General features: G+C 67.5%; 215 protein-coding genes, 1 other RNA gene and 2 pseudogenes (2 of these 218 running past the window's edge). 93 read left to right on the top strand and 125 right to left on the bottom strand.

Going from position 1 to position 229378, the window contains the following annotated elements; translation table 11 throughout:
• On the bottom strand, positions 1–31 hold the 5' end (the start) of the coding sequence (locus tag ACQPYS_RS07430) for a low molecular weight protein-tyrosine-phosphatase (protein WP_433492093.1). The gene continues 476 nt to the left of window position 1, outside the view; the window shows 31 of its 507 coding nt (coding positions 1–31); the start codon lies at positions 29–31; its stop codon lies off the left edge, out of view.
• 43 nt (positions 32–74) lie between these two features.
• Here ACQPYS_RS07430 and cobC point away from each other — a divergent pair, with 43 nt between their 5' ends.
• From cobC to ACQPYS_RS07450, 4 genes are all read left to right on the top strand, one after another.
• A complete protein-coding gene (gene cobC, locus ACQPYS_RS07435; RefSeq protein ID WP_433492094.1) occupies positions 75–1118 on the top strand; it encodes an Rv2231c family pyridoxal phosphate-dependent protein CobC in 1044 nt (347 codons plus the stop codon).
• Between the two features lie 88 nt (positions 1119–1206).
• Complete coding sequence (locus ACQPYS_RS07440; protein ID WP_433492095.1) at positions 1207–2328, top strand: Nif3-like dinuclear metal center hexameric protein; 1122 nt, start codon at positions 1207–1209, stop codon at positions 2326–2328.
• 115 nt (positions 2329–2443) lie between these two features.
• Positions 2444–3181, top strand: a complete 738-nt coding sequence (locus tag ACQPYS_RS07445; protein ID WP_063036940.1) for a zinc ribbon domain-containing protein — start codon at positions 2444–2446, stop codon at positions 3179–3181.
• 47 nt (positions 3182–3228) lie between these two features.
• Complete coding sequence (locus ACQPYS_RS07450; RefSeq protein ID WP_433492096.1) at positions 3229–4392, top strand: bifunctional RNase H/acid phosphatase; 1164 nt, start codon at positions 3229–3231, stop codon at positions 4390–4392.
• A gap of 137 nt (positions 4393–4529) precedes the next feature.
• Here the strand turns inward: ACQPYS_RS07450 and ACQPYS_RS07455 are convergent, their stop codons facing one another.
• The 3 genes from ACQPYS_RS07455 to ACQPYS_RS07465 form a co-directional block, all read right to left on the bottom strand.
• Positions 4530–4805, bottom strand: a complete 276-nt coding sequence (locus tag ACQPYS_RS07455; protein ID WP_431938582.1) for a Txe/YoeB family addiction module toxin — start codon at positions 4803–4805, stop codon at positions 4530–4532.
• A 14-nt stretch (positions 4806–4819) separates the two neighbouring features.
• On the bottom strand, positions 4820–5083 hold the full coding sequence (locus ACQPYS_RS07460; RefSeq protein WP_433492097.1) for a type II toxin-antitoxin system Phd/YefM family antitoxin: 264 nt from the start codon (positions 5081–5083) through the stop codon (positions 4820–4822).
• 191 nt (positions 5084–5274) lie between these two features.
• Positions 5275–6105 (bottom strand): helix-turn-helix domain-containing protein, encoded by an 831-nt coding sequence (locus tag ACQPYS_RS07465; RefSeq protein WP_433492098.1) that lies wholly within the window; start codon positions 6103–6105, stop codon positions 5275–5277.
• A gap of 122 nt (positions 6106–6227) precedes the next feature.
• Here ACQPYS_RS07465 and ACQPYS_RS07470 point away from each other — a divergent pair, with 122 nt between their 5' ends.
• Positions 6228–6638, top strand: coding sequence for a hypothetical protein (locus tag ACQPYS_RS07470; RefSeq protein WP_433492099.1), 411 nt, complete (start codon positions 6228–6230; stop codon positions 6636–6638).
• A gap of 7 nt (positions 6639–6645) precedes the next feature.
• Here the strand turns inward: ACQPYS_RS07470 and ACQPYS_RS07475 are convergent, their stop codons facing one another.
• The 5 genes from ACQPYS_RS07475 to ACQPYS_RS07495 are packed head-to-tail and all read right to left on the bottom strand — an operon-like array spanning position 6646 to position 10265.
• Complete coding sequence (locus tag ACQPYS_RS07475; RefSeq protein WP_433492100.1) at positions 6646–7695, bottom strand: ABC transporter ATP-binding protein; 1050 nt, start codon at positions 7693–7695, stop codon at positions 6646–6648.
• Entirely contained in the window at positions 7692–8516 is an 825-nt protein-coding gene (gene modB, locus ACQPYS_RS07480) for a molybdate ABC transporter permease subunit (protein ID WP_433492990.1), read from the bottom strand. Before modB ends, ACQPYS_RS07475 begins: the two co-directional genes overlap by 4 nt.
• Before the next feature lie 11 nt (positions 8517–8527).
• Positions 8528–9325 carry a molybdate ABC transporter substrate-binding protein gene (modA, locus tag ACQPYS_RS07485; protein WP_431938578.1) on the bottom strand — a complete coding sequence of 266 codons (798 nt, stop codon included), beginning with the start codon at positions 9323–9325 and terminating at the stop codon, positions 8528–8530.
• A 2-nt stretch (positions 9326–9327) separates the two neighbouring features.
• Positions 9328–9726, bottom strand: coding sequence for a TOBE domain-containing protein (locus tag ACQPYS_RS07490; protein WP_063036934.1), 399 nt, complete (start codon positions 9724–9726; stop codon positions 9328–9330).
• Between the two features lie 56 nt (positions 9727–9782).
• Positions 9783–10265, bottom strand: a complete 483-nt coding sequence (locus tag ACQPYS_RS07495) for an N-acetyltransferase family protein (RefSeq protein ID WP_433492101.1) — start codon at positions 10263–10265, stop codon at positions 9783–9785.
• Between the two features lie 159 nt (positions 10266–10424).
• On the opposite strand from ACQPYS_RS07495, the gene ACQPYS_RS07500 reads away from it, so the two are divergent.
• The 3 genes from ACQPYS_RS07500 to ACQPYS_RS07510 all read left to right on the top strand — a co-directional run bounded on the left by ACQPYS_RS07500 (position 10425) and on the right by ACQPYS_RS07510 (position 11529).
• A complete protein-coding gene (locus ACQPYS_RS07500; RefSeq protein ID WP_433492102.1) occupies positions 10425–10901 on the top strand; it encodes a hypothetical protein in 477 nt (158 codons plus the stop codon).
• Positions 10898–11179, top strand: a complete 282-nt coding sequence (locus ACQPYS_RS07505) for a hypothetical protein (protein ID WP_431938574.1) — start codon at positions 10898–10900, stop codon at positions 11177–11179. Before ACQPYS_RS07500 ends, ACQPYS_RS07505 begins: the two co-directional genes overlap by 4 nt.
• Positions 11180–11265: 86 nt before the next feature.
• Positions 11266–11529, top strand: coding sequence for a hypothetical protein (locus ACQPYS_RS07510; protein WP_433492103.1), 264 nt, complete (start codon positions 11266–11268; stop codon positions 11527–11529).
• Between the two features lie 231 nt (positions 11530–11760).
• Here ACQPYS_RS07510 and fabG read toward each other — a convergent pair whose 3' ends face one another.
• The gene (fabG, locus tag ACQPYS_RS07515; RefSeq protein WP_433492104.1) at positions 11761–12513 is read right to left on the bottom strand and encodes a 3-oxoacyl-ACP reductase FabG; all 753 of its coding nucleotides are present in this window, start codon (positions 12511–12513) and stop codon (positions 11761–11763) included.
• A gap of 398 nt (positions 12514–12911) precedes the next feature.
• On the opposite strand from fabG, the gene ACQPYS_RS07520 reads away from it, so the two are divergent.
• A complete protein-coding gene (locus ACQPYS_RS07520; RefSeq protein WP_433492105.1) occupies positions 12912–13355 on the top strand; it encodes a DUF4870 domain-containing protein in 444 nt (147 codons plus the stop codon).
• Between the two features lie 87 nt (positions 13356–13442).
• Here ACQPYS_RS07520 and ACQPYS_RS07525 read toward each other — a convergent pair whose 3' ends face one another.
• Positions 13443–14330 (bottom strand): alpha/beta hydrolase, encoded by an 888-nt coding sequence (locus ACQPYS_RS07525; RefSeq protein ID WP_433492106.1) that lies wholly within the window; start codon positions 14328–14330, stop codon positions 13443–13445.
• Between the two features lie 110 nt (positions 14331–14440).
• Here ACQPYS_RS07525 and rnpB point away from each other — a divergent pair.
• The 3 genes from rnpB to ACQPYS_RS07540 all read left to right on the top strand — a co-directional run bounded on the left by rnpB (position 14441) and on the right by ACQPYS_RS07540 (position 16441).
• Positions 14441–14856: RNase P RNA component class A (gene rnpB, locus ACQPYS_RS07530), an RNA gene on the top strand.
• A gap of 259 nt (positions 14857–15115) precedes the next feature.
• Entirely contained in the window at positions 15116–15553 is a 438-nt protein-coding gene (locus tag ACQPYS_RS07535; protein ID WP_431938570.1) for a hypothetical protein, read from the top strand.
• 57 nt (positions 15554–15610) lie between these two features.
• Positions 15611–16441, top strand: coding sequence for an SDR family oxidoreductase (locus ACQPYS_RS07540; protein ID WP_433492107.1), 831 nt, complete (start codon positions 15611–15613; stop codon positions 16439–16441).
• 115 nt (positions 16442–16556) lie between these two features.
• On the opposite strand, the gene ACQPYS_RS07545 is transcribed toward ACQPYS_RS07540, so the two are convergent.
• Complete coding sequence (locus ACQPYS_RS07545) at positions 16557–16946, bottom strand: hypothetical protein (protein WP_433492108.1); 390 nt, start codon at positions 16944–16946, stop codon at positions 16557–16559.
• A 421-nt stretch (positions 16947–17367) separates the two neighbouring features.
• On the opposite strand from ACQPYS_RS07545, the gene ACQPYS_RS07550 reads away from it, so the two are divergent.
• Positions 17368–17664: a hypothetical protein gene (locus tag ACQPYS_RS07550; RefSeq protein ID WP_245664590.1), complete on the top strand. Its 297-nt coding sequence runs from the start codon at positions 17368–17370 to the stop codon at positions 17662–17664.
• 164 nt (positions 17665–17828) lie between these two features.
• Here ACQPYS_RS07550 and ACQPYS_RS07555 read toward each other — a convergent pair whose 3' ends face one another.
• The 4 genes from ACQPYS_RS07555 to panB all read right to left on the bottom strand — a co-directional run bounded on the left by ACQPYS_RS07555 (position 17829) and on the right by panB (position 21084).
• Positions 17829–18710 (bottom strand): CHAD domain-containing protein, encoded by an 882-nt coding sequence (locus ACQPYS_RS07555; RefSeq protein ID WP_433492109.1) that lies wholly within the window; start codon positions 18708–18710, stop codon positions 17829–17831.
• Positions 18703–19674, bottom strand: a complete 972-nt coding sequence (gene pip / locus ACQPYS_RS07560) for a prolyl aminopeptidase (protein ID WP_433492110.1) — start codon at positions 19672–19674, stop codon at positions 18703–18705. Before pip ends, ACQPYS_RS07555 begins: the two co-directional genes overlap by 8 nt.
• The gene (locus ACQPYS_RS07565; protein ID WP_265806733.1) at positions 19674–20072 is read right to left on the bottom strand and encodes a hypothetical protein; all 399 of its coding nucleotides are present in this window, start codon (positions 20070–20072) and stop codon (positions 19674–19676) included. The genes pip and ACQPYS_RS07565 overlap by 1 nt, the downstream gene beginning before the upstream one ends.
• A 139-nt stretch (positions 20073–20211) precedes the next feature.
• Positions 20212–21084 (bottom strand): 3-methyl-2-oxobutanoate hydroxymethyltransferase, encoded by an 873-nt coding sequence (panB, locus tag ACQPYS_RS07570; RefSeq protein ID WP_063036929.1) that lies wholly within the window; start codon positions 21082–21084, stop codon positions 20212–20214.
• A 147-nt stretch (positions 21085–21231) separates the two neighbouring features.
• Here panB and ACQPYS_RS07575 point away from each other — a divergent pair, with 147 nt between their 5' ends.
• The 3 genes from ACQPYS_RS07575 (at position 21232) to ACQPYS_RS07585 (ending at position 27439) form a co-directional block, all read left to right on the top strand.
• Positions 21232–22785 (top strand): alpha/beta hydrolase, encoded by a 1554-nt coding sequence (locus tag ACQPYS_RS07575; RefSeq protein WP_433492111.1) that lies wholly within the window; start codon positions 21232–21234, stop codon positions 22783–22785.
• 64 nt (positions 22786–22849) lie between these two features.
• Positions 22850–24187 (top strand): type I glutamate--ammonia ligase, encoded by a 1338-nt coding sequence (gene glnA, locus ACQPYS_RS07580; RefSeq protein WP_063036833.1) that lies wholly within the window; start codon positions 22850–22852, stop codon positions 24185–24187.
• Positions 24188–24427: 240 nt separating this feature from the next.
• Positions 24428–27439 carry a bifunctional [glutamine synthetase] adenylyltransferase/[glutamine synthetase]-adenylyl-L-tyrosine phosphorylase gene (locus tag ACQPYS_RS07585; protein WP_433492112.1) on the top strand — a complete coding sequence of 1004 codons (3012 nt, stop codon included), beginning with the start codon at positions 24428–24430 and terminating at the stop codon, positions 27437–27439.
• Here the strand turns inward: ACQPYS_RS07585 and ACQPYS_RS07590 are convergent.
• The 3 genes from ACQPYS_RS07590 to ACQPYS_RS07600 all read right to left on the bottom strand — a co-directional run bounded on the left by ACQPYS_RS07590 (position 27382) and on the right by ACQPYS_RS07600 (position 30072).
• Entirely contained in the window at positions 27382–27588 is a 207-nt protein-coding gene (locus tag ACQPYS_RS07590) for a hypothetical protein (protein WP_157107261.1), read from the bottom strand. The genes ACQPYS_RS07585 and ACQPYS_RS07590 overlap by 58 nt on opposite strands.
• 34 nt (positions 27589–27622) lie before the next feature.
• On the bottom strand, positions 27623–28483 hold the full coding sequence (locus ACQPYS_RS07595) for a lysophospholipase (RefSeq protein WP_431938564.1): 861 nt from the start codon (positions 28481–28483) through the stop codon (positions 27623–27625).
• A gap of 185 nt (positions 28484–28668) precedes the next feature.
• On the bottom strand, positions 28669–30072 hold the full coding sequence (locus tag ACQPYS_RS07600; protein WP_433492113.1) for a M20/M25/M40 family metallo-hydrolase: 1404 nt from the start codon (positions 30070–30072) through the stop codon (positions 28669–28671).
• 137 nt (positions 30073–30209) lie between these two features.
• Here ACQPYS_RS07600 and ACQPYS_RS07605 point away from each other — a divergent pair, with 137 nt between their 5' ends.
• A complete protein-coding gene (locus ACQPYS_RS07605; protein ID WP_063036825.1) occupies positions 30210–30947 on the top strand; it encodes a DUF4191 domain-containing protein in 738 nt (245 codons plus the stop codon).
• A 53-nt stretch (positions 30948–31000) separates the two neighbouring features.
• Here ACQPYS_RS07605 and ACQPYS_RS07610 read toward each other — a convergent pair whose 3' ends face one another.
• Entirely contained in the window at positions 31001–31453 is a 453-nt protein-coding gene (locus ACQPYS_RS07610; RefSeq protein WP_433492114.1) for an RDD family protein, read from the bottom strand.
• Between the two features lie 456 nt (positions 31454–31909).
• Here ACQPYS_RS07610 and glnA (ACQPYS_RS07615) point away from each other — a divergent pair, with 456 nt between their 5' ends.
• On the top strand, positions 31910–33346 hold the full coding sequence (gene glnA / locus ACQPYS_RS07615) for a type I glutamate--ammonia ligase (RefSeq protein ID WP_063036821.1): 1437 nt from the start codon (positions 31910–31912) through the stop codon (positions 33344–33346).
• Between the two features lie 687 nt (positions 33347–34033).
• A complete protein-coding gene (locus ACQPYS_RS07620; RefSeq protein WP_431938561.1) occupies positions 34034–34252 on the top strand; it encodes a DUF4287 domain-containing protein in 219 nt (72 codons plus the stop codon).
• 168 nt (positions 34253–34420) lie between these two features.
• On the opposite strand, the gene ACQPYS_RS07625 is transcribed toward ACQPYS_RS07620, so the two are convergent.
• Both ACQPYS_RS07625 and ACQPYS_RS07630 read right to left on the bottom strand, forming a co-directional pair.
• Positions 34421–34711, bottom strand: coding sequence for a hypothetical protein (locus ACQPYS_RS07625; RefSeq protein WP_433492115.1), 291 nt, complete (start codon positions 34709–34711; stop codon positions 34421–34423).
• 87 nt (positions 34712–34798) lie between these two features.
• Positions 34799–35899, bottom strand: a complete 1101-nt coding sequence (locus ACQPYS_RS07630; RefSeq protein ID WP_433492116.1) for a CHAP domain-containing protein — start codon at positions 35897–35899, stop codon at positions 34799–34801.
• 265 nt (positions 35900–36164) lie between these two features.
• Here ACQPYS_RS07630 and ACQPYS_RS07635 point away from each other — a divergent pair, with 265 nt between their 5' ends.
• The 3 genes from ACQPYS_RS07635 (at position 36165) to ACQPYS_RS07645 (ending at position 37935) form a co-directional block, all read left to right on the top strand.
• Positions 36165–36596 (top strand): VOC family protein, encoded by a 432-nt coding sequence (locus tag ACQPYS_RS07635; RefSeq protein WP_063036812.1) that lies wholly within the window; start codon positions 36165–36167, stop codon positions 36594–36596.
• 146 nt (positions 36597–36742) lie between these two features.
• A complete protein-coding gene (locus ACQPYS_RS07640; protein ID WP_433492117.1) occupies positions 36743–37057 on the top strand; it encodes a hypothetical protein in 315 nt (104 codons plus the stop codon).
• A gap of 53 nt (positions 37058–37110) precedes the next feature.
• Positions 37111–37935 carry a cyclase family protein gene (locus ACQPYS_RS07645; RefSeq protein WP_433492118.1) on the top strand — a complete coding sequence of 275 codons (825 nt, stop codon included), beginning with the start codon at positions 37111–37113 and terminating at the stop codon, positions 37933–37935.
• Positions 37936–37941: 6 nt separating this feature from the next.
• Here ACQPYS_RS07645 and ACQPYS_RS07650 read toward each other — a convergent pair whose 3' ends face one another.
• The gene (locus tag ACQPYS_RS07650; protein WP_433492119.1) at positions 37942–39492 is read right to left on the bottom strand and encodes an FAD-binding oxidoreductase; all 1551 of its coding nucleotides are present in this window, start codon (positions 39490–39492) and stop codon (positions 37942–37944) included.
• Positions 39493–39739: 247 nt separating this feature from the next.
• Here ACQPYS_RS07650 and ACQPYS_RS07655 point away from each other — a divergent pair, with 247 nt between their 5' ends.
• From ACQPYS_RS07655 to ACQPYS_RS07665, 3 genes are read left to right on the top strand one after another with little or no spacing between them, the layout of a single operon-like run.
• Entirely contained in the window at positions 39740–40060 is a 321-nt protein-coding gene (locus ACQPYS_RS07655) for a GntR family transcriptional regulator (protein WP_431938806.1), read from the top strand.
• Positions 40057–40974 (top strand): ABC transporter ATP-binding protein, encoded by a 918-nt coding sequence (locus ACQPYS_RS07660; RefSeq protein ID WP_433492120.1) that lies wholly within the window; start codon positions 40057–40059, stop codon positions 40972–40974. The genes ACQPYS_RS07655 and ACQPYS_RS07660 overlap by 4 nt, the downstream gene beginning before the upstream one ends.
• Positions 40971–41663 carry an ABC transporter permease gene (locus ACQPYS_RS07665; RefSeq protein ID WP_431938555.1) on the top strand — a complete coding sequence of 231 codons (693 nt, stop codon included), beginning with the start codon at positions 40971–40973 and terminating at the stop codon, positions 41661–41663. The genes ACQPYS_RS07660 and ACQPYS_RS07665 overlap by 4 nt, the downstream gene beginning before the upstream one ends.
• A gap of 61 nt (positions 41664–41724) precedes the next feature.
• Here ACQPYS_RS07665 and ACQPYS_RS07670 read toward each other — a convergent pair whose 3' ends face one another.
• Positions 41725–42270: a TetR/AcrR family transcriptional regulator gene (locus tag ACQPYS_RS07670; RefSeq protein ID WP_433492991.1), complete on the bottom strand. Its 546-nt coding sequence runs from the start codon at positions 42268–42270 to the stop codon at positions 41725–41727.
• A 118-nt stretch (positions 42271–42388) separates the two neighbouring features.
• Between ACQPYS_RS07670 and ACQPYS_RS07675 the strand changes: the two genes are divergently transcribed.
• Positions 42389–43063: a class I SAM-dependent methyltransferase gene (locus ACQPYS_RS07675; RefSeq protein ID WP_433492121.1), complete on the top strand. Its 675-nt coding sequence runs from the start codon at positions 42389–42391 to the stop codon at positions 43061–43063.
• 89 nt (positions 43064–43152) lie between these two features.
• Here the strand turns inward: ACQPYS_RS07675 and ACQPYS_RS07680 are convergent, their stop codons facing one another.
• Together ACQPYS_RS07680 and ACQPYS_RS07685 are read right to left on the bottom strand one after the other, a co-directional pair.
• Positions 43153–44193, bottom strand: a complete 1041-nt coding sequence (locus ACQPYS_RS07680) for a hypothetical protein (protein ID WP_433492122.1) — start codon at positions 44191–44193, stop codon at positions 43153–43155.
• Between the two features lie 51 nt (positions 44194–44244).
• Positions 44245–45516 (bottom strand): FAD-binding protein, encoded by a 1272-nt coding sequence (locus ACQPYS_RS07685; protein WP_433492123.1) that lies wholly within the window; start codon positions 45514–45516, stop codon positions 44245–44247.
• 232 nt (positions 45517–45748) lie between these two features.
• Here ACQPYS_RS07685 and ACQPYS_RS07690 point away from each other — a divergent pair, with 232 nt between their 5' ends.
• From ACQPYS_RS07690 to ACQPYS_RS07720, 7 genes are all read left to right on the top strand, one after another.
• A complete protein-coding gene (locus tag ACQPYS_RS07690) occupies positions 45749–46138 on the top strand; it encodes a hypothetical protein (RefSeq protein ID WP_433492124.1) in 390 nt (129 codons plus the stop codon).
• 34 nt (positions 46139–46172) lie between these two features.
• The gene (locus ACQPYS_RS07695) at positions 46173–48161 is read left to right on the top strand and encodes a type VII secretion target (RefSeq protein ID WP_433492125.1); all 1989 of its coding nucleotides are present in this window, start codon (positions 46173–46175) and stop codon (positions 48159–48161) included.
• A complete protein-coding gene (locus tag ACQPYS_RS07700) occupies positions 48158–50299 on the top strand; it encodes a hypothetical protein (RefSeq protein ID WP_433492126.1) in 2142 nt (713 codons plus the stop codon). The genes ACQPYS_RS07695 and ACQPYS_RS07700 overlap by 4 nt, the downstream gene beginning before the upstream one ends.
• Positions 50300–50423: 124 nt before the next feature.
• On the top strand, positions 50424–51008 hold the full coding sequence (locus ACQPYS_RS07705; RefSeq protein WP_431938803.1) for a DUF4178 domain-containing protein: 585 nt from the start codon (positions 50424–50426) through the stop codon (positions 51006–51008).
• Between the two features lie 52 nt (positions 51009–51060).
• A complete protein-coding gene (locus ACQPYS_RS07710) occupies positions 51061–51483 on the top strand; it encodes a DUF4247 domain-containing protein (RefSeq protein ID WP_433492127.1) in 423 nt (140 codons plus the stop codon).
• A 40-nt stretch (positions 51484–51523) separates the two neighbouring features.
• Positions 51524–51949 (top strand): DUF350 domain-containing protein, encoded by a 426-nt coding sequence (locus tag ACQPYS_RS07715; RefSeq protein ID WP_433492128.1) that lies wholly within the window; start codon positions 51524–51526, stop codon positions 51947–51949.
• A 109-nt stretch (positions 51950–52058) separates the two neighbouring features.
• On the top strand, positions 52059–53585 hold the full coding sequence (locus ACQPYS_RS07720) for a polyamine aminopropyltransferase (RefSeq protein ID WP_433492992.1): 1527 nt from the start codon (positions 52059–52061) through the stop codon (positions 53583–53585).
• A gap of 52 nt (positions 53586–53637) precedes the next feature.
• Here ACQPYS_RS07720 and ACQPYS_RS07725 read toward each other — a convergent pair whose 3' ends face one another.
• From ACQPYS_RS07725 to ACQPYS_RS07795, 15 genes are all read right to left on the bottom strand, one after another.
• Positions 53638–54798, bottom strand: coding sequence for an FAD-dependent monooxygenase (locus tag ACQPYS_RS07725; RefSeq protein ID WP_433492129.1), 1161 nt, complete (start codon positions 54796–54798; stop codon positions 53638–53640).
• Positions 54799–55067: 269 nt separating this feature from the next.
• Positions 55068–57179, bottom strand: a complete 2112-nt coding sequence (locus ACQPYS_RS07730) for a protein kinase domain-containing protein (protein ID WP_433492130.1) — start codon at positions 57177–57179, stop codon at positions 55068–55070.
• Between the two features lie 97 nt (positions 57180–57276).
• A complete protein-coding gene (locus ACQPYS_RS07735) occupies positions 57277–57537 on the bottom strand; it encodes a hypothetical protein (protein ID WP_433492131.1) in 261 nt (86 codons plus the stop codon).
• 9 nt (positions 57538–57546) lie between these two features.
• Positions 57547–58857 (bottom strand): S8 family peptidase, encoded by a 1311-nt coding sequence (locus ACQPYS_RS07740; protein ID WP_433492132.1) that lies wholly within the window; start codon positions 58855–58857, stop codon positions 57547–57549.
• Between the two features lie 235 nt (positions 58858–59092).
• On the bottom strand, positions 59093–60403 hold the full coding sequence (locus ACQPYS_RS07745) for an AAA domain-containing protein (RefSeq protein ID WP_433492133.1): 1311 nt from the start codon (positions 60401–60403) through the stop codon (positions 59093–59095).
• Positions 60400–61878, bottom strand: a complete 1479-nt coding sequence (locus ACQPYS_RS07750; RefSeq protein WP_431938544.1) for a hypothetical protein — start codon at positions 61876–61878, stop codon at positions 60400–60402. Before ACQPYS_RS07750 ends, ACQPYS_RS07745 begins: the two co-directional genes overlap by 4 nt.
• The gene (locus ACQPYS_RS07755) at positions 61875–62972 is read right to left on the bottom strand and encodes a hypothetical protein (protein WP_433492134.1); all 1098 of its coding nucleotides are present in this window, start codon (positions 62970–62972) and stop codon (positions 61875–61877) included. The genes ACQPYS_RS07750 and ACQPYS_RS07755 overlap by 4 nt, the downstream gene beginning before the upstream one ends.
• A 1-nt stretch (position 62973) precedes the next feature.
• On the bottom strand, positions 62974–63756 hold the full coding sequence (locus ACQPYS_RS07760; RefSeq protein WP_433492135.1) for a hypothetical protein: 783 nt from the start codon (positions 63754–63756) through the stop codon (positions 62974–62976).
• A 247-nt stretch (positions 63757–64003) separates the two neighbouring features.
• On the bottom strand, positions 64004–65191 hold the full coding sequence (locus tag ACQPYS_RS07765) for a cytochrome P450 (protein WP_431938541.1): 1188 nt from the start codon (positions 65189–65191) through the stop codon (positions 64004–64006).
• 693 nt (positions 65192–65884) lie between these two features.
• Positions 65885–66976 carry a hypothetical protein gene (locus tag ACQPYS_RS07770; protein ID WP_433492136.1) on the bottom strand — a complete coding sequence of 364 codons (1092 nt, stop codon included), beginning with the start codon at positions 66974–66976 and terminating at the stop codon, positions 65885–65887.
• 332 nt (positions 66977–67308) lie between these two features.
• The gene (locus tag ACQPYS_RS07775) at positions 67309–68520 is read right to left on the bottom strand and encodes a CaiB/BaiF CoA transferase family protein (RefSeq protein ID WP_433492137.1); all 1212 of its coding nucleotides are present in this window, start codon (positions 68518–68520) and stop codon (positions 67309–67311) included.
• Positions 68521–68817: 297 nt separating this feature from the next.
• A complete protein-coding gene (locus ACQPYS_RS07780; RefSeq protein ID WP_431938537.1) occupies positions 68818–70311 on the bottom strand; it encodes a SulP family inorganic anion transporter in 1494 nt (497 codons plus the stop codon).
• 382 nt (positions 70312–70693) lie between these two features.
• Positions 70694–71542: an LLM class flavin-dependent oxidoreductase gene (locus ACQPYS_RS07785; RefSeq protein WP_433492138.1), complete on the bottom strand. Its 849-nt coding sequence runs from the start codon at positions 71540–71542 to the stop codon at positions 70694–70696.
• Between the two features lie 221 nt (positions 71543–71763).
• Positions 71764–72294 carry a zinc-binding dehydrogenase gene (locus ACQPYS_RS07790; protein WP_433492139.1) on the bottom strand — a complete coding sequence of 177 codons (531 nt, stop codon included), beginning with the start codon at positions 72292–72294 and terminating at the stop codon, positions 71764–71766.
• Positions 72291–72704: an alcohol dehydrogenase catalytic domain-containing protein gene (locus tag ACQPYS_RS07795; protein WP_433492140.1), complete on the bottom strand. Its 414-nt coding sequence runs from the start codon at positions 72702–72704 to the stop codon at positions 72291–72293. The genes ACQPYS_RS07790 and ACQPYS_RS07795 overlap by 4 nt, the downstream gene beginning before the upstream one ends.
• Positions 72705–72839: 135 nt before the next feature.
• Here ACQPYS_RS07795 and ACQPYS_RS07800 point away from each other — a divergent pair, with 135 nt between their 5' ends.
• Positions 72840–73532, top strand: a complete 693-nt coding sequence (locus ACQPYS_RS07800; protein ID WP_433492141.1) for a TetR/AcrR family transcriptional regulator — start codon at positions 72840–72842, stop codon at positions 73530–73532.
• A 533-nt stretch (positions 73533–74065) separates the two neighbouring features.
• On the opposite strand, the gene ACQPYS_RS07805 is transcribed toward ACQPYS_RS07800, so the two are convergent.
• Complete coding sequence (locus tag ACQPYS_RS07805; protein ID WP_433492142.1) at positions 74066–74287, bottom strand: hypothetical protein; 222 nt, start codon at positions 74285–74287, stop codon at positions 74066–74068.
• Positions 74288–74892: 605 nt separating this feature from the next.
• On the opposite strand from ACQPYS_RS07805, the gene ACQPYS_RS07810 reads away from it, so the two are divergent.
• Complete coding sequence (locus ACQPYS_RS07810; RefSeq protein ID WP_431938532.1) at positions 74893–75753, top strand: methyltransferase domain-containing protein; 861 nt, start codon at positions 74893–74895, stop codon at positions 75751–75753.
• Between the two features lie 54 nt (positions 75754–75807).
• Here ACQPYS_RS07810 and ACQPYS_RS07815 read toward each other — a convergent pair whose 3' ends face one another.
• Together ACQPYS_RS07815 and ACQPYS_RS07820 are read right to left on the bottom strand one after the other, a co-directional pair.
• The gene (locus tag ACQPYS_RS07815; protein ID WP_433492143.1) at positions 75808–76746 is read right to left on the bottom strand and encodes a hypothetical protein; all 939 of its coding nucleotides are present in this window, start codon (positions 76744–76746) and stop codon (positions 75808–75810) included.
• A gap of 310 nt (positions 76747–77056) precedes the next feature.
• Positions 77057–77938, bottom strand: coding sequence for a ketopantoate reductase family protein (locus ACQPYS_RS07820; protein ID WP_433492144.1), 882 nt, complete (start codon positions 77936–77938; stop codon positions 77057–77059).
• Positions 77939–78009: 71 nt separating this feature from the next.
• Here ACQPYS_RS07820 and ACQPYS_RS07825 point away from each other — a divergent pair, with 71 nt between their 5' ends.
• The 5 genes from ACQPYS_RS07825 (at position 78010) to ACQPYS_RS07845 (ending at position 87177) form a co-directional block, all read left to right on the top strand.
• Positions 78010–78639: a TetR/AcrR family transcriptional regulator gene (locus ACQPYS_RS07825; protein ID WP_433492145.1), complete on the top strand. Its 630-nt coding sequence runs from the start codon at positions 78010–78012 to the stop codon at positions 78637–78639.
• 359 nt (positions 78640–78998) lie between these two features.
• The gene (locus ACQPYS_RS07830; RefSeq protein WP_433492146.1) at positions 78999–80258 is read left to right on the top strand and encodes a TIGR02679 family protein; all 1260 of its coding nucleotides are present in this window, start codon (positions 78999–79001) and stop codon (positions 80256–80258) included.
• 46 nt (positions 80259–80304) lie between these two features.
• A complete protein-coding gene (locus ACQPYS_RS07835; protein WP_433492147.1) occupies positions 80305–81837 on the top strand; it encodes a TIGR02677 family protein in 1533 nt (510 codons plus the stop codon).
• A 34-nt stretch (positions 81838–81871) separates the two neighbouring features.
• A complete protein-coding gene (locus ACQPYS_RS07840) occupies positions 81872–83128 on the top strand; it encodes a TIGR02678 family protein (protein WP_433492148.1) in 1257 nt (418 codons plus the stop codon).
• Complete coding sequence (locus tag ACQPYS_RS07845; protein WP_433492149.1) at positions 83125–87177, top strand: TIGR02680 family protein; 4053 nt, start codon at positions 83125–83127, stop codon at positions 87175–87177. Before ACQPYS_RS07840 ends, ACQPYS_RS07845 begins: the two co-directional genes overlap by 4 nt.
• 169 nt (positions 87178–87346) lie before the next feature.
• Here the strand turns inward: ACQPYS_RS07845 and ACQPYS_RS07850 are convergent, their stop codons facing one another.
• The gene (locus ACQPYS_RS07850; RefSeq protein ID WP_433492150.1) at positions 87347–87787 is read right to left on the bottom strand and encodes a PIN domain-containing protein; all 441 of its coding nucleotides are present in this window, start codon (positions 87785–87787) and stop codon (positions 87347–87349) included.
• Positions 87784–87999, bottom strand: coding sequence for a type II toxin-antitoxin system VapB family antitoxin (locus tag ACQPYS_RS07855; RefSeq protein WP_431938526.1), 216 nt, complete (start codon positions 87997–87999; stop codon positions 87784–87786). Before ACQPYS_RS07855 ends, ACQPYS_RS07850 begins: the two co-directional genes overlap by 4 nt.
• A 558-nt stretch (positions 88000–88557) precedes the next feature.
• On the opposite strand from ACQPYS_RS07855, the gene ACQPYS_RS07860 reads away from it, so the two are divergent.
• The 6 genes from ACQPYS_RS07860 (at position 88558) to ACQPYS_RS07885 (ending at position 97278) form a co-directional block, all read left to right on the top strand.
• Entirely contained in the window at positions 88558–89892 is a 1335-nt protein-coding gene (locus tag ACQPYS_RS07860) for an MFS transporter (protein WP_433492151.1), read from the top strand.
• Between the two features lie 17 nt (positions 89893–89909).
• Positions 89910–92000 (top strand): hydantoinase/oxoprolinase family protein, encoded by a 2091-nt coding sequence (locus ACQPYS_RS07865; RefSeq protein WP_433492152.1) that lies wholly within the window; start codon positions 89910–89912, stop codon positions 91998–92000.
• Positions 91997–93673: a hydantoinase B/oxoprolinase family protein gene (locus ACQPYS_RS07870; protein ID WP_433492153.1), complete on the top strand. Its 1677-nt coding sequence runs from the start codon at positions 91997–91999 to the stop codon at positions 93671–93673. The genes ACQPYS_RS07865 and ACQPYS_RS07870 overlap by 4 nt, the downstream gene beginning before the upstream one ends.
• Positions 93670–94509 (top strand): VOC family protein, encoded by an 840-nt coding sequence (locus ACQPYS_RS07875; RefSeq protein ID WP_433492154.1) that lies wholly within the window; start codon positions 93670–93672, stop codon positions 94507–94509. The genes ACQPYS_RS07870 and ACQPYS_RS07875 overlap by 4 nt, the downstream gene beginning before the upstream one ends.
• Positions 94506–96017 carry an aldehyde dehydrogenase family protein gene (locus ACQPYS_RS07880; protein ID WP_433492155.1) on the top strand — a complete coding sequence of 504 codons (1512 nt, stop codon included), beginning with the start codon at positions 94506–94508 and terminating at the stop codon, positions 96015–96017. The genes ACQPYS_RS07875 and ACQPYS_RS07880 overlap by 4 nt, the downstream gene beginning before the upstream one ends.
• A gap of 82 nt (positions 96018–96099) precedes the next feature.
• Positions 96100–97278, top strand: coding sequence for an amidase (locus tag ACQPYS_RS07885; RefSeq protein WP_433492156.1), 1179 nt, complete (start codon positions 96100–96102; stop codon positions 97276–97278).
• Here ACQPYS_RS07885 and ACQPYS_RS07890 read toward each other — a convergent pair.
• Positions 97181–98104, bottom strand: coding sequence for a MurR/RpiR family transcriptional regulator (locus tag ACQPYS_RS07890; protein ID WP_433492157.1), 924 nt, complete (start codon positions 98102–98104; stop codon positions 97181–97183). The two genes, ACQPYS_RS07885 and ACQPYS_RS07890, sit on opposite strands and share 98 nt — an antisense overlap.
• Before the next feature lie 138 nt (positions 98105–98242).
• On the opposite strand from ACQPYS_RS07890, the gene ACQPYS_RS07895 reads away from it, so the two are divergent.
• Positions 98243–98485, top strand: coding sequence for a ribbon-helix-helix protein, CopG family (locus tag ACQPYS_RS07895; RefSeq protein ID WP_431938525.1), 243 nt, complete (start codon positions 98243–98245; stop codon positions 98483–98485).
• On the top strand, positions 98482–98910 hold the full coding sequence (locus ACQPYS_RS07900) for a type II toxin-antitoxin system VapC family toxin (RefSeq protein WP_063036725.1): 429 nt from the start codon (positions 98482–98484) through the stop codon (positions 98908–98910). The genes ACQPYS_RS07895 and ACQPYS_RS07900 overlap by 4 nt, the downstream gene beginning before the upstream one ends.
• Positions 98911–99420: 510 nt before the next feature.
• Here ACQPYS_RS07900 and ACQPYS_RS07905 read toward each other — a convergent pair.
• Positions 99421–99924, bottom strand: coding sequence for a DNA-directed RNA polymerase subunit beta (locus ACQPYS_RS07905; RefSeq protein ID WP_433492158.1), 504 nt, complete (start codon positions 99922–99924; stop codon positions 99421–99423).
• Positions 99925–100109: 185 nt separating this feature from the next.
• Between ACQPYS_RS07905 and ACQPYS_RS07910 the strand changes: the two genes are divergently transcribed.
• The gene (locus ACQPYS_RS07910) at positions 100110–101222 is read left to right on the top strand and encodes an IS630 family transposase (protein WP_433492984.1); all 1113 of its coding nucleotides are present in this window, start codon (positions 100110–100112) and stop codon (positions 101220–101222) included.
• Positions 101223–101312: 90 nt separating this feature from the next.
• Here the strand turns inward: ACQPYS_RS07910 and ACQPYS_RS07915 are convergent, their stop codons facing one another.
• Entirely contained in the window at positions 101313–101636 is a 324-nt protein-coding gene (locus tag ACQPYS_RS07915) for a hypothetical protein (protein ID WP_433492159.1), read from the bottom strand.
• A 273-nt stretch (positions 101637–101909) separates the two neighbouring features.
• Between ACQPYS_RS07915 and ACQPYS_RS07920 the strand changes: the two genes are divergently transcribed.
• Together ACQPYS_RS07920 and ACQPYS_RS07925 are read left to right on the top strand one after the other, a co-directional pair.
• On the top strand, positions 101910–102806 hold the full coding sequence (locus tag ACQPYS_RS07920; RefSeq protein ID WP_433492160.1) for a helix-turn-helix domain-containing protein: 897 nt from the start codon (positions 101910–101912) through the stop codon (positions 102804–102806).
• Between the two features lie 12 nt (positions 102807–102818).
• Entirely contained in the window at positions 102819–103025 is a 207-nt protein-coding gene (locus tag ACQPYS_RS07925) for a DUF397 domain-containing protein (RefSeq protein ID WP_084487797.1), read from the top strand.
• Positions 103026–103204: 179 nt separating this feature from the next.
• On the opposite strand, the gene ACQPYS_RS07930 is transcribed toward ACQPYS_RS07925, so the two are convergent.
• From ACQPYS_RS07930 to ACQPYS_RS07945, 4 genes are all read right to left on the bottom strand, one after another.
• On the bottom strand, positions 103205–103954 hold the full coding sequence (locus tag ACQPYS_RS07930) for an amino acid ABC transporter ATP-binding protein (protein WP_063036918.1): 750 nt from the start codon (positions 103952–103954) through the stop codon (positions 103205–103207).
• Positions 103955–103980: 26 nt separating this feature from the next.
• Complete coding sequence (locus tag ACQPYS_RS07935; protein ID WP_433492161.1) at positions 103981–104721, bottom strand: amino acid ABC transporter permease; 741 nt, start codon at positions 104719–104721, stop codon at positions 103981–103983.
• A 28-nt stretch (positions 104722–104749) separates the two neighbouring features.
• Entirely contained in the window at positions 104750–105607 is an 858-nt protein-coding gene (locus ACQPYS_RS07940) for an ABC transporter substrate-binding protein (protein ID WP_433492162.1), read from the bottom strand.
• A 154-nt stretch (positions 105608–105761) separates the two neighbouring features.
• On the bottom strand, positions 105762–106808 hold the full coding sequence (locus tag ACQPYS_RS07945) for a LacI family DNA-binding transcriptional regulator (RefSeq protein ID WP_063036720.1): 1047 nt from the start codon (positions 106806–106808) through the stop codon (positions 105762–105764).
• Between the two features lie 177 nt (positions 106809–106985).
• On the opposite strand from ACQPYS_RS07945, the gene ACQPYS_RS07950 reads away from it, so the two are divergent.
• From ACQPYS_RS07950 to hydA, 4 genes are read left to right on the top strand one after another with little or no spacing between them, the layout of a single operon-like run.
• Positions 106986–107951: a dihydrodipicolinate synthase family protein gene (locus ACQPYS_RS07950; protein ID WP_433492163.1), complete on the top strand. Its 966-nt coding sequence runs from the start codon at positions 106986–106988 to the stop codon at positions 107949–107951.
• Complete coding sequence (locus tag ACQPYS_RS07955) at positions 107941–109089, top strand: NAD(P)/FAD-dependent oxidoreductase (RefSeq protein ID WP_433492164.1); 1149 nt, start codon at positions 107941–107943, stop codon at positions 109087–109089. Before ACQPYS_RS07950 ends, ACQPYS_RS07955 begins: the two co-directional genes overlap by 11 nt.
• A 10-nt stretch (positions 109090–109099) precedes the next feature.
• On the top strand, positions 109100–109483 hold the full coding sequence (locus tag ACQPYS_RS07960) for an allophanate hydrolase-related protein (protein ID WP_433492165.1): 384 nt from the start codon (positions 109100–109102) through the stop codon (positions 109481–109483).
• Positions 109480–110871: a dihydropyrimidinase gene (gene hydA / locus ACQPYS_RS07965; RefSeq protein ID WP_433492166.1), complete on the top strand. Its 1392-nt coding sequence runs from the start codon at positions 109480–109482 to the stop codon at positions 110869–110871. Before ACQPYS_RS07960 ends, hydA begins: the two co-directional genes overlap by 4 nt.
• Positions 110872–110928: 57 nt before the next feature.
• On the opposite strand, the gene ACQPYS_RS07970 is transcribed toward hydA, so the two are convergent.
• From ACQPYS_RS07970 to ACQPYS_RS07990, 5 genes are all read right to left on the bottom strand, one after another.
• On the bottom strand, positions 110929–113181 hold the full coding sequence (locus ACQPYS_RS07970) for a 3'-5' exonuclease (RefSeq protein ID WP_433492167.1): 2253 nt from the start codon (positions 113179–113181) through the stop codon (positions 110929–110931).
• Positions 113181–114206, bottom strand: coding sequence for a hypothetical protein (locus tag ACQPYS_RS07975; RefSeq protein WP_433492168.1), 1026 nt, complete (start codon positions 114204–114206; stop codon positions 113181–113183). The genes ACQPYS_RS07970 and ACQPYS_RS07975 overlap by 1 nt, the downstream gene beginning before the upstream one ends.
• A complete protein-coding gene (locus ACQPYS_RS07980; RefSeq protein WP_433492169.1) occupies positions 114196–119529 on the bottom strand; it encodes a DEAD/DEAH box helicase in 5334 nt (1777 codons plus the stop codon). The genes ACQPYS_RS07975 and ACQPYS_RS07980 overlap by 11 nt, the downstream gene beginning before the upstream one ends.
• A 345-nt stretch (positions 119530–119874) precedes the next feature.
• Entirely contained in the window at positions 119875–123567 is a 3693-nt protein-coding gene (locus tag ACQPYS_RS07985) for a caspase, EACC1-associated type (protein ID WP_433492170.1), read from the bottom strand.
• Positions 123564–123980 (bottom strand): effector-associated constant component EACC1, encoded by a 417-nt coding sequence (locus tag ACQPYS_RS07990; RefSeq protein WP_433492171.1) that lies wholly within the window; start codon positions 123978–123980, stop codon positions 123564–123566. Before ACQPYS_RS07990 ends, ACQPYS_RS07985 begins: the two co-directional genes overlap by 4 nt.
• A 272-nt stretch (positions 123981–124252) precedes the next feature.
• Between ACQPYS_RS07990 and ACQPYS_RS07995 the strand changes: the two genes are divergently transcribed.
• On the top strand, positions 124253–127756 hold the full coding sequence (locus ACQPYS_RS07995; RefSeq protein WP_433492172.1) for an AAA domain-containing protein: 3504 nt from the start codon (positions 124253–124255) through the stop codon (positions 127754–127756).
• Positions 127757–127806: 50 nt separating this feature from the next.
• Here ACQPYS_RS07995 and ACQPYS_RS08000 read toward each other — a convergent pair whose 3' ends face one another.
• From ACQPYS_RS08000 to ACQPYS_RS08020, 5 genes are all read right to left on the bottom strand, one after another.
• A complete protein-coding gene (locus ACQPYS_RS08000; protein WP_433492173.1) occupies positions 127807–128220 on the bottom strand; it encodes a contact-dependent growth inhibition system immunity protein in 414 nt (137 codons plus the stop codon).
• 36 nt (positions 128221–128256) lie between these two features.
• Positions 128257–129597: a polymorphic toxin type 28 domain-containing protein gene (locus tag ACQPYS_RS08005; RefSeq protein ID WP_433492174.1), complete on the bottom strand. Its 1341-nt coding sequence runs from the start codon at positions 129595–129597 to the stop codon at positions 128257–128259.
• Positions 129594–129893 carry a WXG100 family type VII secretion target gene (locus ACQPYS_RS08010; protein WP_433492175.1) on the bottom strand — a complete coding sequence of 100 codons (300 nt, stop codon included), beginning with the start codon at positions 129891–129893 and terminating at the stop codon, positions 129594–129596. The genes ACQPYS_RS08005 and ACQPYS_RS08010 overlap by 4 nt, the downstream gene beginning before the upstream one ends.
• On the bottom strand, positions 129890–130222 hold the full coding sequence (locus ACQPYS_RS08015; protein WP_433492176.1) for a WXG100 family type VII secretion target: 333 nt from the start codon (positions 130220–130222) through the stop codon (positions 129890–129892). Before ACQPYS_RS08015 ends, ACQPYS_RS08010 begins: the two co-directional genes overlap by 4 nt.
• A 90-nt stretch (positions 130223–130312) precedes the next feature.
• A complete protein-coding gene (locus tag ACQPYS_RS08020; RefSeq protein ID WP_433492177.1) occupies positions 130313–130630 on the bottom strand; it encodes a hypothetical protein in 318 nt (105 codons plus the stop codon).
• A 172-nt stretch (positions 130631–130802) separates the two neighbouring features.
• Here ACQPYS_RS08020 and ACQPYS_RS08025 point away from each other — a divergent pair.
• The 3 genes and pseudogenes from ACQPYS_RS08025 to ACQPYS_RS08035 form a co-directional block, all read left to right on the top strand.
• Positions 130803–130889, top strand: a pseudogene (locus ACQPYS_RS08025) (short-chain dehydrogenase); the annotation flags it as partial.
• 138 nt (positions 130890–131027) lie between these two features.
• On the top strand, positions 131028–131432 hold the full coding sequence (locus tag ACQPYS_RS08030) for a hypothetical protein (RefSeq protein ID WP_433492178.1): 405 nt from the start codon (positions 131028–131030) through the stop codon (positions 131430–131432).
• A 24-nt stretch (positions 131433–131456) separates the two neighbouring features.
• Complete coding sequence (locus ACQPYS_RS08035) at positions 131457–131915, top strand: hypothetical protein (RefSeq protein ID WP_433492179.1); 459 nt, start codon at positions 131457–131459, stop codon at positions 131913–131915.
• Between the two features lie 131 nt (positions 131916–132046).
• Here the strand turns inward: ACQPYS_RS08035 and ACQPYS_RS08040 are convergent, their stop codons facing one another.
• Genes ACQPYS_RS08040 through ACQPYS_RS08050 form a run of 3 tightly spaced genes read right to left on the bottom strand, consistent with a single transcriptional unit; the run spans position 132047 to position 135266 of the window.
• A complete protein-coding gene (locus ACQPYS_RS08040; protein WP_433492180.1) occupies positions 132047–133342 on the bottom strand; it encodes a caspase, EACC1-associated type in 1296 nt (431 codons plus the stop codon).
• A complete protein-coding gene (locus ACQPYS_RS08045) occupies positions 133342–133710 on the bottom strand; it encodes an effector-associated constant component EACC1 (RefSeq protein ID WP_433492181.1) in 369 nt (122 codons plus the stop codon). The genes ACQPYS_RS08040 and ACQPYS_RS08045 overlap by 1 nt, the downstream gene beginning before the upstream one ends.
• A 53-nt stretch (positions 133711–133763) precedes the next feature.
• Positions 133764–135266, bottom strand: a complete 1503-nt coding sequence (locus tag ACQPYS_RS08050) for a DUF4041 domain-containing protein (RefSeq protein ID WP_433492182.1) — start codon at positions 135264–135266, stop codon at positions 133764–133766.
• 4 nt (positions 135267–135270) lie between these two features.
• On the opposite strand from ACQPYS_RS08050, the gene ACQPYS_RS08055 reads away from it, so the two are divergent.
• Positions 135271–135435 (top strand): hypothetical protein, encoded by a 165-nt coding sequence (locus ACQPYS_RS08055; protein ID WP_423697403.1) that lies wholly within the window; start codon positions 135271–135273, stop codon positions 135433–135435.
• A gap of 233 nt (positions 135436–135668) precedes the next feature.
• On the opposite strand, the gene ACQPYS_RS08060 is transcribed toward ACQPYS_RS08055, so the two are convergent.
• The 8 genes from ACQPYS_RS08060 to ACQPYS_RS08095 form a co-directional block, all read right to left on the bottom strand.
• Positions 135669–136334 (bottom strand): pentapeptide repeat-containing protein, encoded by a 666-nt coding sequence (locus ACQPYS_RS08060; protein WP_433492183.1) that lies wholly within the window; start codon positions 136332–136334, stop codon positions 135669–135671.
• A gap of 2 nt (positions 136335–136336) precedes the next feature.
• The gene (locus tag ACQPYS_RS08065; protein ID WP_433492184.1) at positions 136337–137839 is read right to left on the bottom strand and encodes a hypothetical protein; all 1503 of its coding nucleotides are present in this window, start codon (positions 137837–137839) and stop codon (positions 136337–136339) included.
• Between the two features lie 3 nt (positions 137840–137842).
• Positions 137843–138139 carry a WXG100 family type VII secretion target gene (locus ACQPYS_RS08070; protein ID WP_433492185.1) on the bottom strand — a complete coding sequence of 99 codons (297 nt, stop codon included), beginning with the start codon at positions 138137–138139 and terminating at the stop codon, positions 137843–137845.
• Entirely contained in the window at positions 138136–138468 is a 333-nt protein-coding gene (locus tag ACQPYS_RS08075) for a WXG100 family type VII secretion target (protein ID WP_433492186.1), read from the bottom strand. Before ACQPYS_RS08075 ends, ACQPYS_RS08070 begins: the two co-directional genes overlap by 4 nt.
• A 301-nt stretch (positions 138469–138769) precedes the next feature.
• Positions 138770–138991 (bottom strand): hypothetical protein, encoded by a 222-nt coding sequence (locus ACQPYS_RS08080; protein WP_433492187.1) that lies wholly within the window; start codon positions 138989–138991, stop codon positions 138770–138772.
• A gap of 133 nt (positions 138992–139124) precedes the next feature.
• A complete protein-coding gene (locus ACQPYS_RS08085) occupies positions 139125–140051 on the bottom strand; it encodes a hypothetical protein (protein ID WP_433492188.1) in 927 nt (308 codons plus the stop codon).
• Between the two features lie 156 nt (positions 140052–140207).
• Positions 140208–140531, bottom strand: coding sequence for a hypothetical protein (locus ACQPYS_RS08090; RefSeq protein WP_433492189.1), 324 nt, complete (start codon positions 140529–140531; stop codon positions 140208–140210).
• Positions 140532–140598: 67 nt separating this feature from the next.
• On the bottom strand, positions 140599–140949 hold the full coding sequence (locus ACQPYS_RS08095) for a hypothetical protein (RefSeq protein WP_433492190.1): 351 nt from the start codon (positions 140947–140949) through the stop codon (positions 140599–140601).
• Between the two features lie 167 nt (positions 140950–141116).
• On the opposite strand from ACQPYS_RS08095, the gene ACQPYS_RS08100 reads away from it, so the two are divergent.
• Positions 141117–142436, top strand: a complete 1320-nt coding sequence (locus ACQPYS_RS08100) for a helix-turn-helix domain-containing protein (protein ID WP_433492191.1) — start codon at positions 141117–141119, stop codon at positions 142434–142436.
• On the opposite strand, the gene ACQPYS_RS08105 is transcribed toward ACQPYS_RS08100, so the two are convergent.
• The 5 genes from ACQPYS_RS08105 to ACQPYS_RS08125 all read right to left on the bottom strand — a co-directional run bounded on the left by ACQPYS_RS08105 (position 142403) and on the right by ACQPYS_RS08125 (position 152812).
• Positions 142403–142951, bottom strand: a complete 549-nt coding sequence (locus ACQPYS_RS08105) for a GNAT family N-acetyltransferase (protein ID WP_433492192.1) — start codon at positions 142949–142951, stop codon at positions 142403–142405. The two genes, ACQPYS_RS08100 and ACQPYS_RS08105, sit on opposite strands and share 34 nt — an antisense overlap.
• Positions 142952–143124: 173 nt before the next feature.
• Positions 143125–143625, bottom strand: coding sequence for a hypothetical protein (locus ACQPYS_RS08110; protein ID WP_433492193.1), 501 nt, complete (start codon positions 143623–143625; stop codon positions 143125–143127).
• A gap of 22 nt (positions 143626–143647) precedes the next feature.
• Complete coding sequence (locus ACQPYS_RS08115; RefSeq protein ID WP_433492194.1) at positions 143648–145255, bottom strand: P-loop ATPase, Sll1717 family; 1608 nt, start codon at positions 145253–145255, stop codon at positions 143648–143650.
• Between the two features lie 70 nt (positions 145256–145325).
• On the bottom strand, positions 145326–149924 hold the full coding sequence (locus ACQPYS_RS08120; RefSeq protein WP_433492195.1) for an Eco57I restriction-modification methylase domain-containing protein: 4599 nt from the start codon (positions 149922–149924) through the stop codon (positions 145326–145328).
• A gap of 2 nt (positions 149925–149926) precedes the next feature.
• A complete protein-coding gene (locus ACQPYS_RS08125) occupies positions 149927–152812 on the bottom strand; it encodes a helicase-related protein (protein WP_433492196.1) in 2886 nt (961 codons plus the stop codon).
• Between the two features lie 598 nt (positions 152813–153410).
• Here ACQPYS_RS08125 and ACQPYS_RS08130 point away from each other — a divergent pair.
• Together ACQPYS_RS08130 and bla are read left to right on the top strand one after the other, a co-directional pair.
• The gene (locus tag ACQPYS_RS08130; protein WP_063036697.1) at positions 153411–153875 is read left to right on the top strand and encodes an NUDIX domain-containing protein; all 465 of its coding nucleotides are present in this window, start codon (positions 153411–153413) and stop codon (positions 153873–153875) included.
• 165 nt (positions 153876–154040) lie between these two features.
• Positions 154041–154997 (top strand): class A beta-lactamase, encoded by a 957-nt coding sequence (gene bla, locus ACQPYS_RS08135; RefSeq protein WP_433492197.1) that lies wholly within the window; start codon positions 154041–154043, stop codon positions 154995–154997.
• A 319-nt stretch (positions 154998–155316) separates the two neighbouring features.
• On the opposite strand, the gene ACQPYS_RS08140 is transcribed toward bla, so the two are convergent.
• The gene (locus ACQPYS_RS08140; RefSeq protein WP_433492198.1) at positions 155317–155526 is read right to left on the bottom strand and encodes a hypothetical protein; all 210 of its coding nucleotides are present in this window, start codon (positions 155524–155526) and stop codon (positions 155317–155319) included.
• A 111-nt stretch (positions 155527–155637) separates the two neighbouring features.
• Here ACQPYS_RS08140 and ACQPYS_RS08145 point away from each other — a divergent pair, with 111 nt between their 5' ends.
• From ACQPYS_RS08145 to ACQPYS_RS08155, 3 genes are all read left to right on the top strand, one after another.
• The gene (locus ACQPYS_RS08145) at positions 155638–156591 is read left to right on the top strand and encodes a DUF3048 domain-containing protein (RefSeq protein WP_433492199.1); all 954 of its coding nucleotides are present in this window, start codon (positions 155638–155640) and stop codon (positions 156589–156591) included.
• Positions 156592–156666: 75 nt separating this feature from the next.
• Positions 156667–156978: a hypothetical protein gene (locus ACQPYS_RS08150; protein ID WP_433492200.1), complete on the top strand. Its 312-nt coding sequence runs from the start codon at positions 156667–156669 to the stop codon at positions 156976–156978.
• Positions 156979–157226: 248 nt separating this feature from the next.
• On the top strand, positions 157227–157610 hold the full coding sequence (locus tag ACQPYS_RS08155; RefSeq protein WP_433492201.1) for a VOC family protein: 384 nt from the start codon (positions 157227–157229) through the stop codon (positions 157608–157610).
• 184 nt (positions 157611–157794) lie between these two features.
• Here the strand turns inward: ACQPYS_RS08155 and ACQPYS_RS08160 are convergent, their stop codons facing one another.
• Complete coding sequence (locus tag ACQPYS_RS08160) at positions 157795–158487, bottom strand: NAD(P)H oxidoreductase (protein WP_433492202.1); 693 nt, start codon at positions 158485–158487, stop codon at positions 157795–157797.
• Between the two features lie 130 nt (positions 158488–158617).
• Here ACQPYS_RS08160 and ACQPYS_RS08165 point away from each other — a divergent pair, with 130 nt between their 5' ends.
• Positions 158618–159553 (top strand): AraC family transcriptional regulator, encoded by a 936-nt coding sequence (locus ACQPYS_RS08165; RefSeq protein WP_431941851.1) that lies wholly within the window; start codon positions 158618–158620, stop codon positions 159551–159553.
• Positions 159554–159639: 86 nt separating this feature from the next.
• Positions 159640–160071 carry a hypothetical protein gene (locus ACQPYS_RS08170; RefSeq protein ID WP_433492203.1) on the top strand — a complete coding sequence of 144 codons (432 nt, stop codon included), beginning with the start codon at positions 159640–159642 and terminating at the stop codon, positions 160069–160071.
• A gap of 164 nt (positions 160072–160235) precedes the next feature.
• On the opposite strand, the gene ACQPYS_RS08175 is transcribed toward ACQPYS_RS08170, so the two are convergent.
• From ACQPYS_RS08175 to ACQPYS_RS08185, 3 genes are all read right to left on the bottom strand, one after another.
• Positions 160236–161261 carry an alpha/beta hydrolase gene (locus tag ACQPYS_RS08175; protein ID WP_433492204.1) on the bottom strand — a complete coding sequence of 342 codons (1026 nt, stop codon included), beginning with the start codon at positions 161259–161261 and terminating at the stop codon, positions 160236–160238.
• 252 nt (positions 161262–161513) lie between these two features.
• Positions 161514–162053, bottom strand: a complete 540-nt coding sequence (locus ACQPYS_RS08180; protein WP_063036680.1) for a carboxymuconolactone decarboxylase family protein — start codon at positions 162051–162053, stop codon at positions 161514–161516.
• 15 nt (positions 162054–162068) lie between these two features.
• On the bottom strand, positions 162069–162656 hold the full coding sequence (locus ACQPYS_RS08185) for a peroxiredoxin (RefSeq protein WP_063036678.1): 588 nt from the start codon (positions 162654–162656) through the stop codon (positions 162069–162071).
• 131 nt (positions 162657–162787) lie between these two features.
• Between ACQPYS_RS08185 and ACQPYS_RS08190 the strand changes: the two genes are divergently transcribed.
• Positions 162788–163696, top strand: a complete 909-nt coding sequence (locus tag ACQPYS_RS08190) for a hydrogen peroxide-inducible genes activator (RefSeq protein ID WP_063036676.1) — start codon at positions 162788–162790, stop codon at positions 163694–163696.
• A gap of 573 nt (positions 163697–164269) precedes the next feature.
• Here the strand turns inward: ACQPYS_RS08190 and ACQPYS_RS08195 are convergent.
• Positions 164270–165166: a LysR family transcriptional regulator gene (locus tag ACQPYS_RS08195; RefSeq protein ID WP_063036672.1), complete on the bottom strand. Its 897-nt coding sequence runs from the start codon at positions 165164–165166 to the stop codon at positions 164270–164272.
• A 79-nt stretch (positions 165167–165245) separates the two neighbouring features.
• On the opposite strand from ACQPYS_RS08195, the gene ACQPYS_RS08200 reads away from it, so the two are divergent.
• Genes ACQPYS_RS08200 through ACQPYS_RS08210 form a run of 3 tightly spaced genes read left to right on the top strand, consistent with a single transcriptional unit; the run spans position 165246 to position 167180 of the window.
• Complete coding sequence (locus ACQPYS_RS08200; protein WP_433492205.1) at positions 165246–166199, top strand: EamA family transporter; 954 nt, start codon at positions 165246–165248, stop codon at positions 166197–166199.
• Entirely contained in the window at positions 166196–166828 is a 633-nt protein-coding gene (locus tag ACQPYS_RS08205) for an NAD(P)-dependent oxidoreductase (RefSeq protein ID WP_433492206.1), read from the top strand. The genes ACQPYS_RS08200 and ACQPYS_RS08205 overlap by 4 nt, the downstream gene beginning before the upstream one ends.
• 13 nt (positions 166829–166841) lie before the next feature.
• A complete protein-coding gene (locus ACQPYS_RS08210; RefSeq protein ID WP_433492207.1) occupies positions 166842–167180 on the top strand; it encodes a hypothetical protein in 339 nt (112 codons plus the stop codon).
• Here the strand turns inward: ACQPYS_RS08210 and ACQPYS_RS08215 are convergent.
• From ACQPYS_RS08215 to sucB, 9 genes and pseudogenes are all read right to left on the bottom strand, one after another.
• Positions 167126–167413, bottom strand: a complete 288-nt coding sequence (locus ACQPYS_RS08215) for a putative quinol monooxygenase (RefSeq protein ID WP_433492208.1) — start codon at positions 167411–167413, stop codon at positions 167126–167128. The genes ACQPYS_RS08210 and ACQPYS_RS08215 overlap by 55 nt on opposite strands.
• Positions 167414–167554: 141 nt before the next feature.
• A pseudogene (locus tag ACQPYS_RS08220) lies at positions 167555–167760 on the bottom strand (lipoyl synthase); the annotation flags it as partial.
• Between the two features lie 33 nt (positions 167761–167793).
• Positions 167794–168210 carry a type II toxin-antitoxin system VapC family toxin gene (locus ACQPYS_RS08225; RefSeq protein ID WP_431941858.1) on the bottom strand — a complete coding sequence of 139 codons (417 nt, stop codon included), beginning with the start codon at positions 168208–168210 and terminating at the stop codon, positions 167794–167796.
• The gene (locus ACQPYS_RS08230) at positions 168207–168458 is read right to left on the bottom strand and encodes a FitA-like ribbon-helix-helix domain-containing protein (RefSeq protein WP_431941859.1); all 252 of its coding nucleotides are present in this window, start codon (positions 168456–168458) and stop codon (positions 168207–168209) included. Before ACQPYS_RS08230 ends, ACQPYS_RS08225 begins: the two co-directional genes overlap by 4 nt.
• A gap of 164 nt (positions 168459–168622) precedes the next feature.
• Positions 168623–169645: a lipoyl synthase gene (lipA, locus tag ACQPYS_RS08235; RefSeq protein WP_431941877.1), complete on the bottom strand. Its 1023-nt coding sequence runs from the start codon at positions 169643–169645 to the stop codon at positions 168623–168625.
• Positions 169646–169716: 71 nt separating this feature from the next.
• Positions 169717–170496, bottom strand: coding sequence for a lipoyl(octanoyl) transferase LipB (lipB, locus tag ACQPYS_RS08240; RefSeq protein ID WP_063036664.1), 780 nt, complete (start codon positions 170494–170496; stop codon positions 169717–169719).
• The gene (locus ACQPYS_RS08245) at positions 170493–171017 is read right to left on the bottom strand and encodes an N-acetyltransferase family protein (protein WP_431941860.1); all 525 of its coding nucleotides are present in this window, start codon (positions 171015–171017) and stop codon (positions 170493–170495) included. The genes lipB and ACQPYS_RS08245 overlap by 4 nt, the downstream gene beginning before the upstream one ends.
• Positions 171014–171904 carry a TIGR01777 family oxidoreductase gene (locus ACQPYS_RS08250; protein ID WP_431941861.1) on the bottom strand — a complete coding sequence of 297 codons (891 nt, stop codon included), beginning with the start codon at positions 171902–171904 and terminating at the stop codon, positions 171014–171016. The genes ACQPYS_RS08245 and ACQPYS_RS08250 overlap by 4 nt, the downstream gene beginning before the upstream one ends.
• Before the next feature lie 12 nt (positions 171905–171916).
• Complete coding sequence (gene sucB / locus ACQPYS_RS08255) at positions 171917–173710, bottom strand: 2-oxoglutarate dehydrogenase, E2 component, dihydrolipoamide succinyltransferase (protein ID WP_433492209.1); 1794 nt, start codon at positions 173708–173710, stop codon at positions 171917–171919.
• A 255-nt stretch (positions 173711–173965) separates the two neighbouring features.
• On the opposite strand from sucB, the gene ACQPYS_RS08260 reads away from it, so the two are divergent.
• The gene (locus ACQPYS_RS08260) at positions 173966–174319 is read left to right on the top strand and encodes an oxidoreductase (protein ID WP_433492210.1); all 354 of its coding nucleotides are present in this window, start codon (positions 173966–173968) and stop codon (positions 174317–174319) included.
• Positions 174320–174618: 299 nt separating this feature from the next.
• Here the strand turns inward: ACQPYS_RS08260 and ACQPYS_RS08265 are convergent, their stop codons facing one another.
• Both ACQPYS_RS08265 and ACQPYS_RS08270 read right to left on the bottom strand, forming a co-directional pair.
• Positions 174619–176130: a leucyl aminopeptidase gene (locus tag ACQPYS_RS08265; protein ID WP_063036656.1), complete on the bottom strand. Its 1512-nt coding sequence runs from the start codon at positions 176128–176130 to the stop codon at positions 174619–174621.
• Between the two features lie 10 nt (positions 176131–176140).
• Complete coding sequence (locus tag ACQPYS_RS08270) at positions 176141–176941, bottom strand: TetR/AcrR family transcriptional regulator (RefSeq protein WP_433492211.1); 801 nt, start codon at positions 176939–176941, stop codon at positions 176141–176143.
• 99 nt (positions 176942–177040) lie between these two features.
• On the opposite strand from ACQPYS_RS08270, the gene ACQPYS_RS08275 reads away from it, so the two are divergent.
• From ACQPYS_RS08275 to ACQPYS_RS08285, 3 genes are all read left to right on the top strand, one after another.
• Positions 177041–177652: a GNAT family N-acetyltransferase gene (locus ACQPYS_RS08275; RefSeq protein WP_433492212.1), complete on the top strand. Its 612-nt coding sequence runs from the start codon at positions 177041–177043 to the stop codon at positions 177650–177652.
• Positions 177653–177723: 71 nt separating this feature from the next.
• A complete protein-coding gene (gene gcvT, locus ACQPYS_RS08280; RefSeq protein WP_431941866.1) occupies positions 177724–178818 on the top strand; it encodes a glycine cleavage system aminomethyltransferase GcvT in 1095 nt (364 codons plus the stop codon).
• Between the two features lie 114 nt (positions 178819–178932).
• On the top strand, positions 178933–180033 hold the full coding sequence (locus ACQPYS_RS08285) for a branched-chain amino acid aminotransferase (protein WP_433492213.1): 1101 nt from the start codon (positions 178933–178935) through the stop codon (positions 180031–180033).
• A 60-nt stretch (positions 180034–180093) separates the two neighbouring features.
• Here the strand turns inward: ACQPYS_RS08285 and ACQPYS_RS08290 are convergent, their stop codons facing one another.
• The gene (locus ACQPYS_RS08290) at positions 180094–180807 is read right to left on the bottom strand and encodes an MBL fold metallo-hydrolase (RefSeq protein ID WP_433492214.1); all 714 of its coding nucleotides are present in this window, start codon (positions 180805–180807) and stop codon (positions 180094–180096) included.
• A 302-nt stretch (positions 180808–181109) separates the two neighbouring features.
• Between ACQPYS_RS08290 and ACQPYS_RS08295 the strand changes: the two genes are divergently transcribed.
• Complete coding sequence (locus tag ACQPYS_RS08295; RefSeq protein WP_433492215.1) at positions 181110–182546, top strand: RNA-guided endonuclease TnpB family protein; 1437 nt, start codon at positions 181110–181112, stop codon at positions 182544–182546.
• A gap of 58 nt (positions 182547–182604) precedes the next feature.
• Here ACQPYS_RS08295 and ACQPYS_RS08300 read toward each other — a convergent pair whose 3' ends face one another.
• The 5 genes from ACQPYS_RS08300 to ACQPYS_RS08320 form a co-directional block, all read right to left on the bottom strand.
• The gene (locus tag ACQPYS_RS08300; RefSeq protein ID WP_433492216.1) at positions 182605–183357 is read right to left on the bottom strand and encodes an adenosylcobinamide-GDP ribazoletransferase; all 753 of its coding nucleotides are present in this window, start codon (positions 183355–183357) and stop codon (positions 182605–182607) included.
• Positions 183358–183379: 22 nt separating this feature from the next.
• Positions 183380–184453, bottom strand: coding sequence for a nicotinate-nucleotide--dimethylbenzimidazole phosphoribosyltransferase (gene cobT, locus ACQPYS_RS08305; protein ID WP_433492217.1), 1074 nt, complete (start codon positions 184451–184453; stop codon positions 183380–183382).
• A gap of 162 nt (positions 184454–184615) precedes the next feature.
• Complete coding sequence (locus tag ACQPYS_RS08310) at positions 184616–185248, bottom strand: maleylpyruvate isomerase family mycothiol-dependent enzyme (protein WP_433492993.1); 633 nt, start codon at positions 185246–185248, stop codon at positions 184616–184618.
• 96 nt (positions 185249–185344) lie between these two features.
• On the bottom strand, positions 185345–185887 hold the full coding sequence (locus tag ACQPYS_RS08315) for a bifunctional adenosylcobinamide kinase/adenosylcobinamide-phosphate guanylyltransferase (RefSeq protein ID WP_433492218.1): 543 nt from the start codon (positions 185885–185887) through the stop codon (positions 185345–185347).
• Between the two features lie 7 nt (positions 185888–185894).
• Positions 185895–186575 carry a DUF3043 domain-containing protein gene (locus ACQPYS_RS08320; RefSeq protein ID WP_063036638.1) on the bottom strand — a complete coding sequence of 227 codons (681 nt, stop codon included), beginning with the start codon at positions 186573–186575 and terminating at the stop codon, positions 185895–185897.
• Between the two features lie 244 nt (positions 186576–186819).
• On the opposite strand from ACQPYS_RS08320, the gene ACQPYS_RS08325 reads away from it, so the two are divergent.
• Together ACQPYS_RS08325 and ACQPYS_RS08330 are read left to right on the top strand one after the other, a co-directional pair.
• Positions 186820–187176, top strand: coding sequence for a HesB/IscA family protein (locus ACQPYS_RS08325; RefSeq protein ID WP_030523898.1), 357 nt, complete (start codon positions 186820–186822; stop codon positions 187174–187176).
• Between the two features lie 185 nt (positions 187177–187361).
• Positions 187362–188333, top strand: coding sequence for a carbohydrate kinase family protein (locus ACQPYS_RS08330; RefSeq protein ID WP_433492219.1), 972 nt, complete (start codon positions 187362–187364; stop codon positions 188331–188333).
• 65 nt (positions 188334–188398) lie between these two features.
• Here ACQPYS_RS08330 and asnB read toward each other — a convergent pair whose 3' ends face one another.
• Positions 188399–190342, bottom strand: a complete 1944-nt coding sequence (gene asnB / locus ACQPYS_RS08335) for an asparagine synthase (glutamine-hydrolyzing) (RefSeq protein WP_433492220.1) — start codon at positions 190340–190342, stop codon at positions 188399–188401.
• A gap of 444 nt (positions 190343–190786) precedes the next feature.
• Between asnB and ctaC the strand changes: the two genes are divergently transcribed.
• Both ctaC and ACQPYS_RS08345 read left to right on the top strand, forming a co-directional pair.
• A complete protein-coding gene (ctaC, locus tag ACQPYS_RS08340) occupies positions 190787–191773 on the top strand; it encodes an aa3-type cytochrome oxidase subunit II (RefSeq protein WP_084480976.1) in 987 nt (328 codons plus the stop codon).
• 13 nt (positions 191774–191786) lie between these two features.
• Positions 191787–192203 (top strand): cytochrome c oxidase subunit 4, encoded by a 417-nt coding sequence (locus ACQPYS_RS08345; protein WP_063036634.1) that lies wholly within the window; start codon positions 191787–191789, stop codon positions 192201–192203.
• Positions 192204–192797: 594 nt separating this feature from the next.
• Here ACQPYS_RS08345 and ACQPYS_RS08350 read toward each other — a convergent pair.
• Together ACQPYS_RS08350 and ACQPYS_RS08355 are read right to left on the bottom strand one after the other, a co-directional pair.
• Complete coding sequence (locus ACQPYS_RS08350) at positions 192798–194075, bottom strand: FAD-binding oxidoreductase (protein ID WP_431941876.1); 1278 nt, start codon at positions 194073–194075, stop codon at positions 192798–192800.
• A gap of 252 nt (positions 194076–194327) precedes the next feature.
• Positions 194328–195089, bottom strand: coding sequence for a sporulation protein (locus tag ACQPYS_RS08355; protein WP_433492221.1), 762 nt, complete (start codon positions 195087–195089; stop codon positions 194328–194330).
• A gap of 314 nt (positions 195090–195403) precedes the next feature.
• Here ACQPYS_RS08355 and ACQPYS_RS08360 point away from each other — a divergent pair, with 314 nt between their 5' ends.
• Both ACQPYS_RS08360 and ACQPYS_RS08365 read left to right on the top strand, forming a co-directional pair.
• Positions 195404–195961 carry a hypothetical protein gene (locus ACQPYS_RS08360; protein WP_433492222.1) on the top strand — a complete coding sequence of 186 codons (558 nt, stop codon included), beginning with the start codon at positions 195404–195406 and terminating at the stop codon, positions 195959–195961.
• Between the two features lie 148 nt (positions 195962–196109).
• A complete protein-coding gene (locus ACQPYS_RS08365) occupies positions 196110–196367 on the top strand; it encodes a hypothetical protein (RefSeq protein WP_433492223.1) in 258 nt (85 codons plus the stop codon).
• A gap of 303 nt (positions 196368–196670) precedes the next feature.
• Here the strand turns inward: ACQPYS_RS08365 and ACQPYS_RS08370 are convergent, their stop codons facing one another.
• The 3 genes from ACQPYS_RS08370 to ACQPYS_RS08380 all read right to left on the bottom strand — a co-directional run bounded on the left by ACQPYS_RS08370 (position 196671) and on the right by ACQPYS_RS08380 (position 199327).
• Positions 196671–197396 (bottom strand): phosphoribosylanthranilate isomerase, encoded by a 726-nt coding sequence (locus tag ACQPYS_RS08370; RefSeq protein WP_084480860.1) that lies wholly within the window; start codon positions 197394–197396, stop codon positions 196671–196673.
• A gap of 23 nt (positions 197397–197419) precedes the next feature.
• Positions 197420–198145 carry a lysophospholipid acyltransferase family protein gene (locus ACQPYS_RS08375; protein ID WP_063036626.1) on the bottom strand — a complete coding sequence of 242 codons (726 nt, stop codon included), beginning with the start codon at positions 198143–198145 and terminating at the stop codon, positions 197420–197422.
• A gap of 207 nt (positions 198146–198352) precedes the next feature.
• Entirely contained in the window at positions 198353–199327 is a 975-nt protein-coding gene (locus tag ACQPYS_RS08380) for an ROK family protein (protein ID WP_433492224.1), read from the bottom strand.
• Positions 199328–199419: 92 nt separating this feature from the next.
• On the opposite strand from ACQPYS_RS08380, the gene ACQPYS_RS08385 reads away from it, so the two are divergent.
• Positions 199420–200526 (top strand): RNA-guided endonuclease InsQ/TnpB family protein, encoded by a 1107-nt coding sequence (locus ACQPYS_RS08385; protein ID WP_433492225.1) that lies wholly within the window; start codon positions 199420–199422, stop codon positions 200524–200526.
• 116 nt (positions 200527–200642) lie between these two features.
• Here the strand turns inward: ACQPYS_RS08385 and ACQPYS_RS08390 are convergent, their stop codons facing one another.
• The 7 genes from ACQPYS_RS08390 to ACQPYS_RS08420 all read right to left on the bottom strand — a co-directional run bounded on the left by ACQPYS_RS08390 (position 200643) and on the right by ACQPYS_RS08420 (position 206877).
• A complete protein-coding gene (locus tag ACQPYS_RS08390) occupies positions 200643–201140 on the bottom strand; it encodes a hypothetical protein (protein WP_431941978.1) in 498 nt (165 codons plus the stop codon).
• Positions 201137–202429, bottom strand: a complete 1293-nt coding sequence (locus ACQPYS_RS08395; RefSeq protein ID WP_431941977.1) for an ArsA family ATPase — start codon at positions 202427–202429, stop codon at positions 201137–201139. The genes ACQPYS_RS08390 and ACQPYS_RS08395 overlap by 4 nt, the downstream gene beginning before the upstream one ends.
• An 80-nt stretch (positions 202430–202509) precedes the next feature.
• Complete coding sequence (locus ACQPYS_RS08400; RefSeq protein WP_063036622.1) at positions 202510–202947, bottom strand: SRPBCC family protein; 438 nt, start codon at positions 202945–202947, stop codon at positions 202510–202512.
• A 42-nt stretch (positions 202948–202989) separates the two neighbouring features.
• Complete coding sequence (locus ACQPYS_RS08405) at positions 202990–203370, bottom strand: polyketide cyclase / dehydrase and lipid transport (protein ID WP_433492226.1); 381 nt, start codon at positions 203368–203370, stop codon at positions 202990–202992.
• Positions 203371–203862: 492 nt separating this feature from the next.
• Entirely contained in the window at positions 203863–204987 is a 1125-nt protein-coding gene (locus ACQPYS_RS08410; protein WP_433492227.1) for a glycosyltransferase family 4 protein, read from the bottom strand.
• Positions 204988–205032: 45 nt separating this feature from the next.
• A complete protein-coding gene (locus tag ACQPYS_RS08415) occupies positions 205033–205947 on the bottom strand; it encodes an NlpC/P60 family protein (protein WP_433492228.1) in 915 nt (304 codons plus the stop codon).
• A gap of 354 nt (positions 205948–206301) precedes the next feature.
• Positions 206302–206877 carry a C40 family peptidase gene (locus ACQPYS_RS08420; protein ID WP_063036617.1) on the bottom strand — a complete coding sequence of 192 codons (576 nt, stop codon included), beginning with the start codon at positions 206875–206877 and terminating at the stop codon, positions 206302–206304.
• 546 nt (positions 206878–207423) lie between these two features.
• Between ACQPYS_RS08420 and ACQPYS_RS08425 the strand changes: the two genes are divergently transcribed.
• Together ACQPYS_RS08425 and ACQPYS_RS08430 are read left to right on the top strand one after the other, a co-directional pair.
• Positions 207424–209220 (top strand): DEDD exonuclease domain-containing protein, encoded by a 1797-nt coding sequence (locus ACQPYS_RS08425; RefSeq protein WP_433492229.1) that lies wholly within the window; start codon positions 207424–207426, stop codon positions 209218–209220.
• 113 nt (positions 209221–209333) lie between these two features.
• Positions 209334–209609: an Lrp/AsnC family transcriptional regulator gene (locus ACQPYS_RS08430; protein WP_030523878.1), complete on the top strand. Its 276-nt coding sequence runs from the start codon at positions 209334–209336 to the stop codon at positions 209607–209609.
• A gap of 11 nt (positions 209610–209620) precedes the next feature.
• Here the strand turns inward: ACQPYS_RS08430 and trpD are convergent, their stop codons facing one another.
• On the bottom strand, positions 209621–210679 hold the full coding sequence (trpD, locus tag ACQPYS_RS08435; RefSeq protein WP_431941560.1) for an anthranilate phosphoribosyltransferase: 1059 nt from the start codon (positions 210677–210679) through the stop codon (positions 209621–209623).
• A 239-nt stretch (positions 210680–210918) separates the two neighbouring features.
• Here trpD and ctaE point away from each other — a divergent pair, with 239 nt between their 5' ends.
• The 4 genes from ctaE (at position 210919) to qcrB (ending at position 215412) form a co-directional block, all read left to right on the top strand.
• Positions 210919–211527 carry an aa3-type cytochrome oxidase subunit III gene (ctaE, locus tag ACQPYS_RS08440; protein WP_063036538.1) on the top strand — a complete coding sequence of 203 codons (609 nt, stop codon included), beginning with the start codon at positions 210919–210921 and terminating at the stop codon, positions 211525–211527.
• A 121-nt stretch (positions 211528–211648) separates the two neighbouring features.
• Positions 211649–212512, top strand: a complete 864-nt coding sequence (qcrC, locus tag ACQPYS_RS08445) for a cytochrome bc1 complex diheme cytochrome c subunit (protein ID WP_431941559.1) — start codon at positions 211649–211651, stop codon at positions 212510–212512.
• Between the two features lie 105 nt (positions 212513–212617).
• Positions 212618–213766, top strand: coding sequence for a cytochrome bc1 complex Rieske iron-sulfur subunit (qcrA, locus tag ACQPYS_RS08450; protein WP_433492994.1), 1149 nt, complete (start codon positions 212618–212620; stop codon positions 213764–213766).
• Positions 213763–215412, top strand: a complete 1650-nt coding sequence (qcrB, locus tag ACQPYS_RS08455; protein WP_431941558.1) for a cytochrome bc1 complex cytochrome b subunit — start codon at positions 213763–213765, stop codon at positions 215410–215412. The genes qcrA and qcrB overlap by 4 nt, the downstream gene beginning before the upstream one ends.
• Before the next feature lie 81 nt (positions 215413–215493).
• Here the strand turns inward: qcrB and ACQPYS_RS08460 are convergent, their stop codons facing one another.
• On the bottom strand, positions 215494–215988 hold the full coding sequence (locus ACQPYS_RS08460) for a polyadenylate-specific 3'-exoribonuclease AS (protein ID WP_063036613.1): 495 nt from the start codon (positions 215986–215988) through the stop codon (positions 215494–215496).
• 157 nt (positions 215989–216145) lie between these two features.
• Here ACQPYS_RS08460 and ACQPYS_RS08465 point away from each other — a divergent pair, with 157 nt between their 5' ends.
• Positions 216146–217531 (top strand): class II 3-deoxy-7-phosphoheptulonate synthase, encoded by a 1386-nt coding sequence (locus ACQPYS_RS08465; protein WP_433492230.1) that lies wholly within the window; start codon positions 216146–216148, stop codon positions 217529–217531.
• 259 nt (positions 217532–217790) lie between these two features.
• Here ACQPYS_RS08465 and pknB read toward each other — a convergent pair whose 3' ends face one another.
• Positions 217791–219704 (bottom strand): Stk1 family PASTA domain-containing Ser/Thr kinase, encoded by a 1914-nt coding sequence (gene pknB / locus ACQPYS_RS08470; protein WP_433492995.1) that lies wholly within the window; start codon positions 219702–219704, stop codon positions 217791–217793.
• Positions 219705–219849: 145 nt separating this feature from the next.
• Here pknB and ACQPYS_RS08475 point away from each other — a divergent pair, with 145 nt between their 5' ends.
• A complete protein-coding gene (locus tag ACQPYS_RS08475; RefSeq protein ID WP_063036530.1) occupies positions 219850–220218 on the top strand; it encodes an Rv2175c family DNA-binding protein in 369 nt (122 codons plus the stop codon).
• Between the two features lie 26 nt (positions 220219–220244).
• Here ACQPYS_RS08475 and ACQPYS_RS08480 read toward each other — a convergent pair whose 3' ends face one another.
• The 4 genes from ACQPYS_RS08480 to ACQPYS_RS08495 all read right to left on the bottom strand — a co-directional run bounded on the left by ACQPYS_RS08480 (position 220245) and on the right by ACQPYS_RS08495 (position 225726).
• On the bottom strand, positions 220245–221237 hold the full coding sequence (locus tag ACQPYS_RS08480) for a phytoene/squalene synthase family protein (RefSeq protein WP_433492231.1): 993 nt from the start codon (positions 221235–221237) through the stop codon (positions 220245–220247).
• Entirely contained in the window at positions 221234–222910 is a 1677-nt protein-coding gene (locus ACQPYS_RS08485; RefSeq protein ID WP_431941555.1) for an alpha-(1->6)-mannopyranosyltransferase A, read from the bottom strand. Before ACQPYS_RS08485 ends, ACQPYS_RS08480 begins: the two co-directional genes overlap by 4 nt.
• 76 nt (positions 222911–222986) lie before the next feature.
• Positions 222987–224567, bottom strand: coding sequence for a phytoene desaturase family protein (gene crtI, locus ACQPYS_RS08490; protein WP_433492232.1), 1581 nt, complete (start codon positions 224565–224567; stop codon positions 222987–222989).
• Between the two features lie 58 nt (positions 224568–224625).
• A complete protein-coding gene (locus ACQPYS_RS08495) occupies positions 224626–225726 on the bottom strand; it encodes a polyprenyl synthetase family protein (RefSeq protein ID WP_433492233.1) in 1101 nt (366 codons plus the stop codon).
• Between the two features lie 222 nt (positions 225727–225948).
• On the opposite strand from ACQPYS_RS08495, the gene ACQPYS_RS08500 reads away from it, so the two are divergent.
• Positions 225949–226950, top strand: coding sequence for a methylenetetrahydrofolate reductase (locus tag ACQPYS_RS08500; RefSeq protein WP_433492234.1), 1002 nt, complete (start codon positions 225949–225951; stop codon positions 226948–226950).
• 25 nt (positions 226951–226975) lie between these two features.
• On the opposite strand, the gene ACQPYS_RS08505 is transcribed toward ACQPYS_RS08500, so the two are convergent.
• The 3 genes from ACQPYS_RS08505 to ACQPYS_RS08515 all read right to left on the bottom strand — a co-directional run.
• Positions 226976–227335, bottom strand: a complete 360-nt coding sequence (locus ACQPYS_RS08505; RefSeq protein WP_433492235.1) for a hypothetical protein — start codon at positions 227333–227335, stop codon at positions 226976–226978.
• A gap of 101 nt (positions 227336–227436) precedes the next feature.
• Positions 227437–228591 carry a glycosyltransferase gene (locus ACQPYS_RS08510; protein WP_433492236.1) on the bottom strand — a complete coding sequence of 385 codons (1155 nt, stop codon included), beginning with the start codon at positions 228589–228591 and terminating at the stop codon, positions 227437–227439.
• Between the two features lie 32 nt (positions 228592–228623).
• Positions 228624–229378, bottom strand: partial view of an LppM family (lipo)protein gene (locus tag ACQPYS_RS08515; protein ID WP_433492237.1) — the 3' portion only. 16 nt of this gene lie beyond the right edge of the window; 755 of the gene's 771 nt are visible here — the last part of the coding sequence; the start codon falls outside the window, past its right edge — the gene reads right to left on this strand; its stop codon occupies positions 228624–228626.

A 229378-nucleotide genomic window follows, 5' to 3' on the forward strand; every position in this document is an offset into this window, starting at 1 on the left:
ACGATATGTGCAGCTCACCCACGACAGCCATTGTGGCGGGTCGATACGCCCGCGCGCCACGTAGGGTGCGTCTCATGCTCACCGAACATGTCGATTTCGCCGGGCTGCGTCATCACGGTGATGTGGAAGCCCAGCCGGGTCTGCTCGATTTCGCGGTGAACGTGCAGGGCACCGCGCCCCCACGCTGGCTACGTGACCGGCTGGTCGCCGCCCTGGACTCCGTGGGCCGGTACCCCGCCGCCGCCGACGAGCGGCATGCCCGGGAGGTGGTGGCGACCCGGCACGGGCTGGCGGCCGATCAGGTGCTGCCCCTGGCGGGCGGTGCCGAGGGGTTCGCGCTGCTGCCGCGGCTGGCGCCCCGGCTGGCGGCGGTGATACACCCGTCGTTCACCGAGCCCGAACTCGCCCTGCGCGAGGCCGGTGTCCCGGTGCACCGGGTGCTACTGGAACCGCCCTATGCCTTGGACCCCGCCCTGATCCCGGAAGAGGCAGACCTGGTGGTGCTCGGCAACCCCACCAACCCGACCTCCGTGCTGCACCCGGCCGACGTCGTGCGCGCCCTGCTGCGCCCGGGGCGGGTCGTCGTGGTGGACGAGGCATTCATGGACGCGGTGCCCGGGGAAACGGAGTCGCTGGCGGGCGAGGCAGGGGAGGGGCTGCTGGTATTGCGCAGTCTCACCAAGACCTGGGCACTGGCCGGGTTGCGCTGCGGATATCTGCTCGGGGCACCCGAGGTGCTGCGGCAGCTGGTCCGGGGCCGGGCGCACTGGCCGGTGGGCACGCTGCAGCTCGCCGCGATCGCCGCCACCGCCTCACCGCGTGCCCTCGCGGAGAGTGCGGCGCGGGCGCTGGAGATCAGCGGTGACCGCGCGGCGATGATCGAGCGCCTGGTCGGCGCCGGGGTCGCGGTGCAGACCCCGGCGGCCGCACCGTTCCTGCTGCTCGAGGTGGAACACGGGGAGATCTTGCGTGAATACCTGCGCCGGCACGGGATCGCGGTGCGGCGCGGCGATACCTTCCCCGGCCTGGGGCCGGAGCATGTACGGGTGGCCGTCCGGCCGTCGGCCGAGGTCGACCGCCTGGTGGCGGCGCTGGGCAATGCCGGCCGCTTGGTCTGACGTCCGGTGCCGGTGGCGGGCCCACCGCGCCGGATCCGTGTACGCGCGACATGATTGTCGCGGAGAAACCCCGAGAGAAAGGTGTGCCGTGGCCACCCTTGCCGAACTCGTCGCGACGCTGGAGACGGCCTATCCGCCGGGGCTGGCCGAACCGTGGGATTCGGTGGGTCTGGTCTGCGGAGATCCCGCGGAGGTCGTGCGCCGGGTGCTGTTCACCGTCGATGTCACCGCCGCCGTGGTGGACGAGGCGGTGCAGTGGGGCGCCCAGGCGGTGGTGGCCCACCATCCGCTGCTGCTGCGCGGTGTCGACAGTGTCTCGGCCGACCGGCCCAAGGGCGCGCTGGTGCATCGGCTGATCCGCGCGGGCTGCGCCCTGTTCACCGCGCATACGAACGCCGATTCCGCCGACCCCGGCGTCTCCGACGCCTTGGCCGCGGCCCTCGGGCTGACCGTGACGGGCCCACTGGATCCGAAACCCGTGACGGCGGTGGACAAGTGGACCGTCCAGGTGCCGCCGGAGCAGGCCGACGCGGTGCTGGCGGCGCTGTTCGCCGCGGGCGCGGGCGGCACCGGCGACTATCGGGAGGCGGCCTGGCGGGTCACCGGGACCGGTCAGTTCCGGCCGCTGGAGGGTGCGAACCCGGCGGTCGGCACGGTCGGCGAACTGGCCCGGGTGAGCGAGGACCGGCTCGAGGTCGTCGCTCCCGCCGGTGCGCGGGCCGGGGTGCTCGCGGCGCTGCGGTCGGCGCATCCCTACGAGGAGCCCGCCTTCCACGTGACCGAACGGGCCGCGCTCACCGGAAAGCAGGGCCTGGGCCGCATCGGCACACTCACCGAACCGCTGACGCTGCGCGAGTTCACCGCCCGCGCCACCGCGGCTCTCCCGGCGACGACCTGGGGCGTGCGGGCGGCCGGCGATCCCGACCGGATACTGCGCACCGTGGCCGTCTGCGGTGGAGCGGGCGACTCCCTGCTCGATACCGCCACCCGCCGCGGCGTCGACGCCTATCTCACCGCCGACCTGCGTCATCACCCCGCCGACGAGCATCTGCGCCGCTCGGGTCCGGCGCTGATCGATGCGGCCCACTGGGCGACCGAGTTCCCGTGGTGTGCGCAGGCCGCCGCGGTGGTCCGGGACGGCCTGCCGGATCTGGAGACGCGAGTGTCCACCGTGCGCACCGATCCGTGGACGGTCGCTTGCGGCGGCTGACCGCGGCGGCCGGGTACGCGGCAGGGGGTTGGGACCGGTCGGCGACACCGCCGCCGCCGCGCGGAGTACGGTGGACGTTCTTATCCGTCCACAGCGTGCAGGGAGTTCGTTCGCGTTGAATGTCGAACCATCGATTCAGGCCCAACTGCTGCGTCTCGCCGAGGTCGACACCGAACTGACCCGGATCGCGCACCGGCGCAGCGTCCTTCCCGAACAACAGGAGGTCGACCGGTTCGAGGCCGAACGCAACACGCACAAGGACGCGGCCGTGGCCGTCGAGATCGTGCTGGACGATCTCGACCGCGATATCCGCAAACTCGAGGGTGAGATCGAGGCGGTCCGTAAACGCGAGGACCGCGACCGCGGCGTCCTGGAAGCGGGTTCGGTCGGGGCGAAACAGCTGTCCGAACTACAGCATGAGCTGGCGAGCCTGGAACGGCGCCGCTCGGTGCTCGAGGACGATCTGCTCGAGGTGATGGAACGTCGCGAAGCCTCCGCCGCCGATCACGAACACGCCGGTGCCCGGCTGGACCGCACCGAGACCGAACTCGCCGCCGCCCGTAGTCGCCGCGACGAGGCAGTCGCCGATCTCGACGTCGCCCAGCAGCGCTGCGAAACAGATCGCGCGAAACTGGTCGGCGTGTTCCCGGAGGATCTGCTGGCCGTCTACGACCGGCAGCGCGCCGCGCACGGAATCGGCGCGGCGCTGCTGCAGGCCCGGCGCTGCGGAGCCTGCCGGATCGAACTGGACCGCGGCGAGATCGCCCGGATCACGAAAACCGCGCCCGATCAGGTGGTGCGCTGTCCGGAATGCGGTGCGGTGCTGGTGCGGACCAAAGAATCCGGATTGTGAGACCGCGCCGGACAGCGGGGTCCGAGTAGCGGGAGCGGGAGGCCGAAATGAGCGTGCGCGAGGTCATCGTCGAAGCCGACGGGGGATCCCGGGGTAACCCGGGCCCGGCCGGTTACGGGGCGGTGGTGTTCGACGCCGACCGGGTGCGCGTGCTCGCCGAGCGCCGGGAGGCCCTGGGCGTCACGACCAACAATGTCGCGGAATACCGCGGGCTGATCGCCGGACTGGAAGCGGCCGCCGAACTCGGGGCCCGGGTGGTCGCGGTACGGATGGACTCCAAACTCGTGGTCGAGCAGATGTCGGGCCGCTGGAAGATCAAACACGCGGCGCTGATTCCGCTCGCCGATCGCGCGCGCCGGCTGGCGGCGGACTTCGATCAGGTGAGTTACCGCTGGATCCCGCGTGCGGAGAACTCCCATGCCGACCGGCTGGCCAACGAGGCCATGGACGACGGCAAGCTGGTCGAGGAGGTGCACGCCGCCGACCCGGCCGCTATCGCGCGGCCCGCGCCACCCGCCGAGGTCGCCGATCCGGCCGTGGACTCGCAGAGCGCGTCGGCCCGCCTGGCCGGCTCCGGCCCGGGCTGGACCGGTGCGGCTGGTCGCCCGACCCGGCTGCTGCTCCTGCGGCACGGCCAGACCGAATTGTCGGTGCAGCGGCGCTATTCCGGGCGCGGCAACCCGCCGCTCACCGCCGTGGGCCGGGAACAGGCGGCCCGGGCGGCGAAAATGCTGGCCGCCAAGGGCGATATCGCCGCGATCGTGACCTCACCGCTGGGCCGGGCCCGGGAAACCGCCGAGGCGGCCGGCGCCACGCTCGGTATCGAGGTGCGGGTCGTCGAGGGTCTCACCGAAACCGATTTCGGCGACTGGGAGGGCCTGACCTTCCGGGAGGCCGCCGAACGCGATCCGGAACTGCACGCCCGCTGGCTGGGCGATCCGTCGCTGCCGGCCCCCGGCGGCGAGAGCTTCGACGCGGTCCGGGAACGGGTGGAGGCGGTGCGCCGCGACCTCGTCGCGCGGTATCCCGGGGCGAATGTCGTCGTGATCAGCCATGTGACACCCATCAAAACGCTGCTACAGCTGGCGTTGGGTGTCGGCCCGTCGCTGCTCTACCGCCTGCACCTGGACCTGGCATCGCTGTCGCTCGCGGAGTTCTATCCCGATGGTGGTTCGTCGGTGCGGCTGGTCAACGATACGAGCTATCTCTGACGTCGGTCGGCGGACCGCCCTGGTGTCGCCGTTGATGTAGCGGCTCGTGCGTGCTTCGGTGCGTGGTATCGATCGGCCGGAGGGGCACATGTCGGACCGGCCCGCGACGTTCGGCGGGCCGGTCTCCTTTCCCGCTTTTATTTGTTGCCGTAGTGGTAGCGCGCTTGCATTACGACCACCGTCGTCTCGTCATCGTCGGTGACGATGGCATAGACAAGCCGATGTTCCGCGTCGATGCGGCGGGACCAGACATTGGCGGCGAAGTACTTCAACCGTTCGGGTTTGCCGATTCCCCCATAAGGATCGCGCTTGATGTCGGCAATCAGATTGCCGATGCGTTTGAGCTGCTTGCGTTCTTTGAGCGCCCAATACATGAAGTCTTCCCAGCCTTCATCGGTAAAGGCGATCCTCATCTCGGAATTGCTCCTTACAGATTCAAGTCGAACTCGCTCAGATCCCGTTCGGAGTACTCGCCACGCTGCACGGCCTCGAGACTGCGCAAGAGGCGAATAGCGTTGGCGGGAGAAGCCATGAGGTACTGGGTTTCGACCATAGCGTCGTAGTCGTCTTTCGACAGAATGACGACATTCCCGCCCTTGCTCACCACCTCGACGGCATCGTGATCGGCAGCGACTCGGCCGACGATATTGAACAGGTTCTTTCGCGCTTCCGTAGTAGTTATTGCTTCCATGACATAACTCCGTGGTAGGGGGTACTGGATAGCGTACCACTTATGTACCGTTTCCTGTCGGGAAGCTGGTGGAATGGCGCGTAGAGCGAGGTTGGATGCTTCAGCCTGGTGCCCGCACTCGGTTCTCGTGGTCTTGTCGGCGAGAGACTCCGGCGGATTGGGGTAGCGCCGCCCGCATTGTGGCCGCAGCCTCAGCCGAGGGCGCCCGCTGTGAGCGCGCCGGCCCGGTCCCGGAGGAACCGCGCCGTGAACTCGTCCAGCGGATAGAAGAATTCGACCGCCAGCTCCGAGAGCGTCACGTCCGCGGGGGCGCCGAAGGTGGCCATGGTGCCGAACAGGGAGAGCTCACCGTGCGGGGTGCGCACCCGGATCGGGACCTGGAACGGACCGGGATCGGTGCCATCGGTGTCCTCGTGGCCGGAATCGATCGCGGGATAGCCGCTGACCTCGTCGTAGAGGTCACGCAACCGAGGGTCACCGGTGGTGCCGGCCTGCCGGGCCAGCCGTTCCAGCAGTTGTCCACGCACCTGGCGGGGGTTGGCGAGCCGGGCGGCGAGGCCCTCGGGATGCAGGACCAACCGGTAGACATTCGGCCGGTCGGCGAGCAGACGCGGCGGCACGCCGTCGGTAAGCACCGTCAACGCCGAATTGGCGGTGACCACATCCCACCAGCGGTCGACCGCTACCGCCGGAAAGGGCTCGTGGGCGGCGAGCGTATGCTCCAGGGCGGCCCGGGCCGAGGCGAGGTGGGCGTCGTCGAGACTGCTCTCCTGGTAGGCAGGCGCGTATCCGGCGGCGACCAGCAGCGTATTGCGTTCCCGCAGCGGCACCTCCAGCGTCTGCGAGAGCCGCAGCACCATCTCCCGGCTCGGCGCCGCGCGTCCGGTCTCCACACATGACAGATGCCGGGCCGAGGTACCCGCCGCCAATGCCAGATCCAGCTGGCTCAGCCGCCGCCGTTGCCGCCATTCCCGCACCAGGGCACCGACCCGCGACGGGCTCCCGTTCGCACGCACCTCCATATCGGGAGCGTATCGGGAGCCGGGGCACAGTGACCATGACCTCGGAGGTCATTGAACCGCTGACCATCCGGCGGCACAGTCGGGGACGCAACCCCAGTAGCTGATCCGAGAGGCAGACGATCATGACCACCGCGACCCGGTCCGCATCCACGACGTCCGACGACCTGATGCGCCGCACCCTGCGCCTGGACGGCTGGGGCACCGGTGTCTTCGGTGTCCTGATGCTCGCCGGCGCCGTACCGCTGCGAGATCTTCTGGGTTTCCCGACCTCATGGTCGGTCCCCTTCGGTGTCGCCATGCTCGGTGGCGGGCTGGCGCTGTTGCTCATCGCCGGTTACCCGGTCATTTCGCCGCGGCATGCGACGGGGGTGGTCGTGTTCAACTCGGTCTGTGTGCTGGGGTTGCTCGCTCTGCCGTTCTCCGGTCTGCTCGACCTCACCGGTGCCGGCGTGGCGTTCGTCCTGTTCGGCGCGCTGGTCGTCGCGGCGTTCGCGGCGCTGGAGTACGCCGGTCTGCGGCGGATCATCGGGTGACCGCGGATCAGGCCGGATAGCAGTGGATCTCGGTGGCCTTCAGCGCCGCCCACAGTTCCGATCCCGGCCGGATACGCAGATCCGCCACGGTGGCGGGAGTGATATCGGCCAGCGCCGCAATCTCTCCGTCGAGCCGGACCCGCACCGTGTGGGCGTGCTGTTCGAGATCGGCCACCGTCACCGGCCAGGTGTTGCGCGGACTGCCGTCGGGGCGCCGCGGGTGCAGGCCGACCGCGGATGGCGCGAAGGTGAGGTGTACCGAGCCGGTGGCCGGTTCGGCAACGGTGAGCTCACCGCCACCGTCGAGCCGGACCAGCGTCCCCGCCGCGGTCCCGCGGAACAGGTTGAGCCCTACCAGGTCCGCGACATAGTCGGAGCGGGGCCGACGGGCCACCTCGCCGGGCGGCCCCTGCTGGACCACCACGCCGCCCTCCACGATGACGAGCCGGTCCGCGAGCACCATGGCGTCGAGCGGATCGTGGGTGACCAGCAGGGTATGGCCGGGGTAGTCGCCGAGATGATGGGCCAGCTCGGAACGCACCCGCACCCGGGTCGCCGCGTCCAGCGCCGCCAGCGGTTCGTCCAGCAGCAGCAGATCCGGTTCGACCGCCAGCGCCCGGGCCAGTGCGACCCGCTGGGCCTGACCACCGGACAGGGCCCGCGGCCGGGTGCGTGTGTGCTCGGCCAGCCCCACCCGGTCCAGCCAGTGCGCGGCCCGTTCGCGGGCGGCGGCCCGCCGCACGCCGCGTGCCCGCAGGCCGAAGGCCACGTTCTCCAGCGCGTCGAGGTGGGCGAAGAGCAGATAGTCCTGGAACACCACCCCCACCGAACGGCGTTCGGGTGGCACGAAGGCTCCCGGCGGCGCATCCCATATCCGGTCGTCGAGCCGGACGGATCCCGCCGTGAGCGGGGTGAGTCCGGCCAGGGCGCGCAGGGCGGTGGTCTTCCCGGCGCCGTTGGGGCCGAGCAGGGCGACGACCTCGCCCGGGGCGAGCCGCAGCCCCAGGTCGAGGGAGAAATCACCGCGGGTCACCCGCAGTTCGGCCGTCAGCGTCACAGCACGCCTCGCAGCCAGCGTTCCCGGAGCGCGGCCAGCACCACCACCGAGACCAGCAGCAGCACCAGACTGAGCACGATCGCCGCGGCCGGATCGGTTTCCAGCGCCAGGTACACCGCCAGCGGCATGGTGGTGGTCTTGCCCGGGAAGTTACCGGCGAAGGTGATGGTGGCGCCGAATTCGCCCAGCGCCCGAGCCCAGCAGAGCACCGTCCCGGCCACCACACCGGGTAGGATCGAGGGCAGCGTCACGCGGCGGAAGGTCAGCCGGCGGGAGGCGCCGAGCGTGGCGGCGGCCTCCTCGTAGCGGGGATCGGCCCCGCGCAGCGCACCCTCCACGGAGATCACCAGGAACGGCATCGCCACGAACGCCTCCGCCACCACCACCGCCGCGGTGGTGAAGGGCAGCGCCACGCCGAACCAGTCGTAGAGGTAGCGGCCGACCAGCCCGCGGCGGCCGAGTACCAGCAGCAGCGCCACCCCGCCGACCACCGGCGGCAGGACCAGCGGCACGGTGACCAGCGCCCGCACCAGGCCGCGGCCGGGCAGATCGCCGCGGGCCAGCAGCCAGGCCAGTGGAATACCCAGCACCAGGCACAGCACGGTGGCCAGGCTCGCGCACACCAGCGAGAGACGCAGCGCCTGTCCCACTTCCGCGGAGACCAACCGCTCCGGCAGATCCCGCCACGGTGCCCGGACCAGCAGCCCGGCCAGCGGCACGATCAGGAACACCAGTGCCAGCAGTGCGGGCGCGACCAGGACGATCGGCCGCCGTCCCCGGACCGCCCGGCGCCGGCGTAGTGCCGTCGCCCGGCGCCGCACCGGGCCGGCGTTCACGGGGTATCGAAACCGGCCGTGGTGAAGACCGTGCGTGCCTGCGGTGACAGGACGAAATCGACGAACGCTGCGGCAGCCGCCGGGTTGGGTGCATGCGCCACCGGCGCGATCGGATAGTCGTTGACCGCCTTCTCCGATTCCGGGAACTCGATCCCGGTGACCTCGTCGCCGGCGGCCCGGATATCGGTGCGGTACACCAGCGCGGCATCGACCTCACCGAGTGTCACTTTGGTCAGGACGGCTTTCACATCGGGTTCGCGGGTATCGGGCCGCGGGGTGACACCGGCCGCGGCGAACACCTTGTCGGCGGCCGCACCGCAGGGCACTTGTTCGGCGCACAGCGCGATCCGCGGTTCGGGCCGGCCGAAATCGGCGAGGCCGCTGATACTGCCCGGATTACCGACGGGCACCGCGATCTCGAGCCGATTACCGACGAAGGTGACCGGTCCGGCGGTGATATCGCCCGACTCGATCACCTGCTCCATATTGCGCGGTGCGGCGGAGGCGAACACATCGGCCGGTGCGCCCTGCCCGATCTGTTCGGCCAGTGCCGAACTGCCGCCGAAGCTGAACACCACATCGACCCCGGGGTGGATCTGTTCGAACTGGTCACCGAGGGTGGTGAAGGTCTCGGTGAGCGAAGCCGCGGCGAAAACGGTGACGGTCCCGTTGATCCCGTCACCCGAACCGCCGGAGCCGTCCCCGGAGTCCTGGCCGGCGCAGCCCGCCAGCACGGTAATCAGTACGGCTATCGGGGCCATCCGGCGCACCACGCGCCCTACTGTCGTCGTCATCGTCAACTCTCCGGTATCTCGACCACCACATGCGTCGACTTGACCGACGCGACCGTCACACTGCCCACCTCGATACCGAGTTCGTCCACCGACTCCCGGCTCAACAGGGAGACCAGCCGGAACGGCCCGGCCTGCATCTCCACCTGCGCCATCACGGTGTCGGTGACCACCCGGGTCACGATGCCGCGCATCCGATTGCGGGCCGAGGCCGCCACGGTCACCCCGGGGTCGGGCGCTTCGGCGTGCTGCCGTGCGAATTCGGCCAGATCCCGCCCCCGCACACCTTTGCGCCCGTTCTCCAGCCGGACCGCGGGAAGCCGCCCCTGATCGATCCAGCGCCGCACGGTGTCATCGCTGACCCCGAGCAGCCCGGCGGCTTCCTTGATCCGCAGATACGTCACGATCTGGAGTATATAGCCGGATATGCGGAACAAAGGTAGGGAAAGCGGTATACCTCTCAACCCGGGGGCAGCGGCAGGATCATCTCGTTCTCCGGGCGGGGATCGTCCGCGGCACACGGTTTGCGCGCCCCGGTGGGGAGGAACCCGTTGCGCAGATAGAGCTGTTCGGCCGGCCGGTTCCCGTCCAGCACCCACAACCGCAGGCTCCGGTGACCGGCCTGGGTGGCCCACTCGATCACGGCGTGGACCAGTCCGTCCGACACCCCGGTCCGGCGTGCCCGCGGCGTCGTCCACATCGATACCAGTTCGGGACCGGCCGGGGTGACGATCACACCTGCCGAACCCGTCGGTCGCGCATCGGGTCCGGCCACGAAGAACGGGTCGCGCCGGGCGGTCCACTCACGCCACCGCGGTTCGTCCCAGGTGAGTGCGTCCGCATGGCCCGTGGAGAAGGTCCCGGGTGCCGATCCGGCCAGTGCGTCCAATCGGACCGAGCGAGCGATGTGCCAGTCCTCGGGGCCGATCCGTCGTATCCGCATCCTCCGATGGTGCGGGTAATTCCGTTGTGCGGCAAGGGATGCCCACGCGTGTGTAGGGTGCGTCCCAACGTGGAATATCGGCTCTTCGGGCCGCCCGCCCGGGTATTGGGGTCTAGAATGATCGCAATCGCGGGGGCGGGTCTCGAGGTGGCGTAGCCGGTGCAATCCAAAAAGGTGGTGGTCCTGACCCGAGACCGCCTCGAGGCCGCGCTCGGGTCGGTCGGCTTGTTCGGCTTCAAGCTGACACGCGGCGCCGGGCGTAGGGCGTACAACGCGGCCGACGCACTCGACAAGGTCGACCGCCCGTTCACGATACAGGTCAACGGCCGGACCCGGCTTGTGGTCCCCCGGCCGATCGGGCATCGGCAACTCGATCCGGTGGAGTCCACCGGGCGGACCCGCCCCGGCAGCCGGGAAGAGGCCGCCTTCATGAGCATGGCCCGGGAGAATGCGGCATACGGAACCGAATTGACCCGTGTCACCCTCCGGGATCCGCGCTGGCCGTCTACCGAGGGATGGGTGAAGATGAGCATGGAAGACACCGAGCGGGGCATCGAGATCCACTACGTCTACAACCCCACCACCTTCGAGGCCGCAGATTTCAAGTTCAAGGATCGAACGGAGCCGAACACATGAGCAAGGGAGACGACCGGCCCGGTCCCGCTCTCGCGGCGGGCACCCGCGTCAAGGTGATCAAGGATCCCGGATGGGACGGCCCCTGGCGGGAGGAATTCTTCGGAACCGTCGACTACGATCCCGCGCCCCCGGAACCGGTGACACTGTCCAGTGCCCGGCCCGGCGAACTGGTCTACTGGGTGACCTTCGACGAAACCCAGTACGACGCCGACGATGCCGGCCCCTATCGGAAAGCGCAGGTCTGGGACCGCTATCTCGTGGTGGCGGACCAGCCGTAGCCGGCTGACGTGTTGCCCTGCTCGCTGCCCTCTCGGAGCGGCTGCGCCACCACCACCGGCGTCATGACCGGCCCATTACTGCCACTGTGGAGTTCAGTCTTTCGCCCGCCCGCGACGTACATGACCTGCCGCCAGACGAAACCGGCCAATTCCGGGCCTACCCGCTACCCAGACGCCGCTGTCTGCTCGGCCCGGTCGGCCAGCGCGGTCGTGCGGATGTTTTCGACCACTGCGACGATCCGGTCCACATCTTCCTCAGGAAAAAAATCCTCGGGCTCATCGGTGCGACCGTTTTGAACGGCGGCTCGTACAGCGCCCGCCGGGTAGCACCGCCAGCTCGATATCGCTGATCTCGCCGAGTTCGTCCCGAAAATCGGTGTACAGGGGATTCTGTGTCGCGGCAGGTGCCGGTTGCCTTACACGCAGGGGGACCGACGGGTGCGCCGCCGCTCACCGACGCCGTCAGGGCGATCTGGGCTGCTTCCCGACGACCGACCGAGTCACCGGCCCGTCGACTGCGGACGCACTACCCCGCGACCGTGCCGAAGCGGCGGGACGGCTCGGCCATCCCGCCACCGCGGTCAGTCCTTCGGCCCGCCCGCCACATAGATGACCTGCCCCGAAACGAAACCCGCGCCCTCGCTCACCAGGAATGACGCCGTATGGGCGATATCCTCCGGATAGCCGACCCGGTTCACCGGGATCTGCGCGGCGGCGCCCTTCTGGAAGTCCTCGAAATCAACCCCGACCCGCGCGGCGGTGGCGGCGGTCATATCGGTGACGATGAAACCCGGGGCGATCGCATTGGCGGTGACCCCGTACTTACCCAGTTCGAAGGCGAGGGTTTTGGTGAACCCCTGCATACCGGCCTTCGCGGCCGAGTAGTTCACCTGGCCCCGATTGCCCAGCGCCGAGGTGCTGGACATATTGACGATACGGCCCCACTTCTGTTCGACCATGTACTTCTGGGCGGCCCGGGTCAGCAGGAAGGCCCCGCGCAGATGCACCCCCAGCACGGTGTCCCAGTCGTCGACGCTCATCTTGAACAGCAGGTTGTCGCGCAGCACGCCGGCATTGTTGACCACGACGGTGGGCGCGCCGAGTTCTCCGGTTAGCCGCTCCACCGCGGCGTTCACCGAATCCTCCTTGCTGACATCGGCGCCGAGCGCGATCGCCTTGCCGCCGGCGTTCTCGATCGCCGATACGGTCTCGGCGCAGGCGGCTTCATCGAGGTCCAGGACCCCGACCTGCAGTCCGTCGGACGCCAGCCGTTTGGCGATGGCCGCCCCGATTCCGCGGGCGGCGCCGGATACTATTGCGATCCTCTCGGCCATCAGTTCGAAGTCCTCTCGTGTGGGCGATAGTTCTTACGCCATCTAACAACGTGTGGGGCCGCGGATCGAGGGGATGGCGGGACAAGATCTTCGCGAGGGCGCTGTGCGTATCGGACAGTGCAGGTCGGCGCGATGCCCGGTGTTCGGCGGACCGTACTGCGCCGCGCTGCGGGCCGGACCGGACGTATCGCCGGGCGCCGGGGTCGGTGATCCGCGGGGTAGCCGCAGCGGGCGTGTCCGATGACAGCCGTACGACCCACCGGGTGAGGTCCGGCGCCGGGCCGCAGGTCGCCGCTCTGTCCGTTTATTCACCTAGGTGTGGGTTTTCTGCACTCCCCAAATGGGTAGTAGGCCATCTATTCTCGAAACACCCCACTCACCAGGCAGTTTGGAATGTGATGACCACTCCTCAGTCCCCGTACGATCCGACGACGGGTAAACCCTATCCCGCCCAGCCCCCGACCGGCGCCCAGCAGCCCTACGGCCGGCAGCCCTATGGGGCACCGAATCAGGCGCCGGTCTCGCCGGCCGATGCCAAGCTCTGGGCCGCGCTGGCCCACTTCGGCGGTATCGTGCTCGGGTTCGTCGCCCCGCTTATCGTCTGGGCGATGTACAAGGACCGCGACGAGTTCGTGCGCCGGCACGCGGTGGACGCGTTGAACTTCCAGATCGTGCTGGCGATCGCGTATGTGGTGTCCGCGGTGCTGATGATTCTGCTGATCGGGTTGCTGTTGTTCCCGATCGTGTGGATCGCGGGCATCGTATTCTCGGTGCTGGCCGGGATCGCGGCCAACAACGGCCGGGAGTACAAGTACCCGTTCGATCTCTCGCTGGTGAAGTAGCAGATGTGCCCGGGCCGGCGGTCGTGGCGCCGGCCCGGGCACATGCACGCGGTACCGAAGGGGCGCAGTTCACCCCGGTACCGGCGATCAGGGACGCAGCACCGAGGTCAGGAACTCGGTCTGGTCGTAGACGGTCTGTTCGAAGAGTTCGTCGAAGTACAGATCGAAATGACCTGCGGGATACCGTTCTATTACGGCGTGCTTGGTCTTCTCGGCAGCCCGCAGCGCGGGTCTCACCGGGGTGATCGAATCTTTGTCGCACAGGGCGTACAGCACCGGCATCTTCAATTCCTTCACATGCCGGGCGGGACGGGCGAACAGGATCGAGAAGGCCGCGCGGGCGGCGATCTTGGGCCGGTAGTTCGCGCTCTCCTCGGCCAACCGGCCGAATCCGGCCGGTACATCCGGACCCGTCAACATCGCCGCGGCGCGTTTCCGCCCGGCCAGCCGGATCTGCACCGGTTTACGCAAGATCGTGCCGAACACCAGGTCCGACGCCGCCAGGAAGCCCACCTTCACGAAACCGATCAGTCCCTTCGCCAGTGCGGAGGAGAATCCGCTGACGAACGGGACCTGGGCCACCACCGCAGCGATATAGGTGTCGTCCGGGGCGACCGCCAGGGCGTGCCCGCCGCCCAGTGAGGTGCCCCACAGGGCGATACGGGTGGCATCGAAACCGCGCAGCGTCCGGGCATAGGCCACCGCGGCGATCCAATCCTCCCGCTGGCGGGCGAGATTCACCACTTGGCGCGGGTCGCCGTCGCTGTCCCCGAAATGCCGGTAGTCGAAGGCCAGCACCCCCATTCCCGCCGCGGCGAACCGCCGTGCGAACCGATCCAGTCCCATTTCCCGGTTGGCCCCCAACCCGTGCCCCATCACGACGATGGGGCGTGGCTTGGGTGGGCCGGCCGGTAGGTACAACCAGCCGGCACATTTCTGACCTCCCGACGGGAAGCCGACCTCGACACGCTCCATGATCACCGACCGTACCGAGTCATCGGCCCGGACGAGTCATCCAGCCTTGGCAGGAGTGCGGCGACTGAGGGTAGGCGGCCGAATGCCACCGAGTATCCTGAGGCGGCGGATGAGTCGGCCGGGCGGTCGCGGCGCCGGGAACGGACACCCCAGTGGTGTCACGCTCGGTGCCGAGGAAAGTCCGGACTCCACAGAGCAGGGCGGTTGCTAACGGCAACCCGGGGTGACCCGCGGGACAGTGCCACAGAAAACAGACCGCCCACGGCCCGCGAGGGCCGTGCGGTAAGGGTGAAACGGTGCGGTAAGAGCGCACCAGCGCCCCGGGTGACCGGGGCGGCTCGGTAAACCCCGCCCGGAGCAAGGTCGAAGATCGCACCTCGCGGTGCGGTTGCGCAGGTGTCCGAGGGCTGCTCGCCCGAGCCTGCGGGTGGACCGCTCGAGGTACCCGGCGACGGTGTGCCCAGATGGATGGCCGCCCCCCGGTGCGAACCGGGGACAGGATCCGGCTTACTGGCCGGCTCGTCCGCACCACGTCTGTCCTCCCCCCGGTAGCCCGTGCCCAGCCGGTCCTCGCAGACGTTCTCGATGGTGGAGGCGGGGAACTGGACGGAATGGGAACCGGGCGTACGATCTGAGTTTCACAGTGGGGGCCGCCGAGTGCCCCGTGCCGTCACCCGGGGAACACGATGAGAGCCAGACAATTCGCCGCCGTTGCAGCCGGGGCCGCCGTGTGCGCACTGTCGGCCTGCGCCGCCGATGACGCACCGACCGGTCAGGGCCCGCCCATGACCGTTGTCGCCGGCGAGCAGACCTCGGCTGCGAGCGTGCCTCCCGCGACGAAAACGCGCGGGCTGTACGACCCGGCCGAGACCGCGGTCGGTCAGTCCGGGTTGGCGGCGTTCATCGTATCGGTGGCGGAAGTGAACTCGCACGTGGGTTCGGTGACTGTGATAACCCTGCAGATCGAGAACCGCACCGGGCAGGCGTGGAGCGGCCGGAACTGGACGACGCCCACCGTGGTGTACGGCGACGACGGCACACCGGCCCAGCACGTCAGGTCGCCGTCGGAGGGGTTCGGGGACGGTGTGCAGGGAACGATCCCGCCCGGCAGCCGCCAGACGGTGAAACATGCGTACAAGGTGAGCAAGGCTCAGCTGAATCCGGCGGTGGTGACCGCGGGCAGTGTGCTGTGGCAGGGCGATTTCTCGAAGTTCCACCGATGAACCCGTCCGGGCGGATGCCGGGCCGATGATCCGCGCAGGTTCAGGACGGAGATGAGTATGGCGATTCTGATCACCGGTGCCACCGGCAATATCGGCCGTAAGGTCGTCGATCAACTACTGCTGCGCGGCGCGACCGATATCCGCGCGCTCACCATCGATCCGGCGAGGGCGGCGCTGCCGGCCGGCGTCGAAGCGGTTCGCGGATACCTGCGCAGACCCGAGACGCTGCCCGCCGCGCTCGACGGGGTGGACCGGATGTACCTGGCATCGATCCAGGACGGGGCGGGCGAAGTGGTCGAAGCGGCCCGTATCGCGGGGGTGCGCCATATCGTCGATCTATCCGGTGAACCGGACAGCTGGTGGGGTGCGATCGCGAGGGCGGTCGAGGCGAGCGGGGTCGGCTGGACCCATTTGTGGCCCGGGGACTTCATGGAGAACACGGGTATGTGGGCGCAACAGATCCGGGAGACCGGTGTGGTGCGCGAACCCGATCCCGCGGCCGGTAGTACGCCGATCGCGATGGACGATATCGCGGCGGTCGCCGCGGTCGCGCTGACCGAGGACGGTCATCGGGGCCGGGCGTACGCGCTGACCGGTCCGGAGAAACTGAGCCGGGCCGAACTGGTACGGGAGATCGCCGCCGCGCTGGGCCGCACGATCGATTTCCTCCGCGTCACCCCCGCGGAGGCCGTACGGGCGCTGCGCCCGGCGATGGGCGACAACGCGCAATGGTATGTCGAAAATGTCCTCATCGGGCTGGAGAACAACACCTTGCCGCCGAACCGGGTCGTCGAAGAAATAGTCGGTCGCCCCGCGACGACCTTCGCGCAATGGGCCGCGCGATATGCGATCGAATTGTTCGGCGAGGACGACGTCCGCGGGCGATGATCGGAAAAACCACCGTTTCGCCCGGGCCGCTCGATTCGTGCCACTCGTCCTTTTCCGGTGAATTCGACGACGTGGCACGACTACGAAATTCACCGGGGCGCGGAGCGGCGCTCGGCTACTCGCTCGGGCACATGACGGCGACCATCTGATACACGGCCCGGGTTTCGGCGTTCGTCGCCTCGGTGGCGCCCGCCGCGAGCCGGTCGGATACCGCGGCGACCACCTCCTCCTCCGGTTCGCCGGCCCGGATCTCGGCGCAGGTCTCGGTGAAGATCCCGGTGATCGCCGCATCGTCGCGGCCCTCGGCCAGGCCGGGGAAGGCACCGCGGAAGCCGATAACGAAGGAACCGGCCTTGACCCGGTCTATCTGCGCGGATTCGGGAGTCGCGGCGGCCGTCGTCGCGGCTGCCGCCGGGGCCGGATCGGCGCCGGTGCTCTCACAGGCGGCGACGGCGGGCAGGACCGCGACGAGGAGGGCGGTGAACAAGGGCAGAGGTCTGTACACGGCCGGATGGTAACTCCGCGAGATGGACACCGTCCCCCGCCGGGCGGGGGACGACGTTCATCCAGCGGCCACTCAGGCCGAGGGACCGATCACGAACATCTGCGCGAGGGACGCAGCCTGCTGCGGACCGACGAGGGGGAGCAGATAGTCATAGATGAGAGTGGACATACGTGAGAAAACTCCAGCTCGGATGTAGTCGGACGCTTACGGTTCGCCACAGTATCAGTTGCCCGGCGCGCACGAACTTTTCCGGCGGGATTCGTGCACAACTGGCATAAATGGTGATTGCCGTCATAAAGTATGCGGGGTCGGCAGGCTCGCCCGGTGCCCTGGAGTTCGCGGAACGAGCCGATTCATACCTATCGGAAGACAGGTCACAACACATATGCGGGTAGCACGTACCTTGGCAACCGGAGCTTTGATGGCCGGGGCCGCATCTGTTCTCGCTACCGTGGGCGCCGGCTCGGCCGGTGCCGTCGCGGTGACACCGCTGCCCGGTGGAGTGCGGGTGGATCTCAGCCCGGCGGATACCCGCTGGGTGGATCAGAACAATGTCGGGCAGATGGTGGCGGGTATTCCGCATCCGTCGGCTCCGTCGTTCGGTCAGGCGCTGGACGCGGCCGCGGCCGTTTCCTCGACCTACCCGAACGGCCGGGTGACTTTCACGGTGTTCGGACCGCTGCACGAACTGAGCGGCTCGATGCTGGCATTGCAGTAGTCGGTACGGATTTCCGTACCGCCGGGCCGGTACCGGGGCGACCCGGTACCGGCCCGGCTGGTTTCCGGCCGGGGCCGCGACGATGGCCCGCTGCGCGGGAGCGGGGAATCTTCGCTGCCGCTTCGCTGCCGCTTCGCTGCCGCTTCGCTTTCGGTGTCCGCGGCTCAGGCCGTGTCGATGGCGGCGGCCGCCACCGGATACTTCGCCAGGTGGCGGCCGGCCGCGGTGTCCTCGGCATCGGCGAGTGTCTCGAACAGGGCGGTATCCTCGCCCACCGCACGGGCTTCGGCGGCGCGAGCGCGCAGCGCGTCGTACGATTCGACCGCGTCCCGGTGATCGCCCAGCACGGTCTGCAGGTGTTTGGCGCGTTTGCCCAGATCCGCGGCGGTATCACCGAGCACCGCGGTGGCGGCCTCGCAGGAATACCGTAAACGTTTGGCGCTCTTGCGGATATCGTGCAGTAGCTCGACCCGGTCGGCGGGCGCCACGGTCGGCTCGGACCGCACCAGGCCCCGCACTCGTTTCCGGTCCTTGCGCAGTACCTTCTCGAACATCTCGGCGGCCGGTATCTCGTCCACCGATGCACGCAGTGGCGGCGCTTCGCGCCATTCCTCCAGTTCCCGCCGCATATCGCGGTACCGGTGGCTGTCCAGTGCCGTCAAAACCTCGCCGTGCGCGGCGGCGTACCGGTCGCGTTCGGCGCGGACCAGACGGTCGCGGGTGGGGGCGAGCGCGGCCGACGCGGGATCGGCGTAGCGGTCGAGCAGCGCGGCGAAACGTTCGGCGCGGACCTCCGCGTCACGCGCCACTCCCAGCAATCCGGCCAGCCACGCGAGTTCGGTGCGCATCCGGTTGTCGGCGTCCGGGTCGAGCAGTTTCTTGTAGGAGCGCAGCACACTGCGCAGCCGGCGGGTCGCGACCCGCATCTGATGGACCGAATCGTCGGCGTCGGTCCGCACTTCCGGTTCGGCGGTGCGCAGGCGTTCGATATCGGCACGCAGGGCATCGGTGAGGGCGTCGGCCGCCGTGCTCGGTTCCTCAGCCATGGTGTACCACCGCCGCGAACGTATCGGTCGCCTCGATCAGATGGTGGGTGATACCCGGTTCGGTGGCGGAATGCGCGGCGTCGTCGACGATGTGCAGGCGCGATCCGGGCCAGGCACGGTGCAGATCCCACGCGCTGACCGCCGGGCAGACGATATCGTGGCGGCCCTGCACGAGGACGGCGGGAATATGGGTGATCGCGCCGATATCGCGCAGCAGTTGAGCCTCGTCGAGGAAGCCGCCGTGCCGGAAATAGTGGTTCTCGATCCGGGCGAAGGCGAGGGCGAACCGGGTATCGGAGGTTTCGGCCATCCGCTCGGGGTCGGGGCGCAGCGTACTGGTGGCGCTCTCCCAGGCGGTCCACGCGAGGGCCGCCGTGGTGACGACCTCTGGATCCGCGGAATCGAACAACCGGTGGTAGGCCTCCACCAGATCGCCGCCGCGTTCGGCCGCCGGAACCGGGGCCAGGAATTTCGCCCACTCGTCGGGGTAGACGTGGCCGGCGCTGCCGTTGTAATACCAGTCGATTTCCTTGCGGCGCAACAGGAAGATCCCCCGGAGAACCAGTTCGGTGACCCGCTGCGGATACCGCTGCGCGTAGGCGAGCGCGAGGGTCGAACCCCACGAACCACCGAAGACCATCCACCGCTCGATACCGAGTGCGGTGCGCAGTGCTTCGATATCGGCGATCAGATGCGCGGTGGTGTTGACCGAGAGGTCGGCGCCGTCGGCGATATGTGGGGTCGAGTGGCCGCAGCCGCGCTGATCCAGCAGCACGATCCGGTAGCGGTCCGGGGCGAAGAACCGGCGGTTGTCCGGAGTGGTGCCGCCGCCCGGACCGCCGTGCAGGAACACCGCCGGTTTGCCGTCCGGGTTACCGCTGGTCTCCCAGTACACCGCCTGGCCGTCACCGACCTCGAGCATGCCTCGCTCGTAGGGTTCGATCGGCGGGTACAGCGGGCGCATCAGAACGCCAGGCCGGAGGCCAGATCGGGGAGTTCGAGCGCCTGGACGGCCTCGTCGTGCACATCGGGGCAGGCCTTGACGGTCACCCGGTCCACCACGGCCTTGTCGGCCAGGACCTGGGCATTGATCCCACCGTTGGTGAGCGCCCATTCGTGGACCATGGCGTTGAGCCCGATCCGGCCGAGCGTCGGGCCCTGGACCCGCCAGTTGGACAGCTCGGGACGCATCATGTCGCACAGGTTCTGGGCCGCCTTGTCGGAGACCTCGAGCGGGGTGGCGGGTGCGGCGCTACTCGTGGTCGCCGAGGTGGTGGCGGAAGCGGACGAGGCGGCCGGAGAGGTGTCCTCCGAACCCGTCTGCACACCGCCGCACGCGGTGAGCAGTATCGCCCCGCACACTCCCGCCACCGTGAGGGAACCCCGTGTTGTCCAAGCGCGTCGCCGCATCAGTACCTCAGAACTCGAGAGTCGAAACCGTCGACACCGAGTTTGCCATCCCGCGCCGGAGAGGGGGACCCGTCACGAGCCCGGACCGGAGTCAGAAACTGTGTTCCGGACCCGGGAACGTGCCGCGGCGCACCTCCTCGGCGTAGGCGGCGGCCGCCCCGCGCAGTTCGTCGCCGACCGCGGCGAACCGCTTGACGAACTTGGCGGTCTTCCCGCTGGTGAATCCGGCCATGTCCTGCCAGACGAGCACCTGGGCGTCGCAGTCGGCACCGGCGCCGATACCGACGGTGGGGATGGTGAGCTTGCGGGTGACCTGACCCGCCACCTCGGCCGGAACCATTTCCATCACCACCGAGAACGCCCCCGCGGCCTGGACCGCGATCGCGTCGGCGAGCAATCCCTCGGCGCCCTCGCCGCGGCCCTGGACACGGTAGCCACCCAGGGTATTGACGCTCTGCGGGGTGAAACCGATATGCGCCATCACCGGGATCCCGGCGGCGGCGAGCTTCCTGATCTGGTCGGCGACACGTTCCCCGCCCTCCAGTTTCACCGCGTGCGCGCCGCCCTCCTTCATGAACCGGGTGGCGGTGGCGAGGGCCTGCTCGGGGGAGCCCTCGTAGGTACCGAACGGCAGGTCGGCCACCACCAGGGCGTGCGGGGCGCCGCGCACCACACCGCGGACCAGCGGGATCAGCTCGTCGGTGGTGATCGGTACGGTGGTCTCGTACCCGTACACCACATTGGCGGCCGAATCGCCGACCAGTAGTACGGGAATGCCGGCCTCGTCGAAGAGGCGGGCGCTGGAGTAGTCGTAGGCGGTGAGCATCGCCCAGCGTTCACCGGTCGCCTTCATCTGTTGCAGATGTTGGACGCGGGTGGGTCGCCGGGCCGGTTTCGCCGCCGCGGCGGCACCGTAGGCGGGTGTTTCCGATGTGGAATCGGGCGTGCCTGATGAATCGGACATCATCGTCCCTTTCGTCTCCTCGAGGCCCTGATCGGGTCCCCGGGTCTGGTTGACGTCCTCCAGTGTGCACCCCCGGCCGAGCCCGGATTAAGCCCGCGACCAGGTGCGGTTGGTCACATCCCCGGGTCCGGGCCGGATCCGGCTAGCATGGCGGCAGTGCGGAGCGGGTGTGGAGTGCCGGCGGGTGTGCTGGCGGTGCTGGCGGTAGCGACGGTGCTCGTCGCGGGATGCGCGGACGAGGCCCCGGAACAACAACCGGACCCGCCCGCGCCGGTCCCCGCCGAGCTGAGTCGTTTCTACAGTCAGACTCCGGCCTGGGAGCCGTGCGCCGGTTACACCGACCCGGGGGAAGCGCTGCCGCCGGCGGCGCAGTGCGCCCGCGTCGAGGTCCCCGTCGACTACGGCGACCCGGACGGCCCTACCGCGCAGCTGGCGGTGTCCCGGATGCGCGCGACCGGAGACAGGATCGGTTCGCTGCTGATCAACCCCGGCGGGCCGGGTATGTCCGGGTTGTCGACGGTGATGCTCGCCGGCGGGACCGAGCTGGCCGATCGGTTCGACCGGGTGGGGTTCGATCCGCGCGGGGTCGGCGCCTCCACACCCGCGGTCGACTGCCTGACCCCGCGGGAAGCCGATGCCGAGCGCGCCGAACTCCCGGAGCCCAATACGCCGGAGGGGATCGCCGAGGCCGAGACCGAGAACCGGGAATACGCCGACCGCTGCGTGGCGCGCACCGGTACGGAATTCCTCGCCCATGTCGGCACCCGCGAGGTGGTCCAGGATATGGATGTCCTGCGGGCGGTATTGGGCGATCGGAAACTGACCTATCTCGGCTACTCCTACGGCACCCGGCTGGGCAGCGCGTACGCCGAGAAGTTCCCGGGCAATATCCGTGCCATGGTCCTCGACGGCGCCATCGATCCCTCGCAGGACCCGGTCGCCGAATCGCTGCGCCAGGCGGCGGGTTTCCAGAAAGCCTTCGACGCGTATGTCGCGGACTGCGTCGGGTCACCGGACTGCCCGCTCGGTACCGATCCGGCGCAGGCCGTGCCGCGGTTCCGGGCGCTGGTGGATCCGCTGTGGAACGCGCCCGCGGCCACCACCGACCCCCGCGGCCTCAGCTACGACGATGCGGTAACCGGCGTGCAGCAGACCCTGTACGGTGCCGACTTCTGGCCGGTGCTCACCATCGGGCTCACCGAGTTGGCCCAGGGCCGCGGCGATACGCTGCTACAGCTCGCCGATATGTACAACGGCCGCCGCGACGACGGCACCTACAGCAATCTCACCGACGCCTTCGACGCGATCCGCTGTGTGGACGACCCGCGGGTCACCGATCGCGCGGTCGCCGGCCGGCAGGACACCGAATACCGCCGGGCCGCCCCGTTCCTGGACGACGGCCGCGGCACCGGAGCGGCGCCGCTGGAACTGTGCGCCCAGTGGCCGGTGCCCAACACCAGCCGGCCGCACGACATCTCCGTCGAGGGACTGCCTCCGCTGGTGGTGGTGTCCACCACCGGCGATCCGGCCACGCCGTACCAGGCGGGCGTCGACCTCGCCCACCAGCTCGGTGCGGCACTGATCACCCACGAGGGCGACAGCCACACGGTGGTCTTCAACGGCGGCGCCACCTGCGTCGACGATGCGGTCGTGAGCTACCTGGTGGACCTCGAGACCCCTGCAGAGGGCCTACGCTGTTGATCCGACACACAGCGCAGCGCGTCATGTAACACGGATTTAACGCCGGGTGCCTACTCTCGCGGTCATGGATCGCCAGAAGGAATTCGTGCTGCGGACGCTCGAAGAGCGGGATATCCGCTTCGTACGTCTCTGGTTCACCGACGTACTGGGCTACCTCAAGTCCGTCGCCATCGCGCCCGCCGAGCTCGAGGGAGCTTTCGAGGAGGGCATCGGCTTCGACGGCTCGGCGATCGAAGGGTTCGCCCGGATCTCCGAGGCCGATATGGTGGCCCGGCCCGATCCGTCGACCTTCCAGGTGCTGCCGTGGTCCTCCAGCAAGGGACACCAGCATTCCGCCCGGATGTTCTGCGATATCACCATGCCCGACGGGTCGCCGTCGTGGGCCGATCCGCGTCATGTGCTGCGGCGTCAGCTCAACAAGGCCGGTGATGTCGGATTCAGCTGCTATGTGCATCCGGAGATCGAGTTCTTCCTGCTGAAGAACCAGCCCGACGGGGTGGACCCGGTCCCCGCCGACAACGGCGGCTTCTTCGACCAGGCGGTCCACGATTCCGCGCCGAACTTCCGGCGCCACGCCATCGACGCGCTCGAATCCATGGGTATCTCGGTGGAGTTCAGCCATCACGAGGGCGCGCCCGGCCAGCAGGAGATCGACCTGCGCTACGCCGACGCCCTGTCGATGGCCGACAATGTGATGACCTTCCGCTATCTGATCAAGGAAGTGGCCATCGACGAGGGCGTGCGCGCCACGTTCATGCCCAAGCCGTTCGCCCAGTACCCGGGCTCGGCCATGCATACGCATATGAGCCTGTTCGAGGGTGAGGCGAACGCCTTCTCCGATCCGGACGACCCGGACAACCTGTCCGCGACGGCTCGCGCCTTCATCGCGGGCATCCTCGAACACGCGCACGAGATCAGCGCCATCACCAACCAGTGGGTGAACTCCTACAAGCGGCTCATCCACGGCGGCGAGGCGCCGACCGCGGCCTCGTGGGGCCGGTCCAACCGTTCGGCGCTGGTCCGCGTGCCCATGTACACCCCGAACAAATCGTCGTCGCGGCGCGTCGAGATCCGCAGCCCCGATTCCGCCTGCAACCCGTACCTGAGCTTCGCGGTCCTGCTCGCGGCGGGCCTGCGCGGTGTGGAGAAGGGGTACACGCTGCCGCCGGAGGCCGAGGACGACGTCTGGTCGCTCACCGCTGCCGAACGGCGTGCCATGGGGTTCAAGGAACTGCCCGGCACCCTGGACGAGGCACTACATGCGATGGAGCGTTCGGAGCTGGTCGCCGAAACGCTCGGTGAGCACGTGTTCGACTTCTTCCTGCGCAACAAGCGCCGGGAGTGGTCGGATTACCGCGCCCAGGTGACGCCGTTCGAGCTGCGCGAATACCTCGGGCTCTGATCCCTTCCCGTCTCCGCCCGGCGCCCTCGCGGTCGCCCGGCGGGCGGGAGACCCGGGTCGCGGGCGGCGAACATGCCGCCGACACCGCTGCCGGTCACGGCCTCGTTTCTCGGTCCGGTGGCCGGTCGCTCCGGCACCCGGACCGGCCGGCCCCGTGACTCCGCGCCGGTGCGTGCCGGCGACCGTAGGCGACCGAGGGGTCCGGCACATTCCGGGCTCTGTTGTCGGTACCTTGAGCTCATGGTCCGTCCACCGTCCGCCCGGTCCGCCGTCCCCGGTGTCGGCCGCCTCGGATTGCTCGAACCGTCGGCTGCCGACTCGCTGAAAACCCTCGGCTGGGACAATATCGAGAGTATTCCGGTGTTGTGGTCGCTGTCGCGGTCACCGGACGCCGACCTCACGCTGAACACGCTGATCAGATTGTCCGAGGCGCTCGGGAACGACTGGGCCGAACTGGATTCGGCGATCCGGGCCGAGACGATGCTGCGCGGCCGGCTGTTCGCGATGCTGGGTTCCTCCACCGCGCTGGCCGATCATCTGGTGGCCGATCCCGGGGCCTGGGTGCTGCTGCGCCGAGAGGAGCTCCCCGGCCGCGATGAGCTGATCGCCGATCTGCTCGCGGTCGTCGGCGGCGAACCGGAGTCCGGGCCCAATGCCGCGCCGATGCTGTACCGGGCCACCGAATCCGGACCGGAAGTGGTCGCGGCACTGCGCAAACGGTACCGCGATCAGCTCATGCTGCTGGCCGCTGTGGATCTGGCCGCCACCGTCGAGGACGAGCCGGTGATCCCGTACGAGCTGGTGGGGCGCCAGCTCACCGCGCTCGCCGATGCCGCGCTCACCGCCGCGCTGGCGGTCGCGGTGGCCCGGGTGTGCCGCGATGGTCCGTGCCCGGTGCGGCTGGCCGTGATCGCCATGGGCAAGAGCGGCGCGTGCGAACTCAACTACGTCAGCGATGTCGATATCGTCTTCGTCGCCGAACCCGCCGACCCCGTCGCCACCCGGCTGGCCGCCGAACTGATGACCGTGGGTTCCTCGGCCTTCTTCGAGGTCGACGCCGCGCTGCGGCCCGAGGGCAAGGCCGGCGCCCTGGTGCGCACCCTCGATTCCCATCTGGCCTACTACCAGCGCTGGGCGCGGACCTGGGAGTTCCAGGCGCTGCTCAAGGCCCGGCCGATGACCGGCGATCTGGAACTCGGCGAGCAGTACCGCTCCGCCACCGACGCACTGGTGTGGACGGCCTCCGAACGGCCGGATTTCGTCCCGGATGTGCAGGCGATGCGCCGCCGGGTGGAGGATCTGGTGCCCGCCGAGCTGCGCGAGCGCGAACTCAAACTCGGCAGCGGCAGCCTGCGTGATGTGGAGTTCGCGGTGCAGCTGCTGCAACTGGTGCACGGCCGGGTCGATCCGAAACTGCACGTCCAGGGCACCGTGGAAGCCCTCGCGGCGCTCGCCGCGCGCGGATACGTGGGCCGCGAGGACGCCGCGAACCTCACGGCCTCCTACGAATTCCTGCGGCTGCTCGAGCACCGGCTGCAGTTGCAGCGGCTCAAACGCACCCATACGTTGCCCGCCGACGACGACGAGGAAGGTATGCGCTGGCTGGCCCGTGCCGCGCATATCCGCCCCGACGGCAGACACGATGCCGCGGGCGTGTTGCGGGCCGAGCTGCGCCGGCAGACGGGCCGGATCCGCCGGCTGCACACCAAACTCTTCTACCGGCCGCTGCTGGAATCGGTGGCCCGGCTGGATTCCGACGCGCTGCGCCTGAGCCCGGACGCCGCCGTCCGGCAGCTCGCCGCGCTCGGATACGGTTCGCCCGAGCACGCGCTCAGCCATTTGCGTGCACTGACCAGCGGTGTCTCGCGCAAGGGCCGGATCCAGGCGGTGCTGCTGCCGACCCTGCTCGAGTGGCTCGGCGAGACCCCCGACCCCGACGCCGGGCTGCTCGCCTACCGGCGCGTGTCGGAAGGGCTGGTGGATCAGGACTGGTATCTGCGGGTCCTACGCGACGAGGGGGCGGTCGGGCAGCGGCTGATGATGGTGCTGGGCTCCTCGGCGTATCTTCCGGATCTGCTGATCAATGCCCCCGAAACCATCCGCATGTACGCCGACGGCCCGCACGGACCGCTACTGCTGCGCACCCAGCCGGTCGAGGTGGCAGGCGGCATCCTCACCGCCGCCGACCGCTACACCGACCCCAAACGGGCCGTGGCCACCGCCCGCTCCCTGCGCCGGCACGAACTCGCCCGGGTGGCGTCCGCGGATCTGCTGGGCCTACTGGACGTGCCGCAGGTCTGTGCCGCGCTGTCCGCGGTGTGGGTCGCGGTGCTCGAGGCGTCGTTGCGCGCGGTGATCCGGGCCAGCGTCGCCGACCGTGGCGCGCCCGCACCCGCCGATTTCGCGGTGATCGGCATGGGCCGGCTGGGCGGCCGGGAACTCGGTTACGGCTCCGACGCCGATGTGCTGTTCGTCTGCGATCCGCGGCCCGGCGAGGACGAGCATGTCGCCGTGAAATGGGCCAACGGTATCGCCGAGCAGGTGCAGAAACTGCTCGGCGCCCCCAGCACCGACCCGCCGCTGCAGGTCGACGCGGGCCTGCGGCCGGAGGGCCGCAGCGGCGCCCTCGTGCGCACCCTGGCCGCCTACGACGCCTACTACCGCCAGTGGGCGCAGCCGTGGGAGGTGCAGGCGCTGCTGCGCGCCCACCAGGTGGCCGGTGATCAGCAGCTGGGTCTGCGCTTCCTGCACACGATCGACGCGGTGCGCTATCCGGCGGGCGGCGTCTCCGCCGACGCGGTCCGCGAGATCCGCCGTATCAAGGCCCGGGTCGATTCCGAACGGCTGCCCCGCGGCGCCGACCCCGCCACCCACACCAAACTGGGTCGCGGTGGTCTCGCCGATATCGAATGGACGGTGCAACTGCTGCAATTGCGGCACGCGCACGAGATCCCGGCCCTGCACAACACATCGACGCTGGAATCGCTCGATGTGATCGAACAGGAGGAACTGCTGAGCCCGGTGGACACCGACCTGCTGCGTCAGTCCTGGCTCACCGCGACTGCGGCCCGCAACGCGCTGGTCCTGGTACGCGGTAAACCCTCCGACCAGTTGCCCGGCCCGGGCACCACGCTGTCGGCGGTGGCCCGGGTGGCGGGCTGGCCCACCGACGACGGTGGCGAGTTCCTCGACAACTATCTGCGGATCACCCGCCGGGCCAGGGCTGTGGTGGAACGGGTCTTCGGTGTCTGACCGGAGGTCAGTGCCCGGAACCGGGTGACCAGATCCTCCAGCGCTCGGCGGTCCTCCAGATCGGCCGGGCGATAGCCGCCCGCCGCGGTGACCGTCACCGGGGTGTCCCGTTCGATGCCGAGCGCCGACCAGCACCAGGAACGCGGCAATGAACAGGTTCCACTTCGCGCCTGACCGCAGGCACTACTCTGCGGTGACCCGCGCATCGAGCCACGCCACCACATCGGCGAGTACCTGATCGCGCTCGGGTTCGTTGAAGATCTCGTGGTAGAGCCCGTCGTAGCGGCGGACGGTGAGATCGGTGGTGCCCGCGCGCTGTTCGATCCGGTCCGTACTCGCCGGGGCGGCGATGGCGTCGCGGGTGCCGTGCAGCGCGAGCGTCGGAACCCGTAACTCCGGTAGCCGGTCGAGCACGGCGCCGGCCGCCGTGAGGATCTCGGTCGCCGTGCGGGCGGGCAGCTTCCCGCGGAACACCAGCGCGTCGTTGTCGTAGGCCGCGACGACCGTCGGGTCCCGGCTGATCTGCGACGAATCGAGTTTCAGCACACCCAGGTTCGGTGCCAGCCGGGTGAGCACCGGGGCGAGCAGCCGCTGCACCGGATTTCCGGCGTCGATGATCAAAGGCGGTGCCGAGACCACCACCCCGGCCGCGTCCAGCGGCGCCCTGGTCGCCAGGTACAGGGTGATCAGGGCACCCATGGAATGGCCGATCACGAATGCCGGCACGCCGGGGTGTTGCGCGCGCGCCAGCTCGAGCAGAGCCGCCACATTATCGGCGGCATTGCCGACCGACCCGATATTGGCCCGCGTGCCCGCGGCGGCGGATTCCCCGTGTCCCACATGGTCGAACGCGTACACCGCGAAACCGGCGGTCGCCAGGGTCCGCGCGACGTACTCGTAGCGACCAGAATGCTCGGCCACTCCGTGGACGAGGACGATCACCCCGCGCGCCGGCGTCGCGGGTGCCCAGGAACGCCGGCTCAGCCGGTGCCCGGCGTGCTCGAACTCCCCGCGCGTCATTCGTATGTCCTGGTCGCTGGTCACCGGATCCTCCCTCGACGCTGTACATGTGGTGCGCGGCGGCCACGGTGAAGGCGCAGGCACCACCTCATCGGAACTCCTTCACGGCCGGCGCCCCCCGGTCGGCGGAAGCCGTGGTGAGGGCACAACTTCATCGCATCTCCTTCGGAGCTGGTCCGTATGGTCGCGGCAGCTGTGGAGGTATCTCCTCAGCCGGCCTGTTCCGGCTCGGCGAGTGCGGTGAGCAGCCGCCGGTTGAAGTCGATGAGCCGAGCGTAGTTCACCCGCGACAGCCGCTCGTCGTTTCCGTGGATCCGTTCCAGATCCGCGGCCGTCAGCCGGATCGGGGCGAAATTGCAGCGCGTGGCGGCGAGATCGTCGTAGTGGCGGGAGTCGGTGGCGCCGGGAACCAGACCGGTGGTCACCGCGGCGCCGGGCACCACCTGTTCGGTGAGGCGCGCGATCAGGTCGAACCGCGGGCCGGGGCCGGTCGCGGGGGAGGGCTCGGACGCCATCCCCACCAATTCGATCCGCACCTGCGGGTCGCGGACCGTCCGGCGGCAGTGCGCGAGTACCGAAGCGACGGTGTCGCCGGGCAGGATCCGGAAGTTGATCAGTGCCTCGGCCTGCTGCGGCAGCACATTCGCCTGCACGCCGCCGCGGATCACCGTCGGCGCCGTGGTCGTCCGCACCAGCGCCTCGGTCTGCGGGGTCCCGGCCATGATCCGGGTGATCACCGGCGCCGCCAGCGCCGCGAACCCGAGCAGCCGGCGTTTGGTCGTGGGCAGATGTGGGCGCAGGCGGGCGAGCATATCGGTGACCACGGGCGTCACCCGGAGCGGCATCGGATCGTCCTGGATCCGGCTCACGGCGCGGGCCAGCCGTCCGACCGCGGTCCGCCGGCCGGGCATGGACGAATGCCCGCCCTTCTCCGATACCGACAACCGGACGGTGGCGTAGCCCTTCTCCCCGACCATGATCGTGGCCACCGGACCGGTCACGTCGTTCACGATGCCCTCGGTGACCACCCCGCCCTCATCGAGCAGCAGGTCGGCGTGGACGCCCAGCTCCCGCAGCCGGGCGGCCATCCGGACGGCGCCGCGGTCGCCGAAGACCTCTTCGTCGTGGCCGAACGCCAGGTGAACGGTGTGCCGGGGTCGCACCCCGGCGGCGAGGGCGGATTCGGCCGCCTCCAGGATGGCCAGCACCCGGCTCTTGTCGTCGATCGCGCCGCGACCCCAGATGAACTCCTCGTCCACCACGCCCGCGAACGGGGGATGGGTCCATGGGGCCGGATCGTCCGCGGGCACCACGTCCTGGTGCGCGAGCAGGATGGCGGACGTCCGGGAGGGATCCACACCCCGCCAGGTGTAGAGCCGGCTGTGCCCGAAGCGCTTGAGTTCCAGTTCGGCATGCACCCGGGGGAACGACTGCTCCAGGTGCTCGGCGAGGCGCCGGAACTCCGCATCGGCCGCCGTACCGGACCCGTCGCCGCCCGGCTCGGGCTCTTCCCGGGACACCGTGACGCACCGCAGCGCCACGGCCAGCCGCTCCGCCGTCGCGTCGTCGACCGGGGTGCCGGCCGCCGGATCGGCCTCCAGTTCGGTGGACATCCCTGCATTCTCCTCGCCCACACAACCCCCTGCCCGGGCTGTCCGCCGGGGCGGTGCCGGTCCGCGGGCACCGCCGCCCGTGGTCGGAGCCCGTCCCGTGGCCGGAGCGTCGCGGGCCGGGCATTATTCTGGGAGCCATGGCAGCAGGCAAGCCCGACAAAGAGGCGAAGGCCGCGGCGAAAGCGGCGCGCAAAGCACAGTCGAAGGAACGTCGTCAGCAGATCTGGCAGGCGTTCCAGATGCAGCGCAAAGAGGACAAGCTGCTGCTGCCGCTGATGATCGGTGCGGTGGTCGTCACCGCACTGGTGCTGTTCGGTATCGGCTTCCTCTTCGGTGCGCAGTGGTTCCTGCTGCCCTTGGGCCTGCTGCTCGGTCTGTTGTTCGCCTTCATCATCTTCGGTCGCCGTGTGCAGAAATCCGTCTACGGGAAAGCGGAGGGCCAAGCCGGTGCCGCCGCGTGGGTGCTGGACAACCTGCAGGGCAAATGGCGGGTCAGCAACGGTATCGCCGCCACCACCCAGCTCGACGCCGTGCACCGGGTGATCGGCCTGCCCGGGGTGATCTTCGTGGCCGAAGGGTCGCCGCAACGGCTGCGGTCACTGCTGGCCCAGGAGAAGAAGCGCACCGCCCGGCTCATCGGCGACACCCCGATCTACGACGTGGTGGTCGGCAACGAGGAGGGGCAGGTCCCGCTGAAGGAACTCCAGCGTTACCTGACCAAACTCCCGCGCAATATCGACACCAAGCGGATGGACCAGATCGAGGGCCGGCTCAGTGCGCTGAGCTCGCGCAGCGGGGGGCCGGCCATGCCCAAGGGGCCGATGCCGACCAACGCCAAGATGCGGGGTATGCAGCGCACCATCCGCCGCCGCTGACCCGGTGGCTCGGCGCCGCGCGAGCGCGACCTGCCGCCGCCTGTGGTGATCGGTCAGCGAGAACGCACCACCGCGGTGCCGGTCGCCCGGTCGTGCATGCCACGTCCGTCCGCGTCGGTGAACAGCGCGGGGATCACGAACACCAGCAACACTTGGCGGCCGAGCGCCCGCAGGAACCCGACCGGCGCCTCGGCATCGACGCGGGCCACCCGGATGCGCAGGAAATATTGCCCGGGCGTGAACCCGAACAGCGTCACCGCCGCCACCCCGATCACGAACCAGAGCCCCAGGTTCACCGACGAGGCCGGCATGCCCTGCGCGATCAGCGCCGAGATACCGACCGCGATGAGCCAGTCCACCAGCATCGCGACCACACGGCGGAACATCCCCGGCAGCGACCCGGCGCCCTCCCTGGGCAGGCCCAGACCGGCCCCGGCGAAATCGTCGCTGCCGGTACCGGGGGCGACGGGGGGTCCGGAGAGCCAGGAACCGGTGATACGTGCCATGCACCCCAGAATAGGCGTAACCTCCACCTGCGCTCCGGCCTGCGCTCCCGCGTACCCCGGCCCGCGCATCCGGCCGTGCGCTGTCGGACCCCTCCGCGTTCGCTCCGGTCGTGCGCTGTTCGTATACCCGTGCATCCATTCGCCGGGCGCGGATTGTGGACAGGCTGCGCCTCGACCGCGCATTCGGCGGTATGTCCGGCGCCCGACCGACGGGCGGCCTCCGTAACGTGGGATTCCCGCTGGATTCCGGGCATAAAAGGCAGCCCCGAACCGGTCCGGACCGAGGTCCCCGAACCGAACCCGCAGTTCGTGGCGTGGCCGAGGACACGCCGTCGACCCGACGTGTAACACTGGCGAAACACACTCTTGACTGGCGGGAAACACCCTGTCCATAGCGTCGGGTCGCGACGCCCCGCACTCGATACTGGCTGGGAATCTATCCGTAAGGAGAACCAAGTGACGTTCAGCACGGCCGACGAGGTCATCAAGTACATCGCGGACTCGGAGGTCGAATATGTCGATATCCGCTTCAGCGATCTGCCCGGTGTGCAGCAGCACTTCTCCATCCCGGCGAAGGCCTTCACCGCCGACCTCGCCGAGGAAGGCCTCGCCTTCGACGGTTCTTCGGTACGCGGTTTCCAGTCCATCGACGAGTCCGACATGCTGCTGCTGCCCGACTTCAGCACCGCGCAGCTCGACCCGTTCCGTGCGGCGAAGACGCTCAATATGAACTTCTTCGTACACGACCCCTTCACCCGTGAGGCGTACTCGCGCGACCCGCGCAATATCGCCCGCAAGGCGGAGGAGTACCTGCGCTCGACCGGTATCGCCGATACCGCCTTCTTCGGCGCCGAGGCCGAGTTCTACATCTTCGACTCGGTGCGCTACGACTCGCAGATGAACGGTGCCTTCTACCAGGTCGAGTCCATCTCCGGCTCGTGGAACACCGGTGCGGCCACCAACCCCGACGGCAGCCCCAACCGCGGCTACAAGGTCCGTAACAAGGGCGGGTACTTCCCGGTCGCCCCCTACGACCACTACGTCGACCTGCGCGACAAGATCTCCACCAACCTGCAGAACGCCGGTTTCGAGCTGGAGCGCGGCCACCATGAGGTCGGCACCGCCGGCCAGGCCGAGATCAACTACAAGTTCAACACCCTGCTGGCCGCGGCCGACGATCTGCAGCTGTTCAAGTACATTGTCAAGAACACCGCCTGGGCCGAGGGCAAGACCGTCACTTTCATGCCCAAGCCGCTCTTCGGTGACAACGGTTCGGGCATGCATGCCCACCAGTCGCTGTGGAAGGACGGCAAGCCGCTGTTCCACGACGAGGCCGGCTACGGTGGCCTGTCCGACCTGGCCCGCCACTACATCGGCGGCATCCTGCACCACGCCCCGTCGCTGCTGGCGTTCACCAACCCCACCGTGAACTCCTACCACCGCCTGGTCCCCGGCTACGAGGCCCCGATCAACCTGGTGTACTCGCAGCGCAACCGTTCCGCCGCGGTCCGCATCCCGGTCACCGGGAACAACCCGAAGGCCAAGCGCATCGAGTTCCGCGCGCCGGACTCCTCGGGCAACCCGTACCTGGCCTTCGCCGCCATGCTGATGGCCGGCCTGGACGGCATCAAGAAGAAGATCGAGCCGCTGGCCCCCGTCGACAAGGACCTCTACGAGCTCCCTCCGGAGGAGGCCAAGAACATCCCGCAGGCCCCCACCAGCCTCGCCTCGGTCGTCGATCGCCTCGAGGCCGATCACGAGTACCTCACCGAAGGCAATGTCTTCACCGAGGACCTGATCGAGACCTGGATCAGCATCAAGCGTGAGCAGGAAATCGCCCCGGTGAACCTGCGGCCGCACCCGTACGAGTTCGAGCTCTACTTCGACGTGTAAGCCTGACCTGCGGTTTTACCCCTGATTCCGGCCTGCGGTACGCAGTGGGTACGCAGTAGAAGGTTTCGAGTCCACCCGCTCAGTGATCCCAGACGCGATCACTCGGCGGGTGGACTCGTCTGTGTCGGGCCAGAGATGGCCGTAGGTATCGACCTTCTGCTTGCCCATCGGAGGAGTGGTCCGCTTTGAGCACGGATTGCGGCCGAGAATGCCGTCGAGCACTGCGTCGCCGAGGATCTGCGAGAGGCGCCCGTGCAGCGCGTAGCTCACGGCCACTTACCGGGGAACTATCTGGCCGCCGGGGCTGGCACGTAGCAAACGATCGGGCGACGGAACCCGGCGAAAATGCAGCAATGAGCGCGCGTTCGGTGCGCCCGCGTGGCGTGCGGCGACGTCGACGACCAGATTCGTGGAGTCCGGGCGGTCAGACCGGCCCGTGGGGATAAGCGAGATCGTAAGTGTGGGATAGTTTCTTGGGGACGAGCATCCGCCACGCATCGACGACGAGTTCACGAGCCTCGGTCGGGTCCAGGGCCGCTCACGTGACCGCGAGATACCGCTCCGGGCGAGGAACTCCATCGGTAACGAACTTCGAGTGGCCTGCGACACATAGTCGGCGTGGGCGATGAGATCTCGACGAGCCTCCCGTCTCACCTATCGAGTTCGTAACCAGCGAGGAGATCGAGAATGGCCACCACCCCGAAGGGACCTGCGTCCTACTTCCCGTCCATCGAGGCCAAGTACGGCCGCAGCATCGAGGAGTGGAAGGAGGTTCTCCGTGCCGCCGGGTCGACCTCGCACAAGGAACTCGTCGAATTGCTGAAGTCCGAGCACGGGTTCGGGCACGGGCACGCGAACGCACTCGTCCAGCATCATCTTCATCCCGAGAAATGGGCCGCGGCCTGACCTGATCCGTTCGGGTCCCGGTAGGAGCACCGGTACGTACGAGGGGTGCTGCGGATGTTCCGCATCGTCATCGAATGCTCCTGCCGGAACGCCCTGTCCGTCGAGCCGTGGGTCGAGGGTCGCTTTCCGGGTGGGGCGGCATGGGCACCGCACCCGGCTACGGTCGTGTCAGGATTCCGGCGGGACGATCGGCGGGCTGAATACCTCTTCCAGCGGCTTGGGTCCGGTGTAGCGGCGGCAGTTGCAGCCGACCCATACGCGCAGTTCGTGAATGTCCTTGCGACGGAGTTGCGCGTGACATTTACCGGTCTCGCGGTCGTGCATCGCCAGGTCGTGGCCGTGGCCGCAGCGGGCGGTGACTGCGTTCTTCGATCCGGTCCGTCGCCGCGAGCCGAACCGGCCGCCAATCCAGCCGATTGCGATCAGGCCGGCGCCGACCGCGAAGCTCAGTGGATCCATGGAAAGTGGACGTATACGCATAGATCGGGGCCGATGGTCGCCATGCTCGGGCAGCGCTCGTCGCTGCCGAACGGGGATCGGCCGCGGCTACCTGCTCACCGAGCCCGTGGGCGGTTGCTTGACGAAGCCGACGATATTGCCCGAGCCCGCTTCGTATTCCCTGCGCGCGACCCTATCGCTGGAGTTGCCTTCGATTGTGTAAATGGTTTCGCCGTCTTTTCTCTCCACGATGCCGATATGGTCGGGAGTGCCGTCGCCTTCCCAATCGAAAACGATCAGATCACCGGGTTCGGCCTCAGCGGCGGTCGCCTGTAGTTTCATCGCGTGGGCGTCGTTCCAGATGGCCGGTACATAGTTGGGGTTGGTCCAGTCGACGTCGTAGCCGGCCTCCTTCCACAACCAGCTGGTGAAGGCCGCGCACCAGGGCCCGTTGATGTTGTAGGGCTTGCCAGCCACATAGTTCGTGCCCGACTCGGCGACACCGAGTTCGCCTCTGGCCGCTGACAGGATGGTGCCGGTGGGGTCGTTCGGATCGGTGATCCGGTAGCTGGCGGTACTGGGGGTCGGCCGGTAGACGGGACTCAGCGGCACCCCGCCGCCGGTGCGATAGCGCTCCGGGACCTGCGGGACCGCTCTGTCGACATCGCGGGCACGGTTCTCGATTTCGATCGCCGCTTTCTCGACTTCGTCGTAGACCCGGCCGACGGCAATGAGTAGCGAACGGAGCAAACCGGCTTCGGTGGCGGCGGACAACCGGTACACCCCGTCCTCGCCCTTTGTCGTCGGGTGCGCGCCGTTCAGGGCGTCCTGCAAATCCTCCACGATCGCCACGATGTTCTGGTAGGTCTGGTTCGAGGTGTGGAAGGCCGAGACCTGGGAGTCGTCGACATCCCGGTTCTGTCGTTCGAGTTCGGCCGTCCGGTCCTTCACCTCCTGGCGCCGGTCGGAATAGTCGTCGACCAGCACCGACTCACCATCGGGCTCGTCGAGTCCCTTTTCGCTGAGCAATCCCTTGCCGTCCAGCCAGGCAACGAAATCCAACTGGTCGCCCGGAGTGCCGGAGGCCAGCAGCAGGATCGACCGCTGGATGTATTCCTCGACGGCATCGATGATCGCGTTGAGGCCCGGACTGGCGCCCTCGGGGTGTGGCAGCCTGACCTCGAGCTTTTCCACGGTGGTCGGGCTCATCCGGATCCTTTCTCTGCGCGGCCGGCGAGGCCACGGCAACGAATCGGGGACATACCGCTATCGGGCCTGCGGCCCACTCCGGTGGACACTCGAGCGCGACATACTGCGGTTAACGGACATTCTCGGCGCCGAGAATTGTTCTCGCCAGTCGGCGGATTCCCGGTAGCGGGTTTATTTCCCGCGGCTACAGGGAGCCGTGGCCCGTGGGCAGGGTCCGCTCGCGCCCCGCCCGCGGCTACGATCGGGCATTCGAACAGGAGGTTTCGTGGAACAGCAGGCGCATTTCCTGACGCTCGCGACGGCCGATCTCGACGCGGCCCGCCGCTTCTATGTCGACGGTCTCGGCTGGGAACCGCTGCTCGACGTCCCCGACGAGATCATCTTCTTCCAGATCGCGCCCGGTCTGGTCCTGGGCTTCTTCGAGGCGGCGAAGTTCGCTGCCGATATCTCCGACGGTTCGGACCGCGCCGCGGTCTCGGGCCTGACCCTCTCGCACAATGTCGGCAGCCGCGATGAGGTGCGCGATACCGTGGACGCCGTGGTCGCCGCCGGTGGCACCGTGCTCAAACAGCCGCGGGACAGCGAATTCGGGGGAATATTCAACGGTCATGTCGCCGACCCCAACGGCGTGGTCTGGGAAATCGCGTACAACCCCGCGTGGCGGATCGACCCGGACGGCTCTGTCGTATTGAGTTGACGCGTGGCAGCAAATCGCCCGGGACGGCATCGGATTCCGGGAGGGGTGACCGGATCGGCTCCGGTGCCGCGCCCCGAAACGTAGTCTTCCGGGTACCGCCGCACCGGCCACGGTGCGCACCGGCACGAAGAATCGGAGTTGGACACATGGTGATTCGGGAACGACTGGCACCGGCCTCGGTCGATTCCGTGCCCACCACGGTCTACGGGGAACCGTTCGAGACAGCGGACGGTGCCATCGTCATCACTGTCTCCCGCCGCGGCTGGCTTCCCGGTTCGGCGATGCGGCCCGCGGGGATCTTCGTGGTACGCGACAGCGCGGCCACCTGGGTTCCGGCGGTGGACGTCAACCGGATAGCGCAGCTTGGTGAATGGATCGGGTTGCTGGCCGCCGTGATCGCCGCGCTGGCGGTGCTGCGGCGTCCGCCGTGGCCGGACCTCTCCTACCACCACGGCTCCTGAATCGGCGCGGCATACTCGAGTTCCGGCGCGGGTTCACTTAGGCTGCCCGCCTGATGTGCACACCACAGATCATTCGAGACCTCCGCGCGACCGCCGACGACGCGCCGGGCTCGGGTCGGCGGGCCTTTCTCCGTGCCGCCGGTGCCGCGGCCGCGCTGGGCGTCGCCGCTCCCGCGGTCCCCGCGCGTGCCGCCAACGGCGGAGTGGTGGATCTGACGCATGCGCTCAGCGCCCGGACTCCTACATGGCCCGGCGTACCACCGTTTTCGATGGTTCCGGTCGCCTGGGAGGCGGCGGGCGGATTCGACCAGAATCTGCTGGCCTACTGGGAGCACACCGGAACACATCTGGACGCGCCGACACACCGTCGCGGCGCGCAGTCCACCGATATGCTCGCGGCGCGTGATCTGGTTGCGCCGCTGGTGGTGATCGATATCAGTGCCCGGGCCGGTTCCGATGCCGATGCGGCGGTGACGCCGGACGATATCGCCGCCTGGGAGACCCGGCACGGCCGGATCCCGGAGCGGGCGTTCGTGGCCATGTACTCCGGCTGGGAACGCCGGCTGGAGGTGCCCGGCGCCTTCCTGAATCTCGATGACCAGGGTGTTCCGCACGCGCCGGGATTCGCCGCCGAGACCGCGGAGTTCCTGGTGCGCGAACGCGCGATCGTGGGTGCGGGCGTGGACACCCTGAGCCTCGACCGGGCGTCCGACCCGGATTTCGGAGCCCATACCGAGATCCTCGACTCCGGCCGCTACGGTGTCGAACTTCTGGTCAACCTGGCCGCGGTCCCACCGGCGGGAGGAACCGTGGTGGTGGGTGCGCCCAAACACGTGGGCGGCACCGGCGGCCCGTGCCGCGTGCTCGCCCTGACCTGAGCCGATTCAGGGCAGGGCGATGGAGAGCCGGTGCCGGAAGACATTGTTCGGGTCCCATTCCGCTTTGACCCGTTGCAGCCGTGGGTAGTTGGCGCCGTAATACAGTGCGTGCCAGGGAGTGCTGGACCGGTTGAATTCCGGGTCGGCCAGATCGGGGTCGGGGTAGTTGATGTAGCTGCCGCCGTTGCGATCGTCGGGGACCGGCACACCACCGGTCGCGGAATACAGCTCGCGGTACAACTGCCGGGCGACCCCGATATGGCGTTCGTCGTCGGCGGGTAGCCGCCAGGCGGCGTGGATGAGCATTTTCATGAACGAGTCGCGTGCCGGTATGGCGGTGGCGTCGGGTGTGACCGCGTTGATCGCACCGCCGAAGGGTAGGAACTCCAGGGCCGATTCGCCGACGAAGGCCGGCGAGACGATATGGCGGTAACAGCTGCGCAGTTGGTCGGTGGTGTATGGCCGGCGCAGGTAGGCCGCCTTGGTCTTGACCCGGGGCGGGTCGTCGGTGCCCGCGTAGTAGACATGCGCGACCGTATCGGCGTAGGTCTTCTCGACGGCCGGCGGGACCGTCGCTCCCGGGACCACCCCGGCACAGACCGTCGCCACGAACTCGTCCACCAGCGCCCGGGCGTCCGGCCCGTCGTCGGCCTGGATGATCAGCATCTCGCCGAATCCGGTCAGGGTGGGCCGGAAGCTGATCGGCGCGTACAGGCCCGCGAACCGGTTCCCGGGCTCGCGGTGGCGCGCGTAGAAATCGAGATAGTTGCCCATGAAGCGGACGAACGACTCCTCGGTGGTGACCGGCAGGGTCAGCTCGGTGCTGAGCATCGAACGCGGCGGCCGGGGGAGCGCGGTCGCCGGATCGGCGCCGTCGGATCCGGGGGATCGCAGCAGGTAACGGGTGACGATCCCGAAATTGCCGCCGCCTCCGCCGGTATGGGCCCACCAGAGGTCTTCGTGCGGCCCGTTCCTGGTCGCCGTCGTCAGTGCGACGCTGCCGTCGCGTGCCACGGTGGCCACCTCCACCCCGTACAGGTGGTCGGCCACCAGACCGTGCCGCCGCGACAGCGGGCCGTACCCGCCGCCGCTGATATGCCCGCCGACCCCGACGGCCCGGCAGATACCGCCCGGTACGGTCACGTTCCAGCGCGCCAGCTCCGTGTACAACTGCTCCAGGGTGAGGCCGGGACCCACCGAGAACGCGCGATGTTCGGCGTCCCAGTCGACGCGGTTCAACCCGCGCAGATCGATCAGTGACCGGGTATCCGCGCTGTCCACGAAATCCTCGAAGCAGTGGCCCCCGGAACGGGCGGCCGGACGCAGGCCGTCCCGTACCGAGTTCGCGAGCGCCGCGCGCACTTCCTCCGCGGTCGCCGGGAGATGGATCCGCTGTGGACGAGCGACGAATCGCCGGTTGTACCCGCGCAGGGTCAGGGCACGGTAGGCGCTCTGACCGGGGAGTACGGCGGGGGCGGCCCGGGCCGGTGTGCGCGGCACGCTCACCGCGGCGGCGCCGAGAGCGGTCGCGGCGAAGAGCTTACGGCGTGACAGCATGCGGACCCCCTGCGTTCGATCCGGCGAATCTGCGTGACCACCCTAGTGCCACCAGCGCTTTCTCGGTCGCATTCCGTACCCGGCGTCGTCGGTCCGGGACAGCCGGGCGGGTAGACAGTGCGCCGCGGCTTGCGCGGGGACACCTCTAGGCTCTATGGTTCATTACATGAGTAATGAACCACTCAACCAGGTAAGGTGAGGGCCCGTGCTCGCGGACGGTAAGCCGCTCTTCCTCCAGATCGCGGAGATGGTCGAGAACTCGATCATCGACGGATCGCTGCCCGAGGAGAGTCAGGCGCCGTCGTCGAACGAGCTCGCGGCCTTCCACCGGATCAACCCGGCGACCGCGGCCAAGGGCCTGAACCAGCTGGTGTCGGACGGGATTCTGTACAAGAAACGAGGGATCGGCATGTTCGTCACCGCCGGTGCGCGCGGTGCGCTGCGGCTGCGGCGCAGAGAACGCTTCGCGCAGCAATACATCGACCCGCTCATTGCCGAGGCGGACAAACTCGGCCTGGGTATCGACGAACTCAAGACCCTGCTCGACCAGCGGGAGGGGACCCAATGAACACCACTTTCATCGACCCGGCGCTCGACAACGAGGTGCTGGCCCGCGCCCGCGGGGTCACCATGCGGTTCGGCTCGGTCACCGCGCTCGACGATGTGACCTTCGATCTGCGCGAGAACACCATCTACGGGCTGCTCGGCCGTAACGGCGCCGGGAAGACCACCCTCATGCAGGTGCTCACCGGACAGCTGTTCCAGACTTCCGGCGAAGTCCGCATCAACGGGGCGGCCCCGCACGAGAACGCCGAAGTACTGCGCTCGGTGTCCTTCATCAAGGAGAGTCAGGCCTACCCGGCCGACTACAAGGTCCGGCATGTGCTCGGCGCGGCACGGCATCTGCTGCCCAACTGGGACGAGGACTTCGCGCGCGAATTGATGCGCGATTTCGATCTGCCCGCCGACCGGAAGGTGAAGAAGCTCTCCCGCGGAATGACCTCCGCGCTCGGGGTCATCGTCGGTCTGGCGTCCCGCGCTCCGCTCACCTTCTTCGACGAACCATATCTCGGCTTGGACGCCGTGGCCCGGCAGCTCTTCTACGACCGCCTACTCGCCGACTACGCCGAGCATCCGCGCACCGTGGTGCTGTCCACCCATCTGATCGACGAGGTCGCCGACCTCCTCGAACACGTCCTGCTCATCGACCGCGGCCGGCTCGTCACCGACGCCTCCGCCGACGAGCTGCGCGATTCGGCCCTCAGCGTCGCCGGACCGACCCCCGATATCGACCGTTTCGTCGCCGGCCGGCCGGAGCTGCGCCGGGAATCGCTGGGCACACAGAGCCGGGTCCGGCTGCGCACTGCCGACCACGCCGAGGACACCCGGCACGCGAAAGCGCTGGGCCTGCTGGTGGAACCGGTCTCACTGCAGCAGCTCATCGTCGAAACCACCCCCGTGCACGGCAAGGAACAGTCATGATCGCCCGCGCCCTCAACGTCTCCCGGATCCACACGGTGGCCTGGCCGCTGCTCCTGGCCTGGCCGCTGGGAATCCTCCTCGCGGCCTTCGCGATCCCGTGGGTGATCTTCGCCCTCGTCGACGCCACCGAAGCGAACACCACCGGCAGCATCTACTCCATCCTCGGCGTGACCATGGCGTTCTATATGGGCGCGATGACCCAGACCTTCCCGTTCGCCCTCGGTCTCGGGGTCACCCGCCGCGACTTCTTCAATGCCACCGCCCTGGTCGGCGCGGTGCAGGTGATCGGAACGGCCCTGCTGCTGTGGGTGCTGGCCATTGTCGAGGACCACACCGACGGGTGGGGTGTGCGGATGAAGATGTTCGGGCTGCCGGGCAGTTTCACCGACAACCGGCTGATCCAGTTGGGCACCTACGCGGCGTTCCTGAGCCTGGTCGCCTGCGTGAGCCTGTTGCTCGGCGCGATCTACCAGCGCTGGCGGGTCACCGGGCTGTTCACCACCGGCGCCGCCTTTCTGCTCGTCGGCGGCCTCGCCGCCATCCTGGTGACCTGGCAGCGCTGGTGGCCCGCGGTGGGTTCCTGGTTCGCCGATACACCCCGGGTGGTGCCGATGGTGGTGCTGCCTGCGGTGGTCGCGCTGGCCGCGCTGATCGGGGCGTGGGCGGCGATCCGCCGGGCCACCGCCTGACCGCACCCGTCCCAGGCCCTGTCCGCGACCGGCGGACAGGGCTCTGTCGTTTCCGGATCGGTCAGTCCGCGCCCGGCCGGTCCACCCGCCGGGTGAACGTGGTTTCGAAATGCCGCCAGGCGGTCTGGGGTGGTACCGGCGCCGACGGATCGGCGACCGCGGTGAGCAGGCCCACCAGTGCCCACGACACCGTGGTGACCATGAGGTCATCGGCGGGGAGGCCCGGCTGCTCGGCGATATGCTCCCGCAGGATCGTCGCCATACTCTGCCGGTAGCCGCGTAACGCGGTCGCCGACGCCTTCGGGCCCACCAGCGGTCGGTACACCTCGGGATAACCGGCGGCCAGGTCGAGCATCACCCGCACCGGAGCCCACGGTCCCCGATCCGCGGAGCGGGCGATCTCCTTGCGTAGGTGCTCGGCGCAACTCACCACGAGCAGCTCGTCCTTGTCACGGTAGTGGGCGTAGAAGGTCGAGCGGCCCACATCGGCCCGGGCGATCACGTCGCTCACGGTGATGCGGTCGTAGGGGCGCTGCATCATCAACTCGATGAGCGCCCGGTGCAGGGCGTCCCGGGTACGGCGGACCCGACGGTCCGGTGTTTGCATAGCCACGCCTCCCATACTCGATGCTCGCCGGGACGGTTCCGCCGAATCTGTGCGGAAACGGACGGATCCGGCGGAACTGATTCTGGTCGAGAGCCGGCGAGGTCGCGACGATCAATCCATGACATCGGAACAGCAAGTACGCACCCCTATGTTCGTCGACGAACCGGAAACCGGCCTCATTCTTTCGGGGCTGCGACGATACAACCTCTTCACCACGGTCTTCTTCCTCGGGCGACAGAGCCGACTACTGGATGGAATCGTCTCCCACAGTGGTCTGCGAGAAGGTGAAGACGCACTGGATATCGGCTGCGGACCGGGCACGCTGGTTCGCGTCCTGGGCCGGCGAGTAGGGCCGCGTGGCAGCGCCACCGGTGTCGATCCTTCCGCGGTGGCGATCGCCCACAACCGGCGGCGCGACCCGCACAATCGCTACCTCCGCTCCACCGCCCAGGAACTCGCGCTGCCGGACGCGGCATTCGACGTGGTCACCTGTACTTTCGTGATGCACCATATTCCTGAACGGTATCGGCGGGCGGCGCTGGCGGAGATGTGGAGAGTGTTGCGGCCGGGTGGAAGGCTGGTGCTCGCGGACGCATATCCGTCCGGGCTGCTGCGGGCGGTTTTCACCCGAAGTAATCGAATCCGGCGGAAGGGATCGGCCGACCCGTTCGCGGCCGTGGATATCCACCGGTACTCGCCGGTTCTGCGTGAACTCGGCTTTACGGAGCCGGAATTCATCGCGGACCTACCCAATACCGGCCTCCTGATATCGGTCAGGCGCGAGGAACCGTAGCGGAATCCGATATCTTCGCCGACCCCGGGATATCGGGCAGCACTCTCGCCATACTTTCTTCGTCGTGGGCCGCAACGCAGTGCTGACATCTACCCGTCCGATCGGTGGTCCCGGTCATCGACGGGTTGCTCCCATGAGGGCGTGCCGTAGACATTCAATTTATCCACCCCGAGCCCTGCGGAGTAGCCCAAACCGACCCCGGAGTATCGAAAGGTGGCACCGCTCGACTCCGCGGCTCGGACGAGAGCGTCGACGGCATCTGTGGTGCCGTGATGACGGGAAGCAAGCATACGTACGAGACTCGACAGGTCCTGGTCCCGCCGCGCGATCGTATAGAGGGTGAAGGTGCGGGGTGTGCAGCACACGAAGTAGTCGTGCTCGTGGAACCTCGCCGCATCCACCCCGCAGGAAACGAGTTCGGAGAGCAGCTCCCATGCCGGTTCCCCGAAGTACCGGACCAATTTCATCGGAAAGGCGACATCGTTGTACCGGGCCCGCAGGTAGATCTTGGGGGTCACCTTCCCCTGTGCATCGACTTCGATCGCGGCACCGACGGGCCGGATGACCTTCTCCTGCTGAGGTATCGGCACCAAACCCTCGAACCCCGTGCGCGCACTGGCCCATCGGTGAAGCCCTCCCGCTACGCCTGCCGGGTTTCCGTACACCTTCAGGCCCGCCGCGCGCCGTGGTAGTGAGGCATGGTGGACGATTCCCAGCCACGTCACCAGCCGATGCCGTGCAGAAACGTGCTCCGGCGCGGGATACATCGAGATGACGAAGTCACACAGCTGATCTGCCAGCGTCTCGGTTCCACCCGGCAAGTAGGCGACAAGGTCTTGTATCGTCGCGAGCTGACCGGTGACTCGTGCGCTGAAATCCTGTGTATTCGTTGCGGTTTCGGTGACGTAGCGAATTGCGGGGTGGAAACCCCCCAGTCCGCCCGTAACGCTGGCCTCGAATGGAAGACCGGAGATGGTGAGTGTGCTGGCCCGCTGGCCGTCGGCTCTCCGCTCGTTCAATTCTCCTCCCGAGGCGCGTTCGATGATCTCCCGGATCAGCGTCGGGTCGTAGTCCCGCACCACTCGGCCGGCCAGATCCACCAAAAACTTCGCGGCAGCGGTGGTGCTCACCGTGGTCGGTCCGCTCGGGCGGGCTGCCCCCCGGGCTCTCGGGCGCACGTGTCAACGATTGCGGTGGAGATAAGCGGCGGCTTGTGCGAGTGGTAGGTGCGCATTCACATGTTCCAATCGATGTATTGACCGAAGTTGTGCGAGCCGATTCAGGTCCGGCCCGTAGAACTGCTCGCCCAGTGAGGCGTCGAGGTAGTGGGTGCCGTAGAGGTAGGGCCGTCCCCCTAGATCGCGACACTGCTGGGAGAGCTCATGGAATACGAGTCGGGTTTCGGTAATGGTGTGCGGATCGCGGTCGACCGAGGTATAGAGTCCCAGCCCGATCGAGACAGGAGCATCACCCGCCGGGGCGAAGGCGAATGGGACAGCATTCAGCGGACGGCGAATGATCAGGACGTACAACATTGTGAGGACACGATCGAGAGGAGGGCGGTGTCGGAGGGTTTCGACCGCTGCTACCAGCTGAGTGAACCGTCCCGCCGGTACGGTGAAATCGGTCCAGAGGTGAACTCGGTCCTTGGTGGCGGCGACCGGCCGGTTGTGGGATCGGCCGCTGTGTGGCCGAGTGCGCACTATGTCGCAGTTCTCCGCCCGGCATAGCGGACGTTCGTGAGTGCGCCGACCCACGACCGACGAGAGGACGCCCGCACGCAGGGAGGCGCAGTAGATATCGATGTCATCGCGTAGTGCGATGTCCTCGGCCTCCTCGGCGAGGTCGGTGGTCGTGCGGTGAAAGGTCCGGTGGACGTGCGTGTAGGGGAGAAGCGGTACGGTGCGCAGCACCACCTGTTCGATCAGCCCGACGGTACCGAACCCGCCGAGGGCGAAACGAAACAGCTCCGGACATTCGGTACGTGAGCACCAGCGGCTGACTCCCGTGCCGTCGATCAGCTGGATCCGCTCCACCTGATCGACCTGCATACCATATTTCACCGAACCGACGCCGACACCACCGGCCGACAGGGTACCGCCGACAGAAACCGACAGATGGTCGGTCAGGACCGGGGCCGACCTGCCCCGGTCGTTGAGGTACCGCTCGAGGCCGGACCAACTCGCCCAGGCGGGTGCTTCCGTCAGCGTCTCGCTGTGATCGCGTACCTGCCGGGCCGCGCTCTCGGGTGAATAGACGACGAGTAGTTCACCGTTGGTGACGGTCTGCCCATCGCAGGAATGCCCGGCGCCGCGCAACGTCAATGGTCGACCGGATCCGAGTAACGGTGCGGAGAACGCGGTGGGCATGCGGTGTACGGCTGCGGGAACCGCACGCCGAAGTCCACCGAAGTCGGTGGTGAGATCGTCGATCGCTACCTGCTGTGAACTCATTGCGTCACCTCAACCAAATCACTACCCGAGCATTACTTCTTCCCATCGCTGGGGGTTGTGGTCGGTCGGGGCGGCTCCGCCGGTTAATCTCTGAAGGAGTTCGTGGTGTGCCGGTATCCGGATGTGAGCCCACCCACGCACTTCTGGTCGTGGTCATTGCTGGTCGGCTTGCCGCTGGTGGAGCCACTGGAACCGGTGCGTTGCGGCTCGGGCGGCGAGTGAGTGAGGGTCAATGAGAGATGTCCACCCCAACGTACGTGTCGCGCTGGACATGTCGCGTGAGCTGCGGCACCGGATCGCCGCAGTCCGTGAGCGAGTCGACGAGATCGTTGCCCGCCGTCCATCCCCGAGTGGCCTTGTCATTCCGGAGGTCGATGCGTTCGGACGGTTGATGGACCTGTATCTGGCGCCCGGGACCTGTGCCCGATTCGACAACCGGGAACTGGCCGCCGAAATCATTGCCGCGATCTCCGAGAGTCTGCAGGATGCGCGCCGCCAGTACGAGTTCGCTATGAACGACGTCGCCAGCTTGCCGCGTCCGCTCGCGGAGATGACCCGGGAATGGCAGGCGAAAACCGATCTGGATCGGCCGTTCCCCAACTTTGGGAAGCCGGAACAATGAGTCTCGGATAGTCGGCGGGAGGAACTAGTGGAGTATGCCGTATCTGGACATCGAGCCGGAGGAACTGCGCAGGAAGGCTGAGCAGCACGCCCGGGTTGCCGCGAACATTCGCAAGTGGGGTGAAATCCCGCATGACTGGCTCGCTACGTTCGCGGACGCATACGGTACTATCGCCGATCCGGTGCGTGCCGCCCTCGTGGACTACTACAACAGGAGGCACGAGAGGGCGGAACGCCGTGCCGCCAAACATGACCGGGCCCGTGAAGAATTGCTCGCGGGGGCAATCGCACTCGAGCAAGCAGACCAGAGTAGTGGGCGTCGGGTCGATCGAGCAGGCGCAGGCATCGAGGCACCTCCCGTCCACGCTGCGCCGAACACCCCCGTTGTTCCCGTTCCTCCCCTGGGCGCCGGTCCGGTTGCGGCGCCGGCACACACGACGACAACAGGGTCTCCGTCCACCGCCGCACGGCACAGCCCGGGGCCGCCCGGCGGGGTCGAACACGGACCCGGTCCGATCGGACCCCGCCCTCAACAGCCTGTCGCGGGCGTACCGGGCGACTTCGCGCCGCCGCCGCGAGTTGCCGTGCCCTTCGTCGCAGATGCCCCGCGCGATGCCGGGCCGTTCACCGCTTCCGAGCAACTCTCCGCCGCAACAGCTCCGGGTGCGCCCCGGGTGGTCTACGCATCCGAGGCGGGTCCCGTGGAAGCGGCGGGAGCAGGGAACGCGGTTGGCGCAGTGCCTGTGCAGTCGGCCCTGGCGCCGCTTCCGGAGGTCGTGGCCGGCAGCGGGGCGGACTCCTCGTCCACGATGCCTCAACCTCTCGCGACCGGCCCGCTCGCCGCGGCTGTCCACCCGGAAAGCGCGAGGAAGGCATTACCGTCGCTGGTGGTAGGCGAGCGGGACGATGAGGATCTGGAACTGGCCCGCACCCTGCTGGCCGCTACTCTTGCAGCAGTCGCTGATACCACCCACGGCCTGGACTGGGCCGTCGCGGTGTTACGCACGCCCGGTGGACCGGTGATTCTGCTGACCTCCAACGAGGGCCGCGGTTGGCTTCCGCCCGGTTTGTTCCTACCGTCGGAGGTTGCCCTGCCCTGGAGATGGGCACCGGCTTTCGGTCGACTGGCGCGCAGAGCGACTGCCGGCATGGAAGGAACCGCCGACCCGGCCCGGATGCTCGCCGAGTTCGGTCGGTTCGTCAGCCGTCCCGGGGCGATTCGTATCAGTGCCTTGGCCTCTTCCGGGGAGCTCGCCGACGACCTGCGTGCCGACCTCGTCAGGGAGGGCGCGGAGATGGCGGACCTGGTTTCCGCTGCCGAGTCGGCGGTAGATCTCACGTCGCCCGGTGACGGACTGGTCGATCGGCTCGCGTTGGCGGGATCCGACGAGTCGCAGCGATTGGCCGCGGCGGTACCCGCGGCACATATGAGAGCGAAATGCCTCGAGCTGGCACGCGCTGCGGAAAACAGGCTCAGGGCCGTTGTTCCCGGCGGCCACGGAGAGACGGCGACGTCCCGTGTGCGGCGGCAGCGCATCCTCGATGAGCTGCACGCCGGTCGGCCGGTTCCTGTCGAATGGTGGGATCGGCTCCGCGTGGAGAACTCCACCATGGCGGTCGCCGCGGCGGCGCGGAGGGTCGACGTGTCCCATATCCCCGTCGGTGGTGTTCCCCAGGACCTGCCCGGCGCGGCAGCCGTGCGAAGTTCGGCTCTCGAGCGTCGTGCCAACGAATTGTTGCTGCTACTGGTCCGGGGCGAGCCCGATAGGCAGATGCTCCGTGACGTGATCTACACCTACGATCAGATCGTTGAGCACCCTTTGTCGCAGGAACCGCGGGTGGCCGTGCCGGAGGTATTCGGCGCTGTTCCGGCGGTAGTGGATGCGGGGTCGACGCGTGGTTTCGGTGCCGCCGCCGGCGATACCGGCCTCTCCGTCCCGCATGAGTCGCTCTCGTCCCGTGTCGAACCGGGGTCTGGCGCGCCCGTTCCTTATAGCCCTGCCGAACAGAGGAGGTCCCGATGACCAAGGTGGACGACGCTGTCGGCCTGATCGAGCGACACTACAATGTCGGCACCTGGGATTCTGTCGGTTTCCAGGACAACCAGGCGAAAGAAGCGTTGGACGCGCTCGCCGGCCTGAGTGCGGATGAGTTCGAGGAAGCCTTCGGGCAGTTGGATTTCAGGCACTCGGATAGCTATAAATGGGATGTAAGAGAACAGCTCGTTCACGATGCCGGTGATCTGAAGGACGACCCGAAGTATAGGGATATCATTACGGCACTCGAAACCGACAACCCGAAACCGGTAATCGATGCCAAGCGTGAAGAAGAAACACCCAAGTTCGGCGATTACGGGTACGAAAGGCGTGACGAGAAAGAACACCTGCACTGGGTCGATCTCTATCAGCCGAAAGGTGCCAGTCCGACACTGATAGAAATGATCGAGGACACCGAGTTCACTATGCAGTGGGGCTTCGATACTCTCGGCGCCCGAAATCCCAAGGCTGCTCCGGACTTCACCAATTTGCTCGATAGCGACCAGGTTACGACTCCGGAGGGGTGGGCGCGGCTCCTCAAAGAGCATGACGAGGTGAAGCAGCAGCTCGAGGATCGGCAGGAGGAAGCGACGGCGGGCCTCAAGGGGGTGAAGGTGAACACCGAAGACTCGGCAGTACTCAAGTCGGACACGTTCAAGAAACTCAAGGCGATCAAGGACGAACTCAACGAGCACCTACGGTTCGAACCGGACGACCTCACGCGAGACGGTGACACTCTGACGGAGAGTTCCGGTGGTCCCCCCACGTCCGAAATGCAGGTACCCGTCTATGTCAAGAACACCGACGAAGACAGTCCGCTGCACGGCAAGTTCGTTCTAACTCCCGAGGCCGAACGGCGATATTACGTAAGACCTCTCGAAGAGGCCGCCGAGAAGTGGGAGGAAGAATACGCCAAAGCGACCAAGGAGTTCCAGAAAAAGGCCGAAGATATCGATCATGGAGACGATGACCGCGGAGGCGATGGCGGCCGAGATACCGGAGACGAAGATACCGGAGACGGAGATACCGGAAACAGGCGTAACGGCGGTGACGGGGGCGGTGATCCCGACCTCGGCGGTTCCAACGATACAAGCAACGACCAGGATGCCGGCCAGGCTACGAATGCGAACGCCGCACTCGAGGATCTCGACAAGCAGTTTTCAACCATCTTGGGAGATTCCACGCAGGATGTCGGCGCCACCGGAACCGATAGCGACAGTACCGGTCTGACCGCGGCGTCCGGCGAGGATGAGAAAAGCGACCTGAAGAGCATGGTCGAGAAGTACCTCAACGAGGGCACCGGTTCCGAAGGCGGTTCCGGTGTGGCCCAGGCGCAGCAACCCGCGGCGCAAACGGCCGGCGGTGGCGGCGGTATGGATATGTCGTCGATGATTATGCCGGCAATGCTGGCGAGCGCGCTGCCCAACATGCTCAACCGAGGTAACAACAACAATAACAACGACAGGGACGCCGACAAGCGGGACGAGGACCGCCGGGACCGGGATCAGCCGGCTCCGGGCCCCGGCCAGCAATCCCCGGGTGTGGCAGCCACGCCGGGACAACCCACGAACGCGCAACCCGCCGTCGCACCCCCTACCGACACCGGTACGCCTCCCGTGATGGGCGCCCCGGGCGCGGGGGTGGATCCCAAACTCACCGGCCCGGACGGCAAACCGCTGACCGGAGCGGACGGCAAACCGCTGAAGGTGCCCCAGCCCGTGGCGGAGGCGTTGACGCACCAGAATGGGAATCCGGCGATCAATGCGAGTACGGCCTACGAGGGGACGGTGGCGGCGCAGACCCCGGAAAGGCCATGGGCGATCGTGGACGGCACGCCGAACACCGGCGATGTGATCGCCTGGGAGAGGCACAGCGCGGTCCTGATCAACAATGGGGCCGGGCTGTTCTACATCGAGAACGGGCAGGTGGTCGCGCTGGACCAGACCAACCTGGACAACGCCCAGTACGGCAAATTCCAGAACTTCCTGCACCCGAGTGGGCTGGACGCCGCCAGTGCGACCCCGGCGGCCCCGGAGTCACCGGGACTGCCGGAACCGAAGGTCACCCAGTCACAGCCGCCGGCGCCTCCCGCGGTGCAGGCGCCCAAGGAACCCCAGGCGACCTGAGTCTGTGCCGAACCGCCCGGAGGTTTCCGGTCCCGCTCCCAGGGGCCGGAAACCTCCGGCGGTGAATGCTAGTCTCCGCTGAGTTCGCCGGAGGGAGACTGTCATCAACGCGCTGTTGCTCGTCGTGCTGATCATCGTGCTCGTCGGTGCGGGTGTCGCGCTGTATCTGCTCGTCCGGAAGAAGGACGAGCCGGCCGCGCCGACCGGTCCGGTCGACCCGTTCGCCGATAAGGACTCCGATGCGCTGCGCGGTGATCCGCGGGCGCTGAAGGCCGGGGATATCGTCGATATCTTCGGCGAAACCTATACCGTCCGTGGTTCGCTGCGCCTGAAAGAAGGCGGATACCAGTGGAGTGAACATCTGCTGGATACCGCCGGGGGCACACGCAGATGGCTGTCGGTGGAGGAGGATCCGGATCTGGAGCTGGTGCTCTGGACGGAGACACCGGGGGTTCCGACGGCCGGGGGCAACGAGCTCGAGTACGACGGGAAAACCTTCCGGCTCGACGAGTCGGGAAGCGCCCGATACATCAGCGAGGCGACCACCGGTCTCACGCCCTCGGGCACCGTCGCCTATCACGACTACGCCGCCGCGGACGGTACCCGGCTCTCGTTCGAGGATTTCGGTGAATCGGGCAAAAAGGAAGCGGCGATCGGGCAGGTGCTGTACCGGAGTGCGATTATGATCTACCCGCAGTCGTCGAACTGAGCGATAGCTGCGGCACCGGAGGGACTGTGCGCCGGACGGGGGAAGGTTTGCTGTGAGTCGTAGGTCCTGGCTGTTCGCTGTGTGTGTCGTGATTCTCACGGTGGTGCTGTCCGGATGCGGGTCCGATGACGACGACGCCGGTGTCCGGTCCTATATCGGGTCGCACTACACGCGCGCGCCGCAGCTCGACGAAGCGAACAACGGGGTGGCGTATACGTCCGACAGGTCACCGACGGCGACGGCCGACGACATCACCGAGGGGGTACGCCAGCTGGACCGGCGCACCGCCGGCGCCACCACCTACCTGCAGTACCGGGACGACATCATCGCGATCTCCCCGAACGGTACCGGGGCCAAGGTCCTGCTGGACGACTACCGGACGGGGCACCGGCGGCATCACAGTGCGGTCGGTGTCTTCGGCTGGCCCAGCGACAACACCGGCTTCCGTGGCGGCGGTCCCGGCGACGGAAAGTAGCCGCCGTCCGCGCGTCCGGATCCATTCCCAGGAGGAAACAATGCTCGAAGACCTGCCCGCGAACGCCGGTGCGGCGGCCGCCTATTCCGGCCTCGGGATCGTGCTGATGGTGCTGGGGTTCGTCCTGGTGGATGTGCTCACTCCCGGCGACCTGCGTCATCAGATCTGGGTGGAGCGTAACCGCAACGCCGCCCTGCTGGTCGCCGCGAACATGCTGGGTGTGGGCATTATCGTCGCCACCGCCATCTGGACCTCCGACGGTGCGGTCGGGCAGGCGCTGGTCACCAGCGCGGTGTACGGGGTCATCGGGCTGGTGGCGATGGCGCTGGCGTTCCTGGTGTTGGAGTTCGCCACTCCCGGCGAGTTCCGGGGTGTGGTGAACGAGCCCGACCTGCACCCGGGGGTGTGGGTGAGTGCGGCGGTGCATATCGCGGTGGCCGCGGTGGTCGCATCCGCGCTGACCTGAGTTGGCACCGAACGATTCCCGGGCCGGCGCCGTCGCGCCGGAACTCCCGCCGGCCGCGGACGCACACGCGTCCGGCGCCGGATCGGTCGAACCAGCGGAGGCGCCGCCCATCTCCGGACGGTTCGCGCGACTGGCCCTGCTCACCACGGTGTTCGTCTGCGCCGCGTGCGGACTGGTGTACGAACTGTCCCTGGTGACGCTGGGCAGCTATCTGATCGGCGATACCGCCACCCAGGCATCGATCACGCTCAGCGTGATGGTCTGCGCGATGGGGGTCGGCGCCCTGGCCGCGAAACCGTTGCGGCACCGGGCCGCCACTGCCTTCGTGGTGGTGGAGTTGGCGCTCGCACTGGTGGGCGGCCTCTCGGTGCTGGGCCTATACGCCGCCTACGCCTGGCTCGACCTGTACACGGCGGCACTGGTGGCGGCGTCCTGTGTGATCGGGGCCCTGGTGGGCGCCGAGATCCCGCTGCTGATGGAGATGCTGCAGCGGATCCGGAAACAGGAGGCGGGTAGCGCAGTCGCCGATCTGTTCGCCGCCGACTATGTGGGTGCGCTGCTCGGCGGTCTGGCGTTCCCGTTCCTGCTGCTGCCGGTGTTCGGGCAGATCCGCGGCAGTCTGATCGTCGGAGTGGTGAACGCGGTGGCCGGGCTGGTCCTGGTGCTCATCTGGTTCCGCGCCGATCTGTCCCGGCTGGTGCGGGTGGTTCTCGGTGCGGTGACCCTGCTGGTGGCGGCGGTCCTGGTCGGCAGTTATGTCTACGCCGACCGGTTCGAGGCCACCGCCCAACAGGCCCTGTTCGCGTATCCGATCGTCTGGCAGCGGCAGACCGAATACCAGAAGATCGTGCTCACCGAATCGGTCTCGCCGTTCGGAACCCGGGACACCCGGTTGTTCCTCAACGGTGATCTGCAGTTCTCGTCGGTGGACGAGTACCGGTACCACGAGGCGATGGTGCATCCGACGCTGGCCGGGCAGCGCCGCGAAGTACTGGTCATCGGAGGCGGTGACGGGCTGGCCCTGCGTGAGATCCTGGCGTATCCCGATGTGGAGTCGGTGACGCTGGTCGAACTGGATCCGGCTGTGATCGAGCTCGCCCGCACCGACCCCCGCCTCACCGAACTCAACCGGAACTCCTTCGCCGATCCGCGGGTGCGGGTGGTCACGGCGGACGCCTTCTCCTGGTTGCGGACCGCCGGTGCCGACTACGACGCGGTGATCGTCGATCTGCCCGACCCCGACCAGACCTCCATCGCCAAGCTCTATTCCACCGAGTTCTACGCGATGACGGCCCGGGTGCTGGCCCCCGGCGGCACCATGGTGGTGCAGGCGGGTTCGCCGTTCTTCGCTCCGCACTCGTACTGGTGTATCGCGGCCACCGTCCGTACCTCTGGTTTGAACATCGTGCCGTACCACGTGGACGTCCCCAGTTTCGGTGACTGGGGTTTCATCCAGGCCACCCGGGCCCGCGAGCCGCGGCTCGCGCTGGACCCGCCGGCCCCGCTGCGGTCGATGGACGAGGAGAGCCTGCGGGCCGCGACGATCTTCGCGCCGGATCGCCGGGACACCGGCGAACAGCCGTCGACGCTCATGCATCCGACAATTCTCGAGCTGGCCCGCAAGGAGTGGGTTTAGCCGCCGGCCGGACCTCCGCTATCCCGATCCGCCGCAGCGTGGCCAGGGCGGATCAGGCGGGCGGTGTCCAGGACAGCACCGGACCCAACGCACGCAGGGCCGCGGCGTCCGGGGCCAGGCGCAGCACGGTGTTGCGCAGCGGAGTCGCCGCCGGCAGCGCGAGTTGCAGTGCGGCGCCCATCCGGTGCGACAGCCGGGCCAGCGGCTGTACCCGGGCACGGCGGATTCGGTCGTATTCGGTGAGAGCGCCGGGGATATCGGGTGCTCGGTCGAGTAGGGCCGCCAGGGTGACGGCATCCTCGACGGCGAGGTTCGCGCCCTGGCCCAGATTCGGGGTCATGGCGTGGGCCGCGTCGCCCAGTAATGCCACCCGTCCCCGCACGTAAGTGTCCAGCGGGGGCAGTTCGTAGATATCGTGCCGCAATATCGCGGCCGGGTCGGCCGCCGCCAGCAGCGCCGGAATCGGGTCGTGCCAGCTGCCGAACCGGCGGCGCAGTGCGTCCAGTTCCCGGCCGGGATCACGCTGCCCGGCCGGCAGATTCGCGGTGCCGAACAGGTAGACGCGTCCGTCGCGCAGCGGCGCGATACCGAAACGCTGCCCGCGGCCCAGGGTCTCGCCGCCGGCGAATACCGGTTCGGCCGGGGTGACGATGGTCCGCCAGGCGGTGTACCCGGCGTACACCGGGCGCCGGGCGCGCGGCCACAGGGTGGCGCGGAGCGTGCTGTTGATCCCGTCGGCGCCGACCACCAGGTCGGCCTCGGCAGTCCCGGCGCTGTGCCGCAACCTCACCCCACGCCCGCTGAACTCGACTGCCTCCACCGCGCACCCGAACCGCAGCGAGCCGGTGCCCAGTACGGTGCGCAGAATGTCCGACAGCTGGTTGCGGTGGATCACCACCAGGTCCCCGTAACGGTCGCGGAGGGTGGCGATATCGGTACGGGACAGCCAGCGGCCGGCGGTATCGCGCATCCCGCCCTCGGTCGCCGCCAGCGACTGTGCGCGGATCGCGGCACCGACACCGATCACATCGAGACCGCGCAGACCGTTGGGCCACAGGCTCAGTCCCGAACCGGCCGGTTCCGCTCCGGCGGCCCGTTCCAGGACCTCGACCCGCCAGCCGCGCTGTCGCAACGCGATCGCGGCCGTGAGCCCCGCGACCCCGGCGCCCACGACCACTGCCCGGCGTTCGGCACCCACCGGTTCCGCGCTCATCGCCACCTCCGCTTTCGAACTTCGCTGCTCGACACGATTATTGTCGCGGGCCGGTACGTATCAGCGATCGGCCGATGACCAGCGGTATCCCCCTGGAATCGGCGACTGCGTGGCGGCCCGGCATGGTTCGTGGTGGCGGCGGTGTCATCTCGACGGCTGCCGCGTTGCCGTTCCGTCGGTCGCCGCGCGTTCGCCGTTGCGGGGCGGTCGCCTGCCACGGGCGTCGCTGCCGGTCGTGGCAGGCGACTGCAGCGCGGGCCCGTACCGGATCAGGCGGTGTCGGGCGCGGGAGTGGGTCCGGAGGAGGGAGCCGGAGCCGGCGGCGGGGCCGGAAGGCGGGTGGAAGCCGGGATGGTGGAGGTCGGGACCGGGGCGGACGAAGAGACCGGGGCCTCGGTGGAATCCGGGGACGGGGAAACGCGCGTGGCGGTGGCGGCCGGGCCGGAGGCCGCCGTGGGCGGCAGGGCGGCGTGCGACGAGGCCGGAACGGTGGCGGGAACGTGGCCGGAAGAGGAGATCGCGCTGCCCCGGGTCCGTGGCTGTTCGGTGGTCGCGCTGTTCGCGGCGGAGCTCGTCTCCTCGCCGGTACCGGTGGTTTCCGGTGGGGTCGTCGTGGTCTCGCCGGGGGAGGGGGTGGTGGTACTCGTCCCGGGATCGGTGGTCGTGGTGGGAGAGGTCGGCGAGGCGGTCGGTTCGACAGTGGTGGTGGTCGGGGGTGCGGCGACACTGGTGGTCGGTAGTGGCGGCTTCGGCGGCGTGGTCGGTTGCTCGTCCACCGAATCACCCTGAGGCGTGGTGGGTACGTGTTCCACGATGGTGGTTTCCGGTACGGCCGGGGGGGCGGACGGAACCACCGGCATCGACCGGGTTTCCGAAAGGGTCGGCTCCTGTCCGGAGAGCGCCGGTGCGGGGGCGGGCGCGACCTCGGCTGCCCGATCGCCCGGTACCGCGGTGGCCGACACCTTCGACGGTGCCGTGGGTACCGGTGCGTCGGTGACCGTGGTGGTGTCCTCTCGGGTCAAGGCGAGGGCGGACACGCTCACCACCGCGGTCACGAGCGCGGCGGCCGCGGCCGCGGTCTTGACCCGGGTACGGGACCGTGTGCCGGGCGGTATGTCATCCGGCGTACCGAGGGTGGTCGGACGGTCGGCGGGCGGGGCGGCCGGGTATGTGGCCGGTGAGAAGCCGGGGGCGCGTGGGTGTTCGCCCGGCAAGAAGCCGGCGGGTCGGTTGTTGTCGGGCGAGAAACCGGTGCCGGGTGCGTTGTTGTCCGGCCAGAGGCCGCCGGCTGGTCGGTGGTCCTTCGGCGATGGACCCGCGAGTGGATCGTTGCTCGGTGCGAGGCCGGCGGGCGGGGTGGTGGCCGAGGGGAAGAGGGCGAGTGGCGTGGCGGCCGGTGCGGTGACATCGGGACCGCTGTCCGGCGGTCCGAAGGGCGTCGGTGGGGTGCCGACCGGCGAGTTGTCCACTCGCCAATCGGTGCCCGGTGCCGCGCCGGCCTCCGGATAGTCGTCCGACGGGTCGTCCACCGGCGCGGTGACGGCCGCCGATGTACCCGTTCCAGGGGAGCCTGCCGGGTCCAGCGCCTGGCGCGCCGCCGACGCCAATTCCCCGGCCGACCCATAGCGTTGGTCCGGGTCCTTCGCCAGCCCACGCGCGACGACCGCGTCGAAAGCGGGTGGCAGACCGGCGGCCGAGGGTAGCGGCGGCCGGTCGGTGAGGTGGGCGGCGATCTGCCGTTCCACGCTCTCGCCGGTATACGGCTTCGTACCGGCCAGGCATTCGTAGAGGACGCAGGCCAGGGAGTACACATCCGAACGCGAGTCGACCTGGTCCAGGGTGAGCCGTTCCGGTGCCATATAGGCGAGCGTGCCGATCATCGTGCCGGCGCGGGTGAGCGTGGTGTCCTGACTGCTGCGGGCAATCCCGAAATCGATGAGGTAGGCGAAACCCGACGCGGTGATCAGGATGTTCGATGGTTTCACGTCCCGATGCACCACCCCGCTCGCGTGCGCGGCATCGAGGGCCGCGGCGATCTGGGTGACCACGGCGACGGCTTCGGCGGCGGGCAGCGCTCCCCGGTCCGCGAGCAGCGAGGCCAGGTTGGGGGCCTCCACCAGGCGCATCTCCAGGAACAGGCGGCCGTCGATCTCGCCGAAATCGTGGATGGGCACGATATGCGGTTCGTCCAGCCGGGCCACCAGCTGGGCTTCACGCTGGAACCGCCGGCGATAGACGGTGTCCTGCGCGAATTCCCGAGACAGCACCTTCACCGCCACCATGCGCTCGGTCCCGGTGTCGTAGGCGCGGTGCACTTCCCCCATGGCGCCCGCCCCCAGTGGATCGAGCAGTCGGTAACGACCGAACTCTGTACCTTCCACACCTTCCACGAGCTACGGATACCACATCCGGTGACCGATCACAGCACCCCGGCACCGGGGATGAGGCTGGAATCACCCGAGGACCAGCGGGTTTCGGTCAAGGGCCGGGTTCGTCGCGTCCCATGGACCCGGCGTCGCCCAGCGGTTCGACGGGGGGGTCCGCGAAAACCGTGGCCGCGCTACCGGTGGCCAGCCGGGCGGCGGCATTCGCGGCCACCCGGAGCGCGAACCGGCCGGAATCCGGGTCGACCGCGATCAAACCGTATTCGCGGTCGACCTCGTCCTCGGCCAGTCCCAGTTCCCGCAGGGCGTCGGCCAGCACCGAGCCAGGGGGCAGCGAGACGGTCAGCAGCGGCATTTCCCCAGGCTACGCGCGGGCCGCGGCTTTTTGCAGCTCCGCGAGCAGGGCCCGGGGCTCGACGATGCCGTACCCGTAGTCGTAGTCGAATCCGGCGCCCGCCCGATCGCCCGCGGTGTTGCGCAACAGTTCCCGCAGGCGGGCGGGCGATACCTCGGCCGTGGTCCACCGAGTACGGAAGGCGGCGACGACTCCGGCCAGCACCGGGCAGGCGGTGGAGGTGCCGGTATCGGGTGCGTCGGCGCCGAAGGCGGTGGAACCCAGGAAATGGGAGTAGGCGCAGAGGTCGGGTTTGCGATCGGCGAGCCGGCCGGGACCCTGCGACGAGTATCCGACCCGCTCACCACCGGTGTCGACGGCACCGACCGACAGCACGTCCGGATGCGAATTCGCTCCGGTGATGGGTCGCTCGGGGTAGGTGCAGCGTCCGTCGGGGCAGTCGCGGCCGCAGTTCCCGGCGGCGAAGAGGATATCGGCTCCCGCCGCGTCCAGCGAGGCCACGATGACGTTGAACGGGTGGTCGGGATTGTCGGAGTAGTTGCCCGGATCACCGACCGGGAAATCCCACTGCGGTGCGAACGAACCCCAGCTGTTGCTGACCACCAGGGCCCGGCGGTCCGCCGGCTGCGCGGTCAGAACCGTACGTAGATGGGCGAATGCGGCGAGTGCGTCGGAGAGCAGTCCGTCCATCCGGCTACCGCCGGAACGCGTGCTCTGTAGTAGCGGGATATCGAGGAAGGTGGCCTGCGGTGCGGCGATGAGCGCGTCGAAGGCGCACATGGTGCCGTGGTCGACCGGGAACTCGCCGGCGATGCCGCGGACCCCGGCCGGGTTCCAACTCCGGGCGGCGTCGATCGCGATCGGGGCACCGGCGGCCCGCCGCACCGCCGCCGCGTTGATCCCGGTGTCCAGCACGGCCACGGCCACACCCGCACCCGTCAGTCCGGCGGCGGTGAGCTCGGCGCGGCCGAGCCGCTCGGCGACGTCCGTCCAGGTGCCGACCGGGCCGGTGTCGCCGCAGGTGAGCACCGGTTCGATCACCGGATCGGCGAAGATCCCGGTCACCCCCGGAGCGCCCGCCACCGCGGCCCGGGCGGCCGGGTCGTCGTCGGGTATCTCCCCGCGCACCACATACGAGTCGCCGTCCCCGCGGGTATCGCTGGCCGCCGTGGCAGCGGGGACGGACACGGCACCGTAGCCGGAGTCGACGGTGAAACCGGGTACCTCACCGGTGAGCGCGGTGGCGGCAACTCCGGCCGCGGAATCCATTGCGGCGGAGATGAGTTCAGGGGAGGGGCGGAGCTCGATGAGGACTCGCATCCCGCCATAGTGCCCCGGGAACCGGCGGACGGCAATCGCTGCGCAATTGGTTGCCCGGCCACGCGGCGTGCCGGAACCGGCGCGTCCCGCGGGGCGGACGCATTGTGTCACCTTCCCACCGGCGCGAGCCGCATCGGACGAGGCGGTCCCTTCCGGGGCGACCGACGGCCGGAGGGTTGTCAGCGGGTCGGCGCGGGCCCGCCCGTTCCACCGGTGTCGCGAGTCGCGGCCTCGCTCACCGGGCCTGGACCGGCGCGGCGATGCGATGCTCGGCCAGCCTGCTCAGCACCGCCTGATTGGCCTCCCAGCCGTCGGGAAACTTCACCGGCACCCCGAGATAGACCGGTTCCGCGGAGGGGTGCGCGTCCAGGAGTTCCCCGATCCCGGCGCGGCCCACGACGATACAGGCGTGCCGGTGCCGGGACGCCAGCACGCACAACCGCCCGGCCTCCAGATGGAACGCGCCCGCGTCGCGGCGGCCGGAGAGCGGATGCAGGATGACGGTGACATCGTATTCGCGGCCCTGCAGCCGGTTGGCGGTATCGACGGTGACCGTTTCCGCCACCGTTCCCGCCAGCGCGTCGCGTACCGCCTGGGCCTGGTCGCGGTGCGCGGTACCGACCGCGATACGGGTCGCGTCGATCTCGCGGTTGCCGTGTTCGGAATGCGCGATACCGCCGCGTTCCAGCAACCGGCAGGCGAGGTCGGCGATGGCGGCCACCGCTTCGCCGTCGGTACGCAGCGTATGCCGGGCGGGCAGTTCGTAGTACGCCCAGCCGTGTGCGGCGGCCTCGTCGAGTACGTCGTCCACCGGCCCGCGCAGACCGCGGGTGGTGAATTCGAGCCGGCGCTGTTCGGGGCGGGTTCCGGCGGCGAACGGCGCGAACGGATAGAACGCCGAGGACACCACCGAGGCCGCCGAGGGTGGCAGCCGCCACGACACCGGCAGGGTGTGCACCGGGATACCGGCATTGTGGTTGAGCATCACCGCCACCGCGCTCATGGTCGGATCCCACGACAGTCCCGCCCAGCGGTCACCGTCGACGGTGGCGAATGGGTCCAGCTGGCCGGGGTCGCCGACGAAGAGGCCGCGTTCGAACCGGTTGGCGATCCGCAGCAACATATCCGAGCGCATCTGGTAGGCCTCGTCGACGATCGCATACGACCAGCGGCCCTCGTCCAGCGTCGCCCATTTCGCGGCCGTGCCGATCACGATCGCGCATTTCTCCAGATCGGCGGGCCGGTTGGCCACCTCGACATTGTCGCGGTCGATCCGCGCGCTGCGACGGTAGTCGCCGGCGGACAACCGCCCGATCAGCAGGCCGGAGTCGGCGGTGGCGAGCCGATCGATGAGGTCGTCGACCTGTTCGTTGGTCTGCGCCACGATCATCCGCTGTTCGTCGTCGGCCGCGGCCAGCTGCCGGGCCGCGCGTACCACCAGGGTGGACTTACCGGCGCCCGGCGGGGAATCCACCACCAAGGCGCGGTGGGCGGCGTTGTCGAGGTCGGCGAGGATCCGGCCGACCACCTCGTCCGCAGTACTCACGACCACTCCTCCGCGAGTTCGAGGGTCGGGTCGGGCGGCGGGCCGCCGTGGGTCCACGGCGTCTCCTCCCGAGGCGGGAGTTTGGCGGGCGGACCGCCGAAACCGCTGGGGGAGAAGCGGGCGAAGCCGATCGCGTCGCCCTCCTCGGGGACACTGCCCGCGGCGGGGTTCTTGCCCTGTCCCATCCCGCTGACCAGTTCCAGCTGGATCACATCTTCCTCCACCGCGACGACCTCGGCCTTCTGCGCGGGCCGGTCGATCCGGATCAAGGTCTCGCCGGGGCGGGCCCGGAAGGGGTCGGCGGTATGCACCCACAGATACGGGCGCGGTACCTCGCGGGATTTCGGTTTCGCCCGCCGCTCGGGTTCGCAGGCGCTGACCGTGCCCTGGAACGCCTCGCCGACGAGCCGGTATTCGATCAGGACCCGGGGATCGTCGAAGGCGCGCTGTGCCTGGAAGGTGTCCAACGCCTGTTCCTGTTTGAGCAGGCGCCGGGTCGCCGAGACCGCCGAATCGCGGCGGGCCTGTGGATACCCTTCCGGGATATCGGCCACGAACCAGGAGAACGCCGCGCGGTCGTCGGTCCAGCGTTTGGCCACGCTCGCGCCCTCCGGCAGGGCGCGCAGCAGTTCCACAGCCCGCCACATCAGCTGCCAGGTCGGTTCCAATTGTCCGCGCAAAGCCTGTTCGAGCCGTTCGGTGGCTACGACCTTGGCCCATTCGTGCTCGGCGCTGTCGTAGGCGGCGATCAGGGGCGCCAGCTCCTCGTTGTCGAAACCGGGGTCGGTGGCCGGGCCGGCGGGTGGATAGGCCAGCGGATCCTCGGCCAGGGCGGCGGCCTCCGGCCCCGTCATGCCGGCGGGCGGGTCTATCCAGCCGAGCAGGGCGGCGAGGTTACCGTCCTCGAGCGCGGACTGCCCGGAGGCCCAATGGGTGGTGAGGACGGAGGTCATCGCCAGGCACACACTGGATCCCGGGAAATCGGAGCGGTCACCGAACCAGGTGAGCCAGCGGCCCAGCAGCGGAAGGGATTCCGGGACCGCGTTGTCGCCCTCGGTGCGATGGAACCGCACCGACCGGCCCAGCAGGCGCAGGAACTCGGCGCCGCCGGGATTGGGCACCAGCAGCTGCGGAGCGTCCAGGTACCGCAGGTAGGCCTCGCCGGTCGATTTCACCGTCAGCTCCTCGGCGTCCTCGCAGAACGACGAGATATAGGGCAGCACCCGGTCCGCGAAGTGTTCGATGAACCGCAGGCGCAGCACCCGGTCGCGGGGCTGGGCCACGATCAGCACCGTCGCGTCGTGCGGGGACGACCCGAGCGCGACCGCCAGCGGTGCCGCGGACTCACCGGCCAGCCGCAGCGGCACGAGTACGAGGGGGCGGTCCGAGAGGTGGTAGTGCCGCCGGTCGGCGATGGGTTCGGCGCGACCGCTGCGTACCGCGGTCACTTTCGCCAGCGCGCTGAGCACGCTCATCGGGCGACCTCCAGGCGCAGTGCCCGCGCCCGGCGGAGCATCTCCGCGATATCGGCGTGTTCGGGACCCGGGTCCAGGGTGCCGTCGGCCAGGGCGAGCACCGTGTCGAGGTTGTCGATACCGCCCAGGTCGTCGCATACGCCGCGGCCGAGGGTGTCCACCGAGCCCTGGGTGCGGGCCTCGGAGCGGCAGGCGAAGGCCAGTTCACAGCTGGACATGCATTCCGGGGCGTAGCGCGACGGTATCGCCGCGACGGTGCCGGCCAGCCCGCCGCCCGGGGTGAACGAGGCGCCGTACGGGACCAGATCGAGAAGGGTGTCGATCGAAGTGAGCCGGGACAGCTGGCGTCCGATCACCGCGAGCTGTTTACGCAGATCCACCAGAGCGGCGGTCGGGCGGTTGGTGAAATCCCGGGCGCACACCAGGATCGAATTGTGCGCGACCAGCTCCGGGGACTGCCCGAGTTCGCGCAGCAGCTCCCGCATGGCCAGCACGTAGACCGCCGACTGCCGGGCCGCCGAGGCCACCTGCGCGGGATCGGCCTGCCCGTCGACGACGGCGAACGATTTGATCTCCACCACGTGGAACAGGCCACCGATCTGCAGGGCCACCACATCCGGTTCCAGGTAGGCGGTGGCGCCGGCGATCTCCAAGCGCAACATCGGATGATCGAACAGAGTGCCCTGGCCCGAGGTCAACGCCTGGCCCAGCAACTGTTTGGTGCGCTGGTAGCGCACCGAATTGCTCGCGTTGTCGCCGACGGTCTCCAGATCGTGGTAGCCGACCTCCGGAATGGTCAGCCCGAGTTCTTCGCGCAGCAGCCGCAGCAGTTCGGCGCAGCCGTGCGCCTTCACCATGGCCTCGAAGCTGTTGCCGCGGGTGATCGCGAACGGCGACTGACCGAATTTCGGCGGGAAACCCAGTTCCCGGGCGATCACGGTCTTGTCCACCGCCGCGGCATCCAGCAGCGCCCGGCGCGCGCAGCCCGGATTGGCGGTGAGCGCGGCGATGGTCCGGGCATTGTGTCGGGTGGCCGGAGCGTCGCCGCGCAAGTCGTCGAGCCGTTTGGTCAGTGTCTTTTCCGCAAGCGTCATGTCAGGCCTCGTTCCGTCGCCGGTCGGCTACCGCGAGCCGAACGCCGAACAATTGCGCCGCGGGATCCGCCAGTTGCCGCACCGCCCGCTCCGCGGCGTCGGCCCGCTGCTGTGTGTCGTCGTCTCTGTGCACCTCTAGTTCCCGTTCCGCGGCCGCCCGCACGAGCTCCGGGTCGATCCCCTTCCGGTCGGTCGCGCCGGGGATGGACACCGCCAGCTGCCACAGCACGCGTTGGCCGGCGGGTGTACATCCGTGGTCGATCATGTGCCGGGCCAGGCGGACGGCGCCCGTGAGCAGGTCCACCCGCGGACTCAACGGCCCGACCATACGCTGCGCCGACGACCAGGTGCTCACTGCCAGCAGGCCGCGGGCCGGGGCCAGCAGATCGGTGGTCATGGCGGCGCAGATGTAGTACGGGCGAGCGTACGGCGCGGCCCGGAAGGACCGCTCCTCGTCGCGGCGCAGGCTGGTGAGCCGCGCCGGGACCAGTTCTCCGGAGAAGAACGCGTCGTGTACGGCGAGTACCAGTTTCGGGGCCGCGGGCACCGACAGCAGGGTGAGCGCGCGATGTACGTGCTCCCGGACCGGGACCGCCGCCGTGGACTGCCGGGGCGGCGCGGGTTCTTCCGGTACCCCGAGAACCGCGGCATCCCATTCCGTTTCGGCGACCCGGAGTTGGGCGCGCAACCTCCGGGCCGCGGTCCGATCTCCGGATCCGGCGGCCCGGCGCACCTGCGCGCGTAACTCGGCTATGCGCGCTTCGAGCGCCTCGGCGGTGGGCATGGGGTGAAATGTAGGGGGCGATTCCAGGGAAGTCCAGTGAATGCCAGTATTCGCCGGTAAATGTTGCCGCGCGGACCAGTTCCCGGGATCGCTACTTCAGCGACCATCCGATGCAGCGGTTGAAGCGCGATGTCGACGTAGTGAGCGGGCATGTGGTCTTCGACTACGACACCGCCCGCGAACTCGCCGGGGCGACCGCGATCGGTCGGCAGGTGGACACCCGGCGGCTCGGAGATTCCGGCGGGGGCTACAGCACGGGCAGCGGGGGAGCGGGCTCGAAGACGACGGGCAACCCGGCCAGTGCCCGGTGGAACGGGCCCGGCCGCCAGACCAGTTCCTGCCGGGTATCCAGGCATAGATCGGGAATGGCGTTGAGCACCACATCGATCGCGCTGCGTACGGCGGTGCGGGCCAGCGATTGCGCGGGGCAGGCGTGCGGCCCGACACTCCAGGCGAGGTGGGAGCGGTTCCCGACGAAACTGCCACCGGGGGTGTCGAAGTCGTTGCGGATCTCGGGGTCGTTGTTGCAGGCCGAGAGGCTGATGACCACCGGTTGGTGGGCGGGCAACCAGGTATCGGCGACCGGTATGGGCTGGCGCGGATAGGTCGTGCAGAAATTGGCCATCGGCGGGTCGTTGAAGAGGACGTTGTCGATGGCGTCGTCGGTCGACAGGTTCCCCCCGAAGGTATCCCCGGGCCCGTACTGGGGCTCGGTGATCATCAGCAGCAGGGCGTTGGTGATGAGGTTGCGCTGAGCCTCGAAACCGGCCCCGTAGAAGCTCATCAACTGCGCGAAGACCTCGACATCGTCGAGGCCGGTGCTGTGTTCGGCGAGCCGTGAGGTGGCATCGTCGCCCGGCCGGTCACGTTTGAGATGGATCAGTTCCATCAGCGCGGATCTGAGGATGCCCATACCCTCCTCGGCCCGTACGGTGTCGAACCGCGCGGCCATACCGGCCGCGATCCGCTTGCCGATATCATCGGGGCAGCCGCAGATGTGATTGATGATCTCCAGCGCCAACGGGAAGGCGTACTGATTCATCAGATCGGCGGCGCCGTTCGCACAGAAGTCGTTGATCAACGGAGTCGCGATGCGCTCGACCGTCGCCGGCAAGGCGTTGAGGTCCACGCCGTCGATACTGTCGGCGGATGCCTGTCGATAGCGGGCGTGGACGTCACCGACGTTGTACCGGGCGGCCGGAAGCCATTTCATCATCGGCAGCACCGGAGAGTCCTGCGGCACGGTCTCCTGCCAGTACCGGGGGTCGGCCGGGAAGTGGTCGGGATCGTTGAGGATACGCACGGCGATCTTGTGGCTGATCACCAGGGTGGCCGGCACTCCGGGGGCCAGGTCCACCGGAACCAGCGGCCCGAACTGCTCTCGTATCTCGCGGTACGCGCGGTGCGGGTCCGTGGCGAACTCCTGCGTGTACATCGGGTACCGCGGGCTCGGGGGTTCGGCGACGGGGCCGGCAGGAGCGGGAAACGCCCCCGTGATCATCGATGACTGCGACAGCGGGGCACGGCGTGGTGTGGACAAGAATACAACTCCGGTTACGAGGCTCGAACGAGATGGGATTCGGAGCGAACTCGTCGTGCCGACTCGTGCGCCCTGGCTGTCTCCCCCATGAATTTCACTGACTACAGCACGGTCGAACGTGTCGTGCGGCCACGATGAATTTCGGTGCGGTCGAGTGGGTCGCCATCCCGTTCATGCACCGGTCGATCGGCGGGCGGATATCGCTGTTCGGGGCAATTCGGCATGGGTGTCGACCGTCGGACACGACCGGGCCCATGGAATTGTCACAGCGACAGCCTGTTTCATGCGTGCCTCTCGTCAGTTCGGGCAGAACTATAGTCCGCGCGGGCGATATCGCAATCGCTGGGTGGATGCCGGGGCGGGGTCGCATCGATCCGCGCCGAGGCGAGCGGAAGCGGCTCGTCTTTCCGGTCCGGATCTTCGCCGAGGTCGCAGCGATGGCGGTACCGGACGGCGACGGCCTTCTCGCCACGGCGAAGACCGGTATCGGTACATACGTCGGCGAAGGCGGCGGAGCCGCCCCACCCGGCGGCAGGGAGCAACCGCCGGGTCGGGCGCATCGAGAACGGGCGCCGTTCGTCCGGCGGATCAGCCCCGGCTGCCCTCCGGCGCCCGGACGAGCGACGCGATGGTCGCGGCACCCTGTTCGGCCTCCTCGGCCGTGTTACGGCCGAAACCGCACGCGGCGGCCACCCCGTAGGCGGTGGTACCGCGGGCCTGCTCGAAAAGGGCCAGGGCCTGCGCGCTCCGGTCGGGATCGTCGGTGGAGACCACCCCCGCGATCACTCGCCATTCGGGACCGAGTTCGCCCAACGGCGCGTAGAACTCGGGATCGGTCGGGGCCGGATGCGCGCCGTACGCGCACGGGATGTGTACCCGGGGGACGGGCACGCCGCGTTCGGCGAGGCGGCGGCCGGTACGGCTCAGCAGCGCGACGGCAGGCGCCAGATTCTTCGGACCGAGCAGGCTCTCGTGCTGATAATCGCCGTAACACAGGTGCACGATGGTCTCGGTCTCGATACCGTGCTCGCGATCGACCTCGTGCACCTTCTCCAGGAACCCGGCGAGTTGTCCCGCGACCGTCGGCGCCAGCGCCCACAGCGCCTTCAACTGCTGCGCCTTGACCATACCGAGCAGCGAGATGGGGGTTTCCACCTGCCAGACGATCAGATCGCCGTGTCGTCGCCGGACCTCGCGCATCTCCTGTAGCACCGCCTCGGTGAACACCGGGAGGTTCCGTAATGCGGTGAGTGCCAGATTCGACCGCCGCAACGCGAGTCCGATCGGCAGGCCGGTGGCCACGGCGCCACCGGCGTGCACGAACATGGCGAGATCCAGCGGATGGGGCTGGCTGAGCTGAAGTTTGGTGCCGGCCAGTTCGGGCCGGTCGCGCAGGAACGACTCGAAGGCCGTCACCACTTCACCGATCCGCTCGACCCGGTTCATCGACACATCTCGCGGTCCGAGCGTCCGGCCGGCCCGGACGCCGTAGGTGGGGAAATCAGAGTATCCGTCGAACCCGCCCGGGCGCAACACCTCCAGGGTGTCGGTGCGGTTCCCCAGATCCTTCAGGTAGACCAGGATCCAGTCGGGATCCAGATCGCAGGGGATCGCGGTGACCGGACGGCCGTCGGTGCGCGCGGCGAACCAGTCCAGGACGCCGCGATCACCTCCGGTCATCAGTTCGTGGGGGAGGCTACCTACAAAATGCGCGTACCTGGTCATGCGTCACTCTTCTGTCGCCCGGCAGGATGGCGACCGGTTCGGCGCACCGATCACCCGAGGCGGCCGACACCCATCCGGCCGATCGTCGCGGACGAAAGTGTGCCGCACGGTGTCTCACGCCACCGTCCGATAATAGCCGCTACACATTGTGGAGCGGGCCGCTCTCGGGGGATCCGGGCCGGCGGATCCCGCTCAGCGGGCCGGACAGCCGCCGGGGTGCGCTACTTCCGCAGTGCGGCCTCCGAGTGGCGCATCACCCCGGCACCGCGGCGCCGGAATCCGACACGCTAGACGATTCCCCGGGACCGCAGCGCCGCCACCTCGGCCGCGGATTTCCCGAGCAGACCGGAGTACACCTCGTCGTTGTGCTGACCCGGCCGCGCCGACCCGGCATTGCGGATGGTCCCCGGGGTAGCCGAGAGGACGGGTACGACCCCCGGACCTTTCACATTCCGTTCGATGCGCTGGTCGTAGTGGTCGGCGATCATGCCGCGGGCGTTCAGCTGCGGATCGGTGACCACCTCGGCGACGGTATTGATGGGCCCGCTGATCACCCCGGCTTCACCGAGCGTCGCGATGATCTCCCGGGGCCGACGCCGCGCCGCCCATTCGCCGATGATCGCATCGAGTTCGTCCTGGTTGCGACCGCGGGCGGTGTGGTTCGCGAACCGTTCGTCGGTGGCCAGCTCCGGTCGGTCCATCGCCGCGCACAGCCGGCGGAACACCGTGTCCTGGTTGGCCGCGATCACCACCCAGCTCCCGTCGGCGGTGCGATAGATATTGGACGGCGCGATACCCTCCAGCCGGGTACCCGACGGGCCGCGGACCACCCCGCCGATGTCGTAGTCGGGGATGGTGGATTCCTGCACCGCCAGACAGGCCTCGGTGAGCGCGGCGTCGACAATCTGCCCCTCCCCGGTGACGGTGCGCCGGTACAGCGCCGCCAGTGCTCCCTGGGCGGCGAACATCCCGGCCAGACTGTCACCGAGGGAGAGCGCGAGCCGCGGCGGCGGGCCGCCGGGGAAACCGTTCATATGGCGCAGGCCGCTGGCCGCTTCGGCGACCGAGGCGTATCCGGCCTTGTGGGCTTCCGGGCCGGTCTGCCCGTACCCGGACACCCGGACCAGGATGATGCCTCGATTGCGTTCCCGCAGTGTGTCGTAACCGAGACCCCATCGTTCCAGCGTGCCGGGCCGCAGATTCTCCACGATGATGTCGGATTTCGCGGCGAGTTCCAGGAACAGGTCCCGTCCCGCGTCCTCCCGCAGGTTCAGCGTGACGGCCTTCTTGTTGCGCGCGTGCACGGTCCAGAAGAAATGATGTCCGTCGAGTTCGGCCTGACCCCAGGTGCGCAGCGGGTCCGGAGCGTCCGGCGGCTCGAGTTTGATCACCTCGGCGCCCATATCACCCAGTAGGCGGCCGGCGAACGGGCCGGAGATCAGCGTCCCGATCTCGAGTACCCGGATACCGTCGAGAGCACCGGTTGTCGCGGAGTCCATCGCGGCATTATCTCCGGTGGCCGCGCGGGCGGGACCGAGGGGTGCCGCGCTCCGGCCGGGCCGACGGTCGCGGCGGGGTCATGCGGCGGGACCCAGGTCGCGGGCGCGCAGCCCGCCGTCCACGAGCGCGATCGCCTTCGCCGGCGGTTCACGCTGGTCGGGGCACGCCACGACCACTCCGGTCCGGGCCGTCCCGACCTGTCGGATCCGGCTGTGCGAGCGGCCGATCCCCATGGTGCCGCGGCACCGCCGCCGTAATCCGGTCCGATCGGGTGAGCCCCGGCGCGACGACCCGGTTCAGTGCCCGCCGGTCAGATACCCCGACAACCGCCGGTGCCGTGCTACGGACGCCGGATTCAGGCCCAGGATCTCCACGCGTTTGCCCTTCGCGGCGTACTTCGTGGTGATGGCGTCGAGCGCGGCCACGGTGGAGGCGTCCCAGATATGCGCTTCGGACAGGTCGAGCACGATATCGGCCGGATCGCCGCTGTAGTCGAATCGGTGGACGAGATCGTTGCTGGAGGCGAAGAACAGTTCGCCGCGCACCTTGTAGACGCGGGTGGTGTCCTCCGGGTCCGCGGTCGCGACGGGTATGACCTCGGTGAAATGCGCGACGCGGTGCGCGAAGGCGACCATCGCGGTGACGACACCGGTGACCACGCCGTAGGCCAGGTTGTGGGTGACGACGGTGACGGCGACCGTCAGCAGCATGACCGTGGTCTCGGCGACCGGCATCCGCCGCAGCGTCGCGGGGGCCAGCGAATGCCAGTCCATCGCGGTGACCGACACCATGATCATGACCGCCACCAGGGCCGCCATCGGGATCCGCGCGACCAGCCCGCCGAGCCCGACCACCAGGATCAGCAGGAATACTCCCGCCAAGAAGGTCGAGATCCGGGTGCGGGCCCCGGCGATCCTCACATTCATCACGGTCTGGCCGATCACCGCGCAGCCGCCCAGGCCGCCGAAGAACCCGGTGACGATATTGGCGACACCCTGTCCCCAGCTCTCACGCGTTTTATTCGACGGGGTATCGGTGATGTCGTCGACGAGTTTGGCGGTCATCAGTGATTCCAGCAGTCCGACCACCGCCATCGCGAAGGCGTAGGGGGCGATGATCCGCAGCGTCTCGAGGTTCCACGGCATCTCGGGGAGCAGTGGGAGCGGCAGAGCCGACGGCAGATCACCTTGGCCACCGACATCCGGCACGTGCAGCCCGAACGTCACGGTGACAGCGGTGAGCGCGACCACCGCCACCAGGGGCGCGGGCACCGCGGTGGTGACTCTGGGGAGCACCGCGATGATCACGATCCCCGCCAGCACCAGCGGATACACCAGCCACGGCACTCCGATCAACTGGGGGAGCTGGGCGAGGAAGACCAGCATCGCCAGCGAGTTGACCACGCCGACCATCACGCTACGCGGGATGAACCGCATCAGTTTCGCGATGCCCACCACACCCAGCGCGATCTGCAGCACACCGGCCAGGATCACCGTGGCCAGGAGATAGTCCACCCCGTGCTCGCGCACGACCGGCGCGACCACGAATGCCACAGCGCCGGTCGCCGCCGAGATCATGGCGCGTCGACCACCGGTGAATGCGATGGTGACCGCCATGGTGAACGACGCGAACAACCCCACCCGCGGGTCCACGCCCGCGATAACGGAGAAGGCGATCGCCTCCGGGATCAAGGCCAATGCCACGACCAGCCCGGCCAGCACCTCGGTACGCAGCAGTTTCGGGTTGCGCAGCGCCGCCACCACCGAGGTAGCGGACCGGTCGGTGCGCATTGCCGTCACCACGGTGGCTGCCTCCGTTCGCTGAGCGCGGCCGCGGCCGCACGGCCGGGTCGGGCCGGCACGGGATGGGGGAGCCGAGCGGGATCGGAGAAGCCGTTGGCGGGACGAAGTCCGGTACCGGCCGTGCCGCCGGACAGCTGTGGTCGGCGAACACTCGGCCAGGCAACTGTACTCTTCCGTCAAAGTAGGATTCCGACCAGCGGCGGGTGACCATCTGTCGATGGGTGGGCCGGCCGCCCCGGCGTGACCGCAGGCCCGGCTTTCCGGCGAGCCCGCCCACAGCGCGGGCCGGCTGCCGCGACCGGACCGCGCCGATACGGAGCGGTCGGGCTGCTGCTCGGCCGGCGGCCCCTTGCGGCCTCGGCTCAACTGCTCAGCCGATCAGGTCCGCCAGGCGATCGACCTGGTCCGGGTCGGTGCCGTAGCAGTACAGCATGACCTCGTCGGCGCCGAGGTCGGCGAATTGCCGAATCGCCGCGCGGATCTCGTCCGGCGTCGTACGCATCCCCGACACCATGTATTCGGCCCGGTCGGTGAACGCGTAGTAGGCGCCGGTGGCCGCCCGGGCCTCGTCGACGACCGATTGTGGTCCGAGCGCGGCATTGACCTGGGCGACGATCCGCGGTTCCCCCGGCCGGCCGTGCTCGTGCCAGCACCGGCGGACGGAATCGAACAGCCCTGCACACCATTGCGCCGGTGCCGCCGACAAGAATCCGTCACCCCAGCGAGCCACGCGTTCCAGCGCGACCGGCCGGAACCCGCCGATGAGAATCGGCGGTCCGCCGCGGCGAACCGGTGCCGGCCCGATCGGGCCGCAGTCGCCGCCGAACGGTTCGCCGGACCACAAATCGCGCAGTCGCGCGAGTTGCTCGTCCATCCGGCGGCCGCGGGTGCGCAGGTCCACGCCTGCCGCGAGATGGTCGTCGGCGCGACCGCCGACACCGAGCCCGAGCACCAGCCTGCCGCCGGACATACGGTCCAGCGTGGCGACCTGTTTCGCCAGCAGGGCGGTATCGCGCAGCGGAGCGAGCAGGACCTCGGTCTGCACATCGATCCGGCTGGTGGCGCCGGCGAGCACCGACAGCGCCACCAGCGGTTCGGGGTTGTCGTAGACGAGGCGGTCGAGCAGGCCGAGGGTCGAGAACGGTCCCGCGTCGGCCCGGCGCGCCCAGTCGAGCAGGACGGCGGGGTCGGCGATGGGGAGTCCGAGTCCGATGTGCATGGAATTCCTCCGGAAAAATGGGTGGGCTGACTACACCGCCCACTCCATCGCCCGGTGCGTTCGGGCGCGGGCTCCCACTCTGCGGCTGTATTTCCGGGGAGCTCCGATCGGATCACGCCGACTATAAGCGTGAATACGACCGTCCACAAACGGATATCCGCCCGCGGTTCTCCTCGGCCTACCGGCTCCGGTCCGGAGATCCCGGAGGAACGATATGTCCGCTACGACGGCGACCGGCTCACTTCCAGCACCGCTTTCCCGTGCAGGCGGCGCGACAGCAGCGCCTCGGCCGCCTCGCCGACCCGGGTCCAATCTCCCTGCCAGGCGATACTCGGCCGCAGGGTCCCGATCGCGACCTGCCCGGCCAGCCAGCTCAGATCGGGGCCCAGGTCGCGGCACCCGAGGAGGAAGAAGGAAGTGACCGATCGGTCGTGCCGACCTTGATCGCCGAAGAACGCCCCATAGGGGAATGTCTCGTCCGCGCCGGCCGAATGCCCGACCGCGACCACCGTTCCGCCCTCGGCGAGACGCTGGTAGGCGTCGACCAGCTGGCTGCCGCCGACCAGATCGATGGCACCGTGGACCGGAGTGTCCAGGTCACGGGCGCCGGTGACGATCTCGTCCGCACCGAGTTCGCGTAGGCCCGCACCGTGCGCGGCGGGGTCGCCGGTCGCCGCGACGACATGCGCGCCACCGAGCCGGGCGAGCTGGACCGCGTACCGGCCGGTGCCGCCGGTCGCCCCGGTGATCAATATCCGCCGCCCCAGCAGCGGTCCGAGCCGGTGCAGGGCGCGCAGCGCGGTGGTCGCGGCGACGGGAACGGTGCTGAGAGCCGCCGGTTCCGCGCCGGCCGGGGCCGTCCGATGAGGTCGGTGTCCACGGCGCGGAACTCCGCCCAGGCGCCGGACCAGCCGAGGGTGACCACCGGTGTCCCGGCCGGTGGGCCCGAGCCGTCCACGGCAGCCTGCTCCACGATCCCGGCCGCGTCCCAGCCCAATACCGCGTCCTGGGTCGCGTCACCACGCGCGAACTGGACCTCGCCGTAATTGAGTGATGTCGCGGTCACCCGTATCACCGCCTGGTGCGGCGCCGGGACCGGATCGGCTACCTCGTCGATACGTAATCCGGCCGCCACGGAGCGGTCGACGATCAATGCGCGCATGAGACAGCGCCTTTCGAGTGCAGAGGATTGCGGGGTGGCACCGGGTTCGATACCGCCCTCAAAAATGCCACTCAGAGGCAAATGGCGTCAAGGGGCGATAGTAATCGAGGGGCGGCCGGACGCTATCCTGTCCACATGGCCGACGCTGCGCTGGACCGGCCGCCGCTGCGCGAGCGCAAGAAACTACGCACCCGCCGGGCACTGGTCGATACCGCTCTGGAACTGTTCACGAAGAACGGGTTCGACAACACCACGCTCGACGAACTCTGCGACGCGGTCGATGTCTCCAAACGCACCTTCTTCCGCACCTTCACCAGCAAAGAAGACGTCGCCATGGCGCCGCTGCGGGATATGTGGGCCGCTTTTCTCCACGAACTGGAAACCCGCGAACCCCGCACCGGATCGCTCTACGAGATCCTGCAGGACAGCGTGCTGGCGGCACTGGAACGTATGCCCGCGCCGGACTGGGCCGATCGCGCCGCCCGCAGCCACCGACTCGCCCAGTCCACGCCCTCCATGGGCGCGAACAACCTCCAATTCTGTGACCGCACGGTCCGTGAGGCGCTGGAGATCCTGCACCGCCGTTTCGGCGCCGGACTTCCCGCCGACCAACGTCCCCGACTGGCCCTGGACATCGTGGTCGCGGCATTCCACTGCGGCATGGAAGCGTGGAGTGACAGCTCGAGCGAGGGAGATACGGTCGGCCTCGCGGACCATCTGCGGGAGGCCTTCACCGCCGCACCCGGAGCGCTCGTTCTGGTGCCGGACCCGCGAGCCGCCGGCCGAGTCGGATATCCGGCTCCCGGACGGTCGAGGTCGAATAGGTAGGCCGCAACCCTGGGTCTTGGAGGGCATCGGCTGTGCCCGCACCGGACCGCTCCGGCTCGGTGGCGGAGGCCGGCCCAGGCCTCGCGGTCGGCGTCGCGGAATTCACCGGTCACGTGCTGGCAAACGGGGACGGAACGAGTTCTCGACGAGCCGCGCACATGAACTCGGGCAGTGCATTCGCGCGCGCGGGATGCGACCCGGTGACCGGTACCGGTGGCCCTGAACGTCGGCCTGGGCATTCGACCGGGGTCAGCGCTGGAAGCGGGACTCCTGCACTCCCGAGCGGCACCGTCGCGGACGATGGGTGGGATGGTGCGGGACAACGCCTTACCCGTCCAGGACCTCGCTCGGGTCCTTCCGGCCGGGGAAAAGAACGGCCCCGGAAAGCTTCGACAGCTCTCCGGGGCCGCCGGTCAGGAATGAATCATCCGAGACCTACGCAGATTTTGGGGTGGTGCTGTACGTCTCTCATCGGAGCGGCCACGCCCGGCGAACAGGGGCCGCATACGTCGAGAGAGACGCACGGGTGCCGATTACTCGGCGGGGGTTTCTCCGGCGGAGCCGGTGAGCAACGGCAGCAGCGCGGGAAGCAGCTCCGCAGACCCGGTGCCCGCCCCGGGAGTGGGGTTGGTGTCGTCCACCGGTGCCACATTGGTCAGCGGGAGCGGTTGCGCGGACGCGGCACCGGCCGCGACGCCGACGCCGGCCGCGGCGATGGAAACAGCAGCGGCGAACGTGCTGAATCTTGATCTCACAGTGTTCCTTTCGTTGGTGTCCCGAGTATCGGGACCGAGAATGGTTACGCTGTCATATGTCCCGCCGCCCCGAGAGTGTTACAGCGAGATATGTTTTCTCTCACCCGTTGAGAAGCGTCGACGCCTCACTTGCCCGCTGATGCCCTTCGCCTCGGTGCCCGCCACCCCCGCGACCTCGGTTTCCATCTGAACAACTGAAGCCGCGCCCGCTGTGCGGCCACCGATCCAGATGTATGACTCGTCCCGGCCGCCTCGCGGTGGGCAGCCGCTCGAGACGGGGCGAGAAGAATCCGAGCGGGTGCGCGAATCGGCCGGGTCGGTCGGTTCGCCGTGCGGGGCGGTGCCGACGGCGAGGCGGAAGCCAACGCCGACCATTGTCCGGGCCGCTTGCCCGGATGCTCATGGATACCACGGAACGCGAGGACAACGGTTTCCTCGTTTCGGTCGGCGGCGGCGCGCTTCCGGCTCGACGGCATAGAAGGCCGAGCGCTTTGCCGGCCGTGGCGGTACCGACGCAAACGACGTCTCATTCGCACCCGAACCGCCACCGAATCGATGCCCGGCGTGTGCCGGGACCCGCCCCGACCTCGCTAATGTCGGAATCCGTGCCGAGCGAACCCGAGCAGCCCGCACGGGCGCCGTCGTTCCACCTGGATGCCATCGCGGCCGCGCGCGCCGCGGGCGCCACGTCCGGCGCCGATCCCATGGCCCTGCTCGTCGCTGCCCTCGATATGCAGGCCGCCCTCCCCGGAATCCGGCGTATGCGCCACTGGGCCCATGACGCGCTGGCCGTCGGCGTCGGGGAGCGGGCTCTCGATATCGGCTCGGGAACCGGGTCGGAAGTGCTGGAGTTCGCCCGCCGGGTCGGACCCGAGGGTGAAGCGGTCGGTGTCGAACCGAATCCGGTAATGCTCAGCGTGGCGCGGGAACGGGCCGCGCCGGCGGGAGCGCGATGCCGGTTCGTCGAAGCCGACGCCTACCGGCTGCCGTTCGACGACGACTATTTCGACGCGGTGCGCTGCGAGCGTGTCTACCAGCACCTCGACGACCCGGCCGCGGTCACCGCGGAGATCGCCCGGGTCCTGCGGCCGGGTGGCCGGGTGGTGCTGGTGGACAGCGACTGGCAGACCGCCATCCTGCACCCCGGCGACCCCGCGGTGGTCGCGCGGTTGACCACCGCGATGCTCGAGGCCACCCCCAACGCCAGATCCGGCCGGACCCTGCGCGGCCGGTTGGTGGCGGCCGGATTCGAGATCGACGATATGGGTTCGGAAGCGGTGATCTGGGACCCGGCCACCGCGCGCCCGATGTTCGACGAGGTGGGCGGTGCCGCGCTGGCCCGAGAGGCGATCACAGCACAAGAACGTGACGATCTCGTGGCCGCCATCGACGCGGGCGTAGCGGTCGGTGACTATCACCTGTCGGTCACCATGTTCGCGGTCCTCGGCCACCTCCCGCTCCGCTGATCCGGGTTCCCGGCCCTACCCATCGCACCGCGGGTAGGGCGCACCGGACCCCGGTTACCGGCTCCGCGCCCAGCCGAGGAACTGCTGGGCAGTGAAGATCGGTTTCGCGAACTCGATCGCCTGTTTGGCCTTCCCCGACAGAGTGCCGGCTTCGGCAGCGATCAGTGCCTCGCATTTCGTCTTGGTGACGGTGGCGACGGGCACGAGTCCGCACTTCTCGGACAGACGCTCCAGCTCGATGCGGTCCCAGGGTTTTCCGGTGTCGTCGGTGAAGCTACCGGTGAAGCGGACACGCGCGCCCGTTATCAGAATCGCGGCTAGATCGGTCGTGGCTCGGTCGGAATCGGGAGCGAGCAGCGGATATCCGAGCTTGCGTTCGAGGTCGTTGAGCAGAGTACGGGTGTCGTCGTCGGGCCTGATCCTCGCGGCCGTGGCGTGCAGATGTTCGGCGAGGACTTGTTCGCGGGTCTTGTCGGCGGGCAGTACGCCGTCGGCCCGGAAACAGTCCGCTCCACCGCCCCGGCACAGCAGATATCCGGTGGCGGGAGCGGCGGGCAGGAAAACACCGGCACTCGGCCGCGGTACGGGTCGGCGCGCGACACTATCGCGGACGGCGCGGGCCCGGTCGATCGCACGCGGTGCCGCGAGGCGGTTCCGGTCCGCCGGCGTCGGTTCGAATGCGGTCAGGTCGGTGCCTATGGGCATGGCTACGGCGGAACCGTTGCGTTTGAGTTCGGTGTCGATACAGCGGAGGTGACGGTCGATATCGGCGCCGACCGGGGTTCGCCCTACCAGATATGGTGCGAGTGCGGCCCAGGCCAGAGGCAGGGTCGGTGGGAGGAGTACGTCGGCGGCGGCGATCCCGTAGTCCGCGCGGGCGGCTCCGAGATCGCGTTCCGGGTTGATCAGGGTGCTGATCTCGGTACCGTCGTCGGTGATCAGGGCGATTTCCACCGGGCGCGGTTGATCGTAGCGGCGAAGAGATCCTGCCACAGGGTCGGGAGCAGGAGACAGTACGCGGTCGACGGCCCTATTCGACGTGATCGCGCTGTCGCACTACCCGGTCATCGAGGTCTGTGGCGCAGTGCTTCGATTCGGGCCGTTCGGCCACATGATGGTTTCAGCGGGTTCGGGCCTGGCATCGAACAATCGGCGAGTAGGGCGAAGCGCTTCGCGGGACGGGCCATTCGGCCAGGCCAGCCTCCCACTGCTGCGCAACCGCGTGCTTCTCACCGCCGCACAACAATGACGCTGCCGTCGCCTGGCGCGGTCATCATCACGGAATTGGTCCAGATCCCATGGTTCACCGAGTCTGTCGGCCCCTTTCATAGACGCGCATCTGTTCGGCCATCCGTTCGAGCTCGGCCGTAGATGCGGCAGAGGCGCTGTTGAGCCCGCTGTACGCGGCGGTCGAACTCCGCAAGAAGCGCCGCAGTACGACGGCGAGCAGCCCTTCCGGCAGGATCGTCAACGCGACGAACCCGCGGGGGACCGGCGGTGTCGGCATAGCGGCCAGGTGCCGCCTCATGAGGCGGATCATGCCGCGGACCGCGTCCGGATCATCGGCGAGTGCTATCGGGCCGCCCGCCGCGTGCACCGCTTGCTCGAGTGGCACCGCGAAAGCGGCGTGGGTCTTGAGCCAGGCATCCATCCGCGGCTCGGCCTCGGCATTGATCCCGGCGGTACCGAGCGCCCGCAGGATCCGTTCCAGTCGCGGCGTGGTCCGGCCGTCGGGTTCGCCGATCGGCATGGGGACCAGGCGGGTCATAAGGTTGGTCGCGCGATAGCGGACCACGTCGTGGTCCATCGTGCCGGCGGCGGGGAAGCCTCCGAGCAGCACCCGCTCGTACCCGATCACCGCGCCCAGTGGCTCCGCTCCGGCCGCCCAGTTGAGCAGGAACAGCACGTCGCCCTCGACACCGGCGAGTGACTCCAGCACCGTGTCCACCTGATGGGTGCGGACGGTGACGGCGATCAGGTCGTACTTGTCGGCCGGGTGCTCGACCACCGGAACCGGTACTCGCCTGACGTGGGGGCTGTTTCCCTCCGCGAGCTGCATGCCGTGCCGACGTAACGCGGCAAGGCGCTCACCCCGGGCCAGGAGCGAAACGTCATGTCCGGCTTCGTACATCCGGGCGGCGAGCAGACTGCCGAGAACCCCGGCACCGTACACGAGCAGCTTCATGGCAACCCTCTCTCATACGTTCGTTTTATTCATACGTTCGTTTTATTCGAACATATGTATAGTACGCACATATGGCGTCACCGGACACCCGCACCCAGATCCTCGACGCGGCCGAACGAATCTTCGCCGAGCGCGGTTTCCACGGCACCTCGATCCGCGCGATCACCGACCTCGCCGGCGCGAACTTGGCTGCCGTCGGGTACCACTTCGGGTCGAAGGCCGACCTCCTGGCCCAGGTCGTTCGCCGCGTGATCGAGCCCATCAACGCCGCGCAGTGCGCCGAGCTCGACCGACTGCTAGCCCGGTCCCCGGACCCGACGGTCACCGAACTGGTGGAGGCATTTGTGGGGCCGCTGTTCGACGAGAGACCGGTCGGCGACGAGGGCGGCGCCCGCACCTCCCGGCTGATCGTGATGATCTTCGGCGACCCGGCCGAGGAAATGCGCACCTGGACCGGCCCCTTCCAGGAGACGGTCGGTAATCGCTACCTGGCGGCCTTCGGCCGCGCACTGCCCGGCCTTTCCTCCGAGGAGCTGTGGTTCCGGATGCGGGGCATCCTCGCTGTGACGGCCGTGGACCGCGTCGAGCTCTACAACCGGCGCCCCCCGGTCTGCCAGTCCCCAGCGGGCGGCGAGGCGACCCGGCGCTGGGCGATCACGTTCCTGGCGGCAGCGATGAGTGCGCCACCCACCGGGACCTGACGACTCGGCAAGGCCGTCACGAAGTGCCTCTCGGCCGACACTCGCGGGTTCTACGATCCGCGCGGCGCAGTGCGCATACCGCTCTCCGATGCACATCGAATTTGGGCCGGGCATCTCAACTCGAATCGCCTCGGAAGTAGGTCCACGTCGCCGGGTAGGAGTCGAACCAGCCGAGATCGCCCATCTGGGTAGTCGTCGAAGTCGTCGGGTCGATCAGCGGGGCCCACAGCTCGAAGCGTGGACGATCAGGATCAGTACGCACGGTACGCGACGGGGCTGCTCGGCCCAGGCGCCGCCCGATAGCAGATGCCGGTTGCCCAGAACTGAACGAGAACAAGGTCGTTCGGGAAAATGGGCTGATGGATCGCCGATGTGATATCGAGGACGCGGCTGATGGGAAGTGCGCGGCCGGCTCGGTTCACCGCTTATCATCCGATCTCGGGCCGGTGTGGGAGGTGTTGCACCGGCGTCTGTCCGAGGGGCGCCCGGTGCAGCGGATCAAGGTGGGCCCGTTGACCGATACGCAGCGCAGCGCGGTCGCCGATCTGCTCGGAGACGCTCGGTTGCCCGGCGAGTACTGGTCGATCGGTCTTTCGCGCCTGGACGAGGTGTTGTTCGACAGGGTCGGATGCGATGGGCGGGCCGTCGTCGAACAGTTGCTCGGCCCGCTCGCCGACCGTTCGGCCGAGCGGAGGACGGCGGCCGCGGAGCGCGCGGCGCTGTGGGAGTGGCTTGCCCGGCACGAGGTGATCCGCGCCCAGCCGGCGCTGGCAACATGGGTTACGGCCATGCGAGGGGCCGGCCTGGTAGGCGGATCGGTCGAGCGGACCAGGCGGGAATTCGAACGTGCGCTGCTCGTCTTGCGCGCGGTGCCCGCCGCCGGATTGCCGCTGCCGGTTTTCGCCGAATCGACGGTGCGTGATCCGCACGCGCTCGACGAAGGCAACCGGCTGCATACGATGGTTGTCCGCGCGCTGACGATTCTGTACGACCGGGAGCGCCCCGCCGGCGCCGCCGCGCTTCGTGACCTGTGGGCATGTGCAGGTGTCACCGACGACGAATTGTCCTCCACGGTGCTACTGGCCGGTGTCCCACTGCGCGGGATATCCGGGCCTGTTCCCGATATCCTGCGTACCTGTGCCGATGCCGGTGTAGCGGCCGTCCTGACGCTGCAGCAGTTGCGGCTCACCCGGCGGTGGCCGGCGGCGGCCGAGCGGGTGTTCGTGGTGGAGAACCCGAGCATTCTGGCAATGGCGTTGCACCGTTTCCGGGACCGTTGCCCGCCGATGATCTGTACCTCCGGGTGGCCGAGCAGCGCCGCGGTGGAGTTGCTGCGTCAGGTGGCAGGCGCCGGCGCCGGCGCCGAACTGTGGTATCACGGTGACTTCGACGGCGACGGTCTGCGGATCGCCGCGAATCTGGTAGCCCGTTTCGGTGCGACGCCCTGGCGTATGTCGAGCACCGATTACCTCGCGGCGCTGGTTCCGGACGGTCCCCCGGTCGGACGGGTCGAGGCCGTCCCGTGGGATCCGGACTTGGCCGGCCATATGATCCGGCTGGGGCATGCGGTGCCGGAGGAACGAGTCGCGGAGACGTTGTTCTCCGATATGGCCGGATAGGTCGCATTACGCTGGACGGCGTTCGAGCGCCGGGGAGGGAGAATGTGTGGAACCGATTCGTATCCCGCCGGAGATGTTCCGATTCACCAGCGGTGATCGAGCAGGACTGTATGTGTCGGTGCTGCAAACCTTCGCCGAGGCGAACGACCGGCTGGAAACAGCGCTCGGGATCGATGAGATACGCGCTCGCCTCGGTTCGGTGGGCTGGATCGAACCGACCGACGACGAGACATTGACTGCGGCTCTCGACCAACTGCGGGAGTGGAAACTGCTGGATGTCATCCAGAATCACACGGAGAATTACCGGACAGCGGTCGAATACGAGCGACGTAATCTGCTGTACTCGCTGACCCGCCACGGTGAGGCCGCGTTCGCCGGTGTAGTGCACGCGATGACAGTGCTCGCCTCGACCGGCGCTCTGCAGACGGCTGTCCTCGACGCGATAGCCGACCGCCTCGCCGACCTGTCGCGGGAACTCGACTCGGGCCCGGATCGCCGCGTCTACACCGCGTTGGTCGAGCTGGAGGCGCATCTGGAGGCATTGCGTGGCAATACCAAGCAGTTCAACGGTGAACTGCAGCGGCTGTTGCGCGCCGAAGGAGTGGACTTGACCGTATTCCATGAGGTCAAGGGCGCCACCGTAGCGTATCTCGAGGAATTCCTCACCAATCTCGAATTCCGGGCACGCACCATCGCGTCTCGTGTCCGGATGATCGAGGACTACGGGGTGACGCGGATGCACCAGCGTGCCCTGCGCGGTGCCGAACTACCGCAGCTGGGCGGTGCGGATCCCCATGCGGCCTGGCTGGCGCAGCGCCGGGCTCGCTGGGACGGTATCCGCGCGTGGTTCCTGCCGGGAGACGGCACCGAGCCGCGGATCGAGCAATTGCGTGATGTCGGCCGGAAGGCCATCGTCAGTCTGCTGCAGGTCCTCGACCGCATCACCGAATCCAGGCGCCGCTCGAGTAATGCCATAGCCGATTTCCGCGAGCTGGCGCGCTGGTTCACGGTCCTGCCGGATCAGGACGATCTGAACAGGTTGTGGTCCACCGCATTCGGGTTGTCGTCGGCTCGGCACGCCCATCTCGCGCATCCGGACCCCGAGTTGGTGGGTTCGAGCGAGTCGTGGGAGTCAGCGGCGGCCGTCGAGGTCTCGCCGCTCTTGCGGTCCGCCGGACGTACCGAACGTATCGGCCGGACCGCGGCACTGCGCGATGTCGCCGCTGTCCGAGCGGCCCGCGCCGCCCGCGCCACCGCGGAACGCGCGCAGCTCGAGGCAGCCTGGGACCTGCTGGATACCGGTGGCGTGGTCCGGCTGTCCGCCTTCGGCGCACTGGACCACGAGGTGTTCGAGCGGCTACTGGACCTCCTCGGCCGGGCGCTGGGCACTTCCCCCGACTCCGACGGTGCCCGGCGCGGGCGGACCGGCGACGGCCGGGTCGAGATCGTGTTATGCGCGCCGCCCGATACGGCCACCGCCACATTCACCACCCCCCGCGGAGTTTTTCGTGGTCCCGACTATCTGGTGGAGGTCTCGGCGCCCGGGACCTCCGCCGCACGAAGCGAAGCAACCGGATGACCGTGGTAACCGATCCTTGTGGGGAGAGTCCCGGATGAGCCGACTCGCCAACCAGTTGGTGATTGCGGAGCGCGAGGAGATCGCGCGTGGTATCCGCCGGCTCCTCGCCGAACCCTTGATCACCGAGCGTGCTGCCCCGCAGGAGTTCGACGTGATCCGGCGGCGGCGGGATCCGATCGCGAAGTGGTTCGACTACTACACCGGATGGGCGCTCGTGGTCGAGCCCCGCCTGGGTTATGCCCGGTTGATCAAGGTGCGGTGTGCCACCGACGCGACCCGTCCGGCGCGCCGGCTTCGTTCGGGCCGGGCGGAGTTCGATCGCCGCCGCTACGTTCTGCTGTGTGTGGTGGCCGCCGAGTTGTTCGCCGCGCCGGTGACCACGATCGGGCTGCTCGCCGGGCGAGTCCGTGCGGCCACCGCGGAGGATCCGGTGCTGGTGAGATTCGACAGCAGCAGCCGGGCGGAGCGGATGGCGTTCGTGGATGTCGTGCGTTTTCTCGAATCGTTCGGTGTGCTGGAGACGATCGACGGCGCGGCCGACGCCTTCCTCGATTCCGAGCAGGCGAAGGTCCTGTTCCGGGTCGACACCACGCTGCTGCTGCGGCTGCAGGCCACGCCGGTAGGACCGTCCCGGCTCGCTGTGCCCGTGGACGAGGTGCCCTTCCATTTCTCGGATATCCTCGCCGAGCTCACCAGGGAGCGGCGGTACGGCCTCGCGGGCGAGCGGTCCGGCCGGCACACCGATTCGGCCGGATACTCGGAGGCGCAACGCAACCTGTGGTTGCGGCACCGAGTATTTCGCCGGTTGGTGGACGATCCGGTCGTCTACTTCGCCGACCTCACCGCCGAGGAACGCGCCTATCTTGCTTCGCTCACCGGTCGGCAGCTGCTCCGCCGAGCCGCCGAACAGGGCGGTTTCGTCCTGGAGGAACGCGCTGAGGGGATCCTGCTGGTGGACCCGGATGCGATCGCCACCGACAGCAGATTCCCCGACGACTCCGGCACCGCCAAGGTCGCCGCCCTGCTCTTGCTCGACGAAATGTCCGGTCCGGAGACCGAGGAGCAGTTGCAGCGCCGGACGGCAGAGTTGCTGACCCGCTTCCCCCGCTGGGCGAAGACCTATCGAGGGGAGGACGGTGCCCGGCAATTGGCCGGTGACGCGGTCTCGGTGCTGAGCTCGTTCGGGCTCGTCCGCCGTTCCACCGCGGGCCTGGTGACACCGCTGCCGGCCGCCGCGAGGTACCGGGTCGAGCGAATCCGGTCGACCGAGAGCAGTGAGGACACGTTGTGACAATAACCGTGTACCCCGGACCGTCCGCGGATTCGGGGCATGCACCGCGCTGGGTGCCCACCCGCGCGGGCATCCTGAACATCTGGCGTTACTACGACGAAGTGTTCGAGTTCCACGAGGGTCGGCTGCTGTTGCGCGGCCCGAACGGCAGCGGGAAATCGAAGGCGCTCGAACTGTTGCTGCCTTTCCTGTTCGACGCGAGCCTGCGCCCCAATCGTTTGTCCACCTTCGGAACCAGTGAACGGACCATGCATTGGAACCTGATGGGGGAGGGCGCGCCGGGCGCCACCCGGGTCGGCTATGTATGGCTGGAGTTCCACTGCCCGGGCGCGGCGGAGGAATGGTTCACCTGCGGCGCTCGTCTACAGGCGACCAGCCGCACCACCTCGGTGCACCCGGACTATTTCACAACCCGGCAGCGGGTCGACGCCGACGGCCCAGGCGGCTCGTTGCGCTTGGTGCAGGACAACCGCCCACTGACCCGGGCCGCGCTGGTCGAACGACTCGACGGCGCGGGCCGGGTACACGACGATGCCACCGACTATCGGGCGACCCTGCGCTCGACTCTGTTTTCCCCACTGAACGAGCAGCGTTACGACGCGATGATCACCGCCCTGCTGCAGTTGCGCACCCCGAAACTGTCCCAGCGGCTCGATCCGTCCCTGCTATCGACATTGCTGTCCCGGGCGTTGCCGCCGCTGAGCCACGACGATATCGCCGATCTCGCCGAGGGTTTCGAGCGGCTCGATGCCCAGCGGGAACGCCTGGTGCGGCTGGACGAGGAGGTCGCGGCCGCCCGGATCCTGGCCCGGCATCAACAGACCTACGCCAGGCGGGTCCTGCGTGCGCACGCGGCCCGGCTGATCTCGGCGATCAGCGAGATGGACAAACACTCGGCGGCCGCCAAACAATCCGCCGAAGACTACGAACGCGCCGAGCGGCAACGCCGTGACACCGAGCGGAGCGAAGCGGCCGACACCGCGGCGCTGGCGCAGGCACGGGGCCGGCTCGAGGGCCACCGGAAATCGAAAGCCTACGAGGAGGGCTCGCGACTGGAGGAGCTGCGGGCTCAGGTGGAGCGAGATCGGCGTCGTGCCGAGGATGCCCAGGACAGGGCGCGAAGCACGCAGTCGCTCGCGGAGTCCGACGCGAGCACACACCAGCAGGCTCGCGATGACCAGGAAACCCTGGAAAGTCTGGCGGCGCAGGCCGCCGCGGAAGCCCGCAACGCCGCACATCGGGCCGGAATGATCAGCGTGTACGGGGAGTTGACGCAGCGAGCAGATGCCAAAGGCGCGCGACCGTTCCTGCGCGGGGCGGTGCGCGGCCGGACCGAAGCGCTCGACAAGGTCGCGAGCATGCTGCGGGCGCGCGAGTCGGCGGTGCGGGAGCGAGATGCCGCCGAATCGGCTCTGGAAGCAGGCCGCGCCCGGTCCGCTGCCGCTGCCGAGCACGTGGCCACGGCGGTCCAGGAGCGCGAACGCGAACTCGCGGTATTGCGCGACCGCATCAGGGAATGGGCGCAAACCTGCCGGGCGCTGGTGATCGAGGACACCGAAACCCTGGTCGCGCGGGCCGACCACGAATCGGCGCTGGTCGAGGTGGTGAACCGGGCGGCGAGGTCGCGACTGCGGGAGCTGACCAGGGAATCGTCGACGTGCGAGCAGCGAATCGCGGCGGTGGGTGCCGAGCGCGCCGCGGCCGTCACCGAACGCGAGCGTCTGGCCGGGGAACACGATATCGAACCGGTCGCACCCGACTGGCGGACCACCGACCGGAACCGGATGCACGGCGCTCCACTGTGGCGATTGGTCGACTTCCGCCCGGAGATCGCCGTGGCGACCGGCGCTCGGATCGAGGCGGCACTGGAAGCCGCCGGCCTCCTGGATGCCTGGGTGAGTACGGGCGGCGCGGTGGACGGACACGATATCTTCGCCGACCCCACCGCGCTTGCGCCGGTGGCCGATGCGAACCTGGCCGATGCGCTGGTCGCGGTGCCCGACGCCGGGGTGCGGCCGGAAACCGTGCACCGGCTGCTGGCAGCCATTGCCTACGGCGAACAGGTACCCGCCGACGCGGTGGCCGGTGTGGGCGCGGACGGGAGCTGGCGGTTGGGGAACCTGACCGGCACCGCCGGCAAGGAACATCCCACCTATATCGGCGCCGCCACCCGGCAGCGATTCCGGCAACGCCGGATCGGGGAGCTCACCGGCGAGATCGCCGAATACGATGCGGTGATCGAGACCGCGCGTGAGCGGCTGCGCCAGTTGTCCGCGCAGCAGGAGCTGCTCGAATCCGAGGTCGGTAATCGTCCCGGCTACGACCGGCTCACCGGGGCCGAGGAGCGGCTGATCCGTGCCGAATCGGATCTGCGGGCGGCCGAAGGCCAGGTACGGGAACGCGTCGAGATCCTGTCCGCCACAGAGGCCGCGGTCAAACAGGTCCTGCACTCACTGGCGGTCCTGGCCTCGGAGACCGGCTTACCGACCGAAACCACCGCCCTCGCGACACTGCGGGACGCGCTGGAGGATTTCGCCGGACAGGCCGGGGCCTGGCTCGACGCCGGGCGGCAGGCCGATTCCGCGCGGAAGCTGACCGCCGCGCGAGCCGAACAGGCGCAACGTTCGGCCGCGCAGGCCGCCCGGGACGCGGAGACCGCGGCACGAGCCGAGGCCGAATATCGCGCCTCGGCCGCGGAATGCGAGGGCGTCGAGCAGTCGGTGGGTCGCGAATACCGCGAGGTACTGGCCGAGATCAGCAGGTTGGGCACGCAGATCGGCCAGTACAGCGACAGTATCGAGCGTCATCGGCTGCGGCTCGTCGAGCTCGCCGGTGAACTCGGCGGTCTCGCCGAGCAGCGCCAGAGCACGGCCGCCGCGGTCGAGGCCGCGACCGGGCTCCGTGATCAGCACGCCCGGCGCTTCCGCCACCTCGCCGGTGGTGGTTTGCCCGCGGACAGCGACTTGCCCGACCCGGCCGCGTTCCGGGAAACGCTCGCCGCCTCCGACGGCGTCCGTGCCGCCCTCGACGCCGCCCGGTCGGTCGCGGCGGCCTGGCCCACGACCCCCTACGCACCCGCCAATCTGAGCGAGGCCGCCCGCCGCCTCAATGATTCGGTACACGAATGCCGCACCGCGCTCGGCGGCCGCGCCGACCTCGACCTGGAGACCGGCGAGGACGTCCAAGTATTCGCCGCTGTCGTCGACGGGGTCCGCGTGGGCAGTAGTGAACTGCTGCGCATCCTCACCGCCGAGGCGGCGGAGAGCAAGAAGGAGATCACCGACCAAGAGCGTCTGCTGTTCGACCGGACATTGACCGGCGACACCCGCCGGCACCTCGCCGCACGGATCCGCCAGGCCAACGAACTCGTCGACGCGATGAACACCCGTCTCCGGCAGGTCCGCACCTCGTCGAATATCGCCGTGCAGCTGGTGTGGCAGGTTGGTAAAGACCTCCCACCCGGGACCAAGGCCGCCCGCGACCTCCTGCTGAAGGACCCGGCCGGCCTCGGCGACGCCGACCGCGAATCGCTGCACCGTTTCCTGCGCGAGCGCATCGAGGAAGCCAAAGCCGACGGTACGGCGACCACCTGGGAACAGCAGCTCGGCCAGGTCTTCGACTACACCGCCTGGCATCGCTTCGTGGTGAAGATCGACCGTGGCAAAGGCGACGGCTTCCAGGAACTGACCAAGAAACTGCATGGTGCGCTCTCGGGTGGCGAGAAAGCGATCGCTCTGCACCTTCCGCTGTTCGCGGCCGTGGCCGCGCACTACCAGGCCGCAGCGCGCGCTCCTCGGGTGATCCTGCTGGACGAGGTGTTCGTCGGTGTCGACACGGCCAACCGCGGCCAGATCTTCGCCCTGCTGTCGGCACTGGACCTGGATCTGGTCCTCACCTCCGACCACGAATGGTGCATATACGAGGAGTTGAGCGGTATCGCGATCCACCAGATCGTCGGTGGGGACGACGACGATGCGGTGACCACGGCGCGGTTCACCTGGAACGGCCGGGAACTGACCCCCGATCTGCCGCCCGGTGCACCAGAATAGTGACCGGTAATAGGTGATCGGCCACGGCACAAACCGACACGACGACTACGGCGCTAGGTCGCACTGCTCGTATCCTCAGGCAAATCAATGAGCGCGTTGTTTCTGCTTGCAGCAGATTCTGACAGCGAAGTCGGCAGAGATCGTACGGCCGGTCCCGCCGGTGCGAAGCTCAGCGGATCGAGCCGCGGGGCACGATCCAGTGCTGACGCAGGCCGGGGTATGCGGCGGAGATCAGTTCGAAGTGCTTGTCGTAGTGCAGGACCGTGGCTCCGTAGTGCACCGCGGTTGCCGCGATGAGGATATCGGTGGCCTGTGCGGAGCGCCCCTGGCCCGCGGCCCACAGCCGCTGCCGGATGGAGCGGACTATCGGGTCGACGGCCGGATCCATCGGCAGGTAGCGGAACACCTCGGTGTAGATGTGCAGGACCTGCTGGAGTTCGTCGGGGTTGCGGGCGCTGAATGCCGCTTCATCGGTGGTGACGGCGCAGGAGCAGATCACCGCCGCGGAGTCGTTGAGCCGGTCGAACGCCTCGCGGACCGATACGTGACGCTGGATGCGGGAGACAGCGCTGTGGTCGGCCAGATACAAGGCACGAACTGCGGGGGTCACCGTGGTGGCTGCTGATTGCTTTCCTGGGCGATCTCGTGCTCGGATAAGAACGGTTCATTATCGGCGAACCACGCGATGGCGTCATGCTGCTGTTGCTGGCGGACGAGCAGTCGCAGGGCGGTGCGTACGGTCTCTGTCTTCGTCGCTCCGCCGGTGATCTTCCGGGCTTGCTCCATCAGTTCGTCCGGAATGTCGATCAGTGTTTTGGTCATAGCTCTCCAATCGGATATATAAATTGCTTCTCCAGGATATCCAACCGGGTCCGGTAGGTCCAGGCGCGCTGGACCGGGGTGCCACGTCGCCGCCATCGGACTGGTCGTGCCCGACGAAAATCTCCCATGATGACCCTCTGTTCTGTCGGGACCGTCCGGCACACAGATGGTAGTGGTCGCTCGGGGGGCCTTTTGCTGTCACAGGGACTCCTCGCCAGCCTCATCGGACCATGCTCAGAGTCCTCCGGGGAAGCGGGGAAACCTCGAACTGCGGAGCGGGTGGCGGGATCGGCGCCGGCTGTCCGAAGGTGGGGTCCAGTTGTGGCCGGAAGTAGTAGAGGCGCGCGTGGGTGATGTTTCACGGGCTTGGGCTGGCTGGTCCCGGCGGTCTCCTACGAAGGCTATCCCTTGCTGAGAGCGCTCGTAACCAGCGTAATGTCGATTTTACTTGCTTTTGAGCTGACGTTGCGCAATATTTCTTGCAGTATCTGGTCCCGCTGATGAGGGCGGGACCGGATATGTGATTTCAGTGCGACCCAGTGCCCAGAAAGGGCTGACATGACCGCAACCTCAACCTCGGGTGAGCCGGTGACTCCCGGCGCCGGGAGCGACCCGCGCCGGCACGGCGCGAAACGCGTGATCACCGCATCGATGGCCGGGACGTTCGTCGAGTGGTACGACTACGCCGTCTACGGGTACTTCGCCACCTACATAGCTCTCGCTTTCTTCTCCGCCGACGATTCCTCTGCCGCGCTGCTGGAAACCTTCGCCGTTTTCGGTATCGCGTTCGCTGCGCGTCCGGTCGGTGGCGCATTCGCGGGACATTTCGGCGATCGTGTCGGCCGCAAACGCACCCTGACGATTCTGGTGCTCACCACGTCGGTCGCCACGGCCGCGATCGGCTTGATCCCCAGCTACGACAGCATCGGTGTCTGGGCGCCGGTGGTCCTGGTGCTGGCGCGTCTGGCTCAGGGGTTGGCAGCCAGCGGCGAATACGCCGGAGCAGGGGCGATGGTGACCGAGTACGCGCCGGCCAAGTGGCGGGGTGCACTCGGTGCCACGATCGAACTCGCGACGCTGGTCGGCTTTCTCGCGGGATCGCTGACCGCGACGGTCCTCGAATTCACTATCGGTTCCGAGGCGATCGCCAGCGGCGCGTGGCGTGTTCCGTTCCTGGCGGCGTTGCCGCTGGGCATCGTCGGCCTGTACATCCGGATGAAGCTCGACGACAGCCCCGCGTTCCGTGCGCTCCAGGACTCGGGTGAGGTCGCGAAGGCGCCGGTTGCCGAGTTGTTCCGGGACCGGCGGTATTCGCGCCAAGTGCTGCGGATCATGGGAATCGGAGCCAGTGGATTCGTGGCGTACTACACGATCTTGACCTTCTATCCCGCCTATGTCGGGAGTGCGGGCCTGCTGCCGAAATCCGAGGCATCGCTGTGCACCACCATCACCCTTGCCTGGATGATTCTCATTCAGGTACCGGCAGGTGCATTGTCGGATGTGGTGGGGCGCCGGCGCGTGATGATGGCGGCCCAGGCGCTGTTCATCGTGACCGCGGTGCCGCTCTTCCTGCTCATGATGCAGGGCGGTCTGGCGGCTGTTCTCACCGCGCAGCTGGCGCTGGGCACTGTCCTCGCTCTCGTTCTCGGCGCGCAGACGGCTGCCTACCAGGAACTCTTCCCCACCCGCGTGCGGGTCTCCGGGGTATCGGTCGGGCAGGGCATCACCGCGGCGATCTTCGGCGGAACCGCCAGCTATCTGGGGCTATGGCTCACGAGCCGGTTCGGCACCCCGATCGCCGCGGTGATCTACATGTGCGCGATAGCGGGGATCTCGCTGCTCACATGGGCGGTCAGCGGCGAAACCGCCCGGAAATCATTGGAAAGCAAGTAGGAAGCGAGGGAACACCCGTGTCTACAGAGACCGGATCTGTCACTACCCATCCGTTGCGCGTCGGCGTCGATGCCGGTGGCACATTCACCGATATCTGCGCCATCGACGCGGTGACCGGCGAACTGTTCACCCATAAACTCTCCAGCACCCCCGCTGATCCATCGCAGGCGGTCGTCGACGGCGTCGCCGAACTCCTCGAGTCCCTGGCCGGTTCGTCCTGGGCCGATCAAGTGGAGTTCTTCGCCCACGGAAGTACGGTCGCCACCAATGCCCTGCTCGAGAGGAAGGGTGCGCGCACGGCGCTCGTCACGACCGAGGGCTTCCGGGATCTGCTCGAGATCGCACGGCAGCGCCGGCCGAGCCTCTATGACAACAGAGCGGCCAAACCCGAGCCGCTCGTGCAGCGTCGCCATCGCTTCGAAGTCGCCGAGCGGCTCGACTACCACGGCAACGCCCTCCGAGAGCTGGACGAGTCGGAAGTCCGCGCCGTGGTGCGCGAGCTCGCCGGCCGGGATCTCGAAGCCGTCGCCGTCTGTTTCCTCTACAGCTACGTCAACCCGAAGAACGAGAAGGTGGTGACCGATGCCCTGGCGGAGTTGGCGCCGCACCTGTTCGTGAGCGCCTCACACGAGGTCGTCCCGGAGTTCCGTGAGTACGAGCGAATGTCGACAACGGTGCTCAACAGTTACGTCGGGCCGGTGGTCAGCAAGTATCTGAGCAAGCTGCGTGACAAAGTCCGTGCCCTCGGCGTGCCCGCCGATGTGCACATCACCCAGAGCAACGGCGGCATCATCTCGCTGGACACCGCACGCAGTCAGCCGGCCCGCATGATGCTGTCGGGCCCCAGCACGGGGCTCGTCGCGGCCACCCATATCGGCACCTTGATCGACGAGCCGAACATGATCACCTTCGATATGGGGGGAACATCTACCGATGCCGCCCTGATCCACCAGGGCCGGGTGACGCTGGCCCAGGACAGCGACGTGGACGGCTACCCCCTCCGGACACCCATGCTGGATATCACCACAGTAGGGGCCGGGGGCGGATCGATCGCCTGGGTCGACAGCGGTGGCGCGCTGAAGGTCGGACCGCGCAGTGTGGGTGCGGACCCGGGACCGGCCTGCTACGGCCGCCAAGCCGAGTTCGCGTCGGTTACCGATGCCAATGTCGTCCTCCAGACGCAGAACCCCCGGCACCTGCTCGGCGGCAGACTGCCCATCGATGCCGAGGCATCCCATGCGGCCGTCGGCCGGCTGGCCGAACAGCTGGGACTCGGTACCGAGTATGTCGCCGACGGGATCATCCGAGTTGTCACCGCGAATATGGCGAAGGCGATCCGGGTCATCTCGGTGCAGCGTGGTCACGACCCCCGGGACTACGCCCTCACCGCATTCGGCGGGGCCGGCCCGCTGCACGCGGCGCGCCTGGCCCGGGAACTGTCGATCCCGAAGATCATCGTGCCTCCGGCTCCGGGCGTGATGTGCGCCTACGGGTTGATGGTGACCGACCTCCGTACCGATCTGTCACTGACCAAGATCGTCGATGTCGCCCGCGAGAACCTCGGCGATATCCAAGCAGCGGTCGCGTATCTCGCGGCCGAGGCCGAGGGCTGGTTCCGCGCGGAGAAGATCAGCGATCCGGATCGGGAACTTCGCCTCACCATCGATATGCGCTACTTCGGGCAGAACTACGAACTCGCCGTCGAACTGGACAGCACAACAGTCGATGCCGACGCGATCAACGCACTGATCGGCAAGTTCGAGGCCGCGCACAAGGCGCTGTACGGATACACCGTCCCCGACGCAAAGATCCAGGCGGTCACCTTCCGTTCCTCGGCAGTCGGGAAAGTGGTCCAGGCGAAAACCGCGCGCACCGACCAGAGCGCATCGGATCCCGAACCTGCCCGCGCCGAGTCCCGGCAGGTTTACTTCGGTGCCGAGTACGGCCGGATCGACAGCCCCGTCTACGACCGTGGTCGCCTGACCGCGGGAACGCACATCGAAGGTCCATCGATCATCGAACAGATGGACTCGACGACCGTTGTCCTGCCAGGTCAGCAGGCCACGATCGATGCCTACGCCAATATCGTCATCGAGGAGTTGCAGTGACCACCGCGTCATCCGCCCAGCTGGACCCGATCACACTGGAGGTGATCGGCAGCGCCCTTCAATCCATTGTCGAGGAAATGGGCGAAACCCTTATCCGAGCGGCCTATTCGACCAATATCAAAGAACGCCGCGATTGCTCGACCGCGCTCTTCGATGCCGAAGGCAACATCATCGTGCAGGCCGCGCATGTACCCGTGCACCTGTCGTCGCTTATGGGTGTGGTCGGTGAGGTCATGTCCAGGTACCCGCTGTCCGCGCTCTCGGACGGCGATGTGTTCATCGGCAACGACCCCTACACCGGAGGCGGCAGCCATCTTCCGGATATCGTCGTCGTCTCACCGGTTTTCGTCGAGGACACACTGATCGGCTGGTCCGCCAACACCGGACACCACGCCGATTTCGTCGACCGCGGCACCAAACACATATTCCAGGAGGGTCTGCGGATCCCGCCGGTCCGGCTCTACATCGGTGGGGACATCCAATCAGATGTGTGGGATCTGATTCTGCTCAACTGCCAGGTTCCCGAAGAGCGGCTCAACGACGCCCGGGCGCAGGTCGCAGCCAATCGTGTCGGCATCACCCGGCTGCGCGAGCTTTGTGCGCGCTATGGCGCCGAGCTGTTCGCTGCCGCCGGTGCCGAGCTCCAGGACTACGCCGAACGCCAGACCCGAGCCGGTATCGCGCAACTGCCCGACGGTACCTACCGTTTCACCGACACCTTCGACTGCGACGAATTCGAGGGCGAACTCGATATGGTGGTCGAGGTGACCGTCGACGGCGACGAGATCTCGTTCGACTTCACCGGAAACCCCGGTCAGCTGCCGTGCAGCGTCAACATGATCTACACCGCGTTGCTCGCCACGGTGTACTTCTCGGTCAAGACGATCGTCGATCCCACGATTCTCCCGAATTCGGGAATGTATCGACCCATTCATGTCGAGGCCCCGCGCGCGAGCATCGTCAACAGCGAGAGCCCAGCGGCGGTGAACCAACGCTGCCAAACGGCGCAGCGGGTGGTCGATCTCATCTACGGGGCCTTGGCGCAGGCAGTGCCCGCACAGGTCACCGCGGCATCCAACGGAGCAAACTCGTCGATCTCGCTCAGCGGCGTCGATCCGCGGACCGGGAAGTACTACGTGTACCAGGAAACCCTCGGCGGCGGGTTCGGTGCCGCCCATGATCGCGACGGACTCGACGGCGTACAGGTGTATATGACCAACACGAGTAACCTGCCCATCGAATCGCTCGAGCAGGAGTACCCGCTGTTCGTGGAGCGATACGAACTGGTCGGCGACTCGGGCGGCGTCGGGAAGTATCGGGGCGGGCTGGCGATCCGCCGGGTTCTGCGACCGATCGATCACGAGGCTGTTCTCAAGGTGACGACAACCCGCAGGACGTCGCGGCCCTGGGGGCTGGCCGATGGCGGAGCGGGTGCTCCGTCGGTCACCGTGGTGGCGGAGGGAGCCGTCACACCCGCGATGGGCATCTGCGAACTGACCTCCGGTATGCCGATCGATATGGTCACCCCCGGTGCCGGCGGCTACGGCTCCCCGGCCGACAGGGACCGCGCCGCGATCATCGACGATGTGCTGGAGGGCAAGGTGAGCCGCGCCGCCGCGCTGGCCGAGTACGGCGTCGACGAGGAAGTTCTCGAGATGGCGGTGCAGGCATGATTGCGTTCGATCACGTCACTGCGTTCGTCGAAGACCGGCACCAGACCGCACGACATCTGCGCAAGAGAGGATTTCATGCGGTCGAAGGTGGACGGCATCAAGGCTTCGGCAGTGCCAACGATCTGTGCTACTTCGATCTCTTCTACCTCGAACTGCTGGAAATTCTCGACAAGCGGGAGGCTACGGCCAGTGGTTCCGAAGTGTGCCGCTACGCAGTCGAATTCCTCGCATCGGGCGAAGGCTTGGCCACATTGGCACTGGAGACCGACGACCTGGACGGCATCACACACCGGCTGAGGGAACGCGGATTCGATGTCGCTGATCCGATCGATATGCAGCGGGTGCACGACAACGGTTTCGTCTCTCGTTCCCGGATCATCTACCCGCGATCGGGTCAGTTGCCGATTCGCCCGCCGATCGTCATCGAGCGCTCTTCGCCGCCCGCCGAACGGCGGCGCACACTGACCGATGGCGGTGTGATCGGGCAGCACCGGCTCGGCGCGATCGATATCGAATTCGTCGGTGTCGCCGTCGCCGACGCCCTTTCGGCGGCACAGGCGCTGGGACAGGCATACGGGGTACCGGCCGACAGCGAAGCGCACGTCGACCGCCGCATCGATGCGCAATGTGCCGATGTTCATTTCGACCGGGCACGACTGCGTTTCTGCCAACCGATTTCGGACGCCGGTGCCGCGGCGATCCGGCTGCGAACTCACGGCCCCGGACCGTTTTCGATCGGGGCCCGTGTCTCCGACGAGGTTCGCCGGGAGTTGAATGCGGACGCGGACGGTCATGTCGACGCGGCGGTCACCGGATTCGATTGGTATCTGTCATGACCGCGATCGGAAGCACCACCCCTGATTCCGTGGTCGCGGAGAATCGGCGGCGCGCGTTGGAGATCGTCGGCACCATCCCGTACGGGTTGTTCATCGACGGCGAGTTCGTCGTGCCGCAATCCCCGGCGAGCATTCCCGTTGTCGATCCCGCATCGGGCAGCGTCATCGCCGAGGTGGCAGAAGCTCGTCGCGCGGATGTCGACGCAGCGGTGAGTGCGGCACAGCGAGCCTTCACCGGTCCGTGGTCGACGCTGCGCCCCTCGGAACGGGCCGGACTGCTGTGGCGGCTCGCCGAGGGCATCAGCCGGGTGGCGGAAGAGTTCGCCCTGGTGGAGACTCTCGACAACGGAAAGCCGCTGGAACTGGCACGCGGAGATATCGCCGCCACGGTCGAGGTGTTCCGGTACTACGCGGGCTGGGCGGACAAGATCGACGGGCGCTCGGTCACCCCGGCGACACTCCAGGGCTGGCAAGGCCAGACCCGCAGGCAGCCGCTCGGTGTGGTCGGCCAGATCATTCCCTGGAACTTCCCACTCAATATGGCCTCGTGGAAGCTCGCGCCCGCGCTCGCCACCGGCAACACCGTGGTGCTCAAACCCTCCGAACTCACGCCCCTGACGGCACTGATGCTCGGCCGGCTGATCAGCGACTGCGGGTTCCCACCCGGGGTGGTCAATATCGTCCCCGGCTTCGGGAACACCGCCGGAGCCGCGCTCGCCGGGCACCCCGACGTCGCCAAGGTCGCCTTCACCGGATCGGTCGAGACCGGCCGCGCGGTCGCGCATATGGCGTTGGGAACGTTGAAACGGGTCAGCCTCGAGCTGGGCGGAAAATCGCCGACGATCGTGCTACCCGACGCCGACGTGGAAGCGGCCGCGGCCGGTGTCTGCCGGGCGATCTTCACCAATCAGGGAGAAGTGTGCACCGCCGGTTCGCGGGCGTATATCCATGAGGCGTTGTACGACCGGGTCCTGTCCGAGGTATCCGCGATCGCCCACGCCATGGTGATCGGTAACGGACTCGACCCCGCCGTGGACCTGGGACCACTGGTCAGTGTGCAACAGCGTGACCGAGTAGCGGCTTTCGTCGAACGTGCGCGGGCCGGAGGTGCCACGATAGATCAGGTGCCCGTGCCCGGGGACGTCGACGGATACTACTATCCACCGACTATTGTCTCGAATGTGCCGGCCCACGCGGAGATCGCCACCAGTGAGGTCTTCGGCCCCGTCCTCGTAGTCCACCGTTATACAGACGACGACAATATCGTCGCCCTGGCCAACGACAGTGAATTCGGTCTGGCAGCAGGTATCTGGGGACGTGACCTGGCTGCTGTGCTCAGGATCGCCGAGCGACTCCAAGCCGGAAGTGTATGGGTCAACGGCTATCATGCGGTGGATCCGGCGCTCCCTTTCGGTGGATGGAAATCCTCCGGCTGGGGACGGGAGCTGGGCCCCGATGCGCTCGAGCTGTACACCGAGACCAAATCGATCAACATTTTCGTGGGCTGATGGGTTCACTGAACGCCCTGAGTGGTTGCTGCCCTTTCCCCGCCGGACGGGAGGGGCAGCACCACGGGCCGCCGAGATCCTGGTGAAGGAGAATATCGAGGTTGCCGGCGCGCCGTTCTCGTGCGGGTCCGCCACCCGCGCGACGGTCCGCGGCACGCGGGATGCGGAGTGCGTAACCGCGCTGCGGCGCGCCGGTTTTCATATCGCCGGCATCACCCGGTGTGACGAATTCGCCTACGGATGCACCGGGGAGGCAAATGCGTACGGCCCGTGCCGGAATCCGCACGATCTCGGGCGCATCACCGGCGGATCGAGTAGTGGTTCCGCCGCTGCCGTGGCCGCCGGTCTCGCCCGGTACGCCCTCGGTACCGACACCGGCGGGTCGGTCCGTATTCCTGCGGCGCTGTGCGGGGTGTACGGGTTCAAACCGGCGTTCGGGTCCGTCGGCATCCGCGGTGTCTTTCCTCTTTCGCCCTCGCTGGACCATGTCGGCATAATCGCCGATTCGCTGGCAGCGCTGGTCGCGGTGTGGCGAGCACTTTCCGGCGGGCCCGCGGTGGGCCCCCGCCGGCCGGCACCGCGTCTTGGTCTTGCGGATGCGCCGGAGGTCTATGTTCTGTCCCGGGAAGTGGACAGAGTATGGCGTCAGGTGGTGCACGACCTGGAACTGACACGGCGGGCGCCGCTGACGGGGTTGCGGGACGCGCATATCCACGGGCCGGTCGTTCAGGGGGTCGAAGCGCACCGCATTCACGCCGGCACCCTGCGCGAGCGGCCCGAAGGCTTGCAACCGGCAGTTCGGGAAAGATTGGAACAGGCCGCGTCGATCTCCCGGTCGGACTACGAGTCGGCGCGCAGCAGCATGCTGGAGTGCCGCCTGCGCGCCGCAGACGACCTGGGTGATGTGGACGTCGTCTTACTTCCCACAGTTGCGGTGGTCGCCCCGCTGCTCGGCACCGAGTCCGTCGTTCTCGGCGGTGAGCGGGTGTCCGTGCGCGAGACGCTGCTCCGGAACACCCGGCCGGCCAACTTCTCCGGACTTCCCGCGCTGACGCTTCCTTTACCGCAGGAGCCCCCCGGCCTGCCTGTCGGGCTACAACTGATCGGGCGCGACAACGAGGCGGTCCTGCGAGCCGGATTCCTGGTGCTCTCGGCGCTCGGTATCAGTCCGAGTAGAAGGTGCGTGCACGCCCCCAATGCGCCTCGAGCTCCGCGAGCTTTGTCCGAGACAACTCCGGCCGAGCCACACTGCAAGCAGTGACCAGAGCGTTGACCAGCGAGGTGACCGACGTGGTCGACTGAAAGAACTCTGTCCGGGTGGTGGCCACGATCAACGCGAGCTGCGATCTGGTCGCGGTGGGGCTGAGTATGTCGTCGGTGATGGCGATCGAACTCATCCCGACTTCGCTCGCGAGTTCTATCGCTCGCAGGGTCGACTGGTTGTATCGGCGCAACGAAATGCTCACCAGAACGTCGCGCTCGTCACAGTTGTGGAGGTCGATCACCGAATCCGTTCCGGCGCCGCCCAGGACGAAGGCGTCGATACCGATCATGCTCAGTCCGGACCGGAGCAGATGGGCGGATGGAAAGGCCATCAGGTGCCCCACCACATGGACGCGTCGTGCGTTGACGAGCAGGGTAACCGCCGCATCGAACTGCTCGTCGTCGATGATGCCGCCGGTCTGCAGCAGCGCCTCCACGTCTTGTGTGAGGTAGGCGCTGAGCATCGAATCGCTCGGTGCCGAATCCAGGGTCGACGCGAATCGGCTCACAGTTGTCACCTCGCTCCGCAGCGAGGCCTGCAGCAGTCGGCGCAACTCGGGATAACCTGAATAGCCGAGGCTTTTCGCAAAACGCACAACTGTTGCTTCGCTGGTGCCCACGGCCCGCGCCAACTCCGCCGCCGTCAGCAGACCGGCAGCATTCTGCGGATCCAGAATGTATTCCGCGAGGCGTCGGTGCGCTTTGGACAGCGATGTAGCGGCGTCCCGAATCCGGCTTTCCAAGCTCGTCGTGTTCATGACAGGCCCCCGATTGGTTTCTTGCATTGGATGCAAGAAATCATACACATGCGGAATGGCTTCCATCGCCGGGACGGTCAGGAAACAGCAACTGCGGCGGCGATGATGATGCCCGACCCGCCCGGAGTCGCTCTGGTGAGGGCCCGCGCAGCACTTGCATCACCGATGTCGACTAGTCGACATCAGTGATGTAACATCCCCGCTATGCGCACTACGATCCGACTCGACAGCGATGTGGCGGCTGCTGCGGAGCGGCTCCGGCGTGAGCGCGGAATCGGGCTCGGAGAAGCGATCAACGAGCTGGTACGCGCCGGAATCCACCAGGGGCCGGTGGCTCCGCGTCGCCCGTTCCGCCAGCGCACACGCGCCATGGGCGCGCGGGTGGACCTGTCCCGGAACTCGGAGGTCTCCGACCTGCTCGACGAGCAATACCCCGGTCAGTCGTGATCCTCGACGTCAACGTGCTGCTGTACGCAGTCGACGAGGGCAGCCCTCATCACGAGGTGGCGCATTCCTGGCTCGAAGACGCAATGAACGGTGACGTACGGGTCGGATTCCCCTGGCACAGCCTGGTCGGTTTCGTGCGAATCGCGACGCACCCGAAAATCTTCACCGCACCGATGACCGGCCGCGAGGCGTGGAGTTATGTCGACGAATGGCTCGACCACGATATGGCATGGGTCCCGTTGCCGACGGATCGGCACCGCCGGGTCCTGGGCCGGCTGGTCGATGACCATTACGCAACGGGAAACCTGGTGCCCGACGCGCATCTCGCGGCGCTGGCCGTCGAGCACGGTGTGGCGGTGTGCTCCTTCGATACCGACTTCGCCCGCTTTCCCGAGGTGAAGTGGATCAATCCACTCCGTCGGTGAACACTTCGGGGTTCACCCCCGTGGCCGTCGGCCTACCGCCGATACCTGCGAGAACGACGTGGGAGTATCCCATCTCCTTCGAGCGGTGCATCGTCATCACCTGCACATGGCCGGACACAGGTGGGTTGTCATCGAGAGCGCGAGCGATACGGTCCGGCGCGTGACGCCCCTGGCCGATGAGATCCGCTCTACCCGTACGGCCACCACCCTGTTGGACACGATCGGTTACCTCGACACTGTCGAACCTGCGCCTTCGGCGCGCGAGGGGGGCCGGGCAGTTGCGGGATGTTCTGGCCGGTGATGGATTGCAGCGACGGCCTCCTCGCAGTCCTTGGCGCGGCCGGCAGGTCGTCAGCTGCTGCTTGCCACTTGCCTGGATCAGCCGTTTGAAGCTGCTGCAGGTTCACAGGCCCCTTTTCCTCCCGGCCGCATCCCAGGATGAGACTCGCGATCGACGCACATCAAGCCCGGAGGTCTCTCCATATCCGCAGTGATTGGTGGGCGGATGCGCTATTGAGTCTGTCCGGTGGGGGTGCGCAACCAGCCGCCGCGGGCGGCGCAGGCTCGGACGGAGTCGATCACGAGGCGGCCGGAGGGGCAGAAGGGAGAGCGTGGGGGTTGGATCCAGCGGCGGAAGAGTGCGCCGCGGTCGGTGGGGGAGGGGAGGGCGATGGTGGCGCCGGTGCGGACGACGGAGACGTTGAGCCGGAACATTTCGGCGAACAGGGCGGTGTCGTCGGGTAGGTCGGGGCGGATGAGGAAGCTCCACCGGCCGGACCGGATATGGGAAATGATGGGCCCCGCGCCGGTGCCGGCGTCGTGGTCGCGGCAGCGTTGCAGGTCTTTTTTGACGGCGAAGCCGAGGGCTGAGGGCATCATGAGGGCCCAGGTGTGTCCGGCGGGCATGACGATGCGTCCGAGTTCGGGTGGGTCAATGCGGGCGGGGAGGTCGCAGACCTGGCGGTAGTAGCGGCAGCGGGTGAGCGGTGTGTCGCCGAGGAAGACGTGATCCATTGCAAGCCTTCGAGTTGTACTGGATGCATCGGGGATGCGCTTGCTGTGCTGTCAGGAGTCGTGAGTGCGGTATGACCGCTGGGGATCCGTTGCCCGGCGAGCGCAATGGTGGTGGCTAGTGCCCCGTCCAGATAGGTTGCGCTGGTAATCCGGGTGTCGGTTTGAGCTGTTGCTTGTCGTCGGTGATGCTGCTGTTGGAGGTGGTGTCGATGGCCCGGAAACCGGAAGTGTTCGTGCGGGAGGTGTCCCCGGATGAGGGACGCAGATTGCAGAAGATCACCAAGTCGAGCCGGCAGCCGATCAGGACTCGTCGCGCGATCGTGGTGATGGCCTCGGCGCAGCATCAACCGGTGCCGGCGATAGCGCGGTTGATGCAGGTCTCGGAAGCCTATGTGCGCCAGGTGATCCACGATTTCAACGAACGGGGGTTCGACGCGTTGGACCCAAAATGGAGTGGGGGCAGGCCGAGCAAGGTGGATCGGGCGACGCGTGAACCCATCGCCTGCATCGCCCGGTGCTGCCCCCGCAAGTTCGGTCGGCCGTTCTCGACGTGGAGCCTGTCGAAACTTCGAGACTGGCTTGCCACCAGCAAGATCGCTGATATCAGCCGTGAAACACTGCGCACGATCCTGCGGGCCCAGGGGGTGTCGTGGCAGGCCACCAAGACCTGGAAGGGCGGTACCGACCCCGACTTCACCGCCAAGATGAACCGGATCCTCGATCTCTACGATCACCCGCCCGCCGACGGACGTGTGGTCTGTGTCGACGAGTTCGGTCCGTTGAACTTGCAACCCCGCCCGGGACGTGGCTGGTTCCCGGCCCGCAAACCCCGCCGGTTGCGGGCGACCTACCATCGCGACCACGGGGTGCGGCACCTGCTCGGCGCGTTGGACCTGGCCACCGGCCGTATTCACTACCGGATCCGGGACCGGAAACGATGGATCGAGTTCCTGGCGTTTTTGAAGACCCTGCGGGCTCGTTGGCCGGGCGAGAAGCTTTATGTCATCGTCGACAACTTCTCCCCGCACAAGCGGGTCGAGGTCAGGGCCTGGGCTGCGGCCAACAATGTGGAGCTGGTGTTCCTACCGACCTATTCGTCGTGGCTGAACTGGATCGAATCGGAGTTCGCCGCGTTGCGGTACTTCGCTCTCAACGGCACCGACCACCGCAGCCACACCGAGCAAGACGCTGCGATCGGCGCCTACATCCGCTGGCACAATCAACACGCCCGACCCAAACGAGACTTCGCAGTCAACTCACCAATCCGCCGCCCGGATTACCTACCCAACGTTGCCTGACAAGGCACTAGTTCCGGTCTTCCGGCAGTGTGACCGCGAGTACCAGCACGATCAGCGGCAGGCCGATTGCGACGGCGAACCCCAGGGTGATCACTGTTCGCGCCTCGGAGGCGTCGTGAGCTCGGACCACAGCGGATACTCCTGTGTTCCGGTGATCAGGTCGGCCGCTGACGTGACCACCCGCCACGGTGTATCGGGTTCGAGTACGCCGAGGTGGGGGACTATCACCGCGACGGCGAGGTGTTCGAGTGCGTGCTGGACGGCGATGAGTGCGGCCAATACGGCAGGGGCATCCGTGTGGACCGTGTAGACGATCTTCAGCTGGTGTTTCTGCGTCAGTGCTTCATATGCGGCCGGGTCGTGATCGCTGTGCAGGAGGGCAACCGCCCGCCTCGACTTGTCTTGATCCGCCATCGTGTAACCCCTCCTGATGTTCGTGTGGGGCGCCCGGGACCGACAGGCACTGCCCTCACTCGAACCACGAGCGCTGACAGACGCTGGACGGGAGTTGCATTGGAACTCGGAGTGTCCCCCGCCGGGCACAGACCAAGTTGACCACCGGCTACGGCCGTGGGGAATGTTCCTGAGCGAGTTTTCGCGAACAGGAGGTCAAAGTTCCCCAGCAGCGGCACAATTGGTTCCAGTACGAACCCGAATCGTCACCGCAACCCACCTCGGAGTACCCCGATGACCGTGAGTTCGACAATGGCCAACTCCACGCTTCCGCGCCGCATCCTCGCGCGTCTTCTCCGCGAGAAGCGTGAGGCAGCCGGCATCTCAGTGGAGGCCGCTCGCCGAGCGATCGGCGTATCCAAACAAACGTTCTGGCGGATGGAGACCGGACAGCCGACCCGGATCAACCCGCTGTTCATCAGTCACTTGGCCCAGATGTACCGAGTGGACGACGACACGGCCGATACCTTCATGGCGCTGGTCGAGGAGACACAGGCCAAGGGGTGGTGGCATGCATTCGGCGATTCCATCCCGCGCGATTTCGATCTGTATATCGGTCTTCAGGACGCGGCGAAGCGGATGAGCTCGTACCACACGATGCTTTTGCCGGGTTTGCTGCAGACCACCGAATATCGTCGCGAGATCCACTGGGCCGAGTTCCCCGGGATGGCGCCCGAGCAAGTCGAGCAGCGCCTCGAACTGCACACCGAACGGCGTGCACGGCTGTTCGACAGCAAGAATCCGCTGAGCGTCGACACTGTGCTGGACGAGGCGTTGCTTCGCCGAATGATCGGCTCGTTCGAGGTCACCGCGGACCAGTTGCGACACCTGGTGCAGCTCGATGACTTGCCCAATGTGTCTATCCGGGTAGTCCCTATGTCGGCTCGTCGGCACAGAGGGCTCCTTACCGGCGCTTTTGTGCTCTTGGAGTTCCCACGCCACCCGACAGTGAAGCTCACGGAGCCGCCGGTCGTTTACATAGAGCAGTACACAGGCGCCCTCTACCTGGAGAAGCCGGACGAAGTGCAGCAATATCGAGATGCGTATGCTGACATCCAGCGTGTCGCACTGGATCGGGACGACAGTCGCCAGTTGATTCAGCGGCTGGCCAGTGAGATGCCCGGTGAGTGAGGAGTCGACCAGGTGAGTGCCGATCTATCCGGAGCCCGCTGGTTCAAGAGCAGCCGCAGCACGGCGAGCCGCGACTGTGTAGAGGTTGCACATCTCGCGCGGTCCGAGGTTGGTGTCCGGGACTCGAAGAATCCCACTGGGCCGGCGCTCGTGTTCGGGCCGACTGCTTGGGACGACTTCACCTCAGCAGTGCGGCACGGGCAGTTCGAGTCGGACTGACTCAGGTCGGCGTATCGCACGGGCATGCACGCACGAGTCGATGCCGCTCTTCACGCCCGTCGATCCGGCCGAGCCACATATCACCCGACGGCCGGTTCCCGCCGGACGGTGGACGTATCGGCTGCGCGTACTTGTCCGGCCCGGCCTGGATTCGGGCCGGGGTCCTTGCCACCAATTCATCAGAGGATCTGGCGCAGAAACTGCCGGGTCCTGGGGTTCTGGGGGTTATCGAAGAACTGATCCGGGTCGGCGTCTTCGACGATCTTTCCGTCGCTCATGAAAACGATCCGGTCGGCCGCTGCCTTGGCGAAGCCCATTTCATGACTGACCACGACCATGGTCATACCCTCGTCCCGCAGGCGAACCATCACATCGAGTACTTCTTTGACCATTTCGGGGTCGAGCGCCGATGTCGGCTCGTCGAACAGCATGACCTTCGGTTTCATGGCGAGAGCCCGGGCGATGGCGACGCGTTGCTGCTGTCCTCCCGAAAGCTGCGAAGGATAGTTGTCGCCCTTGTCGCCCAGCCCGACCAATTCGAGCAATTCCCGGGCTTGCCGGCGCGCGCGATCCTTCGGCGTGCCCAGGACATGACGTGGCCCCGACGCGATATTGTCCAGCGCCGTCATCATGGGGAACAGGTTGAAGCTCTGGAACACCATCCCGGTGTGCTGCCGCTGTTTCGCGAGCTGCGTTTCCGGAAGAGGCCGCCGCCGATCGTCGTCGGTGAATCCGATCATCTCGCCACAGACGCGCACTGTGCCCGATTCGACCGTCTCGAGGCAGTTCAACGTGCGGAGAAGAGTGCTCTTTCCGCTTCCCGAAGGACCCAGTAGCAGGACCACTTCTCCTTTGCTCACGGAGAAGTCGATCCCGTCGAGCACGACCAGATCGTTGTATGCCTTGGTCATGTTCCGGACTTCGACCATCATCGGAGTTTTCTCCGCGATATCGGTCATCGGTTCACCGCCTCTGCCTCCACGGCGCTCTCGTCCAGGAACTTCGGGTCCGGGGCGCCCTTACGTTTGTAGTTGCGGTCATAACCCCGCCCGGCTCGAGCCTCGAGCATCCGTTGGATCACACCCCACAGGGTGGTCAGGACCAGGAAGTACAACGCTGCCGCACAGAGGCCTTCCAGTACCCGGAAATTGACCTGGACCAGGAACTGTGTTCGCCGGAGAAGCTCCTGAACGGAGATCACCGAGACGAGTGTTGTGGTTTTGAGGAGCCCGTTGAAGCTGTTTCCGAGCGGTGGGATCATCACGCGAAGTGCCTGGGGGAGCACAACCACGCGGAAAACCTTCGCGGGCGACATCCCGAGCGCTCGCGCGGCCTCGGTCTGACCGGCGGGCACGGACATGAGACCCGACCGCACGATCTCGGAGAGGTAGGCCGCTTCGTTGAGCACCAAGCCGAGCAGTGCCGCTTGGATAACGCCGAGCTTGATGCCGACCTGCGGCAACCCGGTGTAGATGATGACGAGCTGAACCAGCAGGGGAGTGCCCCGCATCAACCAGACATAGAACCCGGAGACCGCGCGCAGCGGCAGCAGCCGCGACGACCGCGCGGCGGCGACCACGACCGCGAGAACAAGGCCGAGGACCATGCTCACGACCGTCAGCCAGATCGTGACCCACGCGCCCTCGAGCAATTGCCGGCTCGTCAGGATGGAAAAGAATGCGTCCCAGGACCACATGGGGATGCCTTTCGGATAGAGCTGAGGATCAGCTGTCGAGCGGACCCTTACGCACGGCGATATCACCGTCGTAGCCGGTGACGCCGTACTGACCGAACAGGTCCGGGAGATAACCGTCCGTGCGCATCTCGGTGAGTACGCGGGCCACCTCGGTGGCCGCCTTGCTGCCCTTGGCGAAGCCCAGGGCCAGCGGCGCTTCGTTGATGCCGCCCACGGCGGTCTCGAACCGGCCGTCCTTCTGGTAGAAGGAGGTGACCGACTCCACGATCGAGGCTCCGTCGATCTGGCCGGCGGACAGTGCCTGATAGGCGTCGGCGTTCGTCTTGAAGGTCTGCACGTTCAGCGCCGGCTTGCCTTTCGCGGTGAACTGCGCGGCGAGCTCGGTCAGCGTGTCGAACTCGTATCCGGGTGCTTCGACGCCGATCGTTTTGCCTGCCAGATCATCGACACTGGAGATCGACTCCGGATTGCCCGACGGCACCGATATGGACACCGCCTGCTTTTCGTAGGGCACGAGATCGATGGTTTCGGCACGTTCCGGTGTGTAGAACATCCCGGTATCGATCATGTCCCAGCGGCCGCCCTGCACACCGGGTATCTGCGCGTCGAACTCGATGTTGACGAACTTCGGCGCGAGGCACAGGCGCTTCGCGATCTCCTTGCCGAGGTCGACCCGCATACCGGCGACCTCGCCGTCGGCATCCACGTATTGCATGGGCGGGAGGGTCGCGTTGGTCGCCATGGTCAGCGTGCCCTCCTCCGCGAGGTCGGCGGCAGCGAGCGTCGGCGAGCAATCCGCCGGGGCGGCGGCCTCCTCGGTCGAGCCGCATCCGGTGACGGCGGCCGCGGTGACAACCGCTACCGCGAATCCGATGATCTTGCGCATTGACGAGCCTTTCGAGATGAACTGCACCGCAGCCGAGGTCGGGAAATATCGAAATCGATTCGCCCAGTACTGTGGGATCGATTGCATTGAGAGTGGCAAAACCCGCGGGTGCCGTCAATATGGTTAACGGGTCCGGCACCGAAGTAATCAATTGTTAACGAGACGGCGGATCGGACGATGAATTCGGGTGGGCTCCGGCGCGGGCACGGCACGACTCGCGTTCGATCAGGCGCGCGCCGATCCGATACGTCCTGCCGTCCGGTTCGGCGGCGTCGTTGATCTGCTGGAAGAGCAGATCCATCGCGACATTGGCCAGTTGAGCGGCACCATTGTCTACGACGGTGATCGCCGGTTTCCACATCGCCAGCCACGGCATGTCCTCATGGCAGACCAGAGACAACTCGTCCGGCAGGGAAACCCCGCGCCCCGACAGGGTGGGCAGGATCCCGAACACCGCCTCGTGGTTGGCGGCGTACAACGCGGTCATCGGCGCGGGGCCGTCGAGTAGGGAGTCCACCGCCGCCGCGCCGAACTCCGTGGTGAAGGGCCCTTTGCGGACGAGGTCGTCGTCGACCTCGATTCCGGCATCGGCCAGCGCCAACCGGTAACCCTCGAACCGCTCCAGGCCGGAGGTCGCGTCCGCGGTGCCACCGATGTAGCCGATCCGGCGGTGTCCCAGTGCCAGCAGGTGCGCGGTGGCGTCCCGGGCGCCGTCGAGATCATCGGCGAGCACGGTGGGGGCCTTGCTCCCCGGTACGGACCTGATGAGGTTGACCACCGCGCGACCGTGTGACAGCAACGTGTTCGACGCGGCGGCGCTGCGGCCGCTGCCGATGACGATCGTGCCGTCCACCGCATGCTCGCCGAGCATCGCGAGCACATCGTTCTCCCGGCCGGGATCCGCGTCGGTGATGCACAGGATCACCTGGAACCCGCCGGCCGAAGCTCTTTTCTGCACCACCTCCGCGACCGTGTGAAAGGTCGCGTTCAGGAGGTTGTTCATCACCAGGCCGATCAGGTGCGATCGGTTCGACCGAAGCGCGCTCGCGGCACGGTTCGGCCGGTACCCGAGTGTGCGGGCGGCGGTTTCCACCGCAGCCCGGGTCTCGGCCGAGATCAGGTTGGATCCACTCAACGCGCGTGACGCGGTACTGCGCGATACGCCCGCGGCGATCGCGACATCGATCAAAGTGACCGCCATCGACTCCTCTTGTCTCCATTCCGTTTCCCGGCATCCGATATTCGACACCGCCGCGGTTACCGTCATGTTTCCGGCTTGACGGCGGAGGTCGTGTGACGGCAGTGTATGCAATCGATCCCATGATGGTGGGCAAAACGACCATCTCCGGTGGATATTCCGCTCGAAAGGTATGAGCATATGAATCGCGATGACGTCTCGTGGTCCGGATACTGGCCCGCGGCCCCCACACCGTTCACCGCGTCGGGTGAGCTCGACACGGAGGCGCTCGCGGCGCTGATGGACCTGTACGCCGGAATGGGGGTGAGCGGGGTACTCGTCAACGGCAGCACGGGTGAGTGGTTCAGCCAGACGAGCGAGGAGCGCCGGACCGTGGCGGAGGTGGCGGTCGAAGCAGTAGCCGGTCGCTTCCCTGTCGTAATCGGGATCAGCGCGTACACCGCCCGGCAATCCTCGGCGTTGGCGGTGCACGCCGCCTCGGCCGGTGCCGACGGTGTGCTCGCCACACCCCCTCCCTACGTCCACACCTCGCCCGACGAGACCATGCAGTTCTTCACCACCGTCTCCACGGCGACCTCGTTGCCGTTCATGGTCTACAACTGGCCGCGCGGGGTATCCGTCGATATGGGCACCAGTCCGGGGTTGTTCTCCCGGCTGGCCGATCTCGACAATGTGGTCGCGATCAAAGACAGCACCGGCAACTGGCTGTCCATGCTGGACACGGTGGAAGCGGTGGCCGGGCGGGTTCGGGTATTCGGCAGCTTCCTGCACCGTCGCGGACTCGCCGCGCTGCTCGGACTGGGTGGTGACGGCAATATCGACGGCGGTGGCGTCGGCGCACCGTTCGCGGTGCCGTTCTACCGCGCGGTGGCGGCCGGTGACGCGGAATCCGCGCGCGCCTGGGCCGACCGATACCGCGCGTTCTCCGGGCGGCTGATCAACGGCGACTACAGCGGTGTGTTCGCCTCGCCCATACCGCAGCTGAAAGCGGTGATGAACCTGCTGGGCCAGCCGGGCGGCGCGGTGCGTGAACCCCTGCTGCCGGTTACGGACGCGTCGACTCTCGCGGCACTGCGCAACATCATCGACGAATCCGGTATCGCCGAGGCATCGGCCCGTACTCTGGGAGCCGGGAATGCATACTGAGGCCGATGTAGTCGTCATCGGTGCCGGAATAGTCGGGGCCGCCACCGCATTGGCGTTCACTCGGGCCGGCTCCCGGGTCGTGGTGCTGGACCGCACGACACCGAACACGGCAGGTTCGGGCACCACCGCGGGAAACCTGCACATCCAGACCATCCACGCCCGCCGCCCCGGCCAGGGCCCGGCCGTCGACGTCGAACGTCTCCTCCCGCTGCAGAAGGCCACCAGTGGGTTGTGGGACTCGCTCGCCGCCTCCGTGCCCGATCTCGGTCTCGTTCGCTGCGGCGGATTCATGGTCGCCGAGACCGAGGATCAAGTGCGCCGACTGCACACGAAGCATCAGTGGGAACGCGCCGCCGGGATCCCGACAGAGGTACTGACCGGAGTCGAAGCGCGCCGCGCCCTGCCGCTCCTGGGCCCGACGATCGAAGGTGCCACCTGGTGCGCCTGGGACGGCTTCGCCGAACCCGATATGGCGGGCCCGGCGTTGCTGCGCCGGGCGGTCGCCGAAGGCGCGGGCCTGCATTCGGGCACGCCGGTCACGTCGCTGCATCGAGCGAACGGTATGTGGGAGGTCGGCACGCCTGGCGGGAGCTGGCACACACCTGTCGTGATCGATGCGGCCGGCCCATGGATGGCCGATATCGCCGCGCTGGCCGGAGTCGGACTGCAGCTCACGCCCATGTCACTGCAGATGCATTCCCTGGCCGCTGCCCCGAAGACGCTCGAGGTGCTGGTCCAGCATGTCGGCGAAGGTATGTCGATCAAACAGGATCGCCGTGATCGGCTCGTCCTCGGCGGCGGCTGGCCGGCGGGACCGTTCCACACCGTCGATCCCGCGCCGGTCCTGGAGCACAGCACCACCGGCAATATCGCCCAGGTGGCCCGGTTGCTACCGGACCTGTCCGGTGGGCAACTTCTCGAGGTATGGACCGGGCCTGTTGTCACCACACCCGACGAAATGCCGGTCATCGGCGAAGTCGAGGGCGCACCCGGATTTTTCGTCGCCGGCGGTACCTACTCGTTCACCTTCGCACCCCTGTGGGCAGAGCTGCTCACGGCACTGGCACTGGGGGGAGAGACCGGTCCGGACGTATCGGCCTTCTCGCCCGCCCGCCTTCTCCGGCTCTCGACGCAGTAAAGGAAATCTCATGGATCGGGTCACAATGTTCGTCAACGGGCAGGCGATGTCCGGCGGCACTCTCAACGACGCGTTGACCGGCGCGCGCTTTATCGGCAAGGTCGGTACGGCCCCGAAGTACCGGTTCTACTCTGTCCGCGACGAATTCCCGGGTCTGCATCCCGTCGGCTCCGGTGGCGCCGTGGTACCGGGTGAACTGTACGAGGTCGACTACGACCTGCTGCGCGAGAAACTACTGCCCCGCGAGCCGGCCGAACTCGAACTCGGCGTGATCGAACTCGCGGACGGGAGCGGGTCGCTGGCCATGCGGATGCGAGAGAGCGCACTCGGCGCGCCCGGTGTCACCGATATCAGTGACCGCGGCGGATGGCTGGCATATCTGGAGGACAAATGAGGAAAGTCGTGCGCGGCGGCACGGTGGTGGAATCGAACTGGTCCGCACCGGCCGACCTCGTGATCGAGGACGGCAAGGTCGTGGCAGTGGTCGCACCCGGTACCCCGGCCGGTGAATCCGCCGAGGTCGTCGATGCCACCGGTAAACTCGTCATGCCCGGCGGAGTGGATCCGCACTGCCACGTCGGCTTCACCTCCGGCGAATTCACCTCGCTGGATTCCTATCTCGAATGCACGACCGCGGCAGTCTTCGGTGGTACCACGACAATCATCGACTTCGCCATTCCCCGTCCGGGCCAGCAGCCGCTCGACGCGGCGGAGACACAGCGCGCCAAGGCGGAGGAGGGACTGTGTGATTCGGCGCTGCACGCCTGTGTCGTCGAATGGGACGAGACAACGGCAGGGCAACTGGCGGTCATGGCCGATGCCGGTATCCGCACGGTGAAGATGTTCACCACCTATGCCGGCGAGACGATGGCGGACGAACACACGATCCTGAACACGATGCAGGTGACTCGTGATCTCGGCGGTATGGTCGTCATCCACTGCGAATCCGACGCCATCGTCACCGATGCGCAGAACACCGCGGCAGCCGCCGGTGGTGTCGATGCCGCCCATATGTCGCGGACGCGACCGGAACTCGCCGAGACCGCGGCGGTCGCCGCGATACTCGCGATCGCCGAATCACAGGGTGCGCCGGTCTACTTCGTGCATCAATCCAGTGCCGCCGCGGTCGAGCTGGTGGTCGACGCGCGCAAGCGAGGTGTGGTCGCCTTCACCGAGACCGTCGCACACCATCTCACGCTCGATGACACCGAATACGCCGGCGCTGCACCGCAACGTTTCGTCTGCTGTCCGCCGCTGCGATCCGCCGATATCGTCGAGGGCCTCGGTCGGCAGCTGTTCACCGGGAATATCACCACCATCGGGTCCGATCACTGCTGTTACGACACGGCGCAGAAGAATTCGCACCGTCACGATGTCCGGCATATGCCCAATGGACTACCGGGCGTCGAAACCCGGCTCCCTGTCATCTTTTCCCACTATGTCGATGGGGCGGGGCTGTCGCCGAGCAGGTTCGTCGAGCTGACCGCGACGAATCCCGCGCGGACCAACGGCCTCTACCCCCGGAAGGGTTCGCTGATGCCGGGGGCCGATGCGGATATCGCGATCTGGGATCCCGGACTCGAGTGGACGGTCACCATCGGCGAGCTGCATATGGCCACCGACTACACCCCGTACGAGGGGCGGCGTCTTCGCGGCAAACCTGTCACTGTCCTGGTCGGGGGTCGCGTCGTGGTCGAGAACGGGCAGCTGGTCGACGCTTCACCCCGCGGCCGGCACCTGCGGGCGGACCCGTTGGACTTCAGCGGCGCATTCCACATGTGAGCGGCGCTGTCCGGCCACCGAACGGATCGCCGCCACCGAACCGGACCGGGTGCCGATTCAATCCTGCGTGGACCGGTGCCCACCAGCGGCCGCCGGCTGTCGATACCGGCCCAACAGCTGGGATTTCCTACCACTCCAGGTCACGACCACTCGGTCCCGAGCACGACTCGCGGCCACATACAACAGCGAGCGTTCGCGCAGGTCCGCGTTCGCCCGCTCTTCTTCCGGTACGCCGTTGAGACCGGCCCGGGAAGGCACATGGGATTCGTCGATACCCGCGAGGATCACGCGGGAGAACTCCATTCCCTTCGATCGGTGCATCGTCAGCACCTGGACATGGCCGGGCACCGGCGGGTTGTCATCGAGAGAACGTGCGTCGATACCCCGTTCGGCGAGCCCGCGCACCATCTGGTTGCGATCGGTGATTCCGCGAGTGAGGACGGCGATGGTGGCGCGGTCTTCTTCGGTGTCGGTCAGCCATTCCTTGATCTGATCCACTATGGACTGCAGCTCATCGGCGGCCGAGTCACACTGCAAGAGGGTGGGTTTCGGGCCGTTTCGAGCCGACCGGTAGTCGAGTGCCGACTCCTGGCCCTCCTCCAGGTCGTGGTACTCGGCGCCTTCGAGGATGCTCATGGCGAGATGCAGATTCTGGGCGGTCGTCCGGTAGTTGAGCGTCAGGCGCCGGGAACGGCCGACTATTTTGATGCCCAGGCGGCCCAGCACAACGGGCTGCCCGTAGATGCGCTGGTGCGAATCCTCGGCGATGAACAGATCATTGGGGCCCTCGGCGACCATCGCGCGCAGCATCCGCCAGTGGGTCGCGTGCAGGTCCTGGGCTTCGTCGACGATGACGTGATCGGCGATCGGGGCGCCGCCGGCATCGGTATACCGGCGGAGGTGCTCCGCGGCCACCGCCAGCACCTCGGGAAAACTGAAGGTGTCGTCCATCCGGCTCCGGCGCCGATACGCCTCGACCAGTTTCCACACCGCGATTCGCTGAGGCCGGGTGAGCCGGACACCCCGGCCGGGCCGGGCGATCCGCGCGTACTGCTCCAAACCGGTGATCTTGTTGGCGAGGACGACGGAGGTGTACTCGTTGTCCAGGAACCACGGCGTAGCCAGTCGCGGGTCAAGGCCGCTGTCCACCGCCTCCGCGACTTCCCGCCACACCCGGTCCTGCCTGGCCCGGGCCATCGGCACCTCGGCTCGGCCGCCGAGCACGGCTTCGACCGCCGGACCGATATCGTCGGCTTGTTTCACGATGTCGCTGGCGAGTTTGTCGATGCCTTCGACATAGATCCCGGGTGCACCGAGTGTCGGGGCTATCGGGAGGCCGGGATCGAGCGCGCGCAGGTCGCTCTCGAGGTTCTTGGCGAGTGTTTTGTTGAAGGTGGTCAAGACGATCCGGGCACCGGGGTTGCGCAGCAGCAGGTTCCGGGCCCGATGGATCGCCACCACGGTTTTACCGGTACCCGCGCCACCGGAGAGCCGGAACGGTCCGTTGTAGTCCTTCTCGACGTAGGCGCGCTGTTCGGGGTGCAGGAAAACCCGCCACGCCGCGAAATCGCCGCCCTCGATGACCCGGCGCAGTTCCTCGTTACCGTCGACGTAGGTGAACTGGATCTTGGATGCCGGACGCTCGAGTGCCTCCATGATCCGGTCGTCTTCGTCCACCGTGGTATCGACCGGTGCCTCGGTGAACCGGTATTTCTCGCGTATCTCGGCTATGGCGGTGCCGCAGGCCAGCTCGAGCAGAGCGTCGGCCTGCCACCCTCCGATATCCGCCGCGATATCGTTGAGCACGTAATCGTCGGCCGCGGTCAGGGCCCGTTCGGCGATCCCGGGATCGATACCGAGTCGGTCGGTGAGGTCGTCGAGGGTGAACCCGGCTCGACTCAAGAACCCCTGCGTGGCTTCCTGCTCGCCTGCCGGTGCCGGCTGCGGTGTCTGCGCTGCCGGGGCGGCGGGCTCGGTGAGGACGCCCTCGAGGATCCCGTTGACCGGGTTGACGCGCAGCACGGCGCGTTCGGCGATGGCATTTGCCTCGTCGTGCGGCCAGGTTCCCATGTAGACGTAGGTCGTTCCGCCTTCTTTGGGGTCCACGCGGAAGAGCACGGCCCGATGCTCGAGACCGACTCGCCCGGTGCGCACGCGGCGGTCCACGGCACCCTTGATCGGTTCGATGTGCAGGCCGGGTGTGGTGTCGTCGGTCTGCAGTTTCTCCAGGAACCCGAAAACCCGCGGGGCGATCGACCCGTCGATTCCGCGAAGCGATTTGCTCTGGTTCGCCATGACGATATTGGCCATCACATCACTCCGTTCGCAGTCAGGGCCGCCATGATCGGCCCGATCTCCGGGACACAGACCGTCCAGCCCAGCTCGGTGATCGTATCGGCGGCTTCGGCCACATCATCGAACAGCACGCCGACACGGGCGCCGGGCCAGGCGATATCGATGACTTCGCCGTCGTCGGTTTCGAAGCCCTGGGTGGGCAGTGGGGTACCGGCTGCCGCGAGTGCCCGGATGAGCGCTCGTTCCTGATCGGAGATGCTCTCCGCGTACAGCGTCTGCCAGTGTGGGCTCAGATCGGTGGTGTCGGTCTCGGCGGTTGTCGTCGGTGTGGGCGTTTCGTCGGTCAGCAGGTTACGGCTGGTGACGAGGTGGGCGTCGTGCAACCCGAACCAGTTCGACAATCGCAACCATTCTTCCCAGGCGGATCGCCGGTCGACCGTGCGCCCGTCGTCGCGGTCGTCGAGCAGCAGCACCGCGGTACTCGTAGCGTTGTCCGTACGCAGGGCGGCGGTGACGGTCAACGGTCCGTCGGTATAGGACCAGCAGGCGTACTGGCCTGCCGGGATCTGCGCGTCCTTGTCGTCGAGCAGGTTCAATGCCCAGTCGGCCAGTTCGTCGCTGTCACCCTTGTGGCGGCTGTCGCGCATGAACATCAGCGGTAACCAGCGGCCGACGGTCGACCATGCTTCCAGTTCGGGTTCGTCCACGAAATGGAGCAACTGGGTGATCGGGTCGGCCTTGATGAGCTCGAACACCGCGGGCCGGAGATTGCCCTGTCTCATGGTGAGTTTGGCCAGCTTGTCCATATGCCACGACGGCGCGACCTGCTTCTTCTGTCCCGTGAAGCGCTGCAGGTCTTCGTAACCGAACGACCAGACCAGCACTCCGCCCGCCCGCAGAATCGCGCGTTTACGGGCATCGTCGGCGATCCGGTTGTGGTCCGCCGTGGCGTGGTAGGCGTGCCCGTCGGCGAACAGGGCGATGACCGGGACCTCCGGGTCGGTCGTCTTCAACTCGAAATCGGGGACACTATTGCCCATCTGCACCTGCGGGGTGAGGGTCCAGGTGCGGATTTTTTTTACCCGGAACGGTGATCGTGGCCTTGTTGGCATAGGTGCCCGGTGTCTCCTTGATGGTGGCCCCGAGGGTGCGCAACCGGTTCAGGAAAGCGATGTAGAACTCCCGCTCGAGCGGAGATTCCGCGCTGGCCGCCGGTTTCGCCGGCGTCTCTTCGACGATCCGTTCCCGCCATGTCTCCCACACCGGGTCCGTCTCCTGCGCTCCCAGAATGAAGTCGAGGATTTTGGCCGCGGTTCTGCGGGAGACCTTGTCCAGCTCGTGTGGTGTGGTGAACGGCAGCAGGCAGTTGTGGCAGGCCAGCCGCGCTTCGTCGGCGCAGGAGCAGGTGCGCAGGACCTCGCGCGCAGCGCGCAGCGCCGACCACACCTTCTGCGGATCGGCGAAGTCGGCGAGGTAGCCCGTCCCGCCGGGCACGGTGTCGTGGATGAGCAGGGCCTGCTGGTTCCGGTCGTACAGGGCATCGGTGATGGTGAGGACATCCAGGTGCTCCGGCGAACCGCCGATCACCTGACGCAGCCCGAGCAGGATCGCCGCGCTCAGGCTGGGGTAGGCGAACGAGTCGTACCGCAGGAACGCCGGGACGTGCAGCAGTACCGCCTGGGTGCGCAGGGTCCGCGCCAGGGCGATCTCGCGGACGTTCTCCTCGGTGGCGGCCTTGCGGTACTTGCACCAGCTGCGATGCTCGTGCGGGTCATTGCGGCCGGCGATACGATCCAGTTGCCCACAGCCCGAGCAGACCCGGAAAAGCCCGGTGGTGATCTCGGATCCGGCGATGGTGCGCCGCCCGCCTTGTGAGGTGCGTTTGCCGAGGTTGAGCCAGCGGATATCGATCCGGCGCAGATACTCCGCGCCGAAGTCGTACTCGGTCGCGAACCAGCGGCGGGCGATATTGTCCGGGTCGATATCGGCCGCGGTGACCACCGCATACATTTCGCGCCGGCGTTCGTCGCGGGAATCGGTGATCGCGGCCTCGTCGCGACGCACTTCCGCCGACACCTTCGCCATCTCCACCACCTGTAACTGCTGGCTCACATCGGCGATGGCTGCGGTCCCGCAGCGTGGGCAGCGGCTCGGCGGCAGCGCGTTTTCCGCGACCACGCCGGTACCTGCCCAGCCGCATTGCGGGCACATCCGCCAGAGGTGGATATTGGCTTCTCCCGCACCCAGATCGACGGCATCGATCTTCACCGCCAGCCCCTGCGCGTAGAAGGTGGAACCGGGCGCCAGTTCGGTCAGCGCGACCCGGGCGCCGCGACGGTAGCTCTCCGTATCACCCTGGTATTCCCTACTTTCCGGGTCGAACCAGGTGATGCCCACATCCAAGGTCACGGAATCGTCGAGGAGCGTGTAGTTGGGCAGCACTCCGTAGCGTTCGAGGACGCCGACCCAGTGTTCGTGGGTGAGATCGTGGAGGTGTTTGCCGAGCAGGCGCAAGGTGGCGCGGGCCGAGCGCAGATCGCGTTTGTCCTCGTCGGTGGCCGCGGGGGAGTTGGCGCGCTGCTCGAACTCGGGGAGGGCGGCGTCGACCGCCGTCCGGCGTTCGGTGAGTTCGGTGACGTCGAGGTTCCAGCGATGCACGGCCTCGCGCAGTTGCCGAACCATCGCGCTGGGCTCGCCGAGCTCGGTCGGGGTAGCCCAGGTGCGTAATGCCGCACGGGAAATGTCCGGGAGCAGACTGCCGAACTGGTCCAGGAAGCCCTCCACGAGTTCGTCGGCTTTCAGGTCGGCCAGGCCGATCAGTCCGGCCATCCAGGTGCCTTCGTCGAAACTGCCGAGGACCGCGCGGGCCTCGCTCGGATCCTGGGCGCCGGGCCGCCGCGCCAGCCGGTCGACGATATGCGCGATGTATTGGCGCTGCAGGATTTCCTCGGCGGTGAGGAAGGTCGCGGGCGGCCGGACCTCACCCGAGATGACCGAGGTCGGGTCATACAGTTTCGGCAGATGCTCGCCGCGCCCGCGGACGAAGGCCAGGATCAGTGAATTGCCGGTGAGCCGGCCTGCCCGGCCGACCCGCTGCAGATACGAGGCGACCGTACGCGGCAGCGACCCGAGCATGACCGTAGACAGGTCACCGATATCGATACCCATTTCGAGGGTCGGTGTGGCGACCAGAACATTCGGGGCGGTCGGATCGACACTGCGCTGTTTGAACTTCGTCTCGTACTCCAGCCGCAACGGCGTCGGCAGCAGTGAGGTGTGCTCGCGTGCCACGACCCGCTTCATCTCCGAGCGGTCGTAGAGACTGCGATAGAAATTGTCGGATCTCGGGGCGCGGTGCAGCGTGCCCGGGCAGCGGCTCAGCAGACAGGGCGCTCCGTCGAGTTGAGCGGCCACCGCGGCCGTGCCCGGATTCTGGGTCTGGCAGACACCACAGACCAGCAGATGCCGGCCCGCCTCGAGATCCTCGAGACTCGGCGCGCCGACCCGGATCCCGTCCTCGCTCAGCTGGTAGGCGGTGAGCGCCTTCTCGGTGCTGACCGTGGTGAGGATGCGCTCGTCGGCGAGCACGGCGAACAGCGAGCGGGCCAGGAACCCACCGTCGAACGGTGCCACCCCGAGGCACCGCGATGTCCACAGCGCATACCACGACGAAGGCGCCGTGATCGGGTCGAAGCCCTCGGGAACGGCGCGGGCACCCACTGCCGGAAATGCGGGAGCGGGGCGGCCCTTGGGGAACGCGGGCATACCTTCACCCAGCGGTCGCCCACCCCAGACCCAGCGGCGGTTGGCATCGCGCTGGACGTACTTGTCGAGCCAGACATGCCGGATCGCACCCTGGATCCGCATCCGCTCGACCGTGCCGCGGACCCACCGGCTGATCGCCGCGGTGTCGATCTCCGCCAGCGTCTGCTGGTATTCGGTGCTGTCCAGGGCCTGGGCACCCAACCGGGCTACCCGGTCCGGTGAACCGAGATCGACTTCGGCGACAACGCTGCCGGTGAGCTCGAGCGTGCGGCCCAGCCGGGATTGGAGACCGAATTCCAGGTCGATATCGAACTGCACCCGGCGCCGGACCTTCTTCGTCGCCTCCCGGCGTTTGGCGGCGGTCGCCTCGCCCCGCCAGAACGCCCCGAACTCGTCGCGTTCGACGATATCGGGCGCGAGCAGGTGGTATCGCCGGGTCGGATCGTCGCCCGCACGGTCGGTCACCGCGTCACACAGCTCGGTGAGGGTCAGCATGTTCGCGCCGGAGGCTTTCTCACCCAAGGCGTTGCGCAGCGTGGACCGCAGGCTCAAGGTGTGCGAGCGGGCCTGGACGAAAGCCGCCCGATGCGCCGCGTCCTGCACGCTGTCGGTGAACATGAGCGCCTTCTTCTCGTCGGCGTCCAGTTCGGCGTCCCCGAACATATTCGACAGCGCTACCGAGAGCTGGGTGGCGACCGCGCTACCGAGGAAGCGGATCCCATCGGCCCTGTTGCAGGCCGGGCACACATCTTTCGTGGAGTCGTCGTCGGCGGCGGGACCGTGCAGCACGAGGACGGGCAGCACCCGGCCCTCCAGCACTTCCGCGCTTTCCGGATCCGGTGGCTCGTCACCGATCTCGCGATCCTCGATCCGCAGCCACCGCAGATCCGGCACCGGCGGCTCCAACTGCGCTTCGACCGGCGCGGAGATCAACGCACGAATCCGGGCACTATTCGAGAGGTGCTGGGCCCGCACGGAAGACTGGTCCGGGTCCAGGGCGTATCCGGTCGGTGCCAGCCGCACACCCCAGCCGGAGCGTCCGCAGTGCCGGCAGAACAGTGCCGACGCGTACTCGGTGTCGCCGCCCTCGGTGTCGCCGTCGTCGGCCCAGCGGAACCGGGTGGAGGCCGAAAGTTCCCGGTCGATCCGGGAGAGCTCGCGAATCCACAGGTGCACATCGACATTCAGCGCTGAGCGCCCGATCTCGGCCCGCAGATGGGACAGCGCCGCGAAGACATAGTCCAGGTACCGCTGCCGGATCGCCCGGCCGCGCTGGTTATCGCGTTCGGCGGACGACGCGGAGAGGACTTTCGCGGCGAGTCCGGCCAGGGAGACCGCTTCGGTGGATTCGCTGAGCAACCGGACGAACCAGTGGTGCTTCTTCAGCAGATCGAGTTGTTCGGTCTCGTCGAGGCGGCGCAGTTCGGCGGCGAGTTCCTCGAAGGTCGGATGTTCGTCGCCGGTGCGCTCGAACAAGGTCGCGAGGACCGCCGCGGTGAGATACGCGTTGTTCGGGGAGTGACTGCTGAATACATCGAGATCTCTGACGGCCTGCTCGGCGGCCGGGGCGATCGGGAGGTAGCGGCGGTCGAGGCTCGGATCACGATCTGCCAGCCATTCCGGCAGCTCGAGCCGGGTCTCCCCGACGAGAGAGTCCGCTCCGAATTCTTCACCGAACACCGTGTGCGCGAATTCGAGCATGGCGGTCGGCTCGCCCCCACCGCCGAGCGTCGCCGAGGTGGCCACTGGCGTGATCCGGCCCAGGGGCCGCGCCCGATCCTCATCCGTGGCATGGGACGACTCGGTCCAATACGATTTCACGGCCGACCCGAGGCGCCGCAGCAGCATCGCGACATCGGTGCCCTGGGCGCCGTCGTAGGTGTGGAACTCGTCGAGCACCACATACTGCAGCGATTCCGCCGACTGCCGCCACATCGCGGCGCGGTCGGGCCGCAGCAGCAGATGATCGAGCATCTTGTAGTTGGTGAGCAAGATGTCCGGCGGTGAATCGTGCATCAGCCGCCGGTCGGTGATCAGGCCCTCCGCCGAGACCAGGGTTCGCCCGCCCGAGCTCTGCTCGCCGGTGTACAGGCCGGCGGTGACACCCGACAGTTCCGAATGCGCGCCGATCAGCCGCGCCAGTCGCTGCTCCTGATCGTTGGCCAGCGCATTCATCGGATAGATGATCAGCGCCTTCATCCCCACGACGCCCTGTTTCCTGGCGCGCACGACATGATCGAGGATCGGGATGAGGAACGACTCCGTCTTACCGGAACCGGTACCCGTGGTCACCAGTGTCGGCCGGGGGCGGGCCTGGAACTTGGTCGACAAACGCTCGAACGCCTTGGCCTGATGGCCATAGGGTACGAACTCGTCCGGCAGCCAGTCCAGGTGCATCCCCCAGTTGCCGCGGGCCGGGGCGAAAGGGAGACGTAACCGGACATAGGGGCCCTTGAACATGCCGTCCCGGGCATCGCCGACGAAATCGGTGAGCGCGGCCCGGGTATCCGGGTCGGTGAGCGCGAAGGTGGTCGCGAGGTAATCGGTCAAACCTTCACGCAGCCGGTGGGCCTGCAAGGTCGGTAGGAGAGCCCCCACAAATGCTCCTCGATCGTCGGCCGACTCGGCTGGTCGGGTGCGTACTGAGCCCGCTGACCTGTCGTTCTACAGACGGGCGCTCTTTCGGATGTTAGCCCGGAAGCCTGCCGGGTGACCGGGGATCAACGCCGAGGCGATCGAGCGGCCGAACCGGCCGAACATTCACCGTTCTCGCGTCGATATGGGCCGCACACACGCCACGAAGAGGCAACCTGATGGTCGTTCCCGCGCGATGAATAGTTACAGGCCTCTGATCACTACGACGGGTTTTTTGCCCCAGCGGGTGCCTGCCGGTGCGAGTGGTCTTGCCCGGCTCGATCCTCACAGTCGGCGCCGGCTGCGCTGTCATCGGCCCGAGCGGTAGAGCATCCACGCCGGGATCCGCACTGCGCTCATTGGCTGTTCGGGGTCCGCTCGGATGTCCCTATGGCGGAGCATCAGTCGGAGATGTCGTGCCGGATCCACACCTTCGCGCACCCCGCGATCCAGGATGACAGCTGTCTCGACTCCGGCGGAGTCCTCCACGACCGCATCGGTGAGATGCCCGCGGACCTCGCGCTGCAAGGTAACCCGGCCGCCTGCACCGGCAAGGAAGGCGAAGAGCCGGTCCTGTAATTCGTCGGGTGCCGAGCCGGTTCCGGAATCTTCCTGCACGCCCACGGCCGCGTTCAGAAGTGCAGCACCGATCCGCCGTTCCGACCACAACCCGCGGTTACCCACCACGATCAGGTGGGATCGAGCACGTGTGATCGCCACATTCCACAGATTGAGTTGGCGTTCGACCCATTTGATCGAACCTCGCGGCATATTCGGAGCGGCGACCAGCGAGTAGAGGACGAAGTCACACTCGCCGCCCTGGAACGTGTGTACTGTCCCGATCCGTACATGCTCGAAGCCCTTACCGAGTTGGGAGCGGATCATATCCACCTGTGCCTTGAACGGGGTCACGACACCGATGCTGGGCTGATCGGCTGTCGCCCCACCGGGCGGTAGCAAGAACTTGACGGCCTCGACGACTTTTGCGGCTTCGGCGCGATTGAACCAGGATTTGCCCGATCGCGGTTGTTCGGCGTTGCCTTCGATGTGGGTCCAGTGGATGGCGTCACGGTTGGCGATCGTGGGGCGGCCGCGCGTATCGGTCAGCACGGCCAGCTGTCCGTCATAGAAGAGACCGTTGACGAGTCCTGCGATTGTCGGATGGCATCGGAAGTGCTCGTCCAGCAGGAGGTGGCCGCCCGCGGCCCGCTCGCAGGCTCGAAAGGCGGAATGCCTCCGGTAGGACATTCGGCCGGCCTCCAACCACCCCAACCCGAAACCGGCCTCCTGTGCGGCGTGGATTTCCTGTTCGGGTCCGATCTCGGCGATATGGGGCAACTGCATCGGATCGCCGATGATCACGGCACGGCGAGCACGGAATAGAAGGGGCAGTATTGCCGGGATGGCACACTGGCTGGCCTCGTCGATGACCACAAGGTCGAAAAGCGCCGGCGCGGGTGGAAAGTAGCGCGCCGACAGGGTGCTGACGGCCCAGCCGCGGACATTCGGGAGCGCGGCCCGCACGGCCCGCCACGCGCGCCCGTCCTCGGTGGCCTCGATGAGATCGGTGATCCGGCTCCTGCCTTGTAGGGCGGCTGTGCGCGTACTTGTCCCCAGCGCAACCGTGGACGTGTGCCGAAGCTCGGATTCCGCAGTGTGTAGGCGCCTGGAGAGTTCGTTGTCGTCGGGTAGTGCCTCGAGCCGGGCGCGCCCTGTACGCCAATCCTTCTCGGCCGCCAGGAATTGGGCAAGGGTGGCGCAGCGGCCGGCGAGCGCATTGTCGTCCTCGACGGGGATCTCCCAGCGTCGTAGCAGCCGGGCTCGGCGATACCGGGCGAAGAACCGGGCGCGCACCGCACCCTCCGCCGCGCGTAGGGCAATCTCGAGCGGCTTCTGCTCGAGGCGTGACAGCAGGTCGACGATGGAAATACCGAGCTTCTCGGCCGAATTGTGGCGGGTGCGTCCCGCGATCAGCAGGTGCTGCTCGAGTTCTCCGATGGTGGCCAGCAGGTCCCGCTGTGCACTGTGCGCGTGCTCGGCCTGCCGCAACGCCGCCATCGCGGTGGCCGGATTTCCCTCGGTGGGTCGTAAGGCCAGCAACCCGCGAAGTGCATCGGAGGTGCCGCTCCGGTACTCGAGGCTGCCGGTGCGCACAAGACTTCCCGGGGAGACACTCTCGCACCGCTTCCACACCTCGTCTACGGCTCGGTTGTTGGTGGAGGCGACGAGGACCGTCGAGTTGTTGGCTACAGCGGTAGCGACCAGATTGGTGACGAGCTGGCTCTTTCCGGTTCCGGGCGGTCCGGTGGCGACGGTCAGTCGGTTCCGCATAGCCGACCGGATGACGGTTTCCTGGGCTTCGTTGGATTGCAGAGGAGTCACCAGCTGGAACGGCGTGTCTTTCGCTGCGGAGCGGTGCGGCGTTTCCGGGTCCAGAGCCGAGAGCGCGGTGTCGCGTATCCGGTGGGCCTGTTCGACGAGACTGTCGAGGTCTTCGAGCAGTTTCGTCACCGGGCTCGGGCCATTGGGAACTCGGCAGAGCACCGCCGCGTTGCGGGCTCCCGCGTTCGGGGTGTCGACATCGATGCACTCGGCGAGTTGGCCCGGGCGCAGTGGCTCGACACAGGCGAGGCCGAGGTCGAATTCGAGCAGCTTTCCGATGTCGTTGGCCATGGCGGCAGGTTGGCGAGCATGCCAGGTGGGACGGTAGGCGGCATTGAAATCGGCGGCTGTATCCTTGCCCAGGCAAATTTCGATCAGCTCGGGATGAGCGATGATCCGCCCGGTCGGTTCCAACCGGGTCCCGCCCGCGCTGTGTACCACTTCGACCTTCCGGAGGAGCAGCGGTGCGAACCGGTGCCGGGCGCCGTTCCTGGAGTTATGGCTCGATTGCAGGACGACGGCCGGATAACCCGCCCACAGCTCATCGTCGGCGGCAATCACATCCTCGACGAACTCCCGCGCTTCGTCCGGTACCGGAACCTGGTGGTCCTCTTCGACGGTTCCCGACAGGAAGGATTCGCTGCCGCGCACGCAGACGTACGATTCGTCGTGCTCGGCAACCGACAGCACGGAGAACTCGCTTCGACCGGTGGTCAGACAACGCCGGTAATAGTCGAGCAGCTGAGGCCACGACGGCCGGGAGTCCTTGGCCGGGACCACCTCGGGGACAGTGCCGGTCTCTGTGTCTCGCGGAACGGGGGTCAGCGTGGCCGGGCCCTGGGGCCGGGAGGCGATCACGATCCGGTCGTCCACCTGCACAGCGGATTTGACCGGAACCTGCTTGGCATCGACTCGCAGCCGCTGGTTCACGTACTCGAACAGATCGTCGACGGTGACCTCGCCGGTCTCCGGTCGGGCCGCGTCGCCGCTGCGCAGTGTCTCCACGACGGCCCCGGTGAAAAGTGAGGGGGTGATAACGGTCGACTCCGGCGATCCGGCGAACGACGCCTCGGTAGCACGAGACGACGACAGAACGAACACCCCGTTGCTGCGCAGGACCGGGGAGGGGGCGGGCGTCGTGACGCCCTTTGCGGTCGCACTGTCGTCCCGGTCCGCCGCTCGAAGCCCGACCGCGAACCCGCCACTCTGGCAGCAGTCGATCATCAGGACCTTCTGCGGTGCCGGGCACGATTCGAGCGCATCGTTCACGAACTGCGCACCCACGGCGGTGGCCGCGACATTGTCGAAGTCGGTATCGGTGGTGACGAAGTGGAACTCGCTGTTCACCTGCACCAAACGGGTGCCGTGGCCCGAGATGTACACCAGCGCCAGCTCGTCCTCGTCGCAAGTCCCGAGAAATTCGACGATCTCGGTGCACATCCGCTCGGCGGTGCAGTCCATGACCGGACGTACTTCGGTGAATGCGCCGATATGTCGGTGGAGCAGCACCTGTCCCAGTAGGGAAAGGTCGGCGCGGATCGAAGGGAGAGGTGCGAATCGGGTGTCGGCGTAGTTCTCGACACCGAGCAGCAGCGCGCGTCGCCGTACCGGCCGGTTCATGGCATTTCGCGATCGGATTCGGTCGCGGGGTCGTGCCGCTCTCCTGCGAGCAGACGGACGATTCGCTCGGTCCGTTCGTCGATCCCGCCGGTGATGACGATACTTCCGCCTTCGTCTCTGGCGATCTCCACCTTCCGGTTGCGCTCCCGTGCGCACCACTCGCGGATAGCGGTGACGAGTACACGGGTGACGGCGGTGGCGACCGGTACCGCGACGGTTGCCGACAGCGCGAGATCGGCGACTCCGGCTCCTTTTTCCCCGTCTGCCTGATCGGTACGATCGGTTCCGGCGAAGTCGACCTCCAGATCTTCGACCGTCGACAACGTGCGGCGGAGGTCCCGGGTCAACCGTTCGGCCCTGAAGGTGTCGCCCGCGATCACCCGGATGCGGATGCCCTCATGGTCATCGGTCATGGCGCCCCCTACTGTGCTGATCCGGTGAAGATTTGCTCGCCTGCCTCCCGGCTGAACCAGGATACGTAGCCAAAGACGTTATATCAGGCCAACTTTGAATTCACGGCGGTCGGGCGCCGACAACATGGTGCAATGTCCATTGCCCGGTGAAGATGCCGGCAACGGCGACCGTAGGCGATTGCACCGGTGTGCGAGGGGCTGCGCGTCGACGGCAACCCGCGACTACCATCGGTAGCCCAGAGGCGGCCGCGTCGACGGAGTGGAGTGGGGTAGTGGGTGGGGAGGACGAGCGGTGCGGTGCGATCGTCGAATTCTGGCAGGCCGTGGAGATGTTCAGTCCGCAGCGGGTGGACCGAGTCGATCGGCAGCAGCGGATTTTCCCGGTGACGGCAGATGAACCGCTGCCATGGGATCCGGCACATGAGCTGTCACAGCTCTCCCTGCGCTCCAATCAGGCGTGGCGTCATATCGTGTACGCCGGAATCTACCGCCTCGACGAAGTCTTCGAGGTGCTGTCCCGTCATTTCGACCCCGACCCGGACAGCCACGATGCGCGTCCGAGCGGTGAAAGCGCAGTTGCCGCGTTTATGGTCGACGAAAACGGTTGTGTATTGCTGGACTCCGAGACACTGTCCAGTTGTGCCTGGGCGACCGGCCGGATCGGTGATGAGGCACCTGGTCCGGAGTGGATCGCGGATTTCCAGGACGCCTGTCTGGATTTCACCGAGCTCTGGCAGAAGGTTGTCATCGCCGAGCGGGCCGGTACACCCTCCGAAGATTCACCACAGCCGAGCCTGCGTGTGCTGGACCACGCTGCTCTCGACGACTGTCTGACCGCAGCGATCCAGGGGGCCGGGATCGGCGGTGTGCTCTCCGCTGCGGGTCTCCGGATCAAGAGCGAGATCGTGTCGCGGCGCACCGCGAACGAGGTGGCAGGCCTCGACTTCCTGAACAGTTTCATTATGGACGATCTGGTCCGGGTTGCCGGTCAGGTGGCCCGGGGGAACCTCGGCGCAGCCTTACGTGAGTATCTGCGCCCAGAGGCCCGAATTTCGACGGCCCAACGAATCGATGTGCGGGAACAGATCGATACCGTACTGGACCTGACTTCTCCGGGGACAGTGCCGGCGGGCCGGTGGCCGAGCGATCCCGAGCATGCCCTCGCCCTATCTCAGCAACTGGCCGTGAATACGGCGCTGGGGATGGCCGATTCCGGCATCGTCGGTGTCAACGGCCCGCCCGGAACCGGTAAAACCACCATGTTGCGTGACGTGATTGCCTCGCTCGTGGTGGAACGTGCCGCCCGCCTGGCGGCATTGCCCGATCCGGCCGCAGCGTTCACCGACAACAGGATGCGCTGGAAGACCGGGGACCGCACCAGGGTCGTCAGTCCGTTGCGGCCGGAACTCACCGGGTTCGAAATCGTGGTGGCCTCCTCGAACAACGGCGCCGTCCAGAATGTGACCGATGAGATCCCCGCGGCGGACGCGATCAGCGGTGGGTGGCGGGACGCCGCCGCGGCGGTGGACTACTTCTCCGACATAGCCACCGCGCTCTTGGCGCCCGACCCTGCGGTGCAGCGTGCACCGGAGACGAGCCCGGCCGAGCAGGTCGACGGCTGGGCCTTGCTGGCGGCGCGGCTCGGGAACAAAACCAATCGCCGGCGATTCGTGGACACGTTCTGGTATCACAAGCCCGAAGCCGAGGAGAAGCAGGATCGGCAGGGGCTGTTGTCGATTCTCCAAAGCTACGAGGCAGAAATTCCGGAGCAGACCTGGGAAGAAGCGGTGGCTGCCTTCCGAGCTGCCCAAACCCGGGTCGAATCCATCCGCCGGTCGAGGCGTGACGTCTATGCGCAGGTCGTCCGGCGTCGGCAGGTGCAGCGTCGGATCGACGAGATCACAGAAGAGCTTGCGGCGGCCGCCGCGAGAGCGGAGACGGCTCGCGGAGAACGTGAGACTACATGGCGTACCGCGCAGGAATGTGTTCGAGAAGCAGAACGACTCGCCCGCGCACCACAGACCGCTGTCGAGCAATCCGCCCGGCAGCGCCGCGAGGCCGCGGAACGGGCGGTTCGTGATCGCCGCGGCGAGGTCGAGCAGATCGCCGGTGGTCGTCGGGTCCGGGCCGAGGAGTCCCTGCGGCGCTGGACCGCAGAGCTCGATCGGCGCGACGAACTCCTGGAAGGCCACCGTGCGCTGCGGCCGGGCTGGTGGCGACAGCTGTGGTCCCTGGGCGAGGCCGGCCGGGAATGGTCCCAGCGTCGGTCGTGGATGGTCGGGCAGGTGCAGCAGGCATCGCAGGCCAGGGCAACGGCGCAGGCCGAATTGGACTCGGTACAGACTGATCTCGGCCTCGCTCGAGAATCACTCGCCACCGCCCAGCACGAATACGATGCGGCATCCCGTGTCTCGACCGCCGGCATACCTCAACCGTCCATCACGTACGAGCCGCTGATCAGCGCAAACCGTATTCTGGAGCGCGCCGAACAGGAAGTCGCCGCAGCAGCGCGAGCACTGTCCGGTGCCGAGCGAAGCTTCCGGCAGGAGCGAAACGAACTCGCGGCTTTGAACGTCGACCTCGCCGACGGCGCAGGATTGGGTGCGTACTTCCCGGACGAGGCGTGGTGGGTGGACCGGATACGTCGGGAGTCGGCGGCCCTCTGGACCGATCCCGAGTGGAACACCGCACGCAGCGAACTACTGCTGGCGGCCCTCGGGCTGCATCGGTCGTTCCTCCGGCAGGTGCCGACCGAAATGCGCCGCAATCTGCAGGCCGCCGTGGATATCGTCAGTGGTGCAGCCCCCCGCGATCTCTCGGCCGAAGCGGCGCAAGCAGCCTGGCAAAGCTTGTTCTTGGTGGTTCCTGTCGTTTCCACCACCTTCGCGTCCTACGGTCGGCTGTTCGGTCATCTGGAACGGGAATCACTCGGATGGCTGCTCATCGACGAGGCCGGGCAGGCCACCCCGCAGAACGCGGTCGGTGCGCTGTGGCGGACACGGCGGGCCGTAGTCGTCGGCGATCCCCTGCAGTTGGAACCTGTGACCACGCTCCCGTTCCGCACCGAGGATGCCATCCGAACTTCCTTCGAGGTGGATCAGCAGTGGAGCACCTGCCGCACATCGGTGCAGCGTATCGCCGACCGCCTCACCCTGGTAGGGACTTCACTGCCGGACGACGAGGGCTGGACTTGGGTGGGTGTCCCGCTGACCGTGCACCGACGCTGCGATGCTCCCATGTTCGAAATCATCAACTCGATCGCCTACGACGGGCTGATGATCAACGGCACCGGTACCGCTGCCCCGAAAAGTTTTGATACCAGCTACCCAAGTCTGCCCGAATCCAAGTGGATCGATCTGGTCGGCGCCACCGCGCACGGACACTGGATCCCGGACGAGGGCCGGCAACTGGATCGGATCCTGCGCTCCCTTACCGGTCTCGGCATCGATATGTCGGAAGTCATGGTCATCAGCCCGTTCCGGGATGTCGCCCGCGAGATCAGCCGACGTGGCCGGGCTTATCCGGGTCTGACCGCGGGAACAATCCACACCGCGCAGGGAAAACAAGCCGATGTGGTGATACTTGTCCTCGGCGGCGACCCGGCCCGGCCCGGTGCCCGGCGGTGGGCAGCGAGCAAACCCAATCTGCTCAATGTCGCAGTGAGCCGGGCGAAACGGCGGCTCTACGTGATCGGAGATTTTCGGTCATGGTCGCGCGAGCGTTACTTCGGCACCATGGCCCGGCATCTGCCGCGGGCTGACCCGGTGGCCCCGTGATTCCAGTCGGCACTTCTCTTCGTAATTGGCGATTCCGGGCTCGATTTTGGTTACGCGGTGCGCCACTCGTCGATGGACGACCAAATTGTGGTGTGCGGCGCGTCGTACTGTTCCAGATCACCCTTTTCCGAGACTCGTTCGATCAGTTGCTCGATGCGAGCAATAAGTTCGGCGGAATCCGTCTCTCGTGAATGACAACCCAAGAGCGCCGTGAAAAGGTCGCCCGGGTAGAAGTCACCTTCGGCGAGGGGATTGGAGCCGAGGATGTCGAGCGCCACTGGAGTCAGTACGTCGACGCCCTCCCTTTGCGACAGGAGGACGCGAATGTCTTCGACGGTGAGATCTGTCAGAGGGACGTCTCTCAACGCGTGCACGGTCTTCATGAGTCGGGTCGCATTCCCATCCGGGGCGGGCCAGGACCTGCCTTCGATCTGAGATAGTGACCGTGGGTCGCGATATATCACTGTGCTCCTCTCCTCATCTGCGCCTCAACCAGTTCATCAACGTGGAACGAACTCTTCGCTGTAGTCGAGTAGTCGGCTCGCCTCGGATAGCTCCCGTTCCAACTCCGCGCGATCGGCGGGGTTGGTTCGCGAGTCTCCGAGCTGGCGTTTTATCTGGTCGATACGTTTGACGAGGCCGTTCTGCGCGTCTCGTACTTCTCGGACATGATCCCACGGAGTCCCGTCGGGCTTTCTCGCCACTACTTCGCCGTTCAGTTCCCGACGCGCAGCGTCGAGGTCACGATCCGTGAGGTGTTCTTTTATCTTGTCTGTTTTGGTCGGCCGGTCGCTGGTGCTTGTGCCATCGGTGCCGACGGGGCCATCGGCCTCGGTGTCGAGGTAGGCCCGAGCGGTGATAATGGCAGCGAGGCTGGTGGTGACCTGCGTGAGGTCAGGGACTTTATCGAAGGCGACGACGGCTGCGGCGGCGGTGGCGAGGCCGAGAAGGGCCCAGAGCCTACTGGCCCGGTAGATGCGGCTGATCGCCAGCGCGGTGTCACCGGCGAGTGCGACGACACCACCGGCGCCGGCTGCCAGACTGCCGCCGACGGTGAGCCAGGAAACCGCGACCGCGGCCGCAATGATGATCCCCGACTCGACCAGGAACGCGGTGGTCTCACTGCTGATCTGCCGACTGGTTTCCTCGGTGTTCGTGCGGTACTCACCGATAGGTGCGGCCATCACCTGTGCCGCGCCCGCGAGGCTTTCGGCGGCCGTCTTCATGGTGGCGAAGTCGTTGGCGATGCCTTGTCTGGTCTCCGGTTCGTCTATACCGGTGAGGAGGTCGGCAATTCCGGAGATCCGATCGGCAGCGCCGGTGACGACTTCATTGCTCCCGAATGTCTTCCACACCGATTCGGCGGCCGCCAGCCTGCCGAGATCGCCATTGGGTAGTTTCCCGAACTCGGCGGTTACCTTGCCGAGAAGACTGTCGAAGAATTCCGGGGCTCCGCCCTCGTGCCCCAGTCCGTTGCCGTTGTCGGCGACCGAACTGGGGATCTGTACGGAGTGCACGGTGACGTCGGTGACCTGAGGCCGGTCGGGGTTGCTCTTGTTGGCGACACCGTGGTTGTAGCCGGTGGCGTAGAGGAGGTAGCCGAAGTTGGTGAGGGCGTCGGCGAGGTTGGTGCAGGTCTGCAGGACCGTGCGTGCGCGTTCGTCGTAGGTTTCGCCCCATTGTTTGCAGCCGGGGGCATCACCGGCCATGCCGGCGCATTGGCCCTTGACCGCATCATGGACAGGTTTGTCGGCGGTACGGAGTTCAGCGGCGAGGTCGTGGCATTCCTTGGCGGCGTCATAATAGGTCTGCCAGTTGACGTATACGGTGGTGGGAGTCATCTGTTTCCGAACATGGCGCGGTTCAGCTCGATCGCGCGGGTATATCGGTCGTGGGCGGCGCGAGCCGCAGCGCTGATGTCGGCAAGGCCGGCGCCGAATTCGCGGGCGCCGGCGGCCCAGAGTTGGTGGGCGTCACGGTAGGCGCTCGCGGCCAGTGTTTCCCAGGCTCCGTCGAGGGTGGCGACCTTGTCGTCGATGAGGTCGAGTTGTTCGATCAGGTGGCCGGCCAGGTTCGACAGGCGAGCAACCAGCTGGTCGAGGCGTTCGAGGTCGACGGTGAATTCGGGATTGTTCACAGGTTCAGGCTCGGGAACTGCTGGGAGGTGTGGTCGTCGGTGGTTTCGTAGGCGCCGGCCTGCACGCCGAGTTCGGCGGCCATACCTTCGAGGGCCTGCAGAATTTTGATGCCGCCGTCGCGGAGCTCGGTCCAGCCGCCGCTGAACTCGTCGGAAGCGTCGCCGCGCCAACCGTCGCTGAGTACGGCGTCGACTTCGCTACCGGCCGAATCGAGACCCGAACGCAGGTTCCGCGCGATATCGGCGACGAACTGTCCCACCGCCCGAACTTCATCGGGCACCACCGTGATGTCGGCGGGCTGGTTCGGATTTCCCCCTGAATCGACCATGCCCGGGAGATTACCAGCGCCGTCCGCCGTACCCCACCAGTTCACGGCTGAGCCACCTGGGTGACTCGAAAACACGGCCATGCTCAGGCCCTATGTGCGCCTACGGCTTTCGCGCACCACCACGGTCCCCAGCGTGTCGTACTCCACGCGCTCGAATGTGGCGAAGCCCAGCTCGTTCAGTGCCTTCAACGCGGCGTGTGAGTTGTAGTTGGTGGTCTCGCCGGACCTTGCCGGCACCCCGGTGGCCAATCCGATGAGTTGGGTCGGCGGCCAGAGAGCGTTGTTGACGAACACGGCATAGGTCTGCGGCGTTCCCGGGGTCTGGTCGCGGGTGGCGAGGAAGATCTGTTCATCAGTGATCTGAACCGGATTGCCGTTCATCGTGATCGTCGTGGTCGAGCGAGCCATGTGCCCAGATCCTGCCAGAGGATCGGCAGGGCCGTATCCGGCATCAGCGATCGGACGGCAGCAAGTCGACCGGGTGGTGCATCGACGGACCGGGATCGACGCCGGACGCGAATCCGCGGCTGTCCGTGATTGACCCACTCAGCACAGCCGTCAACAGGTCACAAAGGAGGCCTGGAGGATCGGGACGGCAAATGATCTCAACGGGGGTGCGTATCTGCGGCGGTATCCCGATGTGCTGGGGCGGGTTCGGGCGATGGCGAAGGACGGATGGAACCGATCGGGATGCTTCGACATCCAACCAGATGAAGAACCGAAGATTCCATCAACCGGGGGTAAGCGAATGACGAAATACGGGAGGAAGATAAGGGCGGTCGCGGGTGGCGTGCTGGCGTTCTTGATGACCACGTGTGTGGCATTGCCCGCCGCTGACGCGGCGCCCGGGCCGGGCAACGCGGCCTGCCAAGTGGAAGCCGTGAAGGCCATGAATCCGCACAACTCCAAGGGCACACCGACCGACATCGTCGGAAAGGGCAGTATCAAGTGCACGGCGGCCATCGACTCGCTGTACATCGATGTCGAACTCCAGCGCAAGGAGGGTGGGAGCTGGAAGCGGGTCGCCGGCGGCCACAACGAGGTCACCAAACCCGCCGCGGGGACCAAACTCGTTGCCCAAGGCGCTACCACCTGCGCGGACGGGGAGTACCGGACGGCTGCTCGCGGGGGCGGCGTGTACGGGGGAGTACCCTCGCAATCCTCGGCGTGGAAGTACTCGGACACGGTGGTGAATCCGTGCGGTAAATAGTGCCGAGGCGGCGCAGGATTGCGAGTGGGCTGGGAGGCCGGGGTGAGTGGGACGGAATGGGAGATGTTCTGCTCGGAGGTGTTTGCCATTGCCGAGCGTTACGCCATCCAGACGTTTTCGAATCCCGGCACCCTGCTGCTCTCCGGCGGATCCTCGTCAACCGAAGCCGAAGTGCGCGGGGCCAACTCACACATCATGCTGGTGGATATGGGCGACGCCTCGGTGCGCATCGAAACGGGCTGGTGCGTCCGCGCCATCGCCGACTACGAAATCCAATTCGAGGACAAGCCGTCCCAGGCGGCCGCGGCGATCGAAGCGATCATCCTCGGGGGCGCCGAAGAGTATGTGATCACCGATGACGACGACCGGTGGGTGGCGTTCGGGTGGTGTATTCGGGGCAAGGATTCGTTGATATCGCAACCCCCGCACATCACCTCGGGACGAAAGGCGGTTCGTCGGCTCCTGCCGTGGCGGTCGGCGTGACCATGCGGCCAGGAGCTCGACCAAGCCGATCCAGCTGCCGTCGGTACAGCCTGCCCGGCCGTGGAGTCAGCCGGGCACGGTGGCTGCCAGGTTCCCCCGCACTGTTGGAGGAACTGATGTTCCCCCGGTCCTCACCGGCACCAGGTGTGGGGGATATGTCCGCGGGGTTTGTCACCGGTGCGTTGTGCGCGGGTATGCCCGGCACGGCGCCACCAGGTATCGGCCTCGATAACCTGTCCGCGGTAGCGGAGCCGGATCGCGAGATTGTGCATGGCGTCGCGGTGGTCGGCTTCGGCGGCGTGCCGGTACCAGGTGATGGCGTCATCGAAATGGAATGCTCGGTCGAGCATGACGGCCAGGTTGTACATGGCGTCGTTATTCCCGGCCTCGGCGGCGCGCCGATAGTAGAGTTCGGCCTCTTCGACGAATTGCGTCTCGTTGAGAAGGTTCGCCAGGTTGCCTGTGGCCTCGGCGTTGCCCAGCTCAGCCGCCTTGTGGTACCAGTCCTGTGCGTCACGCAGCTGTTTGCGAGTGGCCAGCAGATTGGCGAGGTTGTTCATGGCGCCGGGATGGCCCTGGGCGGCAGCCCGCCGCCACGCGCTCTCCGCCTGCGCAGCATCGCCCTGATCGCTGCAGTGCAGACCGTGTTCGAACAGCGCCCGGCTGTCGGCTGCAGTGCCGGGTTCGGACGCGATGGTCTCGGGTGTCGGTCGGCGGACGGGTGCGCTGAACAGCCGCAATTCGCCGGCAATGTTGACGCTTCGTCGCTGCGGGCGGGGCCGGCCGCTCCGGTGCAGGATGTCGTCGGCGCGCCAGAAGAGCTCGTCCAGGGTGAGTTCGGTATCGGCGGCGGCCCTGAGCAGTGCGCCGGTAAAGGCCGTGTGCCGGTGGCCTTCGGGTGCCTCGGAAGTTTCGTTTCTGGAGGACGAGGTGATGGTATATGTGCCCTGGATATCGATCTGACCGTCGATCACGGCTGCGGAGCTGCTCATGGCTTCGAACGCGCGACCCGAATAGCAGCAGTCCAGAATGAGAACTCGCGTGCGAGCGCGACTGTGCGCCAGAGTATCCCGCAGCGTCGCGAACGGAACGGAACTCCATTCGGGGTGGTTGTCATCGGTATCCGGAAGCGCCAGATACAGGCGTCCGCCTTGGGCGACCACGCCGTGGCCGGTGTAGTAGACCAGCAGCACATCACGGGCATCCCGGGCGGCGGTGGTAAGGGTTCTGCCGATCTGGGTGGGCTGTCCGGGGTCGGTCAGAACCTGGCAGTATTCCTCGGCAAAAGCACTGCCCGGCGCGGTCAGGGCTCGCGCCATGTCTTCGACGTTGGTGCGGGCGGCCGGAATATCGTGCAGACGGGAATCGGTGTAACGGCTCACCCCGATGAGCACGGCCTGCCAGCCGGCCCGGTCCTGCTCTGCCATCACTGTTCCTTGTCGACCTGTTCCATCAGGGTCTGCAACGATGCGGTGACCTCCGGCAGCGTGACCCGCTTGGCATCGAGGGTTATCTCGGATCCCGCACCGCTCTTCACGGTAACCGAGATCTCGGATCGCCGGACGGTAAACCACGAGGTCAATGAGCTGATCAATGCGGTCGCGACGCCACCGCCACCGAGTGCGACCACGAGCACCTCGGACAGTCCACCCATTTCGCCCGGGCGGATCTGCTGCCTTGGCAACTTCACCAGGCCTCGCAGCTCATCGTGGTCGTTGAGCCATTCGAGCAGTTCGAACAGATCGTCGGCGCTGCCCTCGGTGCTGATGGCCAACTGGCCCTGGTGTTCCGGCATGGTCGTCTCCTCGGGTCTGGTGGGTTCGGTCGGATAGCTGAGAAAGACCCCGGCTACGCGGTTGTTCGCGGTTCCGCCGCGCTGTCGGTATTGCGGCTCTGGTGGTATTGGACCGCTTCGGGGTGTTCGGTGAACTCGTAGTAGGTGTCGGTGAGTTCCCTGAGCTGTTCGTTGACCTCGGCGGCTGTGGCGCGAAAAAATTCGCGGCGGCGGTTGACCTTGTTCACCCGTCTGTGCTCGAACCGGCGATGCAACTCGGCTTCGATTCCGGCCGCATCCGGGTCGAAGAACATCACATGGCGGTCGTATCGGAACGGAACCGATGAGTTGCTGAGATCCTGGATCCGTGACTCCGGATCGAACCGGCGGGTTACGCCGATCTGGACCACGCCGTCCCCGAACGCGCCGACATTGGAGAGGACATAGAGATAGCCGCCGCGGGTATCGTTCGCCCGATTCCGGATGATGCTGAGGGCCTGTTCCCGCTCTGCCAGACTGGCCCGCAGTTGATCCGCAGATTCGGTGTCGCCCTTGCCGTCGGCTTCGAGCCCGGTCAGCGTGGCATGTTCCTTCTCCTGTTGCCGTTCGAGTCTCGCCTGCTCCCGCGCATATTCCTGTCGGGCGCGCTCCGCTTCGCGGCGACGTTCGCGCTCATCACGTTCATAGTCCTTCTGTCGCGCAAGCATCTCGAGATGGTCGGCGGTCAGCTCCAGCTCGCGCCGCCGGAGTGCGTGATATTCGGGAGATACGCGCAACTGCATGGTCGCGCCGAACTTGTTGAGGGTCTCGGCGAGCCGATCGAGCCGGTCGAGCTCCTTCTGCAGTTTGTACGGCTTGAGACCTCGGACGATATTCTCGGTTTCGGCGTTGTAGGCACGCAACATCAGCTTCGAGTACTCCCTGACCATCTTTCGGCCATCGGTGACCGACCCCTCCACCACCCACGCCTTCAACGCCTCTATCGCACCGGCGTCACGGCGCGCCTGCGCCTTGATCTCGCCCTGTAAGCGTTTCAGTGCGTCGCGGTAGGCCACCGAATCCGACAGTGGATGCCGGAACTCGTATATGCCGATCTCTTGCAGGATGTGCTCTTCGCGAAGATCCACCACCTGCGCCAGCAGCTCGTCGCGCACCGCTTGCTGCTCGGCGACCTCCGCCTCGAGGCGAGCGCGGAGCTGCTGCAGATCGTCGATCCCGCCCCCGCCGAATTGCTCCACTTGTGCGCGGAGTCGCCGGTTCTCAGCGAGCGCGGCGGCCAGCTCCTCGGTTTGACGCTTGGCGTAACCCCTGGCGCCGAACAATGGGACCTTCGATGCCTCCCCGGGCCGATCTGCCGAAACCGGTGCGACCCGCCGGTCCGGGGTCCAGGATCGGCCGTTCCAGTACCGCAGGAATCCCTCGTTCTCCGGATCCGGATACCAATCCGGTGGCACCGTGCGCATGATTCCCCCTATCGCAGTTGATCTTTCGAGCATGCTATATCGAACTCGACTCGGCAGGCGCGACCGCCGCGCTGCGCCCGGAACGAGCGATTGGTCTGTCTGTCGTGAGGTCATCACCGTGGAACGCACCTCCATCGACGGCAGCCGCACGATCATCGTGTTCGAACGCGGCATCGCCCGCCTGGTCGCCTATGAAGTCGACCACCTGCACGGCATGCTTTACACCGACCGAACCCATCCCCATCGAGCGATGCCGGGCATCGGCGCCGCCGGGAAGAACTGATTCGACACAAGCTGTCGAGCACTTGACACTTGGCGAAAAACGAGGTGGTCCGGTGTCGGCTTCGCGGGAGGCTTTGGCCGAGCTGGACCTGGAGAAGTCTGCTCGACCGATGTTCGCCGACCACATCCATGCCTGATAGAGGTCAGAATCCACAGCCCGCACACCTCGAAGTTCGCACTCGTTCAGCGCTGCTGCTCGGAGTTGCAGTCCGGACAGATCCGCACCCTTTCGAGCTAAGTTCGATGGACCTGGACGTTGGTGGCTCCGTTGGAGTGAAACCATTCCTGCAGTTCGGGCCCGTCCAGCACTATCGGCGAGCTCTCGCCTATATCGACGGGGCCTATGACCAGACCTTCGGCTTCCTCGACGTGAGCGCCCTGGATCCGTGCGCGGGAGAGCCTGGTGCGCTCGAAGGTGCAACCACTGAAATCCACTCTGCGGAGATCTGCCCCCGAAAAGGTAACCCGCTGCAGCCGGGCTCCGTGGAAATCCGCCCCCGTCAATTCGGCTACCGAAAGGTCGGCGCGCTGCAGGTCCGCACCTCGGAAAACTGCATGCTGGGCGTGGCAACCGCGTCCCTGCACTTTGCGGAAGTCTGCGCCGGTCAGATCCGCCCGGCTGATGTCGGCGGCTGTCAGCCATGCCGTGTACAGGTCGGTGCCGACCAGCCTCACATCGGTCAGGATCGCTTCGCTCAATTCCGCACCGAGCAGATCCAGGCCGGAAAGATCCGCTCCGGTGAAATCGAGACCATGCCCGCTGAGCAGCATCGATGGACTGCTTTCGGTCGTGGGGTCGGCAGGCAGGGCTGCAAGATAGTCGGCCAGGGCTTGGTGAGCCCTTGGGTTCACCGGCCAGTTACGAACCGCTGCAACAGTGCGGCCGTGGGTGGTCGCCATTTCTACCAGAGCACCTTTCCTTGCCATTCGGGATGGCTCTCCACAAGTTGTCTCAGATGAGCTATCCGAGCCTCTGTCATGCCGCTTTGGTCGATCATCACACCCTCTCCGTCGGCAAGCGAGTCCTCGATCATTTCCACGAACTGATCGTCGGTTTGTGGATTGGGTATGGGCTTACCCGCGACATCGGCCGGCCGATAATCCGGGATCACATCCGGCGAGCTCTTGACATCCCAGTGAATGCCCGACTCTGTATCGACGAATTCGCCGGTATCCTCGCCGTTGGGACCTGGTTGTGCTCGCTCGAGCGGCCCGACTCTACCCGCGTTCTCATTGGTCAAGCCGACCTCTGCCTCCCGCCTCGACTGTGGGCTGACCTTCCCGTTCTTGGCTGGATCCTGCGCAAGTTCCTCTACACGCTTCGCGTATTCGGGTGTACCGGGGGTGTTGCCCGAATTCGAGGGACCGGTCGCATCATCATCGGTGGCTATGTGGACAGCCATGGCGGCGATGGCGGCGATGGCATTGTTGATGCCGTTGGTGGTGAGATCGGGGATGGCGGTGAAAGCGCCGGAGGCGGTGCCGACGGCGAGGACGGTACCGAAGATGGCGAGTAGGCGGCTGATCGACACGGCATTCTTGATGATGCCGGCAGTGGTGGTGACGATTTCGACGGTGACCGCGGCACCACCGCCGGCTGCGGCGGGGGCGGCGAGTCCGGCGCTGAGGGCGGCGGCGACCGCGACGATGCCGACGGTGATGACTACCGCGGCGGCGAGCTCTTTGGTGGCAGTGGCGACTGCGGCCTCGATGTCATCGCGCATCTCCTGGAGTGCGTCACGATGGTCGCCGACGGGGGTGACCAGTGCGCTGGAAGCCTGGGCCAGCATTTCGGCGGCCTGGGTCAGGGTGGTGAGTTTGGCTTCGATCTCGGCGATGTTGGGGTCGGTGCTGCCGGTGAACGTGGCGTTGATACCTTTGATCCGGTAGGCGGCTCCAGTGATGGTGGTGTGTTCGGCGAATGTTTCCCAGGCATCTGCGGCTTTGCCGAGTCTGGTGACATCGCCGTTGGGAATTCGGCCGACCTCTTTCAGGAGTCCGGCGACCGCGCCTTCGTCCAGGCCGGGGCCATTGTCGCCTTTGGCATTGGCCGGTAGTTCCATGCCGGAGTCGTAAAGGGGCTCGGAGTCGGTGGGGCGTTCGGGTTCGGGGCCGCTGGCTGTGGCGCGGTTGGCGTGCCACCAGTTGTAGCCGTTGGCGGCCAGGACATCACCGAAGCGTTGCAGGGCGTTGGCCAGGGTCGCGGCGAGGGTGACGATATCGGTGGCGTGTTTGTTGTAGGCGGTGCTCCAGGCTTCGGAGTCCTTGTGGTCGCCGGCCATCCCTTCGCATTCGTGCAGCAGTGTGCTGTGCAAGGGGCCCAATGCCAGACAGATGTCTCCGGCCAGTAGTCGGCATTTGTTCGCGGCGGCGTAGTACATGCCGGAGTCGATGACCCAGGTCATGGATTATGCACCGTCCAGCATCTTCCTGTTGACCTCGGCTGCGGTGGTGTATCGGGTGTGCGCGGTGCGGGCGGCATCGCTGATATCGGCCAGGCCGGTGGCGAATTCGCGGGCGCCGGTGGACCACAGCCGGTGGGCGTCGCGGTAGGCGTTGGCGGCGACGGTCTCCCAGGCGCCGTCGAGGCCGGCGACTTTGTCGTCGATGAGGTCGAGTTGTTCGGTGAGGTAACCGGCCAGGCCGGCCAGGCGGGCGACGAGGTTGTCGAGTCGTTCGACATCGACGGTGAACTCGGTGCTCATAGATTCAGGCTCGGGAACTGCTGGGAGCTGGCTTCGTCGGTGGCCTGGTAGCTGCCGGCCTGGACACCGAGCTCGGCGGCCATGCCGTCCAGTGCCTGCAGAATCTTGATGCCGCCGTCACGCAGTTCGGTCCAGCCGCCGGCGAATTCGCCGGCGGCGTCGCCGCGCCAACCGTCGGTGAGGAGGGCGTCGACATCCGTGCTCGCCGAATCGAGACCGGAGCGTAGGTTCCGGGCGATATCCGCGACAAACTGTCCAACGGCTCGAACCTCCTCCGGCACAACAGTAATGCTGTCAGTAGGGTTGGGATTCCCCCCTGAATCGACCATGGTTGCGAGGCTATCAGGGGCAAGTCCGGCCCGGCTACCGCTCACGCCCCGTCGGATCGGGCACGTTGGAGACCGGGGTGGTGGCGTGTTCCTGCGACCGAGCGGAGTCGCAAACCGGCACTGGTGGTGGAGGAAACGGATAAGCCTCGTAGGACGCAGTTGCCGGACCTACACGATCCGGGACGGCGTCTCGAGGAGTGGGCGCTCGACCGCGAACGCAACCAGCTCATCTGGCTGATGCCCTACGTGGGCGATGAAGGCCGAGGCCAGTGCCGGTTTCAGCGGCCCGAGCGAAGGGCGGCTACGCTTCTACGATCCCTGCTCGTTCGAGTGCGTCGAGCACATCCTCGGCCGTTTCAGCAGGGTTGCGCCGGGAATCCGCGATCTGCTGGACACACGCCCGTACTCGCCGGTCGTCGATGCTGATCTGTTCGAGGAGGAAATCATCGGGGCTCTTGGCTTCGAGCTGCCAAGGTTCGAGGCTTTCCGCCGGAGAGTCGGTCAGGTTCCAGGTGACGATCATCGTGGCGTGGCATTTGATTGCTCGCCTCGACCGTGAAGGCGGTGGAGCCGATAACAGACCTGTTCGGTGCTGTCCGGACAGAGTGCGCAGCCACCCACCACGAGCGGTGCGGGCCCGGATGGCCATCGATCGCCTAGCCTTTTCGTCCTCTGACTTGTCTCCGCAGGTCGTCGAGCGAACGGCCGTCCGTGGTGCGCCAGCAAAGCCAACCATTGTGCGACCCACCCGCCGCGGCTACCGCGGCAGCGGTCGGAGACGGATACGGGGTGTTCTGGACACGCAGGTCACCGTCCTCCTCCCCGAAGGCTCTGAACCGCGTGTCTTTTCGAGGCTGTTCGAAGATCAGCCGCTGTCCCGGTCTCAGCAGTCCGCGATCGAGCAGCAACCGCATATCTTCGTCGTAGTGCGCTTTCCCCTCGGTCCGGGATTTTGCGGCCGGGCGCACGGGTTCGGCCGGTGTGGGTTTCGGCGGCGTCACGGCGCTCGGTGTCCTCGGGCCGGCCTGCCGCGTCGAGTCCGCCGGTGTGGCGGGAGGAGATGAGGGTAAGGCCGTAGCGGAGGTGCCGAAGACCGCCACACCGCACAGAGCCAGGAAGATAAGTGCCTCGCGCGTGAAAGACTGTGCTTCGGTCCGAATGGCTGCGGGAACTTCTCCGGGAGCAGTGGGGTAGGCATCAACGACTTCCGCCAGTCCGGTTCGCCGGGCGGCCTCGGCCATCGACAGGGCAACCCGGCGAGCCAATACCTTCGGAAAATCGCGTTCTCTACCGAGCGCGAACAGTTGAGTCCACCGCTGATCGGCGCGGAACATCGGAAGATGGTCGGCCGCGGGATCGGCATGGCCGATACGAACGCGAGTCCGGTTGTCTGCAGCCGCACCGAGCAGGATGACGGTTGCACACTTGTTCAACTCCTCGAAGTCCCCCGCGGCCGCCGCGTCGGCTCGCGGTATGGCGAGAACGTACCCATCCCATCCGGCGCGACTGAGAATCCTGATGCCGTGGGGATCTCCGTGCGGGAGATGGACCTGCACAGTGCAACCACGGGAACTGCTCCGCATGAGTCCGACTCTAATGCGCATCACAGCAGAGGTAATCCGGATGCCGAACGTGCAGACCTCGGGTAGCTCATGGCTTGTCGCGGCGTTCGGGCAGCGTCACCGCCAGGATCAGCACGGCGAGTGGCAGGCCGATCGCGATGACGAATCCGAGCGTGATCACTGTTCGGTCCGGTGCTGTGTAGTGATTGCCGATCCCAAGGGATACTCCTGTGTTCCGGTGATCAGGTCGGCGGCTTGGGTGACCACCCACCACGGGGTGCGAGGCTCGAGGGCGCCGACGTGGGGGATCACCACCGCGTCCGCGGCGTGCTCCAGGGCGTACTGGACGGCGATCAGCGCGGCCAGAACGGCGACGGTATCCGTGTGGACGGTGTGGACGATGGCCAGCCGATGTTTCCGCGTCAGTGCTTCATAGGTTGCCGGGTCGTGGGTGCTGTGCAGGAGGGCAACCGCCCGTGTCGGTGCGTCCGGTTCCGTCACAGTGCTTGCCCCTCCACGATTCGATATGGACGTACCAGGAGCGAGCCGCACGTCCTCGGCCCGGCCGTCACTGGTGGTCCTCGAGGTACTGTCCCGCGAGCCGGAACCGGGGGCAGTTGTGTTTGGTGTGGTCGGCCATCAGGTGGATGGCGTGCGCTCGCCCGCGGATGGGGTCGGTACTCTTGCAGGCTGCCGGGTGGTCGAGGTGGCGGAGGCCGACGGCGACGCGCTCGAGGAGGTCGAGGTTGCGGGTGTGCCAGAGTCGGAGGGTGGCCGCCATCGACTGGTTGTGCGCGCGCCTGGTGGGGAGTTTCGGTAGTTCCTGACGCAGGTGGTCGTCGACCGGGGCGGTACCGGAAGGGATCGGATCCACGCGGACCGGCTCGCGGACGGTGGTTTCGGTTGAAGGAACGGGCATAACGGTCGGCTCCGGGTTCTGTCGGGGCGAAAGTCGAGCGTGCGCCTCTGCGGATTGCGGTAATGATTGGTTTCAGCATTGCTGTGTTCTTGCGGCAGAAGGACACACCGAACCCGTACGGAGGCCGTACCCTGGCGGTATTACAGCGGAGGGGAGGACGCCGAAAGATGACGATTATCAGGTGGACTGGGCTCGAGGTCGCCGCGCTGCGTACAGCGTTGCGGGATACGCAGGTTCAGTTCGCCGACCGGATCGGTTGTTCGATCGAGTCGGTCGGCAAATGGGAGCGCAGGGGCGCCGACATCACGCTGGGTGCGAAGTACTCCGAGTGTATGGACACCGCCCGCAGGAGGCTCGACGAGGAGCAGCGGGCGCGGTTCGCTGCCGCGCGTCAGTATCCGCCGGGCCCACTTCGGACCCCCAACGAAGACCTATCCTCGTCGAGCAGGGCAGGCCTTGTTTCGGGAGTAAAGGAAATCGATGACATGAAGAGACGTGAGTTCGGCAAGTTTGCCGTTGTAGCCGCGACGACTGCGGCATTCCCTGAAAGCCATAGCCACGGTTCGTCTGTGAAGGTTGATGACCGGCTGATCGATGAGATCGAATCGGCTCTGTCCGGCGCGATGGAGCAGGACGACCGATTCGGGCCGTGGTTGGCGCTGCGGTCGGTCTTGGACCAGCAGAGCATGATCCGCTCGATCCTGCCGGACTGTCCCACTCGGTTTCGGTCACGCCTGATTTCCGTTTACGCGAACGTGACGAGGTTTGCCGGCTGGTTGTATTTCGATATGGGCGACCATGCCTCCGCGAGCCGGTGCTATGAAATCGGCCGCATGGCCGCCCATGAATCCGGTGATGCCGAGCTGGCGGCGTTCACTCTCTCGCACATGAGCCACCTCGCGGTATGGAGCGGCAACCCACGTTTGGGGGCGGACCACGCCGAAGCAGCGTTGAGTTGGGCACGCCGGTCCCGTGACCCCCTCCTGATCGCCGACACTGCCGAAATGGCCGCACGAGCCTACGCACTGATTCCGGGTGAGGAGTCGGCGGTGCTGGCTGCCTTGGACGAGAACGAGAGCTGCGCCGCTGAGAATCCGCAACCGGAAAAGTCGCTCGCCTACTTCTATGGTCCTGGTTTTGCCGCCGCCGCGCGAAGTTCGTGCCTGAGGCAGCTCGGCTACGCTGACCGTGCCGCGGACGCCGCCAGGGAATCTCTCGACCTGATCGAACCGTCGTTCGTGCGTGCCCGCGCCTTCTCGAAGCTGGAGCTCGGCAACGCGCATATTCGTCAGCATGAGATAGAAGCGGCGGTCTGCGCGTTTGTCGAAGCAGCCGAATTGGCGGATCGCAACAACAGCGGGCGACTCGTCGAGTCTCTCCGCGAATCCCGAGCCCTGCTCACTCCATGGAACGGTCTGCGTGAGGTACACGAATTCGATGAGCGCTTGGATACCTATGGCTTCGCAACAGGCAGCTCCAGAACGTAGTAGTCCAACGAATCGATGCCCGCGCCTTCCGGGAGCACCCGACGCCCGACAGGCTTCAAGCGCGGCTGTCCGATCAGGGAGTGGACCGCGACCGCGCCAGGCATCACCGAGTAGGCGACTCGATGTTCCGGGCGACCGGTCAGTATGCGATACACCAAGGCCCGCCCGATTCCTGTGCGACGCCGTTCTGGGTGCGCTGCCAGTCCGGCAAGCACGAACGTCCGACCTGGCCATTCCTCAACGAACCCTGGTGTCAGCAGGTGCCCGCGCACGCCGTGCCACCACGATCCGCCGGGGGTTGAGGGATATCCATATGCAGCACCGATAAGCCCAGATTCATCCTGTGCCACTGCAAGGGAGCCGGCCGAGAGCAGCCCCGGCAATACCTTGCGATGCCGCATTTTTTCGTATTCCGTCCACCGGTGTGGGGGTGCTGAGAACGCGAGATCGTAGAGATCTGCCACGGTCTCGATGAACTTCGAGACTGAGGCCGAATCCACGATCTCCAGGCGCATATTCTTGGGATATCGCACCCGCTACAGATTACCAGGTCGGGCACACGCAGACATATCGGCAGATTCAGCGGATTCAGAACGCGATGCTCTACTCGCCGGTGGATTCAGTGCCGTCAGTGGACGCGAGGTGCTCGTTTTCGAAGGGGACAATACCTGCCGAATTCGGCCGGTGTCTATGACAGTTTTCGAATGACGTTGTCGTAGCGATCTTGGATATGATCTTCTTTTATCTTGCCGTTTCCTGCTTGGCGAAGGAAGACCAATAGATCCTTTACGTTCAAGGGTAGGATAAAACCTCTTGTATTCGTCACGATGCGCTGCATGTGCTGATAGTAGCTAGCCTTCATTTCTCCGCGGAATACAAGAACAACGAAACGTCCGCCAACGTCGTTCATGTAGTACGCGACCTGGTGGAAGTCGTCCGCGTGCAATTCCTCATAATTTTTGCACTCCCAGATAACTTGAACTGCGTCGTATCGCGTTCGGACATACTCCCAGAACCCGCTGGTTGCTCTGTTTGCGGCCACCCAATCACGAATTATTCTTCCGTCGTGGTTTCGAACACGCATCTCAATATTCACTAGGCTCCTGAAGAAGCATAGTTTCAAGGCTTCGCCCACGATCTCCTCGAAGTCTGAAGCTCCCGCGGCGCCGGGTGGTATGCCTTCCAGCATTGCTATAGCAAATTCGATATTGTCAGTGTATTCGCTGGGGTTGAGCCCACCGGGTAAATCTTCGATGATACCCTTTTTTTCCGAACTCGTCCTTATCTGACAGGTCCCGTACCAGCGCATCTTGGAGATCAAGTGCGTCCCAATAGCACCTGTGGATTACGATGTCTGTTGTATCCGAGACGGGTGGCGGGCTGGTGTCTAGGGGTCCCAGTGCGCGGAATTTTGGATTCTTACCAGAACTTCGTATGCCTACAAATCCGATGTCGTATAAAAGTCGTATGAACTTTTCCGGTGACGAATTCTCGTACAACCACGAACCGCAAAGTCTCACCACCTCTGCATCGTTGTGGAGCTTTCTGACGAAGGATTCGACCCCTCCGAATGTAAAAGCAGTACCTAATCCGTAAAATCGCGAGAGGACGACAGAAATCCGCGGATAATTCTCCGAGTATTCGTCTCCGAGGTCTCTGAATCGGTTATCGGAAAAACGTCGCCTTGCTTGCTGAATGTCCTCAATCTGTATCTTGGTATGGCCCGCTGACTGTGCTGCTTCTACCGCGTGGCTGCAGTATATGAGCACATCCCGGGGGCGTCGTTGGCAGTATTCCAATACGCTCTTCCACGCATCTTCTGGATGCTCGAAGAAGACATTCCATGTACCGCCTCTGAGGTCGAATTTGGCTGTTAGGTTTCTGTTCAGTCTCCGCTCGACCAACTCGAGTAACTGCCGCTCGGTCCATTCCATTCCTACAACTGCTGTCTCGATCCGAGACGATTCGGTGTCCAATGCGCGAACCCGCTCAAAAATATTTTCACGGAGAAACAAGATGGCGCGGGCATTAGGGACCTGAGTGGACACTTCCTGGCAGGCATGCATGAAAGCGGTCAGATAGATGAGCCCTTCATCGCTGCCTTCCCAGTAGTCGTCAATGCTGTCTATGAGGACGGTTTGGGTAGAGAGTACATTGGACCACATGCTCTTCATGCAATCGGCAATCTGTTTGGCGATCTTATTTTCGCGGAGCCACTTTTCGTCATCGCCCTCGGCTAGGGCGCCACTGATACGTGATATCAAATGAAGGCAGCGTAAATCGAAATCCAAGCCTGCAAAGTTGTCCAGCTCTTGCTGTACATCAGTGGGGAGGGAGATCCGCGTGGAGTATCCATCGAGCCATATCGATAACACTTCGATCTGGATGGCCCGTCTGAATGCGGAAACCAAGGAACGAAATGGCTTTTGTTTCATGCTCCTCAGCAGCTCAACTTCCTGTAAAGTTGAAGAAGGGCTGAATATTTCTGGAACTATTACCCTGGTTGAGTCGCCATTGAAGTCGCAGTACCGTCTGACGGCAGTCTTTCCTGTTCCCCGTCGTCCGACGAAGAATACTTTCCCGCTTTCAGGATCAGATGCAGCGGCCAGTGCTGGAGTATGTACATAGATCGCGGGATCGTCCAGAGCGGTATCGTATTCGGCGAACGACTGTCCTATGTTGATTTTAGAGATCGCGCCTTTGGGAAGCTTAATGGTAGTGGTCGATTCGGCTGAACTCCCAACGTTGCCTTCTGATGGCGAGGGCCGCGGGGGCTCAGAGAAAGTTTGGTGCGTCCTTCTGGACTTGCGCCTTCCCAAAGAAGGCACCTCCTTGAGTTTGGTATTGGGCCGATGGGCGACGACGAATAGTTGGTCGATCGCTGTGCGTTTAAGGCAAGACCGCCTGGTGTCCGTGCGATAGCTTTTCAAAGTGAATGTGTGCCTGTTGCATGTTGTGTTCGCGGTCGACGCCTCTGATCGGTTCCTCGTAGGTGATGCCGTCGACGGCTAGGTCGGAGGTTGGGAGGCCGGACTTTTTGCGGTATTCGGAGGCGAGTTTGGTGGGGAGTTGGCGGCCGTTAGCGTCGTAGAGGGCTTCGCGTTCGTACTTCTGGAGGACGGGGAACTGGGTTCGGTAGATCGTCAGGAGTTCGTCGGCGGTGATGCCGAGCATGACGGCGACGATTGCGTCGATTTCGATCAGGGCCTGGCGGCGGTCGGCAGCACGGCGGAGGGGGGTTTCGGACGTCCAAATAGGCCCGGAGGTGGCGAGGGTGGTGTCAGTTGGCGCGGAGGCATTGGGCGTCCACGAATCCCTTTGCCAGGAATCTTGATACAGCTCGCTCCACAGGTCGGCGAATGCGGATACCTGGCAGTTCAGACGAAGGGTGCGCAATATCAGTTGGTCTGTTAGAAGGTGGCCGACTGGACATGGGAGTTGGAGCCAGATAGAGGCCTTGATGTGGGAGTTGCCGATCACTTTGATCACAAAGTCGGCTACTAGGGAATGGCTGACACCGGCGAGGATCGCGAGTTTTCGATTGTCGCCAGTGAAACTGAGGCTTTGGACAGCGTTCACATGAGTTGGGCCGGGTGGTAGCAGGGCAGATTGGAGCGTGCGAACGTGCCCGCTATTGCACATCTCGCGCCAAGCCAGCCGAAAAAAGCATGTGCTCGATTTTGCTTCCCAGTGTGGATATCCTGCGATGTAATCCTCGAAGCGCCGCGCACGCTGGTAGTTGGTCCTTGGGATAAAGGTTTCTGAAATGCCGTCTAGGTCAATACGGGAATAATCGTTTTGGCTCCTCATCGACGGGTTGCCCTCTTGATAGATCGGAGTGGCGGTCGTGAAGTGTGGACCCTGCAGGATTACATCGTTCCAACTCTCGGGGACAGTAGAGCCTGATTCGAAGTAGCCGAGTTTACGGTCGGCCGATTCGTGCCACCCTGCGGTCCAGTGGAAGTTGGTGTCTGCCAGCCGAGGTGAGGCGATGATCTTCTCCAGCACCTCAACACTGGCGCGGTTGACCGGGTACAACATTCGCGCCTCGATAGCAGGAGTTCCTGGCTCGTCGACCAGGGCTGCCCAGTCGGCAAGTTCAGTCTCGGTGACCTCGATTATGCGTTCAGCATGCGGCCGCATATCCCATCGCCCCTCAGGGTCTTTCACACCAGGGGCGGGGCCGTCTCCGTCGTGGCGTAGTGATCGAACTGGGACGTCGGGGTGGTACAGGGCTGAAGCCTGCAGAAACTTCACTTCGGAGTCGACACCGTATATGTGCACACCGTATTGCTTGTTGTGGTCTACCTCGGAGAACAAATTCAGTTCGTTGCGAAACTGCCAATGGCGCTTCAAACGCCGATAGCTTGCCCGTCGAAGCCCAGTCGCCCGCGTCTCGGTGAAATGACTCTCCGGATGGATAAGTGAGACGATCCCGTTCGCTCCTATCGATCGCCAGGTGCGTTCCATGAAGCATCGGTACATGTCCGGCTGCAGACCTCCGAGGACTGGCCGATCGATTCCAGATCCGAAATGCTCGCTCTGTCCCGTCTGGCTCGCACGCTCGTTAAGAAATGTCGTACGCACGGGGAGAATAGCTAGCGTCGCGGTTCGTTTCTCCCGCTTGGCGGCTTCCGATGGCTTATCCGCTAACTGCCACCATGGATCGAATTCTGCCAGCACAGCAGCCTCATCCCAGTCCGGTCGCACCCATGGCGGGTTACCCACCTGTAGATCGAACCCGCCACGTTCGAACACCGCAGCGAAGTCCAGTTCCCAATGGTGAAATCCTTGTGCTTGGGCAATTTCCGCCGCCACGCCCAACCACGGAAACTCCTGGACTGCCGCGTTGATCGGCTTCGCTTGCGCGAACGTGCGGTCGGTGTCTTCCGCGGAATCCAGTTCGTACCAGCTCAGGTCACCGGCGAAACTCGTCTGCCCGTACTTTTCGAATTTCCCGGCTTTCGGTGCGATTCCGAGCACTGCTTCGAGCCCGCCGACCCACTGAGCCCAGTCGGGTGCGGCCAGATCGGTGGTTACCGGCCAGGACCAGAGTGCACACCAGGCGTCCATCACTCGACGCAGTCGGCGGTAGGCCCCGTTCTCGTCGTATAGGATCGCTTCGATCTGTTCCCGTTCGATTCCAGGGCCGGGTTCGACGGATTCTTGGCCCCACAGGTGCAGATCGCGGCGGATGGATTCCTCGGCAATGGTGAGCCGCCGAAGTGTCAGCTCCCACAGTGTCTCAACCCGCTCCGCCAGGGCCGCCAGCCGACGAGCGATGTCCTTGGACGGCGTCTTGCGAATATCGTTGCGCCACAGTCGTAGTTCTTCTCGCTTCTCCGGAGCGTGGGTTTTGGCCTCGGCGGTGTCCACCACCGCGCCCCAGCCGTCGGCGGGGAGGAGGAAGTGGTGGATGCCAGCCGCGATCTCTTGGCCCAGCGGGATATCCGTGGGCACGGTTTTCAGCCATGCTTTCTTCGCGAGATGGGTCGGTTGGTAGACCGCCCGCCGGGCACCGATCAGTGAGTTGCCGCGTCGCAGGTGGAGGCCGAACCAGGGGGCTTGGAGGCCGGCGACCATGGTGTCTAGCCAGAGGGAGATTTCGGCGAGTTCGACGGCGGTGGCGTTCAGGTCGACCCCGTACACCTGGTGTAGGGCGATATGTGCCTTCACCTTTTGCAGTTCCACCGGGTAGCGGTCGGGTTCGATTCGTTTGTCGAGATCGTGCTGCTTGCGAGTCAGGTATTCGGCCGCGAGCTGCCGGACGGCTTCGATGGCGAACGCGCCTGACCCGAGGGCAGGCTCGCAGATCGTGAGTTGGAGGATTTCTTCGGGAGTGGTGCGGGTGCCGTTCTGGTCGAGCAGTTCTTCGAGCGCTTGCGAGACGACGAACTCGGTCAGCACCTCGGGGGTGTAGTACGACGCCGACTGCTGGCGTTCGCGGCCGGCGAGGCGGAAGACGAAGGTGCCTTTGCGGTGGACGACCGGTTTCAGTTCGTGGGTGTCGGGGTCTTCGGCGCGGACGAAATCGGATTCCGAGAGGTGGTCCGCGCGGTCCACCGGCACCACCCAGGAACCCTTTTCCGGGTCGCCGTTCTTTGCGACCTCGTACAGGTCTTCTTCGGCGAAGAACCCGGTGTAGGACATCAGCCCCTCGTACACTGCGCCGAGCTGGTTGATGCCGAGTTCGGCGTAGCTGATGAACCCCCGGTCGGCGCCCTTGCGGGACTTGCTTTCCTTGGTGAGCAGGAGGTGGGCGAGGACCTGCTGGGTCGCCTCGTTGCCGAGCCCGACCTCGTCGATGAGTGCGGTGGCCTTCGGCGAGAACAGGTCGGCGCGGAGGGGGTTGAACTGGAGGCCGGGTGCGGGATCGTCGGTGATGTTCTCGCGGACGGCAGGCGTGTGCCCCTGGTCGACCAGGTCGAAGAGTTTCTTCAGCGACTCGTACAGGTGTGTCCCGGTGCGGGCGCGGTGGGAGACCAGTTCGGTGAGGGTGAGTTCGCGGAGCCGGTCGAGACCGTAACCCTCCTCGTATTCGGCGGCACCGGTCGGCAGCACCTGCATTTCCGGGGACGCTTCCGCATACAGCAGGAACAGGATCCGATACAGGAACCTCAGCGAGTGTTTGGCGAGTTCGTTCGCGTCGATACCGTCCATCGTCAGTCCGCGTTCGCGGCGCCGCCGGACCACCTCGTTGGCGATGATTTCGATGGAGAGCCGGATACCTTCGCGCAGGTCCTTGGACACCCCGACCGTGTGCTTGACGGAGTCTTCCAGCACCCCGGCCCACCAGATATTCCCGTCGGCGTCCGGTTTCAGTGATTGCGCGCCGAAGATCGCGGCCGTCCGGTCGACCTCGCCGCCGCGGGCTTCGTGTTTGCGTTCGGCGACCACGAGGAGGTCGACGGCGAGGTAGCGGCCCTCGGCCCAGCGTTCGGCTTCGGCGAGCAGGTGCCATGGGCCGGCTTGGACGACGATGAAGGCGGGTGGGGTGTCGGAGCGGAAGGCGGCGGAGACGGCTTTCGAGAGGGATTCGATGGGTTTGCCGTCTTCGGTGGCGGGGGTGATGAGGTGGCCGGTGTCGGGGTCGAGGAGGTCTTCGAGGGTGGCGGCCGGGCTTGCTTGGAGGAACAGGATGTCGGGGGTGCCGGCGAGTTGGGCGGCGGGGATGAGGAGGTCGGAGCCGGCGCGTTCGGTGGTGAAGTCGGTGAGTTCGCCGGGGTAGCCGAAGACGGTGCGGAGGTGGGCGTGGGCTTTGGGGGCGGCGTCGGGGTTTTCGGTGAGGGCGGCGAGGGCGGTTTGCAGGTCGCGGGCGGCGGTGAGGAAGCGGCTGCGGACGGTGTCGCGGCCCTCCTTGGCTTCGGCGTCCCAGCCTTTGCGCAGGTCCATGACCTTGCCGTGGAACGACTCCTTCACCGAATCGGTGGTGAAGTAGTGTTCGCTGATCCAGTCCTCGCCGACGACGATGGAATCGAAGGAAGCCACGGTTACTGCTCCTGTTCGGGGACGATCACCAGCAGGGGGCGCACCAGCTGCTGGGTGGGGGCGAGGGATTCGGCGAGGCGCTGCTCTTCGGCGATCCGGCGGGACAGTTTGTCGACCTTGCTTTTCCGGCTGCCGAACAGGTCGAGTTGTTCGGCGGCGGAATACCAGCGGTCGGCGCGGCGGCGCCAGGCGGCGAGGCGCTCGGTGGCGGTGGCTTCCTGCTGGTCGAGGACGAGTTTCATCGACTCGCCGGCCTTGTCGACGGCGATCGGGATCAGCTCGCGTAACCGGTGTGGGTCGGGGAGGGCGCCGGGGTTGGCGGTGCCGGGGCGCAGGCCGGTGTCGGTGAGCAGGAAGTCGAGGTCGGAGTGGGTGTTGACGAGGGCGAAGGAGGGGCTGGCCGGGTTCGGGAAGACGACGGTGGAGAAGACGCGGGAGACGAGCTGGCCGCGGCGGTTCATGAGGGTGCCCATCAGCAGGACGGTGGGGGCGTCGAGGGTGCCGCGGATGGCGAAGATCTGGTTGCGGCCCAGGGCGCTGAGGGCGCGGTCGCTCGCCCAGTCGAGGACGGGGTGCAGGGGGCCGAGGAAATGGGCTTCGGGCCAGGTGGTGTTGTCGATGCCCTTGCCCTGTTTGGCGGCGCGGAGCTGGGCGTCGCCTACCTGGGTGGAGGTGGCGAGTTTGAGGCGTTCGAGGACGCGGCCGTGCTGGAGGTAGTTCTGCGGGAGCTGGATCAGGCGCTGGCGCAGGTCTTTCGGGGGAACGAGTTCGGCGATGCCGTGGTCGCGATGGACGGTCCAGCCGACGCCGCCGGCTGCCGGGTCGGCGTGGGGGACGTCGTTGAAGGCGGCGCGCAGGGCTTCGTCGAGGAAGGAGACGTCGTCGGGATACAGGCTCTGGCGGGGTTGTTCGGGTAGTTCGGGCGCTTCGTCGGCTTCGACGTCCATCTGGGCGAAGAAGGCGTCGATATCGTCGCCGTCGAGTACTTCGTCGATGCTGCGGACCTGGTCGTCGAGAGTTGTTTTGCGGGCCAGGACGTCGCGGATCGCGGACTCCTCCTCGCCGACACTGTGTTTGCCCATCAGGGAGGCGACGTCGCCGAGGGTGGTGTGGGCCTGGTTCTCCTTCTCCAGCAGGCGGGACAGGACGCGGAGGTCGCCGGAGAATTCGGGGTCCGACGGTTCCAGGATCAGGGAGGAGATCACGGGTGGGCGGCGCTGGCCGTAGCGGTCGATACGGCCGTTGCGCTGCTCGATGCGGATCAGGGACCAGGGGATGTCGTAGTGGATGAGGTGATGGCATTGGGCGTGCAGGTTCACGCCCTCGGAGGCGACATCGCCGGTGACGAGGATGCGGAGGGGGGAGGTTTCGAGTTTGAAGCTGTCGACGATCTGCTGCTGTTCGATATCGGAGAGGCCGCCGTGCAGCATGGCGATGTTCTCCGGTTTCAGGCCCAGTGCGTCGGGCAAGGATTCGGTGAGCCATTTGAGCGTGGCGATGCGCTCGGCGAAGACCACCGCGCGCATATCCGACTTCGGGCCGACGCCGATCTCCCGTAGGCGCTGGATGAGCGCGGCCTGTTTACCGGCTGATTCGGTGAAGGCCTTGTCGTTGAGGTCGGCGAGAGTGTCGAGGGCGGTGAGTTCGGTGCGCTGCTCGGGGGTGTGCGGGCCGCCTTTTTCCGTCAGTTTGCGGCGGCGCTGGTCGATCGATTCACGCAGCGCGGCGGGGGAGGAGAGGAACGCTTTCGCCAAGGTCCAGGGGAACAGGGATTTCGCTTCGCCGGAGTACGGGGAGGCGCCGGTGCTCGGGTGCAGCCAGACCTGGGCGAGTTCGCGGGCGACCGCGTCCTCGGCGGGTGAGGGCTGGACCAGGCTGTGCACGGGTTCGGCGCGTTCGGCCCAATCGCTGCCGACCTCCGCGGCCACCTCGTCGTGATGGCGGTGGCGGCGGATCAGCAGGGCGGAGACCTCGTCCTTGCTGAACGAGCCGTCGGCGGCGACAGCGGTGGGATCGAGGAGGCGCAGGAGTTCGGCGAAGGAATCCTCGCGGCCGTTGTGCGGGGTCGCCGAGGCGAGGATCAGGGCTTCGGTGTTCGGGGCCAGGACGCGGGCGAGTTCGTTGTTCTGGGTGCCGACGTTGGTGAGGTTGTGGGATTCGTCGATGACGATCGCGTCCCAGTGCTGGCGTTCCAGATGTGCCTTGTAGCGGGGGCTTTTGAGGGTGTCGATGGAGATGATCGCGCGCTTGTAGTAGGTGAAGGGGTTGCGGGTGGCGGGGAGCTTCTGGCGCACCTTCTGGATGCCGGCGGAATCGAGTCGCACGAAGGGCAGGGCGAAACGGCACCACAGTTCGTGCTGCATCTGCTCGAGGACATGGCGGGGCGTGACGATGAGGATGCGTTCGCCGCGGCCACGCTGCACGAGTTCGGACAGGATCATGCCGATCTCGAGGGTCTTGCCCAGGCCCACCGCGTCGGCGAGCAGAATGCGGGGGCGGATAAGCCGGGGGTCCAGGGCCTTGGCGACGGCGGCGCGCTGGTAGCCGAGGGAATCGGCGAGCATACGGGTGGAGACGGTGAGGGTCTGGTCGCCGTAGGGGAACGGGGTCTTGCGCAGCAGTGCCTCGAGCCAGAGGCGGGCGTCGCGGTAGCCGGAGGAGCCGTCGGGGACGACCTCGGCGTCGGCGGGGTCCAGGACCTGGATCTCGTCGAGGGAGTGGTAGAAAGTCGCGGTGGTGTCGGCCACGAGCTCCGACAGGCCGCGCACTCGCAGCAGCCAGCCGTCGGACCCTTGTTCGCGGGCGGTGACCAGCCATTCTTCGTCGCGGACCACGACTATGGAGCCGGGCGCGACATTGAGGTCGTCACTCGGTTGCGCGAGGGTCATCGAGAGTGCTCCTGCTGTGTCGACGATCGAACGAATCAACTTAGTACCGCTCGCGGACCGCTGTTCGTTTCCGACTTCTCTGCGCAGTCTGACGAGGGTCCCCTGAGAGTTCATTGTGGGGGAGGTAGCTCCTCGGTCGCGGTGATTCCGGCCGACTCCTGCTCGCTCGAGCTGTTCGACTCTCCGGGGTGTCATCCGTTGGCGCGCATGGTGGGTGGGGCGGGCCGGCCGAACCGCGAGTTCGTCGACGGATACGGTGAAGCTGCGGTCGCGCGCCGGTAGCTCGGTCCTGTTCAGTGCCGGTGCTGCGGGCAGTAGGCGTCGACCGCCGCGAGATGAGGCGGTGGACCGGCTGACGCGATTGCAGGGGCAGATGGACGCGCGGTACGGCGGAGCGGATCGCCGCGTCCGGGAGCTGGCGGAGCTGATCGAGAACATCCGGCGGTGAGGCGGTCGAGGTCATCGCGGCCCGGCCGTCGCTCGCCGGATGAAACACCCTCGGCACCGCATCCGGTCCGGGCCGCAGGGGCGTTACGGTGTACGCCGACCTGCCACGCGACCCCGGCCGCCGCCGCGGAAACTTCGGAACGAGGAGCCCATGTCGGGATATGTGTTCGATACCAAGCACGACCGCTACCCGGTGGCGGCCCATGTCTTTCTCATCGAGCACGGCCGAATCCTGTTGTTGCGGCGGGCCGGTCGTGGTTACGCCGACGGGCGGCTCGGGCTGCCGGCCGCCCATGTCGACCGCGGCCGGGCGCTGACCGAGTCGGTGGTCCGTGAGGTTGCCGAGGAACTCGGTATCACCCTCGCCCCGGATGATCTACGCCCGAGCGGCACGATGTTCCGCTGGGCCGGAGAACCTCGGGTCGATATCTTCTTCGCCGCGGAGTCGTGGCAGGGCACACCGGAGATCCGTGGGCCACACAAGTGCAGCGAACTCATCTGGGCCGACCCGGACAATCTGCCCGGGGACACGCTCGATTTCGTGGCCACCGCATGGGCGGATGCGCGAGCGGGCCGGATATTGCGGGAATTCGGTTTCGCGTCGGTCCCGATGTGAACGTGACCGGGTGCTCCGGTACGGCACCGCGGACCGCCGAGCGTGGTCGGCCGTGCCTATCAGGTCGGATACGGCCCGGATGAACTGCGGCGATATCAAGTCCGACTTGTTCGCGGGGGAGTTGTGTATTGGCCCGGCGCCCGGGTGGGGTGGTGTGCTGCGGGGGTGAAATTCTCCGCACTCGTTCAGCTCGTCTCATTCGACCGCCGCCGGCTCGCCGCCGCCGCACTGGCGGTGTCCGCGCTCTCGGCGGCGACCGCATGCGAGGCAAGTCCCGGCACCACGGTCGCGACCGCGCCGGCCAGTACTACCGACCACACCGTGACGACGCAGCAGTTCGCCGATCTGGAAGCGGCGCACGGTGCGCGACTGGGGGTGTTCGCGGTGGACACCGCCGACGGCCGCAGTGTCGCCTACCGTGACGGTGAGCGGTTCCCGATGGCTTCCACGTTCAAGGGTCTCGCGTGCGGTGCGTTGCTGCACGAGCATCCGCTGTCGTCGGGGTTCTTCGACCGAGTGATCCGGTACCCGCGTACCGACCTCGTCGCGAACTCGCCGGTGACCGAGCAGCACGTCGATACCGGGATGACGGTGGCCGCCCTGTGCGACGCCGCCATCACCGTGTCCGACAACACCGCCGGCAACCAGATCCTGAAACTCCTCGACGGACCCGCGGGCTTCACCGCGTTCCTCCGCACCCTCGGTGACGACACCTCGCGACTGGATCGCTGGGAAACCGAGCTGAACACCGCGATCCCCGGCGACGAACGCGACACCACCACCGCCGCGGCGCTGGCCGCCGACTATCGCGCGCTCGTGGTCGGCGACACCCTCGCGGAACCCGAACGCGCGCAACTGGCCGCGTGGCTCGTCGCCAGCGCGACCGGTGGCAATCGCATCCGGGCGGGACTGCCCGCCGACTGGAAGGTCGGCAACAAAACCGGGTCCCCGGCGTACGGTTCCGCCCTCGACGTTGCCGTGGCCTGGCCGCCGGGGCGGGCTCCGCTGGTCATCGCGGTGCTCACCACCAAATCCGAGCAGGATGCCGAACCGGCCAACGATCTCGTGGCCGCCGCCACCCGGGCCGCTGTGGAAGCACTCGGGAACAGCCCGGTCGGCTGACGCGGTACTCGGTCACCTCCCGGACCGAGCTGTGGGCCTACCGGCGACCGGTCGATTCCGGTAACCCGCGCGGTGTGGTCGAGAGGCGTGGTCCGGACCGCGGCGTGTGGGCCAGGCCGAGATGGTGCCGCTGTAGACGGTGAACCCGCGCCCCTTGAACTGGCACCCGAAGCTGCCGTGGAACCCTACATCGCAGCGCGCGCCGGCGTGTTCGACGTAGGGCCCCCACGTGCCCACTCCGGTTTTGACGTCGCTGATCTGCGGGTTTCCGCCGGGCAGCGTACGGCGTGCCACTGTCGAAGGTCGGGTGCGCGGGCAGTCACGATTGGTCGATGACGATCTCGTTCGTCTGCAACGGGATCGGCAGAAAGCGGTATTGGAGGCGGGTGGGTTGCGCGATGTCGCAGCCGACCGTTCCGTCGCCGTAGATGGCGCAGCTGAAGGTTCCGGCGGTGAAGTGCACGGTGTCCGCTTCGGCGTGGGCGGGTGCGGTCAGCAGTAGCGGCGCCGGTCCCACGGCTGCCAGCACGCCGGCTGCGACGGAGGGGCGGCCACACTCTTCGGCGATCAGCCGTGACCGGCAGTGCGACGTGGATGGTCGAGCGCGGCGTAGAATCGGCTGCGTCAGAGGGCCGAACCTATGCAACAGCGATGGTGGATTTGGATTGCCGCGTTCCTGACGACATTGGGAATGTGCGCGGTGTTCGCGTGCAGTAGCGGCACCCGACCCGAGCGCGCTCCGCCCGGTCCGGCGACCTCCGGGGTAGGGGCGCCCGTACTGGTCGCGAAGATAGACAACAGCCCGCGGGCACGGCCACCGGTCGGGCTCGCAGCCGCCGATATGGTCTACGTCGAGCCGGTCGAGGGTGGTTCCAGCCGGTTGGCTGCCGTGTTCTCGACCGACAAACCCCCGGTGATCGGTCCTATCCGAAGCGCGCGGGAAACGGATCTGACGCTGTTGGACCAGTTCGGGGACCCGACGTTGGCATCCTCCGGTGCCGCGCCCGAGCTGGTTGCCTCCGTCGATCGCTCGTCGCTGCAGAACGCCTCGGCCGATCGGCAACCCGGCGCGTACTACCGCGACTACAGTCGCGACGCCCCGCACAACCTGTTCGTCCGCTCGGATCGGTTACCCGTGGGCGGCGGCTGGCCGCCGGCTTCGCAACCGTACTTCGGTCCCACGCCTGCCGGTGGCCGACTCACACAACATCAGGAAGCGCGGTATCCGGATACGCTGATCGGTTTCGACTGGTCACCCGAACATCAGCGGTGGCTGGTGTCCATGGATGGTGCCGCCTACACCGGAGCCGATACCGGGCAGGTCATGGCAGGTACGGTCGTGCTGCAGAGTGTGCAGGTGCAGGACTCGGCCATCAGCGATACCGCGGGCAGCGTCTCACCCCTGGCCCGGACGACCGGTAGCGGTCGGGCACTCGTCCTCCGTGACGGTCGAGCGTTCCCGGCCGAGTGGTCCCGGCCCTCCCCGCAGGCCGGCACAACCTATACAACGTCCACCGGTACCGCCATCCCCGTCGCGCCGGGGCAGGTGTGGACTGTCCTGATTCCAGCGCAGCTCTGGTCACCGGGGGCGTAAGCACCGCGAGCGATATCGTCGCCGCTTCGCACGTCCTACCGCGACTGCCCGTGCACCTGTATGGCGGGATTGATCATGTCCATGATTGCGAAGAAATCCGAAAGCCGCGCCGCCGGAGCCGATATCGTCCACACGGTATTGATGTGGCACGCGGCCGAGTTCGGCGCATCGACTTCCCGTCGATGGTCGAGGGGATGCCCCAGTACTGTGGACTGTGTCGAGCACGAAGCAGCGAAAGGGTCAATTGATATGAATTCGGGTTCCGCGGCCGCCATGGAGAATATTCGTCAGGGCTACCTCAATGGCGATCCTGTCGCCACCGCCCTCTTCATTCCCCTGTTCTTCATCGCGGGCGCGTTCGCGCTCCTGCAGGGGCAGCCTTTCTGAGCCCTCTGCCACAGAGACAGCCGGACTACCCCAGGACGGGCGTGTCTCGCGTGCCAACGCGCGGGACACGCTTCTCGGTCGCCCGCGGGACCTGCATTCCGGGTGCTCGTCGCACTCGGAGGTGCGGCGCCTGCGCGATGAGCTGTGACCGGATAGTTTCTCGTGCGAATTTCTGGTGTCCGCGCCGCCCGCACTCCAGGAGACAAATCTCCAAGTCGGTGCGTGGCGGCTCGGCACATACTCCACTCATGAGTATCGAGCAGATCACGCCGAAATTGATCATCGAGGGCGCCGACGCGGCGATCCGCTACTACACCGACGTATTCGCTGCCGATCTTCAACAGCGGCATGAGGCGGATGGCAGGGTGGTTTTCGCCGCGCTCGGACTTCCGTGCGGAGCCGTATTCGAGGTGAAGGACGCCGACGATATCGACCACGACCCACTGCGGCTCGGCGGTCGCGGTCTTCTTCTCTCCGTACTGTCGGCCGATCCCGACCGCCTCGCCCGGCAGATGGTGGAGGCGGGTGGCGAGATCGTGTTCGAGGTGGCGGATCAGCCGTACGGGGCGCGTCAGGGGCGGGTGCGGGATCCGTTCGGTCACGAGTGGATCGTCGGGAAACCGATCCCGTGAGGCGGGGTGCGCGCCGTGATCTGTTCCAGCACCGAAATCGGATCGCGCCCGAGTTCGCGCCGATCGTGATCAGGAATGCCACATCGGCCGACCGCGAAGCGGCGAGCGGCGCCCCCCACCCGCCCTCGGACAATCCCCACCGGCCCACCCGGGCGGGGCCGACTTCCGGCCGGCTCCGCGTAGGTCAGGCGGGCACTCGGTCACCGGTGAGGAAATTGTCGACGAAACGCTCCGCCCGGTCTTCCAGCGCCGCGTAGTGGGCTTGGCGCACCGCGCCGGTGAGTGCCTCGTCGAGCAGCAGATTGCCGTCGGCGTCCACGCGCTGTCGTTTCTCCTCCGCACCGGGCAATAGCCCCACCGACGACTCGGCCAGCCCGCAGTAGTACGCGATACCGTCGTTGAGCTGCATGCCCAACGATTGCTGCATGAGGTCGACGACGCTGTCGTCGTCCGCGGCACCGGCCAGGCCGAGCCACAGCATCCGTTTGCCCGCGAGCCGGGGTTTGCTGCGGCCGTAGGCGAATCCGTAGTTCCAGACGCGGTCGATCCAGCCCTTGAGGATCGCCGGGACCTGCACCCAGTAGACCGGGAACACCGCGACGATGACATCGGCGGCGAGGACGCGCCGCATATGGTTCTCGACCTCCGGAGAGTAGGTCTTCTCCCGGTTTCCCCATTCCGGAAGGTCGGCGGTATTCATCCGGGGATCGAAGTTCTCGGCGTGCAGGTCGAGCAGGTCGATGCGGTAGCCCGCCGCCGTGAGCCGCCGGGCGGCCAGAGCGGCGATATGGGCGGTCAGCGAGTCGGGGCGGGGGTGAGCGACGACGACCAGTGCGGTGCGGGTGGTCGGGGCGTCGTCGATCGTGCTGTGCGACACGGGGTCCTCCATCTCGATCCGGCTCTCCGGATGCTCGGTTGTGCGGTCTGATCTCATTCCACACGCCATCTGATGGACGATCTATGGGTAAAGATCTACATCTGATAGGAGTTCGTCTAACCTCGGTGGGGTGGACCCCTTGAGCACACTGCTGAGCGGCATCCGTGCCGAAGGTGCCGTACTCACCAATGCGGTGCTGGAAGCCCCGTGGAGTATCCGGTTCGCCGACCGCGCACCGCTCACCATGATCACCGTGCTGCGCGGCGGGGGCACGCTCCTGCTGCCCGGCGGGACCGAGCGCCGGATCGAGGCCGGCGACACCGCGATCGTGCGGGGCCCGGAACCGTTCCTCTTCGCCGACCACGCGGACACGGTGGGCCTGCCCCACGACGAATACGAGGTCGCCTGTTTCGCGCCGGACGCCAAATGCGATGCGGCGCTGGACGACGGCCGCTGGGGCGACGATCTGGCCGGCGAGACCGCGCTGATCGTCGGCGCCTACCGGGCGTCGGGGCGGCGCCACGAACGCCTGCTGCGCGCGGTGCCGCCGATTCTGGTGGTCTCCGACGAGGTGGAGGTGTGCGCGTGGATGGAGTCGGTGGCCACGGATGCGGTGCGCCGGCCGGCGGGTGCGCAGGCACTGATGGACCGGCTGCTCGACTGGGCGCTGGTGTGCACGCTGCGTGATTGGTTCGACCAGCAGGACGCGGGCGCACCGGGCTGGTATCGCGGTCCGGCCGATCCGGTGGTGGGGCCGGCGTTGGAGGCCATGCACGGAAAGCCCGCCGCCGGGTGGACGGTCGCCTCGCTGGCTTCGGAAGCGGGGGTATCGCGGGCGTTGTTCGCACGGCGGTTCTCCGAGATCATGGGGCAGTCGCCGCTGGCGTATCTCACCGAATGCCGGATGGACGAGGCGGAAGAGCTGCTCGCCGATCGCAGCCTGACGGTGGCGCAGGTGGCGAAGGCCGTGGGTTATGCGGACGCGTTCGGTTTCAGTGCCGCGTTCAAACGGCATCGAGGTATCCGGCCGAGTGATTTTCGTGCCACCGCCGATATCGGAGCGTGAACTGCGCGTCCGGCGCCCGACCGGGCGGGTGCCGGACGGGTGTGGGAGGGTCGGAGAGTCCTACCGAAGATCACGAAAGGTTCGATATGCGCAGCAATATCCGACATTTCGGCTTCGCCGCGGCGCTGGGCGCTCTGGGCGTTGCGGCAGCGTACGCGGCACCGGGCGCGGGAGCGGCCGTGACGGGAGTGGAGGTGGCCGCCGGGCCGGAAGGGCTGCAGGCCGGATGCGCCTATACGGTGACCGCGACGGTCGACGCACCGCCGTCCGAGGCGGGTGAGGTCACCATCATCAACAGTGGTGGGGAGGTTCCGGGTGGCGGAGAGCGCCTGGGCCAGGCCGTCTATCACCCCGAGAACGGGACCGCGACCTTCGAATGGACGCCGAAATATCCCGGCCGTCAGAACATCACCGCACAGCAGTTCACCCCGGGGCAGTACACCTCGGCGAAATACATCGAAGTCGATGTGCGAGGCCAGGGGCTCGACGCCGGTAGTTCGTGTCTGCCTCTTCCGTAGGCGATTCCACGCACGCCGCCGGATCCGATGATCGGTATGCCCGGCCCGGGATCGGGTACCGAGGCTGCCGCGGCAGAACGGATAGTGGCGGCCGCCGGCGTGGCGCCGAGGTCGTGCCCGGCGATGAGCCCCGCCCGAGCGGCGCTCATCGCCGGCAGGAAGAGCTAGCCGATACCGATCGACTGTGCCACGAACGGCCAGGAGGTGCGCAGATCGTCCTCCCAGTAACCCCAGGAGTGTGTGCCGACCGGCCGATCGTCCAGCGTCACCGGGATGTCCAGCTCACGCAGCCGGTTCGCCAGGTTCACCGTGCAGTACCGGATGGCGGCCTCGATCGGCCCGCCGAACGCGAGCTGCACCGGAAGTGGAATGCGACCTTCCTGCACCCGGCGATCGAAGGGGGTGTCGTGCGGCGCTGCCGGAATACCGCTGCCCGTGCTGAGGTAGACCTCGGTGCCGCGTAGTTCTTCCGCATTGACCAGTGGGTCGTTGGCCCGCCACAGCGGCCCGTTCTGCGGACCCCACATGTTCTCGACGCTCTGCCCGCCACCCCACAGTTCCACGGTGAGCCGGACGAACTCGTGGCCGACCGGGTCGGAGGTCTGGGCGCAGCCGCTGTAGGAGGCCACACTCTTCCAGAAGCCGGGTTTGGCGATGGCCAGGTTCAATACCGAGGTGCCGCTCATCGAAACACCCGCGAGTGCCCGGTTGTCGTCGGCGCCGAGGAACTTCTCGATCACGGGCGGTAGTTCCTCGTTGAGGAATGTCTGCCATTTGTTACGGCCGAGGGCGGCGTCGTCGCGAATCCAGTCGGTGTAATAGGAATTGGCACCGCCGTAGGGTGTGACGACATTGACGTCTTTACCGCTCAGGAACTGGAAGGCGTCGGTCTGCTTGTCCCAGCCGCTCTCGTTCGGGCCGCCACCGGAACCGTTGAGCAGGTACAGTGTCGGCCGCGGCCGCGACGTATCGGCCGCGCGGATCACCTGGATGGGGATCGGCCTGTTCATCGCGGGGGAGAAGACCGTTACGGTCTGCTGCCGGTCGCTCACGTTCTCCGCGGAGACGACGTGCGCCGCATCGGGGGCCGCGGTGGCGGGGCTCGCGGTGCCCGCAAGCCCGGCCGCGGCCAGCGCGGCCGCCAGTCCCCAGCGCAGTGCGCTCGTACGTGTCCATCGCCGTGCAGTCACAGTCGCGAACCTCTCGTGTCGTCGGCCGGGGTCTTCTGACCTCGGCACCTGGAACGGCATCGGGAGGGAATTCGCGTGGGTCCTGCTTCCGGTTTGGTGGTGCGCCGGAATTTTTCGGAGCCGACCGTGCACGGCGGGTGGCGCACCGGGATTCTCCGGGCACTCCGGCCGCCCACGATCGACGAACAGAACCGGGTGGCGAGGAGCTTCCTCGTCACCCGGTTCCGGCTCGCGCGGTTCGCCCGGTCGGGCTCAGACCGCGGCGGTCGCCAGCGCCTCGGTGGCCTGGACGGCCTGCCCGACCCCGGCCACGATCGCCGCGGCACGCAGCGCCTCGAAGATCACCTCGCGCGAAACACCCGCCTCACGCAGCGTGTGCTCATGCGCTTCCAGGCAGTGCCGGCAGCCGTTGATCGAGGACACCGCGAAGGACCAGAGTTCGAAATCGGCCTTGTCGACGCCGGGGGCGCCGATGATCTGCATGCGCAGACCGGCCCGCAGATCGTCGTACTTACCGTCCAGGAACGCCTTGCTCCGGTAGAACACATTGTTCATGCCCATGATGGAGGCGGCGCCCAGCGCGGCGTTGTAGGCCTCGGCGGACAGCACATCGGCCGCCTCTTCGGCGATCTCCCGCAGGGTCGCCGTGGAACGGGTCGCGGCGGCCGCGGCCAGTAGGGTGCCCCACAGCTGCTGCTCGTTGAGCACCGTCGTCCGCGAGATGGACGAGAGGTTGAGCTTGAGGTCCTTGGCGTACTCGGGAAGCGAGCTCTTCAGATTGTCGATACTCACCAGTTCTCCTTCCGCTCAGACGCTCGCGGCCAGCAGTTCGCGCGCGTCGATGGTCGGGTCGCCCTTCTTCCAGTTGCAGGCGCACAGCTCGTCGGACTGCAGCGCGTCCAGCACCCGCAGCACCTCGTCGACATTGCGGCCCACGGAACCGGCGGTCACCGACACGAACTGGATCTCGTTGTTCGGGTCGATGATGAAGGTGGCGCGGTCGGCGACGCCGTCGGCATTGAGAACGCCGGTGGCGGTGGCCAGTTCACGCTTGAGGTCGGACAGGATGGGGAAGGGCAGCGTCTTCAGGTCCTCATGCTGGGCCCGCCACTGGAAGTGCACGAACTCGTTGTCCACGGACGCGCCGAGGACCTGGGCGTCACGGTCGGCGAACTCTTCGTTCAGCTTGCCGAACGCGGCGATCTCGGTCGGGCACACGAAGGTGAAGTCCTTCGGCCAGAAAAACACGATCCGCCACTTGCCCGCGTGATCGGCGCTGGTGACCCGGGTGAAATAGTCGTCCGGCTGCTGAGCGTCGACCTTGGACAAGTCACCGCCGATCACCGCGGTGAGGTCGTAGGCGGGGAACTGGTCGCCGATGGTCAGCAGGGGCATGCCCGAAACTCCTTCTTGTATCAGTGGTACCGGCGTGGTCGTTTTGCAGCCGGTAAGGCGAAAGCTCGTAACTAATCTTGCCGAAACACCGGCAAAAGGCAAAAGTGATGAGTGGCACTAGACTGATAGGTATGTCCGATCAGTCTTATCAGCCCACCCTGTCGCAGCTGCGTGCGTTCGTCGCGGTCGCCGAATACCGGCATTTCGGTACGGCCGCGGCCCGGCTCGAGGTGAGCCAGCCCACGTTGTCGCAGTCCTTGGCCTCACTGGAAAGCGGACTCGGACTGCAGCTCATCGAGCGCAGCACCCGGCGCGTACTGGTGACCGCGGCAGGAGCCCGGCTGCTCCCCGACGCCACGGCCACGCTGGAAGCCGCGGACCGTTTCCTGGCCTCGGCGACGGGTGAAACCCTCGCCGGGGTACTCCGCATCGGAATCATCCCCACTGCAGCCCCCTACATCCTCCCAGCTCTGCTGCCCACCCTGCATCGCAAACTTCCCGCGCTGACCCCGCAGGTGATCGAGGACAAAACGGCCCGCCTGATCGACGAACTGCGTGCCGGACTGCTCGACGTCGCAGTGCTCGCCCTTCCCGCCGAGGCTGCGGGTCTGGTCGAGATTCCGCTGTATACAGAGGAATTCGTTCTGGTGACCCCCGCCGGCCACGCATTGGCCGGTCGGGCCGATCTCGAACCCGCGGCGCTGAGCGCGCTCCCGATGCTGCTCCTCGACGAGGGACACTGCCTGCGAGACCAGACCCTCGAACTGTGCCGTTCCACGGAAGTCCACCCGGGCGGGGTCGGGGACACCCGCGCGGCGTCGTTGTCCACGGTGGTCCAGTGTGTGGCCGGGGGGCTCGGGATCACTCTCATCCCGGAGATGGCGGTCGCGGCCGAGACCGGCCGCGGCGCACTCGAAACCGCACGTTTCGCGAATCCGGCGCCGGGACGCACTCTCGGCTTGGTCTTCCGTGCCTCCAGCGGCCGGGCCGACGACTACGCCTACCTCGCCGAAATTATCTGCACCCAGCGGCCGTTCTGACCCTTTGCGTGCTTCCGCCGGGTACGGGGGTCGGGTGCAATGCCGCGAGTCGGCGGATCGAGGTGGGTGTCAAGTCGCGGTGGTGGGTTTCGGGTGATCTGAGATGGGACAGGGGAACTGCAGGTAGAGGGGTTGTCGACCGAGATCGTCCTCGTTGCAGGAGTTCCACTGTTCGTTCGGTCTGTCGTGTCCCGGGCCGGCGGAGTGGCGGCGGGTACGTTCGCGCCAGGGCATTTGGGTGCGTTGGCCCAGGGCGTGCCGTTCGAGATGGCTAGCAGCATCCGGATCGAGGTGGCGTCCAGCACCATTTTCACCGCCGCCTTGTACGCCGCCCGCGATCGGGTCATCCAGGCTGACGGTGTCATCGCCGCCGCACCGTCGATTCATCGGCAGCGCCGTCCTGGCCGATCCGCTACCGGCCCGCCGGACACGCATGGCCCGCGCGTGGTCAACGCGGCATCACTTGCGCGGAGTCGGCGAGCGGGATCGGCTGTGCCGGTCACCCTTCGTGGTCGGTAGCTGTTCCGGTCTCGCCCGCCGAGAGGTCGCGGTGATCCCGCGGGGGTGCCGGGGTCAGTTGCCACCGGCTGCGTCCGAGTGGTCCGCAATATCGAGGACGGCGAGAAACGCCGATGCCGCCGGGCTGCGGGAGAAGCTGTTCCAGATGAGGTACTCGACCCGGGCGGGGGCATCGGCGACCTCGACGGTGACCACGCCGGTGAGCTGCGGTGTGTAGGCGGAAGGCAGCATGGCCACGCCCAGGTCCTGTTCGACGAGGCGGGCGATGTACTCGGCGGAGGACACCTCGAAGGCGACTTCACGGTCGATTCCGGCGGCGGCGAACGCCTGATCGGATTGCGCGCGCCCGGCGGTCCCGGCCGGGAGGTCGACGAAGGTTTCGGCGGACAGGCGCAGCAGGTCGACCGAGGCCTCGCGGGCGAGTGGATGTTCGGGAGCGACCACGGCGACCAGGCGATCACGGGCGAGTTCGTGGGCAGTGACACCGCGAGGACGCGCGGTGGTCGGCAGACCGAGAAAAGCGATATCGAGTGCGTCTTCGCGTACCTGATCGGTGAGCTCGTCGCTTGCCCCCATCCGGAGGCTGATCCGGACATTCGGGTAACGGCCGCGGAACTCGCGCAGCGCGGCGGGGAGGTCGACCGCGGTGACCGAGGGAATCAGGCCGACAGCGAGCCGGCCGCGCACCTCGCCCACTGCGGCGGCGGCCGCGGCGACGGCGCGTTCGGCGGCGTCCAGGCATTGGCGCGCGGCCGGGAGGAACGCAACGCCTGCGGGGGTCAGCCGGACCCGGCGGCTGGTGCGCTCGAACAGTTTCGCGCCGAGTTCGCGCTCCAGGCGGGCGATCTGGTGGCTGAGCGCTGATTGGACGACCAGGCAGCGCTGGGCGGCTCGGGTGAAGTTGTGTGTTTCGGCGACGGCCAGCACATAGCGCAGCTGTTGCAGCTCCATGGGATCAATCTTGTATCGAGATCGTTCGAGTGACAAACATGTGTTGGACTCATCGAAATCGCGGAGCGAGACTTCGAGAGTGAAAAGTCCAGCTGTCCAAAAACTCCCCGCGGGCGTCGGGGATTCGCGCCGGGGCGATCTGCCCCGGGCCGCGCTCACCGCGTTCGCGCCGGTCGCCTGGGGCACGACCTATATCGTCACGACCGAGCTGCTCCCGCCAGGGCATCCGTTCTTCGCGGGTCTGCTGCGCGCGCTACCGGCCGGACTCATCGCCCTGGCGATCACTCCGACCCTGCCGCGCGGAGCGTGGTGGGGCCGGGCCACGGTCCTGGGGGTGCTCAATATCGGCCTGCTGTTCCCGCTGCTGTTCATTGCGGCCGAACGGCTGCCCGGTGGGGTCGCCGCCACGCTGGCGGCCGCGCAACCGCTGGTCGTCGCGTTGCTGGCGGTAGCCGTGCTGCACGAGAGCCCGTCGGGGTGGCGGATGGCCTGGGGCACGACCGGATTGGTGGGCGTCGGTCTGGTGGTGCTCGGACCGGCCGCGGCGTTCGACCTCATCGGAGTCGCCGCCGGGCTGGGCGGCGCGGCCTCGATGGCGTTGGGCCTGACGCTCACCAAACGTTGGGGCCGGCCCGCCGGGGTGGGCCCGACCGCTTTCGCCGGTTGGCAGCTCACGGCGGGCGGGCTCTTCCTGGCGCCACTCACGCTCCTGATCGAGGGCTCTCCGCCGGCGATCGGGCTGTCCGCTGCCTTCGGGTATCTCTGGCTCGGCCTGTTCGGTGGGCTCATCGCCTATGTGCTGTGGTTCCGCGGTGTCACCACCCTGCCGGTGAACTCCGTCGCGATCCTCACATTGCTCTCGCCGCTGGTGGCCGCCGTTCTCGGTGCCGCCCTGCTCGGCCAGACCCTCGGCCCGATTCAGCTGGCGGGGTTCGGGCTCGCGCTGGCCGCGATCGTCGCGGGTCAGCTTCCCGGGCCGGTCAGGCGGCGCGGCACCCCTGTCACTCTCGCGACGAAGGAGATATCGCGATGAAGATCGTTGTCGTCGGAGCCGCCGGGATGGTCGGTCCCCGGGTCGTCGCCGAAGCTGCTCACCGCGGACACGACCCGGTGGCCGTCTTCCGGAACGGGCGACCGGTCCTGCTGCCGTCCGGTGTGGTCGCCGTACAGGGTGACGCGAACGACCGCTCGCGGATCAGCGAAATATCGGCCGGTGCGGATGCTGTCGTGGTCGCCACCCGGCCGGTTCCCGGCCAGGAGCATACGGTGGCCGCGAGCACCCACACGCTACTCGACGTGGCGGCCGCGCACGGAATTCGCGTCCTCGTCGTGGGCGGTGCCGCACCCCTGCGGAACCCGGCGCATCCCGAACGGCTCGTGCTCGACAGCCCCGAATTCGTGCCCGAGCCGATCCGCACGATCGCGGGCGCCAGTGTCGCTCAATTGGAAGCCTGCCGTGCCCATCCGGCCGACTGGGTCTATCTGAGTCCGCCCGCCGTGCTGGAGCCGGCCGCGCGCACGGGAAAGTACCGGCGCGGGACCACCACGCTTGTAGTCGATGCTGCGGGTAACTCCCGGATCTCGGCCGACGACCTCGCTGTGGCGATTGTCGACGAAGTCGAGAATTCCGGTGGAGTAAGGCATTTCACGGTCGGCTACTGAACCGGAGATCGGGATGCGGCGCGTTCTCGATATCGCGATCGTCCTCGTGGTGCTCGGGACGGCACTCGTCGCGCCCGGATCTGCACAGCGGTGGTCCTTTCCCACCGCCCTGGAACTACCCGCCGGGTTCGCGCCGGAAGGTATCGCGACGGCCGGTACCGGGGGCGATCTACGACGCCTTCGACGTCACCCAGCGCGGGGCATTCTCCCGCGCGACGACAGCTGGCAGTTCAAGACGCTCATGTCGGCCTCGAAGATTCCGGCACTCCTGCAGCGCATCAGGTTCTGGCCGGGCGATCAGGTCAGCGAACGGATGTCGGCGATCTCGTACTCGGCCACCGAAGCACCGTGAATCGCCGCATCCTGCTCGTCGCCGGTACCCGAGCCGCGAAACGCTTCCACCGATTCCCGGTCCGCCCAGCGCTCGAAGATATTGATGCGCGCGGGAGCGGTGAGATCGGGGCTCAGTGCGAAATCCAGGCAGCCGGGCGCCGAGCGGGCCTGCTCGACCACCCCGATGCACCCGTCGAGGTAGGCGGCGCGGGCCGATGGATCGACGGTGAGATGTCCGGCGACGATGAGCATGCTGTCTCTCCCTGGGTATCCGGTGATGTCACCTTTCCAGACGGGTCGGCACGGGCGAACTCATCGCTGATCCACCAGCGAATCACCCGGCGCGAGTAAGTCGTCCGGTGGCGGACCCCATCCGCCGCCGGACGCAAGCGATCAGACCCGGGGCCCGAACCGTTCCAGGACGGCACTGGCCTCCTGGGTGGCGGTGCCCTCGGCGGCGAGGTGCGCCATGGCTTCCGGGATGGCGCGGCCGTGGTGGGCCATGGCCTGGGCGTACAACCGGCCCGCACGGTAGGAGGACCGCACCAGCGGTCCGGCACCATGACTGCGGCGCAACCGATCTCGTCGCTGGTCCTCGAAGAAACCGCTGGTGCGCTGCGAAGGGCCGCGACTCAACCCCACGGGTCGATTACGCGTACTCCCGCGGCCTGGAAGGGGGCCGTATCCCGGGTGGCTACGGACATGTTCGTGGCCGCGGCCGTAGCCGCTATCAAGCCGTCCGCTGTGGCAATCGGCCTTCCGGCTGTGCGGGCCGTGGCCATGACGTCGGCATAAGCGGCCGAGGCGGCCAGATCGAAGGCGAGCACACGGCCTGTGAACAGCGGCAACACACGAGTCTCGACTCTGGTTCTCAGAAGGTCTCTGCGGCGCCCCACGGGCATGGCCGCAATCCCGAAGCGCAGCTCGGCCACGGTGACGGCCGACAGATACAGCGTGTGGAGGGGCTGGGCGTCGATCCACTCGACCACTACCGCCTCGGGTGCTTTGCGAAGTGGTTCGGAGATGACATTGGTGTCGAGGATGATCACCCGTACTCCAGCGGATCGGCGGGCCGGCGGTCTCGGTCGAGGAGGGCGCCGACCTCGTCGTCGGTGAGCTCGATTTCCCTGCCGATATCGCTCAGCAGAGTGCCGAGGCCGACCTCCGGCGTGGGTGAGACGGTTTCGATGAGGATTGCCCGGACCTCGGCTTCGGTGCTGCGTCCGTGCTGGGCTGCTCGGACACGGAGCGCCTCACGCACGTCATCGGGAAGATCTCGGACCGTTAGTCTTGCCATATACGCTCACCCGCCTCGCTTGCCGTCGACAGCGCCATTGACTTCAATGGCTTCATTGTAGTCGACGCGAGGGTCCTGGGGCCTCAACCGGAGTGGCTTCCCGGGCAACCTTGCGGAGGGTGCTCCGGTCCGTCGGCGGTACCGGCGGACCGGAGCGGAAACCCTCAGACCCGGGACCCGAACCGTTCCAAGACGGCACTGGCCTCCTGGGTGGCGGTGCCCTCGGCGGCGAGGTGCGCCATGGCTTCCGGGATGGGGCGGCCGTGGTGGGCCATGGCCTGGGCGTACAACCGGCCCGCGCGGTAGGAGGACCGCACCAGCGGTCCGGCCATCACTCCGGCGAAACCGATTTCCTCGGCGAGCTTCGAATGCTCCACGAACTCCTCGGGTTTCACCCAGCGGTCCACCGGGTGATGGCGCGGCGAGGGGCGCAGGTACTGGGTGATGGTGAGGATATCGCAGCCGGCCTCGTGCAGGTCGCGCATGGCCTGGGTGACCTCGTCGGGGGTTTCGCCCATACCGAGGATCAGATTGGACTTGGTGACCAGGCCGTCGGCGCGGGCCGCGGTGAGTACCTCGAGCGATCGCTCGTAGCGGAAGGCGGGGCGGATCCGCTTGAACACCCGGGGCACGGTCTCCAGGTTGTGCGCCAGCACCTCCGGGCGGGAGGAGAAGACCTCGGCGAGCTGATCCGGTCTCGCGTTGAAATCGGGGATGAGTAGTTCGACGCCGGTGGCCGGGTTGAGTTTCTTGATGGCCCGCACGGTTTCGGCGTAGAGCCAGGCGCCGCCGTCCTCCAGGTCGTCGCGGGCGACGCCGGTGATGGTCGAATAGCGCAGGCCCATGGCCTGGACGCTCTCGGCGACCCGGCGGGGTTCGTCACGGTCCAGCGGCGAGGGCTTGCCGGTATCGATCTGGCAGAAGTCGCAACGCCGGGTGCACTGTTCGCCGCCGATGAGGAAGGTGGCCTCGCGGTCTTCCCAGCATTCGAAGATATTGGGGCAGCCCGCTTCCTCGCAGACCGTATGCAGACCCTCACGTTTCACCAGGCCCTTGAGCTCGGTGTATTCCGGGCCCATGGTGGCGCGGGTGCGGATCCAGCCGGGTTTGCGTTCGATCGGGGTCTCGGCATTGCGGGCCTCGATACGCAGCAGTTTGCGGCCGGTGGGAGCTTGGGCGGAGGTCATGCTGCGTCCATCGGGCATGAGCGAGGGCCCTCCGTGGTTACGCTGCGCTGCCGCCTCCGGGCCTGACTCGCTCATGCTGTTGCACCTTTCGGATCGCGTGCCGCGGTGGCGGCGGCGTGGTCCGCGACGGCCGGGGTGGCGGCCCGCGGGATATCGTGCTCGGTGACCGGGATCGCACCGTCGAGCGCGGCCGGAAGGGTCTCGGCGATACGCGGCGTGACCTCGGCGACGGTGACCTCGCGGCCGAGCTCCTGGCTCAGGCTGGTCGAACCGACATCGCGGATCCCGCAGGCGACGATGGCGCCGAACGCGCCGAGATCGGCATTGCAGTTCAGCGAGATGCCGTGCAGGGTGACCCCCCGCTGTACCCGGATCCCGATCGAGGCGATCTTGCGCTCGGGCAGCAAACCGGACGCGGGCAGCCAGACACCGGAGCGTCCGGGGACCCGTCCGCATTCGACGCCGAGATCGGTGACGGTCCGGATGAGGGCCTGTTCGAGGCGCCGGACGTAGTCGACCACGTCGATCGGTTCGGCGAGCCGGATGATGGGATAGCCGACCAGCTGTCCCGGACCGTGCCAGGTGATCTTGCCGCCTCGGTCCACATCGATCACGGGGCTGCCGTCGGTGGGCCGATCGGCCTCCTCGGTACGGCGGCCGGCGGTGTAGACGGAGGGATGTTCGAGCAGGAGCAAGGTGTCGGTACCGGCGCCGTCCGCCCGGCAGGCGGCGAGTTCACGCTGCAGATCCCACGCCTGCTGATAATCGATGAGACCCAGTTCACGCACGTCGACGGGGGTGCTGTCGTAACGAGCCGACCGGGTTGCGGTGCGGGTGTTGTTCACCTTCATGACGTTACGCTCATCTCCAGGCTGAGCTGCATCAGCGTCAGATCCATCCAGCGGCCGAACTTGCGGCCAACCTCCGGAAGTACGCCCACCGTGCGGAAACCGAATCGTTCGTGCAGGGCGATGGAACCGGTATTGCTCGCTTCGATGGCCGCGACCATGGCGTGGATTTCACCGGACTTCTCGGCGCGGCCGATCAGCTCGGTCAGCAGGGTGGCGCCGATCCCGCGCCGCTGGAACCGGTCGGCGATATAGACCGAATTCTCCACGGTGTGGCGATACCCGGATTTGGGCCGCCACGGCCCGTAACTGGCGTACCCGGCGAGTTCGCCGCCCACTTCGGCGACGAGTACGGGCCGGCCGTGTTCGGTGCGGTTGCGGAACCAGGCGATGCGCTCGTCCAGCCCGACGGGTTCGTCGTCCCAGATGGCCGTGGTCTCGGCGATGGCGCGATTATGGATCTCCAGGATCGCGGGAAGGTCCTCGGTGCGCGCCTCCCGGACCGAGGTGACGCCGGCCGTCATCGGCCCACCGCGGCGGCCAGTGCCGCGCCGACGGTGGCGTGCCGGAACTCGTACCCCGTGTCCTCGAGCACGCGCGGCAGGGCCCGCGGACTGTGCAGGATCGCTTCCTCCGCGAACTCGCCGACCACCAGGCGCAGCGCGATACCCGGGACGAACAGCGGTGTCGGCCGATTCAGGGCCTTACCGAGCGCGCGGGTGAAGGCGGCATTGGTAACCGGGGCGGGGCCCACGGCATTGAGCGGGCCCCGTACCGATTCGTTGGTGAGCGCATGCCGGATCGCGCCGACCTCGTCGTCGAGCGAGATCCACGGCTGATACTGGCGTCCGCTGCCCAGCCGGCCGCCCAGACCCAGCAGGAACAGCGTGCGCAGTTGCGGGAGCATGCCACCGGCGCCGGTGAGCACGACCCCGCTGCGCAGCAGCACCGTGCGGGTCCCGGCCTCGGTGGCCGCGTGGGTCGCGGCCTCCCAGTCGCGACACAGCGTGGGCAGGAAACCGGTTCCCAGCGGGCCGCTCTCGTCCACCGCGCGCACGCCGGTATCCCCGTAGTAGTGGACGCCGCTGGCATTGACCAGCGTCGGGACCCCGGCCCGGGCCACCGCCGTCGCGAGGACATCGGTCGGGGTGATCCGGCTGTCGCGGAGCAGTTGCTTGTACGCGCCGGTCCAGCGTTTGTCGCCGATACCGGCCCCGCACAGGTTCACCACCGCGTCGGCGCCGTCCAGGATCCGCGGATCGAGTTCACCCTGGGCGGGATCCCAGTGACGCTCGTCGGGCGCGGCGGCCGGGCGCCGGACCAGCCGGATCACCTGTTCCTCGTCGCGGCGCAACGCCGCGACGAGCGCGGTTCCGATCAGTCCGGACGAACCGGCCACCACAACCGACATCGCCATTGCCCCTTACAGGCCCAGGTCGGCCTCGAACGCCGCCTCTTCGAGGCGGTGCCGGATGGTCGTGAGGAACCGGCCGGCATCCGCGCCGTCGACGAGGCGGTGATCGTAGGTCAGCGGCAGGTAGCACATCGAGCGGACGCCGATGAACTCGCTACCGGACTCGTCGGTGACCACGGTCGGGCGCTTCACGATGGCACCCGTGCCCAGCATCCCCGCCTGCGGCGGGACGAGGATCGGGGTATCGAACAGGGCGCCCTGGCTGCCGATATTGGTGATGGTGAAGGTGCCACCGGCCAGCTCGTCCGGCTTCAGGCCGCCGGTGCGGGCCCGGTTGGCGATATCGGCGATGGCCCGGGCCAGGCCGGCCAGCGACAGGTCGCTGGCATTGTGGATCACCGGGGAGAGCAGGCCCTGTTCGGTGTCCACCGCGATACCCAGGTGCACCGACGCGTGGTAGGTGATCTCCTTGCTGTTCGCGTCGTAGCTGGCATTGACGTTCGGGTGCACCCCGAGCGCCTCCACCACGGCCTTGGCGAAGAACGGCAGGAAGGTCAGGTTCACGCCCTCGCGCTTGGCGAAATCGGCCTTGGCCCGCTTGCGCAATGCGGCGATCTTGGTGACGTCGGCCTCGTGCACCTGGGTGAGCTGCGCGGTGGTCTGCAGCGACTCCAGGGTCTTGGTCGCGGTGATCTGCCGGATCCGATTGGCCTTCTTTGTGGTTCCGCGCAGGGCCGCCAGCGCGGGGCTGGGGGCGGCGGCCGCCTTGGCCGGTGCCGCGGCGGCGGGCGCGGCGGCCGCCGGTGCCGCGGCGGCCGGAGCCTTCTTGGCCTCGGCGGCGGCGAGCACATCCTGCTTACGGATCCGGCCGCCGACCCCCGAACCGGTGACCGACGCCAGGTCGACGCCGTTCTCCTCGGCCAGTTTGCGGACCAGCGGGGTGACGTACGGGGTGGCGCCGTTACCGGCGGCGGCCGGGGCGGCGGGGGCCGGAGCGGCAGCCGCGAGTGCGGGAGCCTGAGCGGGGGCAGGTGCCGGTTCCGGGGCCGGTGCGGGAGCCGGGGCCGGTGCGGGAGCCGGGGCCGGTGCGGGAGCCGGGGCCGGTGCGGGAGCCGGGGCCGGCGCGGGAGCCGGTTCGGGCTCGGGGGCGGGCGCCGGTGCGGGAGCCGAACCGCTCGCGGGAGCGCCGGAGCCGATCACACCGAGCTGACCGCCGACCTCGACCACATCGTCTTCCTGCGCGGTGATCTCCAGCAGGGTGCCCGCGACGGGGGACGGGATCTCGGTGTCGACCTTGTCGGTGGAGACCTCGAGCAGCGGCTCGTCGACCGCGACCTCGTCACCGATCGCCTTGAGCCACCGGGTCACTGTGCCCTCGGTGACCGATTCGCCGAGCTCCGGCATCTTCACCGAGGTACCGGAGGCGGCGGAGTCGGCGGCGGGGGCCGGGGCCTGGGCCGGGGCGGGCTCCGGTTCCGTGGGGGCCTGCTGGGTCTGCTCGGCGGGAGCGGACGTGGGTTCGGCGGCGGCCGGTTCGGGAGCCGGGGCGGGCTCGGCGGCCTCGCCGGCGTCACCGATGACACCCAGTTCGCCACCCACCTCGACGACGTCGTCCTCATTGGCGACGATCTTCGTCAACACACCCGCCGCGGGGGACGGGATCTCGGTGTCGACCTTGTCGGTGGAGACCTCGAGCAGCGGCTCGTCGACCTCGACCGTGTCTCCTTCCTGCTTCAGCCACCGTGTCACCGTTCCCTCGGTGACGCTCTCACCAAGAGCGGGCATCTGGACGGAGAAGGCCATGTCCGTTGACTCCTCTAACTGCTCGACGGGTCTACAACAGTTCGTTCCGGTGGATCCTGTCGCGGGTCGCGGCGGTGTTCCAGCCGGCGTTCATTCTGCGCGGCGCCGGAGATCCGTGTGGTTGTTGTTCCGTCCACCATCCTTGCATTCGCCGCGCGACGCGTTTACCGGAGGGCATCCAATTTTGGTAGCTGGCACCATGGAATCACCGCCGGATCCGGCGGGTTTCGGGTGGTCAGCAGGAGGTCGGCTGCAGTGGGTTTGCTGGACCGTTTCCGTCGTGTCAGGGCCGGGCGCAGCGGAGTTTCCGGAGGTCGGGGCGGGGAGACCCGTTATCTGCGCGAATGGGTGCGCACACATACCGGGGTCGAGGGCTTTGTCGAACCGAAGACCACTGTGACAGATGTCACGGTCGTGCTGGTTGCCGTAGATGGTGAATGGACCCGGCGGGTCGTCGGCGAAGGCGGCGCCCGCCGCCTCGCGCGGGATCTGACGATTCCCGTATACGACGTCGAGCGGACCGGGTATCCGCAGCGTATGCGCGATTACGATGCACGCCGGCGGATCGAGCGCAGACGGGATGTCGAGCGCGAACTCGGCGAGCCGTGACCTCCCACCGTGCCGGGACCGGGTGGGCACGCCACTGTTCCGGCCGGTGCCGCTCGCATGGCCCGAGCCGCGCGGGGCACGTGCGTCCTGCCGGATCTCGCGGCCGGTTCGGCTGCCTGCGGGATCGTCGGTAACCGGCGCGCGCAGTGGCCCGGCGAGCCCGGATCTCGGAGGTCGGGCGCGCCGGTCGGCCCGCCGGCGGAAGCGCCGGGGCCGCGCCGCCGCAACTCGGCGGTGCGGCCCCGGCCCGTTCTCGGTTGCTGGGACGACCGGACGGCCGCCCGGCAAACCGCCGGCCGCTATTCGGCGGCGATATCCTCCAGTACGGCGATGAGGGTGCGGACCGGGACACCGGTGCCGCCTTTGCCGATGTAGCCGAAGGGCCCACCGGTGTTGTACGCCGGGCCGGCGATATCGATATGGGCCCATTCCACGCCCTCGGGCACGAATTCCTTCAGGTACGTGCCGGCGACGAGCATGCCGCCCCACCGATGCGATGTCGCGTTGACCATATCGGCGACCTTGGAGTCCAGATCGGCGCGCAACTCCTTGGGCAGCGGCATCGGCCAGCCGTGCTCACCGACGGCCTGCGAGATCCGGGCCACCCGGTCGCGGAATTCGTCGGTACCCATCACACCCGGGGTGCGGGTGCCCAGCGCCACCATCTGGGCGCCGGTGAGCGTCGCGACATCGATGAGATAGTCCGGGCCGTCCTCACCGGCGCGGACCATGGCGTCGGCCAGAATGAGCCGGCCCTCGGCGTCGGTATTGGTGACCTCGATGGTGGTACCGCCGTACTGGGTGAGCACATCACCGGGCCGCTGGGCGGTACTCGACGGCATGTTCTCCGCCATCGGGACCGTCGCGATCACGGTGACCGGCAGGCTCAGCCGCGCGGCGAGCAGCGTGGTCGCCACGACCGCGGCCGCGCCGGCCATATCCGAGGTCATGTTCTCCATATTCGCGGCCGGTTTGATGGAGATACCGCCGGTGTCGAAGGTGATGCCCTTGCCTACCAGCGCGACCTTCTTCTCACCGCCCCGGTAGGTGAGCCGGACCAGGCGCGGCGGACGCGACGAACCCTTGCCCACCCCCAGCACGCCGCCGAAACCGCCGTCTTCCAGGGCCTTCTCGTCGAGTACCTCGACCTCGAGGCCGGCGCCCTCGGCCAGCAGGGCGCTGCGGCGGGCGAATTCGGCCGGATACAGATGGCTCGGCGGGGTGTTCACGAAATCACGGGCGGTGGCCACCGCTTCGGCGGTGAGCTGGGCGCGCAGCAGCGCGTCGCCGCCGAATTCGGGTTCCGGGACGAGCAGTTCGATACGGGCCGGCGGCGCGGCTTCCGGCTTCGGCGCGGACTTCGCGGAGCGGAACTCGGTGAAGGAATAGGCACCGAGGTAGAAACCCTCCACGGCGGCGCCGATATCCAGGCCGGACAGGGTGGTGACCGCACGCGCGACCCCGGTCAGGGAGCGGGCGGCGACCCCGGCGCTGCGGCGGATCTGTTCGGCGTCGATATCCGCGGCGGCGCCGAGACCGACGGCCAGCACGCTGGCGACATCGTCCAGGCCGGCGGGCGCGGGAATCCGGACCAGCTGTTCGGCCTTGCCCGTGGCGCCGACCGCGGTCAGCTGGTCGAGCAGCCGGGTACGCACATCGGTGTCGAGCACATCGCCGAAGAGGTCCTCGGGGACGAGGACGGGACCGTCATCGGTGGTGGCCAGGCCGACGACGAGGACATCGGTGCCGGGTTCGAGGGTCTGGGTACGTGCCAATTCCGGTCCGAGCGGACGATCTGCGACTGCGGTCATGACCCCCAGGCTATTCGGTGGACCCGGTACGGCGTGCCGCGACGCCGTCCAGCAGCATGTCCACCGCGTCGGTGAGCAGTTCGTAGAAATCGAGGTCGGGCGGCGGGCCGGTGGGGCCGAACGCCTTGTACAGGGCCGGGCGCGCGACCGGATCGACGAGCGCGGCCACTTCGGCGGGCACGTCGGCGGTCGCTTCCGGGCCGCCGATCCGGTCGGACCGTTCGGCGGTCCACACCAGGGCCAGCCCCTGCACCAGCGCGGAGTAACTCAGATACGTCGAGATCAGCTGTGTCCTGGACAGGTCCGGTTCGTCGAGCGCGCTCAGCGTCCGTTCCAGGGTGTCGAACAGGGACAGGCCCAGCGGCGGGCGGATCCGGGCCAGCACCGTGAGAATCCACGGATGCCGCCGGTAGATCTGCCATTCCTGTTGTGCCTCGTACCTGATCCGGGCCCGCCGGTCGACCAGATGCGGCGGCGGTGGTGGGGTTTCGGCGAGCACCAGATCGGTCATGGCGACGAGTAGCTGGGCCCGGTCGTCGAAGTACCGGTACAGCGCGGCGGTGGCCACCCCCAGCTCGCCGGCCAGGCGGCGCATCGTCAGGCCGTCGGTGCCCGCACGGTCGGCCAGGGCGACCGCCGCGTGGGCGATCACGAGTTTCGACAACCGTTGCGGCCGCGGGCGCGGCGGGGCGGCCGGTGCCCGGCGCCGGGCCCGGTAGGCGCGGGCCTGGCAGGAGCGGGAACAGTACCGCCGCCGGCGGCCGCGGGCCGGTTGCCGCAGGTCCGCACCACATAACGCACACGCTGTCACCGCGCCATTCCATCACACGAAATACCGTGACGAAATAGTGGTTGTCCGCTGATTGAGGACATAAGTTCGCTGGTGGTAACACCATTCACAGGAGGCGGTATGGGAACAGAACTGACCGTGCGGCGCGTCGGAACGAGTGATCTCGAACCGCTGACGGAGGCGTTCCGCAAGGCAACCCTGGACGAGGCGGTCACCGAGTGGATCCTGCGCGACTACCCGGTGGACGAGTTCCTCGACGAATGGGTTCCGCAGATCATCGACCGCGGCCTGCGCGACGACGAGATCTGGGTCGCCGGGGGCGACGGCGAGATCTGGGCGATCTCGATCTGGCAGAAGCTCACCTCGGCCGACCGGCTCATCGCCGAGGCCACCACGATGCGGGGCCACGCGGAACGGGCGCCGGACGTGCGTCCGCTGCAGCGGTCGGCCTATGTGACCGAATTGCTGGCCCGGGAGCATCCGCGCAGGTTCCCGCACAGCTACCTGGAACTGATCATCACCGTGCCGGAGTTCCGCGGGCGCGGTGCGGGCGCGGCCATCCTCACCGAACGGATCCGGCAGTTCCGCGCGGCGGGGCTCCCGGCGTATCTGGAGGCCAGCACCGAACGCTCGTCGCGGCTCTACACCCGGCAGGGTTTCGTTCGCACCGGCGAAACCCACACCCTGCCGGAGGAGGGACCCACATTGATCCCCATGTGGTTCGAGGCCTGACCCGCCGCGGTGGCCGCGGGCCGGGCACGGTGTGATCCCGGCCCCGGCCGGCACCGGGATAAGCTCGCCCGGTGAGTGACGCCGAGCTGCAACAGGGCCCTGTCCACGGAGTGCATGTCGAACTCGGAGCGAAATTCGCCCCGTTCGGCGGCTGGGAGATGCCGGTCTCGTACGCGGGCACCGTGGCCGAGCACACCGCGGTGCGGGAGTCGGTGGGGCTGTTCGATGTGAGTCATCTCGGGAAGGCGACCGTACGCGGTGCGGGCGCGGCCGAATTCGTGAACTCGGCGCTGACCAACGACCTGGGCCGGATCGGGCCCGGCCGGGCGCAGTACACACTGTGCTGCAATGCCGACGGTGGCGTGGTCGACGATCTCATCGCCTATTTCGTGCGCGACGACGAGATCTTCCTGGTGCCGAACGCGGCCAATACCACCGCGGTGGTGCAGAAGCTGGCAGTGGCCGCGCCGCCGGCGATCACAGTCACGGGGGAACACCGCGACTACGGTGTCTTCGCCGTCCAGGGGCCCCGGTCGGCGCAGGTGCTCACCGCGCTGGGTCTCCCGGTGGATCTGTCCTACATGGCGTTCGTCGACGCGGATTGGTCGGGGCAGCCGGTGCGTGTGTGCCGGACCGGCTACACCGGTGAACACGGTTACGAATTGCTGCCGCGCTGGGACGGCGCCGAGGCCCTGTTCCGGGCGCTGGTGGAGCAGGTGCGAGCGACCGGCGGCCAGGTCGCCGGGCTCGGTGCCCGCGACACCCTGCGTACCGAGATGGGCTATCCGCTGCACGGGCACGAATTGTCGGCCGAGATCACGCCGGTGCAGGCGCGCGCGTCGTGGGCGGTGGGCTGGGCCAAACCGGATTTCTGGGGCAGGGCCGCGCTGGAAGCGGAACGGGCGGCCGGACCGGGCCGCACGCTGCTCGGCCTGGAAGCACTCGACCGCGGGATCCCGCGGGAGAACCAGGACGTGCTGCTCGACGGCGCGAAGATCGGGGTGACCACCTCCGGGACCTTCTCGCCGACCAGGCAGATCGGGATCGCGCTGGCGCTGCTGGACCCGGCGGTGCAGGTCGGCACCGAGGTGACGGTGGACGTCCGCGGCCGGTCGCTGCGCTGCGCGGTGGTGCGGCCTCCGTTCGTCGAAGCACACACCAGCTGAGACGGTCGGGCCGGGTCGTCGTGACCGGCTGCGGCGCGGCCGGTACGGACATGCCCGGCACGCGAGACGGACCACCGCGGATTCGGTGTGGACCCAGGACATAGACTGCTGGTCATGACCGCTGCTGCACAGTTCGCCCGTATGCCTCATCCTGCGCCCACCCCGGCGCAGCGGGTACAGGAGATTCTGTCGGCGCCCGGTTTCGGCCGCTATTTCACCGACCATATGGTCACCATCGATTACACCGAGGCCGACGGCTGGACCAACGCGATCGTGGAACCCTACGGCGCCCTGACCCTGGATCCGGCCACCATGGTGTTCCACTACGGCCAGGCGATCTTCGAAGGGCTCAAGGCCTACCGCCAGCCGGACGGGCAGGTCGCCTGTTTCCGGATCGACGCCAACGCGGCCCGGTTCCGCCGGTCCGCGCGCCGCATGGCGATGGCCGAACTCCCCGAGGAACTGTTCATCGAATCGGTGCGCCAGCTGCTCGAGGTCGACGGGGAGTGGGTGCCCGCAGCGGGCGGTGAGGAATCGCTCTACCTACGGCCGTTCATGTTCGCCACCGAAGCCGGGCTGGGCGTGAAGCCCGCCTCCGCCTATAAATACCTGCTGCTGGGCTCCCCGGCCGGCGCCTACTTCCCGCGCGGGGTGAAACCGGTGCGCGTGTGGCTGTCGACCGAGTACGTGCGGGCCGCGCCCGGCGGCACCGGTGAGGCCAAGGTGGCCGGTAACTACGCGGCGTCGCTGCTGGCGCAGTCCGAGGCCACCGCCAAGGGCTGCGATCAGGTGGTGTGGCTGGACGCGGTCGAACGCCGCTATGTCGAGGAGATGGGCACCAACAACCTGTTCTTCGTCTACGGCTCCGGATCGGACGCGCGGCTGGTCACCCCGGAACTGTCCGGGTCGCTGCTGCCGGGGATCACCCGGGATTCGCTGCTGACCCTGGCGGCCGATTCCGGCTACCCGGTGACCGAACGCAAGATCTCCGTCGAGGACTGGCGGGCCGGTGCGGAATCCGGCGAGATCACCGAGGTTTTCGCCTGCGGCACCGCGGCCGTGATCACCCCGGTCGGTTCCGTGTTCGGGCCCGACGGTGAATTCACCATCGGTGGCGGCGAGCCGGGCGAGGTGACCATGGCGCTGCGTGACACGCTCACCGGTATCCAGCGCGGGACCTTCGCCGATGTGCACCAGTGGATGCGGGTGCTCTGACCGGACCTCGCAGTTCACCCGTATACCGAGCGCGGGGCCCGGTGCCCGGGGCCGCGCCGATCAGCCCGGCATGAGGGCGTGCCATTCGGCGAGTGACCGCGGCCGCAGCACATAGTTGTTATCGCGGATCGAGTCCAGGGAGGCGTGCGGGTCCGGGGAGTACCAGTGACCCGGGTAGACCTCCGGATTGATCGGCATATCCGCCAGGTAGCGCAGGCTGCGGAACATGGTGTCGGAGTCACCGCCCGGGAAATCGGTACGCCCGCAACCGTCGATGAACAGGGTGTCGCCGGCGATGAGTTTGCCGTCGACCAGGAAGCACTGGCTGCCCGGGGTATGTCCCGGGGTGTGTAAGAACTCGATTTCGAAGGCGCCGACACTCAGCTTGTCGCCGTGGCCGTGGCCGGTGAGCTCGCTGGGGGCGATGCCGGTGACATCGGCGACCCAGGTCTTCTCCTGATCGTTCACATGCACCGGAACCGTGGCCTGCTCGAGCAGTTCCCGTACCCCGCGCAGGGTGAACCCCATCATGGTGCCGCCGATATGGTCCGGGTGGTGATGGGTGACGAGCACCCCGGACAGTTTCAGTCCGTCCTTCTCGGCGATATCGGCCAGATCGCCGGCCGCGTAGGCGGGATCTACGACGACACAGTCACCGGTGTCCCGGTCACCGACCAGATAGGCGAAATTGCGCATCTGCGTGGCGATCGGATCCCCGACGGCGAAATCACGGCCGGCCAGGAGTTGACGGAAGTAGAAGCGCTCGGCTGACATACCCCCACCTTATGGGGCGCGGTGGACCGGTGAGACTCTGCGTTCGCAATATTGAGGCCTGGCGACATCGGACGGGACGGGGCTTTGTGGACCGGACAGCGTCCGGGTGGCTCAGAGCGTGTCTGAGCACTCGGAATGCCGAGTTCGGATCGGCGGGCCGGGGCGTAAGGTGTGTGTGCGCTGGCGAAGAGGTTCGGTAATCCGTGTTGTCCTGCGGTTCTGATGCAGTTTGGACCGGCTTGCCAGAGTTGCTGCCGCATAGCTCGCGATTTTGTCGGTGGCCTGTGTGATAGTCGCTGGCGATGAGTAGGCACACCGCGTTCCGGTACTGTCTCGACCTCACCGTCGAGCAGCAGACCGTGCTGGCCAAGCACGCGGGCGCGGCCCGGTTTGCGTTCAATCAGTGCCTGGCGATGGTGAAAACCGCGCTCACCCAGCGGCGGACCGACCCCGACCACCGGGTCCCGTGGACCCGGTTCGACCTGATCAACACCTTCAATACCTGGAAGAAATCCGCAGCCGCGGGCCGGATATTCACCGTCGACCCCGCCGGGGTCACCGAGATCGAGGTCACCGGACTGGCATGGCGTGACCAAGTGTGTCAGCAGGTGTTCGAGGAAGCCGCCACCGACTGCGGCCGCGGACTGGCCGCGTGGTCGGACTCCCGCAGCGGGAAACGCCGCGGTCGCGTGGTCGGGTTTCCCCGGTTCAAGAAGAAAACCAGCAGCACCGCATCGTTTCGGCTCCGTAACAAACACGCCAAAACCGGGCGTCCGGCGATCCGAATCGGAGAGGGCGATATCCCACGGTCGGTGACCCTGCCCGGTCTCGGACAGCTCCGGGTCCGGGAGGACACGCGTCGCCTGCGTCGCCTGCTCGCCGCCGGGCGGGCGAAGATCCTGTCCGCCACCGTGACGCAGCGGGCGGGCCGCTGGTGGGTCAGTGTGAGTGTCGAGGCTGCGGATCTGCACCCAGGCCACCACCATCCGGTTCGGGGCCCCGACGACCACGGTGGGTGGGTTGGTATCGACCGTGGGTTGTCGGCGTTCCTGGTCGCCGCCGATGCCGAGGGTCGTGAAGTGGCGCGGGTCGATGATCCGCCGAAACCCCTGGCTCGTGGGTTGGTTCGGCAGCGGCGGCTGGCGAAAGCCCTGCCGAGGACGGAGAAAGGCTCCCACAACCAGCGGGAAGCTGCCGCACGGCTGGCCCGCCATCATCATCGTGTGGCGAATGCGCGTCGTCATTTCCTGCATCAGGTCACCAACCAGCTGGTCAAAACCCACGCCCGGCTCGTTGTCGAGGACCTGCATGTGGCCGGGATGCTGCGTAATCGCCGGCTGGCGCGGTCGATCGCCGATGCGGGGTGGGCCGATTTCGGGCGACTGCTGGACTACAAGCAGCGGTGGCGGGGCGGCACCGTGGTCACCGCCGATCGGTGGTTCCCATCGAGTAAACGCTGTTCGGCCTGCGGCACCCTCAACCCCGGTCTCACGCTGGCGGATCGGGTGTTCACCTGCCCCTGCGGGTACCGCGCCGATCGGGACCTGAATGCCGCCGTCAACCTCGCTGCCTGGCCGACACTCCGCAGGCAAGACCCATCACGATCCCCGGACCTCCGAGCAGGGGGCCGGGTTACCAATGCCCGCCGACGGGAAGGCACTGACCGGCACCCGAGGGGTGCTGGTGCAACCGGCCCGGATGACGCGGGAACCAAGGCTCATACCCCGGCCGGGTTGTGAGCCGAGGACGCCCGAGAAGGGCGGTGTCTGATAACTCATCGAGTTATCAGACACGCTGTCAGACAGAGTGGGCGACCAGCGCGAAACCCAGGGCCGCCAGTGCGGTGGTGAGTTCCACCGCCGCCCCGAGGAGATCACCCGAGAGCCCACCGAACCGGCGGACCGCGTGGCCGACCAGGTGGATCGCGGCGGCGAGCGCCACCAGCGCCACCAGCGGCCCGGACCACGGCAGCTCCGGTACCGCGAAAACCGCCGCCGCCGTACCCGCGGCGGCCCAGCCGAGAACCGCGGGACGGGACTGCGTTCCGGCGACCATAGCCCCGAACCAGGTGCCGGGCGCCGGGTCTATCCCGCGGCGGCAGGCGGCGACCACCGCGACTCGGCCCAGACCCACCGCCGCCACGACCGCCACCCAGTGACCGGTGGCCGCCAGCGTGGTGAACGCGCCCGCCTGGACACCGGCGGCCAGCACGATGGCGGCCACCCCGAACGGCCCGGCGCCCCCGCTCTTCATCACCTCCCGCGCGCGTTCGGGTGACCCATAGACTCCGAGGCCGTCGAAGGTGTCGGCGAGCCCGTCCAGATGCATACCCCGGGTCAGCAGCGCCAGGGCCGCGACCGCGACGAATCCGGCGGCGATCCCTGCGGGCGCGAGCACCCACAGCAGCGCCGCCGCGACCAGACCGAGCCCGAATCCGGCGACCGGGGCGAGCGCGATGGCCCGGCCCGCCGCCCGGCGGTCCACCTCGCTCGGTCCGCGCACCGGCAGCACCGTGAGCCAGGAGAAGGTGAGACGCAGCGGGGTCAGCATCGTGCTCGGCTCGTCGCGGCGGTCACTTCTGCAGATCGACGGTGGCCGGTTCGGCATCCGCGGTGCTGACTCCGGCGTCGGCGAAGGTCGCCATCTCCGCGAGCACTGCGACGGCGGCCCGCAGGACGGGGAGCGCGGTGAGCGCGCCGGACCCCTCACCGAGCCGCATATCCAGATCCAGTACCGGGGCGAGTTTCAGTTTGCTCAGCGCTTCGGCGTGCGCCGGCTCGGTGGACCGGTGGGCGGCCAGCCACCAGTGCGCCGCGCCGGCCGCCAGATCCTCGGCGATGAGTGCGGCCGCGGTGACGATGAGCCCGTCGAGCAGCACCGGGGTGCGTCGGGCGGCGGCCCGGGCCAGGAACCCGGTCATGGCGGCGATATCGGCACCACCGGCGACACGGAGCAGTTCGACACTGTCCCGGGCTACGGGCCGGGCCCGCCACATGGCGTCGCGGACGGCGGCCACCTTGCGCATCCACCCGTGATCGTCCACCCCCGTGCCCCGCCCGACCGCCCGCACCGGTTCGATCCCGGTGAGGGTGGCGATGAGCGCGGTGGCGGGGGTGGTGTTACCGATGCCCATATCCCCGGCGATCAGCAGGTCGGCCCCGGCGTCGATCTCCTCGTCGGCGACGGCCGCGCCGGCGGCGAGTGCGACGGTGACCTCCTCGGCGGTGAGTGCGTCCGCGCGATCGATCGCGCCGCTGGACCGGCGCACCTTGTGGGTGCTCACCGTGGGATCGGTATCGGCGTCCACCGCGATATCCACCACCCGCACGGTGGCCCCGGCGATTCCGGCCAACGCGTTCACCGCGGCTCCGCCCGCCCGGAAATTGGCGACCATCTGCGCCGTGACCTCGCTGGGGTACGCCGAGACGCCGTGCCGAGCCACCCCGTGGTCGCCGGCGAACACCACCACCCGCGCCTGCTCGAACTGTTTCGGCGGGCAGACACCCTGGCAGGCCGCCACCCAGTTGCCCAGCTCTTCCAACCGTCCCAGCGATCCCGGTGGTTTGGTCAGCGACGCCTGCCGTTGCTCGGCGGCCGCGCGGGCACCGGTATCCGGCGGGGCCACGGGTGCGAATCCCTCTGTCACTGTTCGAGCCTTCCGATCGGGTGCTGTCGCGGCGCCACCGCGCCGGGATCTCTCTCGGCGGGCGTGTCCACTTCCCGGACAATATTGCCCGGTGCGCGGCACACGTCGTGCGGTACCCGGGCGGTGGCGCCCCGGCCCGGGGACGGTGCCGGTGGCGAGGTGTCAGCCGCCGATCCGTTCGCGCAGGGTGGCCACCCCCGGACCGTCGAGTTCGGCGCAGTACGCGGCGCGCCCGGCCATCGCCATGACCAGCGCGAGCGTGCTGCCGCGCACCGATGGTCCGGTGCCGGTGTCGAAGGGTCCGTCGGTGGCCCGCAGGTGCAGGCCCGCGGTGGCGGTGCGGCCGGCGACCGTGAAATCGCGCGCGGCGAAGAAACGGGCGACCTCGGTCACCCCCGGCAGCGTCGGGGCGCCGGTCAGTCCGAGCGGGTACCGGATATCGCCGCCGTGCACCACGATCTCGCCGAGCCACGCGGGAGTGTGCCCGGACGGCGCGGTGGTGTTCGTTACCGCCGCGCGGAACCGTTCGAGCGTATCGGCCGGGCCGGCGCCCAGCTGCTCTCGCAGGCGATGCTCATTGTGCAGGTCGGCGTCGAAGCGGGCGCCGATCATGCTGCGGATCCACCGCAGCCGCCCGGTGCTCGCGGCCGCGGTGAGATGGGCGACGACCTCCTGTACCGACCACCGGCCGCACAGGGAGGGAGCCGACCATTGCTGTGGGGTCAGATCGGCCAGTTCGTCGGCCAGGGCGGCCCGTTCCCGATGGATCGCTGCCCAGATGTCGGCGCGCGGCATGGTCTGCACCGCACGATTCAAGCACCGCGCTCCGACATGACCGCGGCAGCGGGGCGGCAGGCCCGTCGCCCGGGATGCCGCCCGAGCGGCCGCGGCTCATTTCAGGCGCAGCGGCAGCCCGGCGACCACGAGAAAAGCCTCGTCACAGACCTGGGCCAGCCGCTGATTCAATGTGCCGATCTCGTCCCGAAACAGGCGACCCGACCGGGTCGCGGGGATCACGCCCAGTCCCACCTCTGGGGTGACGAGCACCAGCCGGTCGCGAGAGCCGGCTACGGCGTCGACGAGAACATCGGTATCCGGCCCGACCGTGCCGCGCGGGGCGTCCCAGGCAGCGCGGGCGTCGAGGCGGGCGGTCAGCCAGGTGCCGATATCGTCGACCAGAGTGGCGCCGGGATGAGGGGTGCGCAGTTCGGCCGCCGGATCGGCGGCGTCGATCACTGTCCACGCCGCGGGACGGCGGGCTCGGTGCGCGGCGATCCGGGCGGCGAAATCGGTATCCGCGGGATCCGGGATCGCGGTGGCCAGGTAGCGCACCGCGCTGCCGGTGACGAGGGATTCGGCGAACGCGGATTTACCCGAGCGCGCACCCCCGAGCACGAGCGTGCGCTGTCCAGAAGGAGGGACGGGTTCGGGCACCCGCGGATCAGATCGCGTCGCCGGGGGAGACCCGCGGCTTGGGCGCGCGCATCTTGCGCATCTGGGACGCGCGTACGAACGCGTACCAGCCGAGCCGGAAACCGGTATCGGTGGATTTCGGGAAGCGCTCCCGCACCCGACGGTTGACGACCCGGCCGAGCAGGAAACCCTCGGCCATCATGAAGACCATCATGACCAGCATGGCCAGCGTGACGATCGACTGCCACGCGGGAGCCGCGAACATGGACAGGATCAGCAGCAGCGCCATCGGCATGAACAGGCCGACCAGGTTGCGGCGGCCGTCGACGATATCGCGGACGAACGCGCGTACCGGGCCCTGATCGCGGGGCAGCAGGTATTTGTCCTCACCCGCCAGCATCCGGGCGCGCCGGTCCTGGGCGGCGGCACGACGCTCGGCGGAGGCCGCCTTGCGGTCCTCCTTGGAACCGCGCGTCTCCTTGCGCCGGGCGCGCGCTTCCTTCGATGTCATGGGGGGCGGGGCGACCGGCCCTCGGCGCCTGCCCTCGGCGTCGCGCCGACTCGGGGTGGGCCGGCCCTTGCCTGCCGTGGGCGCGGCCTTGGCCGAGGCCGCATCGGCCTCGGTGGCGCTCGCGGTGGCGGTCGCGGCCCGCGAGCCGTCAGCGGTCACATCGGTACCGTTGGGCTCACCGCGTCGGAACAACTTCACGGTAACCAGGCTAATCGGTCACCCGCCCCGGCCGTGAACGGGGCGGGGGCCGCGGTGCGGCCGGTCACTCCGCCGGGGCGGTCATGGCTCGGCTCACCTCGATGCGCCGCAATCGGTGGCACGGGTGGTGTGGCCGCGGGCCCCGGAGATGGCAAGATGGGGAATAGCAGCCCGTCCGAGGGTGTTGTGACACCCGGAACCGTGCGCTGTTCACGGACCGACCACGCTGTCCATAGGAGAGTTCATGAGTGTGCAGAACGACACCGCCACCACCACCCACGGTGTGCAGCTGACCGATGCTGCCGCGGGTAAGGCCAAGGCGCTGCTCGATCAGGAGGGCCGGGACGACCTCGCGCTGCGGATCGCGGTGCAGCCGGGCGGCTGCGCGGGTCTGCGTTACCAGCTCTTCTTCGACGATCGCACCCTCGACGGCGATCTGACCGCCGAATTCGGCGGCGTCACCCTGACCGTCGACCGGATGAGCGCGCCGTATGTGCAGGGCGCCGCGATCGACTTCGTCGACACGATCGAGAAGCAGGGCTTCACCATCGACAATCCCAACGCCACCGGCTCCTGCGCCTGCGGCGACTCCTTCAACTGAGTGCCCCGGGCCGGTGACAGCGCCGGCCCGGCATTCTGCGATACACCCGGGTTACGTGACCATTACTTGTCACGAGGCCGGTTACGACACGTAGTCGTAGCCCCGGCGAATTGATACGGTGAACCCCAGGGGGCAAAGCCCCGTTCACTTTCTTGTTCGCGCTGATTCCGAAGGGGCCGACCTACGTGTCCATAGCTGTATCCGCATCCATCGCGACCGACCACCTCATGCGTTTCTCCGGCCGATTCGCCGATGTGCTGCTGCCCGATCAGCTCGAGCATGTCTCGCTGAGTTTCCTCGTCGACGATCTGGTGATCCGCCGTGGCGGGGTCGCCGGCAACATCGCCTACGCCATGGGCCTGCTCAAGCAGTCGCCGCTGCTCATCGGTTCGGTGGGACGCGATTTCGGCGAGTACCGGCAGTGGCTGGAGTCCCACGGTGTCGACTGCTCGGTGGTCCGGGTGTCCGAGTCCGCGCACACCGCCCGGTTCGTCTGCACCACCGATGAGGATATGGCCCAGATCGCCTCGTTCTATCCCGGCGCGATGAGCGAAGCGGGTGATATCTCGCTCACCGCGCTGGCCGACGAGCGCAAACTCGACCTGGTCCTGGTCGGCGCGAACGATCCCGAGGCGATGTTGCGGCATACGGCCGAATGCCGGGAACTGGGCGTGCCCTTCGCCGCCGATCCCTCCCAGCAGCTGGCCCGCTTGGACGGCGACCAGGCCGTACAGCTCATCGAGGGCAGTGCCTACCTCTTCACCAACGAGTACGAATGGGGCCTGCTCAAGCAGAAGACGGGCCTCACCGAGGACGAGATCGCCGCCCGGGTGGGTGTGCGGGTCACCACCCTCGGTAAGGACGGTGTGCTGGTGGTCGACACCGACGGCAGCCAGACGCGCGTCGAGGCCGTGCCGGAGTACGCCAAGGTAGACCCGACCGGTGTGGGTGACGCGTTCCGGGCCGGTTTCCTCACCGCCCACGCCGCGGGACTCGGCCTCGAACGCGCGGCACAGCTGGGCTCGCTGGTCGCGGTACTCGTGCTGGAGACGGTCGGCACCCAGGAATGGGCGCTGGACGCCGATGCCGCGCTCAAACGGCTCGGCGAGGCCTACGGCGGGGACGCGGCCGCCGAACTCGAATCACTGCTGCGCTGAACCGCCGGTAACAACGAACGAGGGCCCCGCTCATCGAGGTGAGCGGGCCTCGTTGTCGGTAGGGGCTAGACCTGGACCGGATAGGTGGGCTCGGAGATCTCCGGCTTGATCCGGTCCTCCACGAAGATCCCGTGCCAGATCATGAACACCAGCAGGGTCCACAGGCGCCGGTTGTGATCGGAATCCCCGGCCCGGTGCGCGTCGAGCATGGCGGTGATCGCGGCCTTGTCCAGCAGATGATCGGTCTGCGATTCGGCGATCTGCTGTCGGGCCCAGTCGTAGAGTTCGGTGCCGCGCAGCCAGTGCCGCAGCGGCACCGGGAACCCCAGCTTCGCGCGATGCAGCACATGGCCCGGGACGATGCCCTCGAGCGCCTGCCGCAGCGCGTACTTGGTGGTGTCCTTGGTGATCTTCTGTTCCAGCGGGATCTGCTCGGCCACCCGGAAGACCTCGGAATCCAAAAACGGCACCCGCAGTTCCAGGGAGTTCGCCATGGTTATCTTGTCGGCCTTGACCAGGATGTCACCGCGCAACCAGGTGAACAGATCCAGATGCTGCATCCGCGTGACCGGGTCCCAGCCCGCCGACCGGTCGTAGATCGCGGCGGTGACATCCTGATGGGTCCATTCCGGGCGGAACTCCCGCAGCACCGACCGCAGCTGGGCGTCGCTGAAACTGCGCGCATTGCCGTAGTACCGCTGCTCGAGGGTCAGCGAACCCCGGTGCAGCAGACTCTTGCCGCGGGTGCCGTCCGGGATGAGATCGGAGACCCTCCCGGCCAGCCGGCGCAGCCCGCGGGGCAGTTTCTCGAACGGTGCCAGCGACAGCGGCTCCCGGTAGATGGTGTAGCCGCCGAACAGTTCGTCGGCGCCCTCACCGGACAGCACCACCTTGACGTGCTTACGTGCCTCTTTGGCGACGAAGTACAGCGGCACCAGCGCCGGATCGGCCACCGGGTCGTCGAGGTACCAGACGATCTCCGGGATGGCGGCGGCGAACTCCGCCGGGGAGACGACCTTGACGATATGCCGGGCCCCGATCGCGGCCGCGCTCTCCGCGGCCACGTCGACCTCGGAATAGCCCTCCCGCTCGAAGCCGGTGGTGAAGGTGATCAGCTTCGGGTTGTGCCGCATGGCCAGCGCCGCGATGGCGGTGGAGTCGATACCGCCGGACAGGAAGGAGCCGACGGTCACATCGGCGCGCATATGTTTGGCGACCGAATCCTCGAGCGCCGCGGCGATCTCCCGGTAGCGGGCCTGTTCGGAGCCCGCGGCGAAGGGGCGTACGCCGAATCCGGGAACGAAATAGCGGGTGATCTCCGGCTGCGCGCCGGGCCGCACCACCGCGTGGCTGCCCGACTCCAGCCGGCGGATACCGGCGTGCAGCGTCTCCGGCTCCGGGACGTATTGCAGCACCGTGTAGTGCTCGAGCGCCCGGTGGTCGAGGGATTCGTCCAGCCCGAGATCGGGCAGCAGTTCCAGCAGGCTCTTCTTCTCGCTGCCGAACGCGGTACCGCCCGGGCCGGTGGCCAGGAACAGCGGTTTGATACCGAACGGGTCGCGGGCGAGGAACAGCTCCCGGGTGTGGGTGTCCCAGATCGCGAAGGCGAACATGCCGCGCAGCCGCCGCACCGCCTCCGGACCCCAGTAATGGAACGCCGCGACGATGGCCTCGCCGTCGCCCTCGGTCGCGAATATGGGCTCGTCACCGAATTCGGCCGCGTGTTCGCGGGCCAGTTCTTCGCGCAGTTCCAGATAGTTGTAGATCTCGCCATTGAAGGTCAGCGCGTACCGCTGCCGGTCGTCGGCCGGACCCCAGCGCAGCGGCTGGTGCGAATGCTCGATATCGATGATCGACAACCGGTTGAAACCGAAGATCAGCTGGTCGTCGTGCCAGGTGCCGCGCTCGTCCGGCCCGCGGTGCCGCACACAGTGCAGCGCGTCGTATACCCGCTGCACCGTTTCCGGTGTCGCGGTATCGGATGTCAGAAATCCGAGCAGTCCACACACTGCGGCGCTAACCTCGTTTCCACTGGTCGGGGATCCGCGCCCGGGGGAGTCGGCGCGGTGGGCGAAATCTAGTGTCCGAGTATGCCGCACGTATCGATTCCCCGTGCGATACACCTCCGTCCGCCCCGTGCGCCACTGTACGGAGTGTCGAAGCCGACCCGACGGCGTACCGGGCGCGTGTTTGGTCTACGCTGCGTAGTACTCGGACTGTTCCGGGTGGTGTCGCGCGGTGCGCGGAGCCGCCCGGGTAGCCCGAACGAGCTGTTTTTCAGTGTTCCCGGCGGCGGGTCCCGCCCCGGGGATGCGGTGTCGGAATGTGTGGCGACCAGGAAGGCGTTGAGCGTGGCGCACAAGGCGAGCGACGAGATCGGGGCACGGCCTGCCCGGCGGCGGGGTCGTGTCCTGCGGCGGGCCGGACTGGCGGTATCCCTCGGGATCACCACCATGCTCGTATCCGGCTGCTCGATCGACAATGTGTGGTTGCGGTTCGGCTGGCCCTCGGGTGTCACCCCGCAGGCCCACCGGATGCGGGAACTGTGGACCTGGTCGGTGGTCGCCGCCCTCATCATGGGTGTGCTCGTCTGGGGCCTGACCTTCTGGACCGTGGTCTTCCACCGCAAGAAGAAGGACTCGCCGGAGTTCCCCCGGCAGACCGGCTACAACGTGCCGCTCGAACTGACCTACACCGCGATCCCGTTCGTCATCATCGCGGTGCTGTTCTACTTCACCGTGGTCGTGCAGAACTACGTGCACGAGAAGGTCGACAACCCGGATGTGGTCGTCGACGTCACCGCCTTCCAGTGGAACTGGAAGTTCGGCTACCGCGATGTCGACCTGAAGAACGGGTTCACCTACAACGGTGTCGACACCACCCGGGAGAACGCGAACCAGCAGCAGCTCCAGGAGTACGCCAACCGGACCAACGAAGAGGGCCATCCGCAGCCCGGCCCGGTGCACGGCCGTCCCGAGAACGACATCCTGTCCTTCCTGCACTACAACAAGATCGAAACGATCGGCAGCAGCACCGAGGTTCCCGTCCTCGTGCTCCCGACCGGCAAGGTGATCGAGTTCCAGCTCGCCGCCGCGGACGTCATCCACGCGTTCTGGGTTCCGGAGTTCCTCTTCAAGCGGGACGTCATGCCGAACCCGAAGGAGAACAACTCCGACAACGTCTTCCAGATCAGTGAGATCGACCGGGAAGGCGCCTTCGTGGGCCGCTGCGCGGAAATGTGCGGCACTTTCCACTCGATGATGAACTTCGAGGTCCGCGCGGTTTCGCCGGATAAGTTCCAGCGCTACATCCAGGCGCGGGAATCGGGTATGACCAATGCCGCCGCGCTCGAGTCCATCGGTGAGTCGCCGGTGGCCACCTCGACCCAGCCGTTCAACACCGATCGCACGGTCAAGACCGACACCACCGAAAGCAAGTGAGGACTGATCTGAGATGAGGATCGAAGCACGGCTGTTCGAACTGCTCACGGTGTTCTTCATTCTCGTGGGCGTCATCTACGGCTTCTTCACCGCCCAGTCGCGGACCGGGATCGAATGGGCCGGCACCACGGCGATCGTGCTCACCGCCGGTCTGTCGCTGATCATCGGCACCTATTTCCGCTTCGTCGCCCGCCGGCTCGACCTGCGCCCCGAGGACTACGAGGACGCCGAGATCGTGGACGGCGCCGGCGACCTGGGCTTCTTCTCGCCCGGTAGCTTCTGGCCCATCCTGCTGGCCGGTGCCGCCTCGGTGACCGCCCTGGGCTTCGCCTTCTTCGAGCCGTGGCTGCTCGGGCTCGGTGTCATCCTGGTCCTGACCGCCGCCGGCGGTCTGGTCTTCGAGTACTATCTGGGCCCCGAAAAGCACTGAGCCGGTGGCGGCGTTCCGGCGCCCGCACCCGCACGACGAGAACCCCGCCGGCCTTCCGGACAGCGGGGTTCTTGCGCGTCGAGGATGGTGGGTTCCCATGGTGTGGGTGCAGTCGGCCATCCATAGAACGGCGACATTGAGCACTTACAGTGACGTGAGCGCGCCCACGTCGACCAAGACGTACGTCGGCACGCCCCGGTGTTACCCGGAGGGGCGAAGTCCGTGGCCGGGGCCGTCTGCCGTTCGTAGAGCGGCGAACGGTGAGCACTGATGGTGTCGGCCCGCCCGTACTCGGTCGGGCACACGCCCGCAACACCCCCGTCTACTCCGGATGGTCAGCGGTCCATAGGTCGGTCCCGCCCCGGCTTTGGAGCGTGTGCGGTCAGCCGTCCATAGGCCGGTGACCATTGAGCACTCAGGTGCCGTGAACCTCCCCGGACCGGTCCAGGCGCACGACAGCATGTACCTTCTGTCTCCTCTGGATGGTCGACCTCCGTGGTCGGAGCCCGCCCCCGATTCTGGAGCGGCGGAGTGAAGAATCGGGGTCACAGGGGCCCGACCCGCCCCGCCGGAGGCGGGGCAGATAAACACAGCTCAGTCGACGGATTCGTAGCGGATGCTGTTCTCCGAGCGGCAGATCTCCTCGATGCCGGTGACGATATCGCGCAGCTGTTCCGACGGCAGGGCGTGCGGGCGGAGCCGGCAGGTGAAGGTGATCAGGCCGTGGTCGGCGGCGGGCAGGTTGTTGGCGGCGGATTCGGAGCGCAGATACGGCGAACGCACCCCGTAGGTCATGGCCGAGATGACGGTGAAGCAGCCGGTACGTTCCCGATGGCCGTTGAACAGATCGTGCAGCCGGTAGAACACCGATGTGTAGTTGGACAGCGGGGCGAAGACGCCCACCCGGTAGGCCGGGCCGCGCTCGGAGGAACTGATCACCGTATCGGCAAGGTATTCGGCGTCGCGCAGGGTCAGGACCTTGGGGGTGAACATCACCGCACCCGCGGCGGCGTTGCGGACCGGCATACCGGCCTTACCGGGGGTCGCCGAGGCAATGGCGCCCAGCGATTTCCGGGCCCGGCTGCCGACCTCACGGCGGGCCCGCAGGGAGCGGGTGGGCGCGGTGGGGTAAAGGCTGGACCACTGGCCGAACCGCACCGTGCCGAGCTGCATCTGACCCGCGATGACCGGGCGGGACACCTTGAGCGGGGCGGTATCCACCCAGCGACCCACCTGCAGCACCGCGTCCCGGGGACGGGTGACCTCGGCGTAGGCGTAGTCGACGAAACTGTCGAAATCCAGGAAGCGGTGCGAATCGGTGGACAACCAGGTGTTGTCCTTGTCGACCTGCACGGTGTCGAGGGTGAGCGCGGTGATGATGCCCGCCCGGCCGCCGGCGCCCAGGATGCGATGGAACCGTTCTATGTGATGGGTGCGCCCGCAGGTGCCGATCCGGCCGTCGGTATCGACGTACTCGAGGTCGACGATCTGATCGATGAACAGGCCGTGTCGGTGCGAGGCGGTGCTCACCCCGCCCACCGAGGCGAACCCACCCGCGGTGATATCCCGATGGTCGCCCACCACGGGCAGGCCCAGACCGTGCGCGCCGAGCCGCCGGTCGATATCGGACAGCCGCGCCCCCGCCTGGACCCGTACCGTGCGACGGCCGAGATTCAGATCGACGATCGCGTTCATCCGGCGCAGCGACACCACGGTCTGCTGATCGGGCAGGGTGAGGCCGTCGGTGGCGGGATCGCCCCCGTGAACGGTGAGCGGCCTGGAGCGTTCCCGGGAATTCCGCACGGTGCGAACGACATCCGCGGTGTCGCGAGGCAGGTACTCGGCAGGAGAAACGATGTGCGGCGTGCTCATGGCACGAAAGCTAACCACAGCTGGGCTGCCGTGGCGATACTGGGTTTTGCTGTGTTTATTTGCGGCGCCTTCGGCGCCGCGGGGGCGAGGCCCCCGAAGGTCCCGCCGTTCAGGCCTCGAGACTCGCGCCTGCGGCGCATGCGCTTCGAGGCCTGAACGGCGGGACGGGCCTCGACCCTTTGTGGGCCTCGCTGAACTCGGCGCCGGGGTGGCGTCGAGGGGCGGGGTGGGGCGGTTGTTCGGTGGGCGGGCTCAAGCCAGGCCGTGGAGTCGCCGGCCGATTACTTCGACCCAGTCGACCTGTTCGAATGTGGCGAAATCTACTCGGATCGTGTCCATGACATCGCGGCCGGGGGCGAAGAGCGCGGCGCGTTTGTCGGCTTCGATGACCACGTACATACCGTGCGGGTCGGCCAGGAAGGTCACCTCGAGCTGGTTCAGGCGCGGGAAACGCGGTGACGGGCCGAATTCGATCTCCTGGAAGAACGGCAGCGAATGCGGGATCCCGTCCACCCGGCCGGCCTCCACATCGGCGTGCCGCAGGCCGAACCCCCAGGCCTCCACCGCCGCCAGCACCACGTGCTGGGGCGGCAGCGCGCCCACACCGATGGGGTCGGTATCGGTGGCGTCGAATCCGCCGTCCACGTCCACCCGGGTGCGGACGGCGACGGCGGTCCCGTGCAGGTGCCTGCCGTTGTAGAAGGTGATGGGTGTTTCCCACGGCACGAGCAGTTCGAACCGCCCTTCCAGCGGATACCCGGGCAGCAGTTCGAACGGGCCGAACACCGGCTGCCGGGCGAAGGCCATATCCACCAGCGCCTCGACGTAGTCGTACTCGCGTTCGGCCCGGGTGACCAACTCCACCGCGACGCCTTTCACCCGGACCGGCCGATCATGACAGCGCATCCGGATGATTCCGTGCACCGCCTGTCCCGGTTGTACTCCGGGGGTGGACAACTCGGTCTCCACCTCGGCGGTATGCGCGCCCAGCGCGCCCAGCAATGTCCTGAACATCGAAAGTCTCCCTCCGGCCCCGCCGCACGTCTCCCCGTCGCCGTGCCTCGGTCCACAGCGTAGACGTAAACGCCCATCCGTGTACTGCCCGAGTGGGAGGGTGGTCGAAACCATTGAGCGCCTGTGGAATATGGCTAGATCGGCGGGAGGAAGGCCGGGCCGGTGCCGCGAGCCGATGAGGTGCGCGCTCCGGTGCGCCGCGATATGGTGTACACCGACAGCGGGGCCTGGGAATTCCGGTCCCCGATCGACCTGTCGGCCCCGGAATCTGAAGCTTCTTCGACACGGGTAAAATCAGTATCTTCGACCATCAGTTGAAGGAATACGTCCCTTCGCACAAGGTGCTCTTCGGGTACGCTGCCGACCTGGCGCCGGAAGGTCGGCCGATATACGGATATGTCACACGCGATCCGCTGGGCCGAGATCTTTATGGTGGTCGTTTGTCCAGCTATGGCACGATCGCAGTGGTTTTCAAGCCGCAGGTCGCCGAGCGGACAACGATTACGCTCAACGACTCTTTAGCCGTCGCAACGCATAATGATGAGATGAAGGTGGGCATGTCGCTTGCCGAGCCGCTTACGAACCCGACCTCGAATCTGTTCCGGCGTAACGAAGATCCGTTCACACTCCAGAACCCCGAAAGTGTCAAACCATACATCGAAGCTCAGATTCATCGAGTGACCTCCACACAATCGGGAACAGAGTTATCGCCTCTACTGACCGATTCCATTGACCGCGTCACCTTTTTCTCGGATAGGTCGGAGCATCCGCCGGAACTCTTCGACGCCCTTGATTCGAGGGGAATCCCGTATTCGTTCGCCCAGGACCCGACACCGAAGCCGACCATCGACATCGACGTAGACTTCGTCTGACGATTTACCTACCGATCACAGCCCGAAACCCGCTGCCACCGAAGTTACTTTGCACTTCCTGACAGCTTCGGGATTCCGGGGCCCTGTCGTGGCGTCTGCGGGCGCTGAACTGCCTGGGTACCGCACCCACCGATCCGGCAGTGGTGCGGTGACTGCGGGAGCTGCGATCCGAACGTGTGACCCGCAGACCCACGATTGGCGGCTGTCCGGCCCGGTGGGCCCGGTATCGCTGACCGCCACCACCGCCGCACCGCACGCGCTCGCCGATCTGGCCACCGCCGACGAAACAGCCGCCGAGGCATTGCTACACGGCACCTCCCTGGTGGTTTCGCTGCTCCTGGAGGACGATCCGCGGATCCAGCCGATATATGCCTGCTGCCATCCCGTCCGGAAATCGCTGTGGTAGAAGGGAACCGGGGCGGTCGTGTCCGGGCGCTGACCGTCTGACGCACGCTGGCCGGACTGCGCCGCGGTGAGGCGCGGGTGGAGGAGGAACCGTTCCGCCGCGGCGAGATCGCCGACACCTGGCGGCATGTGTGCCCAAGGCACGGACCGCGGCGGCGGTGTTCGCGGCGTTCACCGCGGTGATCCTGCCCGTGGTGACCTTCCTGCTGTCGTGAAGCGAACCGGTCGCGGCCTGACCCTGCTGATCCTGGCGACGAGGCGGTGGTGGCGACGGTGATCGGGGCAGCGGTCGTGGGGTCCGCTGTCACCGCCGCGACCCTGTTCGCTGGAGCTCTGGTACTCGGCGCGGTGGGAGTGGAACCGGCCGGCCTCGATCGCTTTCGTGCGCCGTCTTGACGAAGGCCTGGCAGGCGGTGAAATCCTTGTCGCCGACGTCGGTTTCGACACCGCTGTTCACATCGACACCGAACGGATGTACCGCGGCGATCGCCTGCTCCACATTGTCGGCGGTCAAGCCCCCGGCCAGGATCACCGGCCGTCCCATCCGGGAGAGTTCGTCGACGATTCGGGCACTCACCGACCAGTCGTGGGTGCGGCCGGTCCCGCCCAGTCGGTCGGCGGTCCGGGAATCGAGCAGCACCGCGTCGGAGTCTGCCGCGATATCCCGGGCCCGGGCCACCGCGTCCGTGCCGGTCACGTGGACCGCGCGCACGATGGCGCGCCCGCGTGCCGCGGCATGGACGGCCCGCAGTGTCGCGCGATCGACCAGGCCGTGCACCTGGATGGTGTCCACGCCGACCCGGGCGGCCAAGTCGAGGATGGCGCCGGCCTCCTCGAGATGGGTGACCAGGACGCGGTTCACGAACGACGGAGTGGCCGCGGACAACTCCGCGGCCACTCCGGGCGTCAATGCGTCTTCGCTGTAATGAGTTGTGCCGCAGATGAATCCGACGGCATCCGCGGCGGCGGACACCGCTGTTTCCAGGTCCGATCGGGACCGGATACCGCAGATCTTGGCGCGAACCGTCATCCGCCCGATGGTACGCGTCGCGTTCAGCTCGCGGCGGACTCCGGAATGCGCGGAATATGGGAGGAAGGTCCCGAGGGCACGTTCTTCTTCAAGCTGGAGGCGTAGACATCCACGTATTCCTGGCCCGACATCCGCATCAGCTCGTACATGACCTCGTCGGTGACCGCGCGCTCGACGAAGCGATTACCGCCCATACCTTCGTAGCGGGAGAAATCGATCGGCTTACCGAACTTCACCGTCACCTTGCGGCGCTTCCAGCGGAACGGTCCGGGCGGGCTCACCTCGTCGGTGCCGATCACCGCCACCGGAATCACCGGAACCCCGGTTTCCAGGGCCAGCCGGGCCATCCCCGTCTTACCCTTGTACAACCGGCCGTCGGGGGAGCGGGTGCCCTCCGGGTAGAGGCCGACCAGACGGCCCTCGTCGAGTAGGGCGCGGGCCGCGATCAGCGCGTCCTCGGCGGCATCGGCACCGCTGCGGTCGATCGGGTACTGACCGGAGGCGCTGAAGAAGAACTTCTGGAACCGCCCCTTGAGGCCAGGGGTATTGAAGTATTCGGCTTTGGCCAGATAGTTGATCCGGCGCGGGCTCGACAGCGGGGCGAAAAGCCAATCCGCGAACGAGAGGTGGTTCCCCGCCATGATGGCCGCGCCCTCGGCCGGGATGTTTTCCACGCCCTCCACCTCGGGTCGGTTGTAGAGGTGGATGAACGGACCCAGCAGCACAAACTTAAGCAGCCAGTAGAACATGACGTCCTTACTCCGAGAACCGGGATGGATTTGGGGGAATGCCTCTGCCAGCCGACTCTACCGCCGGTCACAGATCACATCCAAGCCCCGCGAACAATGTCACTCACACTCGCTGCCGAGATTTCACCGGTGCGTTTCGGTTAGGTGAACGTGACAAGACCCTCTTTCGGGCGAACCACCGGATGTTCCGGCCCGGTGCCCCGGCCTTCACATGCCGGCGATGAGCGCGGAGCGGGCGAGTTCGGCGGCGCCGATCATGCCCGCGGCCTCGCCCAGCTGGGTGGTCCGGATCCGGGCGAGCGGCCGGTGGCCGTGGCCGGTGACCGCCGCCGCGTATTCTTCCCGGGCCTCGTCGAGGAACAGCGGCGCCGAGCTGCTCACCCCACCCGCGATGACGACCAGGTCCGGGTCGAAGATATCGCCGACGAAGGCCAGGCCCAGCCCGAGCCACCGGGCGAAATCGGCCATCACCCGGATGGCGAGCGGATCGTCGTCGTGGGCCGCGTCGGCGATGCGGCGGCCGGTGACCGCGCCGGGGTCGGCGACGAGCTCCCGGGCCAGCGCCGAGGACGCGGTTTCGGTGGCCAGCATTTCGATAGCCGTCTCGGCGAGGGCGGTCCCGCTGCAGTACCGCTCCCAGCAGCCCCGCTTCCCGCATCCGCAGTCACGTCCCCTGGGGACCACCTGCAGATGCCCGAGTTCGGGGGCCACGCCGTAGGTGCCCCGGTACAGGGTGCCGTCGAGCAGCAGCGCGGCACCGATTCCGGTACCGATCGCCACCAGCACCACATTGTGCCCGCCCGCGGCGGCGCCGAACCGGTACTCGGCCCACATCGCCGCGTTGGCATCGTGTTCGAGCAGGACCGGCAGGCCGAGGCGGTCGGTGAGCCGTTTCGCCACGGGCGCGTCCCGCCAGGGCAGATGCGGGGCGAAGCGCACCGTGGTGCGGTCCTGGGATATGAAACCGGCGACCGCCAGACCGACGGCGTCGAGCGTGTGCCGGTCGGCGAGTTCACGGACCGCGCGATCGAGTGCGGCCTCGAGCGCGACCGCCGAATGCGGGGTCGGGTACTGCACCGTGTCCAGGACCTCGCCCGCGGCGTCGACCACCGACGCGCGGATATTGGTGCCGCCGATATCGATACCGGCGGTCAGCGGGGCGCAGGAGCGGGAGCCGGTCACTGGAAACCTCTGAGGGAGTCCCCGGCTTCGGCCGTCAGGAGGAATCGGGAAAAGTTCTTACACACGCTGCGCGCTCCTGTAAGTCTGAAGGAATGAGAACGGCGTACAAGGTCCGGGCATACCCGGATACCGAACAAGCGGCGGTACTGCGTCGTACGTTCGGTTGCGTACGCCTGGTCTGGAACAAGACCCTCGCCGAACGGCAACGTCACTACACCACCGAACAAAAGCCGACCTCGTATCGGGCAACCGACGCCGCCCTGACGGAGTGGAAGAAAACCGAAGAGCTGGCGTTTCTGTCTGAGGTGTCGTCGGTGCCGTTGCAGCAAACCCTGCGCCACCAGCACGCGGCGTTCGCGGCGTTCTTCAAGGGCAACGCGCGATACCCGAGGTTCAAGAACCGTCACGGCCGCCAGTCGGCGCACTTCACCCGCTCGGCGTTCCGGATCAAGGACCGCACCCTGTGGTTGGCGAAAACCGCGGCACCGCTGCGGATCGCGTGGTCCTGGCCGAACATCGACCTCGCCACCCTCGACCCCACCATGGTGGTCGTGTCCCGCGACCCGGATGGCCGCTGGTATATGACCTTCGCGGTCGAAACAGGCGACCCCGCGCCACAGCCGGTGAGCGGGGAATCGGTCGGTGTCGACCTGGGCATCGAAGACTTCGCGGTCCTGTCCACTGGGGAGAAGATCGCCAACCCCCGACACATGGCCCGTCATGAACGCGGGCTGCGGCGCCAGCAACGGCGCCTGTCCCGCATGAAGAAGGATTCGGAGAACCGCGCCCGGCAGCGGGTGAAGGTGGCGCGTAAGCACTCCCGTGTGCGGGATGCCCGCAGGGACTTCCTGCACAAGACCAGCAGCGAACTCGTGCGACGGTTCGACACGATCGCAGTGGAAGACCTTGCTCCGAAGAACATGGTCGGCAACCGTCGCCTGGCGAAAGCGATCAGCGAATCGTCGTGGAGCGAGTTCCGGGCGATGCTGGAATACAAGGCTGAACGCGCGGGCCGCCAGGTGGTTGTGGTTGATCGCTGGTATCCGAGTTCGAAGACCTGTAGCGCGTGCGGACATCTGCTCGCCACGCTTTCCCTCGGGACACGGCACTGGACCTGCCCCGGCTGCGGCACCCGACATGATCGGGATTTGAACGCCGCTAAGAATATCCTTGTCGCCGCCGGGCTGGTGGAGACTTAAAACGCCTGCGGAGGCGACGTAAGACCGCAAGGGGCAGCACTTCGGCAATCGCCGGTGAAACAGGAAACCCCGCAGGTGACTGCGGGAATCCTTCGCCTTCAGGCGTGGGGAGGAAGTCAATGCTTGATGTTCACGGGTATGCCGACATAGCGCGTTTTCCCGGAATTCCCGCGGTGATCGCCGGGTGGATTCGCGGCGGCGCCGGTGCCGTCGGCCGCCGCGCCGTGACCATCGGCCGCGACGGAGTCGCCGGATGCCGCGTGGGCGCCGGTCGCGCCACGGCGGGACTTTTCGTGCCCGGTGCCGCTTTCCGGCCCGTGCCGATGCGCCACCACCGGATCCACCGGCACCCCGGCCAGGGCTTCCCGCAGCACCGTGACGATCGCGGTGCCGTGCGCGGCCACCGTGGCCAGGACCTCGTGATGTTCGCCGCGGACCAGTGCGGCCGCGGCGCAGAGCGGACACCAGGTGCAACTGTTCCATTCGGGTTGCCCCTCGGCGGCGGCCTCGCGCAGGACCGGTTCGACGCGTTCCAGTACGGCTTCGGCGAGCAGCCGCAGTTCGTCGGCGAATTCGGCGACGCCCTCGGGCTGGCGATAGCGGGTTCCGGTCACTTCGGCCACTCCTGCGGGTCGGGGCGGAAACGGATGACGAGGTATCCGTTGTCCAGCTCGGCGGTGCTGACGGTGCAGCGGCGTAGGACGGGCGCCAGGCGTAGCCGGCGGCGGACGCCGTCCGCTCCCACGATCAAATCGTCCTCCACTCGTCCCAGGCGCAGTGTCGCCGGATCGGCGACCGGCAGATGGATACGCATCGCGTACACCGACTGCAACCCCGCCCCCGATTCCAGTCGCACCGCGGGCACGGTGCTCGCGGTGCCGTCTCCCGGTATCGGCGCCGAACCCGGATCGTCGCGCACCCCGCCCCCGCTGTCGAGCCGGACACCGTCGGTTCCGCTTCCGGGCGTCATCTCTGACTCCGCGACCACGCACGACAGCGCCGCCAGCGGGACCGGCCCCACCGGTTCGGCGCCGGTATGCTCCGCGACGAGTATCGGGACCTCCGGCATCGACCGCTGCAACCCGGAGATCACATCCCACTGTTCGGCGCAGCGGTTCAGGTACCAGCGCACGGCGGGATGCTGTGGTTCGGGTCCGGGTGGCGGTACCGCGGCGAGCACCTTGTTCACCACCACCGCGTCCAGCCGCAATCCGAGCAGTGCCGTCGCCGAGCGCACCCGGGCGGATTCGGCGACCGCGACCCGTTCGGCCAGGGTGATCAGCCGGGCGCTGGTGCGGTCGGAGTCGGCGAGCAGATCCCGGACCTCGCCGACCGCGGTGACGACCCGCTGCACGGTCGCCGCCAGGACGGCCCGGCGGATATCGGTACCGATCGAGCTCATCATCCGATGATGTGGTGGCCAGACCCGGTCCAGATACCCGAGCACGGTCTCGGGCATGGTGACGATGCGCAGCATATCGGCCGTCGGCGGACAGTCCAGGACGATCGCGTCCCATTCGTCGTCGGCCACGTACTGGGCGATCTCCACCAGCATCAGCAGCTCCTGCACCCCCGGCAGACCGGTGAGTTCGGCCGGGTCCAGGGCCGCCAGGTCGATACCGTGATCGTGACCCGGATCGGTGCGCAGCAGCTCGGTGAGTGCGCCGAAACGCTCCTCGAGCAGCGCCAGCGAATCGAGTTCGATCACCTCGAGGCCAGGAACGACCCGGATGATCCCGGGGACGGCGCCCGGATCGTGCGCGAACCGGAAACCGAGCGCGTCACCCAGTGAATGCGCCTGGTCGAGCGAGGCCACCAGAATCCGCTGACCCGCCCGGGCGCAACTCATGGCACGCGCACACGCCAGTGTCGTCTTGCCGACACCGCCCTTACCGACGAACAATTCGAGCCGCGTGCGCGACCGCGCGCCGCGAGCGGGCCGGCCGCCGCCGCGGGCATCGTCTCCCGAGCGCTGCGGCCCGGTCAGCCTTCGACCCGTTTCTTCAGTTCTTTGAGCGCGGTATCGGTGATCACCTTCTCCGCCTTGCGCTTGAACATCCCGATCATCGGGATCGTCAGATCCACGGTCAGTTCGTATAGCACCTCGGTGACACCACCGGGGTGCTCGACGAGCTCGTAGCGGCCCTCCTGCGTCTTCTGCAGGTCACCGCTCACCAGTGTCCAGCTCACGGCCAGCTCATCCGGCTGCCAGGTATAGGACAGCACGTAGGTGTCCTTCACCACGCCCGCGTCCAGCACGAAGCGCGCGGTACGCGCCCGACCGTCGGGCCCGGTCTCCAGGACTTCCACCGATTTGGCGGCCGATACCCACTCCGGGTAGGACGCCAGATCGGCGATAACTGACATCACCTGCCGCGCGGGTGCCGCGATGACGATCGATCTCTGGGTCCGGTCGGCCATTGGGTTTCAGGGGTTCCTTTCGGCGGTACGGTACGAAATCCGTCAGTTGTCGTGCGGAGCGACTCCGGCCGGGCGATCGTCCTCGAGACGGTCCTTGATCTCGAACGACATCACCTTGCCCGCCACCCGGCGCGCCCGGTTGGCGGCGGCCAGTTTGCGCGGCGGCAGCGGCTGCGGTGGCTCGGCATGGAGGAAGTAGTGCAGGATCACGCCGTCCAGCGACGGTTCCAGCCACACCTCCATGGTGCCGGACAGCGCGCCCGACACCGACCAGCGAATTCCCTTGTCACCCCGATCCTCCCGGATATCCAGTTCGAGATCGGGCCACCAGCGCCGCCAGTGTCCCGGGCCTGCCAGCGCAGCCGCCACCGCGGCGCCCGGAGCGGCGAGGAAGGTTTGGTCCGCGACCTGGATACTGCTCACCCGGGTGAGCGTAGTAGATGGCGAAGAAAGTGCTCATCGGCGCTGTGTTTTTTGGCGCCGCCTGCGGCGGCGCGGGGTTGCGGCCCCCTTGGTCTCGCCGTTTCGGCCTCGGGACTCGAGCCTTCGGCGCATGCGATGCGCGGTGGGCCGTCCATAGAGTGCGACCGTTGAGCACCTTCGGCCAAGGGGCGAGACGGGCCTCAACCCTTCGAGGTGTCTCGTAGAACTCGACGCATACGGGTTGCGTCGGCCTTCGATGTTCGTGATCACATATCGACTCGACCGTCCGGGCGGCCTGGCGTCTGATCGCTTTCACGAACAGCGGCGCCCTCCCGGTGCCGAGTTCGGCGAGGCCCTGACAGGGTCGAGGCCCGTCCCGCAGTTCAGGCCTCGAAGTGCATGCGCCGCAGGCGCGAGTCTCGAGGCCTGAACTGCGGGACCTTCCGGGGCCTCGACCCCGCGGCGCCGCAGGCGCCGCAAATAAACACAGCATCACAACAGCTGGCGGAGGCGGGCGCCCAGGGTGTCCCAGCGCCATTGGCGTTCGACGAAGGACCTTCCGGCGGTGCCCATTTCGGCGGCCGCGTCGCGGTCGGCGAGGATATCGGCGATCGCGTCGGCGACGTGGTCGGCGCGGCGGCCGTCCACCACTCGCCCGGTTTCACTGTCCAGCACCGTTTCCGGGGCACCGCCCGAAGTACCGGCCACCACGGGGACGCCGGTGGCCGAGGCCTCCAGGTAGACGATGCCGAGACCTTCCACATCGAGGCCGGCGCCGCGGGTGCGGGAGGGCATGGCGAATACGTCGGCGAGGGTGTGGTGGGCGGCGAGTTCGGCCGCGGGCACCCGGCCGGTGAACACCACGTCGTCGGTGAGGCCGAGGGCGTCGGCGAGGCCGCGCAGCCGGTCCTCGTAGGGGCCGCTGCCGGCGATCACGAGCACGGCGTCCGGGATTCGTTCCTTGATCCGGTGCATGGCGATCAGGAGTACGTCCTGGCCTTTGCGCGGGACCAGCCGGGACAGACAGAGCACAGTGGGCCGGTCGCCGAGACCGTAGCGCTTCCGCAGTTCGGCGCGAGCGGCCGGATCGGGACGGAAGGTTTCGGTGTCCACACCGGGCGGCAGGTATTCGAGGGCGGCATCGGGTCCGAACGCGGCGGCGAACCGGCGACGCGTGTATTTGCTGACATAGGTGACGACGTCGGTGTGGTCTCCGATGATCCGGAGCGCCTGCCGGGCGGCCGGCAGCATCGACCAGCCGACCTCGTGGCCGTGGGTGCTCGCCAGGGTCCGGTGGGCGCCGGCGCGGCGCAGCGGCGCGGCGAGTAGGGCCAGCGGTGCGGCCGCGCCGAACCACACCGATTCGCAGCCCTCGGCGCGCAGTACCTTTCGAGCGCGGCGCAGCACCGCGGGGGTGGGCAGCATGAGGGTGGTGGGGTGGCGGACCACCTGGAAGGGCTGTTTCGCGTCGAATCGGGTGTGGCTGTCCCCGCGCCACCGCGGTGCGTAGACGACCAGATCGTCCGGGGGCAGCTGCCCGGCCAGCGCCTGCAGATACGACTGGATACCGCCCGGCCGCGGCGGGAAATCATTGGTAACCAGCAGAGTTCGAGCCATGCGACCAACAGTATTGGCGTGCTGTCGACCGGGTCGCTCCGGGTGTCAGTAGCGCCGGGCGGAGTGGTATGGCGTGGAATCCATGGGGGCCACGGCCACCGGGACGCCGAAGGTCGACGCGTGCAGCATGAGCCCGTTTCCGGCGTAGATGCCGACGTGGGAGATGTCGTCGTAGAAGAAGACGACGTCGCCGGGCTGCAGTTCGTCGCGGCCCACGGGGGTGCCGTAGGCGGCCTGCGCCGAACTGGTGCGCGGCACGTCCTTGCCGACCTGCTTGAATGCCCACTGCACCAGGCCGGAGCAGTCGAACTGGTCGGGCCCGGTGGCACCCCAGACATAGGGATCGCCGACACGGGTGAGCCCGGCGGCCAGGGCGCTGGTGCCGCTGCCGGGTACCAGATCGCTCAGCAGGCTGTCGCGGTCGAATCCGGGTGGGAAGGGGGAGCCGGCCAGGGCGGCCCGGTCCGCGGTCGACAAACTGCCCCAGACTTCGATGACCCGCGCCACCGCGTTCTGCAGATCGGTCTGCTTGCGCCCGACATCGTCCCGCACGGTATTCGCCTGATCGGCGGCGGCGCGGGCGGTATCGGCGGCGGCACGGGCCGCGGATTGAGCGGTGGTCGCGGCGTCGGTGGCGCGTTTGTACTGCTTCAGCTGGTCGGAGGTCTGGGTGGCGATCACGTCCAGCGTGGACATCTGGTCCAGCAATTGCTGCGGTGAGTCGCTGACCAGGACCGAGAACAACCGGTTGGTGCGCGCGCCCTGATAGGCCGCGATGGCGGTGCGGTCGATCATCGGCCGGTACCGGGCCACCTCGTTGCGCGCGGCGTCGACGGCGGCTCCGGCTGCGGCGACCTTGGCGTCGGCGTCGCGCTGGACGGCCAGTTTCGCGTCGAGGTCGGCCTGCGCGGTGAGGGCCTGCTGATTGAGCTGTTCGGCCTGCCGGGACAGGTCGATCATCTGCTGGACCGCCTCGCTCGCCGAGGTCGGCGCAGGGACCGGATCGGCTCCCGCCGGGCCGCCGCCGTAGAGGGCCGCGGCCAGGAGCCCGGCCGCCAGAGCGGTGCGTGCCGGATGCCGGTCTCGCCTGTGGCCGGGCCCGCGACGCCGATCCCGCCGACGTCGTTGCCGCTGTTCGTGTCCTGCCACAGCCTGCCGTGCCCCGCTCTCCGTATGACGCTCTGTGCGAAGTAGCCCGTAAAGGTCTCGATTAGATTACGGACGGGCCCGCGGGGTGTCCAGTGTGATCCCGCGCGGTGATCCGGCCGACGGCCGGAGCCGGGCAGGTCCCGCCGGAGGCCCCGCGGGTGCCGCTCAGTAGCGCCGCGCGCCGGCGACCGGCATGGAGGAGATGGGAGCGACCGCGACCGGGGAGCCCGCGGTGGAGGCGTGCACGACATTGCCATCGCCGGCGTACAGGCCGGAGTGGCCGCCGCCGTAGAACGACACGACGTCGCCGGGCTGCAGAGCGTTCATCGACACGGGGGCACCCGAGGCGAGCTGCGCGTCGCTGGTGCGCGGTAGCTCGCGTCCGGCCTGTCTGTAGGACCACTGCACCAGGCCGGAGCAGTCGAAGGCGTTCGGGCCGGCCGCGCCGTAGACGTAGGGGGCGCCGACCTTCGAGAGCGCGGCGTCGAGCGCCAACTGGCCCGCGGTCTTGGTGGGGGTGACGAACGGCGGTGCGACCGCGGCGCCGGGCGCCTGCACGCCGGGAATGCCCGCCGGGATCGGGATCTCGTTGGGTACCTCGAAGGTGCCGAAGCCGTCGATGGTCACCGGCTGGGCGGCGGCCGGTGCGGCGGGGAGCAGGAGTGCGCCCAGGGTGGCAGCGCCGACGGCTCCGGTTACGGCTACGCGCCGTGCCTGTCGCTTGACGGTGTTGAACGCCATGATGCGGTCCTTCCGATCTCCCCCGCCCGGTCGCACCGCCGATGGCACGCCGAACTCCGCGAGGTCTCGAAAAGATTACGAACAGATCACGGCTATTTGTAAAGCCCCTGGGCTCGATAAACATGCGACCCGCAGCTTTCGCCTGGCAAATTGTGCGAGCGAAATCACAGGGTCGGGGCGAATCGCGCCGAGGTTACGTGGGGGTGAGGCGAGGATGTGCGGACGTCGCCCGTGGCGGGGTTGCCGGCAGCGGAATCGATCGTTTTTCCCAGTTCGAGCGGGCGGATCTCCCTGTGGGGACAGTGACTGCGCTGAGGCGTCCGTTCCGGTTTGCTCCGCCGCGACCTCCTGCTTTTGGATTCCATGACCATTTTCCACCGAACAGAGCAATTGAATAGCAAATGGACATTGAATGTGAACTGGGGCACAGTTCGGTGGTGAGTGGTCCTCCGACGGGGAATACGGACAGATTCGACGCCCATCTCGGGATCGCGCACTACGGTCCGGTACCGCGAACCTGTCGTATCCGGCCGGTAGCCTGCCGCCGTGTCCGAACCCGCCCCGCTGCCTGCCCGGCAACTGGCGTTCGACCAACTCGACACTCCGCTCTACGACACGACCTTCGTGGTGGTGGATCTGGAAACCACCGGCACCAGCCCGGCCGACGACGCGATCACCGAGATCGGCGCGGTCAAGGTACGCGGGGGCGAAGTGCTCGGTGAATTCGCGACCCTCGTCGATCCCGGACGGTCCATACCGGCGGCAGTCGTGCAGGTCACCGGTATCACCACCGCGATGGTGCGGGCCGCGCCACCCATCGAAGCGGTCCTGCCCGGATTCCTGGAGTTCGCCGCCGGCGCGGTCCTCGTCGCGCACAATGCCCGCTTCGATATGGGATTTCTCAAAGCTGCCGCGGCACGCACCGAGACCCCGTGGCCGCGCGCCCAAGTGGTGTGCACGGTCCGGCTCGCGCGGCGGGTGCTCGGCCGTGACGAGGCGCCGTCGGTACGGCTCGGGGTGCTCGCCCAGGTGCTCGGCGCGAGCACCACCCCGACCCATCGCGCGCTCGACGACGCCCGCGCCACCGTGGACGTCCTGCACGCGCTGATCGGCCGGGTGGGGAACCAGGGGGTACACAGCCTCACCGAACTGATCGACTATCTGCCCGAGGTCACCGCCGGGCAGCGGGCCAAACGCGCCCTCGCCGTCGACCTGCCCGCCGCGCCCGGTGTCTACCTCTTCCGGGGACCGTCGGACGAGGTCCTCTATATAGGCACCGCGGTGAATCTGCGCCGGCGGGTGCGCAGTTATTTCACCGGCTCGGAGACCCGGGGCCGGATCCGGGAGATGGTGCAGCTGGCCACCCGGGTCGATCATGTGGTGTGCGCGCACGGGCTGGAGGCCGGTGTCCGGGAGCTGCGGCTGCTAGTCGCGCATACCCCGCCCTACAACCGGCGGTCCAAATTCCCGAAACGCGCCTGGTGGATCGCGCTCACCGCCGAGGCCTTCCCGCGGCTGACGCTGGTGCGTGACCCCGGCGGTCCGGCGGTAGGCCCCTTCCACGCCCGTGCCGCGGCCGCCGAGATCGCCGCCACGTTGGCCGAGTACTGCGGTCTGCGTACCTGCACCACCCGCCTGTCCCGGACGGCCCTGCACACTTGCGCTCCGATGGCCGTCGGCGGTTGCCCGGCCGCGGCCCCCGAACCGCGGGCGGCGGCGGCCTACGCGGCGGCCCCCGCGGCCGCTCGTGCCCTGTTCACCGGCGCCGACGATGCCGCGGTCCTCACCCTGCTCGCCCGGATCGAGAATTACGCGGCGAACGAACAGTACGAATCCGCGGCGCGGCTGCGGGACCGGACCGCCGCCCTCATCCGCGCGCTACGCCGCACCCAGCGGCTGGCCGCAGTGGCCCGTCCCGCCGAACTGATCGTCGCGCATCCCGACGGCGCCGGCGGTTGGGAATTCGCCGTAATCCGGCACGGCCGGCTCGCCGGGGCGGGCACGGCCGCGCGCGGCATCCCGCCGATGCCGGTAGTCGAGCAGATCGTCGCCGCCGCGCAGACCGTACGCCCCACCGGGTCGGAACCCGGGGCGCCGGACCCGGACGAATTGCCCCTCACCGGCGCCGACCTCCGGCTACCGCCACTACTCGGCGCGTCCCCAGACGAGGTCGCGGTCATCGCCCGCTGGCTCGAACGCCCCGGTGCGCGGATCGTGCGCACCACCGACGGCTACGCCGAACCCGCCCACGGCGCGGGACGCTGGCTGGGTTGGGCCGAGGCAGCCGATACCGCCGCGGCTGCGGGCCGCGCTGCCGAGTCCTACGACGAACAACGCTCCTGAGGGCCGCGCGGCTGTGGTCTGGGGTTGTTCGCTGGATCAGCGCTTTGGTTGTGGGCCGGGTCGCGGATCGGCTCGTTCGAAAGCCGTGCGGACGATTTGCCTAGGCTGTTGCCATGATTACCGCCATCGTTCTGATCCAGGCCGACAACGGGCGTATTCCGGAGACCGCGCAGGCGGTGGCCGATACCGAGGGCGTGACCGAGGTGTACTCGTGCGCCGGTGACGTCGACCTGATCGCGCTGGTGCGGGTCAGGGACCACGAGGAGGTCGCCGAGGTGGTCACCGCGCGGATCGACAAGGTCGCCGGCGTGCAGCGCACGGTGACCCATATCGCGTTCAAATCGTATTCACGCGCCGATATCGAGGCCGGTTTCTCGATCGGCGAGTGAACCGGGGCGGGTCAGTCGTCGCCGAGAGCCCGGGTGAGCGCCGCCCAGCGGTCCAGCAGGGCGGCGGCCGCGCCGCTGTCGATCGCGGTGGCCGCACGTTCGATCCCGGCCATCAGCCGATCGTCGAGATCGGCTGCGGCGTCCGCGCCGCGGGACAGGTCGTAGGCGGTGAGGGCGGCGGCGGAGTTCACCAGGACGGCGTCGCGCACCGCACCGGGATCACCCGCCAGTACATCGCGGGCCACCCCCGCGTTCACCTCGGCGTCGCCGCCGCGCAGCTCGTCCAGGTGGACCCGGGGGATCCCAAGCCGAACCGGATCGATCACGGCCTCCCGGATCGCCCCGTCGGCGACCACGAAGACATCGGTGACATCGGAGGTGGTGATCTCGTCCAGGCCGTCGCGGCCGCGAACCACCAGCGCACCGGCGCCCCGCTCGGCGAACACCCCGGCAATGGTCGCCAGGAGGTCAGGGAACGCGCAGCCCACCAGACCGGCGCGCGGCTGGGCAGGATTGGTGAGCGGGCCCAGCACATTGAAGACGGTCGGGATCCCGATCTGTTTCCGGGCCGGGCCGGCGAAACGCAGACCCGAGTGGAACAGCGAAGCGAAGCAGAATCCGATACCGACCTCACGGACACAGCGCGCCACCGACTCGGGGCCCAGGGCCAGCTTCACCCCGAGGGCCTCGAGTACATCGGCGCCACCGCTCTTGGAGGACGCGGCCCGATTACCGTGCTTGACGACCGGCACCCCGGCTGCCGCGACCACGATCGAGGACATGGTGGATATGTTCACCGAACCCGAGCGATCGCCGCCGGTACCGACGATGTCCACCGCGTCGCCGTCGATTTTCACCAGCCGTGCGTGCCCGAGCATGCCGCGGGCCATACCGCCCAGCTCGGCGGGGGTGGGGCCCTTGATCTTCATCGCCACCCCGAACGCGGCGATCTGCGCCGCGGTGGAGTTGTCGGTGAAGATCTCGTCGATCACCCAGGTCGTATCGTCCGCGGTGAGGTCCTGTCCGTCGGCGAGCGCCCCGAGCATCTGGGGCCAGCTGCGCACGCTCATCTCAATCTCCTCGTCGCACCGATATCTGTGACCGAACGGTTGTGCAACACCCTAAACCGCCTACTGCCGGGCGCACCGCACGACGTCATCGGCGCTGTTGGCGGGGTCTGCGCGGCAGGGGAGCGGCCGACACGCCGCACCGCCGTGAGAGACGCACGGCGCCGGTCGATCACGACACGGCCGATCAAGTTTGGAACCCGACTTCGACTGTCGTACTACGAAGAGTCATACTTACCCCCGTGACGACCGCAGTAGGTACCTCAGGATCGGCCATAACCCAGCGTGTGCATTCGCTGAACCGGCCCAACATGGTCAGCGTCGGTACCATCATCTGGCTGTCCAGCGAGCTGATGTTCTTCGCCGGCCTCTTCGCGATGTACTTCGTCGCGCGAAGTCAGGCTCCGGAGTGGCCGATGCCGCCGACGGAGCTGAACCTCGGCCTGGCCATCCCGGTGACCGCGGTCCTGATCGCCTCGTCGTTCACCTGTCAGATGGGTGTGTTCGCGGCCGAGCGCGGTGACGTCTTCGGATTGCGCCGCTGGTACGTCCTCACCTTCTTCATGGGCCTGTTCTTCGTGCTCGGTCAGGGCTACGAGTACATCCACCTGGTGGAGCATGGGACGTCGATCTCCGGCAGCTCCTACGGTTCGGTGTTCTACATCACCACCGGGTTCCACGGCCTGCACGTCATCGGCGGTCTGATCGCGTTCCTGTTCCTGCTCGCGCGCACCGCGATGAGCAAGTTCACCCCGGCTCAGGCCACCGCCGCGATCGTCGTCTCGTACTACTGGCACTTCGTCGACATCGTCTGGATCGGGCTGTTCGCCGTGATCTATTTCGTCCAGTGACGCCGGCCGGCATCCGAGTGTCAGCGCCGGAGGAGGTATCGCAGCGTCACCACGCAGGCGTAGCTCGGGCGCCCCAGCCAACACTGCCCACCACGGTTCCGTCTACTCCAAAGGGACACAGATGAGTTCATCGCCCCCGACAGCGCCAGCGCCCGCCAGCGGTGGGCACGGCGAGGCCAGCAAAAAGCGCAGGCAGCGCCGCGTCCGCCGACGGATAGCGGGTGGCCTCGCGCTCATGGTGGGTCTCGTCGGAGCCGGTTTCCTCGCCTCGGCGCTCACCCCCGAGCCGCAGGTGGCCACGGCCAACGAAGACTCGGTGGCGCTTATCCGCGAAGGTCAGCAGCTGTACGAGACCTCCTGCGTCACCTGCCACGGCGCCAACCTGCAGGGTGTACCCGACCGTGGTCCCGGCCTTATCGGTGTCGGCGAGGCAGCCGTCTACTTCCAGGTCTCCACCGGGCGTATGCCGATGGCCCGCAACGAAGCGCAGGCCTCGCGCAAACCCGCCAAATTCGACGCGCACCAGACCGACGCACTCGGCGCCTATGTCGCGGCCAACGGCGGCGGCCCGACGGTGGTGCGCGACGCCAACGGTGAGATCGCCCAGGAATCGCTGCGTGGCGGCGATATCGGCCGCGGTAGTGAGCTGTTCCGGATGAACTGCGCGTCCTGCCACAACTTCACCGGCCGCGGTGGCGCACTGTCCTCGGGTAAGTTCGCCCCGCCGCTGGAGCCGGCCTCCGAGCAGCAGATCTACACCGCCATGGTCACCGGCCCGCAGAACATGCCGAAATTCTCCGACCGGCAGCTCTCGCCGGAGGAGAAGCGCGACATCATCGCCTACGTCAAGGACGCGGCCGAGGCGAAGCCGCCGGGCGGCTGGGGCCTGGGTGGCTTCGGTCCCGCGACCGAAGGTCTGGTCATGTGGACCGTCGGCATCGTGGCCGTGGTCGGTGCGGCGATCTGGATCGGATCACGGACATGACCGGGTCAGCGCCCGGAGGCGGCAGCTTGCGTAGCCACGGAGGGCGTCCGGGCATGTCCCAATGGAAGGGCGCTTGCCATGAGTGAAGAACAGGAGCGAAACGAGATGGGTCGCCTGGACAAAGATTCCGCGGCCGCGACCCCGGCGGAACCGACCGAGGCCGAACTGGACGCGATGTCGCGGGAAGAGCTGGTCGCCCTCGGCACCGCCCGCGACGGCGTGGAGGTCGCCTACCGCCGGGAACGCTGGCCGGTGCCGGGCACCCGGGCCGAGAAGCGGGCCGAACGGCAGGTCGCGCTGTGGTTCGCGATCTCCGGTCTGGCCGCGGCCGCCCTGGTGGGTGTCTTCCTGTTCTGGCCCTGGCAGTACAAGGGCAAGGAAGACGACGGGCACGGCCTGTACTCGCTCACCACTCCGCTCTATGGTCTGACCTTCGGTATCTCGATCCTCGCCATCGGTATCGCCGTGGTGCTGATCCGGAAGAAGTTCATTCCCGCGGAACTGTCGGTCCAGGACCGGCACGACGGCAAGTCCAGCGAGGTCGACCGGCGCACGCTGGCGGCCGAACTGGGCGACGCCCTCGACACCTCCACCCTGGGCCGCCGCAAGCTCATCACCCGGACCGCCGGCGCGGGCGTCGGTATCCTCGGCATCGGCGCGCTGCTGGTGTTCGTGGGCGGCATGGTGAAGAACCCGTGGGCGCAGCGTGAGAAGTCACCGCTGTGGGTGTCGGGCTGGACCCCGGACTACCCGGGCGAAACCGTCTACATCCGGCGCGACACCGGCCGTCCGCAGGACGTCGTGCTGGTTCGTCCCGAGGATCTGGACGCGGGCGCCATGGAGACGGTCTTCCCGTGGAAAGAATCCTGGCGTGGCGACGAGCATGCCACCCTGCAGTCGCTGCGCGGTATCCGCAACGCCGTGATGCTCATCCGGCTGCGCACCGAGGACGCGAAGAACGCGATCAAACGTAAGGGTCAGGAAAGCTTCAACTTCGGCGACTACTTCGCCTACTCGAAGATCTGCACCCACCTCGGCTGCCCGACCTCGTTGTTCGAACAGCAGACCAACCGGATCCTGTGCCCCTGCCATCAGTCGCAGTTCTCCGCGACCGAATGGGGCAAGCCGATCTTCGGTCCTGCCGCCCGGGCGCTGCCGCAGTTGCCGATCACCGTAAACTCAGAGGGGTACCTGGTCGCCAACGGTGACTTCATCGAACCCCTCGGCCCGGCCTTCTGGGAGCGTCGATCATGAGTGCTGGAGAGGCTGTCGGCCGCAAACTTGCGGCACAAGCCAACGAAGTGGACGAGCGCTATCGCGCCGCCGCCTTCATGAAGCGATCGATCAACAAGGTGTTCCCCACCCATTGGTCGTTCCTGCTGGGTGAGATCGCGCTGTACGCGTTCATCATCCTGCTGCTGTCGGGTGTGTACCTGACGCTGTACTTCGACCCGTCGATGGCGCACGTCACCTATGACGGTGCCTACCAGCCGCTGCGCGGTGTCGGTATGTCGCGGGCCTACGAGACCGCCCTCAACATCTCCTTCGAGGTGCGCGGGGGTCTGTTCGTCCGGCAGGTGCACCACTGGGCGGCCCTGCTGTTCGCGGCCTCGATCATCATCCACCTGTTCCGCATCTTCTTCACCGGAGCGTTCCGTAAGCCGCGTGAGGCGAACTGGGTGATCGGTTCGCTGCTGCTGATAATGGCGATGTTCGAAGGCTTCTTCGGTTACTCGCTGCCCGACGACCTGCTGTCGGGTACCGGTCTGCGGGCCGCGTTCTCCGGTATCACCATCGGCGTTCCGGTGGTGGGCACCTGGCTGCACTGGCTGATGTTCGGCGGCGACTTCCCCGGTGAGATCATCATCCCGCGCCTCTACATCGCGCACGTGCTGTTGTTCCCGGGCATCATGCTGGCGCTCATCGCGGCGCACGTGGCCATCGTCTGGTATCAGAAGCACACCCAGTTCCCGGGGCCGGGGCGCACCGAGAACAATGTGGTCGGCGCCCGTATCGTCCCGGTGTTCGCCGCGGACCAGGGCGCGTTCTTCGCCTTCACCCTGGGCTTCGTGGCGGTCATGGGCGGCGTGCTGCAGATCAACCCGATCTGGAACCTGGGCCCGTACAACCCGTCGCAGGTCTCGGCCGGTTCCCAGCCCGACTTCTACATGATGTGGACCGACGGTCTGGCCCGTCTGATGCCGCCGTGGGAGCTGTACCTGGGCCGCTACACCGTGCCCGCGGTGTTCTGGGTCGCGCTGGTCATGGGCCTGGTGTTCATGGTGTTGATCGCCTACCCGTGGATCGAGAAGAGGCTGACCGGCGATACGGCGCGGCACAATCTGCTGCAGCGTCCGCGTGACGTTCCGGTCCGTACCGCGATCGGTGCGATGGCCATCACCTTCTACGTGGTGCTCACGCTGTCCTGTGTCAACGACATCCTGGCGCTCAAGTTCGACATCTCGTTGAACGCGACCACCTGGATCGGCCGTATCGGCCTGCTCGTCGCGCCGCCGCTGGCGTACTTCATCGCCTACCGGTTCTGCATCGGTCTGCAGCGCAGCGACCGCGCGGTCCTCGAGCACGGTATCGAGACCGGTGTGATCAAGCGCCTGCCGCACGGCGAGTACATCGAGGTGCACCAGCCGCTGGGTCCGGTGGATGCGCACGGCCACCCGCTCCCGCTGGAATACCAGGGTGCCGTGGTGCCCAAGAAGATGAACCAGCTGGGTTCGGCCGGACAGCCGGGTACCGGCAGCTTCCTGCGGCCCGACCCGCGCGGGGAGAGCGAACAGCATTTCGCGAACGAGCTGGAAGAAGAGCACAGGCAGATCGCTGTACTCAAACGAGTGCAGGAGGAAGGCCGCTCGAACGGCGATAACGGGCAGCACGGGCACTGACCCGAACCGCACCGCACACAGGCCCCCTGGTACCAGGGGGCCTGTGTCTTTTCCAGGAGCCGGGCGGAACCCGGCCGGCTGCTACCGGGCGAGCCTGCGAGCTGCCTCGATGGCCTCGAATTTGGCGAGATTGTGCCGTGCGTCGGCCAGCGCGTCGTGGGCGTCCCGGGGCGGCGGCGGCAATTCCGGCCGACCGTGCGCCTCCCAGTGCTGGCGCAACTCGTTGGTGTAGCGGGGCATCGCCGAGGGCAGATCCACCATCGACCCCCACAGCTGGCACAGCACCACATGGTCGTAGGCGCCGACCCACGCCCACAATTCCGGCGCCACGGTAGGCCGCGGAATCAGGAAGCGGTAGACATCCTCGCGGATCTGCTCTCTGGTCCGCCACAGCGGAGAGGTCTCCGGCGGCAGCTTCGGCAGCACATATCTGTTGACCCAGGGACCTGCACGGCCGGCGTCGAACTCCGAGGACACGGCGTAGAACTCGCGCCCGTCCTCACAGACGAACGCGATCGACACCAGATCGATCACACGGCCGTCCTCGATGAACTCCGCATCGTAGAAGTATCTCAAAAGGTGGGTTCCCATCGGCTGCGAACAAGTGATCCGAGCCTACCCAGGCCGGATGACCGGCAGATCCCCGCACGGCCGCCCTCCACCCGCAGGTCACCAGGGCCCGACCGGCCCTGCCGGAGGCGGGGCGATAAACCCGGCAAAGTATCCTGGACGGGTGAACTGGACCGTCGACGTTCCCATCGACCGTTTGCCCGAGCTTCCGCCGTTGCCCAGTGACCTGCGGAAACGTCTCGACGAGGCGCTCTCGCGCCCGGCACTGCAGCAGCCGTCCTGGGACCCGGACCAGGCGGCGAACATGCGCACGGTGCTGGAGAGCGTGCCGCCGATCTGTGTACCCGCGGAGGTCGACGAACTGCGGGAGCGGCTCGCCGAGGTCGCGCGCGGTGAGGCATTTCTCATGCAGGGTGGGGACTGCGCGGAAACCTTCGCCGACAATACCGAGCCGCACATCCGTGGCAATATCCGGACGCTGCTGCAGATGGCTGTGGTGCTCACCTACGGGGCCAGCCTGCCGGTGGTCAAGGTCGCGCGGATCGCGGGACAGTACGCCAAACCCCGCTCCTCCGACACCGACGCGCTCGGTCTGAAGTCCTACCGCGGCGATATGGTCAACTCCCTGGTCGCCGAGAGCACCGTCCGGGAACACGACCCGTCCCGCCTGGTCCGCGCCTACGCCAACGCCAGCGCCGCGATGAACCTGGTCCGAGCGCTGACCAATGCCGGAATGGCCGATCTGCACAAGGTGCACGACTGGAACCGGGATTTCGTCGCGCAGTCGCCGGCCGGTGCGCGTTACGAGGCGCTCGCCGGAGAAATCGATCGCGGTCTGCGTTTCATGACCGCCTGCCGGGTCAACGACCCCAGCCTGCAGTCGGCCCGGATCTATGCCTCCCATGAGGCCCTGGTCCTGGACTACGAGCGCGCCATGCTGCGACTCGCGCACAACTCGGTCGGCGACCCGGTCCTCTACGACCTGTCCGCGCATTTCCTGTGGATCGGCGAGCGCACCCGCCAGCTGGACGGTGCGCATATCGCCTTCGCCGAGCTGCTGTCCAACCCCATCGGCCTGAAGATCGGGCCATCCACCACCCCGGAACAAGCGGTGGAGTATGTGGAACGGCTCGACCCGAACAACGAACCCGGCCGGTTGACCCTGGTCTCGCGGATGGGCAATACGAAGGTCCGCGAGATCCTGCCGTCGATCGTGCAGAAGGTCCAGTCGACCGGTCACCAGGTGATCTGGCAGTGCGACCCGATGCACGGCAACACCTACGAATCCTCGACCGGTTTCAAGACTCGGCACTTCGACCGCATAGTCGACGAGGTCCAGGGCTTCTTCGAGGTCCACCACGCCCTCGGCACCCACCCGGGCGGCCTGCACATCGAACTGACCGGTGAGGATGTGACGGAATGCCTGGGTGGGGCCCAGGACATCTCCGACCTCGATCTGTCCGGGCGGTACGAGACGGCCTGCGATCCGCGATTGAACACCCAGCAGTCGCTGGAACTGTCCTTCCTGGTCGCGGAGATGCTGCGTTAGTTGGCGGTGCCTCCGGCGCCGTGGGGTCGAGACACCCTTGTGTCTCGCCGTTTCGGCCTCGGGGCTCGAGCCTTCGGCTCATGCTGGACCGTCCATAGAGCGCGACCACGGAGCACCTCCGGCCGAGGGGCGAGGACTCAACCCTTCGAGGTGTCTCGCAACACTCGACGCGTGCGGGTTGCGTCGGCTTGGACGTCCAGGGCTCGCGCGCACTGGAGACCACTGTCGCGGTTGCCGGCTGCCGACTGAGCGTGGTCTGTCAGGGGAAGGCAACAATTGTGACCGTCGCGCCGGGCTCGACGTTGGCGTTCGCGGGTGGGTTCTGGGAAACCACGGCCGAGGAATCCAGCGGCGCCAACTGTCGGACCTGGACCGTCAGGCCGAGGGATTCCAGCGTATGGCGGGCTTCGGAGACCTTTTTCCCCGTGACCGAGGGCATGGTGACGGCTTCGCAGATCAGTAGGGTGACCGAGGAGCCGGCATCGACGGTGGTGCCGACCGCGGGGTCGGTGCCGATGACCCGGCCGGTTTCGACGAGTTTGTCGTAGACGGGGCGTTCGCCGCCGACCGTGAGTCCGAGGTCGGTGAGTTTCTGCCGCGCTTCGTCGGGGGTGTCGGCGCGCAGGTCGGGGAGCTGGACGGGTTTGGATCCGTTGCTTTTCCAGACCTGTACACGGGCGCCGGCGGGGAGGACGGTGCCCGGGCCGGGATCGATACGGGCCACTGTTCCCTCGGGTGCGGTGCTGGCGACCTCGCCGCCGTCGACGGGCTGGAGGCCCTGGTCGCGGATCAGTTGCTGGACCTCGTCCCAGTCGGCGCCGGGGGAGACCGCGGGGACCTGGGGTTTGCCGCTGGAGATCAGGATGTCGACCGTGGAGCCCTTGGTCTCGCGCGCACCCGGGCCCGGATCGGTGCCCACGACGCCGCCGATGGGAACGGTATCGGAGGCCTTGTTCCGGGTGCTGGTCTCGAATCCGGCGTCCTGGAGTTCGGCGGTGGCGTTCTGGGCCGTCATACCGGCGACGGACGGGACGGTGGCGTAGCGGCCCATGCCGAGCCACCAGCCGCCGATACCGACCAGCAGGGTGAGTACGACCACCATGGCGGCCCAGATCATGCCGTTGCGCCGATGGTGGGCCCGGCTCTCCTGATAAGCGCTGTACTGCGTGGGCTGCTGAGGCGGAATGTAGGTGGGCGGGGGTGGTTCGGCCCGGGGGCGGACCGTGGTGACCATCCGGGTGGCCTGGGGCCCGCCGACCGCGGCGGGCTCGGGTACGGGCGGAGTGACCGGAAGGCGGGCACTGGTGTGTTCGGCCGAGTCCTGGGGGGCGGGGACCCGGTAGGCGGGCAGCTCCAGGCGGGCGGCGATGGCCCGCAGTTCGGCGACCATCTCACCGGCGTCGGCGAATCGGTGCCCGGGTTCGCGGGCGGTCGCCCGGGCGACCAGCCGGTCGAATTCGGGCGGGACGCCGGCGATGAACTCGCTGGGGCTCGGTACGTCGTTCTCCACCCGCTGGTAGGCCACCGACAGGGAATTGTCGCCGGTGAACGGCACCCGGCCGGTGAGCAGTTCGAAGATCAGGATCCCGAAGGCGTACACATCGCTGCGGGCGTCGGCGCTACCGGAGGTGACCTGCTCCGGCGAGAGGTAAGCCGCGGTGCCCAGGATGACGCTGGCCGAGGTGGTGTTGGCCGCGGCCACCGCGCGCACCAGACCGAAATCGGCGATCTTGACATCGCCGGAATCGGAGATCAGCACGTTCTCCGGTTTCACATCGCGATGCACCAGCCCGGCGGCGTGCGCGACGCCGATCGCGGCCAGGACCGGTTCGGCGACCGCGCGGACCGCGTGCGGCGGCATCGGGCCGCGCTCGCGCAGCAGTTCACGCAGGGTGCCGCCCTGGACCAGCTCCATGACCAGGAACGGGTACTCGCCGTCCGTGCCCTGGTCGTAGACCTCGACGAGGGCGGGGTGTTTGAGACCGGCGACGGCCCGGGCCTCGAATTCGAAACGGCTGAGGAACTGGGGGTCGCCGGAAAACTTGGGATCCATCACCTTGATGGCGACCTGGCGGCCCAGCCGGGTGTCGACCCCGCGGAACACCATCGACATCCCACCGCGGGCGATCGGCGCGTCGATCCGGTAGCGCCGATCCAGTACGGCGCCGATCAATTCTGCTCCGGCTGTCACGAACCTCTCCACTTTCCTACCGTGTCCCACACGGTGGCCGCCCCGCGCGGCTGCTGTCGATGGTATCGGCCGAGTCGTCGCGGGTGTCTCACGGCAGGGAGGCGGGCAGCGTCTACCGTTGTCTTCCGTGAGTGCCTTTCCCTGTAGTACCGATGTCCTGCCCGCCTCGGTACCCCTGCTCGCGCTGCCCGAAGTCGCGAAGAAACTGGGCGTTGTGGTGACCAGGGTGCATCAGATGCTGCGCGACAACCAGCTGCTGGCCGTCCGGCGGGACGGCGTGGTCGGTGTCCCCGAGATCTTCTTCGACGATACGGGCGAGATCGTCCGGTTTCTGCCCGGTCTGATCACGGTGATGCGGGACGCGAAGTACACCGACGAGGAGATCCTGGAATGGATCTTCACCGAGGACGACTCGCTGCCCGGTAAACCGGTGGAGGCGCTGCACGGGCCACTGGCGCGTGAGGTACTGCGCCGCGCCGCCGCCGAACCGTTCTGAACCGTTCCGGACCACGCACGCGGCCCTCAGGTACCGAGGGCCGCGTGCGCGGCGAGCCGTAATCTCCGGCGCCGCGGTACGACGGCGCGCTGCGCGAAGACGGCGTAGCCGCTGTCCTCGATACGATCGAGGATGCCCGCGTAGAGAGCCGCGGCGGTACGGATACCCGGCCGCACCCGGGGGTTCAGCAACTCGATACCCGGCCGGGCGCAGCGGTACAGATCGCGGTTGACAGCGATCAGATGTGCCAGCGCCCGGCGCAGTCGGCGATCGGTACGACCGGTGCGCCGGCCGTCGATCAGCAGCGCTTCGTCCACTCCGAAGCCGGCCAGTTCGGCGGCCGGGAGATAGATCCGGTCGCGGTCGAGGTCCTCCCCGATATCACGCAGGAAATTGGTGAGCTGGAAGGCATCGCCCAGCGCGGCCGCCGCGGGCTCGGCCTCGGCCGCCGGGCAAACGGTGCCCAGGACGGGCAGCAACTGCAGGCCGATGGCGGCGGCCGAGCCGCGCATGTACTCGTGTAGTGCCGCCAGGGTCGGGTAGCGGTTGCGGAACAGCGGCGACCCGGGGATGTCCATGCGCATGGAGTCCAGGAAGGTGCAGAAGTGGCGCCGGTCGATCGCGAACCGGTCGATCGTATCGGTGAGCGCGGGCATGACCAGATCGAATGTCGCGGGTAGGGCCGGATCGGTGCGTGGCGCCCCCGCGCTGCCGACGGACTGGGACCAGGCGGTGCGGAGATGGCGCTCGACCGCGTCGAGCGCGGTCACGGCCCGCTGTGGTTCGCCGGCAGCGTACGGATCGTCGACGATATCGTCGACCGTGCGTGCGAAACCGTACAGCGCGTGCACCGCGGGGCGGCGGTCGGCCGACAGCAGCCTGGTCGCCAGATAGTAGGAACGTCCGTGCGCCGCGGCCACCCGGCGGCAGTACCGGTAGGCGTCCCGCAGCGCGGCCGCGTCGGCCGGGTCGGTCCGCGGCGCGGGTGCGCCGGGCCGCACACCGCTGCGGCCGTTCACAGACCGCTGGAAACAGTGGGCGCGGGAACCGCCCGGGGCGTACCGCGTAACCGCAGCGGATCGACGGTGCGCAGCGAGAGCGCGGCGACCACGGAGGCGAAGGTCGCGGCCGCGACATGCCAGAAGTTGTACAGGCCGATCGAACCGTCGGGCTGGAACACCAGCATCAGCCAGGTACAGACACCGACCAGGGTCATGAGGGTGGTGGTGGAGAGCGCGAAACCGGCGGCCAGCGCCAGCGGCCACGAGTAGTACCAGGGCAGCGCGGCCGGTGACAGGATCACGATGGCGACGAAGGCGATCAGGATGCCCAGTACGGCGTCGCGTTCGCTGAGCTTGAACCGCCACCAGGTCCACACCAGCAGCGCCCCCAGGGCCAGCATGCACAGCATGCGGGTCACCTCGAGGGTCGAATCCAGCCCGAAGGGGGTGATCCAGGTGACGGCGTGTGCCATGACGGTGGGCAGCGACAGCCAGTTGATGATCTTGCGCGACCCGGAGAGCGCGGTGAGCCAGCCGATCCCGACACCGGCGATCGCCGAGGCGGCCACGAACACCGCCGCGAATACCGCGAGACCGAGACTCGCGATCTTGGCGAACATCTTCCAGTGATGGGCCAGGAACTCCCGGCTGCTGGTGGCCAGGGCGGCGCGCTGGCCGTCCTCGGCACGGCGCTCGCGTTCGTGCAGCATCCAGATCCACACCAGGAAGGGCAGCGCGACACCCGCGGTCGCCTTGATGGCGACTCCGATCGCCACCACCACGATGCCGGCCACATGATGGCGTTCCAGCACCAGCGCGATCCCGGCGCACATCAGGCCGACCATCAGCATTTCGTTGTGCACGCCGCCGATGAGGTGGATGAGCACCAGCGGGTTGAGCACCGCCAGCCACAGGGCGACGGTCGGTCTCCCGCCGAGGTGCTTGGTCAGGTACGGCACGGCCCACATCATCAGGGCCAGGCCGGGCAGCATCACGAACCGCAGGGCGATCGTGCCGCCGACCACGCTGTCACCGGTGACCGCGGTGATCGCGCGGCCCAACAGCAGAAACGCCGGGCCGTAGGGCGCGGTGGTGGTGGTCCAGACCGTGCTGACGTTGTCGAGCAGGATGCCCGGATTGGCGACCGGGCCCACCTGATACGGGTCGAAACCGTCGCGCAGCAGCGCGCCCTGGGCCAGATAGGAGTAGGCATCGCGGCTGAACATGGGGACCGCGAACATGAGTGGCGCGATCCAGATACCGACGATGGCGCGCAGTTCGTTGAGCCGTACCTCACCGGAGTGGCCACCGAACCCGAGCGTGATCCGGCCCAGCCGGACCCAGGCCGCCACCATCATCAGCACGCCCACCCAGACGCAGATCATCGACAGTGCGTAGCCATGGCCGAACCGCAACCAGGACAGATGAACCGCCTCGAGCAGCGGATCGCGTTTGCGGACGCCGCCGGCGCCGAATCCGCCGAAGGTGATCATCAGGGCACCGGCGAAGCCGAGCAGGGCCGCATGGCCTTCCGGGCTGCGCAGGAAATCGCCGCAGATACGCAGCCGGCCCCAGAACCCGGGTGCGAGACCGGTACCCGCGGTCGCGCGGGTGGGCGGCGGGGAGACGGGCGAATCCGTGTCGGCGACCGGAACGGCGCTGGTGGTGGTGTGCGTATGGGGGGCTGGCATCTGGTGTCGTTCCCCCCTGAATGGTCGGCGGTCGCAACCGCGGGCGAATAGGTCGGCGCTCAGTTTACGGCTTCCGTCACGGAAGGCGGCCGGACGGTGGCCGGGCGCGCGTCCGGCCACCGCGATTCTCGCCCACAACGCGCTGTGCCGCGAGTTTTCCCGACAGCAGTGCGGTCGGGACACCGACGCCGGGCGTCGTACCGCATCCGGCCAGGACCACGTTCTCCTTGCCGGGGGCGAGGTTACGGGTGCGGAAGGGGCCGGTCTGGCGGAACAGATGCGCGGCCGAGAACGGAGTTCCGGCGAGCATGCCCTGATCGCGCCAAGTCGCGGGCGTGTCGAGCCGGTCGACGGTGAAGTGCCCGGTGATCCCGTGATACCCACGCCGCTCCAGTACCGCGAGCAGTTCGCTCAGGTAGGAAGGGCCCAGCCGCGGCCAGTCCAGCGGCGCGGAATCCAGGTTGGGGCAGGGGGCGAGCAGGGAGAACGGCTCGTACCGGGTCGCGCCGCGGGTCAGATACAGGCCGGGGTCGCTCAGTGCGGGCCGGGTGAGCAACAGCGACGGATCGCTCATGAGCCGGCCGCCGCGGCGTGGTGTGATCTCGGCGAAGGTCCGCCCCCAGGCGGCGCCGAAGTCGATGGTGTGATGGGCCTGCACCGGCCAGTTCTCGGTGATGCCGGCGGGCACGGTGCCATGCGCGACGACCGCCGACGGCGAGGCCCGCAATCCGCGGCGGGGGCCCACGCCGAAACGATCCAGCGCCCCGAGGTCGGCGGTGAGGACCACCGCGTCGCAGGGTAGCGCTCGACCGTCGGCCAGCAGGACCCGCCGGGCCCGGTCCGGCCCGCGGCCGCGGCGGTAGTCGATTCCGGTGACCTCGGTGCCGAGTTCGAGCCGGCCGCCGGCCGCGGTGAACGCGCCCGCCAAAGTTTCGGCGACCGCGCGCATTCCGCCGTCGGGGAAGTAGACGCCGAGAGCGGTGTCCATATAGGGGATCGCGCCGTATACGCCGAGCGCCTGTTCGGGGGCCACTCCCGCGTACAGCGCCTGGAAGGTGAACAGCCGGGTCAGTCGCGGATCGCGCAGCGTCCGGGAGACCCGGGAGCCCAACCGGCCGAAGCCGCCGAGCCCGGCCAGCCGGAACAGCGCCGCCCGCTTCTCCGGGTACCGCACCATATCCAGCGGCGAATCGAAGTTCGTGGCCAGGAATTCATCGTATTCGGCCCGGAACACGCGACCCAGCCAGTCCCGTAACCGCCGATACCGGACAGCTTCCGCCGGTCCGCACACCCGCGCCACCTCGGCGCTCATCCGCTCCGGATCGGAGAAGACCCGCAGGTCGGACCCGTCCGCGAAACGAGCGTGGTAGGCCGGGGTCAGCGGCCGGATCCGCAACGGTGGCACGGTGCCCGAGGTGTCGGCGCCCACCGCGGCCAGTGCGTCGTCGACGAGTCCGGGGAGGGTCAGCACGGTGGCCCCGGAATCGATTTCGTAGTCGGCGAACCGGTACCGGCCGACCCGGCCGCCCACATGGTCATCACGTTCCACCAGGGTGACCGCACATCCGGCGCCGGTCAGATACAGGGCGGCCGACAACCCGGACAGGCCCGCACCGACCACGACCACCTGTTCCACCGGCCCCGGTACCGACTTCACGACGGGTCCTTCCGCTCGTACCGGTGCGCCGCCGCGGCGGTGTCCGGCCCACCGCCGGTCACGCCGCGCGCCGGGTGGCCGCCAAGGCCATCTCGCGCAGCCGGGCCTTCGCCTCCGGCGTCGCGGAACTGGCGTCGATCGCGCCCAGACCCTGCTCGGTGAGTGCGCTGATCCTGGCCTCCACCGCGTCGACCGCCCCGAGTTCGAGGAGCAGCGCGCGCAATTCGCCGACCTGCGCGTCCGACAGGTCGGTACCGATCGCGCCGCGCAGGGCGTCGCCGGCGGCCGGATCCGTTTCCGCGGCGCGCTGCAGCGCCTCCGCGACGAGTACGGTGCGTTTACCCTCCCGCAGATCGTCACCGGACGGTTTACCGGTCACGGCGGGATCACCGAAAACACCCAGGAGATCGTCGCGAAGCTGGAAGGCGATCCCGATATCGGTGCCGTAGGTGCGGTAGGCGGCGATGAGCCCGGGGTCGGCGTCGGCGAGCGCCCCACCGAGATGCAGCGGACGTTCCACGGTGTAGGCGGCGGTCTTGTACCGATTGATCCGCAGCGCCGCGGCCACCGATTCGTCGCCGCTGGCCTCGCCGTGGACATCGAGCAACTGCCCGCCCAGGACCTCGGTGCGCATCCGCGCCCACACCGGGGCGAAGCGAGCCAGCGCCGCCGCGTCCAAGCCGGCGTCGTGCACCATATCGTCGGCCCAGGCCAGTGCCAGATCACCGAGCAGGACGGCCACCGATTCCCCGTAGTGGGCGGAATCTCCGGCCCAGCCCGCCTGTCGATGCCGCTGTTCGAAGTCCACGTGCACGGTCGGGAAGCGGCGCCGGGTGCGCGAGTAGTCGATGATGTCGTCGTGGATCAGCGCGCAGGCCTGGACGAGTTCCAGGGCCGAACAGGCCCGGAGCACGGCCACCGCCTCGGTGCTCGCGGGATCGCCGCCCGCACCCAGCCAGCCCATCCACGCGAAACCCGGCCGGGTGCGCTTGCCGCCGCGCAGCGTGAACGATTCCAGGGCCTCGACACTGTCGGCGAACACCGGGCCCAATTCGGCGACCGGGTCGCGGCGGCCGGCGAAGAATTCGGTGAGCGTCTGCTCCACGGCCGTGGCGAACGCCGCCGTCCCGGGAACGGCCACGATGGGCCCCGACCGCATCGGTATACCGGTTCCGGCTGACAGGGTGACCTCCCAGATCGTCGAATGCGTGGGCGCGCGGCTACCGGAACCGGTGGCGCCGGTAGCCGCGGGAGCCACCCACGTGCGCCCGCCGTGGCGGCGGGACCTTGATCGCAGAATACGCGCGCGCCCATGGCGCGGATCCGGTGGCGGCGATGGGAGGGAATCGGGATCGATACCGGACGGCTCTAGACTGGGCCGGTGAGTTTCGACAACGCGCGGGGACTACCGACCCCCGGTCGGCCATCCCCCACGTCACCGGACGCCTCCACGACGCCTTCGGTCGTGCAGAGCCTGGACCGGCACGCCGGCGGCGCGGTGCCGTTCTCCGTGGAGTTCTCCCCGCCCCGCGACGAGGCGGGCGAGCAGCGGTTGTGGCGGGCGGTGCGCACGTTCGAGCGGATGCATCCGGCGTTCGTCTCGATGACCTACGGTGCCGGTGGGAGCACCCGGGAACGCACGGTGCGGGTCACCGGTGAGCTCGCCCTGCAGACCACCCTGCTACCGGTCGGCCATCTCACGGCGGTTGGGCACAGCGTCGCCGAGTTGCGGTCGATCGTCGGGGCCTACGCCGATTCCGGAATCACCAATATTCTCGTGCTGCGCGGTGATCCGCCGGGTGATCCGCTGGGCGAATGGCATAAACATCCCAACGGGGTGGAGTACGCCGAGGAACTGGTGCGCATCGTGCGCGACCTGGGCGATTTCCATGTGGGGGTCGCCTCGTTCCCGCAGGGACACCACCGTTCGCTCGATCTCGACCACGACACCGCCCATCTGACGGCGAAGCTGCGTGCGGGCGCGGAGTATTCCATCACCCAGATGTTCTTCGACGTCGACGATTATCTGCGGCTGCGCGACCGGGTCGCCGCCCTGGATCCGGTGGAGGGTGCCAAACCGATCATCCCGGAACTGATGCCGATCACCTCACTGCGCACGGTCGAGCGTGCCGAGCAGCTGTGCGGCCGGCCGCTGCCGGAACGGGTGGTCGAACGGCTGCACCGGGCTGCCGGTTCCGGAGCGGAGGAGGATCGCGCCGCGGTCCGGGCCGCGGGTATCGAGATCGCCACCGAGATGGGGGAACGGTTGATCGCCGAGGGCGCACCGTGCTTGCACTTCATCACCCTGAACTTCGCCAAGGCGACCAGTGAGGTGCTGGCCAATCTGGGGTACGGCGTCACCGCCGCGCCGATCAGCGCCTGAGCGACGCCGCCCGGACGCGGTGCGCTCAGTCGGCCGGGGCGTAGACGTGGACGGCGATCCGGGCGCCCCGGCGGACCACTTCGAGCGCGTGGTCGTCGTGGCGCAGAATGAGTCCGGGGGCGGCGTCGACCGGGTCGAGGATCTCTATCCCCGCGATCCGCTCACCGGCGTGGTCTAGGCGGTCGCCGGGCTTGGCCGCGATGAACACTCGGCCGTCGATGACCCACCAGGTACCGGGCAGGCCCGGCAGCAGCTCCGGTGATTCGCCGAGCTGGTGGCGGGCGACCGGTTCGCTGGTGCCGTGCGGGCTGCGCAGCCGGATCGAGCACCGCTCGAGCCATTGCGTCCACGTGGTATCGACGCTGGTGTGGCCGACGATCGTCATGGTGCAGCCTCCTCGAAACCCGGGCCGCGAGGCCCCGCCCGCCGGTCGTGCCGGGCGGGTTCATCATCCGGCCGGGTGCCCGATGGGCACAAGACCAAGAATCATCGAGAATCCAGCTCTTGGCCGGGTATCAGACGGCGTCCCCGCCAGGTCAGCGCGCCGTGGCGGCGGGCGCGGTGTGAGTGTTGCCACAGCGTCAGGTAGGTGGCGACCGAGACCGGGTGGACGAGAGCGTCGGCGAGGTCGCCACGGCCCGGTCCGCGGCCCGACTCCAGGGTGCGGGCCAGTAGCCGACCCGTGACCGCGGCGGTGTATCCGAGCAGGCCGACCCGGCGCAGCCGGCCGCGGCCCACTACGGCCGTCATCGGAGGCAGCCAGTACGCCCATGCGGCGAGGGCGCCCACCGCGACCCCGCCGGCGGCCGAACCGCCGTAGGCCGACCAGAGCCAGCGGTCGTAGCCGGTCACCAGTTCCTGCGCGTTCCGGTACATCCGGGTGCGCGCCAGGCCACCCGCGGCCGCCACCGCGGTCCGGTGGCCGGCGCGGCGCAGGGCCCGCGCGATATCGAGATCCTCGGTGAGGCTGCCGGCGACCGTCGCGTGACCGCCGATCGCGCGATATCGCGCCGCGTCGAACACCAGGAACTGGCCACAGGACACCACGGTCGAGGTCCGGGTACCGCGATCGGCCCGGGCGACCGGCAGCGTGGACGCCCACGACCAGCACAGCAGCGGTTGCACCAGGCGTTCGGCCACGGTCTCCGCCTCCTGCCGCGGCCAGGGCGCCAGCAATGCGACGCCGCGCTCCCGGAGACACGTCACCGCCGCGGCGAGCGCGGTGGGTGCGAGCCGGACATCGGCATCGAGGAAGACCAGTACCCCGGTTCCGCCGGCCCGCCGGGCGTGCTCGGCGAGGGCGGCGCAGGCGGCGGCTTTGCCGGTCCAGCCCGGCGGCGGCCCGGCGGTACCGCGCAGCAGCGCGCAGCGCGGGTCGCCGTCCATCGCCCGCAGTGCGTCCTCGGCGGTGTCGTCGCCGGAGGCATCGTCGAGGATCAGGATGCGCAATCGAGCTATCCCGGTCTGCGCGCGCAGATCGGCGATCAGACCAGGTAGGAGGGCGGCCTCGTCCCGCGCGGGTACGCAGACCGTGACGTTCTCGGTGACCGGGGCGGGTGGCGGGGACAGTCGCGGTACGGTGCGTAGGTTCCAGGCGGTGAGCACGGCACCGGCTACGGCGAAACCGGTCCCGCCGGTCACCGCGTGCCGGCACCACCGCCGCGCCCGCGGTCTCACGCGTTGGATTTGACCTCGTCCCACCAGCGTCGCAAGGAGAAACCGGCCGGCGCGCCCGGTCGGGGCGGATTGCGGTCCACAAAGGCGAGGGCGATGACCACGGCCGCGACCGCGAGGGTGATACCGCCGACGATGCCGGCCCAGCCCGCGAAGGACCGCGTGTTCGGATCGGCGTAACCGACCTCGGCGCGGACGGTACTGACCTCGCCGGCGGGCAGTTTCCACGAGACCACCGAATCGCCCTCGCGATTACCGTTGGTCTTGGCGACCCGGGCCGGGAACGCCACACTCAGCTGCACATCGGAGCCGTGCGGGGCCAGGGTCTCCAGGTCCACCCGGCCGTTGAGGCTCACCAGGTCGCCGTTGCGCTGGAACTTCAGGTCGAACAGGCCCTGTGTCTGCTCCGAGAGCTGCGACAGCTGTTCCACTTCGCCGAAGTTGAGATCGTCGAAGTACACCTCGCTGCCGATGTAGCCGTCCTGGTTGTACGGCTCGATACGCACCTTGGCCGCCAGGGCATCGGGGGCGGTGAGCTGCGGACCCTTGTCGTCACTGTTCTCCGGGACGACCGCGGCCACGATCCGGCCGGACACCCGGTCGTTGGACGACAGACCCATCGAGGCCTGGACGCGCAGGCAGCCGGCCAGCGCCGGGGTGAGCAGGGCGGCCAGGACGAGGACGGCGGCTATCCGCGCGCGCAGCGGGCGGCGCGAGCGCGGAGCGGGGACCGGGGAGCCGGGTTTCGCGGTAA

This window comes from Nocardia grenadensis (assembly GCF_050942415.1).
GTDB classification, from domain to species: domain Bacteria; phylum Actinomycetota; class Actinomycetes; order Mycobacteriales; family Mycobacteriaceae; genus Nocardia; species Nocardia grenadensis.

Coding starts and splice junctions, on each gene's coding strand:
- ctaC (WP_084480976.1), top strand. CDS start 190,787: ATGCTCGTATCCGGCTGCTCGATCGACAATGTGTGGTTGCGGTTCGGC.
- ACQPYS_RS07950 (WP_433492163.1), top strand. CDS start 106,986: ATGAATCGCGATGACGTCTCGTGGTCCGGATACTGGCCCGCGGCCCCC.
- ACQPYS_RS08125 (WP_433492196.1), bottom strand. CDS start 152,812: ATGACCCTCGCGCAACCGAGTGACGACCTCAATGTCGCGCCCGGCTCC.
- ACQPYS_RS08015 (WP_433492176.1), bottom strand. CDS start 130,222: ATGGTCGATTCAGGGGGAAATCCGAACCAGCCCGCCGACATCACGGTG.
- ACQPYS_RS07735 (WP_433492131.1), bottom strand. CDS start 57,537: ATGCCGCTGCTGACCGTCTCGCTGCCCCCTGGCTCGGTGCTGGCCGAC.
- ACQPYS_RS08210 (WP_433492207.1), top strand. CDS start 166,842: ATGCGGCGCGTTCTCGATATCGCGATCGTCCTCGTGGTGCTCGGGACG.
- ACQPYS_RS07975 (WP_433492168.1), bottom strand. CDS start 114,206: ATGGGCAATAGTGTCCCCGATTTCGAGTTGAAGACGACCGACCCGGAG.
- glnA (WP_063036833.1), top strand. CDS start 22,850: ATGGATCGCCAGAAGGAATTCGTGCTGCGGACGCTCGAAGAGCGGGAT.
- ACQPYS_RS07800 (WP_433492141.1), top strand. CDS start 72,840: ATGGCCGACGCTGCGCTGGACCGGCCGCCGCTGCGCGAGCGCAAGAAA.
- ACQPYS_RS08345 (WP_063036634.1), top strand. CDS start 191,787: ATGAGGATCGAAGCACGGCTGTTCGAACTGCTCACGGTGTTCTTCATT.
- ACQPYS_RS07725 (WP_433492129.1), bottom strand. CDS start 54,798: ATGAGCGCGGAACCGGTGGGTGCCGAACGCCGGGCAGTGGTCGTGGGC.
- ACQPYS_RS07665 (WP_431938555.1), top strand. CDS start 40,971: ATGATCGCCCGCGCCCTCAACGTCTCCCGGATCCACACGGTGGCCTGG.
- sucB (WP_433492209.1), bottom strand. CDS start 173,710: ATGGCCTTCTCCGTCCAGATGCCCGCTCTTGGTGAGAGCGTCACCGAG.
- ACQPYS_RS07855 (WP_431938526.1), bottom strand. CDS start 87,999: ATGACCAAAACACTGATCGACATTCCGGACGAACTGATGGAGCAAGCC.
- lipB (WP_063036664.1), bottom strand. CDS start 170,496: ATGAAGGTGAACAACACCCGCACCGCAACCCGGTCGGCTCGTTACGAC.
- ACQPYS_RS07905 (WP_433492158.1), bottom strand. CDS start 99,924: ATGGATCACGTCTTCCTCGGCGACACACCGCTCACCCGCTGCCGCTAC.
- hydA (WP_433492166.1), top strand. CDS start 109,480: ATGAGGAAAGTCGTGCGCGGCGGCACGGTGGTGGAATCGAACTGGTCC.
- ACQPYS_RS08110 (WP_433492193.1), bottom strand. CDS start 143,625: ATGCTGGAAGGCATACCACCCGGCGCCGCGGGAGCTTCAGACTTCGAG.
- ACQPYS_RS08060 (WP_433492183.1), bottom strand. CDS start 136,334: ATGGCGACCACCCACGGCCGCACTGTTGCAGCGGTTCGTAACTGGCCG.
- ACQPYS_RS07955 (WP_433492164.1), top strand. CDS start 107,941: ATGCATACTGAGGCCGATGTAGTCGTCATCGGTGCCGGAATAGTCGGG.
- ACQPYS_RS08170 (WP_433492203.1), top strand. CDS start 159,640: ATGCGCAGCAATATCCGACATTTCGGCTTCGCCGCGGCGCTGGGCGCT.
- ACQPYS_RS07820 (WP_433492144.1), bottom strand. CDS start 77,938: ATGAAGCTGCTCGTGTACGGTGCCGGGGTTCTCGGCAGTCTGCTCGCC.
- ACQPYS_RS07575 (WP_433492111.1), top strand. CDS start 21,232: ATGGCGGCAGTGCGGAGCGGGTGTGGAGTGCCGGCGGGTGTGCTGGCG.
- ACQPYS_RS08410 (WP_433492227.1), bottom strand. CDS start 204,987: ATGGCTCGAACTCTGCTGGTTACCAATGATTTCCCGCCGCGGCCGGGC.
- lipA (WP_431941877.1), bottom strand. CDS start 169,645: ATGACCTCCGCCCAAGCTCCCACCGGCCGCAAACTGCTGCGTATCGAG.
- ACQPYS_RS08250 (WP_431941861.1), bottom strand. CDS start 171,904: ATGTCGGTTGTGGTGGCCGGTTCGTCCGGACTGATCGGAACCGCGCTC.
- ACQPYS_RS07895 (WP_431938525.1), top strand. CDS start 98,243: ATGCGCACTACGATCCGACTCGACAGCGATGTGGCGGCTGCTGCGGAG.
- ACQPYS_RS07655 (WP_431938806.1), top strand. CDS start 39,740: ATGGTCGAGAACTCGATCATCGACGGATCGCTGCCCGAGGAGAGTCAG.
- ACQPYS_RS07825 (WP_433492145.1), top strand. CDS start 78,010: ATGGCGTCACCGGACACCCGCACCCAGATCCTCGACGCGGCCGAACGA.
- qcrA (WP_433492994.1), top strand. CDS start 212,618: ATGGGTCGCCTGGACAAAGATTCCGCGGCCGCGACCCCGGCGGAACCG.
- ACQPYS_RS08130 (WP_063036697.1), top strand. CDS start 153,411: ATGTCGGGATATGTGTTCGATACCAAGCACGACCGCTACCCGGTGGCG.
- ACQPYS_RS07990 (WP_433492171.1), bottom strand. CDS start 123,980: ATGACCGATGACCATGAGGGCATCCGCATCCGGGTGATCGCGGGCGAC.
- ACQPYS_RS07795 (WP_433492140.1), bottom strand. CDS start 72,704: ATGCGCGCATTGATCGTCGACCGCTCCGTGGCGGCCGGATTACGTATC.
- ACQPYS_RS07660 (WP_433492120.1), top strand. CDS start 40,057: ATGAACACCACTTTCATCGACCCGGCGCTCGACAACGAGGTGCTGGCC.
- ACQPYS_RS08155 (WP_433492201.1), top strand. CDS start 157,227: ATGAGTATCGAGCAGATCACGCCGAAATTGATCATCGAGGGCGCCGAC.
- ACQPYS_RS08150 (WP_433492200.1), top strand. CDS start 156,667: ATGTCCATGATTGCGAAGAAATCCGAAAGCCGCGCCGCCGGAGCCGAT.
- ACQPYS_RS08190 (WP_063036676.1), top strand. CDS start 162,788: ATGTCCGATCAGTCTTATCAGCCCACCCTGTCGCAGCTGCGTGCGTTC.
- ACQPYS_RS07455 (WP_431938582.1), bottom strand. CDS start 4,805: ATGAGGATCGCCTTTACCGATGAAGGCTGGGAAGACTTCATGTATTGG.
- ACQPYS_RS08310 (WP_433492993.1), bottom strand. CDS start 185,248: ATGCCGCGCGCCGACATCTGGGCAGCGATCCATCGGGAACGGGCCGCC.
- ACQPYS_RS08145 (WP_433492199.1), top strand. CDS start 155,638: ATGCAACAGCGATGGTGGATTTGGATTGCCGCGTTCCTGACGACATTG.
- ACQPYS_RS07970 (WP_433492167.1), bottom strand. CDS start 113,181: ATGGCCAATATCGTCATGGCGAACCAGAGCAAATCGCTTCGCGGAATC.
- ACQPYS_RS08085 (WP_433492188.1), bottom strand. CDS start 140,051: ATGCGGAGCAGTTCCCGTGGTTGCACTGTGCAGGTCCATCTCCCGCAC.
- ACQPYS_RS07780 (WP_431938537.1), bottom strand. CDS start 70,311: ATGCGCACCGACCGGTCCGCTACCTCGGTGGTGGCGGCGCTGCGCAAC.
- ACQPYS_RS07670 (WP_433492991.1), bottom strand. CDS start 42,270: ATGCAAACACCGGACCGTCGGGTCCGCCGTACCCGGGACGCCCTGCAC.
- fabG (WP_433492104.1), bottom strand. CDS start 12,513: ATGGCCGAGAGGATCGCAATAGTATCCGGCGCCGCCCGCGGAATCGGG.
- ACQPYS_RS07505 (WP_431938574.1), top strand. CDS start 10,898: ATGAGCAAGGGAGACGACCGGCCCGGTCCCGCTCTCGCGGCGGGCACC.
- ACQPYS_RS07630 (WP_433492116.1), bottom strand. CDS start 35,899: ATGAGCCCGACCACCGTGGAAAAGCTCGAGGTCAGGCTGCCACACCCC.
- ACQPYS_RS07760 (WP_433492135.1), bottom strand. CDS start 63,756: ATGCCCACCGCCGAGGCGCTCGAAGCGCGCATAGCCGAGTTACGCGCG.
- ACQPYS_RS07770 (WP_433492136.1), bottom strand. CDS start 66,976: ATGACCGGAGGTGATCGCGGCGTCCTGGACTGGTTCGCCGCGCGCACC.
- ACQPYS_RS08430 (WP_030523878.1), top strand. CDS start 209,334: ATGATTACCGCCATCGTTCTGATCCAGGCCGACAACGGGCGTATTCCG.
- ACQPYS_RS07935 (WP_433492161.1), bottom strand. CDS start 104,721: ATGTGGTCCTGGGACGCATTCTTTTCCATCCTGACGAGCCGGCAATTG.
- ACQPYS_RS08375 (WP_063036626.1), bottom strand. CDS start 198,145: ATGTTCTACTGGCTGCTTAAGTTTGTGCTGCTGGGTCCGTTCATCCAC.
- ACQPYS_RS07740 (WP_433492132.1), bottom strand. CDS start 58,857: ATGCGAGTCCTCATCGAGCTCCGCCCCTCCCCTGAACTCATCTCCGCC.
- ACQPYS_RS08095 (WP_433492190.1), bottom strand. CDS start 140,949: ATGCCCGTTCCTTCAACCGAAACCACCGTCCGCGAGCCGGTCCGCGTG.
- ACQPYS_RS08325 (WP_030523898.1), top strand. CDS start 186,820: ATGAGTGTGCAGAACGACACCGCCACCACCACCCACGGTGTGCAGCTG.
- ACQPYS_RS07685 (WP_433492123.1), bottom strand. CDS start 45,516: ATGAGTTCACAGCAGGTAGCGATCGACGATCTCACCACCGACTTCGGT.
- ACQPYS_RS07640 (WP_433492117.1), top strand. CDS start 36,743: ATGGTGATTCGGGAACGACTGGCACCGGCCTCGGTCGATTCCGTGCCC.
- ACQPYS_RS08290 (WP_433492214.1), bottom strand. CDS start 180,807: ATGTCAGCCGAGCGCTTCTACTTCCGTCAACTCCTGGCCGGCCGTGAT.
- ACQPYS_RS07915 (WP_433492159.1), bottom strand. CDS start 101,636: ATGGCGGATCAAGACAAGTCGAGGCGGGCGGTTGCCCTCCTGCACAGC.
- ACQPYS_RS07535 (WP_431938570.1), top strand. CDS start 15,116: ATGACCGTTGTCGCCGGCGAGCAGACCTCGGCTGCGAGCGTGCCTCCC.
- modA (WP_431938578.1), bottom strand. CDS start 9,325: ATGACGACGACAGTAGGGCGCGTGGTGCGCCGGATGGCCCCGATAGCC.
- ACQPYS_RS07775 (WP_433492137.1), bottom strand. CDS start 68,520: ATGGACTCCGCGACAACCGGTGCTCTCGACGGTATCCGGGTACTCGAG.
- ACQPYS_RS08385 (WP_433492225.1), top strand. CDS start 199,420: ATGAGAACGGCGTACAAGGTCCGGGCATACCCGGATACCGAACAAGCG.
- ACQPYS_RS08205 (WP_433492206.1), top strand. CDS start 166,196: ATGAAGATCGTTGTCGTCGGAGCCGCCGGGATGGTCGGTCCCCGGGTC.
- qcrC (WP_431941559.1), top strand. CDS start 211,649: ATGAGTTCATCGCCCCCGACAGCGCCAGCGCCCGCCAGCGGTGGGCAC.
- ACQPYS_RS08050 (WP_433492182.1), bottom strand. CDS start 135,266: ATGACCTCACGACAGACAGACCAATCGCTCGTTCCGGGCGCAGCGCGG.
- ACQPYS_RS07650 (WP_433492119.1), bottom strand. CDS start 39,492: ATGCTGTCACGCCGTAAGCTCTTCGCCGCGACCGCTCTCGGCGCCGCC.
- ACQPYS_RS07450 (WP_433492096.1), top strand. CDS start 3,229: ATGAGCGTGCGCGAGGTCATCGTCGAAGCCGACGGGGGATCCCGGGGT.
- ACQPYS_RS07945 (WP_063036720.1), bottom strand. CDS start 106,808: ATGGCGGTCACTTTGATCGATGTCGCGATCGCCGCGGGCGTATCGCGC.
- ACQPYS_RS07610 (WP_433492114.1), bottom strand. CDS start 31,453: ATGGCACGTATCACCGGTTCCTGGCTCTCCGGACCCCCCGTCGCCCCC.
- ACQPYS_RS07750 (WP_431938544.1), bottom strand. CDS start 61,878: ATGAGCGTGCTCAGCGCGCTGGCGAAAGTGACCGCGGTACGCAGCGGT.
- ACQPYS_RS08400 (WP_063036622.1), bottom strand. CDS start 202,947: ATGGCCGACCGGACCCAGAGATCGATCGTCATCGCGGCACCCGCGCGG.
- ACQPYS_RS08495 (WP_433492233.1), bottom strand. CDS start 225,726: ATGCGGTCGGGGCCCATCGTGGCCGTTCCCGGGACGGCGGCGTTCGCC.
- ACQPYS_RS08100 (WP_433492191.1), top strand. CDS start 141,117: ATGACGATTATCAGGTGGACTGGGCTCGAGGTCGCCGCGCTGCGTACA.
- ACQPYS_RS07470 (WP_433492099.1), top strand. CDS start 6,228: ATGACCACCGCGACCCGGTCCGCATCCACGACGTCCGACGACCTGATG.
- ACQPYS_RS07675 (WP_433492121.1), top strand. CDS start 42,389: ATGACATCGGAACAGCAAGTACGCACCCCTATGTTCGTCGACGAACCG.
- ACQPYS_RS08350 (WP_431941876.1), bottom strand. CDS start 194,075: ATGAGCACGCCGCACATCGTTTCTCCTGCCGAGTACCTGCCTCGCGAC.
- ACQPYS_RS07920 (WP_433492160.1), top strand. CDS start 101,910: ATGACCGTGAGTTCGACAATGGCCAACTCCACGCTTCCGCGCCGCATC.
- ACQPYS_RS08285 (WP_433492213.1), top strand. CDS start 178,933: ATGACCGCTGCTGCACAGTTCGCCCGTATGCCTCATCCTGCGCCCACC.
- ACQPYS_RS08040 (WP_433492180.1), bottom strand. CDS start 133,342: ATGGCAGAGCAGGACCGGGCCGGCTGGCAGGCCGTGCTCATCGGGGTG.
- ACQPYS_RS07860 (WP_433492151.1), top strand. CDS start 88,558: ATGACCGCAACCTCAACCTCGGGTGAGCCGGTGACTCCCGGCGCCGGG.
- ACQPYS_RS07715 (WP_433492128.1), top strand. CDS start 51,524: ATGCTCGAAGACCTGCCCGCGAACGCCGGTGCGGCGGCCGCCTATTCC.
- ACQPYS_RS07910 (WP_433492984.1), top strand. CDS start 100,110: ATGCTGCTGTTGGAGGTGGTGTCGATGGCCCGGAAACCGGAAGTGTTC.
- ACQPYS_RS08185 (WP_063036678.1), bottom strand. CDS start 162,656: ATGCCCCTGCTGACCATCGGCGACCAGTTCCCCGCCTACGACCTCACC.
- ACQPYS_RS07550 (WP_245664590.1), top strand. CDS start 17,368: ATGGCCGGGGCCGCATCTGTTCTCGCTACCGTGGGCGCCGGCTCGGCC.
- ACQPYS_RS07930 (WP_063036918.1), bottom strand. CDS start 103,954: ATGGTCGAAGTCCGGAACATGACCAAGGCATACAACGATCTGGTCGTG.
- ACQPYS_RS08105 (WP_433492192.1), bottom strand. CDS start 142,951: ATGCGCCTGGAGATCGTGGATTCGGCCTCAGTCTCGAAGTTCATCGAG.
- ACQPYS_RS07645 (WP_433492118.1), top strand. CDS start 37,111: ATGTGCACACCACAGATCATTCGAGACCTCCGCGCGACCGCCGACGAC.
- ACQPYS_RS07465 (WP_433492098.1), bottom strand. CDS start 6,105: ATGGAGGTGCGTGCGAACGGGAGCCCGTCGCGGGTCGGTGCCCTGGTG.
- ACQPYS_RS08245 (WP_431941860.1), bottom strand. CDS start 171,017: ATGACGGCCGGCGTCACCTCGGTCCGGGAGGCGCGCACCGAGGACCTT.
- ACQPYS_RS08065 (WP_433492184.1), bottom strand. CDS start 137,839: ATGACCTGGGTCATCGACTCCGGCATGTACTACGCCGCCGCGAACAAA.
- panB (WP_063036929.1), bottom strand. CDS start 21,084: ATGTCCGATTCATCAGGCACGCCCGATTCCACATCGGAAACACCCGCC.
- ACQPYS_RS08075 (WP_433492186.1), bottom strand. CDS start 138,468: ATGGTCGATTCAGGGGGGAATCCCAACCCTACTGACAGCATTACTGTT.
- ACQPYS_RS08275 (WP_433492212.1), top strand. CDS start 177,041: ATGGGAACAGAACTGACCGTGCGGCGCGTCGGAACGAGTGATCTCGAA.
- ACQPYS_RS08215 (WP_433492208.1), bottom strand. CDS start 167,413: ATGCTCATCGTCGCCGGACATCTCACCGTCGATCCATCGGCCCGCGCC.
- ACQPYS_RS08030 (WP_433492178.1), top strand. CDS start 131,028: ATGACCACGTGTGTGGCATTGCCCGCCGCTGACGCGGCGCCCGGGCCG.
- ACQPYS_RS08020 (WP_433492177.1), bottom strand. CDS start 130,630: ATGGCTCGCTCGACCACGACGATCACGATGAACGGCAATCCGGTTCAG.
- ACQPYS_RS07985 (WP_433492170.1), bottom strand. CDS start 123,567: ATGAACCGGCCGGTACGGCGACGCGCGCTGCTGCTCGGTGTCGAGAAC.
- cobC (WP_433492094.1), top strand. CDS start 75: ATGCTCACCGAACATGTCGATTTCGCCGGGCTGCGTCATCACGGTGAT.
- ACQPYS_RS08415 (WP_433492228.1), bottom strand. CDS start 205,947: ATGATCGACCTGTCCCGGCAGGCCGAACAGCTCAATCAGCAGGCCCTC.
- ACQPYS_RS07830 (WP_433492146.1), top strand. CDS start 78,999: ATGGATCGCCGATGTGATATCGAGGACGCGGCTGATGGGAAGTGCGCG.
- ACQPYS_RS08420 (WP_063036617.1), bottom strand. CDS start 206,877: ATGGCGTTCAACACCGTCAAGCGACAGGCACGGCGCGTAGCCGTAACC.
- ACQPYS_RS07525 (WP_433492106.1), bottom strand. CDS start 14,330: ATGGAGCGTGTCGAGGTCGGCTTCCCGTCGGGAGGTCAGAAATGTGCC.
- pip (WP_433492110.1), bottom strand. CDS start 19,674: ATGCGCCCGCTGTACCCGCCGATCGAACCCTACGAGCGAGGCATGCTC.
- ACQPYS_RS08045 (WP_433492181.1), bottom strand. CDS start 133,710: ATGCCGGAACACCAGGGCCAGTTGGCCATCAGCACCGAGGGCAGCGCC.
- ACQPYS_RS07585 (WP_433492112.1), top strand. CDS start 24,428: ATGGTCCGTCCACCGTCCGCCCGGTCCGCCGTCCCCGGTGTCGGCCGC.
- ACQPYS_RS07890 (WP_433492157.1), bottom strand. CDS start 98,104: ATGGAAGCCATTCCGCATGTGTATGATTTCTTGCATCCAATGCAAGAA.
- trpD (WP_431941560.1), bottom strand. CDS start 210,679: ATGAGCGTGCGCAGCTGGCCCCAGATGCTCGGGGCGCTCGCCGACGGA.
- ACQPYS_RS07520 (WP_433492105.1), top strand. CDS start 12,912: ATGACCACTCCTCAGTCCCCGTACGATCCGACGACGGGTAAACCCTAT.
- ACQPYS_RS08080 (WP_433492187.1), bottom strand. CDS start 138,991: ATGATCGTCACCTGGAACCTGACCGACTCTCCGGCGGAAAGCCTCGAA.
- ACQPYS_RS07695 (WP_433492125.1), top strand. CDS start 46,173: ATGCCGTATCTGGACATCGAGCCGGAGGAACTGCGCAGGAAGGCTGAG.
- ACQPYS_RS08230 (WP_431941859.1), bottom strand. CDS start 168,458: ATGGCAAGACTAACGGTCCGAGATCTTCCCGATGACGTGCGTGAGGCG.
- ACQPYS_RS08370 (WP_084480860.1), bottom strand. CDS start 197,396: ATGACGGTTCGCGCCAAGATCTGCGGTATCCGGTCCCGATCGGACCTG.
- ACQPYS_RS07605 (WP_063036825.1), top strand. CDS start 30,210: ATGGCAGCAGGCAAGCCCGACAAAGAGGCGAAGGCCGCGGCGAAAGCG.
- qcrB (WP_431941558.1), top strand. CDS start 213,763: ATGAGTGCTGGAGAGGCTGTCGGCCGCAAACTTGCGGCACAAGCCAAC.
- ACQPYS_RS08265 (WP_063036656.1), bottom strand. CDS start 176,130: ATGACCGCAGTCGCAGATCGTCCGCTCGGACCGGAATTGGCACGTACC.
- ACQPYS_RS07755 (WP_433492134.1), bottom strand. CDS start 62,972: ATGACGCTTGCGGAAAAGACACTGACCAAACGGCTCGACGACTTGCGC.
- ACQPYS_RS08505 (WP_433492235.1), bottom strand. CDS start 227,335: ATGACGATCGTCGGCCACACCAGCGTCGATACCACGTGGACGCAATGG.
- ACQPYS_RS07600 (WP_433492113.1), bottom strand. CDS start 30,072: ATGTCCACCGAACTGGAGGCCGATCCGGCGGCCGGCACCCCGGTCGAC.
- ACQPYS_RS07495 (WP_433492101.1), bottom strand. CDS start 10,265: ATGCGGATACGACGGATCGGCCCCGAGGACTGGCACATCGCTCGCTCG.
- ACQPYS_RS08295 (WP_433492215.1), top strand. CDS start 181,110: ATGAGTAGGCACACCGCGTTCCGGTACTGTCTCGACCTCACCGTCGAG.
- ACQPYS_RS07940 (WP_433492162.1), bottom strand. CDS start 105,607: ATGCGCAAGATCATCGGATTCGCGGTAGCGGTTGTCACCGCGGCCGCC.
- ACQPYS_RS07765 (WP_431938541.1), bottom strand. CDS start 65,191: ATGTACACGCAGGAGTTCGCCACGGACCCGCACCGCGCGTACCGCGAG.
- ACQPYS_RS08485 (WP_431941555.1), bottom strand. CDS start 222,910: ATGCCAGCCCCCCATACGCACACCACCACCAGCGCCGTTCCGGTCGCC.
- ACQPYS_RS07460 (WP_433492097.1), bottom strand. CDS start 5,083: ATGGAAGCAATAACTACTACGGAAGCGCGAAAGAACCTGTTCAATATC.
- ACQPYS_RS07785 (WP_433492138.1), bottom strand. CDS start 71,542: ATGCACATCGGACTCGGACTCCCCATCGCCGACCCCGCCGTCCTGCTC.
- ACQPYS_RS07625 (WP_433492115.1), bottom strand. CDS start 34,711: ATGGATCCACTGAGCTTCGCGGTCGGCGCCGGCCTGATCGCAATCGGC.
- ACQPYS_RS07960 (WP_433492165.1), top strand. CDS start 109,100: ATGGATCGGGTCACAATGTTCGTCAACGGGCAGGCGATGTCCGGCGGC.
- ACQPYS_RS08005 (WP_433492174.1), bottom strand. CDS start 129,597: ATGACTCCCACCACCGTATACGTCAACTGGCAGACCTATTATGACGCC.
- ACQPYS_RS08300 (WP_433492216.1), bottom strand. CDS start 183,357: ATGCTGACCCCGCTGCGTCTCACCTTCTCCTGGCTCACGGTGCTGCCG.
- ACQPYS_RS07875 (WP_433492154.1), top strand. CDS start 93,670: ATGATTGCGTTCGATCACGTCACTGCGTTCGTCGAAGACCGGCACCAG.
- ACQPYS_RS07700 (WP_433492126.1), top strand. CDS start 48,158: ATGACCAAGGTGGACGACGCTGTCGGCCTGATCGAGCGACACTACAAT.
- ACQPYS_RS07840 (WP_433492148.1), top strand. CDS start 81,872: ATGAGCCGACTCGCCAACCAGTTGGTGATTGCGGAGCGCGAGGAGATC.
- ACQPYS_RS08070 (WP_433492185.1), bottom strand. CDS start 138,139: ATGAGCACCGAGTTCACCGTCGATGTCGAACGACTCGACAACCTCGTC.
- ACQPYS_RS07555 (WP_433492109.1), bottom strand. CDS start 18,710: ATGGCTGAGGAACCGAGCACGGCGGCCGACGCCCTCACCGATGCCCTG.
- ACQPYS_RS07690 (WP_433492124.1), top strand. CDS start 45,749: ATGAGAGATGTCCACCCCAACGTACGTGTCGCGCTGGACATGTCGCGT.
- ACQPYS_RS07540 (WP_433492107.1), top strand. CDS start 15,611: ATGGCGATTCTGATCACCGGTGCCACCGGCAATATCGGCCGTAAGGTC.
- ACQPYS_RS07620 (WP_431938561.1), top strand. CDS start 34,034: ATGGCCACCACCCCGAAGGGACCTGCGTCCTACTTCCCGTCCATCGAG.
- ACQPYS_RS08195 (WP_063036672.1), bottom strand. CDS start 165,166: ATGGAGCTGCAACAGCTGCGCTATGTGCTGGCCGTCGCCGAAACACAC.
- ACQPYS_RS08355 (WP_433492221.1), bottom strand. CDS start 195,089: ATGTTCAGGACATTGCTGGGCGCGCTGGGCGCGCATACCGCCGAGGTG.
- ACQPYS_RS07880 (WP_433492155.1), top strand. CDS start 94,506: ATGACCGCGATCGGAAGCACCACCCCTGATTCCGTGGTCGCGGAGAAT.